At 61.6% G+C, this 230,686-nt stretch carries 116 protein-coding genes and 1 pseudogene (2 of these 117 running past the window's edge); 73 read left to right on the top strand and 44 right to left on the bottom strand.

Translation table 11 applies throughout. The features are described from left to right. A protein-coding gene (locus J3U87_RS33200; RefSeq protein WP_237380206.1) for a two-component regulator propeller domain-containing protein crosses the window boundary here: on the top strand, positions 1-2,505 show its 3' portion. It extends 2,277 nt beyond the left edge of the window; 2,505 of the gene's 4,782 nt are visible here — the last part of the coding sequence; its start codon lies off the left edge, out of view; the stop codon is at positions 2,503-2,505. A gap of 963 nt (positions 2,506-3,468) precedes the next feature. Here J3U87_RS33200 and J3U87_RS33205 read toward each other — a convergent pair. Further along, positions 3,469-6,183, bottom strand: coding sequence for a hypothetical protein (locus tag J3U87_RS33205; protein ID WP_237380207.1), 2,715 nt, complete (start codon positions 6,181-6,183; stop codon positions 3,469-3,471). Positions 6,184-6,357: 174 nt separating this feature from the next. Here J3U87_RS33205 and J3U87_RS33210 point away from each other — a divergent pair, with 174 nt between their 5' ends. The 19 genes from J3U87_RS33210 to J3U87_RS33300 all read left to right on the top strand — a co-directional run bounded on the left by J3U87_RS33210 (position 6,358) and on the right by J3U87_RS33300 (position 45,329). Then, positions 6,358-7,173 carry a MerR family transcriptional regulator gene (locus J3U87_RS33210; protein WP_237380209.1) on the top strand — a complete coding sequence of 272 codons (816 nt, stop codon included), beginning with the start codon at positions 6,358-6,360 and terminating at the stop codon, positions 7,171-7,173. Positions 7,174-7,371: 198 nt separating this feature from the next. Next, positions 7,372-8,796, top strand: a complete 1,425-nt coding sequence (locus J3U87_RS33215; protein WP_237380210.1) for an ABC transporter ATP-binding protein — start codon at positions 7,372-7,374, stop codon at positions 8,794-8,796. Continuing rightward, positions 8,793-10,259 carry a hypothetical protein gene (locus tag J3U87_RS33220; protein WP_237380212.1) on the top strand — a complete coding sequence of 489 codons (1,467 nt, stop codon included), beginning with the start codon at positions 8,793-8,795 and terminating at the stop codon, positions 10,257-10,259. Before J3U87_RS33215 ends, J3U87_RS33220 begins: the two co-directional genes overlap by 4 nt. Positions 10,260-10,435: 176 nt before the next feature. After that, entirely contained in the window at positions 10,436-11,062 is a 627-nt protein-coding gene (locus tag J3U87_RS33225) for an RNA polymerase sigma factor (protein ID WP_237380214.1), read from the top strand. Further along, entirely contained in the window at positions 11,059-11,871 is an 813-nt protein-coding gene (locus J3U87_RS33230; protein ID WP_237380223.1) for a zf-HC2 domain-containing protein, read from the top strand. Before J3U87_RS33225 ends, J3U87_RS33230 begins: the two co-directional genes overlap by 4 nt. Before the next feature lie 197 nt (positions 11,872-12,068). Then, positions 12,069-14,726 (top strand): CHAT domain-containing protein, encoded by a 2,658-nt coding sequence (locus J3U87_RS33235; RefSeq protein WP_237380225.1) that lies wholly within the window; start codon positions 12,069-12,071, stop codon positions 14,724-14,726. Between the two features lie 59 nt (positions 14,727-14,785). After that, a complete protein-coding gene (locus J3U87_RS33240) occupies positions 14,786-15,001 on the top strand; it encodes a hypothetical protein (protein WP_237380227.1) in 216 nt (71 codons plus the stop codon). Between the two features lie 356 nt (positions 15,002-15,357). After that, positions 15,358-16,767, top strand: a complete 1,410-nt coding sequence (locus J3U87_RS33245; protein ID WP_237380229.1) for a hypothetical protein — start codon at positions 15,358-15,360, stop codon at positions 16,765-16,767. Positions 16,768-16,916: 149 nt separating this feature from the next. Then, positions 16,917-18,752: a CHAT domain-containing protein gene (locus J3U87_RS33250; RefSeq protein WP_237380231.1), complete on the top strand. Its 1,836-nt coding sequence runs from the start codon at positions 16,917-16,919 to the stop codon at positions 18,750-18,752. A 3-nt stretch (positions 18,753-18,755) separates the two neighbouring features. After that, positions 18,756-19,517, top strand: a complete 762-nt coding sequence (locus tag J3U87_RS33255; protein WP_237380233.1) for a hypothetical protein — start codon at positions 18,756-18,758, stop codon at positions 19,515-19,517. Further along, positions 19,514-20,335: a hypothetical protein gene (locus J3U87_RS33260; RefSeq protein WP_237380235.1), complete on the top strand. Its 822-nt coding sequence runs from the start codon at positions 19,514-19,516 to the stop codon at positions 20,333-20,335. Before J3U87_RS33255 ends, J3U87_RS33260 begins: the two co-directional genes overlap by 4 nt. Positions 20,336-20,493: 158 nt before the next feature. Then, a complete protein-coding gene (locus tag J3U87_RS33265; RefSeq protein WP_237380237.1) occupies positions 20,494-26,799 on the top strand; it encodes a hypothetical protein in 6,306 nt (2,101 codons plus the stop codon). Further along, positions 26,796-28,310 carry a MotA/TolQ/ExbB proton channel family protein gene (locus J3U87_RS33270; RefSeq protein WP_237380239.1) on the top strand — a complete coding sequence of 505 codons (1,515 nt, stop codon included), beginning with the start codon at positions 26,796-26,798 and terminating at the stop codon, positions 28,308-28,310. The genes J3U87_RS33265 and J3U87_RS33270 overlap by 4 nt, the downstream gene beginning before the upstream one ends. Further along, complete coding sequence (locus J3U87_RS33275) at positions 28,307-28,807, top strand: hypothetical protein (protein WP_237380241.1); 501 nt, start codon at positions 28,307-28,309, stop codon at positions 28,805-28,807. Before J3U87_RS33270 ends, J3U87_RS33275 begins: the two co-directional genes overlap by 4 nt. Then, positions 28,804-29,370, top strand: coding sequence for a hypothetical protein (locus J3U87_RS33280; protein ID WP_237380243.1), 567 nt, complete (start codon positions 28,804-28,806; stop codon positions 29,368-29,370). The genes J3U87_RS33275 and J3U87_RS33280 overlap by 4 nt, the downstream gene beginning before the upstream one ends. Before the next feature lie 236 nt (positions 29,371-29,606). Continuing rightward, positions 29,607-30,092 carry a GNAT family N-acetyltransferase gene (locus J3U87_RS33285; protein ID WP_237380245.1) on the top strand — a complete coding sequence of 162 codons (486 nt, stop codon included), beginning with the start codon at positions 29,607-29,609 and terminating at the stop codon, positions 30,090-30,092. Positions 30,093-31,431: 1,339 nt separating this feature from the next. Then, positions 31,432-38,574, top strand: a complete 7,143-nt coding sequence (locus tag J3U87_RS33290; RefSeq protein WP_237380247.1) for a hypothetical protein — start codon at positions 31,432-31,434, stop codon at positions 38,572-38,574. 78 nt (positions 38,575-38,652) lie between these two features. Then, positions 38,653-41,958 (top strand): fibronectin type III domain-containing protein, encoded by a 3,306-nt coding sequence (locus tag J3U87_RS33295; RefSeq protein WP_237380249.1) that lies wholly within the window; start codon positions 38,653-38,655, stop codon positions 41,956-41,958. Positions 41,959-42,002: 44 nt separating this feature from the next. Next, entirely contained in the window at positions 42,003-45,329 is a 3,327-nt protein-coding gene (locus J3U87_RS33300) for a phospholipase D-like domain-containing protein (protein WP_237380251.1), read from the top strand. Between the two features lie 344 nt (positions 45,330-45,673). On the opposite strand, the gene J3U87_RS33305 is transcribed toward J3U87_RS33300, so the two are convergent. Next, positions 45,674-46,654, bottom strand: a complete 981-nt coding sequence (locus tag J3U87_RS33305; RefSeq protein WP_237380253.1) for a transposase — start codon at positions 46,652-46,654, stop codon at positions 45,674-45,676. 769 nt (positions 46,655-47,423) lie between these two features. Between J3U87_RS33305 and J3U87_RS33310 the strand changes: the two genes are divergently transcribed. Beyond that, complete coding sequence (locus J3U87_RS33310) at positions 47,424-48,014, top strand: NADPH-dependent FMN reductase (RefSeq protein WP_237380255.1); 591 nt, start codon at positions 47,424-47,426, stop codon at positions 48,012-48,014. Between the two features lie 166 nt (positions 48,015-48,180). Here the strand turns inward: J3U87_RS33310 and J3U87_RS33315 are convergent, their stop codons facing one another. From J3U87_RS33315 to J3U87_RS33325, 3 genes are all read right to left on the bottom strand, one after another. Continuing rightward, on the bottom strand, positions 48,181-48,804 hold the full coding sequence (locus tag J3U87_RS33315; protein WP_237380257.1) for a DNA-3-methyladenine glycosylase I: 624 nt from the start codon (positions 48,802-48,804) through the stop codon (positions 48,181-48,183). 37 nt (positions 48,805-48,841) lie between these two features. Next, positions 48,842-49,129 carry a YciI family protein gene (locus J3U87_RS33320; protein WP_237380259.1) on the bottom strand — a complete coding sequence of 96 codons (288 nt, stop codon included), beginning with the start codon at positions 49,127-49,129 and terminating at the stop codon, positions 48,842-48,844. Between the two features lie 71 nt (positions 49,130-49,200). Then, a complete protein-coding gene (locus J3U87_RS33325) occupies positions 49,201-49,806 on the bottom strand; it encodes a TetR/AcrR family transcriptional regulator (RefSeq protein WP_237380261.1) in 606 nt (201 codons plus the stop codon). A 681-nt stretch (positions 49,807-50,487) separates the two neighbouring features. Here J3U87_RS33325 and J3U87_RS33330 point away from each other — a divergent pair. The 19 genes from J3U87_RS33330 (at position 50,488) to J3U87_RS33420 (ending at position 119,437) form a co-directional block, all read left to right on the top strand. Further along, the gene (locus tag J3U87_RS33330) at positions 50,488-50,862 is read left to right on the top strand and encodes a nuclear transport factor 2 family protein (protein WP_237380263.1); all 375 of its coding nucleotides are present in this window, start codon (positions 50,488-50,490) and stop codon (positions 50,860-50,862) included. 1,743 nt (positions 50,863-52,605) lie between these two features. Continuing rightward, complete coding sequence (locus tag J3U87_RS33335; RefSeq protein ID WP_237380272.1) at positions 52,606-53,730, top strand: ABC transporter ATP-binding protein; 1,125 nt, start codon at positions 52,606-52,608, stop codon at positions 53,728-53,730. Next, entirely contained in the window at positions 53,727-54,623 is an 897-nt protein-coding gene (locus tag J3U87_RS33340) for an ABC transporter permease (protein ID WP_237380274.1), read from the top strand. The genes J3U87_RS33335 and J3U87_RS33340 overlap by 4 nt, the downstream gene beginning before the upstream one ends. Next, a complete protein-coding gene (locus J3U87_RS33345) occupies positions 54,620-55,399 on the top strand; it encodes an ABC transporter permease (protein WP_237380276.1) in 780 nt (259 codons plus the stop codon). The genes J3U87_RS33340 and J3U87_RS33345 overlap by 4 nt, the downstream gene beginning before the upstream one ends. Beyond that, positions 55,396-56,520 carry a polyamine ABC transporter substrate-binding protein gene (locus J3U87_RS33350; protein ID WP_237380278.1) on the top strand — a complete coding sequence of 375 codons (1,125 nt, stop codon included), beginning with the start codon at positions 55,396-55,398 and terminating at the stop codon, positions 56,518-56,520. The genes J3U87_RS33345 and J3U87_RS33350 overlap by 4 nt, the downstream gene beginning before the upstream one ends. Before the next feature lie 1,409 nt (positions 56,521-57,929). Beyond that, the gene (locus J3U87_RS33355) at positions 57,930-58,664 is read left to right on the top strand and encodes an outer membrane lipoprotein-sorting protein (protein WP_237380280.1); all 735 of its coding nucleotides are present in this window, start codon (positions 57,930-57,932) and stop codon (positions 58,662-58,664) included. A 2-nt stretch (positions 58,665-58,666) separates the two neighbouring features. Next, positions 58,667-59,911 (top strand): ABC transporter permease, encoded by a 1,245-nt coding sequence (locus J3U87_RS33360; RefSeq protein ID WP_237380282.1) that lies wholly within the window; start codon positions 58,667-58,669, stop codon positions 59,909-59,911. Then, complete coding sequence (locus J3U87_RS33365; protein WP_237380283.1) at positions 59,908-61,122, top strand: ABC transporter permease; 1,215 nt, start codon at positions 59,908-59,910, stop codon at positions 61,120-61,122. Before J3U87_RS33360 ends, J3U87_RS33365 begins: the two co-directional genes overlap by 4 nt. Before the next feature lie 10 nt (positions 61,123-61,132). Continuing rightward, on the top strand, positions 61,133-61,834 hold the full coding sequence (locus J3U87_RS33370; protein WP_237380285.1) for an ABC transporter ATP-binding protein: 702 nt from the start codon (positions 61,133-61,135) through the stop codon (positions 61,832-61,834). Then, positions 61,831-62,931 (top strand): hypothetical protein, encoded by a 1,101-nt coding sequence (locus J3U87_RS33375; protein ID WP_237380287.1) that lies wholly within the window; start codon positions 61,831-61,833, stop codon positions 62,929-62,931. Before J3U87_RS33370 ends, J3U87_RS33375 begins: the two co-directional genes overlap by 4 nt. Before the next feature lie 315 nt (positions 62,932-63,246). Further along, entirely contained in the window at positions 63,247-72,594 is a 9,348-nt protein-coding gene (locus J3U87_RS33380; protein ID WP_237380289.1) for an aminotransferase class III-fold pyridoxal phosphate-dependent enzyme, read from the top strand. Positions 72,595-72,640: 46 nt separating this feature from the next. After that, positions 72,641-77,668 carry a beta-ketoacyl synthase N-terminal-like domain-containing protein gene (locus tag J3U87_RS33385; protein WP_237380298.1) on the top strand — a complete coding sequence of 1,676 codons (5,028 nt, stop codon included), beginning with the start codon at positions 72,641-72,643 and terminating at the stop codon, positions 77,666-77,668. 75 nt (positions 77,669-77,743) lie between these two features. Continuing rightward, positions 77,744-78,859 carry a saccharopine dehydrogenase family protein gene (locus tag J3U87_RS33390; RefSeq protein WP_237380300.1) on the top strand — a complete coding sequence of 372 codons (1,116 nt, stop codon included), beginning with the start codon at positions 77,744-77,746 and terminating at the stop codon, positions 78,857-78,859. 63 nt (positions 78,860-78,922) lie between these two features. After that, positions 78,923-81,703, top strand: coding sequence for an aminotransferase class III-fold pyridoxal phosphate-dependent enzyme (locus J3U87_RS33395; RefSeq protein WP_237380302.1), 2,781 nt, complete (start codon positions 78,923-78,925; stop codon positions 81,701-81,703). Positions 81,704-81,827: 124 nt separating this feature from the next. Then, positions 81,828-94,082: an SDR family NAD(P)-dependent oxidoreductase gene (locus J3U87_RS33400; RefSeq protein ID WP_237380304.1), complete on the top strand. Its 12,255-nt coding sequence runs from the start codon at positions 81,828-81,830 to the stop codon at positions 94,080-94,082. A 169-nt stretch (positions 94,083-94,251) separates the two neighbouring features. Beyond that, a complete protein-coding gene (locus tag J3U87_RS33405) occupies positions 94,252-103,989 on the top strand; it encodes an SDR family NAD(P)-dependent oxidoreductase (RefSeq protein ID WP_237380306.1) in 9,738 nt (3,245 codons plus the stop codon). A gap of 49 nt (positions 103,990-104,038) precedes the next feature. Beyond that, the gene (locus tag J3U87_RS33410) at positions 104,039-113,656 is read left to right on the top strand and encodes an SDR family NAD(P)-dependent oxidoreductase (RefSeq protein WP_237380308.1); all 9,618 of its coding nucleotides are present in this window, start codon (positions 104,039-104,041) and stop codon (positions 113,654-113,656) included. Positions 113,657-113,797: 141 nt separating this feature from the next. Beyond that, complete coding sequence (fabD, locus tag J3U87_RS33415) at positions 113,798-116,473, top strand: ACP S-malonyltransferase (RefSeq protein WP_237380310.1); 2,676 nt, start codon at positions 113,798-113,800, stop codon at positions 116,471-116,473. Between the two features lie 441 nt (positions 116,474-116,914). Beyond that, complete coding sequence (locus J3U87_RS33420; protein ID WP_237380320.1) at positions 116,915-119,437, top strand: serine/threonine-protein kinase; 2,523 nt, start codon at positions 116,915-116,917, stop codon at positions 119,435-119,437. A gap of 460 nt (positions 119,438-119,897) precedes the next feature. Here J3U87_RS33420 and lpdA read toward each other — a convergent pair whose 3' ends face one another. Genes lpdA through aceE form a run of 3 tightly spaced genes read right to left on the bottom strand, consistent with a single transcriptional unit; the run spans position 119,898 to position 125,778 of the window. Continuing rightward, positions 119,898-121,688 (bottom strand): dihydrolipoyl dehydrogenase, encoded by a 1,791-nt coding sequence (lpdA, locus tag J3U87_RS33425; protein ID WP_420038241.1) that lies wholly within the window; start codon positions 121,686-121,688, stop codon positions 119,898-119,900. Between the two features lie 33 nt (positions 121,689-121,721). Next, a complete protein-coding gene (gene aceF / locus J3U87_RS33435) occupies positions 121,722-123,056 on the bottom strand; it encodes a dihydrolipoyllysine-residue acetyltransferase (protein WP_420038242.1) in 1,335 nt (444 codons plus the stop codon). Between the two features lie 55 nt (positions 123,057-123,111). Then, positions 123,112-125,778, bottom strand: a complete 2,667-nt coding sequence (gene aceE, locus J3U87_RS33440; protein WP_237380322.1) for a pyruvate dehydrogenase (acetyl-transferring), homodimeric type — start codon at positions 125,776-125,778, stop codon at positions 123,112-123,114. Positions 125,779-126,597: 819 nt separating this feature from the next. Here aceE and J3U87_RS33445 point away from each other — a divergent pair. From J3U87_RS33445 to J3U87_RS33535, 19 genes are all read left to right on the top strand, one after another. Continuing rightward, entirely contained in the window at positions 126,598-126,789 is a 192-nt protein-coding gene (locus J3U87_RS33445) for a hypothetical protein (protein WP_237380325.1), read from the top strand. A 194-nt stretch (positions 126,790-126,983) separates the two neighbouring features. Beyond that, positions 126,984-127,253: a hypothetical protein gene (locus J3U87_RS33450; RefSeq protein ID WP_237380327.1), complete on the top strand. Its 270-nt coding sequence runs from the start codon at positions 126,984-126,986 to the stop codon at positions 127,251-127,253. Between the two features lie 404 nt (positions 127,254-127,657). Beyond that, entirely contained in the window at positions 127,658-128,626 is a 969-nt protein-coding gene (locus tag J3U87_RS33455) for a vWA domain-containing protein (RefSeq protein WP_237380329.1), read from the top strand. Then, the gene (locus tag J3U87_RS33460) at positions 128,627-129,256 is read left to right on the top strand and encodes an OmpA family protein (RefSeq protein WP_237380331.1); all 630 of its coding nucleotides are present in this window, start codon (positions 128,627-128,629) and stop codon (positions 129,254-129,256) included. Between the two features lie 202 nt (positions 129,257-129,458). After that, on the top strand, positions 129,459-130,280 hold the full coding sequence (locus J3U87_RS33465) for a sterol desaturase family protein (protein WP_237380333.1): 822 nt from the start codon (positions 129,459-129,461) through the stop codon (positions 130,278-130,280). A gap of 195 nt (positions 130,281-130,475) precedes the next feature. Next, entirely contained in the window at positions 130,476-131,408 is a 933-nt protein-coding gene (locus J3U87_RS33470; protein ID WP_237380335.1) for a CsgG/HfaB family protein, read from the top strand. Between the two features lie 148 nt (positions 131,409-131,556). Then, positions 131,557-133,449, top strand: a complete 1,893-nt coding sequence (locus tag J3U87_RS33475) for an SAVED domain-containing protein (RefSeq protein ID WP_237380337.1) — start codon at positions 131,557-131,559, stop codon at positions 133,447-133,449. Positions 133,450-133,571: 122 nt separating this feature from the next. Further along, on the top strand, positions 133,572-135,398 hold the full coding sequence (locus tag J3U87_RS33480) for a Cas10/Cmr2 second palm domain-containing protein (RefSeq protein ID WP_237380339.1): 1,827 nt from the start codon (positions 133,572-133,574) through the stop codon (positions 135,396-135,398). After that, on the top strand, positions 135,395-136,066 hold the full coding sequence (locus J3U87_RS33485) for an RAMP superfamily CRISPR-associated protein (RefSeq protein ID WP_237380341.1): 672 nt from the start codon (positions 135,395-135,397) through the stop codon (positions 136,064-136,066). The genes J3U87_RS33480 and J3U87_RS33485 overlap by 4 nt, the downstream gene beginning before the upstream one ends. Further along, positions 136,063-137,775, top strand: a complete 1,713-nt coding sequence (locus J3U87_RS33490) for a hypothetical protein (RefSeq protein ID WP_237380343.1) — start codon at positions 136,063-136,065, stop codon at positions 137,773-137,775. Before J3U87_RS33485 ends, J3U87_RS33490 begins: the two co-directional genes overlap by 4 nt. Beyond that, positions 137,768-139,534 (top strand): RAMP superfamily CRISPR-associated protein, encoded by a 1,767-nt coding sequence (locus J3U87_RS33495; RefSeq protein ID WP_237380345.1) that lies wholly within the window; start codon positions 137,768-137,770, stop codon positions 139,532-139,534. The genes J3U87_RS33490 and J3U87_RS33495 overlap by 8 nt, the downstream gene beginning before the upstream one ends. After that, positions 139,524-140,132 (top strand): hypothetical protein, encoded by a 609-nt coding sequence (locus J3U87_RS33500; RefSeq protein ID WP_237380346.1) that lies wholly within the window; start codon positions 139,524-139,526, stop codon positions 140,130-140,132. The genes J3U87_RS33495 and J3U87_RS33500 overlap by 11 nt, the downstream gene beginning before the upstream one ends. A gap of 134 nt (positions 140,133-140,266) precedes the next feature. Continuing rightward, a complete protein-coding gene (locus J3U87_RS33505; protein WP_237380348.1) occupies positions 140,267-142,630 on the top strand; it encodes a TIGR03986 family type III CRISPR-associated RAMP protein in 2,364 nt (787 codons plus the stop codon). Between the two features lie 203 nt (positions 142,631-142,833). After that, entirely contained in the window at positions 142,834-143,421 is a 588-nt protein-coding gene (locus J3U87_RS33510) for an RNA polymerase sigma factor (protein WP_237380350.1), read from the top strand. After that, a complete protein-coding gene (locus tag J3U87_RS33515) occupies positions 143,418-144,155 on the top strand; it encodes a cupin domain-containing protein (protein WP_237380351.1) in 738 nt (245 codons plus the stop codon). The genes J3U87_RS33510 and J3U87_RS33515 overlap by 4 nt, the downstream gene beginning before the upstream one ends. Positions 144,156-144,953: 798 nt before the next feature. Beyond that, positions 144,954-148,046 (top strand): CHAT domain-containing protein, encoded by a 3,093-nt coding sequence (locus J3U87_RS33520; protein ID WP_237380353.1) that lies wholly within the window; start codon positions 144,954-144,956, stop codon positions 148,044-148,046. A 96-nt stretch (positions 148,047-148,142) separates the two neighbouring features. Further along, on the top strand, positions 148,143-148,430 hold the full coding sequence (locus tag J3U87_RS33525) for a hypothetical protein (protein ID WP_237380355.1): 288 nt from the start codon (positions 148,143-148,145) through the stop codon (positions 148,428-148,430). A 130-nt stretch (positions 148,431-148,560) separates the two neighbouring features. Beyond that, a complete protein-coding gene (locus J3U87_RS33530) occupies positions 148,561-149,355 on the top strand; it encodes a hypothetical protein (RefSeq protein WP_237380357.1) in 795 nt (264 codons plus the stop codon). Positions 149,356-149,635: 280 nt separating this feature from the next. Beyond that, on the top strand, positions 149,636-151,147 hold the full coding sequence (locus tag J3U87_RS33535; protein WP_237380359.1) for an alcohol dehydrogenase catalytic domain-containing protein: 1,512 nt from the start codon (positions 149,636-149,638) through the stop codon (positions 151,145-151,147). Between the two features lie 732 nt (positions 151,148-151,879). Here J3U87_RS33535 and J3U87_RS33540 read toward each other — a convergent pair. The 5 genes from J3U87_RS33540 to J3U87_RS33560 all read right to left on the bottom strand — a co-directional run bounded on the left by J3U87_RS33540 (position 151,880) and on the right by J3U87_RS33560 (position 156,617). Beyond that, positions 151,880-152,650, bottom strand: a complete 771-nt coding sequence (locus J3U87_RS33540; protein WP_237380361.1) for a hypothetical protein — start codon at positions 152,648-152,650, stop codon at positions 151,880-151,882. After that, the gene (locus tag J3U87_RS33545; RefSeq protein WP_237380363.1) at positions 152,647-153,699 is read right to left on the bottom strand and encodes a Rieske 2Fe-2S domain-containing protein; all 1,053 of its coding nucleotides are present in this window, start codon (positions 153,697-153,699) and stop codon (positions 152,647-152,649) included. The genes J3U87_RS33540 and J3U87_RS33545 overlap by 4 nt, the downstream gene beginning before the upstream one ends. Beyond that, positions 153,696-154,190: a hypothetical protein gene (locus J3U87_RS33550; RefSeq protein ID WP_237380364.1), complete on the bottom strand. Its 495-nt coding sequence runs from the start codon at positions 154,188-154,190 to the stop codon at positions 153,696-153,698. The genes J3U87_RS33545 and J3U87_RS33550 overlap by 4 nt, the downstream gene beginning before the upstream one ends. After that, a complete protein-coding gene (locus J3U87_RS33555; protein WP_237380366.1) occupies positions 154,187-154,450 on the bottom strand; it encodes a hypothetical protein in 264 nt (87 codons plus the stop codon). Before J3U87_RS33555 ends, J3U87_RS33550 begins: the two co-directional genes overlap by 4 nt. 634 nt (positions 154,451-155,084) lie before the next feature. Beyond that, positions 155,085-156,617, bottom strand: a complete 1,533-nt coding sequence (locus J3U87_RS33560) for a glycine hydroxymethyltransferase (protein WP_237380367.1) — start codon at positions 156,615-156,617, stop codon at positions 155,085-155,087. Positions 156,618-157,337: 720 nt separating this feature from the next. Between J3U87_RS33560 and J3U87_RS33565 the strand changes: the two genes are divergently transcribed. Both J3U87_RS33565 and J3U87_RS33570 read left to right on the top strand, forming a co-directional pair. Then, entirely contained in the window at positions 157,338-158,090 is a 753-nt protein-coding gene (locus tag J3U87_RS33565; RefSeq protein ID WP_237380368.1) for a hypothetical protein, read from the top strand. Between the two features lie 151 nt (positions 158,091-158,241). Next, complete coding sequence (locus J3U87_RS33570; RefSeq protein ID WP_237380369.1) at positions 158,242-158,754, top strand: prolyl-tRNA synthetase associated domain-containing protein; 513 nt, start codon at positions 158,242-158,244, stop codon at positions 158,752-158,754. Positions 158,755-159,987: 1,233 nt separating this feature from the next. On the opposite strand, the gene J3U87_RS33575 is transcribed toward J3U87_RS33570, so the two are convergent. After that, on the bottom strand, positions 159,988-161,394 hold the full coding sequence (locus tag J3U87_RS33575; protein ID WP_237380370.1) for a M20/M25/M40 family metallo-hydrolase: 1,407 nt from the start codon (positions 161,392-161,394) through the stop codon (positions 159,988-159,990). A 1,011-nt stretch (positions 161,395-162,405) separates the two neighbouring features. Then, the gene (locus tag J3U87_RS33580) at positions 162,406-163,521 is read right to left on the bottom strand and encodes a tRNA nucleotidyltransferase/poly(A) polymerase-related protein (protein WP_237380371.1); all 1,116 of its coding nucleotides are present in this window, start codon (positions 163,519-163,521) and stop codon (positions 162,406-162,408) included. Positions 163,522-164,124: 603 nt separating this feature from the next. Between J3U87_RS33580 and J3U87_RS33585 the strand changes: the two genes are divergently transcribed. After that, on the top strand, positions 164,125-165,597 hold the full coding sequence (locus tag J3U87_RS33585) for a sodium:solute symporter family transporter (protein WP_237380372.1): 1,473 nt from the start codon (positions 164,125-164,127) through the stop codon (positions 165,595-165,597). 113 nt (positions 165,598-165,710) lie between these two features. Continuing rightward, positions 165,711-166,445, top strand: a complete 735-nt coding sequence (locus J3U87_RS33590) for a CPBP family intramembrane glutamic endopeptidase (RefSeq protein ID WP_237380373.1) — start codon at positions 165,711-165,713, stop codon at positions 166,443-166,445. A 45-nt stretch (positions 166,446-166,490) separates the two neighbouring features. On the opposite strand, the gene J3U87_RS33595 is transcribed toward J3U87_RS33590, so the two are convergent. The 12 genes from J3U87_RS33595 to J3U87_RS33650 all read right to left on the bottom strand — a co-directional run bounded on the left by J3U87_RS33595 (position 166,491) and on the right by J3U87_RS33650 (position 185,276). Continuing rightward, positions 166,491-167,357, bottom strand: coding sequence for a class I SAM-dependent methyltransferase (locus tag J3U87_RS33595; RefSeq protein ID WP_237380374.1), 867 nt, complete (start codon positions 167,355-167,357; stop codon positions 166,491-166,493). A gap of 899 nt (positions 167,358-168,256) precedes the next feature. Next, the gene (locus tag J3U87_RS33600; RefSeq protein ID WP_237380375.1) at positions 168,257-169,123 is read right to left on the bottom strand and encodes a PP2C family protein-serine/threonine phosphatase; all 867 of its coding nucleotides are present in this window, start codon (positions 169,121-169,123) and stop codon (positions 168,257-168,259) included. Positions 169,124-169,844: 721 nt separating this feature from the next. Then, entirely contained in the window at positions 169,845-170,087 is a 243-nt protein-coding gene (locus J3U87_RS33605) for a hypothetical protein (protein ID WP_237380376.1), read from the bottom strand. Position 170,088: 1 nt separating this feature from the next. Beyond that, a complete protein-coding gene (locus J3U87_RS33610) occupies positions 170,089-171,591 on the bottom strand; it encodes a tetratricopeptide repeat protein (protein ID WP_237380377.1) in 1,503 nt (500 codons plus the stop codon). 334 nt (positions 171,592-171,925) lie between these two features. After that, positions 171,926-174,109, bottom strand: a complete 2,184-nt coding sequence (locus J3U87_RS33615; RefSeq protein ID WP_237380378.1) for a VWA domain-containing protein — start codon at positions 174,107-174,109, stop codon at positions 171,926-171,928. Positions 174,110-174,727: 618 nt separating this feature from the next. Continuing rightward, positions 174,728-176,011: a sensor histidine kinase gene (locus J3U87_RS33620; RefSeq protein ID WP_237380379.1), complete on the bottom strand. Its 1,284-nt coding sequence runs from the start codon at positions 176,009-176,011 to the stop codon at positions 174,728-174,730. Next, entirely contained in the window at positions 176,008-176,685 is a 678-nt protein-coding gene (locus J3U87_RS33625) for a response regulator transcription factor (RefSeq protein ID WP_237380380.1), read from the bottom strand. Before J3U87_RS33625 ends, J3U87_RS33620 begins: the two co-directional genes overlap by 4 nt. 1 nt (position 176,686) lies before the next feature. Beyond that, complete coding sequence (locus tag J3U87_RS33630; protein WP_237380381.1) at positions 176,687-179,851, bottom strand: efflux RND transporter permease subunit; 3,165 nt, start codon at positions 179,849-179,851, stop codon at positions 176,687-176,689. Next, positions 179,835-181,127, bottom strand: coding sequence for an efflux RND transporter periplasmic adaptor subunit (locus tag J3U87_RS33635; protein WP_237380382.1), 1,293 nt, complete (start codon positions 181,125-181,127; stop codon positions 179,835-179,837). The genes J3U87_RS33630 and J3U87_RS33635 overlap by 17 nt, the downstream gene beginning before the upstream one ends. After that, positions 181,124-182,488, bottom strand: coding sequence for a TolC family protein (locus J3U87_RS33640; RefSeq protein ID WP_237380383.1), 1,365 nt, complete (start codon positions 182,486-182,488; stop codon positions 181,124-181,126). Before J3U87_RS33640 ends, J3U87_RS33635 begins: the two co-directional genes overlap by 4 nt. A 798-nt stretch (positions 182,489-183,286) precedes the next feature. Further along, complete coding sequence (locus tag J3U87_RS33645) at positions 183,287-183,727, bottom strand: DUF4265 domain-containing protein (RefSeq protein ID WP_237380384.1); 441 nt, start codon at positions 183,725-183,727, stop codon at positions 183,287-183,289. Between the two features lie 22 nt (positions 183,728-183,749). Next, a complete protein-coding gene (locus tag J3U87_RS33650) occupies positions 183,750-185,276 on the bottom strand; it encodes an RHS repeat-associated core domain-containing protein (protein WP_237380385.1) in 1,527 nt (508 codons plus the stop codon). Positions 185,277-185,715: 439 nt separating this feature from the next. On the opposite strand from J3U87_RS33650, the gene J3U87_RS33655 reads away from it, so the two are divergent. Beyond that, the gene (locus tag J3U87_RS33655; RefSeq protein WP_237380386.1) at positions 185,716-186,828 is read left to right on the top strand and encodes an acyltransferase family protein; all 1,113 of its coding nucleotides are present in this window, start codon (positions 185,716-185,718) and stop codon (positions 186,826-186,828) included. Between the two features lie 209 nt (positions 186,829-187,037). Here the strand turns inward: J3U87_RS33655 and J3U87_RS33660 are convergent, their stop codons facing one another. Beyond that, positions 187,038-187,454, bottom strand: a complete 417-nt coding sequence (locus tag J3U87_RS33660) for a VOC family protein (RefSeq protein ID WP_237380387.1) — start codon at positions 187,452-187,454, stop codon at positions 187,038-187,040. Between the two features lie 502 nt (positions 187,455-187,956). Between J3U87_RS33660 and J3U87_RS33665 the strand changes: the two genes are divergently transcribed. Beyond that, positions 187,957-188,325, top strand: a complete 369-nt coding sequence (locus J3U87_RS33665) for a GFA family protein (RefSeq protein ID WP_237380388.1) — start codon at positions 187,957-187,959, stop codon at positions 188,323-188,325. A gap of 95 nt (positions 188,326-188,420) precedes the next feature. On the opposite strand, the gene J3U87_RS33670 is transcribed toward J3U87_RS33665, so the two are convergent. Further along, positions 188,421-189,593, bottom strand: coding sequence for a M23 family metallopeptidase (locus tag J3U87_RS33670; RefSeq protein WP_237380389.1), 1,173 nt, complete (start codon positions 189,591-189,593; stop codon positions 188,421-188,423). 1,014 nt (positions 189,594-190,607) lie between these two features. On the opposite strand from J3U87_RS33670, the gene J3U87_RS33675 reads away from it, so the two are divergent. After that, positions 190,608-193,091 carry a pre-peptidase C-terminal domain-containing protein gene (locus tag J3U87_RS33675; protein WP_237380390.1) on the top strand — a complete coding sequence of 828 codons (2,484 nt, stop codon included), beginning with the start codon at positions 190,608-190,610 and terminating at the stop codon, positions 193,089-193,091. 111 nt (positions 193,092-193,202) lie between these two features. Here the strand turns inward: J3U87_RS33675 and J3U87_RS33680 are convergent, their stop codons facing one another. The 10 genes from J3U87_RS33680 to J3U87_RS33725 all read right to left on the bottom strand — a co-directional run bounded on the left by J3U87_RS33680 (position 193,203) and on the right by J3U87_RS33725 (position 210,654). Next, positions 193,203-193,670: a response regulator gene (locus J3U87_RS33680; RefSeq protein WP_237380391.1), complete on the bottom strand. Its 468-nt coding sequence runs from the start codon at positions 193,668-193,670 to the stop codon at positions 193,203-193,205. Then, positions 193,621-196,080 (bottom strand): sensor histidine kinase, encoded by a 2,460-nt coding sequence (locus J3U87_RS33685; protein WP_237380392.1) that lies wholly within the window; start codon positions 196,078-196,080, stop codon positions 193,621-193,623. Before J3U87_RS33685 ends, J3U87_RS33680 begins: the two co-directional genes overlap by 50 nt. Before the next feature lie 61 nt (positions 196,081-196,141). After that, the gene (locus tag J3U87_RS33690; protein WP_237380393.1) at positions 196,142-197,305 is read right to left on the bottom strand and encodes an ankyrin repeat domain-containing protein; all 1,164 of its coding nucleotides are present in this window, start codon (positions 197,303-197,305) and stop codon (positions 196,142-196,144) included. Between the two features lie 7 nt (positions 197,306-197,312). Continuing rightward, a complete protein-coding gene (locus tag J3U87_RS33695) occupies positions 197,313-198,047 on the bottom strand; it encodes an ATP-binding response regulator (protein ID WP_237380394.1) in 735 nt (244 codons plus the stop codon). Then, positions 198,040-200,097 (bottom strand): putative bifunctional diguanylate cyclase/phosphodiesterase, encoded by a 2,058-nt coding sequence (locus J3U87_RS33700; protein ID WP_237380395.1) that lies wholly within the window; start codon positions 200,095-200,097, stop codon positions 198,040-198,042. Before J3U87_RS33700 ends, J3U87_RS33695 begins: the two co-directional genes overlap by 8 nt. 23 nt (positions 200,098-200,120) lie before the next feature. After that, positions 200,121-202,010, bottom strand: coding sequence for a histidine kinase dimerization/phosphoacceptor domain -containing protein (locus J3U87_RS33705; protein ID WP_237380396.1), 1,890 nt, complete (start codon positions 202,008-202,010; stop codon positions 200,121-200,123). A gap of 270 nt (positions 202,011-202,280) precedes the next feature. Continuing rightward, on the bottom strand, positions 202,281-203,480 hold the full coding sequence (locus J3U87_RS33710) for a sensor histidine kinase (RefSeq protein WP_237380397.1): 1,200 nt from the start codon (positions 203,478-203,480) through the stop codon (positions 202,281-202,283). 451 nt (positions 203,481-203,931) lie between these two features. Next, positions 203,932-208,380: a PAS domain S-box protein gene (locus J3U87_RS33715; RefSeq protein ID WP_237380398.1), complete on the bottom strand. Its 4,449-nt coding sequence runs from the start codon at positions 208,378-208,380 to the stop codon at positions 203,932-203,934. 7 nt (positions 208,381-208,387) lie between these two features. After that, a complete protein-coding gene (locus J3U87_RS33720; RefSeq protein ID WP_237380399.1) occupies positions 208,388-209,365 on the bottom strand; it encodes a GGDEF domain-containing protein in 978 nt (325 codons plus the stop codon). A gap of 311 nt (positions 209,366-209,676) precedes the next feature. Beyond that, complete coding sequence (locus J3U87_RS33725; protein WP_237380400.1) at positions 209,677-210,654, bottom strand: response regulator; 978 nt, start codon at positions 210,652-210,654, stop codon at positions 209,677-209,679. A gap of 920 nt (positions 210,655-211,574) precedes the next feature. Between J3U87_RS33725 and J3U87_RS33730 the strand changes: the two genes are divergently transcribed. The 5 genes and pseudogenes from J3U87_RS33730 to J3U87_RS33750 form a co-directional block, all read left to right on the top strand. Beyond that, positions 211,575-212,030, top strand: coding sequence for a hypothetical protein (locus tag J3U87_RS33730; protein WP_237380401.1), 456 nt, complete (start codon positions 211,575-211,577; stop codon positions 212,028-212,030). Between the two features lie 106 nt (positions 212,031-212,136). Then, entirely contained in the window at positions 212,137-213,687 is a 1,551-nt protein-coding gene (locus tag J3U87_RS33735; RefSeq protein ID WP_237380402.1) for a DNA recombination protein RmuC, read from the top strand. A gap of 754 nt (positions 213,688-214,441) precedes the next feature. Continuing rightward, positions 214,442-214,714 (top strand): hypothetical protein, encoded by a 273-nt coding sequence (locus tag J3U87_RS33740; RefSeq protein ID WP_237380403.1) that lies wholly within the window; start codon positions 214,442-214,444, stop codon positions 214,712-214,714. Beyond that, a complete protein-coding gene (locus J3U87_RS33745) occupies positions 214,711-214,860 on the top strand; it encodes a hypothetical protein (protein ID WP_237380404.1) in 150 nt (49 codons plus the stop codon). Before J3U87_RS33740 ends, J3U87_RS33745 begins: the two co-directional genes overlap by 4 nt. Positions 214,861-214,875: 15 nt before the next feature. Continuing rightward, positions 214,876-215,100: pseudogene (locus tag J3U87_RS33750) on the top strand (IS66 family transposase); the annotation flags it as partial. 806 nt (positions 215,101-215,906) lie between these two features. Here J3U87_RS33750 and J3U87_RS33755 read toward each other — a convergent pair. Further along, complete coding sequence (locus J3U87_RS33755; protein WP_237380406.1) at positions 215,907-216,119, bottom strand: hypothetical protein; 213 nt, start codon at positions 216,117-216,119, stop codon at positions 215,907-215,909. 499 nt (positions 216,120-216,618) lie between these two features. Here J3U87_RS33755 and J3U87_RS33760 point away from each other — a divergent pair, with 499 nt between their 5' ends. After that, positions 216,619-217,986, top strand: coding sequence for a hypothetical protein (locus J3U87_RS33760; RefSeq protein ID WP_237380407.1), 1,368 nt, complete (start codon positions 216,619-216,621; stop codon positions 217,984-217,986). 135 nt (positions 217,987-218,121) lie between these two features. Here the strand turns inward: J3U87_RS33760 and J3U87_RS33765 are convergent, their stop codons facing one another. The 4 genes from J3U87_RS33765 to J3U87_RS33780 form a co-directional block, all read right to left on the bottom strand. Beyond that, entirely contained in the window at positions 218,122-219,165 is a 1,044-nt protein-coding gene (locus tag J3U87_RS33765; protein WP_237380408.1) for a hypothetical protein, read from the bottom strand. Between the two features lie 536 nt (positions 219,166-219,701). After that, complete coding sequence (locus tag J3U87_RS33770; RefSeq protein WP_237380409.1) at positions 219,702-221,327, bottom strand: phytoene desaturase family protein; 1,626 nt, start codon at positions 221,325-221,327, stop codon at positions 219,702-219,704. 3 nt (positions 221,328-221,330) lie between these two features. Further along, positions 221,331-221,951, bottom strand: a complete 621-nt coding sequence (locus J3U87_RS33775; RefSeq protein ID WP_237380411.1) for a TetR/AcrR family transcriptional regulator — start codon at positions 221,949-221,951, stop codon at positions 221,331-221,333. Between the two features lie 1,168 nt (positions 221,952-223,119). Then, positions 223,120-225,402, bottom strand: a complete 2,283-nt coding sequence (locus J3U87_RS33780; protein ID WP_237380413.1) for a hypothetical protein — start codon at positions 225,400-225,402, stop codon at positions 223,120-223,122. 831 nt (positions 225,403-226,233) lie between these two features. Between J3U87_RS33780 and J3U87_RS33785 the strand changes: the two genes are divergently transcribed. Beyond that, positions 226,234-230,686: the 5' end (the start) of a non-ribosomal peptide synthetase gene (locus J3U87_RS33785; protein WP_272932444.1), read on the top strand. The gene runs 4,514 nt beyond the window's last position; 4,453 of the gene's 8,967 nt are visible here — the first part of the coding sequence; its start codon is at positions 226,234-226,236; its stop codon lies off the right edge, out of view.

Raw genomic sequence — 230,686 nt, forward strand, 5'->3', positions numbered from 1 at the left:
CTGACCCACCGCGACTACGTCTTCGGGTTCGGCTTCACGGGTCTGCATTTCGCGGATCCCCAGCGCAACCGCTACAGCTACAAGCTGGAGGGGTTCGATCGAGAATGGGTCCAGACGGATGCGCGCAAGCGGTTCGCGACCTACACGAAGTTGGATCCCGGCACCTATCGGTTCCACCTACGCACGGCCAACAAGGACGGCGTCTGGTCCGAGGACGTGGCGCCGATCCAGGTGACGATTCGGCCCCCGCCCTACAAGACGGTTTGGGCCTATCTCGCCTACCTGGTCACGGCGATCCTGGTCATCGGTTGGCTGTTGCATGCCCAGCGCCGCAAGTTGGCCGCGGAACGCGAGCTGAACCAGCGCCTTCGCCAGGTGGACAAGCTCAAGGACGAGTTTTTGGCCAACATCAGCCACGAGCTGCGCACCCCGCTGAACGGGATCATCGGGCTGTCCGAATCGATCATCGAGGGCGATATCGCGCCGATCGATCCCGCGGTGGCCGAGAACCTGGAGATGGTGGTCTCGTCCGGTAAGCGCCTGGCCGCCCTGGTCAACGACATCCTGGACTTCTCCAAGCTAAGGAATACCCATCTGAAACTTTCGCTGCAGCCGGTGGCGCTGCGACCCATCGTGAACATGGTGTTCCGCCTGTCGCGTCCGCTCCTGGCGGGCCGCCCGATCACGCTGTACAACGACATTCCGACCGATCTGCCCCTCGTTTCCGCCGACGAGAACCGCCTGATCCAGATCATCCACAATCTGGTGGGCAATGCGGTCAAGTTCACCAAGGCGGGTGAAATTCGGGCCAGCGCGGTGTGCGAGGGCGATCAGGTGGCGATCAGTATCAGCGACACCGGAGCCGGCATCCAACCCGAGAAGATCTCGCGTATCTTCGAATCGTTCGAACAACTCGACGCCACCCAGTCGCCTTCCACCACGGGCACCGGTCTCGGCCTGGCCATCACCCGCCAATTGGTCGAACTCCACGGCGGCGAGATCTACGTTCATTCCAAGCTGAGCGTGGGCTCGCGTTTCAGCTTCACCCTCCAAAAGGCACAGACCCAGGCGAGCCAGGAAACCTCCAGTCGACGGCGGGTCAAGGTGTTCCTGGAAGACACCACCAACCCCCGGTTCCATATCCCCATCGCCGAACCGCCGATCGACCTCCAGGACCTGGATGCCCCCTTTGCGGGAACCTGCATCCTGATCGTGGACGATGACGACGTGAACCGGCGGGTCCTGAGTAACCTATTGGTTCCGCGCGGGTTTCACGTCAAGGAAGCCGATGGCGGATTGGATGCGTTGCGACGGATCAGTCGCAGCGAATTCGATTTGGTGCTGCTGGACGTCATGATGCCCGGCATGAACGGGTACGAGGTGTGTCAAAAGATCCGCGAGACCCACCCGCCCCACGACCTGCCGGTCGTGCTGGTGACCGCCCTCAGCGGCGATACCGAGATCGGCCAGGGGTTTGCCGTGGGCGCCAACGATTTCGTCACCAAACCGATCAGCAAGGAAGAGTTGGTGTTGCGCGTGGAAACCCACCTGCGGCTCAAGGACATGAACAAGGTTCTCGAACGGGAGGTCGCCTCGCGGACCCGGGACCTGGAGCAAAAGAATACCGAGCTTCGACGTCACCAGAAGAACTTGGTGGAAATGGCGCACCGCAGCGGCATGTCGGAGGTCGCGACCAACGTGCTGCACACGATGGGCAATACCCTGAACCATTTGACGACCTCGGTCAACATCCTGATCGAGCACCTGAATAACTCGCGAACGGTGCCGTTCCTGGAACAGACGGCCGACCTGTTGAAGGAGCACGAGCGCGACCTGGTCTCCTTTTTCGAGAGCAAGCGCGGCGCCTTTTTGACCCAGGGCCTGGCCTTGATCGCCGAGAAGACCCACCGGCTCCACCAGGATTTGGCGCGCGAGGCCGGCGAGATCCGGACGGGCATCCACCAAGTTTCGATAATCGTGCGCGAACAGGAGCGCCACACCTCGAAAACGGTTCTGTACGCGAACATCTCGTTGGACGAGTTGATGAACCAGGTGGAGACCGATTGCGAGAGGGCGTTTCGGACCCACGATATCGAGCTGCGGCGCCACGGCGGCGGGGAAAAGGTCGTGAACGTCCAATCGACCAAGATTCGCCAGGTCCTGGTGCACCTGGTGCGAAACGGTTGCCGTGCGCTGAGTTCGGTCGAACGGAAGCGGTGCCTCGACCTGACCGTGCGGGTGCAGCTCAGCCCGCTGGGCGACGAGGACCTGTGCATCGAGGTACGCGACAACGGCATCGGCATCGCCGAGGAGCACCTGTCGCGGATCTTCACACAGGGGTACACCACCTGGTCCGATGCCGGCGGGTTGGGGCTCCACTATTGCGCCTGCGCGATCAAGGACATGGGCGGGCGGCTCCACGCCCAGAGCGACGGACCGGACAAGGGGGCGGTGTTCCAGTTGGTGATCCCCCTGGCGCGGGCGGATGCACCGGTCTCCCATTGAGGGAGGTGGGTGTTTTTCGTGGGCGGGGTGTTGGATTCGGAGGGTTATTTTTACCACCGAGTCCGCGGAGTTCACGGAGAGCGTGGCCGGGCGGTTGGATTCGGAGGATTTTTTTTACCATTGAGTGCATGGAGTTCAGGGAGGTAGAGGACATTTCCGATGAGGCGCATTCAAGTGAATTATTAAATACAATTACTTTAGTTAAAAAAATCCAGTACGCACCAGGAGGGTCCTTACCCGCATCATTAGGAAACTAGAGAAGGCCCATCAAGCCCTTGCCTTCCATCCCTCGTGCTCTCTGTGAACTCTCTTGAAACAAAGTTGCTCGGAGTGCCCGAATGCCTAGAGATTCGTCGTGCCAGGTAGGTTGGGCCGCTGGCCCGACACATCGAAGCGATCCGCGCTTCGAAAGATCGAGTCGTAAAAGAGCGAAGCAGATAAGTCGTGCCTCCGATCTCTCGATGGCGCAAAATATTTCTACCAAGTCGCTTCGATTGGTTGAGCAAGCTGCCATACCGGCCGTGCTCAACCTACAGGCTTTACACCTCTATTGCACGTACGGGCTCTCCGAGTCGGCTCGCATCGCGTTGTTTCTTTCTCGAAATCGAGCGGGTATTCCCGCTGGTGCGTGACTCTTATGTAACAAACTCTGTAAAGCTCGAAGATAAAGATAAAAACCTAAAAAGGTGGATGTGCGGGGAGTTCGTCGAAAAATGTCGGCCCGGCACTTACTGCAACGACGCCCCTCTCACAAATGCGGGAACTCCCAAACGATTCGCTTCGATTAGTTACCCACTTGAAACCCGGTGGCCGGTGTGCCGGTGGTTCGGCATTCCGACCATCGGCATTCCGGCCCCCGGCCTGGGCGGCGACTCTGTGGTTTAAAAAAGTTTACGCAGAAGCGGTCCCGCCTCTCCGGAGAGCCCTCCTCGCTTTTTGGGGTGACGTTGCCTTCTCGGCGACTCACTCGGCTTGGATCAGCAGGGGCGTCTCGCCCAGGTCGACGTTCAACGCGCCCTCGCCGCTCACCTCCGCCTGGCGCGCGGAGAACCACGCGTCGCGGTTGAACGCGGCCTCGTCGCCCGCCGTGCCAGGACAGGTCATCGGCACCATTTGGGTGATCGAGACGGTTTGCCCCGCCAGATCGGGCAGGTTTAGGGTCAATCGCTGTGATGCCCCGTCCGAACTCCAGCAGATGTAGACGTCCTGGCCTTCGCCGGCACCGTCGACGTAGCGGTACAGCCACAGCGGGTTGGTCTCGGATAGGGGTTCCACGGCGGTGAAGTGCGCCGTGCGCTCCGCGAAGAACCGGAAGGCACAGCTCGCCAAGGTTCGCTCGCCATTCGGGCCGATCAGGCCGTAGCCCGCCCAATTCCCCGATCGCGAGCCGCTCTGCACCGAATGGAGCAACACGATGTCGGCGCCCAGGGCGTAGGCCATCGTCGGCATCTTGACCACGTAGGCCGCCTGACGCGCCGCGCTCCCCTCGATCTCGTTGAGGGCCGTCACCGTGTCCGGCGCATCCAGGTTGCTGATGCCCGTCTCGCTGAGCACCCAGGGTTTGCGAGGGAGGTCGCCGCGGTCCATGGCGTCGATGAACGAGGCGCGCAACACGTCGTTGAACTCCTGCCACGGGCCGTAGAAGTGGAGCCCGTAGACGTCGTACAGCGCGGCCGTGTCGGCATAGTCCCGCGAGAAATCGACCAGGGCTTGGGTTCCGCCGGATACCTGTTCCGGGATCGTGCCCAGCAGGTGGGGGAAACTTAGGGTGAGATCGGGATTGGCGGCCTTGGCCGTTTCGGCGATGGTCCGGAGGATGGCCGCGAAATTGGCACGCTTGGGCTCGGGTGTCGAGGCACTGCCGAACTCGGCCATGACCTCGTTGAACGCCTCGAAGTAGCGCAGGTGGGGAAAGGCGGCCAGGACCTCGTTGACGTAGGCGATCATCTGCGCCTCTTCGCCTTCGTTGGTGAAATCGATCGGGGTTTCCTCGCCGGATTCGGGACCGGTCCAACTGACCCCGTGTTGTCCCACCAGCGTCGGCATGACCCCGAACCGCTCGTCGTTGTCGAGCCAGCGCTCGCGGTTGGCCGTCACGGTTGAATCACTACCGTCCCAGGCCTCGAAGAACACGTCGCGATTCTGCATCTGCCGCGTGACGATGCGATTGGGATGACCGGCACTCCACCACATCATTTCACGTTGCAGATTGTCCTGACCGGGTACCGTCACCGAGCCGGAAGCATTGAACGTGGGAAAGTTGGCGCCGAGACGCGGCAGGCCGGCCAACCCCCGGGTGGCGCCTGGCGTGACGCCCTCGACGGGCACCGGCTCGTAGCCGGCCATCGTTTTGCGCGTCTCACCCAAATCGCCGAACAGGGTCATGCCGAACAGGCCCTCGCCGCCACTGGATTCGAGTGAGAGCGATGCACCCCGTTCCCAATCCTCGGCCGAAAACCAATCGCTCAGGATCGCCACGGTCTTCTCGTGAGCGGCCAGTTCGACATCGTGGATCGCCACGGATTGGCCGCCTGCATCGCGCAGCGTCGCGGTCACCTGGGCCGGCAAGGCCACGGCGTTGACCAAGGCGATGCCCATCCAGGATTGATCTTCCTTGTGAAGGTAGGGCAGTAAGGCCGATCGCCAAGGCGAGCCCGAGGCCCGCACCGCCTCCATGAAATCGGCAGGGCTGCCGAACAGTTCGAATCCGGCGAGCGGGTCCTCGCTCGCGACGTCGATCCAGGCGACGCCGTCGGGCAAGGCCTCGGGAAGCGCCGGCGTGCCTTCGGCGTTGTCCGAAACGCCGTCGAACAGGATCACCTGACGTGCATCGGCGGCGATGTCGATCCGCTGGCTCTGGAGCAGGGTACCGTCCGTGGCGAAAAAGCGGATGTCGGCGGCGACGGTTTGTCCGTTGGGGTTGCCGATGACGATGCCGGTCCAGAAGTTGGCGGTGTCCGCGGCGATGTGCGGAAAGACCAAACGGCGGTTGGTGGTGAAGGCCAGCGGCAACAAGGCGTATCGCCGGGTGCCGTCCCAGGTGCCGAACGATTGGACCCCTTCCAGCAAGCTGTCGGCGCGGTCGGCCGTGATGCGGTGAAGCACGGCCGGAGCGGTTTCGGTCCCGTACAGCGACCCCAGCTCCCAACGCGCGACCCCGCCCTCGGCAACCGTGCCGATGGTCCGCGATCCATCCTGCCAGGTCAGTGGCGTGACGCGATCCGATTTGGCGGCGAATCCCGTGAAGAAGGTTCCGCGATCCGTGGCCACGTGGGTCGCCAGCAGTGTGTCCGATTCGCGACGATCGGCTGGCCAGACGGCGGCCAAACGCTCACCGGCAGCATCCCCCACCAACAGAATGGGATACACTGATTCATCGGCGATCGAGACTTTGGCCATTTGCGGCAATTGCCCCTCGGAAACCAGTGCGTTCAGGTCGACTACGGCCTGACCCTGTGCCGGAAGGTTGGTGAGCCCTTCGCCTAACAAGGCGCTCGACGCGTCCGTGATCGAGTATTGCACGAGACGGTCGGACGCGTTCGGATTGATCAGCGCAATGCGGTAGGTCAGATCGCTTTCGAGGGTGTCGGGTTCGGTGTAGACGAGAGGAAGCGGCAGGTCTTTTCCCCAAGCGCCAAGACACAGCGTGGAGAGCAGCAGAAGACGGTGAAACCACACGGCGGCCTCCGGAGACAACGAATTTTTAGGAGTAGGGATGCCTCATTATAAACTGCACTTCGGCCATTTCCCCGCACTCCCTATCATTTCGGACAAAGAAAACCCGCCAAGGCAAAAAATCTTTTGACCTTACCCCAAGGGCAAGGTTTAGGGTAAGGGTCAAGGAGCGAATCCATGAGTCACCGATTGAAGATTGGCCAGGTTGCATCGTTGTTGGGTATTTCCACCAAAACGGTGCGTCACTACCAGCAAGAGGGCCTGCTGCCCGATCGCCGTGAAGGGGAAAACGGGTACCGCTACTTTTTGCCCCAAGATCTGCTCCAACTCCACAAGGTCATCAAACTGAAAGGGTTGGGCATGTCGCTCGCCCAGGTCCGAGCGATTCTCAAACAGACCGATCAGGTACATACCATGCGGGCCGCCCTGTCCACCCTGCGCAAGGAGCTCACCGGCCAGATTTCCGATCTGCAAGATCAGGTGGCGCGCATCGATACCCTTCTGGCGGAAGAGGGCGATCCCTTCAGCGAATTCGCCGATCCCCTGCCACACGAGGAGGCGTTGCGCGAACGGCTGCGCACGTCGCTGCCCGATATGGATCCGGCCATGCTCGACGAGATGCTCGCCCTGGACCGAAAAATGTTCGATTTGCTGAAGGGCTTTCAATGGCCGGGGAACCCGGAGGCCCAGTTCGAACAAAGCCTGCAACAGATATTGGCGAATCCCGAAACGGCGGCGCGGCTGGGACCGATTCTCGAATCTTTTCTCGGCATGTTGCACGGTTCCCCGGATGCGATCGACATGCAGGATCTGGCCGAAAAAATCCAGGGCATACGTGCCGAATTGGGGCTGCCCGACACGAGTGCGGCGGAACCCGAGCTGGAATCGGTGTTCCAGGAACTGATCGCCAGGGTCCTGCCCGGATCGCACAACGAAATATTGGCAGTATTGAACGAACTGTCCCAGAACATAGAGAAACCACCCAGTTCCTGATGTCCCATCCCGATCGATGGCCCCACCGCCCGGTCGCCATCGAGGCCACCACCGACCCACAAATCCCCCTTTGTTCGCGACCCGTTAACGCGCACCGATGATCCCCAACCCATCCAAAACGCGACTCGCGCGAGCCGGGCATGCCACCGGTTCGCGCGCGACCAACCTGATTCACTCAGGTCCACAGGAGAGGTCCGCATGACATTGGATCGAGAATTCAGTTACACCGCCGACAAGCGCAACTACTTACCGATGCTCGTGTTGTTCATCGCCCTGGCCGTCATCGAGGCCACCATGCTCACCCTTTTGTTCCGTATCTTCGTGGACGCGCCCTGGGAAGGCATGGCCGTCACCGCCTTCCTGATCCTGTTCGCGGCGTTCCCGGCCATCCTGCTTCCGTCACCGTTGTTCTCGCGGCACCGCGTGGATCGCGACGGCCTGTTGCTCCGCTACGGGTTCCGATCCTTTCGGATTCCACGCGAGGCCATCGCATCGCTTCAGCCCACGCGCTACATGCTCCACGGTTTCGAGCCGTTCGCCTGCAATTGGGACGAGGAGGAGGGCCAACTGAAGGTTTGTTTCTCCGAAAGCGGGCAGCTCCTGCTCAAATTGAAAACGCCCCTGACGTTTGGGCTGGGCCTCGGGCGCAAGGCCACCACCGATACGCTTTTGTTCAATGCGGACAATTGGCCCGAACTGCTGGCAGCCCTCGATGTGAAGCCGGAGGGCTCCCGTCCCGACACCGACGAACGCGAAGAACCGACATCGGTGCAGGATCGCCGAGAGGAACGACCCCAGCCGGCCTCGACCGCCGACCTCGCCGATCCTCGCGAGCCGGCACGGGCGCTCGAAAGGATCGAGGGATCGCCCCGCCCCGATGGCGAAGCCGAGGCCGTGCTGGCGTTGCGCGACTTGACGCGCAGGTTCGGCGACTTCACCGCTGTGGACAACTTGACCCTGACCGTGCGGGCGGGCGAGATCTACGGCCTCCTGGGATGCAACGGCGCCGGAAAGACCACCACCATCAAAATGATGACGGGCCTGCTCGAGCCGCAGGCCGGAACGGTTCACCTCGCGGGCATCGACCTGTGGGCCGAGCCGCTCGAGGGCAAAGCGACGTTCGGCTACGTGCCAGATCAGGCGGCCTTCTACGGCCGGTTATCGGGTCGCGAACATCTCCAGTTTCTGGCTCAGATGCGCGGTCTCCCATGGGACTCGTCCGAACAACGCATCGACGGCCTGCTCACCCGGTTGGATCTGGCGGAGCAGCAACATCGATCCTGTCAAAAGTACTCGTTCGGGATGAAGCGCAAGTTGTCGCTTGCCGGTGCGCTGCTCCACGAACCGCGCGTCCTGATTCTCGACGAACCCTTCAACGGCCTCGATCCGCGGGCCGCCCAGCAATTGAAGCGCATGCTGTGTGCATGGCGCCGCGAGGGTGCGGCGATTCTCCTGTCAACCCACGATTTGGCCACGGCGGAGTCGTTTTGCGACCGCGTCGGCATCCTCCACAAGGGTCACCTGATCGCGGAGGAGGCGGTCACCTCCCTGGCCGAGTCCTACGGCAACCTGGAACGGCTCTTCTTTTCCCTGACGGAGTCGGACCGCGAGGTGACCTCATGACCGCCGCGACCACGCTCCGTTTTCACATCAAGTCCATGGGGCGCCACCCCTGGATTGGCGCAGGATTGGTGGCGGTTTTCGCCGCGACGGCGCTGGCCGTCTACCTGGCCGAAACGAACCTCGTGCCACAGGCCCTCGATTGGGGAAACAACGGCTCGATGATGGAGCGGATCGCGTTTCTCACGGGCTATTGCGTCATGGCCGCAGTGGGCATCTTCTACCTGAACACGGGCCTGCGCGGATTCACCGGTGAGGCCGCCCTACTGACGACACTTCCCTTGCGGCCGGCAACCCGCCTGCGCGGCCTGGCGGCCTGCCTCTTCGTGGAATCGCTTCACCTCTGGATCCTGTTCGCCGCGGTGATCGGGTGGGCCTTGATTCGCGCGGCGGGCCGGCTGGGATGGCTGTGGTTGGCATGCCTGCCGGCCATCCTGGCCTGCGGCGCCTACCTGGGTGTCGCCCTGCGGCTGGCGGTTCTCGGGGGCACCTGGCGCAAACCGCGATCGCTGGCGCTGGGCATTGCCGTCGCGTCCCTGGTGATCGTCCTGAGACTGAGCATTCCCGGCGAAGACTTTATGATCGATACCAGCAATGGCCTGGTCCTGCTTTGCCTGCCTCTGTCTTGGATGGCCGCATGGCTCGCCTGGGGTCCGGGCGGGCGGGCCCTGGGCGACAGGTACCACCGGGTATTCCTCGAACAGGCACAGGCCACTTCGAGTCCCGCATCCTCCCGCATGACCCGCATGCTCGCACCGGTGCTTCGGATGCGAAACCCATCCGGCGCCTTTCTGATGCGGGCGATCCTGTGCCGGTCCCGCCGTTGGTTCAACGGCATTCGCCTGCTCCTCTGCACGCCTGCGATCCTGGCCTATCCCTGGTTGGAGGCGCGCCTGCACGCTTTCGGCTTTTCGCAAGGCTGGGCAGCGTGCGCCGTAATTGTCGGCCTGGCTTTTTTCCTGATGGTCGACGGCGCGGCCAACCCCGTCGGCAGCGAGGCCAACCGACTGCCGTACCTGCTCACCGCGCCGCTTTCCCCGAGAGGTATCCTGTTGGCCAAACTCAGGGTGTACCTGCTGGGGTTTCTGGTGTTCTCGGTGCTCACCGCAGCCGGTATCGGCGCCAGTGGCTCCCTGCCGTGGTCCGTCTTGTCGACGGCATGGGTTCAGGCATTCCTGATCGTGCTTGGCCTTTCGGTCTGGTTCGTGTTCGGTTCCAGTCTCGATATGAACCCGGCCCGCGAGCTGGGAAGCGGCCTGACGGCCATGCTCCACGAGGAAGGCCCCACCACCCCCGTCGTGATGGCCCTGGTGGTCGGCGCCATGGGGTTGCTGGCGCTCCAACTGGCCACGGTCTACCACTTCTCGCCTCGGTTCGCGATCCCGCTGCTGATGCTGCTCAACGCCCTGATCGGCGGCGGTACTTCCAGGCTGGCCATGCGCAAATGGGCAGCCCTTTCCCGGTGATTCGCCACCGCCACGCCTGAATGGAAAACAACCTATCGGGCCGGCACCATTTTCGATTTTTTTTCCATCAAGGCCTTCAGGAAAAAAAGATAATTCAAGGCTTTTTTGCCTGCATTTTTTCGGATAGGATGTAGCTCATAGAATCTCCCCGAAAAGCCCTCCATGGTGTCATGGTAATGACTCGAGATGAGAATGAATCGTACCATTTGGCCCGAGATGCAGATATCAGAGCATTATTCCTCAGCGACTACGAAAGGATTCTGCTCTTTTTGAGAAGCCGCAACCTCAACAAAAGCGATGCGGAAGAGATCCTCCAGGAGGCTTTTCTCAAGGCATTCGTCGCCATCAGAAGCGGAAAAGTCCAAAAGCCCACTCGGGCCTGGATCTTCACCATCGTCGACAATACTCGGAAAAATTGGATCAGGAACGCTACCGCTCAAAAGCGAAGCGGGAACCTCACGCCTGAAAACGCCACCGCTCGGAGGCGAAACGGGAACCTCACGCTTGAACCAGAAGCCGTCGGGGAGCCACACAACCTATCCGTTGTCCCCTCCGGGATCACCAGCCCACACCAATTCATTGTAAATAAAGAGGATATCAGGAGATTACAACGAGCGACAGAACAGTTACCCAGAAAAATGAGACTGTGTTTCGTCATGTATTTTTTCCATGATCGAAAATACCGTGAAATTGCGGCCATACTTGATGTCAAAATCGATACGGTCAAATCCCAAATCAATCAGGCTCGCAAAAAAATCCGGCAATACTGGGAAGAGGATGTCAACCAAGAGGAACCCGTATGAATGCGTCTTTTGACGACTTGCTCGGCCGAATGGCGGAAACGCAGCAAACGAACCCGGACCTGCATCCCGAGATGGAATTGTTGCAGGTCTTCGCTGAAGGCCGCTGCTCGCCTCGAGAAAGGGAACTTGTTTTGAGGCACTTGGAAGCATGTAAATCTTGTGGCGACGTCATCTTGTCCTTGAAGGAAGAGCCCGACCAAAACCTTTCGCCGGAAGGATCCCCGTCCCCTGGAGTCGATGCGGCCTGGGATCGATTGGTCGCCTACGCAGCCTCCGAGAGAGGAGCAGAAGTACTGAAAGCCGAACGCGAAAAAACGACAGGAGCCACGGAGCCAACCAAAAGATCTCTTTTTTTCAACCACCCCGCCGTCGCCTACGGTTGGGCGGCCGTTTTGCTGGTAGCACTCTCCTGGGTGGCTTGGCAGTGGTTCGATTCATCGGGCAACTCTCCCGAATTGCCCACTCGACCTTCCGGAGACCCTCAAATTCTGACTCTATTACCTCCCGTTCGCACCAGTCCCTCGTCAAATCCCATCCCCTCCGGAAATCCGGAGCATTACTTGATCCTGGAAATCATACTGGATCAGGAAGTGCCCTTCGATCGATTTCGAGCCCTCATCAAGCCATCTCATCGCGAAGAAACCATGACCATAGATCCCGTTCGTTTCACCACGATGACCGGGATAGTAATTTTACCGTCCATGTCTCTCGACAAAGGTGTATATACCTTGGAATTGCAGGGCACAAATGAAACCAACGACTACCAAACCATAACCAACTATACTTTCGAAATTATAAAATCGCACTGATGCCTCATACGATTCTTGTTTTCCATTCACTGCTAATTTCACTATCGATAAATATCATTTCCCCACCTCCTCTTATAGCACAACAGGAAACAGTACGGTCATCGCAGGACCCAGTACCATCGAGGCCCCGGTTCGGGCGTCTCGATCCAAACAAAAGGAGCCACGACTACGTCTTGGAGGGGGAGGCCGGCCAACACTTGTGGGGCTATGTCGCGGCGGAGTCGGGTTTCATTGAAGTGAACATCACCTTTGCCGATCGCGAAACCCTTGCGGTCGGCACCCAAACGCAACCGCTCGGTTTGGTCATGTTCTCTAGAGAACTGGAACGCGATGGACCCGTGCAGGTAACGGTTCGAGCCAAAGATCGCGATGCCGAAGCTTCTTTTGTCTTCCATGCCCGCCTCCTCCGAATGCCGAGTGAACATGAGAAGAACGCTCTTTTGGCTTTCGAAGAGGCATCCAGGGATCGGTCCGGCACGGGCGACCATCGGGGTGCCTGGCTTGCGGCACAACGGGTATTCGAACACCTGGATGAACCGGCCGCGGCGCTGGTATGCGGTTTCATGATCGGTCAAGCGGCGCGACGGCAAGGCGATTGGTACCGGGCTCGATGGCACTGGGCACACAGCCTGGGCATCGCGACGCCCCCTCATTGCCGCGGCCTACGTTCGCGCGTGCTCGCGGAAATGGCGGTCTGCGAAAAAGAGTTGGGTTATTTTGCGGATGCACTCGCTCACTTGCAAGAGGCACGAGACCTCAGAAAGGAACTGGACATGCCGCGAAGGGCGGCGAGTTGCCGTTTCGAGGAAGGGTTCATTCACACGATCGTCGGGGAATTGGATCAGGCGGAAACCGATTATCGCTCCGCAGCAGAGACCTATCGAAACCTGAACCTGATCAAATACGAGCAAACCATTCTATCGGAAGTGGGATGGCTCGCCTTTCGCCGCAAAAACTATGAAAAAGCGCACGCGATGCTTGGCGACGTTTGGCAAATCGCCCAAAAGCATGGTTGGGAGGCGTGGTTCAATGGGGTTTGGGATCGCCAGGGAACCGTCCTGACCCACATGGAGCGTTACCGAGAGGCGCTTCAAGCCTATGAAAAAGCACGGGAAGGATTGAAGGCGGCAACGAGCGCCCCCGTCCCGCACGCCGTCATCCATGCCAATCTCGCGGGACTGTATTTGGCATGGGGCAAACCCGATCAGGCCCGGAGCAGTTGCTTGGAAGGCTTGAATCTACTGCCCGATGGGGTTGCGCTGGAAACCCGCGCCTCCCTGTTGTGGCGCCTTTCCCAAACCTATGAAAAAGAAGGCCTTTTTCACCAGGCCTTGGAGGCGGCCAAGGATTCGGTGTTCCAGATGGAACGCCTGAGGGCGCGTTCGGGCGCTCGTCCTCCAGGATATGCCGTCTTCCAAGCCGGTTTCGAGTTCGTCGAGCACTGTTTCCACCTCTTTTTCGAACTTCACCGAGCCGAACCGGAAGGCGGTCACGACATGGCGGCACTGCTTTTTTTGGAGCGTGTCCGCGCTCGCGGCCTGCTGGCGCGGTTGGCGCAGCGACCGCGCCGCTTCGACGGGGAAACCCGACCGGGGCAACGAGGATCGCAAGCCGGGAGACCCCCAGTGGGTGAGGCGCCCACCATTCCCGAAGAACGAAGGGAGGCCTTCGAAACCGCTCCCCTGGCAAAAATCCGGGAATTGGTCATAGGCGAAGACAATATCGGTTACTTCTTCCTGCTCGGGGAGGAGCAGGGTTATGCCTGGAAATTGACCAGGGATGGCTTGACCCTGCGTCCCTTGCCGCCGCGTCACCAAATCGAAACCATGCTCGCGGCATTCAGGAGCGCCATCGAGACCCCCAGCTCCCTTCATCAGGGACGCCGCCAGTACTGGGGCACTCGATTGAGCGAATTGCTGTTCATGGATGTCACCGCGGCCGACAGCGAACGACGGCTGTTGATTTTCCCCGACGGGGGTTTGTTCGATTTCCCATTTGCGGCGCTGCCACCGCCCTACCCACGGAAAGATCCCACCACGCACGGACAGGCATTCTTGATCGAACGCCATCCCATCGTCGTTTTGCCCTCGGCATCGTATCTGGTCCATCTCCGGACTCGAGGCAGGCCCCGTCCCCAAAGCATGCCGTTGCGCAAGGTTCTGGTTTTTGCGGATCCTGTCTTCGATTCGGAAGACAAACGCTTGGAACATGTTCGGCGGAACAAGGTGTCCCCTTCCGGGTTTGTGCGACTGGAAGCTTCCGAACAGGAATTGAAGCATTTGCAAACGCTGGTGGCGTCCCGATACTTTCGTGGATACGGCGGCTTCGAAGCAACCCGTAAACAATTACTGAAGCTGGACTTGACGGCATTCGACGTGATCCACCTGGCGACCCACGGCGTTTCCGACCCGCTGGATCCGGCGAGATCCGGCATCGTACTCAGCCAACGCAACCCCATCGGCGGAGAAATCGACGGCTTTATCAACGCGACGGACATTCGACGACAGAAGTTGTCGGCGGACTTGGTCGTTTTGAGCGCCTGTCGCTCGGCCCAAGGACGCTATTACCAGGGCGAAGGGGTGGTGGGCTTCGCGCGGAGCTTTTTGGAAGCAGGCGCCGGTGCCGTGGTGGCGAGTACGTGGAACGTCAATGACAAGGCCACCGCCCAACTCATGAAAGTCTTTTACAACGGTCTGTATCAAAAAGGTTTGACGATCGAAGAAGCACTGCGTCAGGCCCAACGTCACATGGCCCAGGGCCCTTTTCGGAAAAAACCCTCTTTTTGGGCAGGCTTCTTTTTCTGCGGTGACTGGGAGAAAAAATTTTCACACTCTCATGAACAATCTCAAAGATAACGTGTTCCCTCCATACAGATGGTAACCCCAGCATCCAATTTTCCCCATGGAGGATTCACATGAGTGACCCTGGTCCCGTCGATCCCAAACCGGACAATTTCAAGGAACAGGTCGACATGCCGGTCAAAGAAGATCCCGGCCCCGTCGAACCCAAGCCCAAATTTTTCAAGGAACAGGTCGACATGCCGGTCAAAAAAGACCCCGGCCCCGTCGAACCCAAGGATCAAAAGTTCAAACAAGAGCTGGAAGTAAAAGGGAAATCGGATCAAACGTAGGCGACTGAGTCACGCCCACGTACGTCACTGATTTCCTGCCTCGTAGCATTGGCGACACCGTCCCAAGACGGCGCCGAAGCGGAGACCAGCGCCCTGGTTTCCGCTTCGGCGTCGGTCCATAAGATTGACCATCGCTGCCAGCATCGGCGGGAGGCACTCGGCAACGCGATCTCCTCCAGAGAATCACCCACACCGCCTCGCCTTCCCCTCGTTCTCAAAAAACCACGCCAGCTCGCCGCAGCCTTATTCGCTTGGGCCAGCCACCTGCCGTGTTCCGCCAACGCCATGCAGGTGCTGGCGGAGACCAGCCGCACACGCCGACCAAACCATGTTTCGAGTATCAGAGGAGCCCCATCGTGACGATCACCATTCCTTTGAACGGCATCAAAATCGAAGACGGCGATTATTTCCACCGGCAACATGTCCGGTGCCTCGCCAAGTATTTGCGCAGAAAAAATCCCGAAACGGGCGATCCGGACATCACCAAGAACGTTCGCGAAGGCGTTGATGGCCAACCCCTTCCCGCCATAGCGGGTGTCGATCCCCAGGATTTGGCTCGAGCCGGCTGGGGCGTGATTTTTCCGGAACATCAAGCCGATCGCTTGCGACCTCTCGTGCGTGAGTTACTGCAGGTGCGAGAAGCTCAGGCGGACGGCCTTTATCGGGAACTGACCTACCGCCCCGGTGAAACGTCTTTCGAATTCCTGGAGCGGTACAAAGGTTCCACCGTCATCGTGGACCCGAAACGAATTCCCTTCCACTTGTTGATCGTCGGTGATCCCACGACCATTCCCTTCGCATTCCAATACAACCTGGCACTCCCGCATTCCGTGGGTCGGTTGTGGTTCGACGATCCCCAATCCTACCAGCGCTATACCGCAAACCTGCTGCGGGCCGAGGCCCGCGACACGGAGAAACCCCGCATGCGGTTTTGGGGACCCAAACACGTGGGCGATCCATGCACGAAGCTTTCGCGTCAAATCTTGATCGACGACCTGGCGCTGGACCTGGCCTCCGAACTGGGTGATAAAGCACGTTTCTGCGCCAAATTGCCTCCCAATAAACAGGAACTTCTGGACATGCTGGGTGGGGCCACCACCCCGGAGGTCCTTTTCACCGCCTCCCATGGTCTGGTCTGCCGGGCGGATCACCCGAACCTGAGAGATTACCAGGGCGCTTTGCTCTGCGGCGATTGGCCAGGTCCCGAATTGGCCAAGGGGCAGCCCCTAGCGGAGTCTCACTACCTGTCTGCGGATCACATTGCCGACGATGCCCAATGCAACGGACTGCTGGTCTTCATGTTCGGTTGTTTCAGCGGGGGCTGTCCCCAGTTCGACAATTTCCCCACCTCTCCGGAACGAACGGGTGAACCCCTGGCCCCCCACCCCTTTCTCGCCTCGCTCCCTTCCCGCCTGCTCGCCTTGGAGAACGGCTGTGCCGGGGTGGTCGCCCACGTGGATTGCGCCTACTTCTGGTCGTTCACCGACCTGAAACAGCGACCCCAAACGGCGCTGTACCGCGATTGTTTTCGACGGGTACTCGAGGGGGAACCGGTCGGCTCGGCATTGAACGGATTCAACCTAAACTTTGCGCTCAAGGACATCCAGTATCGGGAGCAGCAGCTCAAGGAACGGATCTTTGGACCCCATGCGTTTCCCAGGGACGACCAACAACTGGTGAATCTGTGGCACGCGATCAACGATTCCCGGAACTTTCTGTTGCTGGGCGATCCCGCGTTCAGCCTGAAGCGACGCAGCACCAGTTGAGGAGGAACTCCATGGAAGAACGTCAATTGACCATCCATTTCGGCCCGCTGCGGAAGGGCCGATGCGACGTGTTCGGTGCTTCGACGGAAGGTGAAGAAAACGAACTGTTTCTCTTTCCCAAATTCGATTTGAGCAGAATCCTCGATCGATTGAACCGCCGCGAGATCGAGTTCTTTGAGTCCGAAGCGGCCCATTCCTGGTTCTTTGGCAGCCAGCTCTTCAACGCGTTGTTTCACGGCCGTTTGGCGCTGCTCTTCGAACGCACCCGCAACAAGTACGGCGACAAGGGACTCACGCTGACCATCAAACTGAACCCCAAGGCCGAAGGTTACGACGAACTGCGCCGGCTGCCGTGGGAGTTTCTCTACGACCCCAATGCCAATGAATTCCTGGCCACCAAGGAGGGCTGGAGCGTCACTCGCTATTTGACCGTCCCGCGATCCACGCGGATGAAATGTGAGGAAAAACCGAAAACGAAAGTTTTGGCGGTCGCGGCGCCGAAGGTGGTTGGATCCTTTTCTCCGATCCCGGACCAGCAACACCTGAACGCGATCGAGACGGCCGTCGGCGCCAAGAATGTCATCAAAGCAACTGACATGACCCGTCGCAAACTGGCAGAGGTGCTCCGCACCAAGGCCAAGGATGTGGGTGTGCTGCATATCCTGGCCCACGGCACCAGCGAGGGAATTGTTCTCGGCGTCGAAGCCGAGGATAAAGAGGTCGATAGGGCAGGCTCTGGCAGCGATACGGATGGCGAGAAGCAGGATAAGAAGTTCACAGAGGACATAGTGAAGGGTCACGACCTGGCCCGTTTGATCGCGGACAACCATCCCGAGCCCGGCAACTTACGAATGGTGGTGTTGTGCTCTTGTTACGGCGGCGATCAACCGCCTGTGCCCGAATCCGATCCCGACGATTCCCTCGATGACGAAGTGGATGGGCGCGACACCACTCCAAACCCGATCGACGGGGAAGAAACCGGGAATCCCCTGTACTACGCGGGCACCGCCTCGGCCCTGATCCTCGCGGGATTTCCCAATGTGATCGGAATGTCCCACCAAATCGACGCCAGACAGGCAACGGCTTTTTTCGACACCTTCTACGAGAGGCTCGAGGGCGGCGCAGCCCCCAGCCAATGCCTGACCAGCGCCCGGAAAACATGTGTCGCCCAAAACAGGCGTTCGCTCGCCTGGGGCAAGGTCTTGCTTTTTTCGCGCGCCGACTTGCGGATCTTCCCGTTCATCAACTGGTCGTTTTTCAAAAAGACCTGGACCTTGACCGCACTAGCCGTCCTGTACCTCTCGGTGACGATATGGGGCCGTATGCAGGGCGTGGCACTGGGACTGCCCACCATCGAGAAAACGGGTTACTCTGCCAGTATTTATGGATTCATTCTTTTCTCGCCGATCTTTACCGTGTTCCTGCTCTTGACACACTATCACGTTCGTTATAGCCGAGGCACATATTGGTACTCCCGACTGCCGGAGTTTTGGGGTGTCGTTTGGGATTACGCCTCGTTGATTACCCGTTGGTATCAGGCATTTGCCGTGTTATTGTTTTTTTTGATTCCCGGGTATCTTCAAGCCGTTTTTTTCAGCAAGTACCTCGGCGGTACGGCTTATTACTATCCCACGGATTGTGGTGTCAAAGAGGAATTAGGCGTCAATCCCACCATGGCGTTACAGCAGGACTTGGAAGACATCAAGATTTTGCTCCGCGGACCTCAACCCAAAAAAGCGAGTCGGCCGCATTGCTTCGTTAGGCTCACTTATCAGCGCCTGGACCACTTTATCCCAAGTGTGGTCATCATGAAGGGCGATTCGATTTGGGATGGACTCGGCAGTTCTCACGACTACGTTTACGGCGAATACCGAGTGACCTACTTCCCCATTTGGGGAACCTACGCTTTTGCGGCGATCGTCCTTGTGAATTTAAGTCTTTTGGGCTGGCTATTCGTCAAGTTGGCCACTCCAAGAAGAGGATAATATATGAAAAAGTTTGCCATCATCCTAACCATAATCGCGCTGGTCGCTCTGACATGGGCTTTGTCCGGAGATACTGAAAATGAGATTGAGCGACTGGAATGGCGCCAGTTGAAAAAGCAGGAAGACAGGCTGTACAAACTGGCGGATTTTTTGGTGCGCCACCCAGATCCGCGCAAAGCCAGTGATCTTCATCTCTTCTTTTCTCGCGATGTCATCAACGACATTTTGGCAGGTACGAAGGAAACCAAGGTCGCACTACCCAAAACCGAAGGATTGGTGTTGACATGGAAACACCTGGAAGTGGACTTCGACCAGTACGCTCCGAGTGTGGTTGCGGAAGCCCAGGTAACCAAAGAAGGCAGCTCGCTGCAGGTCGATGCGGCGGTGCGGACCCAATTGCACATCCATGCGAATCCAGGAGGCGAAACCGCCGAACTGAAAATCGAAATCCATGAGATTGTCCCAAGGGCCAGGTGGTCCATCTTTAAATTAGAGCTCAAGTGGTTGGCGGGAAAACTACTTGCCCTGAACCACCACGAACTGGCGACCATCGACCTGAACTACGAAATTCCGCTGGACTGGCAGACGACACTCTCTGTCGATGGCGAGAAAAAGCCCCTGAGTTTCGAAGTGGAGCGTGGCCGCATTCACGGGGACCTGACGCTTCCGGCACTTAGTCAACCGGCACGATGGTCGCTGCGCCAATGGTTTTTTCTGCCGGACGGCCTTCATCTCTTTCTCGATTTGAATTTGGAGGAACCATGAACATCCTGACCGCGAGAGCCATGATCTCGACCGGCATTCTCTTGCTGACCTGTTTGCCCCTGAGCGGGGAATTGGGCGCCGATGTGGTTCTCAAACGCGAGCGCTTGGCCGCTCTGAAACAGGAGTTGAGCCCCAAGCTGAAACACTGGTCCTTCGGGACAAGCGACATCGGCATCTGGATATCGTCTCGATCGATCCAAAAAGTACTCGATCGCCTGGCCGCAAAACCCGAAGAGAACCGCACGGCCCACTTCCAGATGACCAGTTGCGATTGCCCCATTTTGGAGAGCAGAGATCTGGGCATAAGGAGAGTGGATGTAAAACGCTTGAAGATGTCCCTGGTGTTGGGTCGTCCGGAATCGACGATTCAAACAGACGGGTGGCGGCTGAAGCTCCCGTTCCAATTGAAAGGGAAGATGCACTTGAAGGCCAAAACCATTTTGGGGAAACCCTCGGTAGGCGTCGATTTCGGCACCAATTCAGCGCCGACGGCCTTTTTGGAGCCCGCGGAAGGAGATGGTGACCACTTTGCCTTTCACGTCACGACCCGTGGAGACCAGACCATTCCCGTCACCGCCAGCGCGGGTCTCGGCCAGTTGGGCCAGTTGACCCTCGACCTACCGGTAACGCTCCCGCGGGGTACCTACCAAAAAGTGCACATTCCCAAGGTCCTGCACGAGCAAGGTCGCCTCGCCTTCAAGATCGGTGACGCGAACATTGAAAAGAAATACACCGTCCAAACACGATTCGATCCCGTAGCCTTCCAGCCTTCGGGTTTGCTTTTTACCGCTGACGTCAAGGTGGCTTGGGCCGACTGAACCCGAGCCAGTTTCAAGCAGCTCGATGATGACGGTTCCCCGAACCGATCGCCCTCGCTGTGCCCTGTCGCGAGGTAGAGACCCCCCATCCGATTGCCCAGAATCCTGCAACGCAGTTAAGTCCAACCATCTCAACCCATTGGATCGGAGAGTGTGCCATGAAAGGGAAATCGATACTGGGTTTATCTCTTTTGGTTTCGGGCGCCATCATCGGCTGGTGGACCCTTCGGGAACCGAAGCCGCGCCAGGAAATATCTCCGGCCCTTGCCCGCGAAATCACGCGGATCTATGGCCAAATGGAGCACTTGGAACCGGAGCGGCAAACACCTACCCCCGCTTTGGACGCGACCCGCAAAGTTCGATTGGCCCGGTCTCTCGCCCGAGCCTGCGGGCCGCTGGAGATTGACGACAAGCGATTGCGTGCCCAATACCTTAACTTGAATTCCAACCAGGCTCGGCTCGAATGGCGCCTCGAACATCTCTACCCCGACGCCGCGGGCAGGGAAGCCTTGGCGCTCTTTCGCAAACTCGTCGTACCCTACGATTTTGGCCTTCTCGAAACACTGGCCATCGACGAAGAACAACCCGGTCACGCCATGTTGGAAGCGTTTTTCCTGAAGGTAATCGAGGAAGGCGAACGGCAGGACCAAAACGCGACAAGGCAAGTGGCTCGCGCACGCATCCTCGCCCAATTGTCGCCCGATGCGGTGTCCTGGCTGGGCATCGAGCGACCCCATCGTCGATTGGTGGCGGCTTTCCAAGCCAGGGAAGCACGCTTCGAGAGAAATCAGCAATCGATCCGGAAGCATTTCGGTGCACACACCCCAGCCGAGCAGGCATTGGGATCTTGCCAAATCCTGCTGTCCCGGGCCCAGCGGATCCTCACCCAAAACCTGGCGTGCCTGAACGATTCATGGCGTATCCTGGGCCGGCCTCTGCTGTTTGCGGATTTGATGCTTCGGCAACAGGTGCGAGATCTCATCCAACCGCTCGAATCCGACAGGCGTCGCCTGGGCACGATCGCGAACCTGGCGAAGCAGCTCGATCCCATCCTGGCCGATATCCGCACGGGGTTCGATCGCCGGTTTCAACAATTGAGCGCCTCGAAGCTCACACCGAGCGCGGATGTCCACGCCAGTTTCGCACGCCTGGGCCGGCCCGCCTCGAAAGCGAACGATCTCTATCAACTGACGACAGCCCGACGCAGGGTCCCGATCATGGGTTCCAAAGGGGTCACCGGCATCACCGCTCATTTGGTGCCCGCCTCCTTTTTCAACCGAGTGCCGGCCGGCGGCTTGGTCGATCCGCAATGGGTTCGCCTGCAGCCGGCGCCCAACGGACTGGAGCCCTTCCGAGACAACCATGTGCGGCTGGTTTGGCGCGAGCGCATCCGCCCTACCAAGGAAACCGAAAGCCAGCGGTACTTCAGGGACCTACCAACGGGAATTCGTCTTTTCGGGGTTGAAACCGGGGTCGAAAGACGGGCGAATCAACCACACTACGAGATCTCGCCTCTCGATCCAAGCACGGGTGATTTGGACGTGGACCTGGCTACCCTGAACAGGTTTCTTCAAAATCTTGGGGTTCCCAGTTACCTGCAAGCGATTTCGGCCCAACTTCACCTGGAAGACCAACAACTTTCGCTCGATTTGACCATGGCACTTCCCGCCCTCAGCCAGGAGATTCACCGAACGATCCAGGTGAACCTCACCCATCAAGCGGGTAACCTGGAAACGGCCTTGACCCGCAAAACCCAAACGCTTTCGGCCGAATTGGTGGCCGAACTGAATCAGGCATTCGACGCGGGGCGCATGGATAGATTCTCTCCTCGCCACGAGATCGGTGGTCTGAGCGCGGCAAACATTGAATCGATCGTTTATCTCGGGGGAAAAGAACCCTTCAAGGTTCGAGTCTGTCAATCCACCCTGCTCGGGGGCTTGCCTTTGATCGCACGTCGGACCTTCGCGCTCGAAGGAGATCGGCTGCGAGAGTTGGAAATCGCCGTAAGCGAAACCGAGGTGAAAACGATTGTCTTGGTCTCGGCAAAGGGATCGGCGGCGCGCCAATCATACCGCACGCATCATCACCGCGCTCGGCAGTCGAGGCGAGATCTCCGCGCCACGGCGGCGCGACGCGCCACCGACTTCGTGGATCGATTATCGGAACACATGAGCATTTTCGAGGAACCTCTCCACGCGAGCGCAAGGGACCAGGCCATTCAACGCATCACCGATGTGCTTGCCGAGATTTCTCCCACAACCCTGAGACGCACCGCTCTGCCCATTTCCTTTTGGGGTCCCATCGGCGAGCGCACGAAAGTTTCGCCCGAATACCGGGCCGCGCTGCTTCGTTACGAAGACACGGGCATCACCCGCGAACAATTCGAAGAACGACTCCTGCCAATGGTGACCGAACCATCGGCCATGAAGGGTCATGTCGAGAAAGATCATCGTTATTGGGAAGACTCCGATCTAGTGGCGATGGACCTCATGGCCGAGCGATGGGTCTATGTCGCATTGTCGACGATGCGCCCGGGGCCAGGATATCCGATCTTCCGCTCGAGGATATCTCCGAATCCCGATTCCGACTCGATGGTCGAGGTCGCCGCCTTCTACACGGACCGCCTGATTCGCGTGCAGGAAACGTGGTGGCACCAATGGCGGGCGTCGACGGTTCAGGCCCTTCGCGCGATAGAAAGCCAAGACCGCGCACGCCATGCGCTGGTAGATCCGGTCTCACGAGAGGCGATCGACCTCCGCACGCGAATCCCGGGGATTGACGATCGGGGGCATCTGAACCTGGGTGTCACGCTTCAACCGACCGTGCTGGCGCCATATCTGGAGACCGCGAGCGAGCCTCAGCGTGCAGGGTTGGTTTGGACCGGTTCGCTGGAAGCGCAGGGAGTTCGGGGCCTTCCGACGGGTTTCCTGGACCGATGCCGCACCATCCATGGCGTCGTCACGGAATGGCGCCGGACCGCCCGGCAAATGGACCTGCGTTTGCGAGACCGGTGGCGTGGTTTGGCTCAATCCCATCCAACCGGGGAATCCTTCGAAGCGAAGGCCCTGTTGCTGGAGCACGGCCGACCCCGCATTACGTGTGGGCTCGACATCAGGGCCCTGTCCCTGAACTACGACGGCACCCCAATGCGTTGCGACGGACGGGATTTGGTGCTCCCTTTGACGGATTTGGCGACCGAAAGCCCCACAACGCTGAATGGTTCGTTGACCTGTGCCCGGGATCGAGAACGGGAGCTTTGGCAACGCATCCACGACGACCTGAGAACGCGCCTGCCGACGTGGCTGACTGGGCTCAATGATCCCAACCTGGCACCCGCACTCGCAGCACTGGCCGAACTGAAAAACGGCACACCTTGGGCAGAACTCAGCGAGCAGCATCGCCAGAGCCTTCCAACCGAAGTGTCCCTTTTCGGCACGAGCCTGCCGGTCACCTATCATTTCGCCGAGGCCACGGGTTTGACCTTGCGCGCCGCAGATTCCGAGGGCACGGTCTTCGGCAGTCCTTTCGAGGTACACCGTGGACTTGGCTTGAACCTCGACCAGGGAAGGGCGCAGGTGGTCCCCCAATGGTCGGACTTGGTCACGGCTCCGACCCTTGACGACATGGTCATCGATCGGTTGGCACAATTGTTACCGGGCCTGTCCATCGACCAGGTGACGGCGGTCGACGACACCCTTCTGATCGATCTGACCTGGCTCCAGCCTGCGCTGGGCATGCCGCTCTCGATCCGGCTGGCCTTGAGTCCCGCGGCGCTGGACCCGGGCGTGCTCATCCGATCCCTCGGCACGGCATTGCGTCGGGCCCTGAAACGTGAGCTGGAACGCAATCGCGAACTGCCGACCATCGGTCCTTTCGAATCGATACGCCCTGAAGAACCGGAAGGCTGCCCCGAAGATCCGGCCGCCATACGGTTGGCCGGCGTGCTGAAACTCGCCGGGTATCGAGTGCACATCGTGCTCGAAAGCTGTTCGGACGGCTCGATCTCCGTGGCGCTCGACGGGCGCATCGATCGGAAAGCCAGCCGATCCATCTTGGATCATCCAATTCTTCAAGGCCTCGATATTCAGGCGGAAGCTTTGGCCGACCCCGGATTCCGCTTGGACGGGGGGTTCCGATTGAATTTCCGAGCAACCGTCCAGGCCAAGTTGCCAGGAGCGGTCGCCCACTTGGATTTGAGTTTCTACCTCGACGAAAAGGGCCTCCATTTCGAGGAACAGATTACCTTGCACATGCCCGGCTGGTTGGATTCGGAAGAGTTGGGCGACGATCTGTCGCTCGGCGATGTGTTCATCCGATTCGACCCAAAAACTCGCAAGATGTACCTGGAAGCGTCGCTTTCCCTGGAGCCTGGTGCCGAAACCAGTGAAAAAATCATGGTCACTTTGGCCGGAACCTTTGGCCTGGACGATCCCGAGTGGTCCTTCACGGGTGATTTGTTCCTGTTCCGTTTCCGGGCGGCCAACGTCAAGGTCCGCCTGAACATTCACGAAAAAACGGCGCATATTCGGTTGGACAGCGACCTGATGATGGATTTGCTGGAACTCGAGGGTGAGATCCTGTTGAAGAATTCCCCGGCCGCGGGCGAGCCGACGGTATTCGCCAAGTTGACCGGTGACGTTTTGGGTGTGACGTTGGCCGACGCACGGCTCAAACTCCAAAAAGACGGTAGCGGCAAGGTCGAGGCAGGCATCGGCCTGCCATGGTTGGACCGAAATCGGATCGAAGTCGACTACGACGAAGATTTCGAGAATCCTCGCTTCACCCTGAAAACCACGGACGACCGCTTCGGTCCGAGCATCACCTGGGTCATCGGTGTCAATGAACGGGAATGTAGCATCGGTGCCCAAGCGAATGTCTTGGGTTATCCGCTCGAGGCACACATCGTGGTGCCGTCGCTGAAGCATTTCGACATCGAAGCCTTCCTGAGAGACCTCCTGGACATTCGCTTGGATTTGGGCATCGACCTGTCGTCATCCAGGGTCAAGCTCGCCGACAAGGCCAAGGAGGACGACGGAAAATCGGGTTCTGGAGCCGATACCGAGGAAACCGGCGGTGCGAAGTCCGCGGAAGAGGCACAGCCGGTCTACCACAACACCCCACAGGCCTGGATCCCGGGCTGGAAAGTGGTCCGCGAACCCCGCAAGAAACGGATTTTCAAACCGTTGAGTTGGTTTTACAGAACCGTCCATGTTCCCGTGAAAAAACCCAGAAACGGCCAGGCCGGGGCACTTTTCGGCGCGCTCGGCCATCACGGTGGCGATGCGATCGCGGACATCGGGGGGTATTACAAGGTCCAAGACCGGTACGGACTGATTCGCGACAAACACGGCACCCTCCATCTACTTTTCCGGAACGGCGGCCGCTGGCAACCAACAGGTTGGACCTGTGGTGCCAAACCCTACAGCCACGCGCCCGAGGACGACACCCTGGAGATCGTCAATCACCGCGATCACGAGGGTCATCACCTGGCCATCCTGACCTGGAACCATCAAACCCTGGCGATGCTGCGCGGCGCCACGCTGGGTGCCCAGGACGCCCGAACCAGGAACATTACCAGGCACTTCGATCGGCTGCTTGCAAATCGAAACGACCTGGGGCCGCACCTGAAGGCCGAATTGGCCTGGTATATCGGCTATTTCCACCATCAAGGACAACTGCCGGAATTCAAATCCTGCGGCACGTTTTTCTTCGTGTTCACCAAATCCGCATTCTATGTGCTGGTGCCCCGTTCGGACGGCGACCTTCTCTTGGTCTCCTTCGCGCTGTTGGGACATCAAGCCCTCGAAGCATTCACCCTCGGCGGGCAAGACTGCGCCTTTCTCGACGGGTTGACCGACGTTCCGTTGACATACATCGACGCCGTGCCGCCCGGCCCGGCGATGCTTCTGCTGAGCCAAAAAAACGAGGTGGGCCTGTTGCTGGAACGTGCGGCTGGAGCCGATACCGGCAACCTCTTCCTACTCCACGACACGGGCAACCTGACAGGCGGAACCTGGCGATGGCACGACCGCGCCGAAGATCAAACCTGGGATCGGGTGTTCCGTCAGCAATCCACCCCGCAAACCGCGCTACTGGAACACATGCTGGCCGAAATGCCGCGTCATGCGACGCCCCTCCACCTGGGTTTTCGCTACCGACGAGCGGTCGAAGAGATGCCCATGCGGCTCGCGTGCTCCGGGGGCGAAGCATGGCTCGGATTCGGCGATGAATTCTTGACCCTGGGACGGGAATATCCGCGGTTCCACTGGGCTGACAAAACATACCTGGACCAACACTGGTCGGCCTACCGACACCAATCTCTCATGGGCGCTTCCCACGACATTCCGACCACTGCGGGCTATGGCGCCCTGCTACTTTCCGGTCGATGGCAGGACGACACACATGATTTTCGAGGAGATCCCCTGGGACCCTTGGTACAGGGAGCGAAGGAGATGAAGAAATGAGCGTCTTTATGCTGTTGCCGGCGGTGTTCCTGTGGTTCGCCGTCGTGTCCTTATTTCTATGGTTCTCGGTCAATCGTTGGTTTCCCCGTCAGCCCATGGGCCCATATCTCAACTACGATGAGCCGCGATTGAGCCTGTTTCCTTACGCCAACCGCAAGGCGTTGCTCGCAGGGTTCCTGACGGCGTGCCTGTTCCTTTGGGGAACCCGACTTGGCATCGCCAAGCTGGCGTCCTACTACTTGGCCTCCAACGCGAACAACGTGAGTGCCGCTCTATTGGAACGCGAAATGGGATACGACCTCGGTGCGCTTCACCGGCAACGCGCACGGCTCAACGACGGTGATTTTCGAGCCTATTGGCAAAAATATGCCGAGGTGTTGAACCAACGCGAAGGTCAGCCAAACACCGACCCCAAAGGCCTCTCGAAGGATCCGCGTCTGTTCACCCGGTTCCGTACGACCTATTGCTTCGATACGAACGACCTCAAACTGGTCACTCCGGATCCCGGTCTGGATGCCATGTTTGCCGCATTGACCCAAAACCCCAACGCGTTGGACGGATTCGTGGCCGCCATGTGGGTGTTGAAAAGCGATGAAAGACAAGGCGCGCCCCAAATAGGCGCCCTCGCGGACGACGGCGAAGCGAGGTATCTCGACAAACTGGTGCGTCGTCAATTCGAGGTCCCCTTGTTCGCTTGGGACCTGCCCGCTCCCCGAGGCCGGGACATTCTCAAGCGCTTGGGCAGCTTTCTGGAAGAGGCGAAGCCCCAAAAGGCCCACTGGCACCATTATCTCAACGGCGCCATGGCAGAGGGATCGGGTCCCGCCTTCGAGAAGCTGTTGTCAGCCCACCTGGATCGCATGGCGGACCTCATGACGCCATTCTATCGGGTATTGCAAATGGTTTTTGGCTTCATTCAGTTGCTGACCCTGACCTTGTTTTTCGCCGGGCTGGTCATGCTGCGCATGCGGCTTGATCTGCTCAATCAGGAAAAAACGTGGAAATGTTATTGGAACAACCGGAAAACCGCCGAAGGGACACAGGGCTGGGGCCTGTTGGCCCTCCAAATGTGGCGCCGAATGCGAGCCGAATTCGCCGACAAAACCCATGCACAAGACGAAGCCAAACGGCTCAAAATGCACGCCTGGTTGCGCCAATTGGAAGAGCGCATCGAGAAAACGGAATATACGCTGATCGACTACATCGTCTGGGGTATGCCCTCATTGGGTTTCATCGGCACGGTGCTGGGGATCGGGGCCGCACTGGGAGATGCCGACAAGGTCGTACGCGCCACCAACGCAGTGGAACAGGCGGGTGCCATCAGCGCAGTCACCTCATTGCTCGGTGTCGCGTTCGATACGACCTTGGTTGCCCTGATTTGCGGTCTACCGCTCACAGCGCTCATTTTTGCCTTGCGGGCCAAGGAATCCAAATTCCTCACGGATTTGCCAGATGAACTGGAACACGCGGGCATCTTCGCGGAAATCAATGGGCACGGAGGCACCACGTGAACCAGAAGGAGGGCATCGGTCTGGCTTTTCTCGATATGTTGTCGTGCGCCCTGGGTGCGATGATCCTACTCTTTCTCATTTTTTCCACCTTTCAGCATCAGGGCATACCCAGGCCGGGTCGGAATCAGCCCGCCCCCGATCTCTCGGAGGCAGAAATGCGTGTGGCAGTGGGCCAGGGGGAGAGCGATCCCCGTAAAATGCCTCATTTGTGGCAACTGAAATTGAAGGCCGACGAGGCCGGTACGTGGCAACCCGAAGCGGCAACCGGCCAATTTCACATCGGGCGAATGGAACATCGATCGGGGGCATATCTGATCTGGATCGACGACCCCAGCACCGCCGGTTCCTGTTCGTTCGAGGTTCATCACGACCAGACAATTCGGGCGGAGCTCGAGGAACTGCAGCCTGGCCGAAAGGCTGTCGCTCAAAGGAGCGGAACCGGCTTTCGATTCGTCTTCACCATGGATGGCGGTTGGTCGATGGAGGCGTTGCCATGAAGCGCGGCAAGGGCACCCTGGGTTTGGCGTTTCTGGATGTGTTGTCGTGCGCATTGGGCGCGACGGTGATCTTGGCGGTTATTTTCTCTTTAATCAAAGATCCGCCAAGTGCCATGGATCCACATAGATTCCTGTTTGCAGCCTTCCAAACCGAGGGGAACGTAGAGCTGGGTGTCGAAATCAGAACACCTACGGGAGTTTTCGCCCATGTGTTCGAGAATTCGCCCTTCATGGACCTGCACGATAGTGCGGGAAAACCGCAGTTGTGGACATCCACAGACTTGGGTTCTCCCGACCATCGGTGGCTCTTCCTGCGGATTCCCGAACCCAGGAAGGGAGATTGGACCCTTCGACCTTATGCGGTGCGCTGGCGGGATACGCGGAGTGCCGAAACATCGCTGAAACTCAGGGCCTTTCGCTGGGCCACTTTGAAAGAAAGCCGCAATGTCATGGAATCCGGAGAAATGCGCAAAAGAGAGGATGTCGGCACAGCGGGCCCAGCCTTCACCTTCGAGGACAAGGTAGAGAATATCCAGATACTGGCCTCGATCACCATCGACTGAATACCTGGGGCACCCGTTTTCCAGACTTGAACGCCCAGTGCGACAGTCACCTCTCAACCCTTCGGTCCGCATCGACCTCCCGGGCACGTCGGAGCGCCAGATTACCGCACGATCCGTCGTTCGACTTTTCGCTTGTTGCCTTCTGGTTCTTCATCGAAAAAACCCACACAATATGGTGACTGCCTTCCCAGGCGATCCGGGGTTTCCCCACACTCGACCCCAGTAGGAGTTCATCCGTGAGACACATTGAACGCGTGTCATTGGACCGTGAAAACGAAGCCTGGTTGCGGGGGGCCTATCCGCTGTACCTCCATGATTTGAGCGAGTACGGTGGCGATTACCGCTTGGACGCTTCCGGCGTTTGGCAGCCGAATTATCTGGACTACTGGACGAACCCCGCCCACCCCGTTTTGGTGGACTTGATCCGGGTCGACGGTCACTTCGTGGGTTTCTCGATGGTAGGCCACCACCATTTTCCATTCAAGCATGAAGCGATCGATTACAAAATTTGCGAATTTTTTGTGCTGCGTCGAGCCCGGCGAACGGGAATCGGATGCAAGGCAGCCCGAGCAATCTGGGAAGATCGGCCAGGAAGTTGGGAGCTCGCGGTCTTGAGGCACAACCAACCCGCGCTCGCCTTTTGGCGCGCTGTGCTGGCGGATCTCCCGCGCGCCGAGGAGACGCCCAGCGAGCACGATATTTTATTCCGATTCACGGTTTGAGATGGAATCAGATCCCCATGTGGCGACTCGCCATTTCAGGGCCTTGGTTGGGGCCTTGGTTGGGGACAGGCACCCACAACAGCTTTATCCCCAGCCTATTAGTTAACACGTCGAAACGGATCGATAAGCTTGGCCACGTTCGTTCACTTGGATGGGCACGTTTACGGACTAGGGCCACGGCTTTTTGGGTGTTGGGCGGGGTTGTTGGAGACAGGCGGGAGTGTTGCTGGGGACAGGGGAGTGTTGCTGGGGACAGGCACCCACACCAGCTTTATCTTGCTGGGGACAGGCACCCACAACAGCTTTATCCCAAGGTGGTTGGGGACAGGCACCCACAACAGCTTTATCCCAAGCACATTAGCCAACACATCGAAACGGATTGATAGGTTTGGTCACGTTCGTTCACCTGGATGGGCACGTTTACGGACTAGCCCGACTTTCGTAATTCAGGGGGCACGCGAGCGGCATACCCTTGTGAATTGGTGTTGTTGGGGGTGTTGTTGGGTGTTGGGGGTGTTGTTGGGGACAGGCGCCCACAACACTTTTATCCCAAGCACATTAGCTAACATTCACAAGCGGTGGGCCCTTTATCGGGCTTTTGAGGACAAACATTCGCATCGCTTCGGGCTCTTGGTGCCTGTCCCCAACAACATTCGCGCTCGTTGGGGACAGGCACCCACAACACTGGGGACAGGCACCCACAACACATTTATCTCCAGCCAATTATCTCAAACCTTGTTGGGAGATAGTTACTCCTGACGGCATTGGGGATCCTAGCGATTCCAAGGGTCTCTTTCCATCCGTCGCTGTTTCTGGATCGGTGCTGGTTCGTCCTCTGCCGGATTCCTACGTTGGCCCACGGTTTTTCGATAATTTTCGAACTTGAAAAAATCAACCCAAAAAGCTATAAGCTCAGATAAGAAAATTTTGATTTACATTGCTCACTTAAAAACTCGACCTTTCGAGAGATCGCGATCGCAAGGCAAGAGCTGAATGCCCTTCTTCGGCCTTACCGTCGGCAGCACTGTGCCTGCCCTACCAGCCTCTCGCGCAACCATCCCATCTCCCTTCGAACCAGTCGGGAACGTACGCCCCATCGGTTGGGTTCGGGAACCGCCAGGTACTTACCTGTGCGACTTTTCTCTCGGGCGCACCAACACTTTTCTCGTCATACAACTTTTTCCAAAACGCGATGTGCATCACAGCCACCTACCTGGTGAAGGCCTTTCCCCTCTTCAACCCGCATTGCTCGTAACGTGCCTGCTTCGCAGACGCAATCCCATGAGCCGTGCGGGCTCGAGGCCGCGTGATCGATCCATTATCTGGCGGGAGGTTCCGCATGGCCACCAGACTCGGCATCTACGAGTTGTTGACTCCCCAATTTCTGCTCGGCTTTACGTTTATCGAAGAAGTGGATCGCTACCTGTCGGTGCTGGGCGTCGACACGCTACACACCGCCTTCGACGACACTACGATCGTCTACTCGGGGACCATGTCCTTCGGCGGCGAACTGGGCAATTTGCCGAAGTTGAGTTACCGCGCACCCGGGGGCGCCCTGATCGAAGCCGAGGATTCAGAACTGGCCTTTCGCCTGACGGTCCCGCGGAACCCGGCCTCCAACGATTTTCAGACGGCGATGACCTGGCTGAACACCAATGCGGGCGGCATCGGCCTCGAAGACACCGACATCGCGGTGAACCTGACCCAATTGATGCAGGTCATGGGTGGGCAGGCGGCCGCGGCTCCCAACACCACCGACGCCTATAGCCATGGTTTCCGGTTGGAGCTGATGGTCAGTACCCTGAGCTTCGAGCTCGGCGAATCGTGGCTGCCCGGGAAATTCGAAGACCATCGTCTGGTCGCCGACAACAGCCATCCCGCCCAGAAAGTGCGCTTCATCCTGCCCAAGATGATCATCGAATACGAGCAGGGCCCCGACTTGAGCACGGGCCCTCCCGACATCCGGCTGAAGTCGTGGGGCCACGCGGGATTCGACGGCCCCGCCGACCCGGCCATGGGCGAACTGATCCGCATGGAGCCGGAAATCGCGGTTCACGAAAGCGGCCGCTTCGGGTTCGGCATCGGCCAAGTGATTCTGGACCTCAGCCAGGATGCGACCCCGCCCGAAATCCTCGCCCACTTCGGCACCGACGAGGCCTGGACCGGGCTGTACATCGAAAACGTGCGGGTCTATTACGCCGACGAAGGCAAGGACTTCGCCTTCACGATTGGCGTCAACGACGTGCTGATCTCGTTCGACGGCGAGGTGTCGCTGGAAGCCTTCGTCCACCTACTGGGCAACGAACTGGATTTCCGCTTCGACGTGCTGTTTTTCCACGGCGCCACGCCCATCGGGTACCCCAGCGGCCAGGCCTCGGAAACCAAGTCCCAGGTGGTGGCGGGCAACGCGGTCGTGCCCGACAACGCCCACGTCCAGCTCTCCATCACCGGTGGGATTCCGGAGTTCACACCGGATTTCAAATACATCGCCGACGGCAACACGATCGACCTCAACAGCTCCTGGAACACCACCCTACAGCGGATGCAACTGCCGCCAGGCCTGCCTCCGTCGGGCTTGTTGGAGATCAGCCTTTCGGACGATCACCCCAACGGCGCGCAGACGGTCTACCGCAAAATCGAACTGGTGCTGACCAAACCCGGCAGTCAGGTCATTCCCGGCGCAACCCGACCAGCCACCGCGGTCTGGACCCAGACATCCAACGATCCCGTACACCGGGTCGACCACGTGGGCTCGCGCGGCTACGTGGAGATGTTCCACATCACCTCGTTGAACAACCCGTTGACCGAGGGCGGCACGGTCGAGGTCCTGGACCTCACGAACAACAACACCGAAACACGGACCCTGGCCGGCAACGACTTCACCATCACCACACCGAAGAACGCCAACTTCCAGGTAACGGTGAACCTGAACCAGGCCGCATCCTCCCAGGACTTGACGGAGTATTTCGATCTGCGCTTCCTCTACGATCGGCCACATGGCACCGAGTGGGAAGGGATCAAGCAGGACTACGTCACCAATTTCGAGCACGCACCCCATAAACGGGACCCGGAGTACCTGAAATCGGAAGTGCCCGAGCCCGCCCGCGGCATCGGTCCGGCAAACCCGAGCGACAGCGACGCCCTGGTCGGCACCAAGGCCGTGCACGCCTGGCTCAAGCACCGGCTCAAAGTGGGGCCAGGCAACGAGAAACACATCCAGGTCACGGCCTACGCCAGCTACGAACGGCACGATGACGCGGACGTGGTGGATTACAACAAGCGGCTGGCGATCCGGCGCCTGAAGACGGCCTATGCGGTCATCGACGATTACAATGCCCGGGTTCAAAACGGCGAATACGGCCCCGGCGAGGCCGAGGTGGTCATCGACAACCGCGTGGCGAATCCGGAAACCGCCAGCGACTTGGAGCTGAAAGACGTGGTCTTCGGCCAAGAAAAAGCGCAGAAAGGCGACATCATCCACGGTGACGACCCGGGCAAGGTGGAGACCGATCCCCGCGACTATCCGCCTGGCTCCATCAAGGGCCAGGAGCGCTATCGCAATGTCTACGACCGGGTCGCGGTCTTGGAAGGCCTGGTCGCGGCTCAGGTGAACCCGGCCCAAATCACCGGCACGCTCACCCGAGGCGAGGACGTGGTCCCCCAGATTCCCGTGCTACCACCTCCGCCGCCCTTCCCGCCGGCCCGGAAGAAGCCGGACTTCTTCCGTCGCGTCAGTCTGCGGATTCGCATCGAACGCAACGTGCTCACCCTGGTGGAAGTCTCGGGTGAGGTCAATTTCGAAACGGCCATGGAGCGATCCATGCGCAACGGGATCGACCCCAACATGCAGGCGCTTCGCCAGAACCCGGACGACGGCGCGGTGGAGTTCCTGCTCTCGGTGGGTTTCGACACGGCCACCCGCTTCTTGACGGAGAACCTGCAACTGCACGCCGCCCAGGGTGATACCGACGGCATCGTGCCGCCGCTCAGCAGTGTCGACGGTTCCAACACGACCTACAACACGTTGGGGTCCATGATGATCCTGGGCCCGATCCTTTCGGAGGTCACCGGCGCCTCCGGCAGCGACGACCCGGCCGATTGGGGCGCGATGGCGGTGAGCTGGGGCGTGCCCGCGGCGATCGGGGCGCTGGGCGTGGTCAAGGTGCTGCGTATCCTGCTCTACGGCGGCGAACTCAAGGCCCGCCAGTACGTGCCCCAGCAAGGCAACGCCCAGCAGTCGGACCTGGCCCTGCTCTTCGACTACGCGGTCGAATTCCACCTGGACCTGCTGGGCATCGTGTCCACCACCAAGCCCCTTCGCGTGCGTTACAAATCGGTGGGCTTCAACATGCACACCGCCATCGACACCAACGACGAAACGGTGTTCCAGCCGATCTTCGATCCCTCGAAGGGTTACGAAATCGATTTGGGCGATCCCTCGCTGCTGAGCCCGCCCGGTCCGCTGGGCGACCTGATCCGCGTGGCCGCGGCCCGCATCGCCCGCTACAACCCACTCACCCTCGAGTTCGAACTGGCGGTCAACCTGGACCTGGGCGTGATCACCATCGATCGCTTCAAGGTCAAATGGCCCATCAGCCCACTCGGCGTGCCGACCATTCTGCCCGCAGGCGTCAAGGTCGACCTGCCGGCCACCCTCCAGGGCAGCGGACACCTGCACATCGGCGACAACGGCTTCGCCGGCGCGCTGGACGTGACCCTGGTACCGATCAAGGTGCGCATCGCGGCGGCACTTCGGGTGGAGCGGTTCGACGATCTCACCGCCGTGCTGGCAACGTTGACGGTCCAATTCCCCTCGCCCATCGTGTTGGGCGCGACCGGCCTGGGCATCTACGGTTTCAGCGGCCTGTTCGCGATGCACTTCAAGCGCATCGAGCAGGCGCCCCAACCCCAGGATCCGGTGGGCCCGGCACTGGGCTGGCTGATCCGCGCCGACGGCGATCCCACCAAGATCGTCGACGGCAACGGCCAGGACCTTTGGGCGCCGGAAGCCGACCGCTGGAGCTTTGGGATCGGCGTCATTCTGGGCACGCTGGACGGTGGCTATCTGGACAATCTCCAGGGCATGTTCATGCTGGAACTGCCCGGACCGCGCATTTTGATCTGCGTCAAGATGCGCCTGCTCGACATGTTGCCCGAGATGAGCGAAACGACCGAACTGAACATGGGCCTGTTGGGCATCCTGGACCTGGATTTCAACCTGGGCCGCATCACCATCGGTGTCCTGCTCGACTTCGGCGCCGACGAGCTGCTGCGGATCACCATCCCCGTCGAGCTGTTCTTCAACTTGAAGGACGCTTCCGACTGGCACCTCTACATCGGGACCCACCTATCGCCGGCCTCGGCCACGATCCTGGGGATCGTGCGCGGCTCGGGTTACTTCATGATCGCCGGCAACGGCATCCAGGACTGGCCCGCGGGTTACGACCACGACTTGGGCGGCCTGTCGGTCGCGGGCGGGGTCGCGGTGTCGCTGATCTTCGGCAGCAAGGACTGGGGCCTGTACCTGGAGGTCTCGGTTCGCTTCGACGTGGGCGTGGCCTTTTCCCCCTTCTTCATGGCCGGCCTATTCATGTTCCGCGGCGAACTGGTGCTGTGGATCATCAGCATCGAAGTCTCGGCCGAACTGTTCATGCGCCTGCCGCCGGTCTACGCCGAGGGCGAAGTCTGCGGCAAGGTAGACTTCTTTTTCTTCGAGATCGAAGGCTGCGTCTCGGTGACACTGGGCGACCCCGGCGCAGTCGAGGACCTGCCGGACATGGTTACCAACGCCTTCCTGCAGAGCTACGCGCCGGTGATCGCGTCCGGCCAAGGCGATCGCCCCATCGACGGCAGCCTGGGTGACGCGCTGGCGGGCAATGCACTGGGCACGTTCACCGGGCAATTGATCGAGGTACCCATCAACGCCATCCCCGTGCTTCAAATGACGGCCTCACCGCTGGTGGGCGCTTCCAGCGAGAACTGGAGTCACGACGACGCTCCGGTGACCACTTTCACCGAGGCGATCAAGATCGCACCGGGCATGTCCGACGCGACGGGCCTGGTGATCCGCGGCGAGAAGCGCTACCGTTTCCGCCTCACCAAGCTGGAACTGCACGTCAAGCCACCCGGCGAATCCTGGCAGCCGGCGGTCTTCGACGAGACGCCCCCCTCGGTCTGGCGCCTGGACCACGACGGCGGCAACGAAAACGGCAACGCCAAGATCGACCTGGCCCTCGGCACCCGAATCCCGACCACGGCCTCCTACGCGCTGGAACGATCCACCGAATTGACCACCAACGTGACCCGCACCTGGTCGCGCATCTGCGATATCGTCGCCCAGCCGACCCGCGTGCTCTGGACCTTCTGTAAGGTGCCGCTGGGGACCTCCGGCCACGGTTGGCACCTGACCGGCAAAGCGCTGCCGGATCCGCCCGGAACGCTGCGGGAATCCGGTCCCAATTTGAAGATCACCATCGAAGAACCCGAGTTCAGCGACGACGAGAAGAAGCTGATCGACATCGCCCGAGAACTGGGCGATCCCTTCCTGGCGCCGGCCATGGTGTTGGGCGAGGAAAACGTGGAAACGCCCTGCTTCCGCGCCCTCCACATTCCGCGAATCCTGAAGCACAAAACGACCAGCATCGACTTCGAGCCGCCATCGGACTACCAGGAACAACTCGATCGCCTGCTGGACCGGACTTGGATTCGCATTCATACGGGCTCCTGTCGTCAGGTACGGTTGCGCCTGGCCGCAAGCCGCTTCTGGCGCAAGGGCATGTTCGAGATCCGCCAACTGGATGCGCAAAAGAATCCGATCGTCACGATCCCCTTGACCCAGGTCGCCCAACACGTCCTGACCCTCTCCGATCTGCCCGCGACCTGGTCCGAACCCACGCTGCCCTGGGACGAAGATGTGATCCCCGTCGAGCAGTACCTCTCCCACGGCGAACCGGAGTACATCCAACTGGAACAGCTCTTCGTGGAACTGGAACCGAAAGAGGCGTGCGTGACGCTGGAATTGCGCGTTCTTCCCCACCGGGCCTTCTTCAATCAGCCCTACACCCTGCTGCTGGGCGACGTGGAGACCTACACCCTGGAAGAGGAGATGCAGAGCCAGTTCACCTCGGACAAGCAGGTCGACAAGCAGAAGGTGGTGACGGAGTTCCTGGAAGAGGGCGACGACGTGATGCTGTTGCGACCCAACTGCGAGTACGCCCTGGAAGTGGCCTACAAGGCTTACCTGGGCGACGACAACCAGCAGGAAAAGGATTTTAGCAAGTTCTTCCACTTCAAAACCCAGGACAAGGCGCCCTACCACCTGGATTCACACGTTTTGGGCACTGCGCCCTTCCACAACGAGGCCTGGCATTTCTACGGCGACCCGATCGTCATCGCGTTTAACGACCAGACCGCGCTGCCGCTGTTCAAGGCCTACAACGTCAAGCTGAAATACGTGGTCAAGGGTGCCGACGGCAAGTCGGTGATGCCCCCACTGTTCGACCTCGCCAACCAACCGATCGAGATGCTGGCCACGGACGGTGGCCCCAACGACATCGCACCGCTCTCGGGCGATCAGGAGGGTGCATTCGCTTCGCCGTACGCCGAGACTCTGGGCGAACTGGCCGAGGTCCTGCCCTGTATTTCCACCGACGGCGCCGACACGACCCAGACCTACCTGAAGATCGCGGCGGAACTGAAGCCGTTGATGGATTACACCTTCGACATCCTGCCGGAGCCCGACGATCCCAATCTGCCGATGGCGCTGGAACCACCTCCGGCCGCGGCCCAGGTCCCACCCGGCCAGCCGGTCTCCGGAGACGCGGAGGTCCCCTTCTTCCGCAGGCGGTTCCGCACCTCGCGTTACGCCGATCTCGACGAACTGGCCGCAGACGTGGCTACCACCCAACTGAACCATCGCCAGTTGACAGCGAACATCAGCCTCGGCGGCTCGGGAGCCGTCGCGGACGAGACGTTGACGGAGGCGTTGATGAACGCCGGCGAAGACGCTCTGGACGCCCCCTCCCGCAACCGGCTGGTTCTGTATTGGGTACCACACGGCAGCGGCTTCCGACCCCACGCAGTGCTGATCGAAACGCTGGAACCGGTCTGGCGGGAACGGCAGGAACCGAAGCTGGAGGTCGTCAAGGACGCGGTCGTCAGCGGACAACTGGTGGCCAGCGATCCCAACTTCAAGGTCGTCAAGGTGAAGACGGTCGCGGATCTCGAACTGGACCACCCGGACAACATGGTCGCGCGCTTCCTGTACGCCAACGGCGGCACCCGGACCCTGGTGATCTTCGACACCACCAACCCGGCGGTCTGGCCCCAGGAGGCCAACCAGCCGGTGGTGGCCGAGATTCAGGTTCGGCGTCACGGCAGCCCCATCTACCAGAACATCACCAGCCAGGTGGCCACGCTTTATCGCGTACCGTTACCGCTCGATCCGCCTTGGGATCAGGAGGACGAAGATGCCTTTATCTGAGACCGGGTCCATCGCGATGTCCCATCAGATTTGGATTCCCGATTCGTATTCCGGCCGCACCGGCGTTGGGAGGTTTTCATGAGAACCTATTGGCCCCGCATCATGATGATGCATTCCTGTCCCCTGATCGACGCATACGAACAGGGCCGCCATCACAAAGTGATCGACCGCTTTTTCCCGGGCGGGGATACCGGCGGGGTGCCGATCGCCCTGCGTTGGGTCACGAAGCCGCTGTACGGCTTTTGTCGACGGCCGTTCCGCGTGTTCCGGCGCCAACGGCGCTACGACGACTTGAGCAACCACGGCGAGCCGATCCTCACGACACCGATCAGCTTCAACGGTACCCGCACGATCGAATTCGACAAGCCGATGTTCGACGTCGTCTTCAAGGTCAACTTTTCGTTCGCCCACGTGGACGTGGTGGTTCAGGACGATACGTTCTACCCGATCGCCGGACAGAAGATCCGCATGTTGTCCTCGGGATGGGGACGGTTCCGAACCCACGGGATGTGCAGCATCAAGTTTTCGGGAAACTGCACCGTCGAGCGAATTCACGCAATCGATCAGAACGTCATGATCAATCTGCCCGACTGGGACGAGCCCGTGCAATTCGTGGGTTTCCCCTACGCGGACGACGACATCGCCGCGCCGGCCTACCATGCCGAGCCGCAAGGTTACGCGGGCAGCCTGACCGACGGTCTCCATGCCGCCACGCAACGGTTGGACATCGCGGCCCTGATGCAGCTAGACTGCCCACCCATTCCCGGCGTGGCCAGTTCGCCGGCGTGGAAAGCGCCCGACTCGGCGGTCTACCTCCAAAACCTTCGCGACGGTCTGCATAGCGGAGAGTCGATTCTTCACGCGGTCACGGCGTGCCTGAACGAGACCGACGATTACGTGTACCACAATCAGCAGAAGGATTTCGTGCTGGACAAAGTGCTGCGCGGCATCAACCAGGTGGGCCAACCCGCCACCGATACCCGCGAAAACAAACTCGCGTTGCCCGTGGTTTCGACGACGTTGATGAATGCGGCCACGGACAGCCTGGCCGCCACCGGATTGGGCTACGGCACCATCGATTTCCCACCCGAATCCGGGATGGGTGGCCGGCCGACGCGCGAGTTCCCTCGGTGGTTCACCTACCCGCCAGGTCGGTTCGATGTGCCCTTCGATTACATGGTGAGCTATTACATTCACTATCTGGCACCGACCGGCCCCGACAAGGATCCGGAGCCGCGCGAGATGGATCTGGCCGCCATTGCCGAGTTCCGCGGCGAGCCGGAGGACGCCCTGAACCTGGAGGTCGCGATCCAGCACCAGGACCGTCCGGTCCAGCCCGATCTCCCCTTCATGCAGGCTCGCAAACTGAGCTGGGACCGGCCGGAGCTGATCCAAGGTTGGGGCATCGCCGCGGCACGTGCGGGTCAAGATCCAGAGATGCTGAACCTGCCCCGATCGGGTGGCGGTTACCAGCCGTTCATCGCCCAGCGCGCCCTGTTCAACGGCGGCAAGAAAACGCATTATTTGGACAAGCTGGCCGCCCAGCCGATCACCGGCCAGAAGCAGACCACCTATCATGTGATCGGGACCGACGTATTCGGTCGGTGGAGTGACTGGAGCGATGTGGCCTTCATCGCCCAGGCGCCCGACGTGAAAGGGCCCGGCATCAAGCAGGTGACCTTCGTGCCCTACGATCCGACCGATGAAACGGGCGATCTCGTCATCGATTTCGCCTGGGACTGGTCGGACCGCAGTCCCCGTCGCATTCGGTTCTCCGGGAAGTTCTTCGCGGCCGACGGCACCACGCCCGGTACCACGCCGCCGAACTTCTTCGCGCTCGACAAGACGACCAACGCGGCACCGATCGTGATCACCTTCGATGTGAACCAGAACCCCTTCAAGCAGTCGGGTCCACCGGCCCAAGTGGCCTTCCTCGAGGCATTGGATCAGGATCCGAATGCGGACGTGCGTGTCTACCGGTTGACGGTTTCCAACGTGCGGTTCGCGTTCACCGCCACGGTCAAGAAACTGGGCTACGCGGTGTATGCGGTCGGCTACGAGAAGATTCGGCCGTTCGAGCCCAGTGACCCGGTCGGACCGGCCACGGTATACGCCCAGGATCCCAAGCCGCCGGCCCTGTCCTTCAATCTCCCCGACGTGACCTGGACCACGCCACCGGACGCGACCGGCAAGGGCCGCGTCAAGCTGACCTGGCCGCCGGCATCCAACGCGGTGGGTTACATGGTCTGGTACAGTTCGGAGACCGCACTGCTTGAGGCCGCCAACCAGGCGCCGCCCGCCACCATCGACAGTCGCGCGGAAGCCTGCAAGAACATCGTGGCGAATGCCTACGACAATCAGGACGAAGATGCGATTCGTGTCTTCACGCGAATCAACGACACGCCCATTCCGCAGACCGAGTTCGAGGCCGAGGTCACCTCCAGTTCGGATATCCTGCACCTCTACCGGGTCTCGGCGGTGAGCGCGACCAATGTGGAGTCACGTCGCTCGCGCTCGGTTTTCGCGGTGGGCATTCCCAAGGTCGTCAAACCGGGTCGGCCAGGACTGCTGTTGCGCAAGCACGCCAACGGGGTCAAGGTCGTCGCGATTCCGGGGGACAAACCGGATCCGCTCGGGTTCCGGGTGTTCCGCTGCCGGCGCGAAGGCTTGACGGTCCATACCGGATTGATGGGTGCACCGATCTACGACGAGAACGCGGGCTGGGGTGACGAGCAGGTGGTGGTCATGCGCGGTGAGCCGGCGGTGGCCTGCAAGACCCTGGTCGATCCGCTAGCGACGAGTTGGTATCCCTACTATTACCGGATCACGGCACTCGGGATTCCCGATCTCTTCGAAGGCCATCTGTCGGGAGAGTCCCAGGCATCGCAAGGCGGCGAGATCACCCCACATCCGGAGGGTCCGCCCCTGCTGAACCTGCAGAACTCCGTCTATGCCCACAAATCGAATCGATTCAACATCTACGGATTCACATCCGACGTGCCCGCCGGGTTGCCGCCGCTGGGACCGGCGACGATCGAGGTGTTCAACCTGGTCCTGGAAGGTCAAAAGACCCGGCGTGAACGCATTTACCACACCCATACCTGCACCTTGGATCGGCAATCCAATCTGCTGCCGAACCACTTGCACGGGTTCCTCCGCAAAAAGATCTACAACAAACTGAAAAGCGACGGGCCCTTCGCGCTGTTTTACCGGAGTCCGACGAACGCGTTTCCCATGCAGTACCGGCTGTTCGTCGAAACCTTCGACCCAAAACCCCCGGACGGCCAGCCCAAGGTCTTGACGCGCATCTTGAGGATCACCGATCCGCTGGGTCGATCGACCGAGCGCGAGATCGAGCAGGTCCTGGTTCAAGCGCCGGGGTGAACCCACGGTGAACGGAAAGCCAACGTATACGAGGGAGTGAAGTTATGACGGTCATCGGAAATGTGGTCGGGAAGGTAGGCATCGATGCCTTCGGCATGAGCATGTCGCGGATCTGTTGGTCGCCGTTTTGGGCACCGGACAACGGCACGGCGCCCGGGGCGATCGTCGTGGACGATCCGCCCGGCGCACCGCCGATGACGATCGGGGCCACGACCGGACAGCCTCACTTTGCCGACGGGACACCGGCACTTTGGGCCGCGCTGTTGCCGGGATTCGTTCAAGAGATCGATCCCGCCGCCAACGATCCCGCCAAACAGTTGGACGTGCGCCTGATCCGGGCCGACGGTCAACCGGAGAGCGGCACCGGCATTCTGCACACGGTGTTTCCCCAGGCCTATCTGCGCCTGTGCCGGCTCTACACCTCCATCGAAGGGGCCTTGCCGCCGGCGCCCGGTCGCGGCGTACCGGTGCGGCCCGTCCCGTACTACCTTTTCTATGCGACCGACGACATGAACCACAACACCGGCAAGTTGTTGAGCGGCAACGTCAACACGGGCGACGAGCTGGGTCATTTTCGCGAGATGCGGGTCTACGATATCGATGGCATGCCGATCGATCCGGCGGCGATGTTGTCCGTACTCAGTATTCTCGTGCTTCACTATCCCAGCTTGATGTGGTTGCCCCAGATCGCGGCGGATGCGACTGCCGGCAACGGGGTCACCGCTGTGGCTCGCAGTGCGAGCGGTGTCCTGAACGGAGGGCCGATCACCACGAGGGTGCGGCTTTGCGATCACGCGGGCACGCCCGTCACGGATGCGGCGACGAATTTCTCGGGGTTGACGGCGGTCAACGCCACGGCGGGCATCTACCAGGTTACCAACGTGCCTTCCACGATCAACCGCCAAGGGAACCTGTCGAACAGGGTGGTGTTCGGATCGGCCCACGGCGGGGCGCTTGGGGCCGCGTTCGCGGTACCCCAGTGGCAGGACCAGCGCGGGGCACTGGTGGGCACCATCGCGGATCCAGCCACCTTCGCGCTGGCCATGTACCGCGATTTCTTCAGCCTGCGGGTGATCGACATGGACAGCTTCCTGCTGGGTACGCCGCCGACCGGATTCGCCAGCGCCAATGGCGTCGCGCTGGAACAACCACCGCAAGTGCGCATGAACGAAACGCTCAACCTGCTGGCTAACGGCAACGAGGTTCTGGCCGCGGCGGGCGACCAGATCCCTGCCGCACCGAATCAAAGTCAGATCGTGGCCCAGTCGATTCAACCGACCCAGTTCACCGTGCCCACCGGCGCAGGGGCCAACACACTCTGGCCCGCCTTGTCATCGGGCGGCACGGGTCCGCAGCAATTGAATCCGGGGCTGGTCAACGGGCTGACCTTCACGGCTCAGTACATCGTGGACACGACGGCCACGCCGGTTACGACGCCCAACATCGCCCTCACCATCGCAGGCCTGCCAGGGGATGTGGCCGTGCGGGTCTATCCGCGCCGGTTCGTGGACGACGAGCGCGAGGCCCGGGGCGACGGCGACGGAGCGATCGTGCCGCCGGGTGGCGGTACCGTGACGTTGATCCTCTTCGATCCCTTCGGTTTGCTGCGAAGCGTGCCCCAAAAGCCGATTCCGACCTCGGCCATTTTGCGCTTCGACATGATGGTGGTGAGTGACCAGGTCGCGACGCCGACCGGGCCCCTGGTCAAGCGGCTCTACGGCAACATCGATCTCACCATCAACAGCGCAAGCACGGTCAACGATACCGCGTTGCCGGCACCCGCCGCGGGTAACGTCTTCGCAAACAACCCCCCTGGCGTCAACATGTTCCGTGGCACGTCCCGTTCCGAGATCATCGACCGGCGGCCGAACGCGTTCATCGATTCGCCGATCGCGGGGCCCGCCAATCTGGTGGATCTCCTCAACAACCTGGTGGGAGTCGAGACCGGTGCGGACGGGATTACGCCGCGAGAACACACCCGCCTGCCGACGATGGCGTGTCGCGATCTGGTCGTGTCCACCTTCAACGCGGGCGTGATCAGCGGTGGGCGGTTGGACACGCGGGCGGTCACGGGTCAATCCCGTCTGGGCGCACCGGGCAGTCGTTGGGGGCTGGAGCATCAGAGTGCCGGCGTGGGCGCTCAGGGCGGGCGGTTGGCCTATGATCTGGCTCGTCTGGCGCTGCGGCGGTCCCAGTACATGCCGCTCAGTCTGGTCAACATCCTGCCGGACACGTGGAACCCGCCGGCGGTGGGGACAGGCACCTTCGCAGGGGCCGTGCTCCAGAACACCGCGCCGTTGGTTGAAATGCCAAACCTCTTTTATCTCAAGGATGATATGAACGCCTTTGCGACCGCACGGGCCGGCTGGACGGCATCCAACCGGATGGCCAATCTCTTCAATTGGATCACCACCACACTGGACACCAAGACGGTGACCGTCGAGGGCCAGAACATTCCCGTTCAGCTCCTGAGCGGGCAGCTCAACGACGTGCTCAACACGATCAACACCAACATCACCAATCCCGGGCTGGTGACCAACCAGACCACGGCGCGGGACCGAGTGTACGCCGAGTTGGAGCGGCGGCTGGTGTCGGCGGTTTACGGTCGGCGCGACACCGAGTGGGCGCTGACCAAAGGGATCAACCATGCGCGGCGGTTCATTTATATCGAGTCTCCTGGATTGTGCAGCACGCGCCTGGACAGCAATGGCGCGCCTGCGAGCGACGATTTGCTGAACGTCATCGCCAACCGCGTGATGCAGGTGCCGACCCTGCGTGTGGTGATCTGTATCCCTCGGTTTCCCGACTACCCCGAATCGGTTCCCGATTTCATTCAATACGAGTTGGCCGACCGTGCCAATCGCCTGCTGAGCCTAACGGCTGGGCGGGTGCGGGCCTTCCATCCCATTGGGTTTCCCGGTCGTCCCGTGCGCCTGGACACGACCACCGTCGTGGTGGACGACGTCTGGGCGCTGATCGGTTCGTCGACACTGCGGCGGCGAGGTCTGAGTTTCGACGCCAGCAGCGACTTGGTCCTGACGGACACCGTCTACGAGCGCGGACACTGCCCGGCGATCGCCGAGTTCCGGCGTCGTCTCATGGCCAGCCGTCTGGGTTTGGCCGCGACGGAGGGCAACATGACCCAGCCAAGCTTCGCCCGTCTGCGCGACGGGGTCGAAGCGTACGAAGTGGTGGATGACATGCTGCAAAACGGGGGCGCCGGTCGCATCGAACCGTTGTACGAACGCCCGGATCCGAACTTTGACCCGAGCGATTGGGCCTCGAAAGCCAACCCCGACGGCGCGACGGTCGCGAACGATCCTCAGCTCTGGGGCGAGCTGTGGGCGATTGCCAATCTGCTGATGGGGTGATGCAGGGGTCCTCCCACAGTGCGGACAGGGGGACAGACCCACGTTATCATTTCAAATAAAACAACTTATCTTTTCGATTTTCAATCTCCCCCGTTTCTCAACACAGCAGATGGTTCGGTCGACAGTTACCGCCTCCACATCGCTGATCCAAGGGGCACCTGAGTGGTCCCCAGGAGCGCTGAACTTCCCCAGGTTTTCTGGACAGACCAGCACTAATGGGGACAGGCTCACTTAAATAAGGTACAAACAAACCTAACCACCTGAACAGCTTACATAAACCTGTCCCCCCTCTCGGATACACGTCTAACTTGCACCATTGGAGCGAATGATGGTCAATAACGGTGTCACTTCTCTCTGGCCGCATCGCCCTGATCTCGGCGAGACCCTTTAGTTTTTGGTGGACCCTTAGAGCGCGAACGCTTTCTAGCGGAAGACTCGTGGTTGGTGCGTCCCAATATCAACTGACGCAACTCCACGGCTTGTCGAATCTGTTGGTGAAAAGCGTCCGATCCATAGGCTTGGCTGCGCCAATCCACCGGCCGTTTGGCCGCGAAATCCTCGCGCCATTCGGTCAATGCTTCCTCGTTCAAACAATGAGCCGCGATTCCGGTTTGGCCGGAAGGGACTTGTTTTTCGGGATGCAGGATTCGCATCGCTTGGTGATCCATCCAGGCGACGTAACTTCGTGCCCGATCCTCCTGGTCAATTTGGCGTAAGAAGCCCACCTCGGGAGGGGAAACGGCACGGTTGGCATCTTGGAGGCGCCTGTACTGCCCCGCCGAACACCATTCATAGTCGGAAGGACGTTCGCAAAGTCCAGCTCGCACAGGGTTTTGCTCGATATAGGCCATCACCCTCATCAAGCTTTGTTCATTTTCGATGACCTTGCTCTTGAATCGCCCGCCCCACATATGCCCGCTGGTGTCATTCGCTTTGTTGAAGGCTCTGGCCATCCGAGCATTAATTTCGGCCATGAATCTCGAGAGGTCCGTGAACCGCTCGTAGCATTTCTCTGCATACGTCTCTCGCCAAGGGCGTTTTGTCGCCAGTAACTTCTGGAGACGTTCGTAGCGGGCTTGAAGGTCCCTGGTGTCCAGAGGCGGGTGACGAACCTCGAGACACAAGTGGTAGTGATTGTCCATCAGAACCCAAGCCAGGATTTTTACATAGAAAATATCCGCCATGGATTCAATGATGTCTCGGCATTGGCCCTTGAAGCCCTTCACATATGTATCGCTCAGATAAAAAGCTTGCTGGGCAGTGCGTGTCATTACGTGGTAATGGGCGACGGGCAGGTCGAATTTGATTCGGGGTCTTCTACTCATGGTAGCCCCCAAATCCACCGGTGCGGGGCCTTCCACCCAAAGTCGAACTTGCCATTTGGGTTCGAGCGATAATTGTTTCTAAGGAAATCCCATGCGATCTTTCCCAGTAGGTGCCGCCACCAAAGATGGCAGCGCCTACAGATCCATTGAGCCACACCAACTTTTGGAGGACGCCGAGATCAATGTCATCGTCGCGAGCCAAACATTCATGATCACAATCAGACGGAGATTTTGACCAGCGCAGACATAGCTGGAACGACCAAGCAAAGCTATATTGTGAGGGATTTCGTGGTTTTTGTCTGATCCTAAAATGCCACCGTCGAAAAGAGTGGAACTCTAGCCAAAAAGGCCATCTGTTGAACCAGTCAATAAAGGAAAACGAAATCTCAAAAAAGTATGAACCAACGAGTTTCATATCTCGACTCCAGTGAGTCGAGGCCTGACACAACCGATCTCAGCGAAACGTCGATGGTTTGTCAAGCACTAAAGGAGGAATATTCCATTTAATAGGCGATCATCGCGCTCCAGTTTGAACGCCCGCACGCATATCCTATTCAGCCAGTATTGGGATATGGAGATACAGGTAATCGTGAAGGGAGGCATGATTGGGCAGGACATGATCGGTGGATTGGCGGGGGACAGGCATGCGTAAACCATTGACAAAATTAATGGTAATCTCTCTGCAACCCATTTAGGTAGGGATTGATTTTACCTGTCTCCTACCACGATGTAAGATTTATTCGATCAGCATCTAGGTTGGGGGTTCGAATTGTCTGATTCTGTTTCCATTCTCTTAATGAGCGGTAGTGTCAGAGGCGGTTCATACACCCGGTCCCTGACTCAATCCATCGCAGCCTGTCTCGAAGACGCCGGACAAATGGCCATTCATTGGTGCCTCCATGACAAGCCGCTTCCAATTGCGGATCCAAGTTTTTTGAAACCATCGGGCTCTTTCCAAGCCGACATAGTGCAAGAGTTGGTAGAAACCGCGGCAAGATGCGACGGTCTTGTATTGGCCTCACCGATCTACCACAACTCATTTTCAGGTGTTTTGAAAAATGCACTCGATCATCTCTCCAGCCGTCAATTGGCGTTTAAGGCTTGCGGCTTGGCGAGCCATGGAGGTCATCGCACCAGCCAAGCTGTCGATCAGCTACGCCTTATTGCGCGCAGCGTGCAGAGTGTGGCAATTCCCACCCAAGTCTGCACCGATCGGGACGATTTCGAGATCCGCGCGGACGGCATCCCAGCTCTAGTGGCTCAAGACATACTGCAACGACTCGTTCGTTTCTGTGATGAAATGGTTCGGTTTTCCCTGATGCTTCGGACCATGCGCGAAAAGCAAGTACGCGAGATTTGATCGATGAGGTTCCTGATCATTGATCACTCGGGTCCGAAGCACCCTAGGGGTCGGTAGGTTTGACTTTCCTACAGGCCGTGGCCCGCCTGAATAAATCGTTTCGGTAATTCCTACAACCCCAGCAATTGCTCCTTTTCGAATGGGGCCATCCTGTGACCTGCCGCGATTAAGAAAAGTGTCGACCACGTTTGGATTTGAATGCCTGACGTGCAACTTCGACTTCGGCCCTAATCGCACAGTCCTCGACATGATCGTTGATGAGTCCCATCGCCTGCATGAAGGCATAAACCGTGGTCGGCCCGACGAATTTCCAACCTTGCTTTTTCAGATCCTTCGACAAGGCAACCGATTCCGCGGAGGTCGACACGGCCTGTGGTTTCGCGAGCTGCTTCGGATCGGGTTCGTAACGCCAGATGAAGGCGGCGAGCGAACCTTCCCGTTCGACGAGCTCCTGTGCTCGCTGAGCGTTGTTGATGACCGCCTCGATCTTGCCGCGATGGCGCACGATACCTTTATCCTCGAGCAGGCCCGCCAAGTCACGCTGAGTGAAACGTGCAATCTTGTCGAAATCGAAATTGCTGAATGCCTTGCGAAAGTTTTCGCGTTTGGCGAGAATGGTGCGCCAGCTCAATCCGGATTGGAAACCCTCCAAACTCAACTTTTCGAATAGGCGATGATCATCGACGACCGGAAACCCCCATTCGGTATCGTGATAGCCGAGAAACTCAGGCGCGGCGCCACACCAACGGCAACGTGATCTCCCATCGGGACCGGAAATGGTCATACCCATCCATGACCTCCTTTTATTACTATCACTAAATAACCAGTCATCCGAGAAGAAACGTCAGCCGATCATCAACTTTCGATGGGGTGAACTCGATAATCTCCGCACTTACGACATCATTCTGCACAAATGGATCGGTATTCACCCGGTCATGAAGATCCGGTAACGAAGTTCCATATGCCACAATCCCGCCTCCCAAATTGGGCTGAAGGCTACCGATCAGCAAAAACACCCCATCGTCCATACCTTCCTTGATCCACGCCTTATGGCCTGCCATAAATCGAGGAGCTTGATTTTTGTTATCGGAAAATTTCAACAGTACGATAAACATAGACATCTCTTCCTCCATTACTAAAGTTAACAAACCGGGTCTATCGCTTGACTTTTGTCATAAAGCAAGTGTTAACCCGTTTCCTGATCACTGTGTTCATTAGGCACGACGTGTTCGGTGTACGCCTTCAACCAGTCGCACATCTGCTTTACTTCTTGTTGGATGAATTTTTCATCGTTAAAGGCGTTCGCCAATGTAGCCACACCCTGACTGCGGGCAAGAAGATGCATGGCCAGGTCGTCTGCATCCTCCTCACGACCCAGCAACCCGAATTGCCTGCACAGCCAAGTTCGAAACAACGTAAACAACCTGTTTGCATCTGATTGCGAAGGGTGATCCAGTTTCGCGAGTTCAGAGCACAATGTTCCAACCGGACAGCCGTAGCGTTTGATTTTTTCACCGTTCGCAATCAAAATATGAATAAAGCTCCGGATGCGATCTGCAGGATGGTCACCTTCGATTTCCCACTGTGCCAACATGCTCCGGGTTTTGGTCAAACGCACGTTGATGACTGCATCCAGAATGTCATCTTTGGTTTTAAAGTGATAGTAAAAATTACCGCGCGAAATTTTCACGTTTTTGGCAATGTCCGAAAACGAAGTATGCTCAAAACCCCGTTCGTAGAAAAGCGTGTCTGCAGCCTCAACTATGTGCTCTCGTGTTTTCTTGTGACTCATAAAAAGCGCCTTTCGTTCAGGTATGGACAGCATCCAGAACAGGATCCTTGGTTCGCTTAGCTTCGACTGTCCACTGGAATTTGGGGGGATCGACCTCGCTCAATGACGAGCTTGCCCGGCAACGACCTACTTCAGGACGCCAGGCCAAGAACAGCATTTCAAAGGCGAAACAACGATTCGAGAACATCAGGTCCTCTTGTCCTAGTGATTCAAACTAGGACAGACGTCCTAATTCAGAACTTTAGGACATTTGTCCTAAGGCGTCAAGTACCTAAAAGAGATCAGAGGGAAGGACATGCATCATTCGTTGGGAACCAACGCACACGACCTTCTCTGCCATTCTTCCTCATTGGGAAAGCCCAGGGATAATTCGTAGCAATCAAATGGCCTGATGACGCCTTTACATCCCAGCCATTTATTTTTTAGACGCTTACGTTTACCTGTCCCCCACTTACCCTTACCTACTTAGCGTTTATTGGATGACAGCGATTTGGCGATTGGGAAATCGGGTTTCGCCGATAGCGGTGCAAAAATCGAATTTCATTCGGCCAAGGTGTAGTAGGCTGAGGCCGGATCCCATCGCTCCCAATCTAGACGACGCCGAGGAATGCCATGCTTTGCCTATTGCTCCTTGCCACGATGACTCTCTCCGAGAAGGCACCAAATGATGATATCGAAAGTGTGCGTGTTCGATTCGAGGCGTTCTCCAATGCTTACCGCAATGTGGATCTTCATCGCCTGGACGCCATGCTGGCCGACGAATACCTGCATATCAACAATGGAGGCAAGCCACTGGATAAAAAGGCGTGGATGAATTGGAACCGCCAACGGCGGCAATGGCTCGATGCCGGACAGTTGAAGATCGATCGCTACGACACCGACGAAATTCAAATCGTCGTCAAGGGCGACACGGCCGTGATTGTCGGACGCATTCAAAGCGCAGGAACACGACAAGGCAAGCCGTTCGAAGTGGATATCCGCTTCACCAACGTCTGGGTCAAACGAGGTGGCACTTGGCTCCGATTGGCCTTCCACGACGCCCCCAGTCGCCCCTAATGGGCTCGACGTCCCTCTCCCACCCCACGTCATTCGAGGTCGAATGAGCAGGGAGGCATTAGGCCAGAGGCTGATAAGCTGGAGCCGGAGCGGGGACAGGAGCCGGAGCGGGGGCAGGCACACACAAACGCTTCATTTGAATTACTTTGTACCCAGCCACCGTTTACCTTTCGAACCGCGAAACTAGTTGGAACCGTTCCCAGCTTTTTGATTGCCTTCGAGCCTGGGAGTTTTTGGTAGGTTTGAACATGACTCTTTTCGGAGACCCTCACCTATGAGGAATGCGGGGGGACAGGCACTCACAACCCTGACGCAAATGCGGGCAAATGTGGGCAAATGTGGGGACAGGCACACACAACCTGTTTTGTTGGAACCACATCACAAGCAACCAACGCATCAATCAGCGGTGGCGGCACCGCTTGCATCGTCTGACGCAAATGCGGGGACAGGCACACACAACCTTCACAAGCAACCAACGCCGCTTGCATCGTCTGACGCAATTGCGGGCAAATGCGGGGGGACAGGCACACACAACCCCGCTTGCATCGTCTGACGCAAATGCGGGGACAGGGAAATGCGGGGACAGGCACACACAACCTTCGGAGACCCTCACCTATGAGGAATGCGGGGGGACAGGCACACACAACCCTGACGCAAATGCGGGCAAATGTGGGAAATGTGGGGACAAGCACACACAACCTGTTTTGTTGGAACCACATCACAAGCAACCAACGCCGCTTGCATCGTCTGACGCAATTGCGGGCAAATGCGGGGGGACAGGCACATACAACCCCGCTTGCATCGTCTGACACAAATGCGGGGACAGGCACACACAACCTGTCAATCAGCGGTGGCGGCACCGCTTGCATCGTCTGACGCAAATGCGGGGACAGGCACACACAACCTGTTTTGTTGGAACCACATCACAAGCAACCAACGCCGCTTGCATCGTCTGACGCAAAGGCGGGGGAGTCGCCCCTAATGGGCTCGACGTCCCTCTCCCACCCCACGTCATTCGAGGTCGAATGAGCTGGGAAGCATTAGGCCAGAGGCTGATAAGCTGGAGCCGGAGCGGGGACAGGCACACAAGGCCGGATGGGGGACAGGCACACACAACCTGTTTTATTGGAACCACATCACAAGCAACCAACGCATCAATCAGCGGTGGCGGCACCGCTTGCATCGTCTGACGCAAATGCGGGGACAGGCACACACAACCTGTTTTGTTGGAACCACATCACAAGCAACCAACGCATCAATCAGCGGTGGCGGCACCGCTTGCATCGTTTGACGCAAATGCGGGGACAGGCACACACAACCTGTCAATCAGCGGTGGCGGCACCGCTTGCATCGTCTGACGCAAATGCGGGGGAAATGCGGGGACAGGCACACACAACCTGTTTTGTCGTCTGACGCAAATGTGGGGACAGGCACACACAACCTGTTTTGTTGGAACCACATCACAAGCAACCAACGCATCAATCAGCGGTGGCGGCACCGCTTGCATCGACGGGGCTCCCATGTCGCACACCGATCTTCGTGCCACGGGGGCGTCCGACAGCCTGTCTCCCCGAGGCATGGTTGAGATCTTCGTACCGCGGGGGCGTCCGACAGCCCGGCCCCCGAGGCACGGTTGTCAGGGCGCGGCGGTTTGGCTATGATGTGAGCCTTCTTCAAATTGTGCGACACACCCGATTCCCACCCTCGCCAGGTGAGCACCCGCTCTTACCCGTTGGAGCCCCCATGCTGCAATTTCAATCCGTGACCAAGCGCTTCGGGCCACGCGCCGCAGTTGACCGCGTCTCCCTCACCATCGGCCACGGCGAGATCTTTTCGCTCCTGGGCCCGAGCGGCTGCGGCAAAACCACCCTCCTGCGCATGGCCGCCGGATTCGAAAGCCCGGACGCGGGACGCATCCTCCTCGCCGATGAGGACATCACCGAGCTCCCGCCCAACCGACGCGCCCTCAACACGATCTTCCAGAACTACGCACTCTTCCCCCACCTGAATGTTCGCCGCAACATCGCCTTCGGCCCGCGCCTGGCCGGATGGACCAAAGCACGCATCGCCGACGAAACAGATCGCCTGCTGCACCTGGTCCAACTGGAAAGCCACGCCGATCACAAGCCGGACACCCTCAGCGGCGGCCAAAAACAACGGGTCGCCCTGGCTCGCGCGCTGATCCTCAAGCCCCGCATCCTCCTACTGGACGAACCCTTCGCCGCCCTCGACCTGCAACTCCGCCGCCGCATGCTCCTGGAACTGGAACGACTCCAACGCGAAATCGGCGTCACCTTCGTGTTCGTCACCCACGACCAGACCGAAGCCATGAGCATCAGCCACCGCGTGGCCGTCATGGCGGATGGCCGCATCCTCCAATCGGGCACCCCACGCGAGATCTACGACCGACCAGCCAACCGATGCGTGGCCGCCTTCATCGGTGACGCCAACCTGCTGAACGGAGTCCTGAACGCCGGAGATTCGGGTCTCCACCTCGCCACCGAGGCCGGACCGCGCATCCCCATTCACCAAACGGAACCCTGGATGACCACCGGCACGGCAGCCACGCTGTGCCTGCGACCCGAACACCTGACACTGTGCACCGCGGAACCCCCGGCCGAGCCAGGCCGCGAAGCATTACTCGGAACGGTGCGCGACGCGATCTACCTGGGCACCCACACCCAATTCGTGGTGGCGGCGGCCGATCGCGACTGGATCGCCCTGCAACACCACGGTGGTCCAGGCGAGGCGCGCTTCCTCCCGTCGATCGGTGACGACCTCTGGCTGACGTTCGATCACCGACACTGTCGCCCGCTGCCCAACGCGCCCCACACCACACCGCCCCCCAACGAAGGGGCCACCCCGTGAGCCCCACGAATCGCCAAGGCTGGCTGGCCCTGCCCTCACTCGCCTGGCTCACGGTCTTTTTTGCCGCGCCCACCTTCATCATTTTGGGACTGTCCTTCAAACCGGCGACGGTGACCGGTGGCTTCGGCGAGGGCTGGTCGCTCGCGGCCTGGCACATGCTGTGGGACCCGATCTACCTCGCGATCGCCTGGCGCACCCTCTGGCTGAGCTCGGCCACCACCGCGATCTGCATCACCCTCGCCCTGCCGGTGGCCTATTATCTGGCCAGGTGCGCGCCGCGACGCCGGCGCCTGCTGCTGATCGCCGTGATCCTCCCCTCCTGGACGAACTTCCTCGTTCGGGTCTTCGCCTGGAAAACGCTGCTGCACCCCCAGGGCCTGCTCAAGCAATTGCTCGACGCCACCAGCCTCATCGCGCCCAACCAACCGCTACTCTACAATCCCGGTGCCGTCCTGCTGGTCCTGGTCTACACCTACCTGCCCTTCGCCATCCTGCCGCTTTACGCCGCCGCCGATCGCTTCGATTTCGGCTTGCTCGATGCGGCCCGCGACCTGGGCGCCAACGCCCTCACCGCCTTCGTGCGCGTGTTCCTTCCCAACGTGGCGCACGGCATCGGCGTGGCCGTGCTGATGGTGTTCGTCCCCGCCCTGGGCTCCTACGTCATTCCCGAACTGGTCGGCGGCGTCCACGCCGAAATGATCGGCAACAAAATCGCCCAACGCGCCTTCATCGACCGAAACCTGCCGCTGGCGGCGGCCCTGGGCTCCTGCCTGATGCTGGTCGTGCTGCTGCCGATGTGGGCACGCATGGCCTGGACGCGCAAAGGCACCGACCCGAAGGGACCCTCGAACCCCGCATCCGAACCGAACGAACCGGCGGGAGGCGCCCGGTGATCAAGCGCTTCTCCTGGACCGCGACCACGACCTGGCTGGTACTGCTCTTTCTGCACTTGCCGGTCGCGGTGCTCATCGCCTACTCGTTCAACGCCTCGCGCTACGGCGGTCGCTGGCTGGGCTTTTCGTTCAAATGGTACGAACGTTTGTTCCGCGACGACGAAATTTGGCGAGCCTTGGGTTACAGCGTGGCCATCGGACTCGCGGCGACCCTGCTCTCCCTGATCTTGGGGGTCAGCGGCGCCCTGGCCCTGCACCGGGCCCGCTACCGTCTGCGCGGCCTCCATTTCTCGCTGCTGTACCTGCCGCTGGCGGTGCCCGATATCTTGATGGGCATCAGCCTGTTGCTGTTCTTCGTGCTTCTCCAGGTACCCCTCGGCGTCCTCACCATCGTCGCCGCACACACCAGCTTTTGCGTGAGTTACGTGTGCATGGTCGTGCTTGGCCGCCTGCAGACCTTCGACTTCACCAGCATCGAAGCGGCCCGCGACCTGGGGGCGACACCGTGGCAGGCGGCCCGCCTGGTCCTGCTTCCTCGATTGGTGCCCGCGATGGTCTCCGGCGGGCTGCTGGCCTTCACGCTCTCGATGGACGATTTCGTGATCACTTTTTTCGTGAGCGGACCCGGTTCGACCACCTTACCCCTGCGCATCTACAGTATGATCAAACACGGATCTCCCCCACTCATCAACGCGCTCTCCACCCTGCTGATCGTCTTCACCGCAGCCGTGATCGCCGTGGCACAACGCTTTACCAAAGAGGTACCCCGAACATGATCCAGCCTATTCCGTCACCTCCCTCCCGTGCACGACGTTTGGCGCAGCTCACCGCGTTGCTGCTTTCGCTGATCGTGCTGGGATGCGGCACCTCTGCGCCCCCACCCGATTCCGGCACCGCCACCACCCCATCCGAAGCTCCTGCGAACGGCGAGCCCGACGTGCTCCACGTCTATATCTGGTCCGACTACCTGGACGGCGACCTGGTCACGCGTTTCGAACGGGAAAACCAATGCCGGGTCGTGCTGGACTACTTCGATTCCAACGAGGCGATGTACGCCAAGCTGAAGGCCGGCGGCGGTGGCTACGACGTGCTGGTCCCCTCCAGCTATATCCTTCCACTCCTGGTAAAGGAAAACCTGGTGCAGCCACTGGACCCCTCGGCCATCCCCCACCGGGAACACATCGACCCCAATTATCGCAAGCTCCTGCCGGATCACGAGATGAAGCACAGCGTGCCCTACATGATGAGCTACACCGGAGTCGGTTACCTGCGCAGCATGGTGGGTGACCTGGCACCCTCGTGGAACGTGTTCGCGCGCCAGGACCTGAAAGGGGTCATGACCCTGCTCGACGACCCGCGCGAGACCATCGGCGCCGCACTGAAACTCAACGGCCACAGCCTCAACAGTTTGGACGACACGGCCTTGGCCCAGGCCCGCGACACGGTCATCGGCTGGAAACGCCATCTGGCCAAGTTCGAAAACGCGCAATACCACCACGGTCTGGCCTCGGCCGAGTTCCAGTTGGTGCACGGCTACAGCGGCGATGTGCTGCAGGTCCAGGTAGAAAATCCGGACGTGACCTTCTTCCTCCCCAAGGAAGGGTTCCCGCTGACCTGCGATCTGCTGGTCATCGCGTCGAAGGCCAAGGCACCCAAGCTGGCCCACAGGTTCATTAATTTCCTGCACACACCGGAAGTGGCGGCCAAAAATACCCAAACCGTGCGGTTCCTGTGCCCCAACACGGGCAGTTACCCGCTACTCCCGGCCGAGCTCCGCCAGAACCCGGCGATTTTTCCACCGGAAGAGGTCCTGGCACGTGCCGAATTCATCGAGGACCTGGGCAAGGACAACGAAAAGTACGTGAAGATTTGGGACGAGATCAAAGCCGCCCGCTGAAATCCGCCTCGACAACGACACCGTCCCGCAACCCTCGCCCAAGTCCCACCAGGAGCGAACCAAACACGAATCCGGATGAACAGGCCAGGAAGTCGAAGTGCGCCCTGACGTCCGGTACAGGATCGAACGCTTCTCCTCTTGAAACAAAGTGGTGTATTCAACCTGAGCTGGGTCTTGCCGTCGTCAAATCTGGATCAGGAAGGTAGGAATGATGGAAACCAGGAAAAGCAGGACCATGATGTGACACCAAATGCGGATTCTTTCCTGGTTTCCGATGTTCCTCGGTTCCTGCTAAATTCTTCGGATGAACGACCCATGGCCCTTCGCCAGAATCCAGATATAGTGTTTCTTTCTCGAAATCGAGTTGGGTGTGCCCGCTGGTGCGCGGCTCTTATGCAGCAAACCCTGTAACATTCGAAGGTAAAGATAAAAACAAAAAAAGGCGGATGTGCGGGGAGTTCGTCGAAAAATGTCGGCCCGGCGCCCTGGGCGGGTACGGCCGGTATGGCCCGGCACCTACTGCAACGTCGCCCCTCTCACAAATGCGGGAACTCCCAAACGATTCGCTTCGATTAGTTACCCACCTGAAACCCGGTGGCCGGTGTGCCGGTGGTTCGGCATACCGACCACCGGCATTCCGTGGTCCGGCATTCCGGCCCCCGGCCTGGGCGGCGACTCTGTACCAGGACGCCCGATTCAGGAAACTCGGAAAGGTAATTCCTATTTCGAAAAACAGAACAAGTTACGTGAACAGTAGTTCAATTTCATTGACGGCATTTTTTCCAATTTTAGCAATTTAACTTAAATTATCCAAAAAACGAATTCCGAACGAAACCAATTCGGCTCGCGTGCCACAAACAAAACAGGTGTGTGCCGATCGGCCCATCGCCCAACCGGTTTCGAACGGAATTCGAGTTCGCCTCGCTTCTTTCTCGTTTTCATCGTGTTAGCAAGTCATGCTCAAGTTCCGAGCATCATTTCTCGCGTGTAAAAAATACACGAAACCAAACGAGTTGCACGCCCCAAAAAAGAGCCCGACAGAGGTTGTCACTTATATATTTTTTGTCAAAATTCCGTAAAAAATTGATTTTTCGTCTCGAAAGTCACAAAACTCGCTGCATTTACACCTATTCCCCAAACAAATATCAAAAATCATATACATATGGGACTCCCATTTTTGAGCTATCTATGCAAACAACGCATTTCAGGAAAATATAAAACATCACGTCATTTTTGTTTGACATCGCGCCTTTCTTACGGTTTATTTCCACCTAAGTCGGGCTCCTCAGTCCCAGGCACACAAAAATTAGCCCGAATGGCCGTCAATCGTCCTCGATCTGAATCTGTGCTCATTCTCTCTTGACCTCCTTCGTTATTTTTTTGATTTTCGATTTTTTCCCGGAGCTCATATGATCACCTATTCGATCTTCCTGGTCTCGTTCCTGGCCCTTTTCCCCTCTCCCACCGAACCTTCCCTCGACCACTACGGTCAGGTTCTCGACAACCTCTATCGCGGCAAGAGCACCCAGGGCACCCTGGTGATGACCATCGTGACGCCCCACTACGAGCGAACACTACAGATGGACATGTGGACCCTGGGCCTCGACCACACCCTGGTCCGCCTTCGATCTCCGCGAAAGGAACGCGGCAACGGCAGCTTGAAGCGCGGCAACGAAATGTGGAACTACCTGCGCAAGATCGACAAGCTGGTCCGCATTCCGCCTTCGATGATGATGAGTTCGTGGATGGGCGGCGACTTCACCAATGACGACATCGTCCGCGACTCCAGTTGGTCCGAAGACTTCGACGCACGCCTCGGTCAGGCCGAGCCGGGCAGGGTCACGGTCATCTACCGCCCCAAGGAAAACGTGGCGGTGACCTGGTCACGCATCGAAGTGGTCTTCGACGAGACCAACGGCCTACCCACGACGCAGTCGTACTTCGACGAAAAGGAAGAAAAGGTACGCGTCCTGACTTACAGCGATGTGAAAGAAGTGGACGGGCGCCTGATTCCCACGACCCTGACGATGGACCCCATCAAGAAGGACGGCCAGTCCACACGCCTGGAATACCGCGAACTGAAATTCGACGTGGACCTGAAGGAAACATTTTTTACGACGGGCAAGTTGCGCAAAGGAATCTAGGTATGTGGTACACGGCTCTTTTGGTCGGGTGGCGCAACCTGAGGCGCCGCCGCGGCCGAAGTATGTTGACCGGAAGCATGTTCTTTTTCGGCACCATGTTCGTGGTGGTCTCGCTGGGCGTTGCCGACGGCACCTACGACGACATGATCCGCTTGGCGACCCGCACCTGGGTCGGTGATTTTCAGGTCCTGGCGGAGAACTACGACAAAAAACCCTCGCTTTTCAAAACGATCGACGATCCCGATGCGGCGGCCGAGGCACTGCGCGCCGAGGTCGCGGGCATCGCCGCGCTGGCACCGCGCATCGAATCGGCGGCCTTGCTGTCCCGCGACAACGCCACGGTGGGCGGCTCCCTCCTGGGTATCGATCTCCACCGCGAATTCCGGGTGACCAGTTTCGAGAAACAACTGAGCGAAGGCGCTTGGTGGAAGCCAGGCACCAGTTGGGACGATACGGAGATCGCGCCGATCGTGCTCGGCTCGGGCTTGGCGAAACGACTGGATGCCGGCCTCGGTGAACGGCTCGCGGTGATCACGGCCGCCGCCGACGGTTCGACCGCCGCCGATTGGTTCGAGGTCGTCGGCATTCTGGACAGCGGAAACGACGAATTGGATCGCACGATCGCCTGCACCCCGATCGCGATCGCCGGCGAGTTCCTGGAACTGGGCACGCGGGTCCATCGCCTGGTGGGCCGCATGGCGGCACGTCGATCCCTCGCCGGCGGCGTGAACCTGCCCATACAGGACGGCGCCCTGTCGGTCATGCCCTGGCAGGAATTGATGCCGGAACTGGATCGCGCCATCGCCGCCGACCGCGAAGGCCTCTCGCTCTTCGTGATGATCATCCTGCTCGTGGTCCTGTTGGGCTGCAGCAACACGATGATGATGGCCATCCTCGAGCGGATCCGAGAGATCGGCGTACTTCAAGCGATCGGAACCACGCCCGGCCACATCATCGCCTTCACCCTCGCGGAAGTGAGCTGGCTCGCGGTGATCGGCGTCCTGGCCGGCACCCTGGTCGGCATGGGGCTCAACCTCCTGATCGGCGCATCCGGCATTCCCTTGGGCGACGAGTCCTTCACCTACGGCGGCATGGTGCTCGACCATCTCTCCGCCCGCAACAGCCTGACATCGGCCCTGATCTACCCCCTGGCGATCGCCGTGAGCGGCATCCTCGCGGGACTGGTGCCCGCCTACAAAGCGACCCGCCTCTCGCCGGTCGACGCGATTCGGGGGGCCTCGGCATGACGGACCAAATGACGTTCCGCCTGGCATGGCGCAATTTATGGCGCCGCCCGCGACGCACCCTGCTGACGTTGTCGGCACTCGTCCTGACGCTCGCCATGCTGATCTTCTTCGGCAACCTGATGAGCGGCATGTGGGACCGCATCATTCGCGTCGCGACCTCCTCCCTGGTGGGCCAGGCCCAGGTCCATCTCGCCGAATACCGGCGAACCCAAGACCCCGAGCGCTTCTTGCGCGACCGCGATGCGTTGATCTCGGCCCTCGAACGGCAACCCCAGGTCAAAGGCGCAAGCGCCCGCATCTACGCGCCGGCCCTGGCCGCGATGGGCGACCGCTCGCAATCGGTCCGGCTCATGGGCGTGGACCCAGAACGGGAAGCGATGGTCACCTCCTGGAAGGACCGCATCTGGCAGGGCCGGTACCTGACGGACGACGGCGGCGCCCTGATCGGCAAGCGCCTGGCCGAAAAACTGGAGATCGGTGTCGATTCGAAGCTGGTCGTCACCGTCGCCGACCTCCGCACCGGCGACCTCAACAGCGTGTTGCTGCGGGTGCACGGTATCCTGTGGACCCAGAACCCGAAGGTCGACGAAGGGAGCGTGATCGTCACGCTCCCGACCGCGGAGAAACTGGCCGGCCTCCAGAACGCGGCCCACGAAGTGGCGCTCACCTGGCACACGACGGGCGAAGTCCCGCCCACCACGCCGAGCCTGCCCCGCGACGACCTGGTCTTCAGCACCTGGCAGGAACTGATCCCCGGCATGGCCCAAGCCTACAACCTCCAATCCGGCTACCTCTGGTTCTCCTTCGTGGTCGTCTTCCTGCTCGTCGCCCTCAGCATCGCCAACACCATGAACATGTCGCTGATGGAACGCCACCGCGAATTCGGCATCCTGATGGCGCTGGGCACCTCCGACCGCCAACTGGTGGGCGGCATCGTCAGCGAGTACTTCCTGCTCGGCGGCCTGGGTTCCGTGGCCGGCTTGGTCCTGGGCCTGCTGATCACCTTGGCCTGCGCCCAAACCGGCATCACCCTCACCGGTGTCGAGGTCATGGGCTTCGCCTTGGACGAACCGCTCTACCCGCGCACCGATCTGGCCTTTTCCTTCGGTCAGGCCCTGACCTTCTGGGTACTGACACCGCTGATCAGCTACTGGTCCGTCAACCGACTGCGTCGCATGGATCCCGTCGAGATCCTGCAGGCATCCATGTGAGAGGTGAACCATGCAACGAGAAATCGTAGCCAAAACGATCGACGTCAAACGCCATTACGAAACCAAGGGCGGCTGTGTCAAAGCGGTCGATGGGGTCACGATGCAGGTGGAAGCCGGCGAGTTCCTGGCGATCGCCGGTCCCTCGGGCTCCGGCAAATCGACCTTGTTGAACCTGTTGGGCATGCTCGACGAACCCACCGACGGCCGCATCCGCCTGGAGGGACGCGACATCGAGGGTCTTTCCCGAACCGAACGCGCCCGCATCCGGCGCGACCACATCGGCTTCATCTTTCAGGCCTACAACCTGATCCCGGTGCTGACCGTCGCGGAGAACGTGGAATACGTGATGATGCTGCAGGGCCAGGACACCGCGAGCAGACGGCAGCGCGCGCTCGAGGTGCTGGCCGAGGTGGAGCTGGAAGGCAAGGAAGACCGGTTCCCGCAGGAGCTTTCCGGTGGCCAGCAACAGCGGGTCGCGGTGGCGCGGGCGATCGCGTCGCGGCCGGCCCTGATCCTGGCCGACGAACCGACCGCCAACCTCGACTCCAAAACCGCGATCGCCCTGATCGACATGATGGAACGCATCAATCGCGAGCAGGGCACCACCTTCGTCTTTTCCACCCACGACCCGCGCATCATGAAGCGGTCGTCGCGCATGATCCGCATCTGCGACGGCAAGCTGGAGGAAGAGGCGGCGGAGGTCCTCGTATGACGCTCCTGCTGCTGACCTGCTTGTGGAGTGGCGACGGCCTGTGGCTGAGCGGCCAATGGGAGAGCTTCGGTTCCTATGTGGACGAAGTGCCCGATCCCTATGGCCATACCGCCGTCAGCACCCGCCTGCGCCTGCGCCTGGAGGGCGACCTGAGCGAGCGCTGGCAGTGGCACGCCGGCGTAGAACTCTACAGCCAGTACCAGGACGAGCTGGCCAGCGTGCCGAGCCCCCGCTTCCTGCGCCTGGACGATTTCAACCGGGATATCGAACGCAAACACGAATACCTGATCCAGCAGCAGCTCGACCGGCTCCAAGTCGTCTACAACGGCGACCGCCATCGGTTGCGCCTCGGCCGCCAGGCGATCGGCTTCGGCAACGGCCGCCTGCTCAATCCGGCCGATATCTTCATGCCCATTTCCACCTATGCACTCAGCACCACCTACAAGCCAGGGGCCGACGCCGCGCGCTGGACCTACACCGTCAACCCGACGATCGAGACCGAATTCCTGGCGGTCGCGGCCGAGGAAGGGTCCGGCATCCAACTGGGCACAGTACACGCCGTTCCCACCGGCTTCGACTACACGCTCGGTCTTGGCCGCAACGACGACCGCACCTTTCTGCTCTGGGACATGGCCGGCGACCTGTTCGGCGCCACCCTCTACCAGGAAGGCATGTGGCGCGAGGAGCCCGACCGACGCAACACCTTGCGAACCGCGGCCGGCATGAGCCGCCGCTTCGGCACCAAGCTGGACCTGACCCTCGAGACCAGCTTCAACCGCAACGGCCTGCGCGAGGCCGGTCAGTTCGCCATCGATCCCGACCCCGAAAGCGACTTCGCCCGCGGCGAAAGCATCCTGCGCGCCCGACTCCATTCCGCCTTTCTCGTGAGCTACGAATTCCACCCCTTGGTCCTGGGATCCCTGAGCTTCTTCCAAGACTGGGATCGCGACTCCCATTTCGCCTTCGCCAACTTCGACTGGGATGTCAGTCAGGTCGCGGTGCTGCGCTTGGGCCTCTACCGATCCCACGGACCCACCGAGTCGGAATTCGGGCGCTTCTCCGAAGGCCTGTTCCTGGAGGTGAAATACTCGTTCTAACGTTCGCCCCGATCCATCACGCGGGGCCATGGCCCGCGAGCCGACGCCCGCGCCTGATTCACCTATCCCCTTTCAAAACCCCATGATCGGTGACGCGACGAACCGCCACGCCATCAACGCCGATCTTTTATGCTCATAAATCACCATCACACCCGGCCTTCCTTTCTATCGCTCCCCAAATCGCGAGCGGCGGGGATCGCTATATCCATTTTCAAATAATCAATGAACGCACGTTAATTCTTTAATTTAAAAAATTTTCCATTTCAAAAAACTCAACAAAACCACCCCACACCTGCCCATGGCACAGGAGCCAGTATGAGCATGGACTATCTCCGTCGGCACCTCGTCGACCAGATCGAGCGGGGACACCTGTCCCTCGATCGCGGTCTCGAATGGATCGCCGAACTGGAACGATTGGAAGCGGCGGCGGCTTCGGCCGCGGCCCGCGATGCCTCCGTCGGCGACATCGCGATCATCGGCATGTCGGGACGGTTCCCCGGAGCCCCGGACCTGGATCGATTCGCCGCCAACCTGAATCGCGGCGTCGATGCGATCGGCGAGGTACCCGGAGACCGCTGGCCCCTGGCACGTTACTATGATCCCAACCCCGATGCACCCAATCGAACCTACGCCAAGTGGGGCGGTTTCCTGGAGCACATCGACCAGTTCGATCCGCTCTTCTTCCGCATCGCGCCCAAGGAAGCGGAGATCATGGACCCGCAACAGCGCCTCTTCCTGGAGACGGTGTGGTCGGCGCTGGAAGACGCGGGCTACAGCGATCGCGACCTGGCGGGCCGACGCTGCGGCGTGTTCGTGGGCGCGGCCGGCGGCGATTTCGGCCGCAAGTGGGAGCAATACGGGGTGGAAATCACCTCGGACACCTTTTTCGGCAACACGCCCAGCCTGTTGCCCAGCCGCATCTGCTATTTCCTGGACCTCAAAGGCTCGGCGCTAACCCTGGACACCGCCTGTTCCTCATCGCTGGTGGCCACCCACCTGGCCTGCAAGAGCCTGATCGCCGGCGAGAACGACATGATGATCGCCGGCGGGGTCTGCCTGATCCACACCGAAAGCCTGTACCTGATGCTCAGCAAGAACGGCATGCTCTCTCCCACCGGGCGATGCCGCGCCTTCGACGACGGGGCCGACGGCATGGTGCTCGCGGAAGGGGTCGGCGCGGTGGTGTTGAAACGCCTGGACCGGGCCCTCGCGGACGGCGACCGCATCGACGCGGTCATCAGGGCTTCGCACATCAATCAGGACGGCACCACCAACGGCATCGCGGCGCCCTGCGGCCCTTCCCAAACCGAGCTCGAAGGCCAGGTCTACCGCCAGTGCGGGGTCGATCCGGAAACCATCCAATACGTGGAAGCCCACGGGACCGGCACGCCGCTGGGCGACCCGATCGAGCTGCGCGCGCTGCACAACGCCTTCCGCCAATTTACCGACAAAAACCAGTTTTGCGCTATCGGCTCGGTCAAGTCGAATATCGGGCACGCCCAGACCGCGGCCGGCATCGCCTCGCTTCTCAAGGTCGTGATGGCCCTGCGCTGCCGGCGCATGTTCCCGACGCTGCACGTCGATCGCGAAACCCGACATTTCCAATTTTCCGAAAGCCCGTTTTACGTGATTCGCGAATCGAAACCTTGGCAGCCCCAGCCGGGAATGCCGCGTCGCGCGGCGATCAGCTCGTTCGGCGCGAGCGGCACCAACTGTCACATGGTGATTGAAGAACCGCCCGCTCCCGACCACGCCGATCGCCCCAAACGAGCGGCGTGGCTGCTGCCGCTCTCGGCCAAACGTCCGGAGCTGGTGGCCGAGCGAGCCCGCCAGCTCCTGGACCATCTGGAACGCCACCCCGACCTGGAAATCGCCGACATCTGCTTTACCGCCGGCGTCGGGCGCTCCCATTTCCGCCACCGCTGGGCCCTGATCGCGCGGGACCGGGCCGATCTGCTGGCCGGCCTGAACACCACGCTCGACGGGGACGAGGCCCGACTTTGGCGATCGGCCCAGGGACCGACGGAACCCGCGGAAGACCCACTGATCCCATGGGAGGCCGCCTCCTTGGAAGCGGAACTGGCCGACGGAGACCGGGCGGCGAGGTTGATGGGCGAGGTCGCCCGCGCCTACGCGGCCGGCGCCGAACTGGACTGGTCCCGCCTGTATCCGGCGGGCCGGTTTCGCCGGGTGGCCCTGCCCACCTACCCCTTTCACCGCCGTTCCTACTGGATCACGGGCCAATCGACACAGATCCGCGACGCAGCTCCGAAACCGGGCAGCCTGCTGGATGAAAACCGCTCCGACCTGAACGCGATCCGCTTCACGAAGCATCTGGATCGCAACGCCTTCTACCTGAGCGATCACCGCATGAACGGCACCCGGATCTTCCCCGGCGTGGCCTACCTCGAAATGGCGATCCAGGCCGCCCGGGTCGTGGCCCCCTCCGCGAAACTGAATGCCGTACGCCGCCACACCTGGGTCAGCCCACTTCAAGTGGGGCTCGATCCGGTAGAACTGGAAATCGAACTGGACCGACACCCCGAAGGACTCGATTACCGCCTGGTCTCCTCCAAAGGCGGTCGATCGATGATCCACGCCCAGGGCCGCCTGACCCGGGATTCGGACAAACCGAACCGCCCCTACCGTCCTCCGGCCGGCGATGCGGAAGCCTGGACCTCGGGCGAAGCATTCTACGCGACCCTAGCCGAGGCCGGCATGGTACGCGGCGAGACCTTCCATACCGTGCGCCGCTTCCTTCGTGGCAACGACGAAGTCTGGGCCGATTTGCGCCTGCCCAGTGCGGCGGCCGGCGATTTCGGTGCCTTCGAACTGCACCCGGGCTTGGCCGACGGCCTGCTGCAACTGGCCGCCGTCCTGCTGGACGACGGTACCGCAACGAACGAGGACGAGGGACTCTACCTGCCTTTCGCCTTGGAACGATTGACCTGCTTCGCGCCCTTGACCCCGGAACTCAAGGCCCGCCTTTACCCAGTCCCCGTGCGCAGCGACATCAAGCGCTTCGACATCGACGTGTTCGATCCCAGCGGCACACTCTTGGCGCGGTTCGAGGGTTACGGCATCCGCCGGATCACCGCCCAATCGACGCGCGCCGGCCAGGACATCAACCCCGATCTGGCCTTTTTCTGCCGCTCTTGGCGAACCGCACCCGCACCGAATTCCCCTGCCGAAGCACCGCTCGTCTGGATTGGGCCGGCCGCATCGAAGCCCAGCGATGCGCGCCTCACCGCCGCGATCGATCTCGATCGGGCGGAGTCGATCGAAGAGGACCTGAAACCCTACGGGCTGGCCAACCGGACACGGATTCAGGTGGTGATCCAAGCGCCGCATGATGCCGAACCGGAAGCGGTGGCGCCATTCCTGAACCGGTTGTTCCACCTGTTCCGCGGGTTGCGCAGGCTGAAGCCGCGCGAGTTGTCGTGTGTCGTGGCGATCTCCGCCGAAACGCCCGTGTTGGCGGCCGCCGACGGCTTCCTGCGCTGCCTGACCGCCGAAATGCCGCGTTTCCACTACCGATTGGTTCGTCTGGCAACCGCGACCGCGTCCCAAGGAGCGGACCTCGCCCGCTTGATCCGCGAATTGCCCCAAGCCGGCGACGACGCCTCCGAGGTTCGCTATCTGGACGGCCGCCGCGAAGTCACCTACCTTCACCAGATCTCTCGCGAAACCATGGCAACCTGGACTCCGGAGCGCCTGCGCCGCGGAGGCACCTACCTGGTCACCGGCGGGACCGGCGGCATCGGTCGCGCGCTGGTCGGCCACCTGCTGAGCGAATTCGAGGCGCGGGTCGCGGTCGTCGGCCGCAACCAACCCAGCGCGGAGACCACCTCTTGGTTCGACGAATCGGCCCGCGCCAACGGATCTTGGCGTTTCTGCGCCGCCGACATGACCAACGGGGCCGAGGTCGCCCGTGCCCTCTCCGAGGCCCGAGCCGCATTCGGGGAAATCCAAGGCGTCTTCCACTGCGCCGGCGTCACCCGCGACGCCTACCTCGCGAAAAAGAGCGACGCCGACTTTCAGGCGGTCCTGGCGCCAAAAGTCGAAGGCACGCTCGCCCTGCATCGCGCCGTGGCCGACGCGCCGCTCGACTTCCTCGCGCTTTTCTCATCCTCGGGCACGATGATCGCCAATCCGGGCCAAACCGATTACGCCGCGGCCAACCGCTTCATGGACGAATTCGCCCATTGGCGCAATCTCCAGGCCGCGTCCGGCACCTGCCGCGGTACCACGGTCGCGATTTCCTGGCCTTTCTGGCGCCACGGCGGCATGCGCCTCCCCGAGCGCACCATCGCGACCATGGAGCAGGCCGCCGGCATGCGCCCGCTGGAAACGGAGGACGGGTTGGCGGCCCTGCGTCTGGCGCTGTCCAGCGACCACGCCCACTTGGGGCTCTTCTGCGGTGACGTCACCCGCATCGCGGCGGCGCTGGGCGCGCATCCCGGCGAAGCGGGTCGGGATGGAGGCGACGATCCGGCATCGGCCGCGCTCGACGATCTGGCGCGAGCCTGGGCCGCGCTCGCCCTGACACGGCTGGCAGCGAGCCACGAGGGCAGCGAATCATCGGAAACGAATATCGTTGCCGCCGCAAGGGTGGCGGCGGAGCACGAGCGCTGGTTTGCGGCGCTCCAAAAGTTGTGTGACCAGTCCGATCCGGGACGCCGGCCAAGGGACCAGGCGGCGGAGGATAGGCCAAAGTCCTTGGCAAGAGATGGGGGTCTCGGCGACCCGGATCGGCTGGTCATGCATTCGCATCTACTCTACAACAAATATCCCCACCTGGGCGGCCCACTTCGCCTGCTGGCGCGCATGGGCCCCCGGCTGGCCGACATCCTGCGCGGCGACACGACGGCCGAGGCGGTGGTGTCGATGCCACCCGCCGCTCGATCCCGTCGTCGAGACGCCCTCCAACCGTTCTTGGGCGAAGCGACGCGGCTGGTCGTGCAGGGCGGATTTCCCGAATTCTGGCGTGAGGGCCAAACAGCCGCAGAAAATGCAGCCCCTGACGCATCGGTCGCGGCGAATCACGGCGAAACCGCCGATCTTCGCCACCGCTCGGGCCCATCGGCGAGTCCGGGCGGTGAGGGCCTGAGCCTGGCGAATCTCCAAACCGAGTTGGTGGCCATGGTCAGCCGTCTCACCAAGATTCCGCTCGAGGATCTCGATCCCCACGGCGACCTCTCCGAATTCGGCATGGACTCGGTCGTCTTGACCGACCTCGCCAACCGCATCAACGACCGCTACGGCAGCGACCTGACGCCGGCGACCTTCTTCGAGTACGAGACCCTGGCCCAATTCGCGGGCTTCCTCCACGATGAATTGGGACCGGCAGTAGCCATGCCCTCCCATGCCGAGCCCCCCACATCCGCGGAAGATCGCCCACCGATCGACGATCACACCCAGGAACGGAGTGCCGCTTCGGCCGTCGCGCAGGAAGGTCTCGGCGAGGAGATCGCGGGCGTGCTCGTCACCGAGATCGGCAGGCTGATGAAGATTCCGCCGGAAGACATCGACAACCACAGCGACCTCAGCGACTACGGCTTCGACTCGGTGGCCTTGACCGACCTGGCCAATCGACTCAACGATCGTTGGCAGCTCGACCTGACCCCCGCCGACTTTTTCGAGTACGAGACCATTGCGGCACTGGCGGCCTTCCTCGCCGACCGCCTGGGCGAAGCAACCGGCCACCCTCGGGTCGATGACGACCTTGGCTCGCGTACAACGGGTTCGGTCCCAGAACGAGAACCGGGTTCAGTGGACATCCCCCCGCGAGAACCTACAGATCTCCCCACCGCCCGGGAAGCGTCTCGATCGATTCAGGAGCACAGCCCGCGATCGAGCACCGAAGTCCCCGGTGACTTCCGCAACCACCTGCTGGCCATGCTCGGAGAAGCCACCGGACTTTCCCTCGGCGATCTGCATTCAGCCGCCGAATTGAGCGACCTGGCCCTCGACCTCACGATCGGCAGCGCCTGGACCGCCAGCGTCAACGACCGCTGGAACCTCGATCTCGCTCCTTCTTTATTAATGGAAGAAACCCACCTGGACAACGTGGTCGCGCGGGTTTGGGCAGAGGTCGCGTCGATGGCCGCAACCAACCCGAAAGAGGCCTCCGAGACCCCACCCACTCAATCGGGAACCGTCGCACCCGAGCCGCCCGGTCGCGTCCTTCCATCCCCGCCGCAAAAGTCCACCGGCGACCACCATGGGGTCGACTTGGATCGCCCGATCGCGGTCATCGGCATGAGCGCGATCTTCCCGGGCGACAACGACCTGGAGCGTTGGTGGCAGAAGATTCTCGCAGGCGATTTCCTGGTCGACGAAATCCCGCGCGACCGCTTCGATTGGCGCGCCTACTTCGGCGACGCCCAACTGGAAGACGAAAAGCTGCACTCGCGCTGGGGCGGATTCATCGACGACATCGACAAGTTCGACGCGGCGTTCTTCAAGATATCGCCCCGCGAAGCCGCGCTGATGGACCCCCAGCACCGCATCTTCCTGGAACTGTCCTGGCGCGCGCTGGAGGACGCCGGCATCGCGCCCCGCGACCTGGCCCACAGCCGCACCGGCGTGTTCGTGGGCATCACCGCCAACGACTACTCGGAAATCCTGGCCGAGCAGGGCCTCGGCGTGGACGCCCACGCCCCTACCGGCAACGCCCACTGCCTGCTGCCGAACCGGATCTCCTACCTGCTCAACCTGAAGGGGCCCAGCGAGCCGGTCGACACCGCCTGCTCCAGTTCGCTGGTGGCGATTCACCGCGCCGTGCGCTCCCTGCAAACCGGCGAATCGACCACGGCCCTGGCCGGCGGCGTCAACGCCCTGCTCAGCCCCTCGGCCTTCATCGCCTTCAGCAAGTCGGGCAACATGCTGGCCCGCGACGGCAAGTGCAAGACCTTCGACGCCGCGGCCGACGGCTACGTTCGCGGCGAGGGCGCGGGCGTGGTGGTCCTCAAGCCCCTGGATCGGGCCCAGCGAGACGGCGATCCGATCTACGCCGTCATTCGCGGCTCGGCCATCAACCACGGCGGGCACGCCAAGTCGCTCACGGCGCCCAACCCCAACGCCCAGGCCGACCTGTTGGTGGAAGCCTACCGCCAGGCCCGATTCGCCCCAGAGACGATCGGCCACATCGAGGTCCACGGCACCGGCACCCAATTGGGCGACCCGATCGAGATCAACGGCCTCAAAAAGGCCTTCGCGCAATTGGCCGAGGACCAAGGCACGCCCCTCCCCCGAGGAACCTGCGGCCTCTCCTCGATCAAATCCAACATCGGCCACCTGGAAGGCGCGGCCGGCATCGCCGGCTTCATCAAGATCCTGCTGGCGATGCGCGATCGCCGCCTTCCCGCCACGATTCACTACCACCGCCTCAATCCCAACATCCGCATCGACGACTCACCCTTCTTCATTCTCGACAAACCGCGCCCATGGCATCCCTCGGAAGTACCCGACCGCAACCAGTCCGTGCTGCGCGCCGGTGTCAGCTCCTTCGGCTTCGGCGGCGCCAACGCCCACGTGGCCCTGGAATCCTACGAGGAATACCGGCCGATCCCAACCGCGGCGCCCGGCGACGAACTCTTCGTCTTTTCGGCCCGCAATGCGACGGCCCTCGGGGACCTGCTGCGACAGGTGCGGCGTTGGATGGCGTGCGAACCGGGTTGTGCCGTCCTCGCCGCCGACATGGCCCACACCCTGCGCCTCGCGCGTGAGCCGATGCGCGTCCGCCTCGCCATCCTGGCGCCCGACAAAGAGAGCTTGGCACGGACCATCGCGGCCTTCCTCGCCGCACCGGATGCAGCCCATCCCCATCTCTGGTACAGCGGAGCGCGCGCCTCGCGCGACGAACCGAGGTCGTTCGCGGCCCAACCAAACGACCTGACCTCCGCGGCCGAGGCCTTCTGCGCCGGCAGCGACGTCGACTGGACGGCCCTTACCGAACGGGGGCGGCGTATCCACATGCCAGGCACCCAGTTCGAACGGAAGCGCCACTGGGCCGGCGAGGGTCCCACCGCCAGCAAACCGGCGAAGATCTCGACCTCGAACGCTTCAACGGTGGAGAACGCGCCGGAACCGGTCACCGGCGAGGCCCATTCCACCGCCGCCGACAGCCCACCGACGCGCAACTTCGGTCCCTTCCGCCCCATGAACGAGGCCTCCATCCGGAGCCAAAAGGCGGCAGCCGATCTGTCGGATCGCAAGCGGGCCTTCCTCACCCGCTTCACCGAGCACTATTGCCGCAAGAACGCCACCTCGAAGGGCTTGGCCCAGCCGTTCCGCGCGCGCTACGCCGACCAGCGGGCCATCGCCTTCTTTCACCCCACGCTCAAGGAGCTTTGCTTCCCGTTGGTGTTGGACCGAGCCGAGGGCGCCGAGATCTGGGACGTCGACGGCAACAGGTACATCGACATCGCCATGGACTTCGGCTGCAATCTGTTCGGGCACGGCGCGCCCTTCCTGGTTGCCGGCATGGACCGCCAAGTGACCCGGGGCCTCGCCTTGGGCCTGCGGCCACCAGCCGCCGCCCGGGCAGCCGAACTGCTGTGCAAACTCACCGGCCACGAGCGCGCCGTCTTCACCCAGTCGGGCACCGAGGCGGTGATGACCGCGATCCGCCTGGCCCGCCACGTCACCGAGCGCCATCAAATCGTGCTTTTCAGCCACTCCTACCACGGCCACGCTGACGGCGTGCTGGCCTATGGGCTGGGCGAAGGTGACGAGGCGGTCACGCGTCCGATTTCCGAGGCGATTCCACCTTCGATGGTCGAGGACGTCGTGGTCCTGGACTACAACCAGGAAGCCTCTCTGGCCTGGATCGCGGAGCACGGCCCCCGGCTGGCCGCCGTCCTGGTGGAACCAATGCAATCGCGCGGGCTGCAACAACGCCCGGGCAACTTTCTGCGCGAGCTGCGCACCCTCACCCGCGATGTCGGCTGCGCTCTGATCTTCGACGAAATGATCACCGGCTTCCGCATCCATCCCGGCGGGGCCCAGGCCTGGTTCGGGGTACGGGCCGATCTGTGCACCTACGGCAAGGTCCTGGGCGGCGGCATCGGCCAGGGCGCCATCGGCGGCTCGGCCCGCTTCCTGGACGGCATCGACGGTGGCCCATGGCAGTTCGGCGACGACAGTTTCCCGAGCGTGGAACGCACCTTCTTCGCCGGTACGCACTCGCAAAACACCCTGGGCATGGCCGCCGTCGAAGCGGTCCTCGCGCACCTCGATCGCGAGGGCCCGGCGTTGCAGTGGGGCCTCAACCAGGCGACCGCGGGCCTGGCCGAGCGCCTCAACCGCCACTTCCTCGAAGAGCGAGTGCCCATGCTGGTCCGTTACTTCGGCTCGCTCTTCCGCTTCGAGCCCAACGGCGCCCTGAACCCCATCGATCAAAGCCTGTTCGTCTACGCCCTGCGCGACAAGGGCATCATGATCAGCGAAATCGGTAACAACTTCCTCTCCACCGCCCACAGATCCGACCACCTGACGCGCATCGAGGCCGCGGTCGTGGAAACCGTGCGCGACCTGCGACTCGGCGGCTATCTGGCCCCGCGCGAGCCGGTCGCGGAACCAACCCCACCGGAACCGCCCGTGGCGGGGGCCTTCGCGGCTGGAACCCCGTCATCCGCCCTCGAAACGTCCTCGGTCTGAGCGGCCCCCGCGGCCCCATTTTCCCGTCTCATTCAAGGAGCCACCGATGCAACTTTCCGAATCACCCCATTCACCCGATTCCTCGGATCCACGCTCGTCCACGCACCACCTGCGCCAGAACCTGCTGGCGGCACTCGGCCGCGGCTGGGCGCCCGAGCTGTTGGACGCGGCCATTCGGGATCCCGAGACGGGCGTGTCACGCATGGAGGTCGCGCCGATCCACCGTGCGTGGCTGAAAGGCATGCTGGTCGACCTGCGGCGCGAGGGATTGTCCGCCGATGCACTCCCGGCCCAGGTGGAACTGCCCGCCGGGATCTGGACGAACCTGATTCCCCGTTTTTGCGCAAACCTGGTGGCGGTACTGCGCGATGAGCTACCGGCCGAGCAGCTTTTCGAGGCGGCGCCCGCCGCGGTCGCCGCCGCTCTCGGCGAGGCCCTGGCCGTGCCCAGCCCGCTCGAAGCCCGATTGAACAAAACGCTGCGCCTCCTTCATCGAAAAGCCGGTCCCGAGGCCCATCTGTTGGACGGTCTCCTGGCAAGTCCGGGCTCGCACCTGGCCCACCTCCTGGGCGAGGCAGCCGATCCGTCGCGGCTGACGGCCCTGCGTGTCCAGGGCGCCGGGGCAGCCCATCCTGGTTACGATCGCGCCCGGTTCATCGAGCTGGATCCCCTCGGGCGGATGTCGGCCGAACCCCGGGAGCCGTTCGATTTGGTGGCCCTTGCCGGAGGGTTCGACATCGACGCCCATCGCCTGCGCATGACCGAAGCGATGCGTTGGGTGCGTTCGGGCACGGTGGCCCTGTTCCTGGCGCCCAGTGCGACGCATCCCTGGGCGCTCACGCTCCTGGGCGCCTTCGGCACGCGTTTCGGCCTCGATCCCGATCGCTGGCGGGACAGCCTGGGCGCACTCGGTTGGACCGAGCTGCACCCGCTGCACGAGACCGAAGAGAACCCCGAGTGGGTGCTGTTCCTCGGCGAATTGCGCCAGGCACTGACCTTGACGCCCGAACCGCTGGTGGCGGACACGACCGAACCGGTACACGCGGCGCCGGGCTTCGCCTCCAAGGAAACCGCACCCCCCGTCGCCGAACTCAACACGCCGGCCCAGGCTTTTCCGGCAGCGGCCGCAGCCTCCACCACGGCACCGAGACCCGCTCCACCGAGGCAGGGTGAAGACCTGCGCGAGCTGCTGGAAGCCGACCTCACCCTTACCCTTCAAGACATTCTGCACGTGCCGCGGGAAGACCTCGATTTGGACCAGGACCTGACCGACCTGGGCATGGATTCGATCATGGCCGGCGAACTCGCCGCCAAATTGAGCCACGCCTTCGGCGTCAAAATCGCGCCGACGCTTTTCTTCTCGAGCAACACCGCGCAAAAAATCATCACCACCTTGATCACCGACTTCGGATCGGCCTTGCGCGGCCACTACGAGATCGGTGACCCGTCTCCCGCTGCACCGGCAACCGCCCCGGTTCCGATGGCCGCGGATCTCCTCCCGTCCGATTCGATCACCGCACCCATTTCCACCTCAGCCGAAACGTCGAAAGGTCCGGCAAACTCTACCGAGGAAGCCCTACGCGAAGCGCTTCTGACCGACCTGGCCGTTCTCATCGAAGAGGTGCTCCACATCGCGCCGGCCGACCTCGATCTCGACGAGGACCTGACCGACCTGGGCATGGACTCGATCATGGCCGGCGAGTTCGCGGCCAAGCTGGGTCACGCCCTGAACGTCAAGATCGCGCCGACCTTCTTCTTCACCAGCAACACGGCCCTCAAGATCTTGGCGACGCTCTCCAAGGAATACGGCGAGGCCCTGCTCGCTTACTACGGTCCCGAACTCCAGTTCGAAACGGCGGTATCTCCCACATCGAAAGCCCAGCCGGAGACCCCAACGGGTGCGTCGTCGTCGGAGCCGACCACCGACCACACCGTCGCGCTTCCCTCCAACCCGACCGAGCAAAATCCCCCGATCGCGGTCATCGGCATGGCCGGTTCGTTTTCGGGGGCGGCCAACCCCGACGAACTCTGGGAGAACCTCCTGGCGGGGCGCGAGAGCCTTTCGCCCCTGCCGGAAGCGCGCTGGCGCCACCTGGGCAGGCCCGCGTTCTCAGAGAAGGCCGCGGGCCTGCGGGCCGGTGTAATTCCCTACGCCGAGACCTTCGACGCCCGCCACTTCGGCATTTCGCCGCGTGAAGCCGAAACCATGGACCCGCGCCAAAGGCTGACGCTGAAGTGGGCCTGGGAGGCACTGGAGTCGGCCGGCTATCCCCCCTCGGAAACGCGCAGTTGGCACACGGCGGTGTTCGTGGGCATCGAGAACAACGAGTTCTCGGAGTATCTGGACCCCGCGGACCCGTTTTTCGGCACCTCGACGGGCCCGACCATGGTGGCCAACCGCATCAGCTATCATTTCGACTGGCACGGCCCGAGTGAAATCACCGACTCGGCCTGCTGCGGCTCGCTGGTCGCGGTCCATCGCGCGATTCGCGCGCTTCAGAGTGGCGAGGCCGAGACGGCCCTGGCCGGTGGCGTCTCCCTGATCTACAGCCCCACCAACACCATCGAGGGCGTGGCTGCCGGCATGCTGTCGCCCAAGGGTTGCACTCGTGCCTTCGATCGCGAGGCGGAGGGCTGGGTGATCGGTGAAGGCGGCGGCCTGGTCCTGCTGAAACCGCTCGCTCGGGCCATCGCCGACCGCGACCCGATCCTCGGGGTGATTCGCGGCAGCGCGGCCAACCACGGCGGGCGCGTCAGTTCCCTGACCGCGCCCAACCCGGAACGCATGAGGTCGGCCGCCACTACCGCCTTGGCCCGGGCCGGTATCGATCCGGGCACGGTCACCTTCGTCGAAGCCCACGGCGTCGGCGGCGAGCTGGTGGACGCGGCCGAGATGTCGGGCCTGATGCGCGCCTACCGCGCCCCCACCGACCCCGGCCATTGCGTGCTGGGAAGCCTGACGCCCAACATCGGCAACCTGGACCCGGCCTCGGGCATCGCGGGCCTGATCAAGATCCTGCTTTGCATGCAGGCCCGCACGCTGCCGCCCCAGATCGGCTACGCCGAACCCAATCCCCACGTGGACCTGGACGACTCGCCCTTCAGAATCGAGCGCGAGGCGCGCGACTGGTCACCCACCGATGCGGCCGGCACCCCGATCCCGCGTCGCGCCGGTCTGCACTCCTACTCCTGGGGCGGCACCAACGTGCACCTGGTCGTCGAGCAAGCACCACCGGAAACGTCGAGCCCGACCCAGGATGGTCCCCGACTGGCGGTCTTCTCGGCGAGAAACGAAAGCCTGCTGCGGAACCAGGTGGCGAGCATGCTGGCGTTCCTGAAACGTCGCCCGGAAGTGGACCCGACCGCTCTGTGCGCCACCCTGCAACTGGGCCGGGAAGCCATGCCGGCCAGGCTGGCGTGCCTGGCGCGAAGCACTTCCGAGCTGACGGGCAAACTGGAGACCTGGATGGGAGGCGAGGTCCGGCCACCCAAATGCTGGTCCGGCACGATCCCCGACGGTCGTCCCAAGGCCGCCATGATCGGCGACACGCCCGCCTGCCGCACCTACGTGGCCGAACTGTTTCGCGGCGGCTTTCTGGCCAAGGTTGCGGCGCTGTGGGTCGACGGCGCGACGATCCCCTGGCTGGCGCTCTACGACAACCGGCGTCCCCGACTGCTTCGCCTGCCCACCTATCCCTTCGAAACGCGTTTCTGCCCGTTCCTGCCGCGCACCGGCGCTCGTCGGAGGGGTCCCGCCCATGATCGCGACCAACTGGCCGCATGGCTGGAGGCCGTCGCCACCGGTGAACTGAACCCCGACGACCTGCTCGATCGACTGGCACCACCGATGCCGGCCACGGAACGGGCCCAACCCATCGAGGCCGAGAGTGCGGAACCCTCGGACGCGCGGCACACCGACGGCGATCCCTTGATCCACTGCCTGCGCCACACCTTGGCCGGCGTCCTCCACCTGGAACCGGACGAATTGACCGACGAGGCCGACCTGCGCCGCTTCGGGGTCGATTCGCTCACCGGCATGGCCTTCATGAAGGAACTCCAGCAGCGCTTCGGCCCCGCGATCCCGATGAGCCTGCTCCTGGAGCACCACTGCCTGCGCGACTTGGCCCAAGCGCTCTGGAGCGACCACGCCGAGCCGATTCGTCGCGGCCTGAACGGCGAACGCACGGCGCCCCGCGCCTGGTCGCCGTTGGTCGCCATCCAGAGCGGCGGCAATCGGCCCGCGACCTTCTGGGTGCACGGCGCCATCGGCGACGTGTCCTGGCTGATCGGCGTGGCCCACGGCCTGGGCCCGGACTTCCCGATTTTCGGGCTGGAACCCAGGGGCCTCGAAGGCCAGGAGCCGCACGGCTCCGTAGCCGAGATGGCGGCCTGTTACCTGGACGCGATTCGCGAGGTGCAGCCCCAGGGACCCTACCACCTGGGCGGCTACTCGGGCGGGGGCATCGTGGTGCTCGAAATGGTGCGCCAACTCCAGGCCCGCAACGAGGAGGTGGGCCGCATCTTCATCGGCGACACCTTCATGCGCGGTTCGGACTACTACGAGGATGCCACGGTCAAACTGCTGGAGAACCTCGACCTGGAGGCCGTGCAACTGACGGCGCTCGCCAATGTCTTCGCGGGCCTGGCCGGTGCCGAAGAGATCGTCTCCTACCCGCGGCTCGAAGCCCTCGACCGCGACGCCCGCATCGACCTTGTCGCCCACCACCTGGTGGACCACACCAACGCCCCGCGCACCCTCGAAGAGACGCGTGCCTGGATCGAACGCAACCTGGAGGTGGGTCGGGCCCTCGCCCATGCCCTGACCGACTACGATCCGCAGCCCCTGGACTTCGTCAACCGCACCAGTTTCTTCTTCTGCGCCGAGGGCTACATCTCCGCCGACTCCAAGTCCCGGATCCCGATTGCGACGCCGCGGCTCGACCACGTGGATCACTGGCGGCGCGTGGTCCCCGGCGAAGTGGATGTGGTCGAAGTTCCCTGCGACCACTTCGCCCTCATGCACCAACCCCACGTGACCAAGGTGATCGAACACGTGAAAGCCACCCTGGTCTGAGGCCCGCGCGGCGCCGAGTCCGCCCAACCCGAACGCAAATCCCCATTTCCATCGTCACATTTCAGGAGGTACCTCGTGTCACGCCATTACGACGTCGCCATTGTCGGCGGCTACGGTGAAGTCGGAATTCACACGGCCAGATATCTGGAAGAACAGGGCCACAGGGTCGTGGTCGGCGGCCGCTCGCCGGCGAAAGGCCGCGACGTCATGAACCGCGAGCGCATCGACGCCGCGGTCACCCATCTGGACCTGTACGACCCCAACTCGCTGGCCGCCTTCTGCGGCTCCGCCAAGCTGGTGATCAACACCGCCGGACCCTCGAGCTCGATCGAGGACCGCATCGCCCAGGCGGCCGTGGACGCCGGCAGCCACTTCATCGACGTCGGCATCATGGAAGTGCTCGACAAGCAAATGGCCGAGCGCGAGGAAGAGCTGAAGCAAAAAGACCTCGCGTGCATCTACGGCACCGGCCTGCACCCCGGCCTCGACGACATCATCGCCCAGTACGCCGACATCCAGGCATCCAAGGAGCTTGACGAACTGGACAGCCTGGAAGTGTTCTTCGGCGACAAGTCGCCCTGGAACGGCAAAGGCAGCCTGCGCGACATCGTCTGGGGTTTCCACGAGGGCGCGCTCTCGATGTACTTCGGCTTTCTCAAGGACGGCAAGTACAAGCAGGCCAACCTGTTCAACGGTTTCAAGAAGGTCTATTTCGAGGAAGTCAGCAGGCTGCGCTGGGCGCTGATGTACCAACCGCTGCTGGCCCACCTGGGCAACCGCTACACGACGGTCGCGAGCTGGGGCTGGTACGACTTCAGCATCATCCTGTCCTCGCTCTGGACCAAGTACCGGTTCAAACCGGGCAGCGACGATGGCGTGGACTACATGTACCGCAAGATCGTGGAGCGCAACCAGGCCTACGAGCACCTGGACACCGACACCTTCCTCTACGTGATCGTCAAGGGCAAGAAAGCGGGCCGCCACAAGGAACTGGAATACCGCATCGTCCTGCCCCGCAACCGCGGCTATTGGGTGGTCGGCATCGTGCCCGCGATCGCGGCCGACTGGCTGCTGAAGGGCCGCATCGGGTTCCGCGGTGCCGGCGGCCTGGTGAAGCTGGTCGATCCCATGGATTTCATGGACGAGATGGCCAAGTTCGGCGTCGGCGTCGCGTTTCGCGAGCGCGTGTGAGCCACGAAACGCGGATCGCGGGCGGTGCGGGAGCCGCTCGCCACGAATGAGGGAGGTCAAGGTATGGATAGGAACACGTCGGTCCCCGACGAACACGGCGAGGCTGCGACCGCCTGGACGCATATGGCGGCAGCGATGCACGACACGGCGGCCCGCGAGGGCGCGGCCCTGGAAAACGACGGCGGCCACGGTTTCGAAACGCTGGGGCGCCCCCTGCTTTGGCGCACGTTTCGGGGCACGAGCTTCGTTCGCGACGCCGTCGCCGTGGAACGGGACGAACTGGCCCACCAGTGGCGCGTAATCCCCAAATACGATCGGCTCTTCCAGGCACTGCTGACGATCCTGGAAGGGTTCGACGTGGTGCAGTCGACGGGGACCCGAGTGGTGCCGCCGGACCCAGTCCGGACAGGCCGTCTCGACGCGGAGCTGGCTCGCCTGGACGCGGCGAAACGAACCTGGCTGGCGGCCTATCCGGACCTGGCTACCAACCTGGAGTTGCTGGAGACCTGTATCGCCCACCTGCCCGGGGTCTTGGACGGCTCGGTCGCGGCCACGGACGTCCTGTTCCCCGAGGGTTCGCTGCACCTGGTCGAAGGGGTCTACCGCGGCAACCGCAACAGCGATTACTACAACCGGCTCCTGGCGTGCGGCATCGCCGCGACGGTGGCCGACCTGACCGAGCGCCGACCGAAATCGGAGAAGATCCGAATCCTCGAAATCGGTGCCGGCACGGGCGGCAGCAGCGCCTTCGTGCTGGAAGCGCTGAAACCGTGGTCGGATCGGCTGGTGTACTGGTACACCGATATCTCGGTCAAGTTCCTGAACCATGCCCGGACCCATTTTCAACCGCACTACCCGTTCGTCGAACCGCAACTGTTCGACGTCGCGCGGGCGCCCGATGCCGGCGAGATCCCACCGGGCACCTGCGACCTGGCCTTCGCCACCAACGTGCTGCACGCCACGCCCCATATCGGCCGCACGTTGCGGCACCTGGCCGCGATGATGACGCCCGGCGGCATCGCCATGATCAACGAGCCCACCCACATCCAGCATTTCGGCACCCTGACCTTCGGGCTGCTCGACGGCTGGTGGCTCTTCGAGGACGGCGAGCGACGCATCCCCCACTCGCCCCTGCTCGACCGGGACGCCTGGACGCGGAGTTTGCGCGAGAACGGCTTCGCCGAAGTGGCCTGTTTCGGCCGCGGCGAGCGCAGTGCCGTCGCCTCGCTGCAACACGTCATCACGGCCCGCTACGACGGCGTGCCCCGACCATCGGCCGAACCGCGCGAAGCACCGACCAGGGTCAAGACCTACGGCCCCTTCAAGCCGATGAACGCCGACCTGATCCAGGCCCAGCGCGCCGGTGCCAAGCTCTCGGATCGCAAGCGCGAGTACCTGGCCGCCTTCACGGAACACTACCGCGGCAAGAATCCCACCTCGCGCGCCAACGCCCAGAAGTTCCGCGCCCGGTATGCCGACCAGCGAGCCATCGCCTTCTTCCACCCCACGCTCAAGGAACTCTGCTTTCCGCTGGAGTTGGACGAAGCCGAGGGCGCCGCCCTGCGCGACGTGGACGGCAACGAGTACCTCGACATCGCCATGGACTTCGGCTGCAACCTGTTCGGGCACCGGGCGCCGTTTCTGGTGGAGGCGATGCGCGGCCGCATCGCCAACGGCCTGGCGCTGGGCATGCGGCCGCCCTCGGCGGCCCGAGCGGCCGAACTGCTTTGCGAACTGACCGGACACGAGCGCGCCGTCTTCACCCAGTCGGGCACCGAGGCCGTCATGACGGCGGTCCGGCTGGCGCGCCACGCCACCGGCCGCCACCAAATCGTGATCTTCGCCAACTCCTACCACGGCCACGCCGACGGCGTGCTGGCCTACGGCATGATCGAGGACGGTCGTCTGCTGACCAAGCCGATCTCCCCGGCGATCCCGCCAGGCATGGTGCGCGACGTGGTGGTGCTGGACTACAACACGCCGGCCTCGCTGGCCTGGATCGACCGCCACCGCGACAGCCTGGCCGCCGTGCTCGTGGAGCCGATGCAGTCGCGCGGCCTGCACCAGCACCCCGGCCCCTTTCTGCGCGAATTGCGGCGCCTCACCGAAGCCGCCGACGTGGCCCTGATCTTCGACGAAATGATCACCGGGTTCCGCACCCATCCGGGCGGGGCCCAAGCCTGGTTCGGTGTGCGGGCCGACCTGTGCACCTACGGCAAGGTCCTGGGCGGCGGCATCGGCCAGGGCGCCATCGGCGGCAGGGCACGCTACCTGGACGGCATCGACGGGGGGACTTGGCGGTACGGCGACGACAGCTTCCCCGCCGTGGAACGCACCTTCTTCGCCGGCACCCACTCCCAGAACACCCTCGGCATGGCGGCCGTCGAAGCCGTCCTGAGCCACTTACGGCAGGCCGGTCCCGAGCTGCAGCACGCACTCAACCGAACCTGCGCCGAAATGGCCCGCCGCCTCAACGCCTTCTTCATCGCCGAGGAAGTGCCCATGATGGTCCAGTACTTCGCTTCGCTGTTCCGCTTCGAGCCCAACGGTCCGCTCAGCCCGATCGACCAGAGCCTGTTCGTCTACACCCTGCGCGACAAGGGCATCATGATCAGCGAAATCGGCAACAACTTCCTTTCCACCGCCCACCGGCCCGAGGATATCGATCGCTTGGTCGCTGTCGTCGCCGAGGCGGTATCCGACCTGAGACTCGGCGGCTTCCTGCCGCGCCGAAAACCGGCACGGGCCCCGATCCTGCCGGAACCGCCCTACCGAACAGACACCGCGCCCAAGACGGGCTCACCGAAATGGGGGGCACTGCTGGCCGAGCTCGACATCCCCTGAGCCCGGCCGTCCCAGGGACCGAACGAGACCGAGCCGCCGCCCGCCGACCTCGAACACCGGCACCCATGGCCGCAAGGGGGCGTGATCGGCAGCGCCGGAGGCATCCGGCATTTGGAGGATTGCAATGGCATCGATCGATCGAGACAAGGAACCCGGCACCGGTTCGCCGTCGGACCGAACCAGCGAGGGCGAAACGCCCCACCCAACGCGCCAGTCGATGGACATCGCCATCGTGGGCATGGCCTGTCGTTTTCCGGGCTGTTCCGACTGGGGCGGCTACTGGAAGAACCTGCGCGACGGGGTGAACGCGATCGAGGAAATCCCTCCGGACCGCTGGGACACGACCCGCTACTATTCGCCGGACGTCAACGAGCCCAACAAGAGTGCGGGCAAATGGTCGGGCCTGGTGGTCGACCACAACCGCTTCGACAACCAGTTCTTCCACATCTCGCCACGGGAGGCGATGAACATGGAGCCCCAGCAGCGCCTGTTGCTGGAAGAGACCTGGCACTGCATCGAGGATTCGGGCATCCCGCTCGCCCATCTCCAAGAGGTGCCGACCTCGGTCTCGGTCGGCGTCATCACCAACGGGTACCACGGCCGCATCTCCTCCCGCGAGGAGGCCATCGACGCCTATGCCGCCCTGGGCCACTACGGCTCGATCGCCTCCAACCGCATCTCCTACACCTTCAATTTCAGCGGCGCCTCGCTTTCGATGGACGGCGCCTGCGCCTCCTCGCTCTACGCCCTCCACCACGCCAAGCTGAGCCTGGAGCGCGGTGAGTGCCGTTACGCCCTGGCCGCCGGTGTCAGCATCACCAACTACCTCTGGAAATTCCTGGCCTACTCCAAACAGCGCATCCTCAGTCCCGACGGCCAGTGCAAGACCTTCGACAAGGACGCCAACGGCTTCGTGCCGGGCGAAGGCGTGGGCGTGGTCCTGTTGCAGCCGCTGGAACAGGCGATCGCCGACGGCAACGTGATCTACGGCGTGCTCAAGGGCTCGGCGGTCAACCACGTCGGCACATCCCACACGATTTCGGCGCCGCGCGTCGACGCCCAGCGCAACGTGATCCTGGCCGCCTACGAGAACGCCGGCATCGCGCCGTCCGAGCTGTCCTACCTCGAAGCCCACGGCACCGGGACCTCGCTCGGCGATCCCATCGAAATCGAGGCCCTCAGCCAAGTGTTCGCGCCGGACACCGACGAGCGCGGCTTCTGCGGGATCGGTTCGGCCAAGACCAACGTCGGCCATCTGGAGGCCTGCGCCGGCCTGGCCGGCCTGATCAAGATCCTGCTCATGATGCGCCACCGCCAAATGGCCCCGACGCTGAACCTGGACACGATCAACCCCATGATCGACTTCGCGCGCTCGCCCTTCGTGCCGGTCACCGAACCCCACGCCTGGCAACCGCGCGCGGCGGACAAACCCCTGCTGGCGGGGATCAGCGCCTTCGGTTTCGGCGGCTCCAACGCCCACGCGGTGCTGGCCTCGTTCGAAGATCACCGCACGCCCGACCGCAGCCCCGAACCCGGCGAGCACCTGTTCCTGCTCAGCGCCAAGTCCAAGCGCGCCTTGCACGCGACCCTCGCCCGCTGGCGCGCCTTCAGCGCAAGCGAGGCCTTCGAAGAGCTGGACTTCTCCGACATCTGCCGTACCGTGGCGCGCTCGCGCGGCGACTTTCCCGTGCGTGCCGGGACCCTGGTCGCCAACAAGAACGAGCTGCGCCAATGGTTGCAACGGCCCGAGACCGAGATGCACAGGCCCGCCACCGCGCCTTTGGTGGCGGCCTTTTCCGAATGCTGCCTCAACGGCTGGACCGACCTGAAAACGCTGTACGCGCGGGAGTCGCTGTTCCGCGAGGCCCTGGACGCGTTGCTGACGAACCTGGCCCGGCCCGAGCACGGGCTTTCGTGGGATTGGCACGACGCGATACGGGTCCCGGTCTGGCCCGATGCGGACAAGGCCTCGTTCCGCTTCTGCGTGGCGATCGCCCGCTTCGACATGTTGACCCAACTGGGTGTGACCCCCTCGCTCGTGGTCGCCGGTTCGGACCAGGTCTACCAGGCCTGTTGCGCCGCCGGCGTGTTGGAACCGCGCCAAGCCCTGGCCCTGCTGCGCGGCGAGCGGACCGCCGACCAGGTACGCCTGTCCCGCCCGAGCATCCCCCTCTACGACCCGGTCCACAAGCGCCGTTTCCGCCGCTATCACATCACCGCCGCATCGCTGGAACACCTGCGCCGCGACCTGGTGGTGACGCCGCGCGAGGTGCGCACCTTCCTGGACAAGGCCAGCCTGCTGATCAAGAACCAGTTCTCCTTCCTCAAGTTCCTCCGTGGCTGGGCGAACCTGACCGAGCGCTACCAGCTCGACCTCTTCGACCTGATCCGCCAGCCCGACCTGGCCGAAGACACCCATCACGACGGCCCCCGACTGCTGGCCACCATCGCGATCTCCACCAGCCTGCACCAGGTCAACCTCAAGTGGAACCTGAGCGACCTGGTCCACGTGGGCGACACGCGCTTCACCGAGCTGGTCAACCTGGTGGCCCGCGAAGTGATGCCTCGCGAGGAACTGATCGCCTGGTTGTTACACAAACCGGTGGATCTGGAGGCCTTGGCCGAAGCGGTCAACCGCAGGCAGGACCGCCTGGACCCCGATTTCGACTACCGCTGGCTGGGCGACCGCGAGTCGCGCCTGGACGAACTGCCCAACCTGCAGGAGTGGAAGGACGCGTTGGCGGGCCTGGCCCTCGGTGAGATCCTGACGGAACTCTGCACCGAACACCGCATGTTGACGATCGGTGCTTCGGACGCCGATGGCAACCTGCCCGGCGTGCACTTCAGCGCCTTGGGCGATCACTCGTTCCTGGCTTCGCTGCTGGAACTGGCACTTCAGGGCGCGCCCATCCGCTGGCAACACATCTATCCCGACCACTCCTATCGCAAGGTGCCGCTGCCGATCTACGCCTTCGACCGCCACGCGTTCTGGCCGGTGGACAAGGGTCACCACGTGGACGACGCCGTCCTGAGGGAACGCCTGGAGCGCGACCTGCTGCCGCTGCTGAGCCAAGCGGGACCGGACGAGGCGGGCTCGCTCGACCCGGAGGCTTCCTTCGCCGCCCAGGGCTACGACGCCCGAGCCCTGGATCACGTCGCCGCGTCGATCAAGCGTCACTTTCGTTTGGAACTGGGGCCACCGTACCCCAGCGAATCGCCCCGCGCCTTCATCGACCACCTGCTCGATCGCTGCCACGACAGCCTGATCGCGCTCTATCCCGAGTTGGCAGAGCCGATGGCGGCGGAAGCCCACAAGACCATCTCACCGGCCTCGGTGGCAGAGCCGAGACAAAACCCGGTGACCCAGGCAGCGCCGCCCAGCGCTTCGACGACCCCGAATCCGGTACCGCGTAACGAAACCGGGGAGTCGGCTGAAACCCGCTACTTCCAGCCGGTTTGGGTACCGTTGGCGCTGCGCGAGGACGTCGGCAGTTTTCGCTGGATCGCGATCGTCGGGCTCGCCCGCGATCATCGACTTGGTCAGGCGCTGATCGACAGCCACGCCGACTCCGAGGCGATCCATCTCGAACTGGACGATCGGGATCCGCTCGATCCCTTATTTTGGGACCGCTTCGTCGACGGGTTGCCACAGGGACCGGGAGCCGTCTATTTCGCGCCGGAAGCGACCCTGGCCAAATGGCAGGGCGACTGGCCGACGATGGCCCAGCGAGCGCAGACGCTCACCGGCGGCCTCATGCTGTTGTGCCAATCCCTAGGTCGTGTCGCCCGGGCCGCCAAGATCGCACCGCCACGTCTGACGCTGATTTCGGCCGGGGCCTATTCGCTGACCACTTCCCACCCACCCCACAACCCCATCGGCGCCGCGCTGGTGGGCATGTGCTCCAGCCTGCCGATCGAATACCAGGACTGGAACCTGAGCGCCGTGGACCTGGACCCCAACGACGAGGCATCCTGGCCCGATCAGGCGGTGCACGTCGCCGCCGAAACGTTCTCGGTGGAAAGCGGCCCGATCCTGCTGCGCGGCGGCATGCGCTTTCGCCGCACTTTCCAGCAGTTGGCGCTCCAGGTCTCACAGGTCCACCCGGTGCTGCGCCGCAACGGGCGCTACCTGATCCTGGGCGGCTCGGGCGGCATCGGCCTGCGCATCGGCAGCGAGCTGCACCGCCGCTACGACGCCAAGGTCTGCCTGGTCGGCCGTCGTCCGAGCCTGGACCGGCCGATCCCCGAGGGCATGCACTATCGCGCGCTGGACATCTGCGATGCCGAAGCCATGGCAGCCCTGGTCACGGACCTGAAGCAGGAGTGGGGCGGCATCGACGGCATCTTCCACTCGGCCGACACGCCCTACAGCGCGCTGCACCGCGAGGCGGACCTGGAACGCAGCCTCGAAAGCCTTCGCCCCAAAATGTTGGGCGCCACCATCCTGGCGCAGATCGCCCGCGACGAATCGCTCGATTTCCTGGTCTTCTTTTCTTCGATCGCCGGCTTGTTCCCCGTTCAGGGCGGCGGCTCCTACGGCGCGGCCAACGCCTTCATCGACGCCCTGGGCCTCTACCTGCGCCGCACCATGCACACCCCCACCAAGGTCATCAACTGGGGACTGTGGAAGGACACCGGACTGGCCGTGCACTTCCAGGATCGCCACCTCAAGGCCGGCTTCCTGCCGTTCGTCGACGACGAAGGCGAGACGGCCTGCGCCACGATTTTGGCCGGGTTCGCCGAACAGGTGGTGCCGCTCAAGGCCACGCCACGCCACTTCGCCGAACGCGGCTTCGAGAACAGCGCCCACGCCACCCAGCTCGCCAATCCGCTGCCGCGTCTACCGCGCGATTGGCACCACCACATCGTCCACGCCATGCGCGATCAGTTCGAGCGTCAGGGCGAAATCAGCGGCGTGTTCCCCGAACTCCAGAACCTGTGCGCGCGCCTGCTGCTCTATCGGATGGAAACCTGGGGCATCGCCTTCCAACCCGGCAGCCAGGTCCAGATCGACCGTGAAATCAGTCGCCTGGGCATCATGGAGCGCTTCCACCGCCTGTTCCGCGCCATGTTGGGCATCCTCGAGCGCAGCGGCTGGTTGATCGCCGACGGGCTACACCTGCGCGTCAGCGATGCGATCAGCGCCGTGTTGGCCGAACGCGATCGGGTGGACCGCGAGAAACAGCGCTTCCTGGAAGCGTTTCCGGTCTACGAGGGCTTCGTCAGCCTGGTGGAACGGTCGCTGTCCCAAATGCGGGAAGTGATCCGCGGCCAGAAGCCGTTCGCCGAAGTCCTGTTCCCCAACGGAAAGATGGACCTCGTCCAGCCGATCTACCGCGACAACCCCAACGCCGACTTCTTCAACCGACTGGTGGCCCAGACGTTGGTCTCGTTCTCCCACCTGCACGAGCGCAAACTGGAGAAACCGGTAGTACTGGAGGTGGGTGCGGGCACCGGCGGCACCTCGGTCTACGTCTTCGAGGCCCTGATCAAGAACCAGATCGAGGTGGCCTACCACTACACCGACATTTCGCACGCCTTCATCAACTACGGCCGGCAACGCTTCGGTTCGCGCTACCCGAACATTGCCTTCGAGGTGCTGAACCTGGAGCAGGATCTGGCCCGCCAGGGCTTCACCCCGGGCCAGTTCGATTTCATCTTCGGTTCGAACGTGGTGCACGCCACGCGCAACGTGCGCGACACCTTGGCCCGCCTCAAATCGCTGCTGCGGCCCGGCGGCTTGCTGGTCCTCAACGAGATCACCGCCGTGCAGGACTTCGCGACCCTGACGTTCGGACTCACCGAGGGCTGGTGGCTCTACGAGGACCAGGGCCGACGCCTGCCCAATTCGCCCCTGTTGGACGTGCCCCGCTGGCGCGCCCTGCTGGAGAGCCTGGGTTTCCATCCGGTGTGGCTGCCGATCGGCGAGCAGGGCGACGACGGTTGGATCCAGCACGTGTTGGTGGCCGCTTCGGACGGCCGCATCGAAACCAAACTGTTCAAGGCGGCGCGTGACATGGAGAAGCCCGACGCTTCGCTGCTGGGTCGGGCCACGACGACGCCGCACGCCGAGGTGGCGCCCGCCATCTCGGCGCCGAGCGCGGCGACCGGCGAGGACCGGAACCAGCGCGTCCAGTCGGCCCTGGCCGATTACCTGCGCGACATCTTCGGTCAGGCCCTGCGATTCGACTTCGACAAGGTCGGCGCCGACGAGGCGTTTGCCGACTACGGTGTGGATTCGCTGATCGTGATCGAGGTCCAGGAACGGTTGACCCGCGATTTCGGCAGCATTCCCAACACACTGCTGTTCCAGTACCGCACCATCGCCGAACTGGGCGCCTACCTCGCGAAGGAATGCGCCGATCGCCTGCCCCAGGTGCTGGCGACCGAGATCTTCCAGCCGACGCCGATCCCCAACCGCGAGGTTCCGACCCCCGCCGCGGACACGACCGCACCGGTTCAGGGTGCACCGGCAATCCTGCGCGACCGGCGCTCCGGTGACGCGGAGCCGATCGCGATCGTCGGCGTCAGCGGGCGTTATCCCAAGGCCGAGGATCTGGACCAGTTCTGGCGGAACCTGGTCGACGGCACCTCCTGCATCGGGGAAATCCCACCCGATCGTTGGGACTACCACCCCTGGTTCGCCCCCGAGGAAACCCAATCGCGCGGCGGCCGGATGTACAGCAAGTGGGGTGGCTTCATCGACGACGCGGCCGCCTTCGATCCCCTGTTCTTCGGGATCAGCCCCAAGGAAGCGCACACCCTCGATCCCCAGGAACGGTTGATGTTGGAGTTGGCCTGGTCGGCGATCGAGGATGCCGGCCACACGCCGACCGACCTGCGCGAGGCGCCCGGCACGGGTGGGAACGTGGGTGTCTTCGTGGGCGTCACCGGCAGCACCTACCAGTGGCTGGGGGTCGAGTCCTGGGCCCGCGGCGGCGAGATGTCGCAGAGCTTTTCCTGGAGCGTCGCCAACCGCATCTCGTTCCAGTTGGATTTCAACGGGCCCAGCGTGCCGGTGGACACCGCCTGTTCCTCCTCGCTGGCGGCGATCCACTTCGCGGCGGCCAGCCTGCGCCGCGGCGAATGCCGCTCGGCGCTGGTGGGGGGCGTCAACCTCTACCTGCACCCGGCCAAGTACGCCTTCCTGTGCCACATGACGATGTTGTCGCGCGACGACCGCTGCCGCGCTTTCGGCAAGGGCGCCAATGGCTTCGTGCCAGGCGAGGGCGCGGGCATGTTGCTGTTGCGACCACTTTCGGAAGCGGTTGCCGACGGCGATCAGATCTACGCCGTATTGCGCGGCTCGGCCGTCAACCACGGCGGACGCACCAACGGCTTCACGGTACCCAATCCCGGCGCCCAGGCCGACCTGATCGACGCGGCCCTGTCGGACGCCCGGCTGAAAGCGGCCGACATCGGCTACGTCGAGGCACACGGTACGGGCACCCTGCTGGGCGACCCGGTCGAAGTGGAGGGCCTGACCCAAGCCTTCGAGCGCGCCGGCGGCAGCGAGCACTGCGCCTTGGGCTCGCTGAAATCCAACATCGGGCACCTGGAGTCGGCGGCCGGGGTCGCCGCGGTCACCAAGGTCCTGCTGCAGTTGCGCCACCGGACCCTGGTACCGACGCTCCACGCCGACCCCCCCAACTCCTTCATTGACTTCGATCGCACGCCCTTCGAACTGGTCCAGTCCTGCCGCCCGTGGGAGGCCCGAGAGGACGGCGCCCTGCGGGCCGGCGTCAGCTCGTTCGGCGCCGGCGGCTTCAACGCCCACGTGATCCTCGAATCCCACGAGGACGCGCCCCCCGTGGCACCGGTGGACCCCACCACGCCCCATCGGGTGTTGGTGCTCTCGGCCCGCGACGCTCCGCGCCTGCGCGCCCATGCCCAACGAATCCTGAGCTACCTGGAGCGGGAGGGCCGCCCCGAGGCCGCCTGGCAGCGCGACCTGTGCTTCACGCTGCAAACCGGGCGCACCGCGATGACGCACCGCCTGGCGCTGTATGCCGCCGACCTGAATGGTTTCAAGACCGGACTGGCCCACTTCCTCGAAGACCGCGAGCACAAGGATCTACATGTGGGCCACCTCGCCAACGGGAACGGCGCGCGACAGATGTTCGGCGAGGACGACGAGGACCAGGCCTACCTCGGTATGTTGGTTCAGGCCGGGAAATGGTCCAAGATCGCGCGCTTCTGGGTGGACGGCATCGCCCTGGACTGGTCGCGCTTCTACCCGCCCGGTGGCGCGCGCCGGATCTCGCTGCCCAGTTACCCCTTCGCCCGCGAACGCTACTGGCTGCGCGGTACGGAGGATCCCGGCGCACCGCGGCTGGGCCCGCTGCTGGACCGTCACCTGCCCACCTTCGATCCCCGGGTCGTCTTCGCACGCAAGATGGAGCCGGGCGATCCGCTGGTGCGCGACAACCTGGTGGAGGACACCTGCTACCTGCCGTTCGCCGCCCAACTGGACATGGCGCTGGCAGCCGCTGCCGAGGCCGAACCCGAAACGTCCTGGCAGGTGGGGGCGGCAGCCTGCTTCACCTCGGCGATCCCCGAAAAGGGGTGCGAACTGGAACTGGCGCTGTCGCGCGAGGGCTCGGATCAACTCGCCTTCGAACTGCGCGGCGAGGAAACCTACAGCTCGGGCACGCTGGAGCGGCGTCGGCCTACCGGAGGGTCCGAGCCGGTCACGCCCGCGGTGGCCATGACCGAGGAAACCGCGCTCGACGTGGACGCCTGCCGCACCCGGCTGGCCCAGCTCGGCCAGTCGCTCTCGGATTACTACACCTGCTTCCGCCGGGTCCACCTGGGCCCGCGCGGGTTGGCCTTCGCCTTCGCGTTCGGCGAAGGAGGCGGCCGCAACGCGACCGCTCGCCTGCGGTTGGTCCACGCCGCGTTGTCGATCTGCCAACTGCTTCCCGGCGGGCACGCCAAGCTGTGCTTCCCCACGTCGCTCGCGGGCATCGACACCTTCGCGCCCACGGGCGACACGGGCAGCGTCCACCTGCGGATCGTCGAGCGGCGCCGCGACGTGCTCCGGGTCCAAATCGACATCTGCGATGGGGAAGATCGCCCGCTGAGCCGCTATCGCGAGGTGACCCTGACCGGCCAGGCCGACCCGGCCATGCCCGACTTCACCTACCTGCCCCAATGGCGGGCCCTGCCGCCGACACCGACCGCGGGTGACGTGCCGCAACGACTGGGTACCTACCTAGTCGTGGAGGCCGGCAACCGCGCGACGGCGTGCCGCGACCACTTGCGCGAGCGTCATCGCGGCGCCCGGGTGATCACCTGCACACCGGGCCAGGCCACCCGGCTGGAAGCACCCGATCACTGGGTGTTCGACAGCCAGGCGCCCGATGCCTTCGTCACGATCTTCGACGACATCGACAACTTGGCGGGCATCTACTTCCTGGGCCTGCACGACACCTCGCGTTACGACGTGCACGACGAGGCCATGGCGGACGATGCGGCTACGCTTTGCCTGCTGCTGGTTCGCCTGATCAAGGCGGCCGACCGACGCGGCTTCCTCAAATCGGCAATCGCCTTCAAGGTCGTGACCAACGGCGCCGAATCGCTGGCCGGCGAGCCGGTCTCGCCGATCTCGGCTGCCCTCCACGGCCTGAGCAAGTCGATCGCCTGCGAATACCCGCGACTGCGACTCGGCGTGCTCGACTTCGATCCGACCGAACCCGAATGGGACGCGGCCGCGGCGATGGACATGGTGGTCACCGATCCCGGTCGCCAGACCGGCGCCGAGCGCCTGGTGCGCCACGGCATCGCCTTCGCCCGAGCGTTCGTGCCCCTGCGGCTGTCCATGAGCGGCGAAGTCCCCTTCCGGCCGAACGGGGTCTACCTGATCGTGGGTGGCGCACGGGGGATCGGCTACGAAACGGCCGGGTTCCTGGCGCGCAAATACGCCGCGCGCCTGGTGCTGGTGGGTCGCTCGGCCGCCGACGGCCAAATCGAAGCGCGCCTGCGCACCCTGCGCGAATGGGGCGGCGAGGCGATCTACGTCTCGGCGGACATCGCCACCCGGCCGGGCACCGAGGGTGTCGCCGAACAGGTGAGCCTGACCTTCGGCAAGCTGCACGGGGTCTTCCATTCCGCCATCGTGCTGCGCGACCAGACGCTCGCCAAGATCGACGAGTCGGATTTCCGCGCGGCCCTGGCACCCAAGGTCCAGGGAAGCCTGGCGCTGGCCCACGCGCTCGACCGCTTCGATCCCGACTTTCTCGTCTTCTACTCTTCGGCCAAGACTTTCGTCGGCGATCCCGGCCAGGGCAACTACGCCGCCGCCAGTGCCTTCGAAGACAGCTTCGCCCAGTACTTCGAACACCGGACCGGGGTGCCCACCTTCACCGTGAACTGGGGTTACTGGGGCGATGTGGGCATCGTCGCCGATCACCAGGTCAAACAGGTCTACGCCCGCAAGGGGATCGGCAGTATCGGCTCGCGCGAGGGCATGACCGTCGTGTCGCGCCAACTCTCCGGCGGCGTGCGGCGGGTCATGGCGCTCAAGGCCGGTGCGCGCATGTTACAGGACTTGGGTGTCGATCCGACCCAGCCGACGCGGGCCACCAGCGGCGTCACGCCGCTCCCGGTGGAACCCGCCCGGCGCGCCATGGAACGGTTCCGCGCCGACGCCCCGGCCGACCACGAAGAATCGCGTGCCTTCGAACTGCTCGACGCCTGGGTCCGCCGATCGGTGTTGGCCGCGTTCCACGAGGCCGACCTGCTGGCCCCCGGCACGGATCCGGTCGATCTCGACGGCCTGGTTCTGCACGGCGGGGTGATCCCGCGCTACCGCCGCCTGCTGGCCGCGATCATGGACATGCTGACGCGTGGCGGCGAGGTCGAGGCGATCGGATCCGGTTGGCGCCTGGCGACGGCACCGGCGGGCACGGACGCCGAAGCGCTGGAGCGGCAGCGCCAAGAGGGCGAATCCCGCTTCCCGGGTTTCAAACCCTACTTCGACCTGACCGCCGCCTGCCTCGAGGCCCTCTGGCCCGTGCTGCGCGGCCAACGCGACGCCGCCACGGTCCTGTTCCCCAACGGCTCCATGGAAGCCGTTCAAGGCATCTACAAGGGCAACCGCCGGATCGACTACTTCAACGATCTGGCCGCGGTGGGCATTCGCTCCGCGGTCATCGAGTGCCTGCGCCAATCCGATGCCGGCACCAAGGTGCGCATCCTCGAGTTCGGTGCGGGTACCGGCGGCACTTCGGCCTTCCTGTTCCGTGCCCTGGAAGAGTTCGGTCCCTACCTGCACTACGACTACACCGACGTCTCGCCCGCCTTCCTCCAGCACGGCCGGCGCCACTATCCACACGCCTTCGTCGACTTCCGCACTTTCGACATCGAACGCGAGGCCAAGGCCCAGGGCTTCGAGCTCGGCAGCTACGACATCCTGGTCGGCGCCAACGTGATTCACGCCGTCGCCGACCTCGAAACCGTGACCCGCAACCTCAAGGGCCTGCTCAAGCGCGGCGGCTGCCTGCTGCTCAACGAGGTCACCTCGCTGATCGATTTCTCCACCGTCACCTTCGGGCTGACCCGTGGATGGTGGGCCTTCGAGGACGCCTGGCGAATCCCGCACGCGCCGCTCCTGGACCCACCACGCTGGCTCTGTTTCCTGAGCCGCTGCGGCTTCGATGCGCCCTTCGCGATCGGCGAGCCGGGCGTCCCGTTGGCGCGCAGCCGGCAAGCGATCGTGGCCGGGTACAGCGACGGGTTGGTGGCCGCACCCGATCACGCCGAAGTGCCGACCGCGACCGGTCGTCCGGCCGTCGCAGGGTCCGCACCGACCGAAACGAAAGCACCGAACCCGAGCGCGCGCGTGCCCCTGGTGATCTCCCGGGCGGCCACTCCGGAAGCCAAGCGCGTGGTCGATGCCGAAGCCGGCCCGACGTCCCGGGCGGCGCGACCATTCGACCTCGATGCACGCATCCGCGAGGTGACGCGCGAGGCCGTGGCGGCCAGCGTCGAGCTGCCGGTCGACCGGATCGAGGACGAGGCGGCCTTCTCGGAATACGGGGTGGATTCGGTCATCGGGATCTCCATGATCGACGACCTCAACCGCCGCCTGGGCCTGGATCTGCGCAACACCCTGATCTTCGACTATCCGGATGTGGCCTCGCTCTGCGATCACCTGATCGCCGAGTACCGCGACACCATCACGCCCTTCCTGCGCGCGGCTCGGGAGCCCGGCTCCGCCGAAACGACGGCAGCGCCGCGCGACATGGCGTCGGTCCCACTCGAGACGCCCTTCGACGCGGAGGAACCGGTCACCCTCGAACGGGTGCTGGAGGGCCTGGCCACCGGCGCGCTGACGCCCGAAATGGCCGACGCGCTGCTCTCGAGCTGTGAAAGCTGAAGAGGGTGTCCCGTGGGGACACGCCGACGGGCGCGCCCCCGATCTCTTTCCACCGAAACCAACCCGTGCGGCGGACACACATCGCCGCACGGCAAACGCGAAGCGCACCACACCGCCCGAGCCGATCAACCACCACCATCTCGCCCCACGGGATCGACGAGGAGTTCACGTGAACACATCCAGAAAGGACATTTTCGATTTGGTCGCCCGCAAGCAGATCTCCATGGAGGAGGCGCGCCGCAGACTCGGCGAATTGGCGGCCGAGCCCACCCCGGCGCGGAAAGGTCCGACCTCGGAGACCGCCACGCGCAGGCAGGATGCGGACGTCGCCGGTCCACACGGGCGGCAATCGGCGGAGGACATCGGCTCGGCTGCACACCGCGATGACGCCGGGCCGCGTTCGGCTTCGCCCATCGCGGTGATCGGCATGTCGGCGCGCTTTCCCGGTGCGCCCGATCTCGATCGCTTCTGGCGCAACCTCCTGAACGGGGTCGACGCCGTGAGCGAGATTCCGGAACACCGCTGGCGGGCCGAGGACTGGTACCATCCCGACCCCGACCATCCCAACACCACCATCAGCCGGTGGGGCTCCTTTCTGGAGGACATCGATCGCTTCGACCCGGGGTTCTTCAACATCTCGGCGACCGAAGCGGAGATCATGGACCCGCAGCAGCGCCTGTTCCTCGAAGGTGCCTGGCACGCCCTGGAGGACGCCGGATACGATCCCCACGCGTTGACGGGCAGCGCGCTCGGGCTCTTCGTCGGCGCCAAATCGACCCGCTACCTGGACTTCTACCAGCCCGCCCGCCAAGGTACCCAACCGCTGGCCAGCCGCATGCTTTCGGTCATCCCCGCGCGCCTGTCCTACCTCCTCAACCTCAAGGGACCCAGCATGATGGTCGACACCGAGTGCTCTTCGTCGCTGGTCGCCGTGCACCAGGCCTGTCAGGCCATCCGCAACGGCGAGTGCGACATGGCGCTCGCCGGCGGCATCACCCTGCTGATCGAGCCCGAACTCTTCATCACCCTGAGCAAGGCCCAGATGCTCTCGCCCCGAGGCCGCTGCGCCACCTTCGATGCCGAAGCCGACGGCATCGTGATGGGTGAGGGTCTGGGTCTGGTGCTGCTCAAGCCTCTCGACCAGGCGCTCGCCGATCACGACGCGATCTATGCGGTCATCGAGGGCAGTGCGGTCAATCAGGACGGCAAGACCAACGGCATCACCGCACCCAACACGCTCTCGCAAATTCGGTTGGGTCACGATACCTACGACCGCGCCGGCATCGAGCCGAGCCAACTGGGCCTGATGGAGTGCCACGGCACGGGCACCAGCCTGGGCGACCCGATCGAAATCGAGGCCCTGACCCGGGTGTTCCGGGAGCGCGGGGCGGCCGATGCGCGGGTCCCGATCGGTTCGATCAAGACCAACCTGGGTCACACCCTGCTGGCCGCCGGCGCCGCGGGCCTGCTCAAGGCGGCGCTGGCCGTCGCCCGCGACCAGATCCCCCCGTCGCTTCACTTCCGTCACGAGAACCCGCAACTGCGCCTGGCCCAGTCGCCGTTTTTCGTGGCCGAACGGGTCATGCCGTTCAAACCGGGCCGTCGCTTCGCGGCGGTCAGTGCTTTCGGGGCAAGCGGCACCAACTGCCAGGTCATCGTGGGGCAGGCGCCACCGCTGACCACCGAATCCCGCGAAGACGGTCCCTTGCTCTGGCTGTTCAGCGGGCGCAACGAGAAGGCGCTGGAGGACAACGTGGCGGCCTTCCGAACTTGGTTGGCGCGCGATGGCCAAACCGCCTGTCTCGCCGACGCGGCCTTCACGCTGGCCTGCGGTCGCACCCATTTCCGCACCCGGTTGGCCTTCGTGGCCCAGGGTCGCGACCGCCTCGCCGAGATACTGGACGACTTTGGGCGCGCGGGCGCGGTCCCCGGCGAAACGTTTGCCGGTCGCGCCCGAGCCAACGCCAAGGGCTCGACCTCCATCTCGGCACTGTTGGACCAGGCCGAAACCGCGCGGCGGGTGCCACGCGCCTGGCATGCCCTGCTCACCCGATTGGCCCAGGCCCACATCGAGGGCGAGGCGTTGGACTTCTCGGCCCTGTACCCGTTGGCCCGGCACCGCCGGATCCACCTCCCCGGCTACGCGTTCCAACGAGAACGCCACTGGCTGTTCCCCTACCCCGCGCCCGAACGGACCGAGGCCCTGACCGGTACCGCGCAACCCACGGCGCGGCGACTCGAAAGCGACGCCTGGTACCTCGCCGACCACGTCATCGACGGCCGCCCCCTTCTGCCAGGGGTCTTTCAGATCCACCTGATTCTCGAAGCCGCACGCCGACGATTCGAGGCGGCCGACAACCGCTCGATCACGCTCGCGAACCTGGCCTTCACCATGCCGGTCGCTGTCGATGGTTCGACCCTGGACATCGACTGCCGCCTGGCGGAGGTCGAGGGCCAGTCCGATCGCCTGGCTGCCGAGATCGTCACGGACGACGGCGTTCACACCCAGGCCCAGTGCCGGCTGGAGCGAAGCACGCCGCCGGAACCGATCGACCTGCACGCCCTGAAGAACGAACTCCGCGAGACTTGGGATCGCGACACCGTCTACCGCCGATTCGCGGCCACCGGTATCGACTACGGATCGAGTTTTCGAGTCGTCGAACGTCTGGCCTGGGACGACCGGCGTGCCCTGGCCAACCTGGCGCTACCCGAATCGCGCCGCGACGATCACCAGTACGCGGCCCATCCCGCCTTGCTCGACGGCGCCTTCCAGACGGTACTGCCCCTCATGGGCGCGTCCATGGCCGCCGAGCCCGACGCCGTTTGGATCCCGTTCGCCATCGGCGCGTTCCGCCAGTGGGGGCCTCTGCCGGACCGCGCCGTGGCCCTGGCGGTCGCGCACCCCAGCCGCGACGGGGCCGCCTCGAAGCGTTTCGAACTGTTCCTGGCCGATGAACAGGGCGAGGTCCGCGCCCACTTCCAGGCCTTCGCCGTGCGCCGCCTGCGTCAGGAAACACAACCCATCTCGACGACGCCGGCGGTCGCCAACCTGCTGCTCGGCTCCCGGTTCCAAGCCATCGACCTGCCCGGAACCGATGGACACCGGGCTGGGCCGATCATCGTGTTCCAGGATGGCGACGGCACCTTCGCCGATCACCTACGGGCTGCGCGATCCGAACCCGTGCTGTGCCTGACGCCCGGTTCGGCGTTCCGCGCCGGTCGAGACGCGATCACCTTCGACCCAAGCGATGCCGAGCACCGTCGCCGGTTGGCCGAACACCTCGCGAACCACGTCGATCGGCCGCGCGCCCTAATCGACGCCAACCTGCCGGTAGGCCACGGAAAGACCGCCACCGATGCGGCCGAACGATTGAGGCTCGCGCTCGACCATCGCGTCCACCTGTACAAACTGTTGTGGCGGGTTCCGCACATGCGCCGCACTCGCGTGCTGTATCTCCACGCGGAAGACCGCACCTCGACCGAGCCACCGATCGCCGAATCGCTGGCGGGGTTCTACCGCACCCTTTTCCGCGAGAAGCCCGAGTGGGAGGCGCGCGTGGTCGGCCTCGATTCGGCCACGGAATCCGATCTGCAACGGGTCTGTGCGGACATGGAGGCACTCCTGGCTCTCCCCGCCGATGCGGAACGAGAACTCCGCCTTGGCACGGACCACCGCTGGTCCGGACGGCGCCTGGTGCCGGTCGAGGCCGACACCGATTCGTTCGCCTGGTCCGCGCAGGAGCACTACCTGGTCACCGGCGGCGGAGGCGGCATCGGCCGAATCCTCGGTCGTCATCTCGCGCTCGAGTGGGGCGCAGCGGTGACCCTGCTGGGTCGCTCCGCCCCGCGTCCGGAACATCGCGACGAACTGGCGGACATCCAGGCCAGGGACGGACGGATCCAGTACCTGCAAGCCGACCTTCGCGACACCTTCGCGACCCGCGACGCCCTGGACCAGGCCCGGACGGCATTCGGCCCGATCCACGCCATTCACCACACGGCCGGGGTGATCCGCGACGCCCTGATCCTGCGCAAGTCCAGCGAGGAGATGGCCGAGGTGTTGGATCCCAAGGTAACCGGCACGCTGGTGCTGGATGCCGCCACCCGCGAGGACCCGCTGCGGGCCTTCGTCCTGTACTCGGCGGCGACCTCGGTCCTCGGCAACCTCGGCCAGGCCGACTACGCCACGGCCAACCGCTTCCTCGACAGCTTCGCGACCTGGCGCAACGGATCCGGCGCACCCGGCCGCTGCGTCTCCATCGCCTGGCCGCTCTGGCGCCACGGCGGCATGCAGGTGCCCGAGGAGGCCTGGACCGCGATGAGCGCCAACGCGGGGCTGGCACCGTTGGATGACGCGGCCGGCATGGCCCAGGTGCGCCAGGCGCTGAGCCAACCCGCGGACACGGTGGTCTCCCTCTGCAGCCGCGACCGCGAACGCCTTAGAGACTACCTGGGCCGCCAAGGGCTGCCGCTGGATGGTGTCACTTCCGCGAAGCGACCGGTATCGAACGATCGTGGCACCGCACCGGCCGCACCAGGACCCGAATCGGATGCGCTTGCCGACTTTCCGTCACGGGTGACGCGGCTGCTCGTCGCGCTCGTGGCCGCGCAAGTGGGCCTGAACCCGGACCAGGTCGACCCCCAGGAGGACATGGACAGCTTCGGCCTCGATTCGATCAACGCCATGCAAATTACCGAGCGCCTGGAAGAGATCGCGGGCCCCTTGCCCAAGACGCTGTTCTTCGAGTACGGCTGCTTGGAGGAGATAGGGGCCGCTTTGGCCGAACACCATCGCGACGCGTTTCGGGATCACTTCGGCGACACCCGGCCCGCCGCCATGAGCACCTCACCGAGGGCTTTGCAGGGCCGGGTCTGGGACTGGATGCGTGGCCTGCTGGCGCGGGAAACCAAACTGGATCCCGCCTCGATCGATCCCCACGCCCCCCTCGACGAGCTCGGCATGGACTCGATCATGGCGATGAACATCACCGCCACGATGGAAGATGTTCTGGGCTCCGTCTCCAAGACCCTGTTCTTCGAGCACGGCGATGCGATCTCGATGATCGAGAGCCTTTGTGCCGAGTTCCCCACCGAACTGGCGACCCATTTCGGTGGCGGCAACGACGGCGAAGAAGCCGCGCTCGGGGCCTCTCGACCTGCACGTTCGCAAGACGACCCGAACCTGGACTCCGAACCGGAGGCCGGCTCGGGCGAGCTGACCGACACGACCTGGTATCCCGTGCGTTGCCGCGATGCGAATCGTCCCGTCGAAATCCCAAGCGCCCACCATGGGACGTCCCGCACCGCGGAGGATCGCCTGGACCGCGACATCGCGATCATCGCCGTGGACGGCCGCTACCCGCAGGCCGACAGTCTCGATTCCTTTTGGGACAACCTGCGCGCGGGCAAGGACTGCATTCGCGAGATCCCCGCCGATCGCTGGCCCTCGGCCGAGTTCGACGGCATCCTGGCCAACCGCCGCTCCTGCAAATGGGGCGGCTTCATGGACGACATCACCCAATTCGATCCCCTGTTCTTCAACATCGCCCCGCGCGAGGCGACCCTGATGGATCCCCAGGAACGGATGGCCCTGGAGACGTCCTGGCGCGTGTTCGAGAATGCCGGCTACACCCGGGCCCGCCTGCAGGAGGCGCCGGTTCGCGGCAAGGTCGGTGTCTACATGGCGACCATGTACCCGGAGTACATGTTGCTGGGCCTGGAGTCGGCACTTCGCGGCCAAACCTCGTTCGCCAACTCCATGTTCGCCAGCTTCGCCAACCGCACCTCCTACTTCTTCAACCTGAACGGGCCCAGCATCTGCCTGGACACCATGTGCTCGGGTTCGATCACCGCCATCGGCCTGGCGATTTCGGCCCTACGTGCCGGCCAGGTCTACATGGCGCTGGCCGGCGGCGTCAGCCTGATTTCGCATCCCTACCGCTACGTGCTGCTGGCCAAGGGCGGCTTCTTCTCCAGCGACGGCCGCTGCCGCGGTTTCGGCGAAGGCGGCGACGGGTACGTGCCGGGCGAAGGCTTCGGCTCGGTGCTGCTCAAACGCATGTCCGACGCCCTCGCCGACGGGGACCCGATCCTGGGCGTCATTCGCGGCGTTTCGCTCAACCACGGCGGCCGCGCCACCGGCTACACGGTGCCCAACCCCAAAGCCCAGGCCGACCTGATTCGCGCCGCCATCGAAGACGCGGGCATCGAGCCCCGCGAGGTCTCTTACGTGGAGGCCCACGGAACCGGTACCGCCCTGGGCGATCCGATCGAGATCGCGGGCCTGACGCGGGCGTTCGGGCCGCTGGAAAAGCCTCCTGCGATGGGTTCGGTCAAATCCAACATCGGCCACCTGGAGCCGGCCGCCGGCATCGCCAGCCTGACCAAGGTGCTGCTTCAGATGCGCCACCGCCAGTTGGTGCCGACGCTGCACGTGGACCGGCCCAATCCCCACATCGATTGGGACGCGATCCCCTTCCGGCTGCAACGGGAGACGGCGCCTTGGCAGTCGGACGGCCGGCCCCGAATCGCGGCACTCAGTTCGTTCGGTGCCGGCGGCGCCAACGCCCACATCATCATCCAGGAACCGCCGTCCCGCGAGCCGATGCGTCAGCGGCCGCGCGACGGCCGTCATCTCGTGGCGCTCTCGGCCCGCACGCCGACGGCCTTGACGGCGATGGCGCGGGCGTTGCGAACGCGCCTGGACCGCGACGATTGCGACCTCGCCGATTTGAGTTGGACCCTGCGACATCGCGAGCCGATGGCGGAGCGTGCCGCCGCGGTGATCTCCGATCGGCATCAACTGCATGACTTCCTCGATCGAATGAGCACAGGCGAGACGGCCGCGAATCATTGGCGCGGCAACGTGGAGCAGGCACGCACCGACGCCCGCGATGCCTGCACCACGCCGGAGCAAGCGGCCAAGGCCTTCTGCCAGGGCGCTGCCATCGACTGGGATCGTTTCGGATGTCGTGGCGAATGGATCGACCTTCCCAACTACACCTTCGACAGGCGGCGCTGCTGGTTGGACATCACACCCAGCGGCTGGTCCAAGCCGGTCGAGCCACGACGGCACCCCTTGGTGGGCCCGCCTCTGGCCACGCTGGAAGCGGGCCAGACGTTCCCGATCACCGCCAAAGCGACCCATCCCCTCTTGGCCGAGCACCGCATTCGCGACGCCGCGATCCTGCCCGGTGTGGCCACCTTCGAAATCCTGCGCCAGGCGCTCTCGAATCTGTCGCCGGCCCGTCGGTTGGGAACCCTGCGAAACCTGGTCTGGTTGCACCCCCTGACGGCCGAGGCCCTGGATCCCCAATCGGTGGATCGGGCACAGCTCCACCTGAGCGCTGCGGGATCACAGGTGTTGGATTGGCAATTGGTGCTGGGCGACCATCGCACCGCCGCCCGCGGTGAGGTCACGGGCGAGCCCGCGCCCGCCGAGCCGCCGCTCGACCTGAAAGCGCTCACCGCGCGTTGCCCGAACGCGGCTTCGCCGGACGAGCTCTACGCCACCTTCGACCGCCTGGGCCTCGACTACGGTCGCCATTTCCGCACGATCGAGCGACTCCACGTGGGCGACGGCCAGGCCGTCGCCCAGCTAACCACCCGCGGTCGGGCCGACCTCCCCGAAGAGGCCCTGCTGCCCGGCATGCTCGACGGCGCGCTGCAAACCGCGCTCGGTCTCTGTTGGGATTCGGGCCGCCAGCCCCCGCTCATGGTGCCGTTCTCCGTCGGCGAGGTCCGCTTCCACGCCCCGATCCCCGATCGAGCCTGGGCCGTGGTGGAGAAGATCGCGCAAGACGAAGAGCGCGGCCTGTTGCGCTACGACGTCCGCCTGACCGACGATCGCGGCCAGGTGTGCCTGACCCTGCGCGAGGTCGCCGCGCGCGCCTGGGGGCGCGAGACAACCCCGATCGCCTTCGACGTCGTCGCCCGGCGGCTGCGCGGCTGGCAGGAGGTCCAACCGCGCCTGTCGACGGCCGGCACGGATCGGTTGGAACGCGCGGTGGCCCCGGCGATCCAAGCCCATCTGGCACCGTTGGGCCTGCCGGCCGCGGGCGAACCGTTCGCACGCCACCAACTGGCCGATCGACTGGGGATCCTGCCCAAGTACGGTCGCTGGCTCCAGGCCTGGTTGGCCGACATGGCCCGCTTCGGTTGGGTCACCTGGCGTGACGATCGTGGAACCTTCACCGAAAACCCCGGGGCGGGTACGTCCGACACCCTGCGCCGCATCGCCGCAGAGCATCCCGAGGTCGCGGCCCACGTGGGTCTCCTGGAAGCCTGCCTGCGCAGCCTGACCGACGTCCTGACGGGACGCATCGTCGCCACCGACGTCGTGTTCCCCGGCGCGTCGATGGAGCTGGTCGAAGGCATCTACAAGGGCAACGCAATCGCCGACTTCCACAACCGCGCGGTATGCGAAGCGGTGACGGCCGCGGTCGAAGCCGCCGAGGGCCGCCCGCTCGCGATCTTGGAAGTGGGTTCCGGCACGGGCGGCACCAGCGCTTCGGTGCTCGAAGCCCTGGCGCGCCTGAACCAACCGATCACCTACCTCTACACCGACGTCAGCCCCGGCTTCGTCCAGTACGGCAAACGGCGCTTCGGCAACTATCCCTTCGTCCAGTTCCGGACCTACGACCTCGAACGCGAACCCGAAAGCCAGGGCCTGACGCGGGGCGGTTTCGATCTCGTGCTGGCGGCCAACGTGGTTCACGCCACCCCCGACATTCGGGCTTCGCTCGATGCCGTCAAATCGCTGCTCAAGCGCGACGGGCTGTTGGTGCTCAACGAGATCTCCTCGCGGAGGGCCTTCTCCAACGCGACCTTCGGCTTGCTCGACGGCTGGTGGAAGTTCACCGATCCCGAACGGCGCGTGCCCTTGTCGCCCGCACTGTCACCGGACCACTGGCGCCAGTGCCTGGGCCAGTCGGGGTTCACGGGGTTCTCGGTGACCGGGCTGCCCGGTTTGGCTCCGGACCGGCTGGAGCAGGCGATTTTGATCAGCCGCTCGGACGGCGTGGTCGCGAACCCTGTCACCCCGCCCCAAGGCGCCGAATCGCAGGAAAATGCGCCCGAGACCCAGCCAACCAAAGTGGAACCGGCGCAGGCACTGGCGCAGGCACTCCTCTCCAGACAGGCCAAATCGGAGTCCATCGCCGAAACCTTGATCCCCCTGTTGTGCGACGTGCTCGGCTGCGGCCGCGAGGAGCTGCAACGGGCGCGACCGTTCAGCGAGTACGGCGTCGACTCCATCGTCGCCGTCGACCTGATCACCCGCATCAACCAACACTGGCAGCTCAACCTGCGCCCCACCCTGCTCTTCGACTACAACCACGTGAACAGCCTGGCGGCCTATCTTGCGGAGCTGCCGCAAGTGAACCGGGCTTCGGTCCCCACCCAGCCCGTACGCCTCGGGGCAGACACCCCGCCGCCAATCGCCGCGGCCCAAGCGCCGGTCCACGCCGCGACCGCGTTCGGCGATCACGAGGCGCCGGGCGGCTCGCGTCGACACGACATCGCCGACCAGCTCTGCGCGATCGCCGCCGAGGTGCTCGGCTGCACGCCGGCCGAGATTCGCCACGACAGGCCGTTCAGCGAGTATGGCGTCGACTCCATCGTCGCCGTCGACCTGATCACCCGCATCAACCGGTACTGGCAGCTCAACCTGCGCCCCACCCTGCTCTTCGACTACAACGACGTCAGCCGCCTGGCCGAGCACCTCGCCGATCAACCGGCGCTTCGAGCGGCGACGCCGACGGCACCCACGAGCGGCAACGGGCCCGTCGTCCCCCGTTCCCCGGCACCGGCGCTGAACGACGAGCACGCGGTGCTGAGTGCCCTCGCCGCGGGAGACATCGACCTTCACCAGGCCGACACCCTGCTGGCCGAGCTGACTGCGCCCTGATCCCGAACCCACGTCCGAATGACCGTATCTGCACCACCGAGAGGAAATGATGAGCGAACCACGCAAACGCATCCTGGCCCGCATTCAAGCGGGTGAACTCAGCCCCGAGGAGGGGTTGGCCCTTCTCCGTCAGGCCGATTCGGAGCCGATGGTTCCTTCCGGCACCGACGCCCCGCGCGCCCTGATCATCGAAAAGCCGGGGGACATCGACGATGTCCAGGTCCGCGCCGCCGAGCCGTCATCGCTCGGCCCCGATCAGGTGCGCATCGCGGTGCGCGCCTTCTCGCTGAATTTCGGCGACTGGCTCTGCGTGCGCGGGCTCTATCCCACCATGCCCGACTACCCCTTCACACCGGGCTTCGAAGTGGCCGGAACGGTGCTGGCCTGCGGCGATCGCGTGACCGAGTGCCGACCGGGTGACGCGGTGATCGCGCTGATGGGCTCGAACATGGGCGGTCACGCGGAGGAGGTGGTCGCGAACGCCTCCCACGTGGTGCCCAAACCGGACAAGCTGGACTTCGCCGAGGCCTGCGCCCTGCCGGTCGTGTTCCTGACCGCCTGGTACGCGCTGGAGCGCGCCGGCCTGCGCTCGGGCGAACGGATCCTGATCCAGACCGCGGCCGGCGGAACCGGCCTGATGGCGGTCCAGTTGGCGCACCTTCGCGGCGCCACGGTGATCGGGACGGTGGGGTCGCCGGCCAAGGCGGATTACCTGCGGAATCTGGGCGTGGCCCACGCGATCGACTACGAGCGAACCGACTTCGCGACGGAAGTGGCGCGGCTGACCGCGGGCCAAGGGGTCGACGTGGTGCTGAACACCTTGGCGGGCGACGCGATCCAAAAGGGCTTGAACCTGCTGGCGCCCGAGGGCCGCTACGTGGAAATCGCGATGACCGGCCTCAAGAGCAGCCGGCCGCTGGACCTGTCGCACCTGGTGGAAAACCAGAGCCTGATCTCCATCGACCTGCGACGCCTGGGTCTCAAGCGACCCGAATTGCTGCGCGAGGGTTTTGGCGAGATGGTGCGGCTGGTGACATCGGGCCAGGTGCGGGCCACCATCGCCAAGCGCTTTCCCTTCGAGCGGGTTCACGAGGCGTATCGCTTCCTGCAGCGGCGGGCCAACATCGGCAAGGTGGTCGTCACCGTCGCACCGCGACCCGTCGTATCGCGACCCGTCTCGATCACGGCCAACGACTTCGGGCGCTCCCCGGAATCGACCAACCCTGTTCGCTCGGAAAAAATCGCGATCATCGGGCTCGCCGGCCGGTTTCCCGACGCCGACGACATCCACCGGTTCTGGGAGAACCTGGTTTCGGGCCGCGACAGCGTGAGGGACGTGCCGCGCCACCGCTGGAACGTGGCCGAGGTCTTCGACCCGAAGCCCGGTCAACCCGGCAAGACCTATTGCAAGTGGGGCGGATTCCTGGAGCGGGTGGATCAATTCGACCCGCTGTTCTTCAACATGTCGGGCCGCGAAGCCGAATTGGCCGATCCGCAGCAGCGGCTCTTCCTGGAGACCTGTTGGCAGGCCTTGGAAGACGCGGCCTACAGCGATGCGCGCCTGGCGACCTCGTCCTGCGGCGTGTTCGTCGGCGCGGGGTCGGGCGACTACCTGCAACGCATGGCCGACGCGGGTCTGGCCCCGGAAGCGCAGACCTTCATCGGCAACGCGGCCTCGATCCTGGCGGCCCGGATCGCCTATTTCCTGAACCTCAAGGGACCCTCGATCGCGGTGGACACCGCTTGTTCGTCCTCGTTGGTGGCACTCCATCTGGCTTGCCGCAGCCTGGTCGCCGGGGAGTGCAAGCTGGCCCTGGCCGGTGGCGTCTTCCTGATGAACTCGGCCCAGTTTCACCTGCTCTCGGCACGCTCGGAAATGCTCTCGCCCGACGGGCGCTGCAAGGCGTTCGACGACGAGGCCAACGGCTTCGTGCCGGGCGAGGGGGTCGGCGCCGTGTTGCTCAAGCCGCTGGCGACGGCGCTGGCCGACGGCGACCCGATCCACGCCGTGATCGATGCGACCGCGGTCAACCAGGACGGGCGCACCAACGGCATTACCGCCCCCAGTTCACTCTCCCAAACGGAATTGGAGCTGACCGCCTGGCGCAAGGCCGGAATCAGCCCTGCCGATCTCTCCTACATCGAAACCCACGGCACCGGTACGTCCCTGGGCGATCCGATCGAGATCGATGCCTTGACTCGTGCCTTCCGGGAAGCCGGCGATGACGAGCGCCAACGTTGCGCGATCGGGTCGGTCAAGACCAATATCGGGCACTTGGCGATGGCAGCCGGTATCGCGGGCTTGATCAAGGTCGTCATGGCGCTGCGGCACCGCACCCTTCCACCGTCGCTGCACTTCCATAAACCCAATCGATACATCGATTTCAAGGCATCACCCTTTTTCGTGAACACCGAGGCACGGCCCTGGCGGGAACCGTCCGGCAAGCCTCTGCGTGCGGCACTCAGTTCCTTCGGTTTTTCGGGGACCAATTGTCACGTGGTGCTGAGCGAGCCACCTCCGACTGCCCCCGCACCGTCACCCGACCATCGAGCCTACCTGTTCACTTTTTCCGCGCAAACCGAGCGGGCCCTTGGAGCGCGAATTGCGGCGATCGCGACCTGGCTTGAATCCAACCCGTCGGTGGATCTCTGGCGTTTGGCATTCACCCTCAATTTCGGCCGCTCGGACTTGGCCCAGAGGGCAGCCATCATCGCATCCGATCACGACGAGCTTCACGCCGCCTTGCGGGCCTTCCCGATGGAGGGCGCCGCGACCGGCCCGGCCGCCGACCCGGAGCGCGATCGCGAGCTGAACGACGTGCTGGACCGCTTGGCGACAGGCTACGAGCGGGCCTGGCTCGAACGGGCCGCCGAGCTCTACCGAGCGGGCGCCCAACCGGAATGGCATCGGCTTTATCGCGGACGTTCCTATGGCGCCTATCACTTGCCCGGCTACGACTTCGAACGCGACAGTCACTGGGTCTTCGACGAAGATCCCTTTCCGGATCCGGCAGTCATCCCCGACGACCTGGCGATGGTGCCGCGCTGGACGCGCGCGCCGGCCAAGGCCAACGCCTCTGGGTCCGCTCACGCGGATCGCTTCGATCAGGGCGACATCTGGTTGTGTTACCCGGCCGAAGCCCGCGACCTGGCACGGGGACTGGCGAACCATTTCAGCGCCGGCGATCCCGGTCGAACCCTGATCTCGATGGTGCTCGACGGCGAGCCGGTCGGCGACGAGCGCATGGCTCCCGTGGCGGACGAAGCCGCCTGTAACGCCTGGGCCGCCGAAGTGCCGTTGCCCGCTCGGGTGTTCTGGTTCGCGGGGGCCTCGAATCCCCTGGCGGCGTCGAACCCGATCGCAGCGCTCCAACAGGCCGAGGCGTCCGGTGTCCTGGCCGCTCAATCCCTATTCCGTGCCATGGCGCCCCGCGCCTGGAACCACGCCTTCTCCTTCACGCTGATCACCCAAAACGCCACGGCGCCGGATGGCGGGCGCATTCATCCGGGCTACGCCGCCCTGCTGGGCTGGGCCAAGTGCCTGGGCCGCGAGTTCACCAAAGCGCGGGTGGCCCTGCTCGACGTGGATGCCCGCGATCGGCACCGCGGCGATCTGGCCGCCACAATCGCCGACGAGCCAGGCGCGCTCCCGCTGGAAGTCGCCCTTCGCGACGGGACGCGGTGGATCCGCCGCGCGGCCAGGGTGGCGGGGCTGCGCGTTCCCGACCGCCCGCCCTGGCGGCACGGGGGCACTTTCGTGATCGCGGGCGGCGCCGGGGGTATCGGCTACGCGCTCAGCCTGCACCTGGCGCGCACGGTCGAGGCCCGGCTCTGCTGGCTGGGTCGCCGCGAGGAGGACGACGACCTACGCGAGCGCATGGCGGCGGTGCGATCCGCCGGCGGCGAGGTGCTCTACTGCCGTGCCGACATCACCGACGAAGCCGAAACCAACGCCGCCTTCGACCGTTGCCGCCGCACCTTCGGGGCCATCCACGGCGTGATTCACTCGGCCATCGCCATGGACGACGGTCTGATCGAAGCCCTCGATCGCGATCGATTCCGCAAGGCGCTGGTGCCGAAAACGCTGGGTTCACTCCATTTACTCCGGGCGGCCGAGAACGACCAGTTGGACTTCGCGATGTTCTTCTCCTCCTTCAACGCCTGGACCGGCAACCGCGGCCAGGCCAATTACAGCGCCGGCTGCACCTTCAAGGACGCCTTCGCCGAGGCGGCGGCTCGCCAATACGACATTCCGGTGCACATCGTCGACTGGGGTTTTTGGGGCGAGGTCGGCATCGTGGCCACGCCCCAATACCGCAAACGGCTGGCCGCGGCGGGGGTTCTCCCGATCACCACGGAGGAGGCGATTCGCACCCTGGAAGCGATCGTCGCCGCCGGGTTGCCCCACGCCATGGTGATCCGCGCGAACGAAGCGGTGGCGCCACTTCTGGCGGAAGAATCCCTGTCCATGTCCCTTGCGGATCGGACAACCGCTCCCACGGCGCCGCACTTCGCCGTTCATCCGGCCGAAGTCCTGTCGCGTGCCGTGGCCGCCACGGCCGACCGGCTCCCAGTTCCGGCGGAAGCGGAGGCCGATCGCCTGGAGGCGTTCTGTGCCCTGCGCCTCCTGGTCAAGATCCGCGAGATGGGCTTCGCCGACCGCGTGGGCGAGCGGGTCACGGAGGAGCACCTGGCCCAACACTGGCACCTGGCTCCCAAAATGGTGCCATTACTGGGGGCGCTGTTGGACATTCTGGCCGATCGCGGCTGGATTGCCCGCGAAGACGACGGCTGGTGCGTGCTGCCGGCGGTGGCGGAACCGGACCTGTTGTCCCGGATCGACGATTGGCAGGGTGAACGCGATCGCTTCGCCGCGGCGGTCCCCGCCATGGAACCCCACCTGGCGTTGCTGGAGGCCGGTGTCGCCGACCTGGATCGCATCCTCTCCGGTGCGCTTCCGGCCACCGAAACGCTGTTCCCGGGCGGATCGGCGCACCTGGTGGAGGCGATCTACAAGGGCAACGCCCACGCCGATTTCCACAACAGCCTCTGTGCCGAGACCATCGAACGGTTTCTCGCCGCCCAACGGCAAGCGGCGCCGGGCTCGGTGCCGCGCATCCTCGAAGTGGGCGCAGGCACGGGGGGTACCACGCGAGCCGTGGTTTCGGCCGTCGAGGGCAAGGGACCGCTGCGCTACCTCTACACCGATGTAAGCGCCGGATTCACGCGGCTCGGCCACGAACGCTTCGCCGATCGCGACTTCATGTCGTTCGCCGAATTCGATCTGGAGCGCGATCCCGTGGCCCAGGGCTTGGTGCCAGCCAGCTTCGACGTGGTGCTGGCCGCCAACGTGGTGCACGCCACGGCCGACGTTCACGCCTCCTTGACCCGGCTGGCCCGCCTGCTGCGGCCAGGCGGGTGGCTGATCCTCTACGAGGTGGTTGCCGCGACCCATTTCAACACGCTCACCTTCGGCCTGCTGGACGGGTGGTGGCAGTCTCGCGACAGCGGCCTGCGGCTGCCCCATACACCGCTGCTGGATCCGCAGCGCTGGCGCCTCGCCCTCACGGCCGCGGGCTACCTGGAACCGAGCATCGGCGGACTGCCCGAACGCCCGGAATCGGCTTGGCGCCAAGCGGTGGTGGTGGCCAAGGCGGGCCCGCTCCGCCCCGAGGCAACCGATCAACCGGAAGCGGCCCCTGCGCTCCCCGCTGTGATAGCACAAACGCAGAAAGAAACGGCCACATTGGCGGCCCCGGCTTCGATCTCGATCGGACCGCCACCAGCGACTGGCGATGCCGACCAGGTAGCTCACATCCTGCGCCTCACCAAACGGCGCCTGCGCCACCTGTTGGCCGGGACCCTCAAGGTCGACGAAGCGCGGATCGGGGCCGATCGTCCATTCCAGGAGCTGGGGGTCGATTCGCTGATCGCGGTAGAGCTGGCCCAGGTGATCGAGACGGAGTTCGGCGTATCGCTGCGAACCACGGACCTCTTCAACTACGGGAACCTGGAGCAACTGGCCACGCATCTGGCCGCCCATGGACCGAAGGAGGAGGCGCCGCAGTCCCCGCCAAGGCACGACACCGCGCAAACCCCGCCCTCCGTCCGGGAGACGGCGCCGCCAGTCGCGCAACGGGCTGCCGGTGCCTCGGAAACGGTCGCGGCGCCAATGCGCGACGAGCCGATCGCAATCGTGGGCATGTCGGCCCGCTTCGCCGACCGCGACGATTGCACGGCGCTCTGGGCCATGCTGCGCGAGGGACGTCACGCCATCGGATCGCTGCCCGCGAAGCGCTGGTCCCATACGGCCAACGACTACCAAGGCGCCTTCATCCCCGACCTCGACCACTTCGATCCGCTGTTCTTCGGCATTTCGCCCCTGGAAGCACGCTACATGGATCCGCAGCAGCGGATCTGCCTCGAAGAGGTCTGGCGGGTCTTCGAAGACGCGGGCCTGGACGTGACGCGTCTCGCCGACCGCCAGGTGGGCGTGTACGTCGGTGCCTCGGGCAACAGCTACCTGCACGGGATCGAGAACAGCCTGGGCGCCATCGGCAACTCGATCGCGGCACTGTCCGGTCGCATCTCCTACCTGCTCGACCTGCGCGGTCCCAACCTGGCCGTGGACACGGCCTGCTCGTCCTCCCTGGTGGCCATCCACCTGGCGGCGCAGGCCCTGCGCCGCGGCGAGTGTCACAGCGCGGTGGTCGCCGGCGTTTCGGCCCTGATGACCTCACCCGACATGTTCCTGTTCTTCGAGGACAGCGGCATGGCCTCGCCCACCGCGCGCTGCCGCACTTTCGACCAGGGCGCCGACGGATTCGTGCCCGGGGAGGGTGTCGCCGCCCTCCTGCTCGAGCCGCTGTCGGCCGCCGTCGCCGATGGCCATCGCATTTACGGCGTGGTACGGGCTTCGGCCGTCAACCAGGACGGCCGCACCAACGGCATCACCGCGCCGAGCGCGCCTTCGCAGGCCGAACTGCTGCGTCGGGTCTACGCCGAGGGCGGCATCGACCCGGCGACGATCGATTACGTGGAAGCCCACGGAACCGGCACCCGGCTGGGCGACCCCATCGAGGTTCAGGCGCTGACGGAAGCGTTCGGCACCGGACACGACCGGCCCTGCCCGATCGGCTCGGTCAAGACCAACCTGGGCCATACGCTTGCGGCGGCGGGCATCGCGGGTGTGGTCAAGGTACTGCTGGCCCTGCAACACGAGCAGTTGCCGCCCTCGCTCCACTTCGAGCGAGAGAATCCACACATCCAATTCGAACGAACCCCGTTCCGCGTGTGCGATCGCCTCACACCCTGGCCCGCGGGCCCGCGGCCACGGCGCGCGGCGGTGAGCTCGTTCGGCTTTTCGGGGACCAACTGTCACTTGGTCCTGGAAGAGGGCCCGAGTGGCGAACCGGTCCAGCCCCCCACCCGATTGGGTCCTCATCTGTTCGTGCTTTCGGCCAAGTCCGCATGGTCGCTGGAGCGACGCGCACGCGACCTGCTCGCCTGGCTCGAAACGAATCCCCACACCGAGCCGAGTCATTTGAGTGCCACCCTCGCCCTCGGTCGCGCTGTCATGCCGATTCGCCACGCGTGGGTCGCTGCGGACGCGGCATCGCTGAGGACCGCCATGAACGCATCCCTGACCCACGGCGACCTGGGGCAGGCGGAAGAACTGAGTGCCACGACCCTCGATCTGCTGGCAGCCCAGGTCGAACCGACACTCGAAGCCCTCGCGGCCGGCACCCATTCGAACCAGGTCGTCACCGCCCACCTCGCCGAGCGACACCTGACCACCCTGGCCGATCTCTTCCAACGCGGCGTGGACATCGACTGGACGCGGCTATACCCCGCCGGTCCCGGTAAGCGCCTCGGGTTGCCCACCTACCCCTTCGAGCGCGATTCCTTCTGGCTCGAGGATCGGGTCCGATTCGGCGCGAGCGCGGGCAGCACCGCGCCGACACCGGCCATCGCGACGGAACACGGCCAGGACGAGGACTGGGATCGAATCGTGGCGGCCATGCGCGCCACGGGACGCGCCGAGAGCGCCTCCTTCGATGCCGGCGGCACGCAGGCATTCCGCGAGCTGGGGCGCCTGCTGCTGTGGGATGCGCTGCGCGCGGCGAACCGGTTCACGGCGCCGGATCAACGCGCATCGCAGGCGGAAATGGCAGCCGAATGGGGCGTCCTGGAGAAATACGATCGCCTGTTTCGCGCGGTGCTGCACCTGCTGGCGGACGCCGATTTCGTGACCACGACGGATCAGTGGATTACCGCGCCGTCGCAAGCGCGCTGGGATCAAATCGAGACGGGGCGGACGCGCCTGCCCGAGATGCGCCGAGCGTTCGGGGAACGCTACCCGGATTTGCAGCCCTACGTGACCCTGTTGGAAACCTGCGTGGCCCACCTGCCCCGAGTGATCGACGGTCGGGTCCAGGCCACCGACGTGCTGTTTCCCAAAGGTGATTTGGGTCTGGTCGAGGGCATCTACCGCGGCAACCGCATCATGGACTTCTACAACCGCCTGTTGGCGTCGGGCGTAGCGGCCATGACCGAAGCCACGCTGAACCGCCTGCCGCCAGGCGAGAAGGTCTGGATTCTCGAAGCCGGGGCGGGGACCGGCGGCAGCAGTGCCTTCGTGCTCGAAGCGCTTCGCCCCTGGGCCGACCGCGTCGTCTACTACTACACCGATCTGTCGCTGGGCTTCCTGCAACACGCCAAGGAACGCTTCGTGCCGGACTACCCGTTCATGGTTCCACACCTGTTCGACGTCGAAAAGGATCCGGTCGCGCAAGATCTTCCCAGGGGCCGGTTCCACATCGCCTTCGCCACCAACGCACTGCACGCCACGCGCGACATGCGACGCACGCTGAGCCACATCGGCGAAATCCTGGCGCCAGGCGCTTGGATGCTGGTCAACGAGCTGACCCGCGTCCAGGATTTCGGCACCCTGACCTTCGGGCTGCTGGACGGCTGGTGGCTGTACGAGGACGAAGCGCTGCGGCTGCCCGATTCGCCACTGCTGGGCCTGCGCGAGTGGTCCTCGCTGTTCGCCGCCTCCGGCTTCGAGCGAGTGGAGGCCTTTGGGAGACCCGACGAGCCGGCCGAGGAAGCGGTTCAGCACGTGGTGGTCGCACGGCGCACCTTCGAGGCGGTCACCCCGGCTGCGGGCATCGATATGCACGAGACCGTGGACGCCCAAACGCCTCGGAACGAGGACACCCTGCCGGCAGAACCGGCCGGGAACGCTTCCCCGGGAACGCCGAACGGCGATCTTCTGGGGTCGCTGCGCGCGATCGTGGCCGAGGTTCTCGAATTGCCACCCGCGCGGATCGCGCCGACGACGCCCTATCAGGACATCGGGGTCGACTCGATCATGGCCGTCAAGGTGGTGGAGCGGATCGGCACCAAGTTGGGCATCGCGCTGGAGTCCACCGACCTGTTCAACTACCCGAACCTGCGCCAGTTGGCGCGGCACATCGGGTCACGCCAGCCCCAACCGAAACCGCTCACGGAGCCCTCCTCCGTCGCGACAACGCCGCCCGCGTCTCCGCTGGACGCGACCGACACGAACGGTTTGGGCGACGTGCTGGCAAGGCTGAAAAGCGGCGACCTCAAGGCCGGGGACCTGCTCGCCCAACGCGGCGCGAAGCGGCTCGGCTCATGAACCACCCGATCCAAACCCACGAGAAGCCGGCGACCCGCAATCGGGCCCGAATCGCCAAACCCCGTCGGCACCGACGACCCCGGAGACCCCGGAGACCCGCAGGTGGTCACGCGAAACCCACACGCCAAAGAGGAGAATGAGATGGTCAGTGCTACCCTTTTCCCCGGACAGGGATCCCAAGAACGCGGCATGGGCGCCAAGTGGTTCGATGCCTTCCCCGCCTTGCTGGAAAAAGCCGACGAGGTGCTCGGTTGGTCGGTGCGCAAGCTGTGCTTGGAGGATCCCCAGGATCGGCTGGGCCAGACCCGATTCACCCAGCCGGCACTCTACGTGGTCAACGCCCTGAGTTGGTACGGCAGCCGTCGCGAGGGCGGGCCCAAGCCCGATTTTCTGGCGGGTCACAGCCTCGGCGAATACAACGCGCTCCTGGCCGCGGACGTCTTCGACTTCGAAACGGGCCTGCGCCTGGTTCGCAAGCGCGGCGAGCTGATGAGCGCGGCGCGCGAAGGCGGCATGGCGGCGGTGGTCGGCCTGCCTTTGGCCCAGTTGGAGGCGGTGCTCGCCCGGGAAGGGGTGAGCGACGTGGACATCGCCAACTACAACGCGCCCTCCCAAACCGTCATCTCGGGGCCGGTGTCCACCTTGGAGCGGCTGATCGCGCCGTTCGAGGCGGCCGGTGCGCGCCGGGCCCTGTTGCTGAAGGTCAGCGCGGCCTTCCATTCGCGCTACATGGTCGAGGCGGCCGAAGCCTTCGCCGATTTCCTGAAGGGCTGGCAGTTCCGCAAGCCGCGTATTCCCGTCATCGCGAACGTCACGGGTCGGCCCTACGGGGCCGATATCTACAGCAATCTCGCCAAGCAGATCCGGGCCTCGGTACATTGGACGGAGAGCATGCGCTACCTGATGGCCAAGGGCGTCGCGGACGTGACCGAGCTCGGTGCGGGTCGCGTCCTGACGAATCTGTTCACGCGCATCCAGCAGGAAGCGGAGCCGCTGGACCTCGCCCGTGAGGAGCCCGCCGCACCGGCCGCACCGGCACAGGCGCGAAACGACGCGCCCGCATCCATCCTGTCTGGGGAGCGCCGGCCTCCCGCTGCCACTCCCGATTTCACGGTTACGCCGCCCGAGGCCGGGTCACCGCGATTCGGCTCCCGCACCGTGGCACCGCAACCGAACGGCTGGGGATCGGATCGGCGCTCGCCGGTAGCGCCGGAGTCCGGGATGTCAACGTCGAAGCAGTGGCCCACGGCGCAGGCCCGTGCCGGTTTGGGTCACACAGCGGTCGAGCATCGCCAGGAGCTCATCGCGACCGGCGATCGAGCTCCCGACAGGGCCGGGGAAGCGCTCGTATCCGGGGCGCGCTCCCCAAATGAAACCGTCGTCCCGCCGCGTCGCGAAGCGCCCCAAAAGGCCGAGGTACCCCAAGGGCAACCGGCCGATCCGAGCCCAGGCGCCATGCACCCACCCGAGGTGGGCCCGGCCTCCTTGGGCAGTGCCGGCTTCCGCCGCGCCTACGGGGTGAGGTACGCCTACATGGCCGGCTCGATGTACAAGGGTATCGCCTCCAAGGAGCTGGTCGCCCGCATGGCGAAGGCGGGCTTGCTGGCGTTCCTCGGCACCGGCGGTCTGGACTTGGCCCGGGTGGAACGCGATATAGCCTGGATCAAGGGCCAGATTCCGCCGGGCGCGGTCTTCGGCATGAACATGCTGGCCAACTACGAAGACAGCGAGGCCGAAATCCAATTGGCGCACATGTACACGCGGCAAGGGGTGCCGGTCGTGGAGGCCTCGGCGTTCATGCAGGTCACGCCCGGATTGGTACTTTTCCGCTTCAAGGGTGCCGAACGCACGGCCCAGGGCGGGTTTCGCGTGCCGAACCGCCTGATCGCCAAGGTGTCGCGGCCCGAGGTGGCCGGTCCCTTCATGCAGCCGGCGCCCGATCGGGTGCTCGCCAAACTCACACAACGGGGCCTGCTGACGGAGACCGAAGCGGCGGCGGCCCGCGCGCTGCCGGTCGCCTGCGATGTGACGGTGGAGGCCGACTCGGGCGGGCACACCGATCGCGGCAATCCCTACACCTTGATGCCGGCCATGATCGCGCTGCGCGACCAGATCCAGAGCGAGCGCCGCTACCGCGAGCCGGTGCGCATCGGCGCGGCAGGCGGGATCGGTTCGCCCAGCTCGGCCGCTGCGGCGTTCCTGTTGGGGGCCGACTACATCGTCACCGGCTCCATCAACCAGTGTGCGCCGGAGTCGGGCGCCTCCGAGCACGTCAAGGAGCTCCTGGCGGGCATCGGCGTGCAGGACACCGGTTACGCGCCCGCCGGCGACCTGTTCGAAGTGGGCGCCAAGGTGCAGGTGGTCAAGCGCGGCCTGTTCTTTCCGGCGCGAGCGAACAAACTCTACGAGCTCTACCAGCGCCACGCCGGCCTGCACGACCTGGACCCCAAAACTCGAGAAATGATCGAGACCAAGTACTTCCGACGAACCTTCGAGGAAGTGTGGGCGGAGACGCGGGCCTACTTGGCGGAGCGGCGTCCGGCCGAGCTGGCCAAGGCCGAGCGCAACCCCAAGCAGAAAATGGCGATGGTGTTCAAGTGGTACTTCATCCACACCACGCGCCTGGCGATGGCAGGCGATCTCTCGCAAAAACTCGATTTCCAGATCCACTGCGGCCCGGCGATGGGGGCCTTCAACCAGGTGGTCAAGGGCACCCCCTTGGAGGATTGGCGTCGGCGCCACGTGGACGACCTGGCCACCTTCCTGATGGAGGGCGCCGCCCGCGTAATCAACGGGTTCAACCGAAACCTCTCTTGACCCCTGCTCGGCAATAGGCGCCAGGCAGCCGCCGTTCGAGAAATCGGGTGGGGATCGCCACAAAGGCGACGCCACCCGATCCATGGGCAAGGACGCCATCACCTGCGCAACGAGCCCCAATCGAAAGGAAACGGATACGGCCAGCCCGCTGACCGAGCGCACTGGGAGGTAAAACACCCTTGAAAATGGTGCATCGAGTGCTTAAAATGATCGCCAGTCCTTGTGTTTTTCGTAAATTTGCCAACATATGTAAGTTTAATTTACAGATACTTTTTACGATGCAACACTACATTCGCTAAGTTTCTTTTTCAGATATATTTAGTAAATCAAATCGAAACATGGCTGCCTCTACCACTCCCACTCTCCATCGCTGACGTCTCATCCGGTTTCCCGTTGGGACGCCGAGCGGCTTCGCGCATTTCTGACCGAAGGGGGTGATTTTTGGAACGCTTCGCCGAGGAGCCGGCCATCACTTGGGATCCCCAAGTCGTCGAAAGGGGTCCCGCCACACCCGGTGCCGATGATGACTCGGGTACCATCACGCGAATCGGGGCGTATCAAGTGGAGCGCGAACTGGGCCGAGGCGGCATGGGCCGTGTCTTTCTCGCGACCCGCGCTGACGACACCTACAAGAAGGTAGCGATCAAGATCCTCAAGCGGGGCATGGATACGGAGGACATCCTTCGCCGGTTCTATCAGGAACAACAAATCCTCGCGCGCTTGAAGCACCCGTATATCGCCCATCTCTACGATGTGGGACAAACCGATACCGGCCTGCCCTTTTTCGTCATGGAGTACATCCACGGAAAACCCATCGATCACTATGCGGCGCATCACGATCTCTCGACGAAAGAGCGGCTCGAGCTTTTCATGAAGGTTTGCCGCGTGGTGAGCTATGCCCACCAAAATTTAGTGGTCCATCGGGACCTGAAGCCGGCCAACATTCTGGTGACCGCCGATGGCAACCCCAAGCTGCTGGATTTCGGAATCGCGGGTTTGTTGGACCCCGTCAGCATGGCGCCCCAAGCCGCTACCGCCAAGGGCAAGAGCATGCTGACCATCGACTACGCGAGCCCCGAGCAACTGCGTGGCGAACGATTGGACACCCGTACCGACGTGTTTTCACTGGGCGTCATCTTATACGAACTTCTGGCAGGAACCCGGCCCTACCACTACGCAAGCCAAAACCCCTTGGTGGCCGAGGAGCGCATCGCCGAGGGCCGGCCCGATCCGGTCAGCGAAGCGGCCCAAAGACAGCATGATCGCCGAAGCGGCGAGCCATCACGAGAAAAGGGCCGATGGCTGCGGCAGAGATGGACCGGCGCGCGATCGGGCCAAAGACTGGGTGCCGATCTGGACAACCTCCTCTTCAAGGCCCTGGCCTACGATTCGCGATACCGCTACGGATCGGTCGAGGTTTTCGAAGCGGATATTCGGCGATACCTACAATGCTTACCTGTGCATGCCCACGCCACGAGTTATGTGTACCGCTTGAGGAAGTTTTCAGTGCGAAACCGCTGGACCATCACGGCGGCGGCGTTCTTTTGCGGGTTGTTGATCGGATTCTCCTTCTACGCATTGCACCTCAAGCATCAATCGGAACGGGAACGCGACAAAGCCGAAAGTACCCTTCGGTACCTGGTCGACATCTTCGATGTGAACGATCCGAAGTTGGGTCCCTCCATGACGGCCAAGGATTTATTGGAACGAGGGGCCCAAAACATCGAACACGGGCTCGTGGATCAGCCCCAGATACGCGCCGATTTGCAATACGCCTTGGGAGCGGCCTACCATGGGCTCGGTCTGACGCGAGAAGCGAAGCCCTTGGCTGCGGCCGCGTTGGCGGCCCGCCGTCTAGAACGGCCACTGGACGGTGAGGCGGTGACCCAGGCGGCCTATTTGATGGGTGCCCTTCATCTGAACGACATGGCGTATGAGCAAGCGTTGACCTGCTTCGAGGAAGCCGAGACCCACTCGATCGCAAGCCATGGCGTCGACAGCGAACGAACCATGGTGATCAAAAATGGGATTGGGACGCTGTATTGCTCCCTGGGCAAATTCGATTTGGCCGAGGACATTTTTGTCGAGGTCCACGACATCGGCGTTCGGGTGCTGGGCGAAAATCACCCGAAAACCATGGTGGGTTTGAGCCAATTGGCGGTCATCTACGGCTATCAACGCAAAAGCGCCGAGGCGATCGATGCCTACTCGCGAGCCCTGAACATCTGCCGAGAAGTCGAAGGCCCCTTGAATGCCCACACCCTCGGGATCACCCACAATTTGGCCAACGAATACGCCGGTGTCGGCGAATACGACAAGGCCATCGACCTGTTTCGCCAGCTCGTGGAAGGAAGCCGTAAAATGTACATGGAAAGCCATGTCCTGGTGGTCAGCGGCTTGACGGGATTGGGCAGCTCCCTGCTTGCCACGGGTCAACTCGCCGAAGCCGAACGCATTTTGTACGAAGCCCTGGAAGCGATGAAAAACAACGAGCCTGCCACCCGGCGTCGCATCGTTTCGGCCCATATTCATCTCGGCACGATTCACTACAAACGCGGCGACAGGGAAAAGGCCGAAGCCTTCTTTCGAAAGGCGCTGGGCATCGCGCTCAATACGTTCCCCGACGATCACCACTTCATCGCCCGGGCGCGGGTGAGATTGGGAGAACTCTATTTGGGCAAGGGAGACCTGAAACAGGCGAGGTCCCTGTTGCAAGAGGCGGTCTTCGCCTATCGAAAGAAGTACTCCGACGACAATGCCGAAACGGCGATCGCCCTGAGCATTCTGGGTTCGTGCCTGGCGGCGGAAGGCCGTTTCGAGGAGGCGGAACCCATGCTGCGGGAGAGTCACCGAAATCTCCAGAAGTATTGCGGAAAAAGTGTATCCATCCACAATGCCTGGGTCCGCATTCAGGAATTCGAGCGGCTGCGGCAACAGGCTCTGGCCGGCTCGCCCGGCGGTTGAGACGTTTCAAGAGAGAACCATTTTGTCCACTAAAATCACGAAAAGACACGAAAAAGATACTCCCGGCCCCGATCTGCAGGTCATCGGAGGTGGTTCTCGGAAACCGGGAAGTCACTGCCCACGAATCAAACGGATGAACACGAATATGCATCCACTTGAGCATGTCGGAGAACGGGCTACCACAGCGGTGAAAAAGGGTATAAATGTCAAGAATTATAAGCGCTTATGCGTGGCTGTCCCCGCCGCAGTCCCTGTCCACTAAGAACACCAAAGGACACGAATCAGAATTTTTCCACGTAATGGTCGCCGGAGTACCGCCCGTCCTTATAAAATCGGGAACCCGTGATCCGTGGACAGACTTTTTAACAGGACGTCACGGGTATGAGCCCATCTCGCCCATGGCCCGGTGATCCGAAGCTGCCGGGAACCGGGGCGGCGGGTTCACCGCCCCGGTTCGGGCTCACTTTTTCTTTTTGCGGGGAATGTACAGGTCCGTGATGGTGCCCTCGAACGCTTCGGCGGCGAAGGCGACCGTCTCGCTCAAGGTCGGGTGCGCGTGCACCGTGAGGCCGATATCCTCGGCATCGCAACCCATCTCGATGGCCAGGCCCGCCTCGGCGATGATCTCGCCGGCGTTGGTGCCCACCGCGGCCGCACCGATCACGCGGCCCGTGTCCTTGTCGAACAGGAGCTTGGTGACGCCCTCGTCGCGGCCCAGGGCCAACGATCGACCGCTGGCCGCCCACGGGAAGGTGCCCTTGCCGTAATTGAGGCCCTGCGCCTTGGCCTGTTCCTCGGTCACGCCGACCCAGGCCACTTCCGGATCGGTGTAGGCCACGCTCGGGATCACCCGGGCGTCGAAGAAGCTCTTGTGGCCCGCGGCGACTTCCGCGGCCACCTTGCCCTCGTGGGTCGCCTTGTGGGCCAGCATCGGCTGCCCGACGATATCCCCGATCGCGAAGATGTGCGGCACGTTCGTGCGCTGCTGGTTGTCGACGGCGATGAAGCCGCGCTCGTCCACGGCCACGCCGGCGTGCGCCGCACCGATCAGCTTGCCGTTGGGCGCGCGGCCCACCGACAGCAGGACGCGGTCGAACAAGTCCTCCGAGGGCGCCTTCTCCCCTTCGAAGCGGACGCGAAGACCCGCTTCCTCGGCTTCGATCGCCGTCACCTTGGACTCGAGGTAGATGTTCTCGAACCGCGCCGCCATTCGCTTCTGGAAGGGCCGCACCATGTCGCGGTCGGCGCCCATCATCAACCGGTCGAGCAATTCGACCACGGTGACCTTGGTCCCCAACGCCTCGTAGACGGTGGCCATCTCCAAACCGATGATGCCGCCGCCGATGACCAGCAACCGCTCGGGAATGTCGGCCAATTCCAGCGCCCCGGTGGAATCCATCAAGCGCGGATCGTCGTAGGGGAAGCCGGGGATTTGTACCGGTCGCGAACCGGCCGCGATCACGGCGTAGCGGAAGCTGATCGTGCGCACGTCGCCTTCGTGGCTGACCTGCATCTCGTGGGGGCCCACGAAGGACCCGGTCCCGTGCACCACGTCCACCTTGCGGCTCTTGGCCAACTGGCGAATGCCGCCGGTGAGTTTGCCGACGACGCCGTCCTTCCAGGCGCGCAACTTGTCCAATTGGATTTCGGGCTTGCCGAACACGATGCCGTGCCGGCTCATGTGGGCGGCCTCGTCGATGACCTTGGCGCTGTGCAGCAAGGCCTTGGACGGGATGCAACCCACGTTCAGGCAAACGCCGCCGAGGCTCGCGTCGCGCTCGACCAACACCGTTTTCAGGCCCAGGTCGGCACCGCGAAACGCGGCGGTATAGCCGCCCGGCCCGGAACCCAGGACCAGGAGATCGCAGTCGAAGGTTCCCTCCGGCGCCGCGATCGGCTCGGCTTGGGCCGTCTCGTTCCGGCCAAGTGCCGGAGCAGGCTCGGCGGGAGCAGGTTTCGGGGCCGGGGCCGACTCGGCGACCTGGGGTTTGGCGCCCGCGTCGGTCGCGGCGCCGGCCTCCATGATCGCGATGACATCGCCCTCGTTCACCGTGCCGCCGGCTTCCACGGACAAGGAGACCAGGGTCCCGTCGGTCGGGGCCGGTACTTCCATCGACGCCTTGTCGGTTTCCAGCGCGATCAGCGAATCGCCCTCGGCGACGCGATCACCCACGGCCACCAAGATTTCGACCACATCCACGTCTTTGAAATCGCCCAGCTCGGGCACGCGCACTTCGATCTTGTCACTCATCGAATCCTCCTTCGCGTTCCGCGCGTTCTCGCGTCACAGCAACAGGCGACGCAGGTCGCCCAGCATGTATGCGAGGAAGCTGGTGAAGCGCGCGGCGGCGGCGCCGTCGATCACGCGGTGGTCGTAGGAAAGGGAAAGCGGCAGCATGAGACGCGGCACGAAGGCCCCGTTCTCGTACACGGGCTTCCAACTGGATTTGGAGACACCCAAAATGGCGACTTCCGGCGCGTTGACGATCGGCGTGAACGAGGTCCCACCGATGCCGCCGAGGCTGGAAATGGTGAAGCAGGCGCCCTGCAGGTCGGCAGGCTTGATCTTGCCGTCACGCATGCGGAGGCTGGTTTCCACCAACTCGCCGGCCAATTCGTAGATGCTCTTGCGGTCCACGTCACGAATGACGGGCACCACCAGGCCGTTGGGCGTATCCACGGCAATCCCGAGGTGATGGTACATTTTGCGGATCAGGCTCTCACCGTCGGGGCTCAGCGAACTGTTGAAGTCGGGATACTCCTTGAGCGCCGCCACGACGGCCTTCATGATGAAGGCGATCGGGGTCAGCTTGAAGCCGCGTTTCTTGGCCTCCTCGCCGTTGGCCTTGCGGAAGGCTTCCATTTCGGTGATGTCGGCGTCCTCGTGCTGGGTGACGTGCGGGACGTGCAGCCAGCTACGGTGCAGGTTGGCCGCGCTCACCTTGCGGATGCGGCTGAGCACGACGGTTTCGGTCTCGCCGAACTTGCTGAAATCGATGGCCGGCATCTCGGGCAGGGCTCCGCCACCGGCCGCGGCGGCGGGCGCCTGGAGCCGGCGTTTCACGTACTTCTGCACGTCTTCCTTGACGATGCGTCCCTTGCGCCCGCTGCCCGACACCTGGGTCAGGTCCACGCCCAACTCGCGGGCGAACTTGCGGATCGCCGGGCTGGCGTAAGGCCGGGCACCGGGATTGGCGCTAAAGGCGTCGCGCTCGGACTGGCCCGAGGCGGCCTCGCTCGCCGCCGGTGCGGCCGGCGCCTTGGGCGCTTCGGCCGGCGCGGCCGGAGGCGGAGGTGCCGCCGCTTCCGTTTCCGCGGGAGCGGGCACGGCCTCGTCCGGCGCCATCGCCTGGGCTTCCGCGGCCACGGCACCGCCTTCGCCGGGTTCGAGCGTCGCGATGACGCTGCCCTCGCTCACCAAATCACCCACCGAAACCCGTACCTCTTTGATCACACCGTCGTGCGGCGCGGGCACTTCCATCGAGGCCTTGTCGGTCTCCAGGGTAATCAGCGGATCCTCGGCCGCGACACGGTCGCCCACGGCCACCAGCACCTCGACCACATCCACGTTGTCAAAATCACCGATATCCGGAACCTTCACTTCTTCCAGATTAGACACGAAATCCTCCTGCTCTTGCTCTTGTCGCGCACACCTGTGGAAGGGGACCGATCCGTCAGGAAACCTGGGGATCGGGCGCTTCCGGATCGATTTCGAACTTGGCGATCGCCTCGGCCACACCCTCGCGCTCGAACTGGCCACGATCGGCCAGGACGGTCAGGGCGGCCACCACGACGTGACGGTAATCGACTTCGAAGAAGGCACGCAGGGCAGCCCGGGTGTCGGAGCGACCGAAGCCGTCGGTACCCAATGTCACGTAGGGTTGTTTCAAGAAGGGCCGGATCTGGTCGGAATAGGATTTCATGTAGTCGGTGGCCGCCACGATCGGGCCATCGAAGTCGGCGAACATCTGGCTGATGTAGGCCTGTTTGGGTTCGTCCTTGGGATGCAATCGGTTCCAGCGCTCGACGGCGAGGCCGTCGCGACGCAGCTCGGTAAAGCTGGTCACGCTGTAGACGTCGGCCATGATGCCATACTCCTCGGCCAGGATTTCGGCGGCCCGCTCCGACTCGCGCAGGATGGTGCCGCAACCCAGCAGGGCGACCCGTTTGTCACCGGCGGGCGCACGGCGCAGGCAGTAGATCCCGCGTCGAATCCCCTCTTCCACGCCTTCGGGCATGGCCGGGTGGAAATAGTTCTCGTTCATGGTGGTCACGTAGTAGAACACGCTCTCCTGTTCGGCGTACATGCGCCGCATGCCGTCTTGGAGAATGACCGCCAGCTCGTAGGCGTAGGTGGGATCGTAGGACACGCAGTTGGGCACGGTGCTGGACATCAAGTGACTGTGTCCGTCCTGGTGCTGGAGCCCCTCGCCGTTGAGCGTCGTGCGACCCGAGGTCCCGCCGATCAGGAAGCCGCGCGCCTGCATGTCGCCGGCGGCCCAGATCAGGTCACCCACGCGCTGGAACCCGAACATCGAGTAGAAGATGTAGAAGGGAATCATCTGCACGCCGTGGTTGGCGTAGGAGGTGCCCGCGGCGATCCAGGAACTCAGCGCGCCGGCCTCGTTGATACCTTCTTCGAGGATCTGACCGTCCTTCGCCTCGCGGTAGGGTGCGATCTGACCGGCATCGACCGGTTCGTAGAGCTGACCCACCGAGGAGTAGATCCCCAATTGGCGGAACATGCCCTCCATCCCGAAGGTCCGTGCCTCGTCGGGAATGATGGGAACCAGGTGATCCTTGAGATTTTTGTCGCGGGTCAGCACGGTCAGGAAACGAACGAAGGCCATCGTCGTGGAGATCTCGCGCTTGCCGCTGCCGTCCAGCAAGGCCTTGAAGCTGGCCAACTCGGGAATCTCGAGCGGCGCGGCATCCACCGTGCGGGCGGGGAAAGGTCCACCCAACGCCTCGCGCCGGGCCTGCATGTATTTCAGTTCCGGGCTGTCTTCGGCGGGTTTGTAGAACGGTGCCGATTCGATTTCCTCGTCCGAAATGGGAATGCTGAAGCGGTCGCGGTAGTGCCGCAGGGCGCGCTCGCCCATTTTCTTCTGCTGGTGGCTGATGTTCTGGCCTTCGCCGGCTTCACCCATGCCGTAGCCCTTGACCGTTTTGGCCAGGATCACCGTGGGCCGCCCCGTGTTCTGCATCGCGGCGGCATAGGCCGCGAAGACCTTGTACGGGTCGTGGCCGCCACGCGTGAGGGCCCAGATCTCGTCGTCGCTCATGCGTGCGACCATTTCCTTGAGTTCGGGATACTTGCCGAAAAAGTGTTCGCGCACGAAGGCCCCGTCGCCCGAGGCGCGGTAGGCCTGATACTCGCCGTCGACCGCCTCTTCCATGCGGCGCGCCAGCAAGCCCTTGTGATCCTGGGCGAACAGCGGGTCCCAGTTGGAACCCCACAGCACCTTGATCACGTTCCAGCCCGCACCGCGGAAATTGCCTTCCAGTTCCTGAACGATCGACGAGTTGCCACGCACCGGGCCGTCGAGCCGCTGCAGGTTGCAGTTGACGACGAAGACCAGGTTGTCGAGTCGTTCGCGACCGGCCAGCGAAATGGCGCCCAGGCTCTCCGGCTCGTCCATCTCGCCGTCGCCCATGAAGGCCCAGACCTTGCGGCCCTGGGTTTGGACGATCCCGCGGTTTTGCATGTATTTCATGAACCGCGCCTGGTAGATGGCCATGATCGGTCCGAGCCCCATCGATACCGTGGGGAACTGCCAAAAGCCAGGCATGAGCCAGGGGTGCGGATAGGACGACAGCCCGCCCTTCTGGACTTCCCGGCGAAAACGCAGCAGGTGTTCTTCGGTCAGCCGTCCTTCCATGAAGGCCCGCGCGTAAATCCCTGGCGAGGAGTGACCCTGGATCATCACCAGGTCGCCGCCGTGGCTCTCGTTGCGGGCGTTGAAGAAGTAGTTCATGCCGACGTCATACAAGGTAGCGGAAGAAGCGAAGCTCGCTATGTGGCCCCCCAGCCCGTCTTCCGCGCGATTGGCGCGCACCACGATGGCCATGGCGTTCCAGCGGATGATGTCGCGAATCCGCTTCTCCATCGCCGCATCCCCCGGAAGTTTCTCCTCCATATGCGGTGGAATGGTATTCACGTAAGCCGTGGTGGCTTTGTAAGGCAAATGGGCCCCCCGACGCCTTGCCTTGTCGATCAAAGTCTCCAAAAGGAAATGAGCCCGTTCGGGCCCCTCTTGGTCGAGTACCGCTTCCAGGGACTCGACCCATTCTCGAGTTTCCTCCGGATCGATATCGCGCGGATGTGCTTTGTGGGGCATACCGCTTCCTCCTTCCGTCAAAATTCGTGGTCCGGATGGTCGGAGGCTAACCATTCTTGAACCAAAGGTCAATGAGATTCGCGTTTTTGAATGACCATTCGGAAAGTGGGCCTCCAGCAGGGGCCGCGGCCGATCGGGAAAGTCGCTCACCAGGTTCGTGTCAAATTCACAAAAACACCTCATCAACCGCATGAAAACCAAACGGTTACTGGTGGCCAGCCAATCGCGACCACGCCTTGAAAAAACCGATATTTCAAATTATTGGGCGTGATATTTTCTTTTCGATGGCGACCGCCGATTCACGCCGGTTTTCGAGGAAACGGGAGGCGGCGCAAAAGAGATGGACATCCTTCAAAAGAGGCGGCAATCGATTCCACCGCCCGCCCCGTTCTTTTTCACCCCACCTCGAGCCGAAAAGCCACCACTCCTGCCATCCACTATTAAATGAATGAAGCTCGATTGGTATTCCCAACCCAAAAGCACGACACCCGTTATTTTGGTCAGGATCAAAGATCCATCCATGGAAACGGGGCCAAGTGGCACATATCCAGTGAACTCGGGGATTCCACCGGGTGATGGCGCGGTCCCGGGTCCGTCGGAGCCGGAAAGCACCTCCCGCGGTTTTTAACGTGAAGGTGCATTTTTAGCTTGAACCTGAGACTGAGTATCAATAAGCTATGCAGTGTGGGTCGTTCGAACCCGGACCATTTACCGTATCAGGGGGCTCCCGTGGAGAATCGCTGCTTTCATCCCGGAAATTTCAAAATTTCTTGGACTACCCAGGTCCAGACCGATTTCGTCGTATCCGAAGGTAAGGTTATGTCTCCCAAGTGTTGTGACCACAAGCCCAAACCCCACGTCAAATTCGAATGTTTCGATTGCGGCTTCACCGCCTATTATTCGCCCAACCGGGCACCCCACTGGTTTCGTGCCAAGCTGGAGGCCGCCGGCACCCATTTCCCGCAAGAGCGGCAGGATGTCATGGAACAGGTGATTACCGCCGTCGCCTGAGCTACCTCGGCCGGCACATATGACATTCTGGCTTTCCAGCATTTGTCAAAATTTACAAAAGGGCCCTTCTCAAGGGCCCTTTTTCATTTTATAGTCGCGGCAAACCCCCGAGAGCTTTCCCCATCCGCCAATCTCCTCAGGGAGAACGGCTCAGCTCGTCGACAGATCGATGAAGTCGATGAAAAGGAGTCCCCATGGACGCACTCTATCGCCGCGAGGTGATGCAAGACATCAAGGAAGCGCTGGCGCGCCGAGGACTGGACGAATCCCAGGACGAAGCGGCCCGAATCGAACGCGAAGAATTCGAGGAAGGATATCTGTTCGGGCGTCTGCAGCGTTTGTGTCAGCTATGGCGAAACGACGACATTCATCAGTACGAATTTCAAACCAAGGCGCTGACCATTCACGGTTTGATCTGCGAATACGAGGAAGCGCATCCCCAGGATGGCGAATCTTGTGAGTGAACATCCTGGAACGGACGAAACGGAGGGGTCACCGGGCATTCGGTTCTTGGTATAGACAGGTGGGGCTGCTCTTGCAATCGATCCTGGCGCTGATTCTTCTCTCGCGGCACATGGCGCCTTCGTCCCGCGGTTTCACCATGAAACCGTCGCTGCCCGAGATCTCCGGGGCCTGTTCCGTCTCGAAAGTCCGTCCTTCGACCCGGTGCGCCCGCCGCCCGGCACCCATCGCGCCCGAACGCCGCGAACGGAAGGCGAATGTGGTGCGTTGGGATTGGTCCTGAAAGCGCGGGAGATCCCCGCCACGAAGCGTAGTTGTGCTCACAAAGTTGTGGCTAGACCTTGATCGACAGCTCATACTGGTGCATACTGCGTTGGCAATGAACGGCTTAATTTGAGGGAATTCCATGCCGAACGTGAGGCTGCTCGCCAACCTCGCCAGCACGATGCTGGTCTGTGGTTTTTTTCCCGTTTTGTGCGGGCAGATTACCGGCCCCGATCCCCAGGAGCCGCTCACCGGTAGCCAAAGTTTTCAGTTCAGCCTGATCCAGATCCCCGTGTGGGTCGCCGACAAGCGCGGCCGCCCGGTGGGCGGTTTGACGGCGGACGACTTTCGCCTGATCGTCGACGATCGGCAAGTGGTCATCGAGGGATGCGCGCCCGCCTACGATCGTCCGATGGAAGTCGTGTATTTGCTGGACATGTCGGGGAGCATGGAGATCGGCCACAAACTGCTGGGATCGGTTCAGACGATCGACTACCTGTTAGATCAGCACCAGCGCGACGATCTCTGGAAGGTCATCATTTTCTCCGATTCCGAGGTGTTGGCCATCGCCGACCAGGAGCACAAGAGCCACTGGCACATGAACAAGAACAAGCTGAAGGGGTACGGAAAAACCGCGCTTTTCGACGCCCTGAGCTCCAGTCAGGCCTATTTCAGCAAGGACGGCCTGACCAATCGCGCGTTGTTGCTGTTCACCGACGGCAACGACAACCAGAGCCGGCTGACCGAAGAGCAGTTGCTCAAGGTGTTGCGCATCATCGATGTGCCGGTGTTCATCGTGGGCATCGCCGACGGGTTCGTGCCGAGCGGATCCGAGGATCGTGAAGATCTTGGCTTGAAAACTTTGCAGGAAATTACAACAATCACTGGCGGTGAGCTGATTATCGCCAAGGATGCGCGTCAGTTACCGCAAATCTCGGCACTCCTCACGGAGAAGATGCGGCCCCAATATATGCTTTCCATCACCGTGGAGAAAAAATCCGGCGATCCACGCCGCCGACTGGATGTCGTCGTGGACCGTCGTGGCGATCACCAGGTTCGTTTTCGCCGAGGTTACGTGGGCTCGATGCCCGAAATTGTTGGAGGAAATTAAATGAGATTGATCGCGATAACCCTCGTGTTGTGTCTGTTGTCGCTGAATTGTGCAACGAAAAAGTTCGTGGACCAGGAGATCGAAGCCTCGGAAGTGCGCACCCAGCGCCAGATCGAGGACATCAAACGCCAAGTCGAAGAGACCCAGACGGAAATCCGCGACATGGCCAAAGAAATGAACTTGCAGATCGAAGGCTTGGAAGAGACCAACGAGAACATTTCGAAAATGGTCGAAGAGAACCAGCAGATGATCGCGCAATTCGGTCAGCTCCGCTTCCAGAAAACACTTTCGGAAGCCGAAGCGAACTTCCGCAGCGACAAATTCGAATTGACCGATGCCGCTCGCGGCGAGCTGGATAAATTCGCAGACCTGCTGATTCGCCAGAACAAGCTGGTCCACATCGAGATCCAGGGCCACACCGACAGCCGTGGTACCAAGGACTACAACATGAAGCTCGGCCAGGACCGCGCGGAGTCGGTGCGTGAATACCTCTACAAGAAACACGACATCCCGCTGCACCTGATGAACACGGTGAGCTACGGTCCCGACAAGCCGATTGCCGAAAATGACAGCGCAGGGGGACGGGCCAAGAACCGTCGCGTGGTGCTCGTGGTTCGCATTCAGTTCTAATCGAATCGCGGCGCCGCCGTCCTCACCCAAGAAACCCACGTGGAACAAATCCACGTGGGTTTTGTTATGTATGGGAACGTCCAAGGACGAGGGACCTGGGAAGGATTCCCGATTTCTGGAAGAATGGAACTCCCCGGGGCGGTGAAGATGGTGCACGCCACCGACCCCGCAATGGAATGACGCGGATGACGAGGAGGCGCTCGTGTGGTCGCAATGGAATCTGTGGCACGTGGTTTCGGACCCACGCGGCTACTTTTTTTGGCTCGTGGTGGTTTCGCTGGCGGTGGCGGCGTTGGAGCGCCTCTTCCCGTGGCGCCGGGAGCAGAGCCCGGCACGGCGCGGGATCGTCCAGGACCTGTTCTTCCTGATCTTCAACGGCCACTACGCCGGAATGATGTTGGCCATGGCGGCCGGTTGGCTCACGATGTGGCTGGAACGCACGCTGAACTTGCCGCTCGTCAGCGGTCCGCGTAGCTGGAACCTCCTGGCGGACACGCCGCTCTGGGTTCAGTTCGTCGTCTTCTTCCTGCTCAAGGACCTGCTGGAGTACAGCATCCACAACCTGTTGCACCGAGTCCCCTGGCTGTGGCAATTCCACAAGCTGCACCACTCGATCGTGGAGATGGATTGGATCGGCAACTTCCGCTTCCACTGGATGGAAATCGTGGTGTACCGCTCGCTGAGTTACTTCCCGCTGGTCGTGCTGGGCGTTGATGGCGGCGTCATCCTGACCATTGCCGTGATCGCCACCCTGATCGGCCACCTGAACCACGCCAACCTGAATTGGACCTACGGTCCGCTGGGGTACATCTTCAACTCGCCGCGCTTCCACATCTGGCACCACGACGTCATTCCCCACGGCGGCCACGGCAAGAACTTCGCGATCGTCTTCAGCATCTGGGATTGGCTGTTCGGCACCGCCTACCGCCCCGCGGCCGAGCAACCGGATGAATTGGGCTTCGACGATTTGGATCGCTTCCCCGAAAGCCTGCCGCGCCGGTTGCTGTACCCCTGGGTGCGATGACCGCCAGTCTCCCGCGACCGCACACCTCTCCAGCAATCGCTGTATTTCCAGACATTCCCACGTTTTCATCACAACGGGTGCAGGTGCGAACCCGGCCGGTGGGGATGGTGAAACGGGCGGATTGCCCTCCCTGCCTCGCTCCGTTATGATGGAACCATCGACCCGCCATCGTCACCCAGGTTACAGGAGGACTTCATGAACAGCGTGATGCACCGACTCCCCGTTCGCACGATCGCCGCCGTCTGCTTTTTGATGGGCGCGGCCCATCCGCTTCTGGCGCAAGGCGGGTTGCGATATACCGTCCAGGTTCTCAAGTTCGAGAATCGCGCGGGCTGGAGTGCGCAATGGGACTTGGGTGAAGCATGGGAAGCGGTGCTGTCGGAAGAGCTCAACAAATCGGGCAACTTCATCGTCATCGCCGGCACCGACGCCCGCAAGGCGAGCATGGACGAGCAGGACTTCGCCCAATCGGGCCGCGCCGCCTCGGGCGACAAGGGCCCCAAAACCGGGTTCATGACCCCGGCCCAACTGATCGTGACCGGAACCATCGATTCCTTCGACGACGGCACCGAGGGCCGCGGTTCCTCGGCCAGTTATCGCGGCATCGGCCTGCGCTTCAAGGGCGGCACCTCGATCATCGGCGGCACGGTGTCCTTCGTGGACGCCACCACGGGCCAGGAAATCGCGTCGCACCGCTTCGAGGAAAAGGTCAAGAACAAGGGCGTCAAGCTTTCCTACAGCAAGTGGGGTTTTTACGGCGACGTGGACGCCTTCCGCAAAACACCGTCGGGCAAGGTGATCGCCAAGGCCTGCGACAACGTGCTGGGCTTCCTGGCCGGACAATTGGACAACGTGATTTGGACAGGCAAGGTCATTCGAGCCGACAGCGGCCGCATCATGATCAACCGCGGCACGCGCGAAGGGGTCAGCGAGGGTCAGATCCTGAAGGTCGGCTATTCGGAGGAGATTCGCGACCCGGACACCGGCGAGCTCCTGGACCTGGACCTCACCGAGAAGGGCCGCATCCGGGTGAAGACCGTCAAGGAAAAGCTCAGCATTTGCGAACCGATATCGGTCGACGGCAAGAAACCCTACAAACCCAAGCAAGGGCAAACGGTGTTCAATTAGCGGAACCGGGAACCGGCGGAAACAGTCGCGAAGTCCCTCCGGCATCCTCGACAAAAAATGAACCCGTCCAGCTCTCCGGTTTTTTGGCCTGTATGGCGACCGAGATCACCGATCCCGGGCGCCCGACCAAAACCAGAGAGGTGGTGTCATGTCCGTCGTTTCAAGCGATGCCAAGCAGCTTCAAGGATTGCAAAATTTCGCGATCAAAATCCAACCGCCCGAAGACGGCGTTTGTGACGTTCTGATTCTCGACTCGCCGGCCGGACAGAGCTCCGGCAGGATGGAACTCCCCTTTTCCCTGGCCGATTTGATTCCGTTTCTGAAAGAACGGAAAATGCCCGGATTTGGAAACGCAGGTGACGCTCCCAAAACCGACCTGACCCCCGAAGCGGTGGGTCACGCCCTCTTCAATGCCCTGTTTCAGAGCAAAGTTCGCGACCAATACCTACTCAGTTTTCCGCGCGGGGAAGAGGTTTTGCGGCTTCAATTGCGGATGGATGTCCGTTCCCAGGATATGCAGGCGGTATCGGAACTCCCCTGGGAGCTGATGCTGGAACCCGGCAAAATCGATCCCATGGGTATTGGTAAGCGTTTCTCGATCGTCCGCCACTTGGACGCCGACAAACCCGTCCGCCCCATTCCCTTCCCCAGCCCACTGAAAATCCTGGCCGTGTTGCCCGAACCGACCAATTGCGGGAAGACACACCGTGATAGCTTCGTGGCGTCGATGAGGAAGGTCCTCGAGCCGATCGCAGGACTCGAGCTGGAAATCATCGATCGGGGTGTGACCCCGGCGAAAGTCTTCGAGAGGCTTAAGTCCTTTCGACCGCACGTGCTCCATTTCGTCGGCCATGGCGGCCGTCCCGCCAACGAATGGATCCTTTGTTTCGAAGACGCATCGGGACGAGCCAAGCCGATGAGTGCGGTGGCCTTCTCGCGTTCCATCAGGGACATCGACTCCCTGCGACTCATCAACTTGGTCGCCTGCCAATCCAGTCGTGCCGAAGAGGGCAACAATCCGTTCAATGGCCTGGCTCAGGCGCTCGTGATGAACCCGAATCTCGACGTGGCCGTGCTGGCCATGCAATTCGTGGTCAAAATCGACGCCGCCGAGGCGTTTTGCAAAGCGTTTTTCCAAAGCCTGGTTCGCGACGAACGGACCCTGGATCAGGCGGTCAACGACGGCCGGCTCGCGATCTACCAAATGCGGCCCAACAGTGTCGAGTGGATCACACCGGTCCTGTACGTGCGTGGCGACAGCACGCAAATCTTCTCGCCCCCCGGCAGCCAGCAGGTCCTCCTGAACACCTACAACAGCCGGGCGCGCGTCGAACGCGATCAAAAGTTCGACCCCGAGGCCGTCGTCATCGACCTGGGTGATCTCTTCCCCGGCGAAGACGTGAAAGGCCGCCTTCCCAAATATGCCGATTCCTGGGGCCGGGATATCCTGCCGCGTATCAAACGAGCCTTCACGCACCTCGAAAAGCCCAAGCACATCAAGGTCAAGGGTGACGCGATTCAATCGGCCTGGATGACCCTGGGACATCAATTCGGCCCACCCAACACCTGGCACCTGTCGGTGGCTCAAGCCAACCAAAAGACGGGGAAGGTCGAGCTCTGGTCGGACAAGGGCGAACCCACCCCGGTGGATATCGAACCCACCCACATCGCCGACCTGGGGCCCGGTGGAGATCTGGCGGTGTCGATCGCCATTTCGACGCCGATCGAGGGTTCGGTCAAGGCCCACATCGACGAACGGGCCGGAACCCACATCGGAAACTGGCTGCAATTCCGACCTCGATTGGATCCCGACCGCGCCGCGCTGGACGGCGGCCGCGAAGCGCTCGATCTGGTGCGCGCGATCGCCAAGATCGTTCGCCGCGAACGCGACCGGCTTCAAGCCGAAAAAATCCACCTGTTCCTGGCCGGTCCGGCCGCCTTCGCCTTTTTCCTGGGGGTCCACCTGCGGGCCGCAGGCTTGATCCAACTCTATGAATTCGAGGGAGGCAGCTACCACCCGACGGCCCTTCTCGGCGGGTGACGGGCACCGCCGGCGTGCAGGGTTCCACTTTTTTGAAAAAAAGTGCGAACCCCCAGCGCGCCGCGGTTTTTTCTTTTTCAAACAGCCATCGTTCACGTCGCTTCCCGAGAAAAGGAGCCCCCATGTCTTGCACGCTGTACGCCTTCGAAGCGCGATCGATCCAGGACTACATCCTGGAGGGCGGTCGATTGCGCGACATGATCGGCGGTTCGGAACAGGTAGAGAGCCTGACCGGACGCTACCTCGATCAAGCCCTCACCCACCTCGACCTGCACCCCGGTGAGGATCTCGCCTTCATTCGCCGCGCGGGCGGTGTGTTCCGCATCATCTGGCAATCGGAAAGGCCGGTAGAGGACCTGCGCGACTACTGGAGTTTTTTGGTTCAAAAAGTAGCCCCTGGCCTTAGTTTCACCCAGGCGATCGCCAGGGCCGACACCCTGAAGGAGGCGAACGCGAAACTGACCGCCTCCCTCGGACAGGACCGCAATCGCCCGCGCCCACTCGCCCCCGCGGCCGCACCCTTCGCGGAGCGGGCACCCCGCAGTGGACGGGTGGCCGTTCGTCACGAAAACTACCGAGACCAATCGCACGAGTACCTGGACGAAGTCACCCAGGCAAAGCGCGAACTGGTCTCCAAACTCCTGGGCGGCCAAAAGCACGGGAATACCCAAACCGAAAGCCCCTTTGCCTTGCTGAAGAAGTTGGCACCCCAACACGGCGCCGAGAAGTATGTCTGGCCGCTTCACTTTCTGCCCCAGGAAAGCCACGGCGACGGGCAGCCCTCCCTTCTGAGCGGCGACGAAGCGCGCAGTTACGTGGCGATCCTTCACGCCGATGGCAACAACCTCGGCAAGCTGGTGGGCAAAGTGGTCGAAGTCGCGGCAGAAGAGCCAAAGACCTTCGCGAGGGCCATGCTGCAATTTTCCAGGGAGATCGGCGATGCGACCCGACGCGCGGTCCGTACCGCCATTCACGCCATTCCCACCAAGGATTGCCGCACCGACGCGCAGGGCAACTACATCATTCCCCTCCGCCCACTCGTCCTTGGCGGTGACGATGTCACCGTTGTCCTGCCTGCCGTCCACGCCCTGGCGTTTACGGAGGTCTTCCTAAAGGCGTTCGAGCGCGAGACGGGCGCGGCATTCGCCGAACCTTCCATGCAACACAAGTTCGGCCAGGTGTTGCCGGAGGCGATGACGGCCTGTGCGGGGATCGCCTTCGTGAAAGGGACCATGCCCTTCGGACCGAGCTACGCGGTCGCCGAAGAGCTGTGCCGCATGGCCAAGATCCGTTCCCGAGATTCGGTCGAGACCGAGACGGACGATGATCGTTTGCCCGGCCCTTCATGTCTCGCGTTCCATCGTATCCGCAGCAGCCACCTTCCGGATTACCAAACCATGCGCGAGCGGGAACTGACCCAGGGCCGTTTCACCACCAGTCTGCAACCCTTTGCCATCTCTTCCGACCTTCCTTCCCTGAACCGGCCACATTCGATTCCGAAATGGAGTGACTTTCAAGAGTTCGCCGAAGTCCTCGGCGGCACCAGCCGCAGTGCGATTCGGGAACTGTTGCGCCTGCCGAGCATGAGTGCGGAACACTTGGAGCGGGGTTGCCGACGATGGCGAGAGAACATCGAAGATCGAGATGCCTCCTTGCCCCACGACGCCAAGACCCTCGTCCGGTTGAAACGCCTTCTGGATCGGCTCTACGAAAAAGCGAATCCAACCGAGCGCCCAAACACGCCGGAACACGCATTGAACCATCCGCGAACCAAGCCCTCGTCCTCACCCGACGAGCCATCCCTCAGCACCCAAACGAGCGAGCGGTCCCCGTCCGCGCAACCCCTTCGAGAACCGCTCTGCCAGATACTCTTTCGCGAGGATGCCACACCGCTGGGGGACTACGAAACCCTGCAAGCGGTGGGTTGCCGATTTGGAGGTGACACATGAGCCCGACCATCCCTGTAGACCGCGGCCCTGCCGCGGCGGAACCCGCCCTTCGCTTCGAGATTTCCTCCTATTGGCATACCGGAGGCGCGGCATCGGGCGGCTTCGTGCTCGACAATCTCGCAAAGCGCGACGCCCACGACCTACCCTACGTACCCGGTCGCACCGTCAAGGGCCTGGTTCGAGATGCCTGCCTGCGCGCGGAACATTGGGGTCGCTTGGATCGGGGAACCACCGATCGCTGGTTCGGGACGAGTACCGAAACTACCGGGCGGACCCGCTACGAAACGGAGCCGGGCCTGTTGGGCTTCGACGATGCGGTCTTGCCAAAGGAAATCACCGCCGTCCTGGCCACCCGCGAAGCCGCACACCTGGCCGCCCATCTCTATCGGCACATCCACGCCACCAGCATCGATGCACGCACGGGGCACGCCAAAGACAAGAGCCTGCGCGGAACCGAAGTGGTGGTCCCGCTCACCTTGCGCGCGCCGATCTTTTTCCCGATTCCCGGCACGGCATCGAGCCTGGGTGACTGCTGGCCGTCCGACCTCGAACGGGCACTTTCGCTGATTCGCGGGCTGGGCATGTCTCGCAGCCGAGGGCTGGGCCGGGTTCGGGTCCGGTTGGAACATCCCGATCTCGTGCGGCCCGCATCGGAGGTGTCGCCATGATCAAGCGCCATTTCGAAGTTCTCTTGGAGTCGGATACGGTCATCAAAAACCACGGTGGAACGGTTCAGCAGACGCACTCCTGTCTGGACTACCTGCCCGGTTCGCTGTTTCTCGGAGTGGCGGCAGCCTCCATATACGGCCAAGAGCGGGACCCGAAAACCTGGGCCCTGTTCCACTCGGGACAGGTTCGGTTCGGGAACGCACTGCCCCTGGACGGCCAGGGACGCGTCGCCTTTCCGGTGCCCCACTCCTGGCACCACGACAAAGGCAAGGCGGCAAAAACGGGAGACCATTTCGAGGCCGATCACCTGGTCAACCTGGCTGCATGCTCGGCGGCGCATTGCCCACCCCAAAAGCTCTCGCAACCGCGTCAAATCAAGGAAGGATACGTGACGGATGCCGGCGAGGCGATCCAGCCGCGAACCCAGCCCAGTTTGAAGACAGCCATCAATCCAAGCCTGGGCCGAGCCAAGGACAGCGCGCTTTTTTCGATGGAATCACTCTGCAAGGGACAGCGATTCGCCTTCGACCTGACGATCGACGAGGCGATCGAAGGCCAGGATCCGGGAGCCTTGCTCGACGAGCTGGCCAGGTCGCTCATGGGCCGGAAGCGCTTGGGCGGCTCTCGTTCGGCCGAGATGGGAAAGGTCATGATCCGCGAAATCGACGCCCCAGCGCAACCCAGCCGCGACGACCGGTGGAACGCGAGCCATGAGCTGTGCCTGTGGTTGCTTTCGCCGGCCTGGCTCGTGGACGAGCGCGGTTTGCCGGCGGATGCGATCGATCCGTCTCGTTGGGGGTTGCCTTCCGGGCGATTGGATCCATCCCGATGTTTCCGGCGCTTTCGCACGGACGTGAGATTCAATGCCAAGTACCGCCGCTTCGAACTCGAGCGCCATTTGGTGGAAGCCGGCAGTGTGTTGGTTTTCCGCTTGGATCGATCCGCGGAGCAGGAGCAGCTCGATCGACTCGCCCGCGGAATCGGCGGCATGCGGCAGCAGGGCCTGGGAGACGTGCGCGTCAATCCGAGCCTGCTATTCGACTCTCGGCCACGATTTTCGGCCGACACCAGGCTGGAGCCGACGGCGCGACTCGATTTGCCTGTCGAACGAGAGCATCCCAAAAGCTGCCACCCGCTGCTGCGCTGGTTGCGACAACAGGAATCGGATCAGGACCGCGAACGTCGCGCCATGGTTCGAGCCCTTGCATGGCGCGACGAACTGCACCACTGCTACGAATCGGCTCGGGTCCGCTACGGCGCGACGCCAGGCAAGCGCATGGGCCCATCTCCCAGCCAATGGAACCGCGTACGTGCAATGGCGAAAGGACTCTTGTTGGGCGACGCGATCCTGCCGGACCGGAAAGACATGGCGGGCACCCAATGGAAGGAAGCCCTCGTGGAACGCCTCTGCGGTAAACCGCTCGAAAAACGCGCTGACAACCGGCACCACGACCGTCGGCAAGACCGCCCATCGGCAATCTGCGACTTCGAGGACGCGGATTGGGGTTTGGTGTTCCTCCTCGAGCGCGACCGGCAGATGGTGTCGCTTTCCTTCGCGGAATGGTTGGCACACTGCATCGCCAGTTGTGAGGAGCCACCCTTTCTCGAGCTGGAAATTCTGGCTCGCGAAGGTCAGACCATCGCGGCCTCCATGGAACTGACAGCCACATGTCCCCTAACCTCGGAAAAGGAGATCGACCATGGATAAGCACCGCAGCCGAGACATCACCGATCCACCCACCGACCGACTGGCTTGCCACTTTCTGTACCTTGCCCGCTTGGTTCTACAAACCGAGGCGCCCCTCTCGATCGGCCAAGGAGATCCGGGCCCGTTCGACAACGACCTGGTCCGCGATGCCAACGGCCTGCCCGCCATTCCCGGCTCTTCCTTCGCAGGCGTCCTGCGTCACGCATTTCGGCGCCGGCTCGCATCATCGGGGTTGGCTCCGGTCGATACGGAGATCACCGAAGGCGAGCAAGCGCAGGTACCGGTCTCCGACACGGAAGACGCCACCACCTTCCTGTTCGGCGGCACGGGTGAACAAGAGCTCCATTCGCGAGTGGCCGTATCCTGGGGCTGCATTCACGACAGCCACGATCGACCTGTGGAAGGGCTGCTTCTGAGTGACGATCGAAGGAGGCTGTTCGAGGACCCATTACTGCGCGACGCACTCCAGGCGGCACCGATCCTTCGCGATCACGTGGCCATCGATCACCGTGGCGTCGCCGCCAATTCGGCCAAGTTCCAACGTGCCAGCCTCACGAAAGGCCATCGCTTCAGCATCGAAATATCGATGTGGAGCGACCGGTCCGAGGACCCGCACTGGCGAGCGCTGCTCCACCTTTTGGAGTCACCCGGGTTTCGCCTCGGCGGTGCCACCCGTCGCGGACTGGGCGCACTGAAGGTGGTGCGGCGCCACCAACGCATGTTCGACATGACGTCACCCCGAGATTTCGACGACTTCGCGGCGCTGAGCCCTTCGTTGGCAGACACAACCGGTCTGGTTTCGGTGGACGCCGATTCGGCCGAGGCTGCCCATGCCTCGCATGAAGAGGTCATGGCTTCCCAAACCGACGGCATCGGTGTCGAACTCGAGTTGACGCCGGTGGACACCTTCCTTTTCGGCGGTGGATCGGCAGCGATCAACCCGAACTGGGACAACGACGCGAAGATGAAACCGATACGGGAGACGATGGTTTCCTGGCACGAGGGATCCGGGTCCATCGGCGAGACCTATTGCCTCATACCCGCCAGCTCGGTCAAGGGCGCCCTGAGGCATCGCACGGCCTACCACTACCACGCTCTCCGCGGCATCTACGCCGACTGCGCCTCCGATCCCCTGACTACCTATGCAAGTGATCCCCGCGAAGCGCTGGGGCTCGCGCGAGCGGATTCCCCCAAGGCGGTCCCGGCGGCGTATCAAACCCGCCACAATCCCGCGGTATTCGCACTTTTCGGCAGCGCTCCCCTCGAGAACCGAGAGGCTGTCGCCACGAGCGACGAGTCCGATCCGGAACCGGACGGATGGACACGTCCGGGCCTGGTGCTGATCGAAGACAAGCACCTCTCGAAGGATCGGGTGACTCCCCTGCTGCTTCGCCACAACAGCATCGACCGCTTTACCGGCGGCGTACGCCGTCACGTCCTGTTCGGCGAGGAAGTGGCCACCCTGTCACCTCCTGGTTCCGAGGGCCCTGCCAGGCAGGGATCGAAAAAGAAGGGTCCGGTAAGAGCAGTCGAGCCCATCCGGCTTGCGATGCGCGTGCTCCAACCCGACGATCCCGCGTTGCGGCCCAGGGAGGTCCGCCAGGCGTTTAACCGGGCCTTGGTCGACCTCGCCGAAGAACGTTTGGCCCTGGGCGCAGGCGGGAACCGCGGTCACGGCTACTTTCGCGGCCGGGTGATTTGGGAGGACGGCGGTACTTGGGTCAACGGAGAACCACAAGGAGGACACCATGAATCCTGAGCGTTTGTTGCAACTGATCCACGGGGATCAAACGATTGCGGCGAAAACCGGAACCCCTGCATCTGCAGGTAGGACCGAGTCACCCAAGCCCCTGCTCTCCACCGGGGCCCCCTATCACCTGTGTACCTTGACCGTACAGGCTTCCCAGATCTCGGATGCAGGATCGCTTCGGAACCTAATTAGCGATCGAGCCGCGGCTTATCCCGACCTCGAAGGTTGGATCTGCCGCGAATCGGAGGTCTACGCATTCACCGATGCGGCCGGCATCGCGGACGCCTGCTCCGACCCGACCGGTCCGATCCGCTTCGGCGAACTGGCACTGAACGACCAAACCTCGATTCACATCCTGCCAGGCGAAGGCGTCGGCTGGCACTGCCTGACCGTCACGGAGGGCGAAGGTTCGGATTATTTGGCCGAGGAGGTCGTACACCTCGGCCAAAGGCACGGTGGTTTCGCCAAAAATCTCGCCTATCTGCGCTATTGGCAACCGGTTTCCGAACGCGGCTATCTCATCACGGCTACGCGGTTCACGGGTTTTCGAGCCCGCAAGCACCGAGAGGGCGCTTCCAGGAAGATGGAGACGACGCCCGTGGCTTGACATCGGCCGGAAGCGAGGGATACGCGGCGAGGCCATTCCTACCGCGACCAGAGCGGATGGAAAACGCCGTCGCCGTCCCTCCCGAATCGACACGTTGGATTCTTTAGAAGCAATGAGGACAGAGGTGGAGCAAGATGAAAAGAAACAGATTCCAGGAAAACGGCCCCGGTTCCGGACCGAACTCGCGTCACGGGCAGGGGGGATCAAGGCCAGGCACCCACAGGAACGCGGGCTACCGCTCCAAAAAAGAAGACAAGCCCCTACCCGAGCGCCTGCACGCCCCCTATAACTTCGTGCCCCTGTCTTCCTGGATTTTCGAGCCGCCGCAGAGCGATCGCATCAGCACCAATTTCCCTTTCAGTGACGGGATCAGCGGCACGTTGTCGTATACGTTGACGAACCACACGCCGCTCCTGGTAGGCGGGGAGCAAAAGAAGGCGCCCGACGGCGAACGGGGCGAAGTCCACTTCTTCAAGGGGCCCGACGGCGAGCCGGCGATCCCGGGCACCTCGATCAAGGGCATGATTCGCAACGTGATCGAAATCGCGAGTTTCGGCAAGATGCGCCTGGTGGACGACCAGTGGCTCAGCATCCGGGATTTGACGCCTCCCGCCAAGACCATCTATCGGGACCACTTCTCCCAGGGCACCAAACCTCTTTGCAGGGCCGGTTATCTCAGGGCGGTTCAGAAGGGAGATGCGTTTCTGTGGGAGCTGACACCCTGCAAATTCAAGCGAGTCAACCACAATGAATTGATCAGTTACGCAGACCGCCAAAACCTGGATGTGGATTACCCCGACCGCATCAAGAAGAAACAGTTTGCATGGGAGAAATACGACCGATGGGGCGACAACCTCGAAGTCGATTTCAAGATCAATCCACCCATTCAAGGCCGGCGAAGTAAAAGCGTCACGCCTCCCGAGGAAACGGTGTCCTTGGGCAAGGGAAAAGAATACGACACATCGGGTCGCCTCGTTTTCACGGGCCAACCCGCAGACAACGACAGGCCCAAACGCAAGTATCTTGAATTCGTTTTTTACGAGCCCGGCCCCACCAAGACGGTACCGGATCGGGTCATCGCGTCGTTTCTGAGCATTCACGAGGACTCCAAGGATTGGAAGAAACTCTGGTCGAAGCAGTTGACCAAAGAACCCGGCATTCCGGTTTTCTACCTGGTGGACAGCCACGACGATCGGCACATTACCGCGATGGGCTTGGCCATGATGTTCCGCCTTTCCTACCGATTCTCGATCGGTGAAACCGTGGATCACACGAATCCGGCACACCGCCTATCGGCGCCGTTGGACCTCGCCGAATCCATGTTCGGCAACATCAACGAGCGCGACGAATCCCTGGGGCTGCGGGGTCGTGTCAGCTTCTCGATGATGCGCCACGAATCGAAACCCGACATGGATGCGCCATTGACGACCATTTTGAATGGCCCCAAACCGAGCTACTTCCCCTCGTATGTGGCCCAGGGCGAGGTCGATGATAGGGGCCGACTTCCCGGCAGGGAAGCGGCACGATACATGACCTACATGGATTCCGAGAGCGAGATTCGCGGCTGGAAACGGTACCCCGCCCGAAATCGGATCGGCACCCTGGAGATCGACCACGGCGTGGGCGACGGTGACAACACCAAGGTCGAGAACCAACTGTTCCCAATGAAACCTCACGCCCGTTTCCGAGGAAACGTTCGATTTCACAATCTTCGTCCCTTCGAATTGGGCGCGTTGGTCTGGGCCATGACCTGGGGCGGACGAAACAATCTCCGCCATGGGCTCGGCATGGGGAAACCCTATGGTCTGGGACAGGTTTCCCTGCACCTGGACGAAGAGGATCGATCCGGCCTGGTTTCGAACCGACTCGACGGCACGGTTCCCGACCTGGAAAGCTGCGTGGCCCGATTCACCGAACTCATGAATGCGGCCTACCAAGAAGCGGTGCGATTCACCGACCGAGCCAAAACCGAACATCGTTGGGAGGACAGCGAACAGTTGGTTCAATTGTTGGCCATGGCCGATCCGGAATCGGCCCGGAAAAGATGCCTGGATTACCTGGCCTTGCCCCACCACTATCAGCTCAGGGCGCCCAACGACCAACAACCGTGGCGTCACACCCTGCCGCCATATGCCGCGTTCGACGGAACCCGCGACAAGGACATTTTCAGTCGCAACGACCCGGACGGCTGGAAAAGAAACCGCGACACGTACCTGGAGGAACAACGCCGGATCCAGGAGAGATCGGTGGATCCCCAGGAGTTGAAGCGGAAGTTCGAGGCCGACATCGATGCAGCCGAAGATCCCAATGCGGTCGTGAAGACCTGGCTCGAAAACATCGAGAACTACAACCCCGACGGTGAGCTCGTCATCGTGCAGGTCGCCAAACTTTTCTATGAGCGACAAGGCAAGTGGGGCCGCAAGGTATCCAAGAATCTCAAACCCCGCATCAATCTCATCAAGAGCATTTTGAGAAAACACGGCGCACTCGAATCCTGATCCCGACGGGGTGCTTGGCCATGTGGCGAACGGCATTCACGGGGGCCCGTCGGCCAAACACCCCACCTCGGCGGAAAAGCAATTTATTTTTTCAGCTATCATTTCATTTTCAACAGCACCTATCGATACGTTTCACACTCGAATTTCGCAGGTATTGATAAAGGATCACTGAAAATCCAAAATTATCTGCTGGAGAATCCGTTTTGGATAAAACTACCTCTATTCCAGAGCACATCTACACGTCCTTTTTCCCACGTTTCCGGGACTACTTCTATCACAAGGTCCAGGATTTCCCGCTTGCCGAAGACCTCGCCAGTAAAACCCTCAACAACGCCAACAAGAACTGGCACAAATTCAATCCTTCCGATCAGCCCAATGCCTGGCTCTTTGCCATCGCAAAGAACGTGTACCGCAACTATGTTCGCGACGTGACGCGCCTGAAACGGAAAGCGCCGGTCGTTCCCATCGATGCCCTGGAGACGGGGCCCGACATCGACCGGGACCCGGATCCCGAACACATGGTCCTGACCCGCCAACAGCTACGTAAAACGCTGGAATATCTCGAGAAACTCCCCGAGCCTCTACGACGGACCTTTGAAATGCACACCATTCATGATTATGATCTCAAGAAGGTGGCAGCCTTGATGAACATTCCGGTCGGTACCGTCAAGTCCCGCATCAACAAGGTCCGGGTCGGTCTCAGGCAATGGGCCGAGTCACATGGTTTCACCGGCAAAAAGAAGCGAACCACAGGTGTTTCCGACGAGGCGCAACCAAGGAGTAGATCGTGAGGAAAGATGACACCACGCTGGCCGCCCATTTGCGCCAACGCGCGGCCGAACGCGAAAAATCCTGCAAGAACCACCCGAGCATGGAAACCTTGCTGGACTACACGCTGGACGAACTCGACGAAACCGCCGCGGCGGAACTCCGCGAGCACCTCACCTTCTGCCAGGCTTGCGCCGACACCCTGGTCCAGCTTCACAAGCCGCTCGATTTCGAAATCGACATGAGCCTCGACGACAAGCCGGATTTCCTGGAGAAGCTCCCCCCGGCCAGTCAACCGCAGCCGACGCCCGCCCAAACGACGCCAAAAACCCGGCCACTGTTTCGTTGGGGTCTGCCGATGCTGTCCACCGCCGCGGCGCTGGTCCTCGGCATCATGCTCGGCCCGATCCTCCAACGGGAAACGTCGGCGACCGTGCCCTACCGAATCGGCCTCGTGGATGTCGATGATGGAACCCGCGGAGGCGGCATCGAGACGATCCCCGAAGGATACGACGTCATTCTTCTCGAGCGATACATCCGCGATTGGAAGGAGGCGGAAACCTTCACCGTGGTGATTCGCACCGAAGCGGGCCGACAGGTCGTTTTCAAAAAAGGCTTTCCGAGACCACCAGATCGCAGATTCAGGTTTATGCTGGACCAAGGCGAACTACGCCCGGACGCCTATCACGTGCTCCTGCTTGGGGACGGCGATGAAGAGAAACGCATCGCCGAGCTGACATTCACCATCGATCCCTGAACGATCCATTCGAAAAAGGGGCACTCCGACAGAGCTCCCACCTCGGCTGGGACACCTAAACCACGGTTATTAAAGCCATTTACAATTAAAATAGACGCGCGCCCAAGGGATAGTTTTCCATCCTGATGAGCGGTGAGTTCGGAGTTGCATTAGAGCCACGAACCAGCGAGGCGGTGCCCAGCTCGATTTTGAATAAGAAACAACACGAAGCGAGCCGATTCGGAGAGCCCGGTATTCGCAGAGGGTCGTCGTGCCAGGTAGGTGCGACCGCTGGTCGCACATTCCGAAGCTCCCGCTTCTATTGGTGCTTCGCTTTTTGGCGTTTCGTATCTGCGAAGCGTGGATCGCTTCGACAAGTCGGGCCAGCGGTCCTACCGGCTGCGCCCAACCTATTGCGGTGCCGACTCTCAAAGAAAACGGGAACTCTGAGCCTGGTTCACTTCGACAAGTTCAGCCAGCGGCTGAACCTACCTGGCACCACGAATCTCTCGGCATTCGGGAACTCCGGGCGGATTTGTTTCGAGGAAGCCACAAACCAGCGGGCATACCCGCTCGATTTCGGGAAAGAAACACCATCCCGGTTTCTGACGAAGAGCCATGCGTTTCCTGACTTCGATATTTCCTGGCTTCTTGATATTGATTTGACGACGGCAAGACCCATCTGAGCTTGAATACACCACTTTGCCACGAGGGGTCACAGATAAACGGAGTCACATCAAAATAATACATCGAGCAACAAACCTTAGTACTTTGAGATAGAATAGCCGAAAAGACTCAATCACTTTTCGAGGTTATTCCTTGAGGTTTCGTGCCACATACTATGTTTGCGTCATTTCCCTGTTTCTTTTTGCCACCAGTTGTTCCGATACCGGCGCTTCACGTCAGCTTTCGGATCACCTTGGCGAGATCGTTCAGATTCAACCGGGAAAAGTACATCGCTTCCGCATCGAACTCAAGGCGGATGAGGTCGTCGCCCTGGAGATCGAGCAGGTTCGCGCCGATGTCTCGGCGACATGGCATGGCGGAAACACCGAAATCTCGATGGACGGCTGGTTCGGTCCCATGGACACCGAATGGCTATGCGTCAAGGCCGCGACCACGGGCGCCCACTTCCTGGAAATCGAAGGCCTGTCCCAGGCGAACGACACCGGTGGTTACCGCCTGCGGATCGAACGGCACCCAGCTCCCGACGAGCGTCATCGCCTCGCCGCCAGGGTTTTCGAGGTGGTGGCCAAGGCCCGCCACATCGCCCTGGATGAGCAAAAGGAGTCAGCTCCCCCATCACTGAAAGAAATGGAGCGCTTGGAATCGAAACTCCCCGAACTGTCGCTCCGATTGCAGGCGCTCTATTGGGAGACACGCTCCCGATTGGACGGTCTGACCCACCAAAACGAGCGCGCTCGGATCTCCGCAAACAGAGCCTCGGAGTTTTATGCCGCGGCCGGCCTCCTCGCACCGGCGGCCTACAACGCCCATCGCCAAGCCAGAATCGCCAGGAACCTGGGGAGGCACGGAGAAAGCCGCTCGGCGATCGAGCAGGCCCAGCAATTGGCGCGGCAAAGCGACGATCCCGCGCTGGTCGGCCGCATCCGTACCCGCAAGGGATTCGAGCTCTTGAAGCGCGGTGAGATGCAGCAGGCGGAAATCGCCATGCGTTCCGCCCTCAGCGGCTTGGTGGGCGTGGACGATTGGGCGGCCCAGGCCACCCAGCACGACGAACTCGGTATCCTGCTCACCATGCTCGCGCGCACCGAGGAAGCTCGACGCCATTTCGACAAGGCGTTCGAGCTATGGCATCGTTTGGGACATGCCCGCAACGCCCAACTGACGAAGAGCGAAATCGCCTGGACGCACTACGTCGACGGGCGCACCTCGGAATCGATCCCTCAGCTTCGCGAGGTCATCGAAGCGCTGACCACCATGAACGAACACGTCAGGGCAGCCCGCCTCCACGACCGCTTGGGCACCATGTGGGTACAGAACGGGGGCGCGAAAAAAAGTGAAGCAGCGTACCTCACGGCCTTGGAACGAGGAGGCTTGAATACCCTGGGTCGAGCCGCGGTTCTCTCGAACCTGGCCAGGCTCTATCTGCGGGACCAGCAGCGAACCGAGGAGGCTTTGGAAGCGCTCACCGAAGCCGAAGCGCACTATCGACAGGCCGGAGAGGGCTTGAACCTGTGTGAAATCCTCTTCCTGCACGCCCAGGCCCTGGAAATGCAGGGCAATCACGAGTCGGCCATGCAACGAGCCGAAGAGAGCGTCGACCTGCTTCGAGAGCTGCGCCACAAGCTCACCGCCACCGACATGGCACTCAGTTTCATGAGCGCTCGCGGTCATTACTTGGACCTGTATCTCGATCTGCTCTATCGGTTCCATCAGCTCGATCCGGCGCGAGGGTTCCACGAAGAGGCCCTGAAGGTGTTCGAAACCTTTCAGGCCCAATACCTCAGTCTCGACTTGAAGCGCCGCATCGAAGCGCATCGATTCCCCGAGCACCTCCGCCGTGAATTGGGTGCGCTGTCCCACGAGATCGACGCGCTGAAAACGGAGCTGCGGCAAGGTGACGAAGATGAACACCAACAGACAGCGCGTCACCGTCGGTTGAGTCACCTCCTGCGCGAAAAAAGTCAGTTGCGTGCCGCCGGAGTCGAGCTGGGGCAGATTTCGGATTTTTGGACCGATGCGATCGAACTCGCCGACATGCAATCCCTGTTGCCATCGGGAGACGGCCTTTTGCTCGTCTATCACCTGGGCGAGAAACACAGTTATCTCTGGGCGTTGGATGGCCAAGGCCTGCAGATGCACCGCTTGGAGCCGCGCGAACGGATCTTCGACGCCTTGAACAAATACCTTACCGACCTTCCCAGCGACGATCCGGAATACCAGGAAAACGCCCGGATCCTGGGGCAATTCCTGCTTGGGCCGGTTGCGGATCGCCTCGCGAATCGACGGATTTTGGTGGTGCGCGACGATCAACTGAACCACCTGCCCTTCGCCAGCCTGATCCCACCGGGCGGCGAGGATCCCTTGGTCGTAACAGCCGCGCTCACCATGTTGCCTTCCGCCCGGTTCGGCGTCCAGCTCCGCCGCTGGTCCGAACGCCGCCAAATGGCGCCCTGTGACCTGTTGATGTTCGCCGACCCGCTGTACCGCGCCTCATCCAAGTCGGCAGCACACCAAAGATCCCGAACAGGGCAAGCCCCGATTCGCGGGCAGCATCGCTCGGAAGATCGAGCTCGTTTCAAAAACCTCGCCCATGCGGAAGCCGAGGCGGCGCAGATTTGCGCCCTGTTCGATTCCGGTCTCACGGATCGCTACCAACAAGCAGAGGCCAATCTGACCCAACTGAAATCATTGGACTTGAGCCATTATCGAATCCTTCATTTCGCCACCCACGGCATCGAAATCGACCAAGGGTTGACGGACGGATTCTTCGACGCCCAGGGGGCCGCCTTCACCGGATTGAGCCTGGCCCACGTCGATCCCAGTGGCCGCGACCTGCCAGAAAAAAACTGGCATTTGCACAATGTCGCCGATCTACGGTTGAACGCCGACTTGGTCGCCCTGAGTGCCTGTAGTACCGGCCTCGGCGGTGTCTCCCAGGGAGAGGGATCGCGAGGTTTGGACGAGTGTATGTTGGGCGCGGGTGCGGACAGGGTGCTGGCCAGTTTGTGGAAGGTTAGAGACCGCACGTCGCAGCTTCTCATGACCGAGTTTTACCAAGCATTCATCGAGGAGGGCCTACCGGCGGACCAAGCCCTGCGACAGGCGCAGTTGACGCTCCGAAGCCAACCGGAAAACGAGGCCCCTTCCGATTGGGCGGCCTTCGAGTTGAGCGGGAATCCGGCACCCCTTGACGTGCGATATGGGTCATCGATCGAAGAAGATTGAACATTTTCCATCCCACCGCGAACCTTCCCCGCGTTCCGGCCTTTTCTCATTCAGAGCGACACGCTCTCGATAGAAAAAGACTCGCGGGAGGGACACATGACCGAACGACCGAATTTCGATACCGATGGGGATACACGGGTGGACGATTCAATCCGTGACTCGAAGGACTCGCCGACAGGCCGCGCGGCATCGGCACGAACGGAACCCACCAACACGGGCAACCCCAAACCCAATGGGACCCTGACAGGGAACTTCGTACCCACGGAGCATGCCGAGAAACAGTCTGAAACCGAAGCGGGCCATCACGGAGACAAATCCGAGGATCCCAACACCGGTGGAACCAAACAACCTGGGACATTATCCAGCGGCTCATTCACCGACTGAACCGGCTCCGCGCAACCCAGCTTGTCGGCTCAACCAAAGACGAGCGTGTACTGCAGGCCAGAGACGCGATGGTGCACGCTCATTTCCCGCCCTTCGCCGCAATCCGCCAATCGTCCAGGAGATCGTCACCATGAACACGCTCACGGCACTATGCCTGCTGACCTTGTCGTTTCAAACACCGGCTTTTCGGGAACCAACCATCACCAGACCGCCGCACACCCAGGCCCGCGTGGGCGACCTGAATCGGGTGGAGCGGCACCTGCGGGCCCTCATCGAGGAAGAACGCGACAGTTTCAACCGAACCTGGGCTCGAACCGACGGCAAACAGCTCGATCTGGATCAAAAAATCGCACAATTGGAGGCACGCGTTTCTCAAACCCGAACAATCCTCCTTTTGTTCCTAGGAACCAGTGTCGGGGGGATCTTGGCCTTATGGCTGACAATCAGGGACGGCATCGACAAACGCCTGAACCAAGCCCTCGACGATGCGATTCAACTGGACTTGCTTCCGCTGAAACGCCAGGTGGAATTGTCCGCCATCGACAGCAAAATCATTCAGGACACCAAGATATTGGTGCTCGGCCAGGAAGACACGGGCGCGCTCGAAGACCGCTACCTCGGTTTGGGTTTCAAACAGGTCAAGGCACGACGCGCCCTCGACACCCCTCCGAAAAGCAAGTCGGAGGTCGTGAAACACTACGGCGAGCCGCATTTCGACCTCGTCGTGTTCGACCGGTTGGATGAGGACTGGATCGACGCCTACATCGAACTCAGCGACAAGAAGGCGTTCGCGGGACATTCCCAGCAACGACTCGTCTTGAAACATCCGGACCGGGTTCAATTCGCCAACACCCCGATCAGCCTGTTATCCCGTATCCTGGAACTGGGTCGTTATCTTCACCTCGCCAAGCAGCCGAACCGCTAGTCCCGGCCGCCCTGCCCCATCTCGATCTCGGAAGATCGGCACGCCACCTTTCTGGCTCCCAAACCCTTTGCAAATACGAGCGTTGGCAAAATTGCACACTCACCGGATCAACGGGAGGGCTCGAAGTTCGGCGCGCGCAACCCAGTGCGACACAACCCTCGCGACCCGTCTGGCGCGATTGGGTTTTGGGAGATTCTTGGTTCATGAGACAATAAGGGACTATATTTTTTCGTAGCATCTCATACTTTCCCAGAGGATCCCTTACCACCGGAGCCCCGCCATGAACCAACAGGACCTTTCCTTCGACGCCCCCGACTATTACGCCGACGGCACCTTCCATCGCGCACACTACCGATTTCACGGCAATGAAACCGAGGGTTGGCACATTTTCAGAGACGGCACCCTCATCGAGACCCTGGGCCCCGGCTACGAGGTGGTGGATGTGGAGCGCTGCGGCGTCTGCTCCACCGACCTGGCTCGCCGTTTTCTTCCCTACCCCCTGCCCCAGGTGATCGGCCACGAAGTGACCGGCCTGCGCGAGGGCCGCCGCGTGGTGGTCGAGATCAACGCCTCCCACGCGGCCCGCAACCGCGGCACGGCGCACTGCCCCTTCTGTCGCGAAGGGTTGTCCACCCATTGCCCGGACCGCATCACCCTCGGCATCAATCGCCTGCCTGGAGGGTTCGCGCCCTGGCTGTTGGCTCCCACCCAAGCCATCATTCCGGTTTCGGAAACCATTCCCTCCCTGGCCGCCGCCCTCACGGAGCCCTTCGCCGCCGCGCTTCAAGGCGTGGAGGCCACCTGGCCCAAGTCCGGCGATCGCGTCGCCGTGCTGGGGCCCCGCCGGCTCGGCATGCTGCTTCTGGCCGCGTTACGCGGGTTCCGCACCCGCCAGAATCTGGATTTCCACATTACCGCCCTCGCCCGCCACGACGCCCTGCTCGCGCTGAGTTCGCGCATGGGCGCCGACGATACCGTCGACCTACGTACCCATTCCTCCGCCTCTCTGGCCAACTCGTTCGACATCGTGTTCGACACGACCGGCAAACCGGAAGGATTCGAAACGGCGCTCAAGCTGGCTCGGCGCGTCGTCCACCTGAAATCCACCAACGGCATGCCGGTTCTGGGCCTCCGGCACCTGACCGACCTGGTCGTCGACGAACTGGCCCTGCTGCCCGGCAACTACCACCACCTGGGCTTCACCTGGCCGGTCGAACGCGACGTGGACGCGCCGCGCGCCAACCACAACGTGTTCGTGTCGCCGTCCGTGCCGGACCATATCCTGGAAGAGGAAATGACCCAAACCGCCCGCACCGGCGGCCAGCGGGTATTTCACCGGCTCACCTTCGAACACGCGCTCCAACGCCTGAAAAACCAGCCCGAAGACGGGCATTTGTTTCCCAAGGATTCGCCGGTGCCGCGTTTCGATCTCGCGCTGGTCACCAACCTGGCCGAGGCGGACCGCGTCATTCGTCCAATCCCCGACGAGGAGTTTTCCTTGGTTCGCCCGCGCGGCGCCATCCTGCTCGTGGACCCCGGAGCCCGTGAGCGCGACCCGTCACCACTCGCCCACGCCATCTGGGAACGCGGCATTCAGGTCCACAGCTCGCGTTGCGGCGATTTCCGCCGAGCCCTCGCGATCATGGAAAACCAACCCGAATTGACCAACATCATGGTCGAAGAGATGATCACCCACCAGTTCGACCTCGAAGACATCGAGGACGCCTTCTCGGTAGCCTCGGACAGCTCCCGCAGCATCAAGGTGGTGGTCAACGCGCCGGAATCCTCCTGAGACGCCGGCGACCGGATCTCCCGGACAAACACCGCACCGTCTCGCAGTGCCCGAATGCCGAAGCGACCCATGATCAGAGTTCCCACAGGCTTTGAGGTTCGGCGCGGCGGTAGGTTGGTCACGGCCAGTATGGCAGGGGCGGTAAGCCGGCCCGGCCGACTTTTCGAAGCAACGTATGTAACGGAAGAGAGTTACGCCAAAGAGCGAAGCCGATTCTTTTCCTCGTCGCGCCCATCGAAGTAGTAAAATCGAAACGCTGTCCATCGTGAGAGGGGCGTCAGGCACGCCCAACCAATTGAAGGGACTTGGCCAAGATCCAAATCGATCATCGAGAGTTTAAGAGGTCCGACTTTTCTGCTTCGCTCTTTTACCACTGGATCTTGCGAAGCCTGGGCTGCTTCGAAAGTCGGCCCGGCGGGCCAACCTACTCGCCTGGTTTCTCCCTTGGCATGCGGGAACAACGAGGATGGGTGCTTTGGGGTGGGCGTTTAGGGTAGGGATGGGCACAGCTCTTTGGGATGGCCCTTCATCGAAGGTTACGTCGCTTCGAAAGTCGGCCCGGCGGGCCAACCTACAGACGTTACGTCTCTTACGCACATACGGGCGCTTCGAATCGGCTCGCTTCGGGTTGTTTCATACGTGATGTCGAGCCGGGTGCAGGTCCCGCTTGTTCGTGGCTCGTAATGAAACCGGGACCCGTCATGGCTATATGGCGGATCCCGGTGCGCGTCTTCACTTCACGAGTTGGTAGGTCGCGGGATCGGCCTTCAACACCCAGAGGTTGTCCATGCGAACCATTTCACCCTGGATCCGCACCGGTTCGGCGATCAGGTCCAGAACCCGGTCGTTCACCTGGCCCCCGTTCGTATCGGCCAACATGAAATAACGGGCCGCCCCCTGGCCGTCGCGGACCACCAACACCGGCGGAATGCCTCCACTGACGCAGCGCACGGCGCAAGCCTTGTGCGGCTTCAACTCGCCGGGATTCATGACGCCGAGAAAGCACTTGCTGTCGACGATCTCGCCCACCAGCGTCACGGTGCCGAAGGAAAGCCCCGCACCGCCGCCTGCCGCCTCGCCCAGAACCTCGATGTCTTTGGAAGCATCGATTTCGATCATCGTCTGGTCGTCGCGATAGACCAGCGTGCCCGAGAGGCGAACGCGTTTGCCATCCAAATTCGCGACGCGTTCGTCGGCTCCGAATTTGAAGGGGTCCACCAGGAAGTAGCGGGACCAGGTGGGCGCTTCTCCCGGCGATTCGCCGGGGCGGGACACCCGCAACATGGGATAGGGTTTGGTGGCGATGACGCCTTCGAAGTCCCGCACGTTGCCGAACTCGAATACCGCCGGGGCGAAGGTGCCCTGTGCCAGGGCCAGGAGTGCCGCCACGCCCGCGACCAGAACCAACAACAGCAACACCTTACCCTTGACGAAGGCACCCACGACCGAGGGGGCCTGGTCGAAGTAGCCCACGTAGAAATCGTCCCTTTCGGGTTCACTCATGATGACAGCTCCTCTGCCGCGTTTTCGGCGATGACGGCGGGCTCGACGGCGGTGCCGGGCGCCAGCGGCCGCGGATCGACCAGCACGCGTCCCTCACTGACCTTGACCCGGAAGGTGGGCACCTTTTCGGTGAAGGGCGGTGGCGAGGCGCCGTCGTGAGGCCGGTATTGGTAGCCGTGCCAGGGACAGGTGACACAGCCGTCGACGACCTTGCCCTCGCCCAGGGGTCCGTTTTGGTGCCGGCACACGTTGGAAATGGCGGATACCTTGCCGTCGTACTTGAACACCGCGACACGCTCACCGGAAAGGCAGACGATTCGTGCGCGTTTCTCGGGAATGTCCTCGACCGCACAGACATCCACGAAACCTTCGCCGTTTCCTTCCTCGTCATCGGCCTTCTCCAGCCAGGCCGAGGTCAGGTGGAGACCCCAGACGACGGCCGCGCCAAGCCCCAGCACACCGGCCAGGAACGGGGACGACTCGGCCTGAAGAACGCCGAGCACGACGTGGCCGATCAGGAGGAAGTAGGCCACGTAGACCATCATGTGCAGACGTTTCCAGGTGGGCGCCGTGAGGTTGGCCAACCAGAAGTCGTGACTGGTGGCGGCCATGAAGAAGAGAATCGCCAGGGCGAAGAAACCCAGGGGCTGGAACGGGAACTGGCTGACGCTGCTGTAATCGCCGTTGCTGGTGAAGAGGCTGATCAGGGGAAACTGATCGCCACCGGCATGGAACTGAATCATCGCCAGGACGGCGTGGGCCAGGGCCAACACGAACATGGTCACGCCCATGTGGCGGCGGTTGTACAGCAGCGGCAGGAACATCGGATTCAGGCGAGCCAGGGGCCCGATCGCGAGAATGATGTGCAGCAACAACAACGCGGCGGTGCCGAAGCCGCGAATCATGAGGGTCTCGGCGGTGGCAGTGGGGTTGGTGGTGGCCGTGATGCCGATGAACAGCCCCAGATAGAGCAGGACGCCCAGCACCATGGTGCGGTCGTAGATCTTTTTCTGGCGATTCCATCCGACGGCCTGGTAATTCAAACTCATGGCGCCCCTCCCCGAAGGTCCGCAGGATTGGGGAGTACGGCACTGGCCAACGCATCGCCGTGGGCCAGGCTGAAGAGAATCAAGGTGCCCGCTTCGGTTTGGGCCCGCGACGGCAGTGCGAATCGCCGCGTCTCGAGGCCGCCCAGACTGCCCAGAAGCAGCGCCCGTTTGACATCGGTGCCGCTGCCGGGATGCCAGTAGACCAGTACATCCGGCGCGAGCGTGGGACTGTTCGGCGACAGTTCCAGGGCCACGGTCGCGGCGGAGCTGTCGGCAGAGAGGAGGCGGGGAATCACTTGAACATCGCCACCGATGGGCTGACCCAACCAGAGCTGATGTTGCCAATCGGCCAAGGGGATCTGGAGCGGCTCGGGAAACGCCTGATGGGGAATGGGGCGCCGGCCGAGAAGGCCGACCAGGCATACCAACGCCGTCGCAACCGCCAACAGGGCCACCATGACGCCGTGTCGTTTTCGAAGTGCGCGAATCATGCGCCACCTCCGGCCGCGTCGCGATGGGCATTGCGCTCGATCGGCGGGGTTTGCCGGCCACGGGCCAGGCGCAGCGCCAACAGGGGCCAAAGCGCGGCGGAAGCGGGAAAAATCAGGATGCGAAAGCCGATGGTTCCCTGCTTCGCCATCGGATCCAACTTTCCGCACCCGAGGCTCACGAAATAGAAGGCGAACAAAATGCCGATCGCAGCATAAATGCCGAGGCCCGCTACGAACAGCGTGACAACTTGCACCAGCACAATTTTTCTCCTTGTTCTAAATGTTTGATTGGAGGGGTCAGCAGTACGGGGTTGGTAACACTTCGAACCCGCTTTTATTTCCACGACCCGATTCAGGTGTCCTGGAACCCGGGGCACTCGGAGCCGAAAAAGCCACCGAATCCCGGCACGACGGACCCGGGTCCACGATGCGAAGAATGCGCCCGTCAGGGGGCTCTCCGGGATCGAGGCCCGCACGGAACGGCACCGGCCAGCTCGATCCCCACGATGTAAAAGCAGGTTGATGGAGCCAGCATAGCACGAGACGACAGGGACCACACCACGGGGTCGTCCATCCCCGTTCGACCGGGTGAGCGGCACATACAAAAAAGGCCCGGTGATGAGTTTCCTCATACCGGGCTGTGGATGATCGCCCTAAAGGGGCGTCAAGACGTAAAACTGTGCGTCTCTCACTTTTCTTGTGAAACTGCTTGTGGCATGTGGGGGAAGCCCGCGGGCTTCCCTTCCATACAATGTGGTTCTCCGAGACGCGCGAGGCAAGCGGGCCGACGGCAAAAGGACCGAAACGCCCGAAAGCAGGGACTTCACGTGTGACGCCCGGGGTCGCGGCCGTGCAGGAGTGAGGCCCGAAAGCGCCCACCCCCACCCGGTGCGATCAATCGATCTCGTAGTGTTGCGAGAGCATGCCCAAATCCAATTCGGGATAGAGCGGGAAGCGGCCCAGCAGGTCCAGAACCCGCTGACGCGCCTGTTGAACGACGTCTTCGGCAAGCACGAATTTGACCTGACTCTTCTCGCCCTTGGCCTTGCCCTTCGTCTTGATGGCCGGCGTGGTGTTGCCGAGAACCAATTTGATGATTGCGGCAATTTCCTTCATTTCCTCGGGGCCCATGCCCAAGGTGGTGGTCGCCGGCGTGCCGAGCCGCAGCCCGCTGGTGTACCAGGGTCCGTTGGGATCGAAGGGAATGGTGTTGCGATTGAGGGTGATGCCGCAGGAGCGCAGCGCCGTTTCGGCCTGACGGCCGTTGATCCCGAAACCCTTGGCGACATCGATCAACAGCAGGTGGTTGTCGGTGCCGCCGGTCAGAACGGGCATGCCCTCGGACTGGCAGGTTTCGGCCAGCGCCTGGGCGTTGGTGACCACGTTGGCGGCGTACTCGCGGAACTCGGGCTTCAGGGCTTCCCGGAAGGCGATCGCCTTGGCCGCCATCACGTGAGACAGCGGACCGCCGAGCACCAACGGACACCCTTTGTCCACGAATTCGGCGAACTCGTTTTTGCAAAGGACGATACCACCACGGGGCCCGCGCAGGGTCTTGTGGGTCGTCGACGTGGCGATGTGGGCCCAGGCCACGGGATCGTAGTCGCCGGTGAACACCTTGCCGGCCACCAGACCGGCGAAGTGGGCCATGTCGACCATGAAGACCGCGCCCACCTCGTCGGCGATTTCGCGCATCTTGGCGAAGTTGATCTTGCGGGGATAGGCGCTGTAGCCGGCCAGCAGGATCAGCGGTTTGACCTCGCGCACCTGTTTGGCGATTTCGTCGAGATTCAATTCGCCGCTCTGGGGATCGACGGAGTAGGAATGTGCCTCGAACAGGAATCCGGAAACGTTGAGGCGGTAGCCGTGGGTCAGGTGACCGCCGGAGTAGAGGTCCAGCGCCATGAGTCGATGGTCCTGCATGGACGCGCGAACGCGGCGCCAATCCTCTTCGGAGAGCGCCATGGCCGACTTGGCACCCAGTTTCTCCAATTCCGGTGTCTGGACCTTGCCGAGCAGAATGGCGAGGAAGGCAACCATGTTGGCGTCGGCACCGGAGTGCGGCTGGACAAAAGCGTGTTCGGCATCGAACAACTCGCAGGCCAACCGAGAGGCCTCGGCCTCGACGGTATCGACGTTGTCGCATCCCGCGTAGAATCGGTGGCCGGTGTAACCCTCGGCATATTTATCCGTGAAGAGGTTCCCATGGGCAAGTTGGGTCGCCAAGGAACAGAAGTTCTCGCTGGCAATCAATTTCAAGTTGGTACGCTGATCGCGATACTCACGCACGATGGTCTGTGCGACCGTAGGGGAAACCGTCTGAACATGATCCAGTGAAGCGTAGAAGGCGGTGGCGGCCGGATTGGGAGCCTGACCCTCGAGGCCTTTCAAATAAGTCTGGAGCAAGCTTTCGCGAAGCGAATTCATGTTTGCCATCCTTCGTTGACCGGGACGTGCCCGCGGACACGCCGGGTTTCGTCGTGGTTTGGGAGTGCCCTCATTCTAACCGGCCTCCCCCCGCGACACCACCCGTGCTGCGGTCATCTCAGCGTCCTCTCCGGGACGATGGACGAAGCGCGGAATGGTGGGTCGATCTCCCCTCGAAGCTCCGGTCAGGCAATGTGGCCGCTCGCAATTGGGGCCACTTTAGCACGAGCTTCGGGCAAAAGTCCGCACCTGTTCGCACCTCCGTCGCATCCCGTTCGAAACGCCGCCACGCCCCCTCGTCGATGGCGATCGACACGCCCTTTCGGCGGCCGTTCCGACGGCGCGATTCCCGGGATCGGCATGGATTGCGTGACGCGCGCCACGACAGGGCCAACCGGTCTTGCGCCCCCGCCCGGCCAAGGCATAAGATGGCGGTGCCGCGATCTCCGTACCCGGCCTCCCTTACCGGTCCTCCCTTACCGGGCCTCCCTCGCCCGATCTCGGTTCCGGCACCCAGGCCATCGCATTCAGATGCTTCCTCGTTTGGTGGTTCAGCCGGCCGGTCATCTTTCGACAGGCGCGATCCTGTTTCGAAACGCAATAAACCGCATGCACGCGCGGCGGGCCATCTCGTTCCGAGCCCCCGTCGTCGCCGACTCGTGGATCGCATGCGTCGCGGCGCCCATTTTTCGTTCACAAGACCACAAGGAGATTCGGAACGTGTTCCAGCGCATACACCCTCTCATCCTCATCGGCGCAAGTATCCTCGTTTGCAGTTCCACGGCCGCCCTCGCTCAATACCAAATCATCACCGTCAGCGGCCAAACCTATCACGCCAAAACCAAACCCAAGCAGACCGATCGCGGTCTTTTCGGCTTCTCGCTTCAGGGCGATGTCCTCATCGAATTGGACCGCTCGCAGATCGACTGGTACACCACCGCCTTGGTAAACGAGGAGGCGCCGCCGATCTGGTCCAAACCGGTGGAACACAACCTGACCGCCAAGGGGATCGCCGGCAATCAGCATCAACTGCAGCATCTCCGCGCCGACCTCCACCAATACAGCCAGGGTCGCATCACGCTCGAAAACCTGATCGGCGCCAGCAAAATCACCCTGGCGGCACTGGCCGCCTGGCTGCTTTTCGACCTGTTCTTCAGCGCCTTCCTCCTGTGGATCAGCATGAAGATCGTCTCCGAGTTCGTCGACTACGGTCCATTGCTGGGCTTCAACCTGCTTTTTCTGCCGCTTTCCCTGGCGACCTCGATCGCCTGCTTCCTGGTGGGACTCGGGCCCTTGGTCGCCGCGGCTGCCGGCGGCGCCCTGTATTTCTGCGCGTGGCTCATTTTGTTGATCACCCGCGAGGGATGCCTGCCGCTTCGAGCCTTCGGCGGCACCCTGGTATTCAAAGCCCTGCACGGCGGGACCTGGGTCGGCGTCTTCCTGCTGCTCCACATGACCTGGCTGCGCGGCTGACGGGTGCCGGCACCGCTTTCACGCTGCATCACATTTTGCCTTACTTTTTCGTCCAGGATCCGACCGTTGGACGAATGATGGGTTAGAATACAGCTTTGCGCGAAAACGGGGCCCCTGTCGGCACGTGACCATCCACCTGTGGAGACGCACCATGAATCTTTTCGATTTCCTGAACGAGCACCAGATCGGCTACCTTCGCCTGGATCACCCACCGGTCTTCACCTGCGAAGAAGCCAGAGAGCTGGTGCCGGATTTCGACGGGGCCGAAACGAAGAACCTGTTCGTCAAAGATAAAAAGGGGCGACACCACTTCCTCGTGGTGGTGGGTTCCGATAAGAACGTCGATCTCAAGGCACTGTCGAAGCAACTGGGCACCTCGAGCCTCAGCCTCGCCTCCAGCGACCGCCTGAAAAAATATTTGGACCTGGAACCGGGTTCGGTGACGGTGCTCGGTCTCTTCAACGACAAGGAGAACGCGGTCCAAATCATCGTCGACACGGATTTGTGGCAAGCTTCGGCACTGGGTTGCCATCCGTTGATCAATACCAGTACCCTGGTGATTCCGCGCGCGGATCTGGCCCGGTTCATCGAAGCGACGGGCCACGAGCTGAAGGTCATGACGCTACCGCAACTGGTGGAAAGCGAGCCGGAACCGGCGACGTAAGCGGTGGCATCGGGCTCACAGGCCCGGCATGGGTTGAAGGTCGTGGAGTTTTTCCACCACCGAGGTCGCGGAGGACCCGGAGCCAGATGGGTGAACCCACATTTGTGAGAGAGGCGTCGTCGCGGAACGTTACCCGGAGGCGCCAAGCCCGCCGGTCCGACTCTTCGAAGTGACCAATCCCAAAGTCCCCGCATCTCGAGAGGGGCGTAAGGCCAGTAGGTTGGCCCGCCGGGCCGACGCGTCGAAGCAACCCAAGCAACAGCAATCAATTGCGCCAAAGAGCGAAGCCGCCCTTTTCCCGCACGACCCCCATCCAAAGCCGTAAGGTCCAAGGTTCCCGCATCGTGAAAGCGACGTAAGGCCTGTAGGTTGGCCCGCCGGGCCGACTTTCGAAGCGACGTAACCCTCGATGAAGCGCCATCCCAAAGAGCCGTGCCCATCCTTACCCTAAACGCCCACCCCAAAGCACCCATCCGCGTTGTTCCCGCATGCCGAGAGAGAAACCAGGCCAGTAGGTTGGCCCGCCGGGCCGACGCGTCGAAGCAACCCAAGCAACAGCAATCAATTGCGCCAAAGAGCGAAGCCGCCCTTATCCCGCACGACCCCCATCGAAAGCCGTAGGGTCCAAGGTTCCCGCATTGTGAAAGCGACGCAAGACCTGTAGGTGGAGCAGCTTGCTCCACCAATCGAAGCGATGGCAGTTCCGAGCTGAAATCGAGCAAAAGGGCGTAGCGACCCACTAAAGCGAGCAAGCCTAAACGAAGAACCCAACCCCCTCGATTCTGGCGTCGCGGCGAAAGAAGGTCGCTTCGAATGGTTGAGCAGGCTGGCCTGAGCGGCCCTCTCCACCTACAGGCCTGGAACCACTTACGAAAATACGGGAACTGCATGCTTCCGTCCGACCAGGCTAGCCAACACATCGGAGGGGTTCGGTAGGCAGTTCCCGCATTGAGAGGGAGTCGAGGTGCCTGTAGGTGGAGAGGACCGCTCGGGCCAGCGGCTTTACCGACCGTGCCCAACCTCCTATAGCCCACCGATCCTCAAAGAATGCGGAAACTCCGGGCATGGATCACTTCGGCGAGCTCAGCCGGCGGGCTTACCGCCCCTGATGCCCTTACCTGGCCTTACCGGCCCTGCACGACGAATCTCTCGGCATTCGGGAACCCCGAGCGACTTTGTTTCAGGAGAGATCGCGGGGGACCGCCGCTGTTTCCTGCACGGCGGCCCGGGGAATCAGTCGAGGCAGACGGGTCCTTCGACGAACCCGAAACAGCCCTGGTTCTCCCATTGATTGAGCAGGTGGCGAAAATCGTCGAGATCCACGTCACGATCGCCGTCCATGTCGCGGGAACAATCCTGCGCCGGCGGGCACGGTCCCATGCCCGAGAGCAAGCGACCCATGGTCAGGATATCGACGGTGGCACGGTTGACCGTGACAACCGGTGCGCCGAATCCGCCCTTGGCCACCTCGGCCACGAATACGGCGGCGACCCGCGCGAACTTGTGGGCGTGCAGCGATCGACCGCCGCTCTGGGCCAAGGTGTCGTTCTCGGTGTGCAGGTTGAAGTTGTGCTGGCCGAAACGCGCCTCGAACGGCATCGCCGCGGGGTAGTTCTCACCGGTCCAGGCGGCGTGGTCGCTGCAACCGTAGCCGCAGACCGTGGTGTCCCAGGTCAGGTCGGTCAAATAGGTATCCACCAATTGCCCCAGGAACTGGGTCAGGTCGTCGTCGGTGTAGTCGGTCAGGAACCAGATGTCCTTGTCCGAACCGTGGTAGTTGGTCATGTCCAGTTGAAGCACACCGACGACATCGACGTTGGCCTCGCGGTAGGATTCGGCGATGTCGCGAGACCCCAGCAGACCGAACTCCTCACCGGCGTAGCCCATGAAACGCAGGCTGCGCTCGGGCCGGAAATCGGTTTCGGCGATGGTGCGAATGACTTCGGTCAGGGTCGCGATCCCCGAAGCGTCGTCGTCGGCACCCGGTGCTGCCGTATCGCGAGAGGTGGAGTCCAAATGACCACCGACCACCACCACTTCATCGGGAAAACGCGTGCCCTGAATGGAGAGAATCACCGAAGGCTGCTCGAAATCGTGGGTGAACAATTGGATGGTCACGTCCTCGCGATCTCCCAGCAGCGAAGTCCAGTGATCACGCAGCCAATGGGCGGCCGCCACGCCTTGCTCGTGGTAATACAGCCGGTTGGGAAAAGCGGAGAGCGATTCGATGACATCGGTGATGGAATCTTCGACGGTGGTATCGGCCAGAGCGCGGGCCACCTCGCCGTTGTCGATGGTGTAATTCATTTTTTTGCGTGGCGTGTTTTTGATCTGTTCGAGGCGCGGTCTCATGGCCAGCGCCTCCTCGCGGGTCTTGTGGACCAGGTAGCCGCTGCAACGGCCGTAATCGCGGTGCATCAGGCTTGTGAGCGCGGCCAGGTCCTTGCGCGCGATGCGGGCGGCGGCGATGGGGCTGTTCTTGGTGGCATCGATGACGAGGTCGACCTTGTAGGACCGCTTGAGTGCGGATTGAATGGCGTGCGCCTCGGAACGGTCCAAGGTAATCCAGACCAGGTCCTCGGAAGCGATGGAGGCCGACGTGGCGAGAAAAGCCAACAATAATGGCAGATAAAATTTCATAGACAACTCCGGTTGATCGCGAAATCTCCTCTATCGGACGATCATAGAAACCATAACGCGTAAGTCGATGATCGACGTAACGATTTCTCATTTTGAGAAGGGTTACCAGTCCCACCGGGGTTGGGCGTGATTGTGGGGCTTTTTTTTCCACCACGGAGTCCGCGGAGTTCACGGAGAGAGAACAGGAGCAACGAGGGTCCCAAGCAACTCGGCCCTATCCTTTGAGCCACTAGGAATAACACATTAAACAGCAACCATCCGAAAACAGCGGTTTATTGAAAATCGTGACTCTGAATCGGCTAGGACGCCACTGCAACCCGGCATCGGCAGCGATGTATTATTTTACTGACGCCTCACACCCCGCCCATCCAACCGAGCTGCTTCGTTAGCTGTTTTGTTTCCTTTTTCGGATGGGCAGAAACCATGACGGTTACGGAGAAAATCGGGGCATGATGTGCGTGTGAAAGTGGTGCCATCATCGATGGGAACCCCATAAAAAGAACCCATCCAACCGCGAAGTCGCGGAAGGACACACTGAACCCCAAAAAACTGACCAAAGCACCATGTTCTAAACAAGCTACAGCGCCCCCCTCGTTTCCTCCGTGACCTCATTATGTAACAAACTCTGTAAAGCTCGAAGGTAACGCTAAAAATATCTGTTGGAACAAGCTGCGTTTGGAGCGCCCGAATGCGGAGAAATTCGTCGTGCCAGGTAGGTTCATCCGCCGGATGAACTAGTCGAAGTAATCCAGGCGAGGAGTTCCAACCTATTTTCGAGGGTCGGTGCGATCCTAAGTCGGCTTCAAAATGTGCGCCGGGCCGGCGCACCTACCGGGCACGACGCCCCTTTCGTAGATGCGGGCACACCTATGCGATTCGCTTCGATTAGTTACCCACCTGAAACCCGGTGGCCCGGCAATCCGGCCCCCGGCCTGGGCGGCGACTCTGTGGTAAAAATCCGAAGTCACGGTTGACCGCGCTGGAAACCTACGCCACGACCGAGCGCAACCTTCACTTCGCCGGGCGGCGCCGTCGGCGGCGTCGACCTCGCGGCCGCTTGCCGCCACTGGGCTTGCCCTTCTCGCCGGGACGACGGGAGCGCCCCTTCTTGGCACTGGCGTGATGCTTGTGGAACTGCTCCAATTGGTGGCTCAGCTTGGGATCGAAATAGCCGACGTAGAATTCCACCAGGTTGCTGACCTCGCCGTTGAGCGGCATTCCGCCGAATGCGCCTTTCTGGGCCATCAACTGCCCCAGACACACCAGGCAATCGACGACCGGGTTGCGGAACGGCATGCCCAGCGGGTCGAGAAAGTCGTCCAACACGGCCCGTTCGTACTTTCCCGAGGTACCCGGCTGATGGCCCGACAACATGAAGAGGCCCAGCCACAGCTTCATATGGGTTTCTTTGGAAAAACTGCCGCGCGAATAATGAACCGGCACCGGAATGCGGGCCTGCTCGAGGATGGCGGGACCCCGCTCGGCCAACAGCGATTCACCCGCCGGCCACAGGAAACGGAACACCCCCAAATTCCGCAGACGGGTCACCACCTCGACGGCGTAATCGCTCAACAGGATGCGGGTCAATTCCTCGTACTTGCGGCCAGGCCCGATTTCGAGCATCGTATCGCCCAGCTCGTGGATGATGCGCTCCAGCTCGGGTTCGATCGTAAAACCGTGGCGCTCGGAGAGCTTCACGGCGCGAATCATGCGCACCGGATCTTCGCGAAAACGCTCGTAGGGATCGCCGATGGGCACGAGCACCTTTTCTTCCAAATGCTTGATCGCCCCGAGCGGGTCGATGACCTCGAAGGTGCGGATGTCGTAGTAAATGGCGTTGATCGTGAAATCGCGCAAATTGGCGTCGGCCACAAGCAGCTCCCGTTGACTCTCGCCCACGTCTTCGGCGTCGTCGCTCTTCAGCGAGGAGATCTCGATGACATCGCCCGCGAAGTAGGTATGCACGATGGGGAACCGCTTGCCGATGGTCTTGCTGTTGCGAAAAATGAGGCGAATCTGCTCGATACTGGCATTGGTGACCACGTCGTAATCGCGGGGCTGGGTATCGCGCATCAGGTCGCGCAGGGCGCCGCCCACCAAAAAAGCCATGTATCCTTTGGACTTCAACCGATAGAGCACCTTCAGCGCCGGTTGCGATATATTTTTCCGGGAAATTTCGTGTTCGCTGCGCGGAAGAACGCGATAAGGTGCCACCGAATACCTCGTTGGATTGCTCAAAACGATCCCGATTATACCTAAAGTGCGGGACAAGGAAGTGTGGGATCTGCACGGATTCGGGTCCAAAAAAGAAACGCGGAACGGACCAGGAACGTCACGCACCCGAAGTCCCCTCATTAAAGCACATCACACCAACCAGTTAGGCTCGTGAATCGACATAAATCCCGCTAAAGTGCGGGCTTCCGCGCCTCTCGCTATTTTTCCCGACCACCTTCTTCCGTCAGATGACACTCGGGGTGACACCCGACGAGACATTCGTCCTGACACACTCGACCGGCGAACATTTCGACCGGCCGGCGATTGGGCGCCCCCCAGTCCGCGCGTTCCGTGTTACAAATGAGCCACTTTCAGCGCATTGCCGCCACGTGCGGCCGCTCCCCGCCACGCCAAGCGCACCCTGTAGGAAACCGAGGCGCCCACCCCCCTCCCCCAACATCGCGCCGCCTCGGCCGTCCCTGGATCCCATCCTTCCCCCACGGAGCCATGTTCACGATGTTCACCGCTCTCGATACCTTCACCTTGGTGGCCTACCTGGTGGTCATTTCCGGTCTCGGCATTTTCTTTTCCAGGCAAAACAAGGGTTTTCACGATTTCATGTTCGGCGGTGGCCGCATGCCCTGGTGGGCGATCGGCATTTCCCTGATCGCCACGTCGGTGAGTGCCACGACCTTTCTCGGCAATCCCGCCGACACCTACGGCACCAACATGACCCTGCTGATGTGCAACTTCGGCGGGCTCGTGGCGATCGTGCTGGTGGGCTGGTGGTTCATTCCGCGTTTCCAGAGGTTGGGGGTGACTTCGGCCTACGAGGTCCTCGAACAGCGCTTTTCGCGGCCGGTGCGCCTGTTGGCGGCCGTCTTCTACTCGGCCCACCTGATCCTGCGGACCGGCATGCTGTTGTACGGCCCGTCCCTGGTCCTCTCCCAGCTCCTGAATGTCAGTATCTACCTGGCGATTTGCGTCACGTCGGTGCTGGCCATCGTCTACACCTACTTCGGCGGACTCCGGGCGGTGGTCTGGACCGATGTCATGCAGTTCTTCGTGTTGTTCGGCGGCGGCCTGCTGACGCTCTGGACGGTCGCTTCGGCCGTGGGCGGCTGGGGCGAGATGGGGCGGTTGGCCGCGGAGGCCGGCAAGACGACCTGGTTCGACGGCTCCCTGGATCCCTCGAACGCGCGCACCTTTCTCTCGGCGGGGGTGGCCTACATCGCCTTCGACCTGGCGATTCGCGGATGCGATCAGCAGTTCGTCCAGCGCTACATGGCCTGTAAGGACATCCGCGAGGCCAATTACTCCTCGGTCCTCTCGCTGTTCCTGGGCCTGTTGGTGGGCCTGCTGTTCTACTGGGTGGGCGCCGGCCTGTTCGTCTATTTCCAGTCGGTCCAGGTCCAGGCCCTACCCGAGGGACTGGGCCGCAACGACGTGTTCCCCTTTTTCCTGTTGAACATCATGCCCTCCGGCATCACGGGCTTGATGGTCGCGGCGATTTTTGCCGCGGCGATGAGCTCACTGGACTCGGCCATCACCGCGCTTTCCAATACCACGGTGACCGATTTCCTGAGGGCCGACCCGGCCCGGGGCGACCACCTGCAGCAGGCCCGCATCTGGGTCCTGGTTTGGGGCGTTTTGGGCACCTTGGCCGCCTTCGTGTGCGTGTTGGGCGAAGCCTCCCTGCTGACCAAGGCGCTGTTCTTCACCAGCCTGTTCACGGGCCCCCTGCTCGGCATTTTCCTGCTGGCGTTCTTCGCCCCCAAGGCGCGGCCCCGGGCGGTGTTCGGCGGCGCCATCATCGGCATGCTCTGCCTGTTGCCCTTTTCCAAGATCCCGGTGTTGCCCGATCACCTCTGGGAACCCATCTATACTTTTTCCTGGCCGTGGAATCCCTTGATCTCCATGACCGGAACCCTGGTCGGCGCGGCTTTGTTACACTTTTTGTGGCCCCGGACAAAGGCCGTGCACGCCTGAACGGGTTACATTGCGGTGAGAGGTTTTCGTCAGCACGGGGTGCGCCCGCGGCGGGCGGAAGGATCGCACCTCCCCGGCCATGAGCCCATTCCATATCGCGAGGATATTCTTTGGTGACCAACCCCGAGTTCTCTCAAAATCGCAACTCCCATTCACCGAAAGGTCCCTCGAAACGCCAGGCCGCCCTGGCGCTTCTTTTGTTGGTACCGGCCCCGAGCCTCGGCGTCGCGTTCGGCATGTGGATGCCCGAGACCCGCGGCACCCCGCTCGGCCAGGGCCTGTACTTCTTTTCCAAGCTCTGGATCCTCGCGCTGCCTCTCCTGTGGACCGCCTTCGTCGATCGCGCCCGCTTCTCGTGGTCACCGCCCAAGGGCGGCTTCGCCTTCGGCCTCTACTCCGGCCTGCTCATCGGATCCGCCATCATCGCCGTCTACCTGTTGCTGGGTCACCAGTTGATCGACGTGTCCCAGGTGCGCTCGGCCGCGCAAACCAACGGTATCGCCGACCCCTTGCGGTACATCGGCCTGGCCGCCTACCTGTCGCTGATCAACGCCGTTTTGGAAGAGTACGTCTGGCGTTGGTTCGTTTTCAAAAAGAGCGAACGGCTCTGGGGAGCCAAGGCCGCCGTGTTCGCTTCGGCCTTCTTCTTCACCCTCCACCACATCTGGGCGCTCAAGGCCCAGTTCAATCTCACCGTCACCGCGCTGTGCGCCGTCGGCGTCTTCGTGGGCGGCGTGATCTGGTCGTGGACCTACGATCGGTTCCGCTCGATCTGGCCCGGCTACCTGAGCCACGCCCTGGTGGACATCGCGATCATGCTGGTCGGCTACCACCTGATTTTCGGTTGAATTCGGGCCACGCCATCGCGCGTGGTCTCCCATCCCCCCTTCGGGTCAGACCGCCCAACGGGCATAGGTGCCGCTCGGCAGCACGAGCTCGCTGTTCTCGATACCGACGGTCATCTCGCCGGCCTCGATTTGGGCCAAGGGCAGGTCGAACGCCATGTGGAGAATGTTCTTCAGGCTGCAGGCCGTGAACCCCGGCGTGTGGCAACTCAGGAGGATGAACGCGAACGGATCGGCCAGTTTCTCGATGAGATCCAGCAGGATGGGGAGATCTTTTTCGATGCGCCAAATCTGGCCCTTGGGGCCACGCCCGTAGGTGGGCGGATCCAAGATGAATCCCTGGTACCGATTGCCGCGACGCACTTCGCGCTCCAAGTACTTGACCACGTCCTCCACGATCCAGCGCACGGGGTGGTCGCCCAGTCCATTCAACTCGAAGTTCTCGCGCGCCCAGGTGACGACACCCTTGCTGGCATCGACGTGGGTGACCTGGGCACCGGCCGCCGCGGCGGCGAGCGAGCTGCCGCCGGTGTACCCGAACAGATTGATGACGTGCAAGGAAGGATCTGCGGCATGGCGACGCAACCATTCGAAATTGGTCGCGCCCTGCTCGGGAAAGAGGCCGATATGGCCGAAATCGGTGAGCTTGGCCTTGAAGCGGAAGCCGCGCCAATCGACGATCCACGATTCGGGCGGGCGTTGTTCGAACTTCCAGAATCCGCCGCCTTTTTGCGTGCGGACATGGACGCCGTTGACGTCGCGCTGCCATTCTCGCGCGTCGAGCTTACGCGGCCAGAAGGCCTGGGCGGCCTGGCGAACCACTTTATAGGGTCCCACCATTTCCAACTTCTGTTCGTCGCCGGCATCGATCAAGCGGTAGGCGCCGCGAGATGCCGGTTCCTTGATTTGCGTCAAAAGTACCTCCCAAAGCGTAAGCGCCTTGCGCCCCACAGCCTACCACAAATGAGTACGGGCCGAGCAAGTGCGTCGCGCCGTGGTGGCGCGAGGGGGAGGAAGGGGAAAATTCCGGCCTTGTGGTGTGTTCTGACGATGGAACGTTAAAGGCCGGAATTATTGGCTGTTCACTGAGTAAGATAACACGATACAAGCGCAGGAACCATCGAAAAATCAGTCCTTTCGGGGCAGTCATGAGCCTTGTCACGCACTGCCGAATATGAAAAAAATCCATAGGTGAACCGACGAATCGCCCCACACGCGTATCTCCTTTGATTGCAGGGCTCGGATCGGGCACCGTGAAGCCGGAAACCTCGGTTCGATGCGCGCCCGACATGCCTGCATCCCTGGTTTTTAATACTTCGTGACTTACTTTTTTTCTGTAACTCGATCACATGTCCCGTAATCCATGGTCCCTGGACGATCCATGAAAAAACGAGATTTATGTACAGTATTTTTTTGGTTTCTGCATGTATGGTTCGGTCCCATTGGACGAAACACGTCGGTCGTTCGACCTCGGGCTCGGCTCGTATGGGCACCGCGTCCAGAGTATGTAAAGGACCGTTCGAAACCCAAACCGAAAGGGCTCCACGTCCGCGGCAGAAAAAAGCCCCGCCGATCGAAGGGCCATGTTCGGGTCCGCGCTACCACCCATAAATGCGAAACGGGTGAAAAGTTCTCGCGCCACGATCCGATAGTACTTGGTAAGAGTTCCCTTTCAAAGCCTCTGATCGGCTCCGAAATCAACAGCCGACATCCACGAGCCAATCAGCATTCGTGAGTGCTGGGAACTACCCAACCCCATCCTCGCCTCGGCTTTGGGGGGAACTCTTGCCCCATCAAATGCGCGAGGCCCGGGATCATTCGACCCACATCAAACCCACGGTGACATTGTCCTTGCCGCCGGTATCCAGGGCCAGGGAGATGAGCTTTTCCGACAGGCCCTGCCAGTCGTTTCGATGGGCGGCCAGCGTGCGACAGATCGTCTCCGCCGCCACGAAATCGCTGAGACCGTCGCTGCAGAACAAAACCAGGTCGCCGGTCTCCAGCGGCAGCTCCTGAATCGCGGGATCCAAATTGGCCGCGCCCATGCCGATGGCCTGAAACAGGCGATCCAGCAGACGTTCGCCGAAATAGTCCAGTGTCTTGGCCGGGATCTCGAATTTGAGGGGATAACCGCGCGGGGTGTGATCCGTCGTCAATTGGCGCAACAGGTCCTGGCGGAAGAGATAGGCGCGGGAATCGCCCACGTTGACGAGGTGCAGTACCTCGTTTTCCACGAAGCCACCGACCAGCGTGGTGCACATCAGTTCGAAGCCGTCCTGCTCCTGTTGGGCGGCGGTCACCGCCGCATCGCACAACGCGGCCACATTTCGCAGGATGTGAGACGGATGGGGCGGAGACGGTTCCCCGCCGTTCTGCTTCCCGGCAGGCCTGGCTCCGACGCCCCGACCGGAGAAAAACCGCGCCAGACAGGACTCGGTCGCACCTTTGGCCAGATCGGCCGCGACATCGCCCCCGCCATGACCGCCGGCGCCATCGAAGAGGAAAAAGGCCTGCCGATCCTCGTCGAGCAGGTACCGGTCTTCGTTACAGCGTCGCACCAACCCCCGATGGGTCGCGCCCGTCATCCGGATCCGTTGTCGGGGCACGACGGGCGACACACGGAACAGGTGTTGAACGAGCAGGGGCAAGCCCAGGCTCCGGTGGCGGGCATGGTGTTTCATGTTGTTCTCCAGAGCGTATTTCTCCGGGACACCCCGCCGAGCAACCCACCGCACAAAAGGAATCGGGTGTGGGGATTCGGGCGGCCAGTGCACCGGTCGGTTCGAGGGATACAACCCAAAGTGTGCGATTCGGGTGGATGCTATCGTGCAAGATGTTGGAGCGAAACGTGTTGGGGCGAGCGTTGTCCGGCATTCCGGAGGCGTACTTGGAAAGTACGTCGAGCATCGCCACGATACGTTGCAGCCCAACAGATTGTGCGATGGCGCCGCCAAGAATCGCTCAATTTAGGTACAAGGCTCTCCGCGACGGAGAGCCCTGTGCAAGAACAGATTGCTCTGAGGCCGGCATATTCCGCGAAATCACCCTGGTCTGGTGGAAGGTGGCTGGTTCCTGATTCCGATTCCGCGGTCAGCAGCGATACAAAGCAACGATCAGGACAGATCCCTGCTCGCCGAACTCTGGAAGAAAACGAGCGGGGAGACAACCGGTGGCGCTGTTGATAACCACCGGTCACCCCGATTTTTACTCAACCTTTTCCTTAAATAAAACTCTTGTTTTGGCCATGCGCAACACAGGTATATCTGCTTCATTTCAGACTTAAACAACTTGAAACAAACAAGATCTTGTTTCAAGTGTTGGCAGGAGCAAACGCAAAAAAAGCAGGATTGGAGATCCGCTCCGCACCTGCTTCCGCGATTCGCACCGAGTCGCCCCGGCCATTTATCCGGTGAGATCCAAGTATCGACCCGCGGTCACGTCCAAGCCACCCGACTCATCCTGGGAAGGAATGGTCGGCGTGGAGGAGATCTCGACGGAGGTGGAAATCTCCACCACATCTTCCACTTCCAACCGGTTGATTTCCGGAGCCACGGGCTCGGTGGGTAGGCGGGGAGGAGAAACCGGGGTAGAGGCGGCAAGGGGTTTGATGGGGTCGGGATAGTCCCCATTCCCAGGTCCTGGCATATTATGGCTCCCAACTGGTCAGATACGTAAGGTTTCTTTGTAAAGCAGGATCGGGGTTTTCTTTCAGGCGCTTTTTCAGGGTATTGACGATCCAATCGTATTCCGTTTCGTCACCGTTGCGCTTGGCCAACATCCCTTGCGGAATCAAGGAAAAATAATACAAATTTAGATTCTTGGTTTTACTCGCGTATTTCTGAGCTTCCAAATAATGTAATTTTCCTTCGTGGCCCAAATAGATTTCATATAAGGCCAATTCGCGATAGAACCAACCCAATTGCTCGCTGTTGTTGTTCTTCTTGGCGGCCTCGATGCCGATCAGGGCCAATTCGATGGCTTCTTCGTAACTCTCGGTCAGCATCATACGCGTTTTGACTATTTCGGCATGCAAGTACCAATACTCAGGGTCGTCTTCCCGCAACAGGCTTTCCGCCTCGGCGAGGGGCTCCAACGAACGCTCGTGATGCGCCCTGTGAACGAGCGCCAAAACGAGTCGGGAGCGAAAGGCATCGTCGGATCGGTAGATTCCGAGGGCCTGATCGAGGTACTCGCGGGCAGCCTCGATGTCACCGCTTTGCCGATGTATGGTGGCCAGTAGATCGAGCGAAGCCGCCGCGACGGTCGGCGTATCGGAAACCATCAGTTCCTCGGCCATCTGGCGGGCAACCTTGACGTTGCCGGTTTCCATTTCCAGCGCGGCCCGTTCGAATTGCTGTTTCTCGGAGAGATCGCCTAGACCGATCAAAAACTCGAGCGCATGTTCGGCTCCCTTTTCCTTGCGAATGTGAAACGAAGACTTCTCGACGATGGTGGCGGCGCTAACCACCAGGGCCACGACGAAGGCGAACATCAGCTTGCGGGAGAAGCGCAGGCGCGGTATCGCGAAACGACGCGTATCCGCCCCTTCGGCCGGGTTCGCGTTGCGCGCCCCCAACCAGCGTGCCAACACCTCGTCTTTGGTCACGACCGCCGTCATGCCGTCCGGCACGAGACAATGCCGGCTCTCCAAATCGTGGCGCAGGCTTTGGAGTTCGGAAACGAGGTGTTGTCGCTGGGTCTCCAATTGATCGTGAGACTTCTGCAAGTGGACCAGGCGCTTGGAGGCCGCGTCACCCTGAGTCAGGATGTCTGCGATCCCCTGCCGGGTGTGACCGGACTGTTCCTGCCACTCCTGAAGACGGTCTCCCACGGGACAATCTCCGGGGAGCTCGAGCGCCTCTTCCCCCAGCGTATGAATCTTCCATTGGCGCCCGGTGAGCCCGGTCTTCAGCCGGCCCCCCTCCGCCTCGAAACGAACTTTCAATTCCTTGAGCGGTGATTTGGACAAACGTGACTGCAAGTTGATCTTCAACAGTCTCGCGGCCTCTTCCTCCGGTTCAGCGGTCTTTTGGGCAAATTGTTCGAGCGTACCATTTTCCCTGGCCGCCAAAATGATGCCGTGAGCCGAATAAAGGCGGTCGTCGTCCAGGGACTTGATCACCATGCTGTAGAGAAATGGTTTGGTCATTTACGGCCGCCGATCTGCGAAGCGGCCGGAACCCATAGGACAAGGACACGTCGGGCAAAAAACGTTCCCCATCATAAAGCATTACCTTTCGCGCTAAAATAATTGTTTTTCGAAGCCTACACTCAGAAATACTCTGAGGGTATTTTGGCGCGAAGTATAGCGTCAAATCTTTCGCTTGTACACGAATTTTTCCACGTACCTGCTTTGCCCGAAGATTATCTACCCCTGGCAAAACCGCAAACTACCGCACGATTAGTCCCATACCTTTCGCTCCACGACAGGTGACTCGCCGGCGCAAGTCCCCAATAGCGGAGGATGATAGGCGTGCTTCGGCTCAATCGCCGATGGTGAAGGAACGCTTCAGGCTGGCCTGGCTCGACTGTTCGCTGCCCGAGACGGTCAGTGTCAATTCGTAGGCGCCCGGCGTGAGTTGCGGGCCCGCCAAGGTGCCGACGAAATGGTAGGCATTGCCCAATGTCTGGGGTTGGTAGGCGTCCGTCACCTGGAACTGGACTTCCACGGGTTCCCCGCCGCGCATCACCTGGTAATTCACCTGGTAGTTCTGGACCGGTTCGTTCAAATGCCGCAATTGGAAAAACAGATAGTATTCATTGGCGCGCGGCAGCACCGACGTCATCGCCGGCTTGAACAGGTACTTTTCCATGGCCAGCGGGTCCATCATCTTGCGTTGCCCCGCTTGCGCCTGACGCTGATCCTCGGGAAGATTGGCGAAGCGGATGTGGTTCAGCGGCACCATCTCCGAATCCGGGGCACCGTAAAACACCATTTGGCTGATGTGAAGCGATTCTCCGGAAGAATCCGGCGAACTGCAGGGCATTTCCAGAATACTCTCCTGCCCGTTGTCCAGATCGATGATCTTGGCCCGCACGAATCGCGGCATTTCCGGCGGCAGCAACACATCGTAGAAGAGCACCTGCTTGCCCTGCACCTTGGGTTTGACCACCGAGGTCACCAGGTCCACGCGCTCGCGTCGTTCGTTCAGCGTGACGAATCCCAACTCGAACCCGTTTTCGGGCACTCGATCCACCGGCAGTTGAAGGAATATCGGTACCAGCGCACCCGGTCCCTCCGGTTTGGGGAAACCCACGTAGCCGATCTCGGCGTTCAGGTCGTTGCGCCTGCTCTGGCTGAAGAGGATCGACGATTCGAAGTCGACGGCGCGTTCATGGTGGTTCATTTCGAGATAGGACTTCAGCGGGCGGAACCGATCGCCGTAAGTGAGCTTGGCACCGGACCGTCCTCCCGCCAACGACACCTTGACCCGCGTCGTCTTTTTCGGCACTTCCACGGTGTATCCGAGCCGGTAATAGTGATTCACGCGTTCCTGGAACTTTTGCGACGCCTTCGCGAAGCCACCCAGCGCGTGGGCCGCCACCATGATGCCGCCGGTGTTCTCGGACGTGTGGAACGGTCCGGAGGTCAGCGCCTGGGTATCTTCGAGCACGGTTCCCTCGATCGGTTGGAACTTGGATCCCAACTTGCGCAAGGGGTTCGTCAAGCCTTCGACACGAATCGACTGGCTCTCGCGAACCGATTGGCCGATGGCCCGCTGGGGTATGTAGATCAGCGAGTACAGGGTCGTATTGGCGGCGTTCAGGCTGTCGCTGAGCGTTTCGGCCAGTGGCTTGGTGGGATCGATCAGGCTGGTGGACAGAACGTACTGGCCGCCGGTGAACAGGTAAATCGACTTGTTGCCGCTCATGGGGCGAAGCACGTGGGCCAGGTGTTCGAGGCCGTTGACGTAGGTTTGAAAGTACTTGCTCTTGACCACGTGCTTCTGGCGCACCGTGTACTCCAGGTGTTGGAGGCGCCGACCCTGGTCGGTGTTGATTTTGGAGCGTTCTTCGGCGACGCCGCGTCCCCCCTCATCCATGACCAGCGAGAGCCGCGCGTTGTTGGGCGACAGATAGCGGGAGTATTCGCCGATGACCTGGTCTTCCACCTGAGCCAGTTTATGATAGAGCGCGCCTTTGTGTTGGGCGCGATCGACGGCCTCGTGCATGCGGCTTTTTTCGGTGGTGAAGCGCGAGAGCGGCATCAGCCCGTCCTCCAATTGAACCACCTTGACGAAATCGCCCGGCTTGACCGCGTTGTCGATGAAGTCGTGAACCACCTTGATGAATTCGGGAAACACATCGACCGTCATGTTGGAGCTGTCGATCACGAGGACCATGATGCGCTCGCCGGTCAGCCCTTCCTGTTTGGGTGCATCCGGATCCTTATCCTCCACCAAGCCGTCGTCGTGGTAGACGGTACCGGTGGGCTGGGTGACGTTGAGGTCGACCTCCTCGAAAAAGGCCACGCGATGGCCCTTGCCGTCCTCCACGACCTTGAAGTCTTCGGCCGAGAGGCCCTTGATGGGCTTGCCATCGCGATCGGTCACGTGAACGCGGACGTCTCGAAATACGACGCGAAGGTTTTCCTGAACCGGCTCGGAAGCCAACGACCAACCCAGACAGAGCGATAGACACAACGGGACCAACGGCCAAAAGCGCATAGCGAACCTCGAAATCCTGAGTGTGAGGCGAGCACGGTGCCACTGACGAAAGCGGGGCACACCGACAAAACGGGGAGACAGATCGCCTATGTTGCAAGGAACGTTTATGTAGCGAAAGTCACCCACGCGCCGAATCAGGGAAACCATCGACCGCGCGATCGCACGTCATGCAGAACGCTAAGGCACTGCCAGGTAAGCGAGAACCCCGATCCGGATTTTTTCAATGCAAACTCTGTCCACGGATCACACAGATTGACACGAATTCAGGAACCGTCTTCGGATTCGACACGCCAGATTTTTCCAGCGCCCGATGATTCAAGGGAGACCACCATTAAACACAAATCATTCAAAACAAACATATTACGCACAAAACACCTTGCCACGCACTCCGACAGTGAGGATCCTTTGCCCCAGCGAAGGCTTTCGGGAAGACAAGAAACCAGGGTACTGCGGGACAGTCAGGTATAAGAAGTTCTCATTCGGCAAATTCGTAGGCATGGTTCTCTTCCCAGCGTCCAACCGAACGGGCCTTCCGCGATCAGCGAGATTTTGCATCTTCAGCCACCCGGTGGCTTTGTATTCTCCCATCTACCCGGAAACGGCCAATCCAAGACCATCTCACCAGCCGCGGAGGGTGACCTCCCGGCCGCCGTCGATCTCGCGGTTTTCGTACTGCCAGCCCATCTTGTTCGAAATCTTTTCCACCAGGGTCAGCCCCATGCCGAACCCGTAACAGGCGCCACCGTGATCGATCACTTCATCGTGCACGTTCCGATTGCGAATGAACACGCCCGAGGCGTCGACCACCACGCTCACCGTTCCTTCCGACGTGTATTGGAAGGCATTGCGCAACAGATTGCTTACCGCAATCCGGCAGGGGCTCTCGGCGGTTTCGACGCACAGGGGTTCCAGGTTGGTTTCCACCACCACGGATTTTCCCTCGAGCAGGTAGCGGTACTCCTCGATGAGACTGGCGACCAGTCGATCCAGCGCGACCGGCTCTGCCTGAGGCGTCGTGTCCTCCTCCCGGCTCAACCAGAGCAGGGTCTCGGTCATTTGGGCCATGGTCTTCGCCGAACGATCGATCCGCGCCATCGGCGATTCGAGGGGGTGGTTGCCCTCGATGCGGCGGTGGATGAGTTCCACATTGTTGCGGATCACGGCGATCGGGGTACGCAGCTCGTGGCTCGCGAAACGCAGGAAATGCTGCTCGCGCTGCAGGACCTCGGTGATGCGTTGGAAGGCCCCGTGCAGTTTGGCGGCCACCAATTCCAACTCCTTGTAGGTGAAGCTCGGCCGCGGTCGGGCCAGGTTCTCCATGGTCAACCCTTCGGCCCAGGCGGCCATGTCACCGATCGGACGCCGCAATTGCCGAACCAGCAAATAGGCGATCGCCGCCACGAACAACAAGAACACCAGGGCCGCCCGCCAAACCAGGTTCCAAATGCGCAGGAACTGCTGCTCGGCGGCCGGTGTCAATTCCTTGTGGGTGTACTTGAGATAAAAATAGAGGCGCCGCCCGTCGAACAGGTCATAGGGGTACAGGCAATGAAAGGCGAACTCCTTGCCGATATCGTCGAACACGGTGAAATCATGCTCGGCGTCGGTCAGCAGGTGTGCCGCGCGATGCTTCTCGACCGGAAAACGCGCCAGGATCGCGTCGGGCAAGGTTTCCTCACCCACGTAGACTTGATAGGTTCGCATGAACGGCAAGCGGGCGTCGGGATCCTCGCGCAGCGCACGTTCGTAGAGAATGGCTTCCAGTTCGAACTGGTCCGCCGTGTTGCGCTCGAAGCCCTTTTCGAAATACCAGCGAATCATGAACGTGTAGCCGATCACCATCGACATCGCGGTCACCAGCAGGGTCAGGATCACGACCAGTCCGAGGCTGAGCTTCTTCACGTCCGCCCTCCGCGAACCACGAACCCGTGACCCGGCACGGTCTCGATAAGCGGCCGATCGAAACCGCGATCGACCGCCTGACGCAAATGGTGAACGTGCACCTTGAGCGCGTTGCTGTCGGGCGGATCGTCGCCCCAGACGGCTTGAGCCAACTGGTGGCGGCTGACCACGCGCGGGCTCTGGCGCATGAGGGTCTCAAGCAGGATCCAGCCCGTGGGCGAAACCTGCAACTCGCGACCGTCTCGCCAGACCCGGCGCTGATCGATGTCGATCTCGAGGTCGGCCACCCGCAAGCGGCGAACCTGGCCGCTACGGCGCCGCGCCAGGGCCTGCACGCGCACGACCAGCTCCTCCAGGGCGAACGGTTTGACGAGGTAGTCGTCGGTGCCGGCCCGAAAGCCGGCCACCTTGTCGGCGACGGTGTCGCGGGCGGTGAGCATCAGGACCGGCGTGTCGACGCCGGCTTCACGCAACGCCGTGCAGACGGCCAAACCGTCCATGCGCGGCAGCATGATGTCCAGCAGCAACACGTCGTAGCGCCCGGCACGAGCCAGGTTCAACCCGGCCAGGCCATTGGAGGCGTGATCGCAGGAGATACCTTCCAAATCAAGGAAGTCGTGGATCGTCGCGGCCAGGTCCAGATCGTCTTCCACCAACAACACCATCAGGGTCATCTCAGGCCACCTCCGGTTCGATCATCGGTTCCGCCGCCGGCTTGAACCGCGCCGCCAGCGCTACCACATCCTCCCAGATGTGAACCAAAACCGGTACCAGAATCAGGGTGATGAAGGTGGCGAACATGACACCGTAGGAAAGCGAGGTCGCCACGGGAATCAGGTACTGCGCCTGTTCCGAGGTTTCCTGGAGCAGCGGGAACAGGCCCGCGAACGTGGTCAGCGAGGTCAACAGGATGGCCCGCAGGCGCCGCGTACCGGCAGCCCTGAGCGCGTCCTTCAGGGTCAACCCCTCGGCACGGTACTCGTTGTAGGCCGCCACCAGGATCAGGCTGTCGTTGACCACCACGCCGCACAGGGCGAGGAAGCCGAAGCTGGAGAGCAGCGTCAGGGCCAGGCCGTTGATCCAGTGGCCCGCGATAGCGCCCACCAATCCGAAGGGGATGACGGCCATGATGATGACCGGCTGCACGTAGGACTTCAGCGGAACGGCCAACAGCACGTAGATCAGCAGCAGCGAGAGCATGAACATCTTCATCATCGACGCGGTGGTTTCGGCATCTTCCTGGGCCTCGCCCGCCAATCGGATGAAGATACCGGGGTGGGCGGCGCGAAGTTTGGGGAACTGTTCCACGGTGAGTTGATCGACCACCTGCGCGGGGGCGATCACGCCCTTGTCCACGTCGGCGGTGATGATCGCGGCCCGTTGGCCGTCGAGGCGTTGGATCTCGGAAACGTCGTACCCGGAATTGAGTTCGGCCACCACCGAAAGCGGCACCACATCCCCGTCGGGCGTACGCACCCGCATGTCGGCCAGATCGCTGGGATCGCTGCGTCGGTCGGCGGGATACCGGACACGCACCTTGACCTCGTCCTTGCCGCGCTGCACCCGCTGGACCTCGTAACCGAAATAGGCCTGCTGGATTTGCGCGGCGAGCGCGGCCGTATCCAGGCCGCGGGTCCGGCCCTCCTCGGTCAGGGTCAGTTGAATGCGCGGTTGGCTGTCGCGCAGGTTGTGCTGGACGTTTTCCACACCCACGAACTTTTTCAACTCCGCCACCAGCTCGGCGCCAACCTGTTTCAATTGGGCCTGGTCCTCGGCGAGGATTTCGACCCGCAAGTCCTCCTCCCCTTCCCATTCACTGCTGAACTTGAGGGAGCGAATGCCTTCCGGTGTGCCGATCGCCTGTTCCCAACGCTCGCTGACCGCCAAGGTACCGAGCGGCCGTTCTTCCCTATCGCTCAATTCGGCGACCAGGTAGGCGGTGTGATCGTCGACCATGTGCGTCTGGAGCGAGGTGATCACCGGCTTGTCCAGTCCATGGCTTTCGACCAGTTCGCGATTGAGCTGCAGTGCACGCTCCTCGATCAGGCGTGCGTGGCGCTCGGTCAATCCGTAACCGGCATCTTCTTCCAGCGTCATGGTCACGGTGATCACGTCACCGGCGATCTGCGGGAAAAAGATGCTGCGCACGCGGCCGGTGGTGACCAGCCCGATCGCGAGCACGAAGAGACAGGAGAAGAGCAGCACGGATGCGTAGCGGTATCGCAGCGCCACCCCCAGAGTGGGCAGGTACATCCGTTCGCGGAACCAGCCCAGGCCGTTTCCGACCGCCGTTTGGATCTTGGCCCAGAGGGCGCCGAGCCCGCGGGCGGGCGGCAGGCCGTGGGTCTGGACGTGGGCCAGGTGGGCCGGCAGGATCAACTTGGATTCCACGATCGAGAACAGGAGACAGACCACCACGATCATCGCGAACTGGCTGAAGATCTGGCCCATCTGCCCTTCGATCAGGGTCAGCGGGTAGAATGCGGCCACGGTGGTCAGGACGCCGAACAGGGTGGGCACGGCCACGCGGTGTACACCGCGGATGGTGCTTTTCATCGAGTCGCCGTGTTGCTGGCGCATGGTGTACACGCTCTCGCCGACCACGACCGCATCGTCGACCACGATCCCCAGCGCGATGATGAAGCCGAAGGTCGTCAGGTCGTTGAGGGAAAGGTCCATGAATCCCTGTCCCATCAACATCACGGTTCCCGCGAAGCAGATCGGCAGGCCCATGGCGGCCCAGAAGGCGACGCGCAGGTTGAGGAACAGCGCCAAAACCAGCATGACCAGGAAGATTCCGGTCAACCCGTTGTCGAACATGGTGGCCAAGCGCTCACGCATGTGGTGGCTGGTATCGAACCAGGTCGAGATCGCCACGCCTTCGGGCACACTGGGGTTGGCCTGCCACTCGGCGACGAGTTCGTCGACCTCTTCGACGATCTGGGTCACATCGCTGCGTTCGCCCATGACGACCTGAAGGCCGATCGAGGGTTGCCCCTGAAAGCGCATCCAGGCGCGCGGGCTCTCGGCGAATTCGTCGTGAATCTCGGCGACCTGGCCCAAGTGGAGCCGACTGCCGTCGGTTCGGGTGGCGACCACCAGATCGACGAAGTCGCGGTACTGGTAACTTTGGCGATCCGCTTTGAGGATGACCGTTCCCTGTTCGTCGCGTAGCTCGCCGCTCAGTTCGGTGAGCGATTCACCGGCCACCGCCTGCGAAATGTCGGCGAGGGTCAACCCATAGGCCTGCAGGCGCGCTTCGTCGACTTCGATCGCGATTTCCGGATCGCGCCAACCACCGAACTTGACCTTGTCCACCGTGTCGAGCCGCAACAGGTCCTCGCGCACGCGGCGCGCCAGGCGCTGCATGGTGTGGCGATCGGCGTCCCCGTAGATCTGCACCCAAATGGCGTGTTCTTCCCACTTCTCTTCGCTGATGATGGGGTTTTCGGCGCGAACGGGAAGGTTGGGAATCGAATCGACGGCGGTTTTCACGTCGTTGAGCAGTTCCGTCAAATCCTGATCAAGTTCCCGTTCGATCTGCACCGTCACGCCGTTGCCGTCCGAGGTGGTGGTGATCTTCTTGATCCCGGTCAGGCCCTGCAGCGATTCCTCGATCTTGATGGCGATGCCCTCTTCGGCCTGCTTGGGCGAACCACTGATGAACGGCACCGTGATGTTCACGTTTTTGGGCTCCAGAGGTGGAAACCCTTCCTTGCGCAGGCCCATTCCGGTGGTGATCCCGAAGACGATGATGCCCACCATCAACAGGTTGGCGGCGACCGGGTTGTTCGCGAACCAGGCGATCAGGCCGTTGCCGGGGTTACTCGGCGCGGTCATGGCGGACCTCCTCGGCGGGATCGACCTCGGCCCCGATCTCGCGCTCTTCGAAGGTCATCACCTTCATGCCGGGCGCATAGGCCTGTAGCGGCTGCACCAGGATCTCGATCTCGGCGTCGCGCGTGGGCGGCGGCACCACCAACTGGCCGTCGCGTTCGAACAGGGGCGAAACGGGATAGCTGGCCAGGCGCCGATCGGGCGTCACGTACCAGACTTCGCCGCGGCGGGTCATGGCGCTCGCGGGAATCGAGATAACCCGGTCGAGACGTTTCCCGTCGATCTCGGCGGTGACGAAGGTACCGGGCAACAAGGGATTCGCCAGCGACAGGGGTTGATCGACGGCGGCGATCAGGGCCCGTTGACGGCTCGCACTTTCCACGTGACGTTCCACCCGCAGGACGTAGCCGCGCCAGGTGGCACGCCCGTCGTGGGCCGTCAGGGTCAGCGGCGTCCTGTCGGCGCCGAGCAGGTCCGCCTCGGGCAGGAGCGCCCACTGATCGGGACTCAGCGGCACGCGAATCTCCACGCGGTCGCGATCGATCAGATCGGCCACCACGGTGCCTGGCTGGAGGTAGGTGCCCGGCGACACGTGGCGGCGCAACACGACCGCGTTGAACGGCGCCTTGATGTGGGTCCGTTCCACATCGAGCTGGGCGCTGATCAGACGCGCTTCGGCGGCCGCCAGCTCGGCCCGGGCCGAAGCGAGCTGGGGCTCGTGCAGCAGCAACGGCGAATCCGGGGTGCCGCTCAATTTGGCGCGCTCCCATTCCCGTCGCGCCTGGGCGGCCTCGCGTTCCTCCTGAAGCAGGACGACCCGCGCCTGGGCCACCGCCGATCGCGCCAGGGCCAGGCGCTCGAGGTAACGCGACTCGTCCACCTGCACCAGCAGGGCGCCCTTGTCCACCAGCGAACCGGTGGCGAAGGAAGAGCCGAGATCGACGATCTGGCCTTCCACCTCGGCCGCGAGCGAGATCTCGAACTGGGCGCGTACCTCACCGTAACCGGTGACGCGGGTCTGCACCTGGGATTCGGAGGCCACCACGACCGCCACTTCGGGAAGGGTCGGGCGTTCCTCTTCCGTCAATTCATCAGGCCGGTTGTTGGTGGCGACGACGACGCCCGCCACGGTGCCGAACAGTAAGCCGAACGCCAACAGCGTGATGCCGACTCCGCGGAGCACGCCGCCGGATTTTGCCGTGGATGCCGGCGGGTTCGGCGTTTGGGGAGCGGGTGGCGATGTTTCTACGGGCGGTTCGATTTGATTGGGTTGTTTCATTCCGATACTCCAAGTCCAAGTGCCAGGGCCAGATCGATGCGGTTGCCGAGGCGATCGATGCGGGTTTGGTTCAGTCTCACGTTCAGGTCGAATTCGGTTTGTTGGACGGCCAGCAGGTCGAGGATGTCGCCAAGGCCCTCCCGGTAGCGTTCTTCGAAGTGGCGCCGGCTGGCTGTGGCGTGTGTCAGGGCCGCTTCCAATTCGGGGATCTGTCGGGCGAAGGCGCGTTCGCGGCTCAGCGCGGTTTCCACCTCCAAGACCGAGGTCAGGAGGCTGTTGCGATAGGACCAGTAGGCGCGCTCGGCGGCCAACTCGGCCAGTTGCGCATTGGCGCGCAGGCGACCGCCCTGAAAGAGGGGTGCGGTGAGGTTGCCCAGCAGTGACCAGAGCGGGCTACCCTCGAGCATGTCGCTGGGGCTGCCGCCGGATCGGTCCCAGTTGGCGCCGATCCGAAAAGCCGGTAAAAGCGCCTTGTGGGCCGCTTCGGCGCGGCGATCCTCGGCCCGGATCCGAGTCAGGGCGGCGGCCAGGTCGGGCCGTTGCGCCAGCGATTGGGCCGGCATGCCGGCGGGCACTCGGGGCACGTCCGGCACCGTGTCGGGGATGTCCACATGCGACATGTCCAAATCACCCAGCAGCACGCGTAACGCGCGATGGGCCTGGTTGGCGTCCTCTTCCAACGCAGCCAAGGCGGCTCGCGCGTTGCGACTGTCCCTGCGGGCGGTTTCCAGGTCGGCCAGCTCCCCGCGGCCGGCCCGATAGCGCGCGGTGACGATCTCTTCGTTGGTTTCCAAAACCTCGAGACGTTGGCGTTCGATGGCGATCACGCGGCGCACGTTCAAGATGTCGAGCGCGCGCTGGACCACCCGTGCGGCCAGAGAGCGACGGGCGGCCTGGTACGTGGCCCGCGCCGCTTCGCGATCCAAGCGGGCGGCGGCCTCGGCGTCGGCCAGACGGCCCCAGACATCCAATTCCCAGGAGAGGTTGAACCCACCGGAAACCGTGGTGAAGGGGTCGTCGGGCGCTTGTGCCGATTTATCGCGGCGGCCGTCGACGGTCAGCCCGATCTCGGGGAGGCGGGCACCGCGGCGATCGCGCACCAGCAGGTCGGCTTCGCGGATCTGGAGCGCCGTCAATTGGAGATCGGGATTCTCGTCGAGCGCACGGCGGATGAGGGATCGATAGGATTCGAGAGGGACCAGGTCGTCGATCGTCAGATCGGCGGCAGCCTCGACTTCGGGATCTTGCACCGTCTGCCAGGCCTGGGGCAGCGCCACGTCGGGGTGGTGGGCATCGACCTTCTTGGAAAGCCCGCCACAGCCCAACAAAAAAAGCGCGGCGAAACAGGATAACCATTTCATAGGGATCGTCTCCAGGGTGGAGGAAGTGGGGGAACCGCTTGAGGCGAGGAACCGGAATGACCGGGCCGCAGGCGCTGAAGCCCCTTATGAGACGTACCTTAAAACCCCGAAGGTAAAAGCGAGGTTAAGACGCAAAAAAAAAGCCCCACGGCCTTGGGGCACGTGGGGCATGGTGGAGCAGCGCGAGACCGCGGCAGCGGGCCCTCTCTTCGAGGAAGCCCTGTCCCCCTGTCGGCGCGAAAAAACGCTCCCCGAGCTGTTGCGGAGCCTGGAGGGCTAGGCCTGGTGGACGACCGACCGATCCGCCCACGAGGCCGCCCAACCGCTGTTCATCGCATGTAGCGAGCCATACTGCCGGGCGAAGCTCTGGCGGCGACCAACTCGCTCCAGGACTTGGGTCTGAGTCTGCTAGCCGTCGAGGCCCGCGAAGCGCTGGATGCGTTATCTAAGGCAACGACCAAAAACGATAAAAAAAGGAAGCTAACTGGCCTCCTTTTTCAGTTTTCACCAGGTCCAGTGACCCTCTGGAAACAGGGTTTTTTGAAAGGGTTCCTCTAGATCGAGCTGGTTGCCAATGCAAGCTGTTTTCAGCGGCCAGGTATCAGCTAAACACCTAGTAAATTAGTATCTTGCTGAAACCTGGCACCGAAACCTGAGACCTTGCCCATCCAGCCAACCCATGTTAGGCGTCAAGATCTTTCCGTTTCTGGATGGACACTAGGTCTAACGAGTCAGGGACATGGTCGTAGGGTTTTCACCGGAAGTCTCATTAAAAGATTCCAGGGATCGATTCCCGGATCAGAGACATAGCTCAGCAAAGCTAATTTTAGTAACGGCTTCTAGTTTCTCGAGGTGTTTGGATATTTTCGGATATTCGACGGATGCAGGAATGGACACTGCAAGCATATTGAAAGCACCAAATTCTCCATACTCACAGTAACAATTATGTACTTTAAAGTATTGGTAAAGATCTTCCTTGCAGCTTTCGTCGATAAAAATGATCGACACAGACTTACTGTTACCATGCTCTACAACTCTTTCGAAGTCGTAAACGCCTTCGCTCCCTGCAGGCTTGCAAAGAACGATATCCCCTATCGCAATGCTCTCAACAAAAAAAGGAGTGTTGTCAATCTTAGCGACTCCCTCATTGACTAATTGGGCATTCAACATTTCTACAGCGATCGGGGGAAAACCTTCCTCGTGGGCTTCAAGAGGGAAACGTATTTTCACATATTCCATCTATACTCCTTTTCATTAAGGCCTACTGAGTGATCTTATCGGATTTTGTGTTGTTGCAACCAGCGCACTTTATATCAATATTGGATTGATCCTCTATAGTCGCTCCGTTACCACCTTTGGAGCGAGGGAAAATATGGTCACCTTGTCCTTCCCTTGGGTTGACTGTACTGCCTTTTGTTCTTCGGGTAGCGGGCGTGGTTTCAACGCCGCAATTTTCACATTTCACCGTTCCATTATTTTTAGCTGCGTTTCGTTTCTTAGCTTCATGAATTGCACCTTTTGTGTGCCTCTTGCCAGCTCTATTGCCACCAGCGGAACCTGCTCTTTTCGCAGCGCCAGCCGCATCATCGACCTTGTCCAGGGCTTTGGCTGTATCCCCCGCATTATCCAATGTATTGGCCGCTTTGCGAAGGTCATTTGCCTTGTCGGCCTTTGTCGCGGCATTGACCACCATCTTCCCGGCCCGCGACACCTTGATCGCCGTTCCCGCGCCGCCAGGCACGACTGGAACCGCTGCCGCCAAGGTGTCGACCACCACACCGCCGGCATCGATCGTGGCGTCGAGCCAGTTGCCCTCGCGGGCATTGTGGACGAACGAGGCCACCCCGATGCCGATGTTGGCCACGTCCCATACGGTTTCCAGGGCTTGGCCGTCCGGGTCCACCGCGTTCGCCGGGTTTTGGTGGGTGTAGCTGTACAGGTTGTAACTGTTTGGCTGGTATGGATTGAAATCACGGCCCGGATCCGGCTGGGTGAAGCAGCCGGCCACCGGGTCGTAGAACCGGGCTTTCATGTAGATCAGCCCGTTCGGATCTTCGTCGTGGCCCGTGAAGCCGTGTGCGCCCTTGTGACGGGCTTCGGCGATGAACGGTTGCCCGTAGGGTTCGTAGGCGGAGGTCATGGCCTCATTGGTTTCTCCATCCCAGGTCACGACCGGGTTGCCCAATCGGTCGCGGAAGAAGTGGGTCTTTTCCTTGCGCACGGGCTGGCCGCTCTCGAAGTCCTCTTTTTCGAGATAGATGGCCTTGCCCTGCAAGGTGATGTACTGGCGCCGTTGCTTCAGCGCGTCGTTCGTTCCAAGGGCGAAGTCTTCCTCGGTGATGATCCGGCCGTCTGCGTGACGGATCGAGTACGTCACGCTTTCGGTGTCCTCGCGGACGGCGGCAACGCGTTGGCCGAAGGCGTCATACAGGAAGAATTGCTCACCCGATCCCGAACGGTTCCCGTTGACGCGCCGACTCGCCGTGATCCGGGAAACCTGGCCGGCTCGGTTGTACTGGACCTGATGGTTCGGTGTGTCCGTCAACCGGCCTTGCACGTCGTAGGTGTAGCCACCATCTCGGTGAAACGGGTTCCCCTGGCTGTACCCGGCTGCATGGGCACCCACGGCCAACGTCGCATTCCCGGTGTGATAACTCAGCGCGGTTCGGTTGGTGAGGTTCCCGACCAGGTCGTAGCCGTAGGTGATCGACGCGTTCCCGACGGCGAACGACTGCAACTGGCCCAGCTCGGTGTAGCCGTGACGAACCTCCGTCGCGGAAGGGAACAACCGGTCGTTTCGGGTGTAGGACGCGATGAAGCCCCACTCGTTGTAGGTGGTGAATACGCGTCGGTACAAGTGCCCCATGCTTCCGCGAAGCTCGCAGGTCGCCGAGCGACCCAGGGTGTCCGGCCACCAGTAGTTGAACAGCGAGGGACCCGTCCCCATGGCTTCCGCGGCAGCGACTTCGAGCGCGCCTTCATCGATCAACTGGTCCTCGGCAAGCGGGGGCCTGCTTCGCTCCTCGGCCGCACAAGATAGTTTTCAGGGCGAAGTCGTTGCAAGCCCACAAAAACAATTACGGATGGTCCATGGCTCTTTATTTGTTCAATTAATTTACAAATTCCAAGATATTGGCTATCATCCTCGGGTAATTCCTACTTGATGGTGTCCGGTGATCGTCGGTCGACGCCGGACTGAAACGGGTCCACGCGCTCGAGGAGGAAATATGCCGGCACCTTCAGACCGATTTGTCGCCCTCGACGCTTTCCGCGGCATGACCATCGCCGCGATGATTCTCGTCAACACCCCGGGTTCCTGGTCCCACGTCTATTCGCCGTTACGACACGCGTCCTGGCACGGCTGCACGCCCACCGATCTGGTGTTTCCGTTTTTTCTTTTCATTACCGGAACCGCCATGTGGTTCTCGTTCCGGAAACATTCCGCTGGCCTCGACAAGCCAATGGTTTTGAGGATCTTGCGTCGAGCGGGAATCATCTTCGGCCTAGGGCTTCTTCTCAATGCTTTTCCCTTCTACCGCGATTACGACAACTTTCGGTACTTCGGCGTGCTACAGCGTATCGGCATCTGCTACGGATTGGCCGCGTTTCTGTGCTTGGGTCTTCGCCCGCGTCGGTTGGCAACCGTCTCGGCGGTGCTGCTGCTGGGGTACTGGGCACTGTTGACGTCCTTCGGCGGCGATCGGCCCTACGACCTGGAAACGAACCTGGTTCGCCGTATGGATCTGGCACTCTTCGGTGCGAACCATCTCTATCGAGGAACGGGGATCGCCTTCGATCCGGAGGGTCTGCTCAGTTCGCTGCCGGCGGTGGTTTCGGTCGTGCTGGGCTACCTCACCGGTAGGGCGATTCACCAACACGGTAGGGACCCGATCCTGTTGCGGCGCATGATTGCCGCCGGTGTGGTCGGCGTCGTCAGCGGTTACGCATGGGATTTTGTCTTCCCGATTAACAAACACCTTTGGACCAGTTCTTACGTGATCTTCACCGCTGGCTGGGCCTGGCTGACCTTGGCGACCTTGATTTGGTGCATCGACTTTCGCAGTTACTCGCGTTGGACGATCATTCCCAACGTATTCGGGATGAACTCCTTGTTTTCCTACGTGTTGTCGATTCTGTGGATTTTGGTGTACATCCATTTGGTTCGTTTGACGGGAAGCGAAGGTCAGTCGGTCAACGGGTATCAATGGCTGTACGAGACACTGTTCCTACCGCTGGCGGGACCGCTAAACGGCTCCTTGCTTTTCGCCCTTGGCCACGTCGTCTTGTTTTGGGCGATTGCCTGGCTGCTCTACCGTCGCCGCATCTTCATTCGCATCTGATACAGAGCACCATGGCCAGAGCGTGAAAAAGGCGGTCGGCGACAGCAAAAAACCATCCCAAAATTCGGCTCGCGCGTTGGTGCCAATCTCAAAAACAGGAGCTATTTCCAAACGGGTGCGACCCTTGGTCACGAAACCGCGGCAAAGGTCACCGCGAACCGACCCGATTCACGACGAACGGAAGCCCACGAGAACCGGGCCGAACACGCTCAGGAAGCCGCTTCGATTTGCGATCTCAACTCCACGACGTTGCCCTCGGGATCCTTGAGATAGACCGATCTGCCGTTTCCTTGAGCCCCGTAACGCTCCGCAAACTCGCCGACCTCGATCCCGTGGGAGATCAGGTGGGCCCGGAGCGCCGCTTCCTCGATCGGTTTGAGTTGAAGGCAAAAGTGATCGAGGTTGTTTTCCGACGCGGACGGAGGGCCGCCACCCAAGCGACCCAGACGACTGTCCACGGCGACCAGATCGATCAGCGCGTTGCCGGCGCGAAGCTGAACCAGGCCAGTCTCGGGTGAAGTCTTGCGCTCGACCGCGCAACCCAACACGCCGCAATAAAAACCCAACATGGCCTCGAGCTTGGTGGTTCTCAAGACGAGGTGATCGATTCCCGCAATTTCCAACATTCGGTATGTCTCCTTTTCCGCCAATCCACGAACCTCGCCAAGGCGCGAAGTAGGCCCTATTTTGTCCACTAAATACACGAAAATGCACGAAAAACCGCGTTCGCCTCCTTCGCACATGCCTGTCCCGACTCGCCAGAGGCCCCGATTGCGCCAGTCGTGTGAATCGTGTTATTCGTGGACAGCCTCCTCGCTGGAGGTGAGCCGAAATGGTCGCAGTACCGCCGGTCCTTCAAAAAATCGGGAATTCGGGATTTGAGGATGGTTTTTTTATTCGTGTCAATCGGTGTGATCCGTGGACAGATTTTTTTAGCCGAAGATGAACCACAGGAGGAGTGGTTCCCTCAAATTCACATCAACATTTTAGATTTTGGATGTTCGTACTTTTCGTGAACTTAGCTCCAAAAAAACACTTCCCAATACACACCAGAATCTCCGGATTTTGACGTTCGTGTTTTTCGTGGACCGAACTGCAGAGAACCAACTATGAAGTGAGGTATATATTTTGACCACCGAAAAGACCACCTACGAAGGCAGTTGCCATTGCGGCAAGATCGCCTTCGAGGTTCGTTTGCCCGAAATCACCGCCGGCCTCCAGTGTACCTGTTCCATTTGCATTCGCAAGAACGCCATTATGTCGAAGCACTATGTCGACCCCAAAGACTTTCGGCTTCTACGAGGCAAAGACGACCTGTCCGTCTATCATTGGAACGACAAGGATGTGAATCATTACTTCTGCCGACACTGTGGTATCTATCCCTTTCACGATTCGATCTACGAACCTGGCAAATACCGCATCAATCTCGGGTGCCTGGACGATGTGGATCCCCGTGGCCTGGAGATCGATGTATTCGACGGCAAGAACATCCTATAGGATGTGCCCATCCAGAAAGGTAGGATCCCCGGCTTCGGGAGCGGGCTTCCTGGATGGGCACCGTTCGCGTTTCGAGGGTCAGCTCACGGAGACGATCAGTCGACGACCTTCACGAAAACGCGGTTGCTCAAGTCGCCGTTGGGGGTCTCGATCAGGAATTCGATCTCTTTGTTGAGTACCGACGCATGGGCGTCCTGATACCAACGGAAGCGCACCTCGTGTACCGTCCAATTGCTTCCGTCGTTGTCCGTGAAGGTGTAGGTGCTGCGGCGCAGATTGCTGAGGTTGGGATTGTCGAGGATGTCCAAGCCAGGCTCGATGCCGCCGTTGCCGTCGCCGATCCGGATGTGCTCGATCTCGTGGAACGCCTTGAAGGTGTAGGTGTTCCAACTTTGGTTGGGCATTTCCACATAGAAAGCGTCGTTCAGGGTCAGGTGCTTGAGGTTTTCGCGGTAGACGAAGTTGGTCTTGGACTCCACCCAGCCCTGATCGAACAGTAGCGGCTCGCTCAGGTCCTTGTTCCAATAGCCGTTGAAGGGATCCAGGCGCTTGCCCTTGTAGTGGTAACGCGTGTGGATGTGGGTCACGTCCAGCGAGGTGGCCCCGCTGTTGCCTACCTGAGCCAGCACTTGGCCCGGCACGACGAAATCGCCGACGCTGACCACGATCGAATGCTGCTTCAGGTGCGCGAAGGAAATACGGAACCGGTTGTTGAAATTGGAGTTTGTCGCATCGCCGTCGAGATAGCAGGTCAGCTCCAGGGTGTTCCCCAAGCTCCAGGTGTCGGGCACATCGGGGCCCGAATCGTGAGCGCTGGTCACCTTGACGACCGCGCCGTTGGGAAACGGATTGATCACTTCGTTGGCACCCCAGTTTCGGAAGCTCACCAGCCAGTCGGTGGCGTCGTGACCGGAGCCGCTGCTGAACCGATAGGTGCGCTTGTCGGAATCGTTGTCGTAGGGAATGAAATGGTCACCCGACCAGGGCCAGGAATCGTTGTGGTTGCGGTAATTCCAGACGCCGAAATAATCGTCGCGCCGCAGGGGAATGGTCAATTTCGGTAGATAGGTGGCATAAAAGGCCTTGGGATCGGCGTTGTATAGGGCGTCGACGTCGCCGGTATAGTGTTGCAGAGGACTGTCGAAGTGGTAGCTGTCGAATCCGGGCTGCGCCAAGGCGGGAAGCCCGATCGATGCGATCAGCAATCCGACGAGGGGCAACAGGGATCGATTCAGATGACTCTTCACGTGGAACAAAGAACAGATCATAGGAAAAACTCCTGGATTCAAATAAGTTAAAGGCGCATTTTCATCATCCGGCAGGCAGCACACACCGCGCCCCTCACGCCGATTCGGATGTCGCATCGCAGTCGAGCAGGCATCGTTCGACCACCTGGACGGCACCGACACGGAATCTCGACACAGGAGATCCGACGGCACCGGCCCTCGGACACGGCATCGCGCGCAAAACGTGGGAAGCATGGTATAGCCAGATGTGGGACTCGAGATCACTATCGAGAAAGGAAACAAAGACCTAGGAAGTGATGACACCAAATCGATCTCGAGTGTCCTATGTTTTTTACGCACACAAACGCAATACCTCCCTGTTTATTTTTTACTTTAGAATTGCAATTATTTTTTAAAGACAAAAATTTTCTCCCATCCCAAAACCTCGCCAGCGTCGGACATCGCAATGGGTGGCGGATCGGGGCCGAGCGTCACCGAAAGGAAAAAGTAAGGCGAGAAGCAAGTTAACTCTTGTTTTACAATCGAGAGCTGACTAATATATCAGTCGCATCCCAAAAAAGTGATTCATCTGCCCTCTCGCCCTCGACGCGTTCGGATCCACGTCGGCACACCATGTTCTCGCAGAGCCCGTGGTCGACCTCGCTTGCGTCGCATCTTTCTTTTCCGCCCTTGGAGCCTTTCCACCACACCCGCGTCGATCCCATCCTTTCGCGACCGCTCATCGCATCGAGATCGGCGGCACGGGAAATCGGATCTCGGGACCACCGAACCTCCCTTACCGGGCCTCCCTTACCGGGCCTCCCTTACCGGGCCTCGAGATCGGTGTGGTTTCTTCCGCCCTCAACCAGGCCTTCGTTCTCCGCACACCCGCCCTCGCGCCATCCCGATTCGCCTCGATCCCCTGGGACATCCGGCCGAATCGGGACAAGGCCACGGTGTGCCCGGAGCACAGAACCCAACGAGGAAGTGACCCGATCCCTCTACAGAATGAGGGTCCCACCCACCTCGTTCGCATGTTTCCACCGAGGAGATTTCATGCAAAGGTATGTTTGCCTTTCATCGATCGTGATCGCTTTGATTCTCGCCACCCCATCCTTCGCGGCGCCTGCTTCGACGCGGATCGGCGACGCCGCGACACGGGATCGCAACCCCCGTCACAAGGGTGCGATCGAACTTCAGAACCATGTCCCCCTGGGCGGCCTGCATGGCGCCGCCGACCAAGTCCTGCGTTTCTACATCGTGACGTCCGAAGATGCCAGCGACCTTTCCATCAGCCTAAGCGGCGGCAGCGGTGAAACCGCGCTGTACGTCCGCGAAGGCGACATGCCCACCCTCGACGCATGGGATTGCCGATCGGTGGGTGAAGGCACCGAGCGGGCCTGCGCGTTGGAGACCAAGCCGGGAACGCTATATCAAATCATGATCGTGGGGATCAGCGCCTTCGCCGACGTGACTCTGGTGGCCGACCACGAAGTGGCGCCCGGCCAGCCGTTGGCCAACGCCGTGACGACGGCCGGCCTGAGAGGCCGAGCCGGCGAAGAGCTGCGCTTTTACGTGGATGTGCCCTACCGTGCCGAGAACCTGCAGTTCACCATGAGCGGTGGCCACGGCGACGTGGACATGTACGTGCGCGCCACCCGCCAACCCACCAAGTTCACCTGGGACTGCCGGCCTTTCGAGGAAGGCAACGAGGAACGGTGCACGGTGGAGACGCCGGAGAAGGCGCGTTACCACGTGCTGCTTTCGGGATTCAGCGACTTCGGCGACGTGAACCTGGTGGTCACCTGGGAAGGGGGCGAATGCGGACCCGACGACGAGTCCCAATTGAGTGTCGAGATGCTGGGAACCGGCCAGGTGAGCGAGAACAACTATAGCGCCTGGATCCGCATCATCGGCGACATCGACGCCGATTTCGAAATCACCGTGTGCCGCGAGCCGCGGTACGGTCACATCGGGTTCAGCTACGACCCGATCGACATGGGACCGGGCTACGACCAATACTTCACCTACTTCTACCACCACCTGGGCCCCCGGCACACCGACGAGGACTACTTCACCGTCCACATCCGCGGCAACGGGTTGGAGGCCTACAAGCGCTTCGACCTGACGCTGGCCAATCCCATCGTGCCCAACCCGGTTCAACCGGCCTGCGCCGACATCCACATCGACCGGGACGAAGACGGCATTCCCGACTGCGCCGAGCAACCCGGCCGCACCTTTTACGGCATGCCGCTCTACGATTGGGGGGCACGCCCCGATCGCCCGGACATCTTCATCGAAGTGGACTACATGGAGAAACACGTGCTTCGCGATTACTACGGCAACGTGATGGAAGACGCGGACGGCAACCCGCTGCAGGATCACGGCACCGAGCCGCTGCGCGAGTCGCTGGACATCGTGACCAAGCTGTTCGCCGAGCGGGGCTATGCGGTGCATTTCGATATCGGCGACCTGTACGACCAAAGCCCGGGAATCGACCCCGCCGACCACGACCTCGGCGCCGGTCAGGCGGTCCCGTTCGAAGAGTACGTGCACCTGGCTCGCTGGACCGACTACTTCAACGGCCGCGAAATCCCGGTCCCCGGAATGCGCGAAGACTTCATGCCCCAATATTTCGAAAACAATCCGGAACGCCAGCGGATCTTCTACTACCTGCTGGTGGCCAACTCGCAGGGTGGATCGAGCCGCGGCTCCTCGGGTCAGGCCCCGGACACTTTCGATTACTGGTTCTACCTCTCCATGGGCGGCCCTGGCTGGCGCATGGACGACGACACCCCCGAAAACCGCAACATGCTGATCAACGCCCACGCCTCGACGATCTTCCACGAGCTGGGCCACGTGCTCGGCTTCAGCCACGCCGGCGATCCGGAGGCGTCGTTCTACGACAACTACAAACCCAACTACCTGAGCAGCATGAATTACCTGTACCAGCTCCAGGGCGTGCCGCGGAATTACGAAGACATCAGCCTGCGCGAGATGGTGTTGGACCGCTATCAAATGGACCGAGGCAATGCCGGCTATCGCGCCTGTCGCAACGAACTGCAGGCCCGCCGACCCGACAACTACCGCTGGGGCAACCTGATCAAAGGGTTGTTCGGCGATCCGACAGAATTTCACATCACCTATTCGGACGGTGACCAGAAACCGATCGACGAGGTCGACCTGGTCGAGGCCGCGGTCATGGAGGGTCTGGACTTGAATTGCGACGGCGAGGTCTCGGAAACCCCGGGAACCATGGACGTGAACTATTCGAGCAGCTACGAGGTGCTGGAAGACCACGACGACTGGGGCAACCTGTACCTGTACTACCACTACCTGAATTACCAAAACGGCAAATTCGTCATCAATCCCGGGAATCGGGTGCGCTGGGCGCGTAAACCGTCCGACGTCACCGACGGGGCGGATCTGTCGAAGCTCAAGCACGCACCGTCCGAGGGGATCGAGGAATGGGTCCCCCCGCGCGAAGTCTTCGAGGCGATTCACGAACGGCAAAACCGGCGCCTGGCGAAACAACGATAACCCATCGGCGTGCGGTGGTCGCAGTTCGCGCAAGCGGGGCGGCCACCGCTTTTTTTCGCGTAGTTCGAACTGGCGGGTTCGTTCGATCGTCCGGGTTCGAGGGCTGGCACGTCACCGCGACGACGGGGCGGTGGTGGTGACGATCTCCAGCCAGTAGTGATCCAGGTCCTGCAGCAGACGCATCAAGCTGTCGAAAGACACTGGCTTGGAAATGAACGAATTGGCACCCAAATCATAGCTCTTGAGAATGTCCGCCTCTTCTTCGGAGGTGGTGAGCACCACCACCGGGATCCGCCGCAGCTCGGGGTCCGCCTTGATCTCCGCGAGTGCCTCGCGTCCATCCTTGCGCGGCATGTTCAGGTCCAACAGAATCAGGTGGGGTCGGGGCGAATCCCTGGGGTCGGCGTAAAGTCCGCGGCGACGCAGGTAATCGAGCAACTCCACGCCATCTTCGACGAAGCGTAGGTCGTTGCGAATGCGCGCCTTCTGAAAGGCTCTCAGCGTGAGATCGCGATCGTCGCGATCATCGTCAGCCATTAAGAACGTGACGTTTATCTTGCGTTCGGTGATCACGGCCATGATGAGGCTCCTTTTCGTTTGGAAAGAATAGGTGCATGGTGCAGCCCTCCCCCAAGACGCCGGTGGCCGCGATGCGTCCCCCGTGCCGCTCGACGATCTTGCGGCAAATGGCGAGGCCGATGCCCGTGCCGACCACGTCCTTGCGCATCTTCAATCGTTGGAAGGGTTGAAAAATTTTGTCGGCGTACTCGGCGTCGAATCCGATACCGTTGTCGGCGACGGCGATGTGCAGGCCCTCGTCCACGACGGTCGCGGTCACTTTCACCTCGAGGTCGCGGTCCATATTCCGATACTTGACGCAGTTGCTGAAGAGGTTTTGAAACAACCGGAACAGCATCACTTCGTGGCCGAACATGGTCCGGTCACAGTCGATCGTGTCCAGGGGAATCCCCTCCTGACCCACGTCCTTCCAAGCGCGTTCCAAAATCGGTTCCAGAAAAATTTGCTTGGCCACGAATTCGCCGTGATCCACCCGTGCGAAGGTCAACAAGTCGGAGATCAGCTCGCGCATGTGGCCGGTGGCGGCGAGGATGCGGTCCATGAAGTGGCGTGCCTCGCCGATCTCCAGAGCGGTCCCCAGCTCCGCTTCCAAGAGACTCGCGAACGCCTGAACCTTGCGCAGCGGTTCCTGGAGATCGTGGGAGGCGATGTAGGCGAAATGGTTCAAATCGCGGTTTGACCGCTCCAGATCGTCGACCAATTTCTGGCGCTTGCGCTCCTCGGACTTGCGCGCGCTCAGGTCGCGCACCAAGGCCCAGGCGGTCTTGCCCGGTGCGTTGCCGCTGGAGGGAAGCCAAAGCGAGATGGCGACCGGCAGGCGAGACCCGTCGCTGCAGTAGAACTCCTTTTCGTACTCGCCGGTCGAACCGCGCTCCATCAAGGGCCCCACGAGAATCACGCGTTCGAGCGGGTGCCATCCGGTGGGCGTCAGCTCCCAGATGTTGCGTCCCTCCAGCTCGCCCTTCTCGTAGCCCAACTTGGCGCGAAAGGCGGAGTTGCATTCCTGGATGCGGCCATCGGCCAGATCGAAGACGACCACACCTTCGTCCATGGAACGGAACAGGGCGTCGAAACGGGCCTGAGCGATGCGGGCGCGGCGCTCCGCCAGGACACTGTCGGTGACGTCGAGGTGAAACAGGATCACACGGCGCGCCTCGGAGCGCAACGGCACCACGTGCACGTGGAGCCAGACGGGCTCGTCGCCGACGGTACAGGCGACGATCTCCCCGAAATCGGCCGCCAACCCGGACTGGACCTGGGTGACGGCATCGAGCACGCGCTGGAGTCCGTCCGCTCCGGGGGTGCGATAGAATTCGGATACCCAGGCGTGCATGGGCGTCGTCTGCCAGGAGAAATCCTCGGGGAACCCGTTGATTTCGGCAAAGCGGAGAAACGCGTGGTTGGTCATCACCGCGTTCAGGTTTTCGTCCACCACGACCATATGGGTCGGCGTCGAGTCGAACACCTCCCGGATGAAGGCCTTCTGCTGCTGAAGGTGCTCGGATTGCCGCGCCAACTGGAGCGTGCGCTTCTTTTCCAGGGTGGCGTCCCAGAACACGCCGCACAGGCGAATTTCCTCGGTCTTGTCGCGGTCGAACACCCTGCACTGGTAGGCGATCCAGCGCGGCGCACCGGCGGTACCCGCGAGACGGAAGTCGCCCTTGAAACTCACCTGACCGTCCAGAGAATCGGGGTTCGTCTTCGCGGCGAAATCGCGCCGGTCCTCGGGGTCGATCAAGGTGAGAAAATCTTCGAGGGAACGCGAGCCCGTCTCGCCCTCCACCCCGAGCAACTGCCGCAAGGCACCGTCGAGTTCGAGATAGGGTGAGCTGCGGTATTTCCACACGAGCAGGCCGAATCCCAGGGCGGATGCGCCGAGGTGGCTCTTTTCACGCTCGATGCCCAGTTCCCGTCGCATGGAAGACAGGTTCTCGCGGCTACGACGCACCTTCTGATCGAGCAGCAGGGTTCGTTGGTGCTGGCGCCAACTGCGTTCCGAACCCAACCAGAGGGCGAAGGAGAGCAGCATGAAGCAGAGTGCGGAAAGGGGCGTCATGCGGCCCGGATGGGCACCGCCCGGGGCGCTGGCGAGGTTCAGAAACCATCGATCGATGCCGAAGTTGAGAGCCAACGGATATTGAATCAAGGTGACGCCGCTGAGCAACAGTACCGTGAACGCCAGAAACCGCCCCAGGCGAGGCGAATCCTTGGCGAGGGTCGCGAGGGCGATCAGCGCCATGCACAAGCCGGTATTGAACTCCATGGGCGCGAAGTGCGGCAGAATCCCGGTAAACGCGGGCACTCGGAACATCAACCCGATCATGGTGGCCAGGCCCAGTACCAGGACCAGTATGGCTGGAATTCGCGGGAGTGGGCCTCGCGTGAACGAAGGCTTCTCGAGGTCGGTCATGGGCAAGCCCTCCTATTCGCCATCGTGGTGTCGATCCTCCTCGGACCGGGGTGCCCGAGCTTCAGGGTCGGTAGTGGTTCAGCAGTCGCAACACGGGAAGGAAGTTCCGCTCGGTGGCCAGGTCGAAGACCGAACGCCCCCAGCGGTCGTTTTCGTTGACGTCGGCGCCCGCTTCGAGCAGCAGCCGCACCACGTCGCGATGACCGTTGTAGACGGCGTAACTCAGGGCCGTCCAGAGATCGTTGTTGCGGGCATCGATCGGGATCCCGTGACTGAGCAACATCCGACACATCACGCAATTGCCCTTGCCCGCGGCGATCATCAAGGTCGTGGTGCCGTTGGGCAGGCGGACCTTGGGGTCGAACCCCTCGCCGATGAGATTCGTGACGCGGGTGACGTCGCCGCCTTCGACCGCGCGAATCAGTTCCTTGCTGCTGGGCGGATCGTGTTCGAATTGGGGCTCCCAGTGATCGTTCAGGGCGCTTTCGAGCACCTCGCGCCGAATGGCGCCCATGATGACCAGCAAGTCCCCGACGCGCAGGGTGAACTTCTTGTTGAGCGATTCCAGGTGACCGATTTCCTCGTCGTCCAGCATGCTCCAGGACCGGCAGACATCCAGGAACCGGTCGTTTTCGAATTGGAAGAACTCGGTCATGGTGACCAGATCCTTCATCTTGATGTAGTCCAGGACCAACGCCATGTGGGCATAGGTCATGCCTTCGCAATAGGAGGTTTGGAATTTCAGGGCCAGGTCCAGTTGGTCGCGACGGATGAGCTTCTTCTTGAGCAGGAAATCGCCGATGCGTTCCCGCTTGGCGGGCTCCAGTTCCAACACGTCGCGGATGTGGGTTTCCAGGATCTTGATGTTGATCGGCTTGATCAGGTAGCCGCTGACGCCGGATTGAATGGCTTCCATGACCCGACGCTGTTCGGAGGCGTCGGAAATCAGCAGAATCGGGAGCTGGCGTTCGTAGGCCCGCGATCGGATTTCGCGAACGATGTCCAGCGGGTCCTCGGGAGCCGAGTGCGCACCCACGAAGATGAGCAGATCGAAGATGTTGCGCGTCAGCATGATGTACAGCTCTTCGGAATCGTGCACGTAGGACGCATTCTCCGGCGGATAACCGAGCTTGCCGAGACAGGTGTTCAAAATGCGCGAATAGACGTTGGACTGGTCCATCACCAGGATGCGGACCTCACCTCGGTGCATGCGCTCTTTTGCCATGGAAGCCTCATTTCTCGCGGGTCTCCCGGAACACGATCGCCATGCCCAGGAGTCGCTGGTTTTTTCCCCGAATGGGAACCATGCTGGATTCGATGGGAACTTCGTAACCGGAACGGGTGATCAGGTATTCGAAGCTGGAGTTGATGGTGTGGATCGTCTCGGGCTGCTCGCCGCTGCCGGACGCGCCGGAGGACTGCACGAAGACCTCGTCCACATCGGTACCCACCGCCTCTTCACTGGGCCACTCGGTGAGCTGCTCCGCCGCGAGATTGATGTATTGGACCTTGCCCGCCAGGTCGGTGGTGATGACGCCGTCGTGAACCATGCGCAGGGTTCGCGTGAACCATTGCTCGCGCTCGTAGAGTTCGGCGTAATGTTTGTGTTTGACGAACCCCACTTCGATCGACGTCTTGAGCGTGGGGATGTCGAAGGGTTTGACCAGGTACCCCAGTGGCCGCGTCTGGCGCGCGCGTTCCAGGGAGGCGGTGTCCGAATAGGCGGTGAGGTAGATGGAGGGAATGTCCATCTGGTCGATCAGGATCTGGGCGACCTCGATGCCATCCATCGTCCCTTCGATCTGGAGGTCCATCACCACCAAATCCGGCCGGTGTTTGCGCGCCAGGGCCAGGGCATCCTCGCCACTGGCGGCCGACCCCACGACCTCGTGTCCTAGATCGGCGAGCACGCGGCTCAAGGCCAGCGCGGTCACCCCTTCGTCTTCAACGATCAGTATCCTACCCATGATGCTCCCCCTTGCGCCGTGGAAACCGAGATGAAAAGGGCCTGGGCTTGCCGAAGTAGTAACCCTGGGCGAAATCCACACCGATGTCGCGGAGGCGCTCCAGGGTCGCTCGGTCCTCGACGAATTCGGCTACCGTCTTGAGGCCCAATGCGTGACTGACCTGATTCATGGCCTGCACGAACGAGAGGTTGCCACGGTCTTCACAGAGATTTTTGACAAACATACCGTCGATCTTCAGATAGTCCACCGGCAGGGACTTCAGGTAGGCGAACGAGCTGAGGCCGCTGCCGAAATCGTCCAACGCAAAGAAACAGCCCAGTTCCCGGCATTCGCGAATCAGCCCCAACACGCGCGACAGGTTGCTGATCGCCGCGGTTTCGGTGATTTCGAAGCACAGCGACCCGAAGGGCAGGTCGTGCTCGCGAACCAGGTTGGGAATGGCCTCCAAAACCGCGTTGTCACTCAGGCTGGTCCCCGAAAGATTGATCGAATAGACCATGGCCGGCGGACCTTCGCCGCGGGAAAGCTCCTCCCGAATCAGGGGCAAAGCCAGGTGCAGGACTTTCAGGTCGATGTCGGTCATCAGGCCGAACAGCTCGGCGGCCGGCAGGAACTGGCCCGGCGTGTAGACGTGCTCGCCCTCGATCAAGCGCACCAGGATCTCGCAGTGGGGTGTGTCGCCGGCGTTGAGCGGCACGATGTCCTGGCGATAGAGGGCGATCCGGTCGTCGCGCAGGGCCTCCAGACAGCGAAAATACCAACGCAACCGGCCGTGATAGTCCTGGTAGTCGGTTTTGGAGCGATCCGCGGTGATGACCCGATTGCCGCCCTGCTCCTTGGCCAGGTGGCAGGCTTCGTCGGCGCGAATCATCCAGTGTTCCAACGAGCGCTCGGACCCGTTGACCATCGCCAGACCCAAGCTGGCGGTGACGCGATAGGCGGTCTGTTCCCAAAAAAATTCGCGGTATTGTATCGTCTCGCGCAGCCGCTCGGCGATCGAGAAGGCCTCCTCCTCAGCGCAGCTCGGCAGGAAGACACCGAACTGATCGCCGCTGAAGCGGCAGACCAGGTCCGTGGGTCGCAGGGCGCGACGCAGGATGGCGGCCAGTTGACGCAGCAGGTCGTCGCCGGCCGAATGGCCATGTACCTCGTTGATGATCTTGAACTTGTCCAGGTCCATGAACAGCAGGGCGCAGTCCGGATCGCTGTCCAGCCGTTGGAACACCTCACGTACGAACCCCTCGCGATTGTAAATCCCGGTCACGTGGTCGTGGGTCGACTCGTGTTCCAACCTCATCGAGAGCTCGCGCTCGCGCGAGAGGTTCCGGTAGGTGACGATCAGGGCCACTTCGTTCTCCTCGCCACCGGCGATCGGGGACAGCACGATTTGGACCGGCATGGCCCGCCCGCCTTCGCTCACCAGAAACAGCTCGTCGGCAAAGGCCGCACTTTCGCGACCGCTGAGCACGGCGCCGATGTGGGCCTGCCATTCCTCCTCGACCACGCCGTCCAGCCGAAAGACCTCCCGCAGTGGTTTGTGGAGCGCGTCCTCTCCCAGGAAGTTCTGGGCCTCGCGGTTGAGGAACTGCACCCGCAACTCGCCATCGACCGCGATGACGCCGTCGCCGATGTTCTGCAGCACGGTCGACAGCAGCGCCTCGTGCTGCTTCAATCGCCGCTCGATGTCGTTGCGGTAGAGCGCGACCTCGATGTTGGAACGCAGGGCCTCGTCGTAATAGGGCTTGATCACGTAGCCGTGGGGCTCTACCTGCTTGGCCTTGTCCAGCGTTTCCGCATCGCAGTAGGCCGTCAGGAACACGATCGCGGTCGCCTGCTCCATGCGAATTTCACGGGCGGCCTGAATGCCGTCGATGTCGCCTTTGAGATGGATGTCCATCAGGATCAGGTGGGGCCGTTCCTTCTGAGCGGAGTAAATGGCGTCTTCGCCCCGGGTGCAGATCCCCACGATGCGGTGACCCATGTTCATGAGCCGGTGTTCCAAATCCATCGCGGTGATCGCTTCATCCTCGACGATCAATATATCGGCCATCCCGTAACTCTCCATTTCGATCCCTACTTCGGAAATTCGATGCGGACGAAGGTCCCCTCGGCAGGAACGAACTCCCAGGTTCCGTGAAGTTGCTTGACCAGGACGTCGACGAGTTTCAGGCCGAGACTCTGGATATCCTGCTCGAGGATGTCCTCGCGGATCCCGATGCCCTCGTCCTCGACTTCGATGCGGTACGACGTCTCGAACTCTTCGAGCCGCACCAGAATCCGACCCTGGCGACCATCGGGAAAGGCGTGTTTGAGGGCGTTGGTGACCAACTCGTTGACGACCAGACCACAGGGCACCGCCTTTTCCACCGTGAGGTTGACCAGGCTGTGGGGCACTTCGATGGGAATCCGTTCGCGATGGTAGAGATGCACCAGGACGCCCACCAACTGGCGCACGTACTGGCAAAAGTCGATTTGCGAGAACGATGTGGCGCGATAGAGCATTTCGTGGATCATGGCCATCGACCGGATGCGGTTCTGGCTCTCCAGCAACGTTTGAATCGTCTCGGGGTGTTGAATGTGCTTGGACTGCAGGAACAACAGGCTGGCGATGATCTGCAGGTTGTTCTTGACCCGGTGGTGAACCTCGCGCAGCAGGGCGTCCTTTTCCACCAGCGAGCGGCGCAGCTCGATTTCGGCACGCTTTTGATCGGTAATCGCCTCGTGGGCCAGGATGACGCGCCCCGAAGAGGCCCGGGTGATCTTCAATTGGAACCAGGCGTCCGCCGGAGGGGCGCCGAGCCCGTATTGAATCAAGTCCCCTTCCTGGGAGCCGTCCAGCACGCCCTCGATGCTCCGGAGCACCTTTTCCAAGGCCACCCCGATCAGCGAGTCGGGGTTCTTTTCGAAGGATTGGCGACAGGTCTCCAGGTAATGACAGCCGACTTCGATGTGGGAACCCACCAGCGGCGAATAGAGGCGCAACCGGTTCCAGGCACGGTTGACCGCCTCCAGCTTGCCGTGGCGGTCGAGCACGCCGATCGGTGCCGTCAACGAGTCCAGCACGTCGTGAAAGAAGTGACGCGATTTGAGCACTTCTTCCTGTGAACGCTTGATGTCGGTGATGTCTTCGGCGAGGCCCACGATGCGCTCCACCTCGCCGGTTTCGGATCGCGAGGGGAAGCCGCGATCGCGAATCCAGCTCACCTCGCCGTCCGGACGCCGAATACGGTACTCCACGTCGTATCCGCCGCCCGCCAGATTGCTCATTGCCTTTTCCACGGCCGGCCGATCCTGCTCCACCACGCACTCCATCCAGGTCATGGGGAGTTGCAGCAACTCGGACACGGGACGGCCCCAGGTCTCCTCGTAGCGCTGACTGCAGTAGTGCATTTCCTGGCCGTCGGGGGAACTGATCCAGAACACCTCGCGAATGGTCTCCGTGATCAGGCGGAACAGCTCTTCACTGCGCGCCAGCTCCTTCAAGGCCTGCCCGTGTTGGGCCAGTTGTTCGTTGAGGCGGGTCACCAGCCGATGGCGCTCGATGCCCTGGAAAAAGACGCGATACAGATTGCGCTCGTTGATCTCGCCCTTGATGAGGAAATCCTGGGCGCCATGGCGCATGGCATCCAGCGCGACGGGCTCTTCGTCGAAGCCGGTCAACACGATCAGCGCCGCTTGATGCGCGTGTTGGCGCACCATCTCGATGTTGGCGATCCCTTCGCCGTCGGGCAGGTTCAAATCCAAGAGAATGAGCTGGAATTCACCCTGCGCCAACTCGGAGAGCGCTTCGTCGAGTCGGGTCACCCAAAACAGTTCGAGGCGACCCCAGTAGTAACTGCTTCGCGATTTTTCGAGGTACGTTCGAATGAGGTGGGCATCCTCGGGGTCGTCCTCGACCATGAGCACCTTGATTTCATCGGCCATTTGGTGGATCACACTCCCAGATTCACCTGTAGCGTTCACGGCTCTCTCCAAGGCGGGAACCGACCCCGCGCACCTTCGGACCGCCGCGGGCGCTCGGACACGGCCAGCCGGTCGGATGGGGTGCCGAACCGGCGTGATGGGCCCCCATCCGGGCGGGGCAGCCGCTCGAATGGCCATCGGCGGGTTTCGGGCGCGAGGCATCACCGCTCGGCGACGCCGTCGACGCAGGTTGACGCGGTGGGTCGTGACGGTGGCGTGGATAGCCATCCGATGGGACCACCGGTCCCGACGGGTCAGGCGGAAGCCCCCTCAAGACGGCTCCCGATCCTGGCTCGCGGCAGATACGGATTTGGGGAGGGTGAACCAAAAGGTCGCCCCTTGTCCCAGGGTGGATTCCACACCGATTCGCCCGCCGTGCTGTTCGACGATTTTTTTGCATATGGCCAACCCCATTCCGTTGCCGGGGTACTTGTACCGATCGTGTAATCGTTTGAAAGGTTTGAAGATGCGCTCGTGGCACGAGGATCCGAGGCCAATCCCGTTATCGGAGATGGCGATCCGCCAGCAATCGCCTTTCTCCCCCGCGCGGATCGAAATGGCGGGTTTGCGATCCGCGACAAACTTGAGCGCGTTGTCGAGCAGCAGGAAAAAAACACGGCCCATATGATCCCCGTCGCAGGGCGCCACCGGCAGGGGTTCGGTGTCCAGAACGGCACCCGATCGGTGGATTTCGGTCTCCAGCTCGGCCAATGCCCGGGACAGCGTCTCGTTGAGGTCGGTGTTCGGTACGATTTGCGAGAATCCGAGCCGCGAATAGGCGCGCAAGTCGCGGATCATCGTTTGAAGGCGCTCGACGCCATTGGAAACGATCTCCAGAAACCCCCGGGAATCGTCGTCCAGGTTGGGGCCCCAGCGGCCGACCAACAGTTCCAGGTAGCTGACGATCTTGCGCAAGGGCTCGTTGAGATCGTGGGCGGCGAGATAGGCGAACTCCTCCTTTTCCTTTTGAACCTGGATCAACCGTCGCTCGGCTCTGCGCGCCCGATCACGCCAGATCTCCACGTCCCCGCCTTCACCCGTGGATTGGGGCGCCAAGCGCGCGCGAACGAACGCGATCCAGCGAAGGGCGGACTCGCGCCGGCACACCGCCAAGTGGGTCCAAGGGTCGCCCCATACGGGGACCAGGTCCTGGCGAATCCAGGGTTCCCGCCATTCACACAGAACCCAATCCGAATCGACGCCCTCGCAACGGGTGGCGATGGGATGCACATCCAGGCGTGCCTGTCGCTCGAGAGAAGGCCGCCCGGCCATCAGGCGTTCGCCCAATCGATTGGCGAGACACACCTTGCCGTCGGGACCAAAAATCACCAGGGCCTCGGCGAACAGTTCCAGGAACGAAGCAGGGAACTCCGCCAAGGGATCGAGGCGCAGATTTTGGGGCACTTCGTGCCCGATTGGCTCGCCGGACGACTCCTGCGTCGACACGACGGACCCATCCTTCTCACTCATGAACCACCCCGCGCACGGAATCGGGCCGAGGAAAACTCAGGCAAGGACCAACGAATAAACACCACAAGAAAATGTATTTCAAGGAGATCTGGTACCAATATTAGGGGACTCGGTTCGATTTAGCAATATCGCCTATAATATTTCCCTTCCTTATTTTTCAATTTTAGCTAAAATCCACAAATTATCTTATTGATAGATGGTTCCCTTTCAGTAACCGATCACTCATTTTCGAGCAATTACAATATTCTCCTCAAGCTCGCTTCACATACACCTAACTAAACGAAGAGGAACTTCACGAACTCGGACCGACACCCCGGCACGGGTCACCGACAGCCCACGATGCAAAAACCGCATTGATCCAGCGGTTTATCACCAGGCCCCTAAAGTGGGTGTGCCCAGCGGTGAACATCCGCAGTCACCGCGAGCCGGGATGGCCTTCGATCCTCCCGGCTCAGGTCCCCTCTCCTCGCTTCGGCCGAACCTTCTCCAAGAATTTCCGGGCCCCTTCGAAATTCAGCCCGTCCATGCAGACCTGAATGTCGCGGACCAGTTGGGGATCGGCGTTCTCGAGGACCGTGGGTTTCAAGGCTCGCCAGTGATCGGCGGCGTTCATGTCGCATTGGTCGAGAGCCTCGAACAAGGCGTGAAACAGCCTCTGAGCTTCACCGGGTTCGAGGGCCGGTCCCGGCCGAGCGACCCGGCTTTCGCGGCGCGAAGGGTCGCCGCGGTGGGCCGAGACAAATCCATCGGCGGCCTCGACGAACTTGGCGAGGTCGCGTCCGGACGCGGTCATGTGCGCCTCGTCGGGGCTTTCCCCGCGCAGGGATTGCTCGAGCATGCCGAAGCTGTCCAAGACCGCCTTGGCGCCGAGATTCGCCGCGGCGCCCTTGATCGCGTGGGCCAGGTCGGCGGCGGCCTGGTACCGCTCCGCTTCGATCAAGTCCCGCATCCGGTCCAGTCCATCGCGATAGGAAGTCAGAAACAGGTTCAACTGAGCCACCAGGAAATCCCGATCGTGCCCCACACTTTCGAGTACCGGCTGAAAGTCCGCCACCCGGGCCGCGCCAATCGCAGGCGTGTCAGGGCCGGCCTCGATGGCCGAGCCACGCGCCCCGGCCTCGTTCAATTTCGGAATCCAGCGGGTCAACATATCGATCACCAGATCGATCTGGATCGGTTTGGTGAGATAGTCGTCCATGCCGGCGGCCAACGCGAGCTTGCGGTCTTCGTTGAAGGCCTTGGCCGTCAGGGCGATCACCGGTACACAGCGGTTCCCCAACTTTTCCTTGATGATTCGCGTGGCCTGGTAGCCGTCCATCTCGGGCATGTGCACGTCCATCAAGACCGCATCGTAGCGGTTGGGCAGATCCACCAGCTTGTGCACCGCATCGACCCCGTTGACCGCGATATCCACCTGGGCGCCGGCGCGGCTGAGCAAGGCCGTCGCCACCTCGCGGTTGATCTGGACGTCCTCGACGAGCAGGAGTTGGGTGCCGTTCAGGGGTCGATCGAGTGTGGTGTCGCGAAGGGCACCGGGATCCACCGCCTCGCCCTCGCCCAGGAACGTTTTGATCAGGCTCATGGGCGTCACCGGTTTGACCAGGATCTCCTGGAGCCGCAAATCGTGAAGTTCGCGCAACAGGTTCTGGCGCCCGTTGGCGGTGATCATCACGATGCTGGGCGGGTCGGCCTTCCACGACATGTCGTGGAGCTCGTGAAAGACCTGGAGCCCGTCGATATCGGGTAGTTGCCAATCCAGCAGGACAAAATCGAGACGGCGACCTTCTTCGGCGTAGCTCCTGGCGATTCGCAAGGCCTCCGACCCGCCCTTGGCCTCGAGGCATCCCAACCTCAAGTGGCGCATCATGCGAACCAGGATCTCGCGGGAGACCTGGTTGTCCTCGACCACCAACACTTCGAGCGGCTCCAATTCCAAGGCGTCCAAATCGCAGAGGGTCTTCTCCGAGCGCAATTCCAAGGGAATGCGAAACCGGAAGGTGCTGCCCTTGCCCCGCTCGCTCTCCACCTCGAGCACGCCGCCCATCTTTTCCGTCAGGCTCTTGCAAATCGAGAGACCCAGTCCCGTTCCGCCGAATCGGCGCGTGGTGGAGGCGTCGGCCTGGGTGAACGGCTGGAACAATTTTTCGGTTTGCGACTTGGACATACCGATGCCCGTATCGATGACTTCGAACAGAAACATGGAGTGGGTTCGGTCGACCCTTTCCTCTTCGATGCGCAAGATGACGATCCCCATATCGGTGAACTTGATGGCGTTGCCCATCAGGTTGATGAGGATCTGGCTCAATCGCAGCGGGTCGCCCGTCAGGAAACGCGACAGGTCGTGCTTCAGGTCGAAGACGACGTCGATGTTCTTTTCCTCGGCACGGGTCGACATCATTTCGGCCAGGTTGTCGATGATTTCCAACAGATCGAAAGGCACCTCTTCGATTTCGATCTGGTTGGCCTCGATTTTCGAGAAATCCAGAATGTCGCTGATGATGCCCAGCAGGGTCTTGGCCGAAATGTTGAGTTTGTTGAGCAGGTTGATCTGGGAATTGCTCAAGTCGGTGTCCAGCAGCAAATCCGCGATCCCGATGACCGCGTTCAGGGGCGTCCGGATCTCGTGGCTCATGTTCGCCAGGAAGACGCTCTTGGCCCGGCTGGCCCTTTCGGCCTTGCGCGCCAGTTGATCGGCGCGGCGTTTCTGGAGCTCCAGGTCTTCCGCGATGGAGAGGGCGGTGAGGTGAATCGGGGTGCTGTCCCGGTCGAAGTCCGGTGTGCCCGAACCCTCGGATTCATCGACACCGGACTCAAGAGCCAACAATTCGCTGAAATCGGCGGTGGATCCTTCGTCCACCTTGTCGGCCATCGAGCCGGTGACCGAATAGGGTTTGGGCTCGCCCAGGCGATCGGTGAGCAGGTTGACCCGTTCCTTGAGGTCGAGAATGCGCGCTTCACGGCCCTCCATGAGGCGCAACAAGCGGCTGCTTTCGTCCAAGGCGCGGCGCAGCGTGACCTCGTCCTCCTTGCGCTTCGTGATATCGAAGAAGAACCACACGTAGCCCCATCGCTGATCGTCCTGATCGCGAATGGGTTGGGCGTACATTTCGATGAAACGACCCGCCTTCAGGTGCACTTCGCGGGCCAAGACGGAATGATCGCCCAGCGCGGAAAAGCCTTCGAACAAATCGGATTCGGCGACTTCGGCGGTCATGGCGGCGAGCACCGCACGGGGCTGGGTGGGATCCATGTCCTCTTCGTCCAGGTTCCAAATGTCGAAGAAGCGCGGATTCCATTCGCAGAGTTGGGTCCCGTTTTCGTGGTGAACGATCAGGATCCCCGCCGGCGACGCCTCTTGCTGGGCCTTCAACAACGCATTGCGGTATTTCAATTTCTTTTCGGTGCTCTTGCGCGGGGTAATGTCGTAATTGGTTCCGATCATGCGGTTGGGATTGCCGTCTTCGTCCTTCAGCACCATCGCATCCGCCTTGATATGACGGATTTCGCCCGAGGGCAGCAGCACCCGGAACTCCGTGTCGAAGACCCGCTCTCCGGCGATGGCGGTCGCCACCTCGGCTTGGGCGGCTTGTAGGTCGTCGGCATAGACCGCTTTCTCCCAGGCATCGATGGCGCCCGAGAAATCGGCCCGGTCGACCCCGTACAGCTCGTACATGCGATCGTCCCATACCAGCGATTTGTCGATCAGGTTGTAATCCCAGATCCCGATATGGGCGGGTTGAATGGCAAGGCTCAGGCGCGTGGAGATCTCCTGGAGGCGCCGTTCCGCGTGCTTTTGTTCCTCGACGAAACGCTTGGTCTCGGTGATGTCTTCGACCATGGCCAGCGGCAGGTAGTGATTGCCCAGTTCGGTTTGAATTTCCACCAGGGAAACCATCAAGTGGCCCCAGACCACGCTTCCGTCGGGCCGGATATAGCGCTTGTCCATCTGGTAGAAATTCCGCTCGCCGTTCAGCAATTCCTGGAAGAGGGTCACATCGGCCACGATGTCCTCGGGATGGGTGACCTCCTCGAATTTCGTCTTCTTGATCACCTCCGCATCGCGCCCCAGAATGCGACACATTTCGGGATTGACGTGCAGCGGACGACGTTCGGGGCCGACGATGACGATCCCGATCGCCGCCTTGTCGAACACCTCCCGGAACAGCCGCTCGCTGCGGAGCCGCTCGAATTCCAGGTTCTTTTCGAGGGTCACGTCTCGCTGGAAGGCCGCGAAGTGGGAAATGGCGCCGTTGGGATCGCGCAGCGGCCGCACGTGGAGTTCGTTGAAAAACGAGCTTCCGTCCTTGCGGTAGTTCTTGAGCACGACCTTGCAGTGTTTGCCGTCCTGGATGGCCCCGATCACGGTCTCCACAGCCTCGCGATTGGTTTCTTCGCCGTGCAGGAACGTGCAGTCCCTACCGTGCAATTCGTCGTGGTCGTACCCGACCATCTCCTTGAAGGCCCGGTTGACGTAGGAGAGATGCATCGGCGCTTCGGCCGGTGCCACCGTCACACCGACTCCGACCATATTGAGAATCTGTTCGTAGACCTCGGCGCTCATCGGCGCTTCCATCTTGGGCCGCGGCGTCGCCACTCCCGACCAGACGCCGGATTCGCCCGGCTCGTCAACGACGCGATAGGTCGCCGTGATGTCGAAACACCACTCCGCGCAACAGCGCGGATGGCAACGCACCCGAATCGGACGGGACGAAGCCCCGGCAGGCGGTTCGGAAAGGAAGTCCAGCACGCATCCGTCCGCGAGGAGTGCCTGCCACTGTTCCAGACAATCGGGCACCCCGCAGGCGCCGTGCAACGGCAACATGGCATCGTTCCAGGTAACCCGGCCGTCCGCCGTCACCTCCCAGCGTCCGATACCGGCCGCGTCCAGAACTTCGTTCATGGGGTGGTCAAATTGCGTCGCTCTCATGAATCTCTGCCTTTTGTGGAGATGGCGGGACTGGCACGGGTTCGGCCTCATTCAAGATACGAAGGTCGCCGACGCGATTGCGTCCCTCCGTCTTGGCCTGGTACAAACTTTCGTCCGCGGCACCGATCAAACCGGTCGCTTCGAGACCGACCACCTGTTCGGCGACCGCGACACCGATAGACAGCGTCACGAACGGTCCGATGGGCGATCCCTGGTGAGGCATCTCGAGGCCCGCGATCATTTCGCGAATGCCTTCGGCCACCACCGCCGCACCGTGCCTTTCGGTCTCGGGCAGCAGACAGGCGAAGGATGCGCCACCGATGCGGCAGACGAGATCCAGGGGCCTGCGCATACACTGCCGCAGTTCGCGCGCAATGCCTTGCAGACAACGATCGCCCTCGGGGAGTCCGTAAGTTTCATTGTAGTGCCGAAAATGATCCACATCCAGAATCAATAGCGTCAGGGGGCGTCCGGTCCGCTTCAACCGGGACCATTCCTGCTCCAGCGTCATCTCGAAGCGCCGGTGGTTGCCCACTTCCGTGAGGGCATCCTGCATCGCCAGCAGTTCGAGCCGCTCCCGGTACCGCTTCAGCATAATGTGGTTGTCGACCCGGGCCTTCACGATCTTGGGGTGAACCGGTTTGAAGAGGTAGTCGGCGCCCCCCACCGCCAATCCGTGGGCCTCGTCTTCGCGGCCGGTGCGGCCGGTCACGAAAATGACCGGCACGTTGGCCAGTCCGGGGGTGGATTTGAGTTCGCGACACAGGTCGTAACCCGATTTGCCGGGCATGATCACGTCCAGGAGAATCAGGTCGGGCACGAAGCGGCAGGCCAAATCGAGGGCTTGTTCCGCGCGGGTCGCAAATCTGATCCGGTAGCTGTCCTTGAGTGCCGCACTCAACATTTGGATGTTGATGGGCTCGTCGTCGACGATCAGCAATTGCGGTAAAGGTTCCATAAGCTCCATACCCTTGCAGGGTTTGGCATCTCTTCGGCAGGGTTTTGGAAATAGTTGACTCCTGAAACCCGATCAGGCGCAACGAATCTCGAGGCTCGGCACCTCCAAATCTTTAAATAATCCAAGCATTTAGTATTTTCGAAAAATCAGAATCAAGGCGCGAACCCAACCGAGATCGAGCCACCGTGCAAGGCGCTCTTTTCACATCGGCGAAGGGTGACCGGAACGGCGCGAAACACCACACCGCGAAGAAAGAAACCACGGGGCCGAACCGTCCTGGCCGACCTCGTCCGCTGGGGCTCCGCGTCCCTTCAGGCCACGGCCATGCCCGATACTTTTTCCCGCCGTTCTGGGGAAAAGTCGCCGCGATAGGGAAAGACCGTCGAAATCAGTCCCTGCTGCCCCACCGACAGCAAGCCCAACAAACCGCGCAGGTACTCCAGGATACCGTCTACGGCGGGTCGGCCCAGCAGCCGCGTCAGCGCTTCCTTGCTGATCCCGCTGAATTGGGTCTTCTCCCCTTCGCAGCGCAACTTGACACCGGCCAAGAGTCCGTCGATGCGATAGCAGGTTTGCCGTGCCTTGCGTTCGGCGGCCTCCGGAGACGTGAATCGATCCTTCCAGCGAACCAGGATCTGGTTGGCGTCGATCATTCGGACTTTGCATTCGCTGCCATGATGGTGTTCGATGATTTCCCGGATGCTTTGGAACAGGACCATCGAGGCCGGATCGATCGCTTCGCTGCGGCGCTGAGGCAGTTTGAACAGGAGCGCGATGTCCTGCTCGACCGGATCCGTTTCGAATTGCCGATCGCTCACGACCCGGCGCACGGGTTTTTCGACGAGTTCTTCGGGAGCCGTTGCCTTCTGCGCTTCGTTCTGGGCGATTGGATCCGGCTGGGCGCTTTGTCCGCGGGTCAATTCCAGGATGGCCTGCTTCAATTCCTTCACCTGAACCGGCTTTCTCAGGACCGTGTCGGCGCCGACCCGCCGTGCCATCTCGAAGAACTTCTCTTTCTGGGAGGCCGACCAGAGAATGATTTTGGGACGATCCCCTTCCATGAAAGGATCGCTTTTGAAGGTCTGGCAGGTGGCGATGCCGTCGTTGTGCATGCACAGGTCCAAAATGACGACGGCGGGCTTCAAGGCGGATTTGCGAAAAACTTTGAGTGCTTCTTTGCCACTGCAGGCCTGGAGGACGGAAAAACCGGCGAGCTTCAGTTCGGTGGCGATCAGCTCGCGGAGGAAACGGTCATCATCGGCGATCAGTACGATGTGGTCCTTTTTCATGGTATCCCTCACTTGTCGGTCGATTCGGTCGGGGCGACCCGTTGCTCCGTGGTAGAGCAACGAGAATACCAACTCCAACGCACCCATCCCAAACCTTTCATTTACAAACACTTCAGTCCTTTTCACTCATTTGGCTCCCTTATTCGGCACGTCTCACGCGAGACAATTTCCGAGACACATACAGAGACATTACGAGACACTTCGAGACACAACAGAAAACTCATGCGACAGACCAGGACGAAGCCGGGTCCACTATACCTCTACCGATCCAACACCCAGTGGGCTCTCCCAGGGGACCTCGACGATTCTTTCCCCTTGCGCCGCCCTCTCTCACCCCGCCGGACTCGAATGGTGCATCTGCTTGTTGCTTCCCGCTCGATGACAGGTTTCACCATATTAGGGAGGTTGACCGTCCGGGATTGTGCAACAGGGCCGAACCAGGTTCGCTTTCGCTGCAGCTCAAGGGTTCACTGTCCAAAGCTTGCGCTCTTTCGCCCATGGAGGATCTCCCCCACGGACCGACACTTCCGTTACAAGGTCAAGAAAGCGCCGCAGTTACATGTCGAACAAGCAATTTCATGGTCAACACCTCTCAGTTGACTTGAATCGCCGGGTGTTACCCGGACTCCGAATCACACCGATTGACACGAATTTTAAAAAGCATCCTCGGACCCTCTTTCCTGATTTTTTGAAAGACCGGCAGTAATGCGGGGACCATTCCGTGGACATGCTTTGAGTCGTGTCCAGTCGTGTAACTCGTGGGCAAAATGGCCCTGTTCCAAGAAATCGATCAAGGGTTTCTTCCCGGCTTAGGGAGATTTAATCTCCTCAGCCACCCTGTCGCCTGATTTCAAGAAAGCAACACTACACTTGGTTTCAGCGAAAGGCCGTGGGTCATTCGCCGGAAAAATGATTCGGGAATGCCGGAAAGGCTCGAAGCCAGAAAAAAGCAGGGCCTAGACAACACAAGCCGGCAGTGCTTATCCTGGCCTTCGAAGTTCCGGGATTCCTTATTTCTTTTCGACGACGGTAAAACCGAGCAGGGTGAAAAGCACCATTTTGTTCAGGAGAGCCACGGAACATCGTCGATGGGTGACCGAAAAGTGTTCGCGTTTGGCCGATTTCTGGCTAAGGAACTTGACAATCACCTGACGCATCGCCAGCGAGGCGATCGCCAGAAAATGCCCCTTGTCGCGGAACATCTGGTCTCAGGAGACATTCAACTTCAGAAATACCTCGTGCATGAGAACCGTGGCGGAAATCGTCAATCAACCCCGCCAATTCACGAGTTTGGATCCGGCGAGAATCCTGAAAAAGTCCAGCCAGACAAAACCGCTGCCACGCATCGAAAAAACAATGAGTCACCTTCTCCTTGATTTTCGCATTAAGAATCAGAAGGTTGTTGTGCGCGCCGGAACCATACTGATTCTGAATTAGCCAACTCTTTACAGCCATTATCAAGTCGAAAGTCAGGAGAAAAAAATGAGCGAAGCACTATTATACATCACTCTATTCGGAACCATATCGATATTTATTCTTTTAATCATTTTGCATTTTCTCACATCAAAAATGCATCAAAATATTGAGAAAATAATACACAGCGAACTTCGCTCCGGCAGAGAAGAGTCTCGCACCACTGGAAAAGAACTTCGAGAAGAGGTATCAAGGACAATAGATTTAATCACGAACTCTGCATCAATATCAGAAAACCGAATACTGAGCAACCTGAAAGATTTATTCGAAATTACACTAAATCAATTAAAAGATAACACAAACACAAGTAAAACCTCAATGGATCAAATAACAAACACTGTGGAGATTCAGATTAAAGAAGTTCAGAATACTAACAAAGCCAAACTGAGCGAAATTCGTCAAGAGATATCAACAAGTCTAAATCAAAACAATGATGCATTTTTAAAGATGTCGGATCAGATAGTAAAAAATCAACATATTCGCTTAGAAGGAATGACAAATCAAATCAAGGCACTTTCAGAAAGTCTCCAGGCTGATCTCGAACGTGTTCGAAAGACGCTAGATGACCGCGTCAGAAATCTTCAAGATGGCAATGAGAAAAAACTAGAAGAAATGCGAAAAACTGTCAACGAAAAACTACAAGACAACCTCAACAAACGCTTAGGTGAATCTTTTAAAATGGTTAGTGATAGATTGGAGGCCGTTCACCAGGGCCTAGGTGAGATGCAAAATTTGGCTACTGGAGTTGGTGACTTAAAACGAGTTCTTACAAACGTTAAAGCCCGAGGAACATGGGCTGAAATTCAGCTAGGAACAATATTGGAACAAGTTCTCACTCCAGAGCAATATGAAAAGAATGTATGCATCAAGCAGCACTCGTCAGAAAGAGTCGAATTCGCTATCAAATTACCCGGCCCCACTGACGATCCGGAAAATCAGTTATGGCTTCCCATTGATTCAAAATTCCCACAAGAAGATTACCTTCGTTTACAGGAGGCCGCTGAAAACGGCTCCCTGGAAATAGTCCAAGAGGCAACCAAATCCTTAGTTCGAACAATTGAAAATTCAGCCAAAGATATTCACTCGAAATACATAAACCCACCCGACACCACTGATTTCGCCATAATGTTCTTAGCAACAGAGGGTCTCAATTCAGAAATTCTTCGCCAGCCGAATCTTGTGGAAAAACTTCAACAGGAATATCGTATAGTGATTGCTGGCCCCACTACATTGATTGCAATACTGAACAGCCTGCGATTAGGTTTTCAAACCCTAGCAATACAAAAACGAGCTTCGGAGGTATGGAGAGTCTTAGCGGCTGTAAAAACCGAGTTCAAAAAATTTGATAACACTCTACTAAAAGTTAAAAGACAACTCCAAACAGCAAGCAACACCATTGACGAAACAGGTGTTCGCACACGAGCGCTCGAAAGAAAATTAAGATCCGTGGAACAATTACCTGAGAACGAAGCCTCACAGCTTCGGGATCTGGCTTCGGACTCAGGTTTGTTTAAAGACACTTTGAAGGATACGGGTATTGATGATGTGGTGAGTGTTTAGTGCCCCGACTTGTCTGTCCCCCCGATGAAAAAACACCTGAACATTTACAAGTTTGGTGATAGGCCCTCTGGTGAGGTCCGAGCGGACGGCACGGATCACCGCTCTTCGCGACAACGTCGAAGCGGGCCTGGAACTCGATAAAGCCGAATACCTCCTGATATACGCGTGCACACTCGGGTGGTTGGCGCACAAATAGCCGCTGGTGCAGCAACGGCTCACGATGAAAAGACTTTAGACCCTCTTGTTCGGCGAAGAAGCGGAGACAGACCCCGATTTCTCGTAGGATCAGGGAAAAGATGACGCTCAGGGCCGTCCGCCCCCCCAAAATCACCAGTGCCCAAGGGACACGGAAATTATGCCGCGAAGGACTTTAGGGGTTACCCCCAGGCCGACATCACCCCCGACGGCCTCGCCCTCAGTGATCCCTGTCTGGAGTTCGTGGGCGAGAAGGGAGGTCGGCTCCATCGGTACAAGCCCGGCCGTCCCCTGATGCGGTTGAATCTCAGCGACAACTCCCTCACCACTCTCACGATCTATCGCGGCTTTCCGCTGACTTGCAGCACGTGCGGCATGGTCTTCGCCCCTGCCTGGCCCGAAGACGCGCGGCGGGAAACCCACGACGCCTCCGTCAAGGCGACCTCTCCATGCTTCGTCACTTGTACGGTTTTCCCTCCTTTCGTCCCAAAAAACCGAAGCACGAGCACGGAATCCCGCTTCCGATGCCACCCAATCGGATTTAATCGCCGATCGCGCCGTGGCTGCCGAATTCGTCCTCAACGTACTCTACGCCGAGGCCGCCAAAGAGGATTTAATGATTGACGTCACTTCGGCTCGAATTCAGACGGTGATTCGTCACCACAAAATTCATCACAGGCAGGAACGCTACGGCGCCCATACCACCGAGATCATCGCCCGTACTTGTGAACGGGAAATCCATATCAATCACGGAGGAACGCTTCACGCCGGCGAAAACCTAAAAGAACTCTTGGCGCTACGTCCCCCGATTTGCCGAGGTGGATACAAATGAGTGATACGGCGGCTGTCAACACCGCCCATTCTTGCGACACGCTCGTAGTCTATTGCCTCCAACATGCGCGTGGCCAGGTCGAAGACGTGGCCAACCGCTTTGCGAGCCCCTGCAGCAAGATCTTCGCTTGGATCGCCAAGGCATAGCGCGCCGAGGAAGAGGCCCGCCTTCAAAGCATGGACGATCAGACGCGTCTGCACCACCAGACCCACAACGCGGCACCGATGAACGCTATGTTCACCTACCTGACCAAACTCTTGTCGGACAGGAGGGTGGAGCCCGCCAGCGGCTTGGACAAGGCCGCGACCTACATCATCAAGCATGCGGAGCTGTTGTATCGTTTTTTGATCCCCGGTGTGCCGCTGGATTCCAACGCAGTTGAGTAGGCGCTCAAGTGTGTCGCCACCATTCGCAAAAATTCGAGGCTCTTCCACAACGAAACCCGTGCCCAACAGGCCGGGATCCTTATGACCAAGGCCGGTTGCTGCGTGGCCGTCGGTCGCGGCTCCATCTCCTACACGACCAACTTGGTCGAGAACCACGATGCCATCGCAACAGCGCCCGAGGACTGGCTCCCCTGGTGCCGGTCTCCGTTAAGTTCGAAACACTCGGCCACTGAACCCCACGTTTCGACGCATTGGCGGTTAACTGGGGATCGCCGTGATGGAGCAACCAGCGGAGATCTCGAGCCAAAACCTGGCCACAGCCTTCAACGGCTACTACTTCAGTTTCCAGCACGAAAAACGCATTTAGCACAGCCAAAATCCAGTTCCGTGTACACCCAAATATTCAAGGCCGAAAGGGTCCGGTTTCGAAAAGGAACACGGCACCACTGAACGGGTCGAGATCTGGCAAGCATCGGCACTAGACGGCCAGTCCATCTGTTTATGACAAAAGAAAACTGAATCTCCCACAATTTCGGTAAATGCTCCCAGGCATGGTTCTTCTGCGGAAAGTTCTCTGGTAGGCCTCGACCTGCCGAATCTCGTGCTCCGTGCGACGGTCAAATGCAGGACAGTACACAAATTTGCACCAAATCAATTTTCGCTCTACCGTACATGTCGCGCTTGATTTTCTTCAGACTATTCATTTGATCTTCAGTTTGCCCATGCTCTATTCGATTTCGATCCTATTCCGAATGCCCTCACCATCCGCTCCGAATTCCCTGCTAAAACCCCGACCATTTCTGGATTCAGCCTTTTTTTGTTTTTGACACCCAATAATCCAGTAAGCTCCCACGACGATTCGTCATGATGATCACGAGTTGATTGATCAGTCGTGCTGCTTCGCCAAACCCGGTGCTGAGTCTCAATGGGCGATCAAGAGCATGCAGGTAGCCCGATTCAATTGGGAAACGGGGCTCGACAACCGTCTGGCTAAACTCCTTGAAGAGGGCAATTTTCATGTGGGTTATCGGCACCGGCCTCCTCTCCCGATGAGCCCGGTTTTAGTAGGAGGCTCTTGTCTGCACGTCGCCAATGGGCGAGATATCCCCACACTGTTGCACGAGATCCCCGAAACCCTCTGGCTGTGATTTCTTTCCCCAGGACTAAAGCGTTGTGGCTGGACCTACCATCAAGGGTGCTACCGTTTGTCTGAGAAAGCTCGCGGCGAATGGAGCACACGTGATTGCCCGCCTCGTCCTTTGGGAAGCTGCGGTTCTTGAGACGGTAGGGGTGCCCTCGGTACATATCAGGGGCGGATGGCCCCCTTCGTTTCCGGCTACGCCGTTTTCGGTAATAGAATAGTTCGGCACCATTCCCCATCATCGCTGCGGCTTTCCTCTCGACCCTTTGCCGGCTTCCTCGTGAAGGCCGCACGCGACGACAGCGGGGATGCAACGGTCGGCCGGCTCGGCAGGGATGCCGGGCACCGAAAGCCCAAGTGAGCGGAGACCGATTCGTATGACTGACTCCATGCCTGCAGAGGATCCCCAACTCGAAGCGAAATGGCGTTCCTGGGAATTGGAACTGGTGATTTCCGGGGCCCTGATCGTCGCCCTGTTCCAAGTTCCCGGATTGTTGGACTCACTGCTGGCCAAAATGTTGGCCCATCTCTCCAGGGAGGTCTTCGTCATCCCCTGGATGGCCATCTACATGGCCCAACTGGTCCTGTACCCCATCATCTTCACGTTTTTCCTGCACTTTCTGTTGCGCGGCTTCTGGGTTGGCCTGATTGGGCTGTCTTCCGCATTCAAAGGCGGCATCGACTGGCAACGAATCGAGGTGCAGCCGCTGGAACGAAGCTTTTTCCAATCCATCGGCATCGGTATTCCGTCCCTGACGGCGCGGGTCGACCGCATTTGCAGCTCGCTTTTCTCCATTTTGTTTTCCATCATCATTATCTTTTTCAGTATCGGCCTGCTTCTTTTCCTGGTTGCGCTTCCCATCTCCTTGCTCATCTCGTTCGTGTTCCCCGATCTCCACGTCGCAAACCTGTTTACCGTCGTTTTTTTCGTGGCGCTCGCGGGCGTGTTGCTGCCCCGTTCCTTGGCGCTTTGGCTTTGTCGCGGCATGAAAAAGGATCCCGGCTGGGCGTCCCAACACCCCGCCACCCTGCAACGGGGCTATCGCCTCTACGGATTCACCCATTACGCGTTGTTGGGGTTTCTCCTTTCGCCGATCATGCTCACCTTCCTTTCCAGCTTCCGCAAACGGGTGATCAATGTGGTGCAGACGGTGATCATGACGGGCGTGGTGGCGGTCATTCTGCTCAACTTATTCTTCATGCGCGGAGACATCGGTCTGAACAGTTTCGTGTACTTCCCGGAACCTGCACTCGAAACCGGCATGGACCCGATGCACTACGACTCGCTTCGGCCGCCGAACGCCTATTTCCAAAAACCGACCATCCAGAGCGACATGATCCGGGATCCCTTTGTCCGCCTGTTCATCCCGTTTCGGCCGAGGGTCGACAATCCGCGCGTCGCCGAGATTTGTCCCGATGTGGTGGGCTTCCGGGCCGACGGCATCGTGCTGGCCTTCGAGGACAGTGTCGGCGACGAGGCCTCGAGACGCGCCGCCCTCGATTGCCTGGCGGGCTTCTACGCCATCGAACTGAACGGTCGCGCGATCCAGCCCGAATTCCTGTTCACCAGCCATGCCCCGTCAAACGTGAAGGGCATCCTGACGTACGTGCCGGTGGAATCACTGCCCTCGGGGCAGCACCTGTTGAAGATCACCAAGGTGGCCTTGCCTTCGAAAGCCGAAGAAGAGGAAGCGATCGAAGGGGAAGATTCGCGCCGCGTCTCCTACATCCCCTTCTGGAAGTAGTGGGGACCTACCCCGTTTTTGGTAAAAGCAAGGATGTGCGTTGTTTTTTTGCTCGATCGCAGGAAAACGCGATCCGTTACGAGTCCATGGTTGGGCGTTTGCGGCCCTGGACCCCCGGGGATCGACGGGGTGGGCTCACGATTGGTTGGACTTCAATCTCTCTTGGAGCGTGGCCTCCGGGTTTTGGACCGCCCGACGGAAACCGATGACGGGATTTTTTTGCGACGTGTTCAGGGCAGCCAAATCGATGGCGGACGACCCATCATCCTTCGTCAATTTGGTACGACCCAGCATATTCTCCATCAGGGCCTCGGTCTTTTCCTGGCTCCGTTTTTTAATTTTTTTCCGGGTCCGAAGGAACATTTTGTTTTTGGCTCGCTTTTGGAGCTTTCCTTTTTCGTTTCCGGTTATTTTCATCCTGGCATTATTGGGCAAATCGTTAGCCGCCTGATCCCTTTTGGCCTCCAATGCCGTTATCAGGGCCGCGATATCATTTTCGTTTCCTGCCTTGGCTCCCAGTATCGTGGCTTTGAAACTATTGCCAAGAGCCTCGAGCAGGGTCTTCTCGTCAAATTGACTGACTTTCCCATCATTGATTAAATACTTGGTTTCCTGGGTCAATTTGGCGAGTTGGGCACTTGGGTGCCGGTCCATCTTGTGATCGGCCTTTTCTTTGGCCATTTCCCTGATACTCGTTTCTCTGGCAATGGCTTTCAGAGCGTTGCGGACATCATGGGTCAGCTTTACCGTTGTTCGGTTGCCCGGTCCGAGGTTCGGAGAATGTCCGATCTCTTGCATCGAGATGTTTTTGAAGCTGTCGATAGTACGATCCCGCTGGGTGCCGGAGTTAGGTTTCCTGGTAGGAACCCCGCTCTGCCAGGAAGCGCCCGCATGGCCTCGGGTGCCCTTTGCGCCAGCCCTGGTTTTGGCTTCCGTCCGGGCTTTCGCCAGGGCTTTGCTCATGGTTGACGGCTTTTGGCTCGATATGCCTTTTTTTCCTTGATCTCGACCGATTGCCTGAACGTCGGAAACGGCGCTCGATCGCGAAGGCCCGGTGTGCGAGCGTAACGAGGGTTTCATAATCATGCTCCTGAGGGTGGTTTGCCCGATGTTGAGGGTGCTGGCCGAATCGCCGCCGTCACCATCTGTCGCGAAAACCGAAACAGACGATCTCTTCACGCGGCATCCCGATCGAAACCGCATTTCGTATTCACTGCGAACGGGTCGGCCGGATGATGGCTACGACACTTTCCATTCGTACCGAAATCCGTATACCAGGAGCCCCCATGGCCGGCCACCGGGGGAACGGTATTCCCATACATCCTATGAATCAACCGCCACAAAAGCTGTCGCATTGTTTGATTGATTTTGTAAGGACCTGTAGGGTTCACGGCCGAACATGGTTTGAGCGATTTCCCCATCTGCCATCACAAGCATGCCGAACCAGCGCAGCGGAACCCATGAGCGCGAGCGTTCCCCACCAAAAAAACCTCGTACCCATCCAGAATGATCGCAATTGATTTGGTTCACCGAAACGGCATCAGGTGCCAGGCAACGATATCAGGCAACGACAAAGCGTTTGCTTACAGCCGATTCGCTGAACCTGACAGCCGAAACCGAATCGCATTTGGGACCACGCCGATTCCGAAGAACTCTTCAAAAAAACCGCAACCCTCTGGATGGGTTCGACATTACAAACCGATCGATCTCGAGGCCTAGGCGAACAGGCGCAGCAAGCTGGGCAGGGTTCCCAGTCGCTTGGGCAACAGGCCCAACACCGCCGGTCCCAACACCGTGGCCCCGGCCATCAAGCCGCCGGTCATGGCGCCCACGACACCCGCGACAAAGACGTCCTGACCGCCCAGGTACAGGTTCGCGATCGGGGTCTTGGGCCGCAACCACTTTTGGGCGAAGCGCTGGGGCACGTGGTCCAATCCATAGATTTCACCACGGGCATAGTTGCAAAAGTGCTGGGTGCTCAACGGCGTGGACAGTTCGAAATAGTCCACCGCGCCCTTCACCTGGGGTACCCGCTCGTAGAGGTGGGCCAACAACCGTTCGGAAAAATCGGCCTTCAGGGCCTCGTATTCGTCGCCGCGCCGCAGCCAGGGCTTGTCGGACCAGGCCTCGAACCAGTCGTAGGGGGCCAGGGTCACCAATTCGATGGTGCTCTTTCCGGGGAACCGGCGCTGCCAGTCGGGATCCTTGGCCGAGGGGAAGGAAATGTAGACCAGGGGGAACGGCGACTTCGCGTCTTCCTTGTAGCGCGCGACGTTGGCGTCGTGGTCAAGGCTGGGGAAGATCCAGAGATTGGTCTTCGGCAGGTTCAACGCTTCCGCGGACTGCTTCAGGCCCACGTACAGGCACAGGTGACCGCCGTCCGCCTTCACCTGGTCCAGCTTGTTCGGAATCCCGTAGCGGTTGCGATGGTGGTCGTCGAGCAGGTGCCGGTAGGTGTTGGGCACCCCGACCGTACTGATGACCTTGTCGGCCAAGATCCGATCGCCGTTGGCCATGCGGACACCGTAGGCCGAACCGTGTTTGACCAGGATCCGGGCGACCTCGGCACGCACCAGGATTCGGCCGCCCGCGCGCTTGACGATCGGCTCGATCGTCTCGGCGATCCGCGAGGAGCCACCGACCGGGTAACCCGCGCCATTGGCGTAATGACCCGCGATCATCGCGTGAATGAAGAAGCTGGATTGCTCGGGTGGCAGGCCGCAATCGCCCCATTGCGTCGCCAAAATCGCGCGCAACTCTTCGTTCTTGACGAGCTCCTTCAGCACTTCGCCGGTGGTTTTCTCGGCGTGATTGGGCGAGCCCATCACCGAGACCGGCCACAGTGCCGGCCTCAGCCACAGCGGCATCATGGGCTTCGCCACCGTCAGCGGCGTGGCGTTCTTGACTTCCCGAATCATCTGAAAATAACGGCGGATGCCTTGCTCCTCCTCCGGGAATCGCGCGATCAGGTCGGCGCGCAGCTCGCGGTAGCCGCTGCGAAAATCGAACTGGGTGTCTCCGCAAATCATGCGGTCGTACACTTCGCCCATCGGCGCCCAATCGAGCTGGTCTTCCGTCAGGTAGTCGAACATCCGGCGTACCAGGCTCTTTTCCTTCAGCACCTCGCCGATGTAGTGCACACCCACGTCCCACTCGTAGCCCTTCCGCTTGTAGGTATGGGTGAACCCGCCCGCCGTGTAGTGGCGCTCCAGAACCAGGACCTTCTTACCCGCCTTGGACAACAGGGACGCGGCGGCCAAACCGCCCATCCCGGATCCAATCACGATGACATCGTAGCGGGCCTCGCATTTCTCGATCGCGTAACGTTCTCCAATCGGCATCGCTCATTCCTCCACTTCTCGCGCATGCGCGCCGGCCATCAAGCCGAATTCCAGGGTTTTGAGGACCATTTCGAAGCGTGCGGTCGCCGCTTCTTCGGATACGAAATGCCCCGCCAGTTGCAGGCTGATCAAACCGTGAATCGAGCCCCACAACATTTGCGCCACCTCGCGACTGCAGCCGGGGGCGATCAGACCGCGATCCATACATTGGCGCACGGCACCTTCCAGAACGCGAAAACTCAGGGCAGATTTTTCGAGGCTTTCCTTGGGCAGGGAAAACCCCTGCAGGGTACGGCTCTGCATCAACTCGTAGGCATCGGGATTGGCCAGCGCGGCGCGCCGATAGGCCCGACCCAACTCGACCACGTAGGCCAGGGGATCTTCACCCTCGGGCACCTCTTCCAGATGCCGGCGCAATCGATCGAAACCTTCCAGGTACAGCTCGTTGAGGAGGTCCTGCTTGTTGCGAAAATGGGTGTAGAGGACCATGGTCGAGGCGCCCAGCGCATGGGACAACTTGCGCATCGACAGGCCGTGCACGCCCTGCTCGCGAATCAATTCGGCCGCCTTGCGCAGAATGGTCCGGCGAAAGGCGGCGGGATCTTTTTGCTTGGTCAGCGCCACAGAGAAACCTCCCGCAAAAATAAATAACACTGTTATCGTGAAACGACAACCCTTTTTCGATCGCCTCGCCTCACCACATTTTTGTCGGGCGGCGATCCGGCCCGATTCAACTCCGTTTCTCCTGTGCCCTGGCTTGAAACGAATCCGCTCGGAGTACCCGCATTCTTTGAGGGTCGAGATTGTAGTAGGTTGGCCGGCCCGGCCGACTTTTCGAAGGGCGCATGCTAGCAGTTCCCGCATCGAGAGAGAGGCGAAGTGCCTGTAGGTGGAGCAGCCTGCTCCACCAATCGAAGCTCGTCATCCAGGAGTTCCTGAATCCAGGAGAGAGTTGCCATTGCAGTAGGTTGGCCGGCCCGGCCGACACTTCGAAGCAGCCCATGCTTCGCAAGATCAAGTGGTAATAGAGCGAAGCGGATAAGTCGGGCCTCTAGATCTCCCGATGATCGATTTCGATCTGTGCTCGGTCGCTTCGATTGATGGAGCAAGCTGCTCCACCCAATGGCCTTACGCCCCTCTCGCGATGCGGAAACTTGGGATTTCACGGCTTTCGATTGGGGGCGCGAGGGAGATATCGGGCTCCGCTCTTTGGCTCAATTGATTGTCGTTGCTTGAGTTGCTTCGATTGGTTCACCAAGCTGGTGAACCTACAGGCCTGGCGCCCCTCTCGCGATGCGGGGACTTCGGACTTTGCGGCTTTTGATCGGGGTCGCGAGGGAAATGATCGGCTTCGCTCTTTGGCGCAATTGATTGCTGTTGCTTGGATTGCTTCGAAGCGTCGGCCCAGCGGGCCAACCTACTGGCCTGGTTTCTCCCTCGGCATGCGGGAACAACGAGGATGGGTGCTTTGGGGTGAGCGTTTAGGGAAAGGATCGGCAAGGCTCTTTGGGATGGCGCTTCATCGAGGGTTACGTCGCTTCGAAAGTCGGCCCAGCGGGCCAACCTACAGGCCTTGCGCCCCTCTCGTGAATGCGGGAACTCCCTAGTGGTTCGCTTCGATTAGTTACCCACTTGAAACCCGGTGGCCGGTGTGCCGGTGGTTCGGCATACCGACCATCGGCACACCGGCCACCGGCCCGGGCGGCGACTCCGTGGTGAAAAATCGTAGTCTCCGCTGACCGGGATGAAGAAACTACCTTTTTCGGCTCACCCTATTTCGGGATCCCCCGGATCAGTAATGCTGATGCCGCAAACGCTCAACGTTGATCTGGTCGAGGAAGGCCAGGCCGTCGGAGAGGATCTTTTCCGTTTTGGCCACGTTTTTCTTCACGCCGGATATGAACTGGTTGAGCGCGAATTTGGCGTCCTTGGGCGTGGTATCCGCCTCGAGATGGGTACTGTCGGAAATGAAGGGGTCCTGATTGATCGCGGCGTAGATCGCCGAATAGTCGGCGGCGCCACCTTTTTGCTCCTCGGCCTCGATCAATTTCATGAAATGGTTCGCCTGATCGATCTGGTCGTACAAGACCTCCAGGGTGTTGCGGGCATCGCTGACGTTCTGGTGGAGCAACGGATTGATGCCCGAGTTGACGCCGAAAGTTTCGAAGGATTCCACCGAGGAATCGTCGCCGTCCTGCAAGTGAAGCGGCGGGCTGACGTCCATCGCAAAGTCCCTGGTAAAGTCGATCGGCCGGCTTTGGAACATGGACTTCTTCATGTTGGCTTCGATGCTGAAGGATTTGTCGCTGTCATCGTACTTGATGATGTGGGTCACCCCATCGTCCTGTCGGAAGGGAGAGTCCTCCACAAACGACTTGGCACGCGGCAACTGGCTCAAACCGTCATTGAGGGCGACGGAAGACTTGGCCATGCCTTTTTTGTCGTCAAGTTCATCCACACCGGCCGAAACGATCTGAAGGTGATCGATTTGGCCTTTGAGCGATTCGTCGGCGATGTGTTGGTAGGCGCGGCTCGAATAGTCGCGGCAAATGGCCACGCCCAACTTCAAGCCGGTTTTGGGCGATTCGAACATGAAGGAAGCCGCATCGATCCCCGCACTTCTGGACTTGGTTTGCACCTGCTTCACCGTGTTCTGGGGATGGACCTTGCTCACGTGCGATTGGAACGATTCATGGCGGAAGCTGGAGTTCACATCGTTGCCGTCGTCCGAGCGCACGGAGTAGGCGACCTCGTCGTAATGCGGGCTGTCGATATCGGAGGGGTATACCTTGTTGACGAACTTCATCTGGCCATCGGTACCGCCCTCGATCACAACCGCCTTGTTTTCGAAGGACTTGTACATGGAGCTGTCGCTTTTGACGGAGTACCACTTTTTGAATTGGGCCGGATCCTGAATTTGGTCGGACCGCTTGATATGTTTTTTGTCCTGAATGATATTGCGGCGTTCGGTGGGTGAGAGAATCTTGGGCTGAAAATGGGTTTTGAAATCTTTCATGAGGGCCTTGGCCGCCGCGGCATCTTCCTGGGACTGAAAAAAGGCGTTGATCTTCCGCATCATGCCGGACTTCATGTAGCGGCTTGTCTCTCTCGGCGACTTGAACGGCGCCATCAGTTCGGCCAACATCGCCTTGGCTTCGCCCCACTGGCTGTTGGTCACATATTCGTTGAACTGTGCGATTTGTTCGTCATTGGGGAACTTGGTGGGGTGAATGGCGAAAAGCGACTTCATGGCATCCACGTGTCGATTCATCGTTTTGACACGTGCCGTGATGCTTTGGATGGCTTCGCCGCGATTCATGTCGGATTCCTTGATCTCCTCGAGCGAGGCATCCGGCTTCAGGTCGTGCTTTTTCATCTCCGCGTTCAGCATGTCCCCGACAGTGGCGAGGAGCACCCGCTCACGGGTGGGTTTGGTATAGCTCTCGTCCTGGGTGGAGATGGCCTCCTGGAACGCATCCCGGAGATCCACTTCCAACTGGTCGCTGATCGTGCCTACATCGTCCGCATCAAATTGAACGAGGCTTTCGGGACGTTTGGCAGTGACCATGGTGCCGAGCACGAACACGGCATTCTCGAATTCGGGATTGGAGGCATACTCCTGAATCTGGGCCAGGGTGTAGTCGTGCAACTCCTGATCGAAGGCGTCGCCGTACTTGCTCCAAAAGAATTCGGGCAAGGTGTAGACGTGGGCCGTGCCCTTGCGGTTGTCGGACAGGTTTTGCTGGTGAGCCAGGGCGAAGGCTTCGAACGCTGCCCTGGCCTTTCGGTCGACACTGCCCTTGGAATTCGGCAACTGTTGCCCTTTCGCAATTTGCACCTGGAGCTGCAGGATTTGCACACGCTTGTTGTTGAGATCCTTCTTGGCGCCCAGGCTCACTTCGGTGGCCGGCGTGCTGGAGGCCACGTGACCGGATTTGGTCAGATCGGGCATCGACATGGATCGCCCGCGCTGGCTGGCTTTCAAACCCAGGGGATTGGTTTTGCCCAAATGGGTGGTAGAGGTCGTTCTCTGTAACTGAGACTGTTGTGAGCTAAAAACTGAACGGGTAGACATAGTGACATTGCTCCTGTTTCTTCAATCGTCCGTTGGCACTTCGTCGGTTGCATGGCGCGGCATGGCCACATGCATGGCAATAGGATCCCCGGCCGGAGGCGACGGTGACATCGCAGACGCCTCGGCAAAACCGATGGGTTGATTTGGGACGCACGCCAGGGGAAAAACCCAATGTCTTCGGGCGCGTCGGATGAATGGAGTTGGGACGTACGCCAGGGGGAAAAGCCCGCTGTCTTCGGGCGTGGCGGAGGGGTCGTCCTCGTTGTAAAAGAAACTATCCCAAGATCGTGGAAGAACTATGGAGAAAAAGGGGAGGTTTCGGGGAGATATTGAATGACGAACACGTCAAAGCCCCTTTCCTTCAGACACTTGCATGAGATTCATTCTCATCGTCGCCAATCTCGATCGGTTGCGTTCGAAGAACCCCCGTTGCGAAACCATATGAGTGCAGAAGGTCCGGCCCGCCCTCGCCATGGAACCTGGGTAACGAGTGCCCATTCAGCAACGAAATCATTTCCACAATCCAGGCGACTCGGCTGGATGGGCGCGCGATCGGGTATCAGGTATCAGGTATCAGGTATCAGCAAGATACGTGTTCATAGGCGATTAGCTGACACCTGATACCTGGCTGCCGATACCGGTTGGTGCTGGTAACCATCCCGGTTCGCAGGAGCATGTTCATCAAAACCCTGTTTCGGGACGGACACGAACCAATCCAGCCATTTGGCCGGTGTCCCGCTTCGGGCACCTCGATCCCCTCGGGAATAAAAAATGACCGCGAATCGCGATGAATCTAGCTAATACCTAATAGATTGAATCCGAGGAGCTTTCATGCGGAACGACTTCCCTTTGTCCGGTACCCAGTTGGGAATGTGGATCGACCAACAGCGCTCGCCAGAATCTGTCCAGCGCCTCTGTCCTGCCAGGATCGACTTGAATACGGCAATCGAGGAATCTGCCTGGCGTCGTGCGGTCCACATGGCTTGGGAAACCCAAGACGGATGGAGGATGTCCATCCACGAAGAGGATGGCGAAGTCTTTCAGCGGTTCGATCCCAACATCGAACCCATCGCGATCTACAAGGAATTGAGCGGGGAAGTCGACCCGGAAAAAGTGGCGGAAACCATCTTGTCGGAAGCCACGAGTCGATCCTTTCCCTTGGATGATCCAAAATTCACCTTTTTCCTGTTTCGCATGTCGTCGACTCGATCCAGGATCGCCCTGGTCGGCCATCACGTCTTTGGCGATGGCTGGTGCTATTTGGGATTTCTCGACAAGGTTTTCCAGCTTGCGACAGCCGAGGCACCCAACCCCGACACGAAGCTGGTGAAACACCGCTCCTATCGCAACTTCCTCGAAAAAGAGGCTCGCTATTCAAAGTCTGCGGACGAGACACGAGATCGGGAATTTTGGGAGCGTACCCTCGCCCATCCACCGGCACCACTCATGGCGACACCGCCCGACGAGTTCGAAAGTTACCGCTCGATCCGCAGATTGAATCCCACCCAACGCGCGCAAATCTTCAAGCGTTGTCGTGCCGAAGGCGCCACGGCCTTTCCGTTTTTTCTGGCTGTCCTGGCTTTGTTCCATGGGCGCTACTTCGATCGCGAATCGTTTCTGGTCACGGTGCCCGTCCTCAATCGCGACAACCGTGACGATTTAGAAACGATGGGATTGTTCCTCAAAGTGCTTCCGGTCCCCATCGAGACGCGATTCACCGGTTCATTTTGGGATTTCGTGCGCCACCTTCAAGATCGGGTTAGGGAATGCACCGCCCATCGGCGATTCCCGATGCATCACCACACCCGGTCCGGCGAAATCGGCAAATGTCTTCGTTCCCTGGGACTGTCGTACCTGCCCTACAAGGGCCACGGCAGTCCGGCCCTGGAACAACGCCATCGTCAAGGCGAAGCCGCGGTTTTAACCGTGTTTCAAACCAGAGGAGAGCAGGATTCGCTGATGACGCTGGAGACCCGAACCGACGTGATCGAGGCCGCCCAGAACGAATCGATGCTCGACCAGATCATGGACCAGATCGTTCGCATTTGCGACATGCAGGATCTGCCTGCGGATCAGGTGCCGCTGCTGGCCAAACCCACCGCAGAAACGGCCGCAGCGGCCCCACCGGCGGAAGACCGGAGCTGGGGTACCATCGAAGAACGCTTCTCGAAGATCGTTCGGTCACAGCCCGATCACCTCGCCCTGGAGTTCGGGATGGAGACGCGCACCTACCGGGAGTTGGCGCGGGCGTCCCATCGGATGGCGAGTCAATTGGCGCCAAAGATCGAACCGGAAGCCCGAATCGGCCTCGCCATGCCGGCCTCCATCGATTTCATCACGGCGGCCCTCGCCGTTGTCCGGGCCGGCGGCGTCTACGTACCGCTGGATCCCGAGTACCCCCGCGAACGATTGGCCCAGATGTGCGCCTTGGCCGACATTCGACTGGTCCTTACCCAGGATGGCCAACCGGAAGGGGTTCAGGGTTTGGACACCGAAGTGCGCCGCCTCACCGAACTGCCCCCACCCCGCGAGGACTTCGTTCCCCCGATCCGCCCGGACCTCTCGCTGACCAACATCATCTTCACATCGGGCACGACCGGCACGCCCAAACCGATCGCACTCCCGGCTCGGGGCATGTTGAGACTGGTGGACGTCTGCCGGGACACCGGCTACCTGTCACCCAAGATGCGCCTTGGCCGCATGGGGAACTTGTCGTTCGATTTGAGTAATTTCGAGATTTGGGGAACCCTGCTTTCGGGCGGTACCATCAGCGACATTCCGCGCCGCCTCCTCTTTCAATCGGATCTCTTCGCACGCGCCCTGGCCACCCAACGAATCAGCCACATGCTGCTACCCACGGCGCTTTTTCACCATGTGGTCCGCGAGTCACCCAACTGCCTCGAGCCGTTGAACGGCCTGATCGTGGGCGGCGAACCGGCCAATCCGGGTCTGTTCCGCCAAGCTGCCGCCGCGGCTCGCGACACCCGGATCTACAACGGCTACGGTCCCGCCGAGTGTTCGGTCTTCTGCACCGCCCACCTGATCGATCCGGAGGAAACCAGCTCGCGGATCCCCATCGGCCAAGAGCTGCCCACGGACGACATTTGGATCATGGACCGAAAACTCAGGGCCCTTCCGGACGGGGCCACCGGAGAGATTTTGATCGGTGGGCCGGGGTTGGCCCGAGGTTACCTGAACCGACCCGGTCTCACGGCCGGACGTTTCGTGCCCCATCCCTTCCACGCCGGAGAGCGCCTGTACCGCACCGGTGACCTGGGCCGGCGCCTGCCCGACGGATCGCTGGACATTCTGGGGCGCATCGACAACCAGGTCAAGATCCGGGGCCACCGCATCGAACTGGAAGACGTGGAGACGATGCTCCTGAAACATCCGGACATCCGCGAGACGGCGGTGCTGGCTCTTCCGGACCCGATGGGCGGCCAGTTTCTGGCGGCGTTCGTCGTGTCGCGAAACACCGACAAAGGCGCGATCCGCGCGGACCTGACCGAATACATGCTGCCGTACATGATTCCGGAACGCCTCGCGATCCTCGAGCGTCTTCCCCACACCGCCAACGGCAAGGTCGACCGCAGGGCTTTGGCATCTCAGGTCGAACCGGCACGGGAACCCGACTCGAAAGACACACCCGCCACGGAGCTGGAATCTCAAATCCTGGCCCTCTGGAAGCAGCGTTTCAAACTCGGAACTGTGGCGACCACCGCCAACTTCACCGAAGTCGGCGGCAACTCGCTGGCTGCCATGTACCTCGCGGCCGGAGTCAGCCGCCTCGCCAATACCAAGGTCTCCGTGAGTGACATCTTTCGCCACGGCACGGTGCGCCAATTGGCGGCCGCGATCGAGGCCCGAACGAATTCGGATGCGAACCGGACCCTCACGCAAGCGGAGCGGTCCTTTTTGGTGGAAACGATCAACGACACCGCCCACACCAATCGACACCCGTCCCTGTTCGAGGCCTTCGCCGCGATGGCCACCCGAATCCCGGGCGCGCCGGCTCTCGCGAACAAGGACCGGCAGTGGACCTTCGGCCAGGTTCACCGACAAGCACTGGCACTTGCCGAAACGCTCGTGGTCGCGCACGGTATCGAACCCGACGACCGGGTCGGGATCTTGGCCGATCCGAGCGTGGCCTGTACCACCGCCGTGCTGGCCGTGCTTGCGGCCGGCGCCACCTACGTTCCGATGAGTGCCGCCTTCCCCAGCGCCCGACTGCAGCACATCGTCGAAGACTGCGGGATCGAGCTGATCCTGCACGACCCGAGCTTCGCGCCGTCCGTCGCCGATGCGGTGACCTGGCGGGCCTTTCCCAACGACGAACTTCAGGGCGACGCCTCGTTTTCCGCGCGGCCCCGGCTGCCGCTCTCGCCCGCGACCGTGCTGTACACCTCCGGCTCTACGGGCCGTCCCAAGGGGGCGCTGCTCACCCACGCCGGCATCATGCGCATGGTCGAGGATCGACGCCTCGTCGTGTTGAGCCCCGGCGACACGCTGCTCCAGTCGGGCAATTTCGTGTTCGACGTCTCCTGCTTCGAAATGTTCGCGCCCCTGCTCCGCGGCGCGCGCACCTACATCCTTCCCAAGGAAGAACTGCTTCAACCGGAACTGCTGGAATCGGTCATCCGGCGCGAACGCATCGCGTCGGCCTTCTTCACGACCGCCTATTTCAACGCGCTGGTCGACCTTCGTCCCGGTTTGTTCCCGCTGTTGCGGCACGTGCAGTTCGGCGGTGAAATGTGCTCACCCGACCACATTCAGCGGGCCCTGGCCGCCATCGCCGCGGCAGCGGGGGAAACCCGCATCGTCCACCTGTACGGCCCCACCGAAACGGCGACCCTGGCGACCCTTTTCCCGATCGAACACATCGCGGAAAGCGCGGAAACGATTCCCGTCGGCAAGCCGCTGGTCAACAGTACCGCCTATGTCCTGGGCGAGGCTCTCGAACCGCTACCGCCTGGGGTCACCGGAGAGCTGTACCTCGGCGGCGACGGCCTTGCCCTCGGCTACCTGAACCGGCCGGACCTCACCGCCACCCAATTCATACCCAACCCGTTCCAGCCAGGCGGGCGACTGTACCGCACCGGCGACCTGGCCGCCTGGAGCGAGGCGGGCGACCTGGTCATCAAGGGTCGCACCGACGCTCAGGTCAAAATCCGCGGACACCGCATCGAACCCCAGGAAATCGGACACCACTTGGAACGGCACCCGGCGGTCCAGTCGGCGTACGTGCTGTCGGTCCAGGGCGCGGCGGGCAAGGAACTGGCCGCGT

It is taken from the genome of Sulfidibacter corallicola, from assembly GCF_017498545.1.
Classification (GTDB): domain Bacteria; phylum Acidobacteriota; class Holophagae; order Acanthopleuribacterales; family Acanthopleuribacteraceae; genus Sulfidibacter; species Sulfidibacter corallicola.

Bases quoted from the DNA above. Each gene is read 5' to 3' on its own strand.
- J3U87_RS33210 (WP_237380209.1), top strand. From the start codon at position 6,358: ATGAGTCACCGATTGAAGATTGGCCAGGTTGCATCGTTGTTGGGTATT.
- J3U87_RS33215 (WP_237380210.1), top strand. From the start codon at position 7,372: ATGACATTGGATCGAGAATTCAGTTACACCGCCGACAAGCGCAACTAC.
- J3U87_RS33220 (WP_237380212.1), top strand. From the start codon at position 8,793: ATGACCGCCGCGACCACGCTCCGTTTTCACATCAAGTCCATGGGGCGC.
- J3U87_RS33225 (WP_237380214.1), top strand. From the start codon at position 10,436: ATGACTCGAGATGAGAATGAATCGTACCATTTGGCCCGAGATGCAGAT.
- J3U87_RS33230 (WP_237380223.1), top strand. From the start codon at position 11,059: ATGAATGCGTCTTTTGACGACTTGCTCGGCCGAATGGCGGAAACGCAG.
- J3U87_RS33240 (WP_237380227.1), top strand. From the start codon at position 14,786: ATGAGTGACCCTGGTCCCGTCGATCCCAAACCGGACAATTTCAAGGAA.
- J3U87_RS33255 (WP_237380233.1), top strand. From the start codon at position 18,756: ATGAAAAAGTTTGCCATCATCCTAACCATAATCGCGCTGGTCGCTCTG.
- J3U87_RS33260 (WP_237380235.1), top strand. From the start codon at position 19,514: ATGAACATCCTGACCGCGAGAGCCATGATCTCGACCGGCATTCTCTTG.
- J3U87_RS33265 (WP_237380237.1), top strand. From the start codon at position 20,494: ATGAAAGGGAAATCGATACTGGGTTTATCTCTTTTGGTTTCGGGCGCC.
- J3U87_RS33270 (WP_237380239.1), top strand. From the start codon at position 26,796: ATGAGCGTCTTTATGCTGTTGCCGGCGGTGTTCCTGTGGTTCGCCGTC.
- J3U87_RS33280 (WP_237380243.1), top strand. From the start codon at position 28,804: ATGAAGCGCGGCAAGGGCACCCTGGGTTTGGCGTTTCTGGATGTGTTG.
- J3U87_RS33290 (WP_237380247.1), top strand. From the start codon at position 31,432: ATGGCCACCAGACTCGGCATCTACGAGTTGTTGACTCCCCAATTTCTG.
- J3U87_RS33295 (WP_237380249.1), top strand. From the start codon at position 38,653: ATGAGAACCTATTGGCCCCGCATCATGATGATGCATTCCTGTCCCCTG.
- J3U87_RS33300 (WP_237380251.1), top strand. From the start codon at position 42,003: ATGACGGTCATCGGAAATGTGGTCGGGAAGGTAGGCATCGATGCCTTC.
- J3U87_RS33305 (WP_237380253.1), bottom strand. From the start codon at position 46,654: ATGAGTAGAAGACCCCGAATCAAATTCGACCTGCCCGTCGCCCATTAC.
- J3U87_RS33315 (WP_237380257.1), bottom strand. From the start codon at position 48,804: ATGGGTATGACCATTTCCGGTCCCGATGGGAGATCACGTTGCCGTTGG.
- J3U87_RS33320 (WP_237380259.1), bottom strand. From the start codon at position 49,129: ATGTTTATCGTACTGTTGAAATTTTCCGATAACAAAAATCAAGCTCCT.
- J3U87_RS33325 (WP_237380261.1), bottom strand. From the start codon at position 49,806: ATGAGTCACAAGAAAACACGAGAGCACATAGTTGAGGCTGCAGACACG.
- J3U87_RS33335 (WP_237380272.1), top strand. From the start codon at position 52,606: ATGCTGCAATTTCAATCCGTGACCAAGCGCTTCGGGCCACGCGCCGCA.
- J3U87_RS33350 (WP_237380278.1), top strand. From the start codon at position 55,396: ATGATCCAGCCTATTCCGTCACCTCCCTCCCGTGCACGACGTTTGGCG.
- J3U87_RS33355 (WP_237380280.1), top strand. From the start codon at position 57,930: ATGATCACCTATTCGATCTTCCTGGTCTCGTTCCTGGCCCTTTTCCCC.
- J3U87_RS33360 (WP_237380282.1), top strand. From the start codon at position 58,667: ATGTGGTACACGGCTCTTTTGGTCGGGTGGCGCAACCTGAGGCGCCGC.
- J3U87_RS33365 (WP_237380283.1), top strand. From the start codon at position 59,908: ATGACGGACCAAATGACGTTCCGCCTGGCATGGCGCAATTTATGGCGC.
- J3U87_RS33370 (WP_237380285.1), top strand. From the start codon at position 61,133: ATGCAACGAGAAATCGTAGCCAAAACGATCGACGTCAAACGCCATTAC.
- J3U87_RS33375 (WP_237380287.1), top strand. From the start codon at position 61,831: ATGACGCTCCTGCTGCTGACCTGCTTGTGGAGTGGCGACGGCCTGTGG.
- J3U87_RS33380 (WP_237380289.1), top strand. From the start codon at position 63,247: ATGAGCATGGACTATCTCCGTCGGCACCTCGTCGACCAGATCGAGCGG.
- J3U87_RS33385 (WP_237380298.1), top strand. From the start codon at position 72,641: ATGCAACTTTCCGAATCACCCCATTCACCCGATTCCTCGGATCCACGC.
- J3U87_RS33395 (WP_237380302.1), top strand. From the start codon at position 78,923: ATGGATAGGAACACGTCGGTCCCCGACGAACACGGCGAGGCTGCGACC.
- J3U87_RS33400 (WP_237380304.1), top strand. From the start codon at position 81,828: ATGGCATCGATCGATCGAGACAAGGAACCCGGCACCGGTTCGCCGTCG.
- J3U87_RS33410 (WP_237380308.1), top strand. From the start codon at position 104,039: ATGAGCGAACCACGCAAACGCATCCTGGCCCGCATTCAAGCGGGTGAA.
- fabD (WP_237380310.1), top strand. From the start codon at position 113,798: ATGGTCAGTGCTACCCTTTTCCCCGGACAGGGATCCCAAGAACGCGGC.
- lpdA (WP_420038241.1), bottom strand. From the start codon at position 121,688: ATGAGTGACAAGATCGAAGTGCGCGTGCCCGAGCTGGGCGATTTCAAA.
- aceE (WP_237380322.1), bottom strand. From the start codon at position 125,778: ATGCCCCACAAAGCACATCCGCGCGATATCGATCCGGAGGAAACTCGA.
- J3U87_RS33445 (WP_237380325.1), top strand. From the start codon at position 126,598: ATGTCTCCCAAGTGTTGTGACCACAAGCCCAAACCCCACGTCAAATTC.
- J3U87_RS33450 (WP_237380327.1), top strand. From the start codon at position 126,984: ATGGACGCACTCTATCGCCGCGAGGTGATGCAAGACATCAAGGAAGCG.
- J3U87_RS33455 (WP_237380329.1), top strand. From the start codon at position 127,658: ATGCCGAACGTGAGGCTGCTCGCCAACCTCGCCAGCACGATGCTGGTC.
- J3U87_RS33460 (WP_237380331.1), top strand. From the start codon at position 128,627: ATGAGATTGATCGCGATAACCCTCGTGTTGTGTCTGTTGTCGCTGAAT.
- J3U87_RS33470 (WP_237380335.1), top strand. From the start codon at position 130,476: ATGAACAGCGTGATGCACCGACTCCCCGTTCGCACGATCGCCGCCGTC.
- J3U87_RS33475 (WP_237380337.1), top strand. From the start codon at position 131,557: ATGTCCGTCGTTTCAAGCGATGCCAAGCAGCTTCAAGGATTGCAAAAT.
- J3U87_RS33480 (WP_237380339.1), top strand. From the start codon at position 133,572: ATGTCTTGCACGCTGTACGCCTTCGAAGCGCGATCGATCCAGGACTAC.
- J3U87_RS33485 (WP_237380341.1), top strand. From the start codon at position 135,395: ATGAGCCCGACCATCCCTGTAGACCGCGGCCCTGCCGCGGCGGAACCC.
- J3U87_RS33490 (WP_237380343.1), top strand. From the start codon at position 136,063: ATGATCAAGCGCCATTTCGAAGTTCTCTTGGAGTCGGATACGGTCATC.
- J3U87_RS33495 (WP_237380345.1), top strand. From the start codon at position 137,768: ATGGATAAGCACCGCAGCCGAGACATCACCGATCCACCCACCGACCGA.
- J3U87_RS33500 (WP_237380346.1), top strand. From the start codon at position 139,524: ATGAATCCTGAGCGTTTGTTGCAACTGATCCACGGGGATCAAACGATT.
- J3U87_RS33505 (WP_237380348.1), top strand. From the start codon at position 140,267: ATGAAAAGAAACAGATTCCAGGAAAACGGCCCCGGTTCCGGACCGAAC.
- J3U87_RS33525 (WP_237380355.1), top strand. From the start codon at position 148,143: ATGACCGAACGACCGAATTTCGATACCGATGGGGATACACGGGTGGAC.
- J3U87_RS33530 (WP_237380357.1), top strand. From the start codon at position 148,561: ATGAACACGCTCACGGCACTATGCCTGCTGACCTTGTCGTTTCAAACA.
- J3U87_RS33535 (WP_237380359.1), top strand. From the start codon at position 149,636: ATGAACCAACAGGACCTTTCCTTCGACGCCCCCGACTATTACGCCGAC.
- J3U87_RS33540 (WP_237380361.1), bottom strand. From the start codon at position 152,650: ATGAGTGAACCCGAAAGGGACGATTTCTACGTGGGCTACTTCGACCAG.
- J3U87_RS33545 (WP_237380363.1), bottom strand. From the start codon at position 153,699: ATGAGTTTGAATTACCAGGCCGTCGGATGGAATCGCCAGAAAAAGATC.
- J3U87_RS33550 (WP_237380364.1), bottom strand. From the start codon at position 154,190: ATGATTCGCGCACTTCGAAAACGACACGGCGTCATGGTGGCCCTGTTG.
- J3U87_RS33560 (WP_237380367.1), bottom strand. From the start codon at position 156,617: ATGAATTCGCTTCGCGAAAGCTTGCTCCAGACTTATTTGAAAGGCCTC.
- J3U87_RS33570 (WP_237380369.1), top strand. From the start codon at position 158,242: ATGAATCTTTTCGATTTCCTGAACGAGCACCAGATCGGCTACCTTCGC.
- J3U87_RS33575 (WP_237380370.1), bottom strand. From the start codon at position 161,394: ATGAAATTTTATCTGCCATTATTGTTGGCTTTTCTCGCCACGTCGGCC.
- J3U87_RS33585 (WP_237380372.1), top strand. From the start codon at position 164,125: ATGTTCACCGCTCTCGATACCTTCACCTTGGTGGCCTACCTGGTGGTC.
- J3U87_RS33600 (WP_237380375.1), bottom strand. From the start codon at position 169,123: ATGAAACACCATGCCCGCCACCGGAGCCTGGGCTTGCCCCTGCTCGTT.
- J3U87_RS33605 (WP_237380376.1), bottom strand. From the start codon at position 170,087: ATGCCAGGACCTGGGAATGGGGACTATCCCGACCCCATCAAACCCCTT.
- J3U87_RS33610 (WP_237380377.1), bottom strand. From the start codon at position 171,591: ATGACCAAACCATTTCTCTACAGCATGGTGATCAAGTCCCTGGACGAC.
- J3U87_RS33615 (WP_237380378.1), bottom strand. From the start codon at position 174,109: ATGCGCTTTTGGCCGTTGGTCCCGTTGTGTCTATCGCTCTGTCTGGGT.
- J3U87_RS33625 (WP_237380380.1), bottom strand. From the start codon at position 176,685: ATGACCCTGATGGTGTTGTTGGTGGAAGACGATCTGGACCTGGCCGCG.
- J3U87_RS33630 (WP_237380381.1), bottom strand. From the start codon at position 179,851: ATGACCGCGCCGAGTAACCCCGGCAACGGCCTGATCGCCTGGTTCGCG.
- J3U87_RS33635 (WP_237380382.1), bottom strand. From the start codon at position 181,127: ATGAAACAACCCAATCAAATCGAACCGCCCGTAGAAACATCGCCACCC.
- J3U87_RS33640 (WP_237380383.1), bottom strand. From the start codon at position 182,488: ATGAAATGGTTATCCTGTTTCGCCGCGCTTTTTTTGTTGGGCTGTGGC.
- J3U87_RS33645 (WP_237380384.1), bottom strand. From the start codon at position 183,727: ATGGAATATGTGAAAATACGTTTCCCTCTTGAAGCCCACGAGGAAGGT.
- J3U87_RS33655 (WP_237380386.1), top strand. From the start codon at position 185,716: ATGCCGGCACCTTCAGACCGATTTGTCGCCCTCGACGCTTTCCGCGGC.
- J3U87_RS33660 (WP_237380387.1), bottom strand. From the start codon at position 187,454: ATGTTGGAAATTGCGGGAATCGATCACCTCGTCTTGAGAACCACCAAG.
- J3U87_RS33670 (WP_237380389.1), bottom strand. From the start codon at position 189,593: ATGATCTGTTCTTTGTTCCACGTGAAGAGTCATCTGAATCGATCCCTG.
- J3U87_RS33675 (WP_237380390.1), top strand. From the start codon at position 190,608: ATGCAAAGGTATGTTTGCCTTTCATCGATCGTGATCGCTTTGATTCTC.
- J3U87_RS33680 (WP_237380391.1), bottom strand. From the start codon at position 193,670: ATGGCCGTGATCACCGAACGCAAGATAAACGTCACGTTCTTAATGGCT.
- J3U87_RS33685 (WP_237380392.1), bottom strand. From the start codon at position 196,080: ATGACCGACCTCGAGAAGCCTTCGTTCACGCGAGGCCCACTCCCGCGA.
- J3U87_RS33690 (WP_237380393.1), bottom strand. From the start codon at position 197,305: ATGGCAAAAGAGCGCATGCACCGAGGTGAGGTCCGCATCCTGGTGATG.
- J3U87_RS33695 (WP_237380394.1), bottom strand. From the start codon at position 198,047: ATGGGTAGGATACTGATCGTTGAAGACGAAGGGGTGACCGCGCTGGCC.
- J3U87_RS33700 (WP_237380395.1), bottom strand. From the start codon at position 200,097: ATGGCCGATATATTGATCGTCGAGGATGAAGCGATCACCGCGATGGAT.
- J3U87_RS33710 (WP_237380397.1), bottom strand. From the start codon at position 203,480: ATGAGTGAGAAGGATGGGTCCGTCGTGTCGACGCAGGAGTCGTCCGGC.
- J3U87_RS33715 (WP_237380398.1), bottom strand. From the start codon at position 208,380: ATGAACGAAGTTCTGGACGCGGCCGGTATCGGACGCTGGGAGGTGACG.
- J3U87_RS33720 (WP_237380399.1), bottom strand. From the start codon at position 209,365: ATGGAACCTTTACCGCAATTGCTGATCGTCGACGACGAGCCCATCAAC.
- J3U87_RS33725 (WP_237380400.1), bottom strand. From the start codon at position 210,654: ATGAAAAAGGACCACATCGTACTGATCGCCGATGATGACCGTTTCCTC.
- J3U87_RS33730 (WP_237380401.1), top strand. From the start codon at position 211,575: ATGCCGGAAAGGCTCGAAGCCAGAAAAAAGCAGGGCCTAGACAACACA.
- J3U87_RS33735 (WP_237380402.1), top strand. From the start codon at position 212,137: ATGAGCGAAGCACTATTATACATCACTCTATTCGGAACCATATCGATA.
- J3U87_RS33745 (WP_237380404.1), top strand. From the start codon at position 214,711: ATGAGTGATACGGCGGCTGTCAACACCGCCCATTCTTGCGACACGCTC.
- J3U87_RS33755 (WP_237380406.1), bottom strand. From the start codon at position 216,119: ATGAAAATTGCCCTCTTCAAGGAGTTTAGCCAGACGGTTGTCGAGCCC.
- J3U87_RS33760 (WP_237380407.1), top strand. From the start codon at position 216,619: ATGACTGACTCCATGCCTGCAGAGGATCCCCAACTCGAAGCGAAATGG.
- J3U87_RS33770 (WP_237380409.1), bottom strand. From the start codon at position 221,327: ATGCCGATTGGAGAACGTTACGCGATCGAGAAATGCGAGGCCCGCTAC.
- J3U87_RS33780 (WP_237380413.1), bottom strand. From the start codon at position 225,402: ATGTCTACCCGTTCAGTTTTTAGCTCACAACAGTCTCAGTTACAGAGA.